The sequence below is a fragment of the Microbulbifer sp. HZ11 genome, assembly GCF_000708675.1.
In the GTDB taxonomy this organism is placed as follows: Bacteria; Pseudomonadota; Gammaproteobacteria; order Pseudomonadales; family Cellvibrionaceae; genus Microbulbifer.
Genome location: NZ_JELR01000002.1, coordinates 460,216 through 690,901, shown reverse-complemented (window position 1 = coordinate 690,901; position 230,686 = coordinate 460,216). Strand labels below are relative to the sequence as shown.

Annotated in this window: 185 protein-coding genes, 2 other RNA genes and 1 pseudogene (2 of these 188 running past the window's edge); 92 read left to right on the top strand and 96 right to left on the bottom strand. The window is 56.8% G+C overall.

Features of this window, described 5'->3' with window-relative positions:
* The 22 genes from AU11_RS10610 to AU11_RS17760 all read left to right on the top strand — a co-directional run.
* Positions 1-997, top strand: partial view of an iron ABC transporter permease gene (locus AU11_RS10610; RefSeq protein ID WP_043319276.1) — the 3' portion only. Its footprint begins 74 nt before the window's first position; 997 of the gene's 1,071 nt are visible here — the last part of the coding sequence; its start codon lies off the left edge, out of view; the stop codon is at positions 995-997.
* Between the two features lie 14 nt (positions 998-1,011).
* Complete coding sequence (locus tag AU11_RS10605) at positions 1,012-1,806, top strand: heme ABC transporter ATP-binding protein (RefSeq protein WP_043319273.1); 795 nt, start codon at positions 1,012-1,014, stop codon at positions 1,804-1,806.
* A gap of 90 nt (positions 1,807-1,896) precedes the next feature.
* Positions 1,897-2,394: a porin family protein gene (locus AU11_RS17765; protein ID WP_051687173.1), complete on the top strand. Its 498-nt coding sequence runs from the start codon at positions 1,897-1,899 to the stop codon at positions 2,392-2,394.
* 336 nt (positions 2,395-2,730) lie between these two features.
* Positions 2,731-3,996, top strand: coding sequence for a serine hydroxymethyltransferase (gene glyA / locus AU11_RS10595; protein WP_043319271.1), 1,266 nt, complete (start codon positions 2,731-2,733; stop codon positions 3,994-3,996).
* A 125-nt stretch (positions 3,997-4,121) separates the two neighbouring features.
* The gene (locus tag AU11_RS10590) at positions 4,122-4,580 is read left to right on the top strand and encodes a Fur family transcriptional regulator (protein WP_043320404.1); all 459 of its coding nucleotides are present in this window, start codon (positions 4,122-4,124) and stop codon (positions 4,578-4,580) included.
* Between the two features lie 97 nt (positions 4,581-4,677).
* Positions 4,678-5,145, top strand: a complete 468-nt coding sequence (gene nrdR / locus AU11_RS10585) for a transcriptional regulator NrdR (protein WP_043319270.1) — start codon at positions 4,678-4,680, stop codon at positions 5,143-5,145.
* 20 nt (positions 5,146-5,165) lie between these two features.
* The gene (gene ribD, locus AU11_RS10580; RefSeq protein ID WP_043320403.1) at positions 5,166-6,275 is read left to right on the top strand and encodes a bifunctional diaminohydroxyphosphoribosylaminopyrimidine deaminase/5-amino-6-(5-phosphoribosylamino)uracil reductase RibD; all 1,110 of its coding nucleotides are present in this window, start codon (positions 5,166-5,168) and stop codon (positions 6,273-6,275) included.
* A 148-nt stretch (positions 6,276-6,423) separates the two neighbouring features.
* Complete coding sequence (locus AU11_RS10575) at positions 6,424-7,086, top strand: riboflavin synthase (protein ID WP_043319268.1); 663 nt, start codon at positions 6,424-6,426, stop codon at positions 7,084-7,086.
* A 42-nt stretch (positions 7,087-7,128) separates the two neighbouring features.
* Positions 7,129-8,244 (top strand): bifunctional 3,4-dihydroxy-2-butanone-4-phosphate synthase/GTP cyclohydrolase II, encoded by a 1,116-nt coding sequence (ribBA, locus tag AU11_RS10570; protein ID WP_043319266.1) that lies wholly within the window; start codon positions 7,129-7,131, stop codon positions 8,242-8,244.
* 222 nt (positions 8,245-8,466) lie between these two features.
* Positions 8,467-8,937: a 6,7-dimethyl-8-ribityllumazine synthase gene (gene ribE / locus AU11_RS10565; RefSeq protein ID WP_043319264.1), complete on the top strand. Its 471-nt coding sequence runs from the start codon at positions 8,467-8,469 to the stop codon at positions 8,935-8,937.
* Positions 8,938-8,953: 16 nt separating this feature from the next.
* Positions 8,954-9,394 carry a transcription antitermination factor NusB gene (gene nusB, locus AU11_RS10560; RefSeq protein WP_043319262.1) on the top strand — a complete coding sequence of 147 codons (441 nt, stop codon included), beginning with the start codon at positions 8,954-8,956 and terminating at the stop codon, positions 9,392-9,394.
* A gap of 7 nt (positions 9,395-9,401) precedes the next feature.
* A complete protein-coding gene (gene thiL / locus AU11_RS10555; RefSeq protein ID WP_043319260.1) occupies positions 9,402-10,379 on the top strand; it encodes a thiamine-phosphate kinase in 978 nt (325 codons plus the stop codon).
* Positions 10,380-10,422: 43 nt separating this feature from the next.
* Positions 10,423-10,932 carry a phosphatidylglycerophosphatase A gene (locus AU11_RS10550; protein ID WP_231491834.1) on the top strand — a complete coding sequence of 170 codons (510 nt, stop codon included), beginning with the start codon at positions 10,423-10,425 and terminating at the stop codon, positions 10,930-10,932.
* 12 nt (positions 10,933-10,944) lie between these two features.
* On the top strand, positions 10,945-11,586 hold the full coding sequence (locus AU11_RS10545; protein WP_051687172.1) for a TIGR02281 family clan AA aspartic protease: 642 nt from the start codon (positions 10,945-10,947) through the stop codon (positions 11,584-11,586).
* Between the two features lie 32 nt (positions 11,587-11,618).
* Complete coding sequence (gene ribA, locus AU11_RS10540) at positions 11,619-12,230, top strand: GTP cyclohydrolase II (RefSeq protein WP_043320400.1); 612 nt, start codon at positions 11,619-11,621, stop codon at positions 12,228-12,230.
* A gap of 659 nt (positions 12,231-12,889) precedes the next feature.
* A non-coding RNA gene (locus tag AU11_RS18095) (sX9 sRNA) lies at positions 12,890-12,963 on the top strand.
* 121 nt (positions 12,964-13,084) lie between these two features.
* Positions 13,085-14,215, top strand: a complete 1,131-nt coding sequence (gene rsgA, locus AU11_RS10535; RefSeq protein ID WP_081848059.1) for a ribosome small subunit-dependent GTPase A — start codon at positions 13,085-13,087, stop codon at positions 14,213-14,215.
* A 127-nt stretch (positions 14,216-14,342) separates the two neighbouring features.
* Positions 14,343-15,062: a response regulator transcription factor gene (locus tag AU11_RS10530; protein WP_051687171.1), complete on the top strand. Its 720-nt coding sequence runs from the start codon at positions 14,343-14,345 to the stop codon at positions 15,060-15,062.
* The gene (locus AU11_RS10525) at positions 15,059-16,432 is read left to right on the top strand and encodes a histidine kinase sensor domain-containing protein (RefSeq protein WP_043319258.1); all 1,374 of its coding nucleotides are present in this window, start codon (positions 15,059-15,061) and stop codon (positions 16,430-16,432) included. The genes AU11_RS10530 and AU11_RS10525 overlap by 4 nt, the downstream gene beginning before the upstream one ends.
* Positions 16,433-16,558: 126 nt before the next feature.
* Entirely contained in the window at positions 16,559-18,553 is a 1,995-nt protein-coding gene (locus tag AU11_RS10520; protein WP_051687170.1) for a TonB-dependent receptor, read from the top strand.
* A gap of 136 nt (positions 18,554-18,689) precedes the next feature.
* Positions 18,690-19,259, top strand: a complete 570-nt coding sequence (locus tag AU11_RS10515; protein ID WP_043319257.1) for a hypothetical protein — start codon at positions 18,690-18,692, stop codon at positions 19,257-19,259.
* Positions 19,260-19,821: 562 nt separating this feature from the next.
* The gene (locus AU11_RS17760) at positions 19,822-22,509 is read left to right on the top strand and encodes a PKD domain-containing protein (protein ID WP_051687169.1); all 2,688 of its coding nucleotides are present in this window, start codon (positions 19,822-19,824) and stop codon (positions 22,507-22,509) included.
* Between the two features lie 95 nt (positions 22,510-22,604).
* Here the strand turns inward: AU11_RS17760 and AU11_RS10505 are convergent, their stop codons facing one another.
* The 14 genes from AU11_RS10505 to xseB all read right to left on the bottom strand — a co-directional run bounded on the left by AU11_RS10505 (position 22,605) and on the right by xseB (position 37,003).
* Positions 22,605-24,488 (bottom strand): DUF885 family protein, encoded by a 1,884-nt coding sequence (locus AU11_RS10505; RefSeq protein ID WP_231491832.1) that lies wholly within the window; start codon positions 24,486-24,488, stop codon positions 22,605-22,607.
* A gap of 456 nt (positions 24,489-24,944) precedes the next feature.
* Complete coding sequence (gene dxs / locus AU11_RS10500; RefSeq protein WP_156035277.1) at positions 24,945-26,876, bottom strand: 1-deoxy-D-xylulose-5-phosphate synthase; 1,932 nt, start codon at positions 26,874-26,876, stop codon at positions 24,945-24,947.
* A 169-nt stretch (positions 26,877-27,045) separates the two neighbouring features.
* On the bottom strand, positions 27,046-28,749 hold the full coding sequence (locus AU11_RS10495) for a Na(+)/H(+) antiporter subunit D (protein WP_197023821.1): 1,704 nt from the start codon (positions 28,747-28,749) through the stop codon (positions 27,046-27,048).
* The gene (locus AU11_RS10490; RefSeq protein ID WP_043319252.1) at positions 28,742-29,080 is read right to left on the bottom strand and encodes a hypothetical protein; all 339 of its coding nucleotides are present in this window, start codon (positions 29,078-29,080) and stop codon (positions 28,742-28,744) included. Before AU11_RS10490 ends, AU11_RS10495 begins: the two co-directional genes overlap by 8 nt.
* A 1-nt stretch (position 29,081) precedes the next feature.
* The gene (locus AU11_RS10485; protein WP_043319250.1) at positions 29,082-30,563 is read right to left on the bottom strand and encodes a proton-conducting transporter membrane subunit; all 1,482 of its coding nucleotides are present in this window, start codon (positions 30,561-30,563) and stop codon (positions 29,082-29,084) included.
* Complete coding sequence (locus AU11_RS10480; protein WP_043319248.1) at positions 30,560-32,047, bottom strand: monovalent cation/H+ antiporter subunit D family protein; 1,488 nt, start codon at positions 32,045-32,047, stop codon at positions 30,560-30,562. The genes AU11_RS10485 and AU11_RS10480 overlap by 4 nt, the downstream gene beginning before the upstream one ends.
* Before the next feature lie 3 nt (positions 32,048-32,050).
* Positions 32,051-32,449 carry a cation:proton antiporter subunit C gene (locus AU11_RS10475; RefSeq protein WP_051687168.1) on the bottom strand — a complete coding sequence of 133 codons (399 nt, stop codon included), beginning with the start codon at positions 32,447-32,449 and terminating at the stop codon, positions 32,051-32,053.
* A gap of 1 nt (position 32,450) precedes the next feature.
* Positions 32,451-33,542: a DUF4040 domain-containing protein gene (locus AU11_RS10470; RefSeq protein ID WP_043319246.1), complete on the bottom strand. Its 1,092-nt coding sequence runs from the start codon at positions 33,540-33,542 to the stop codon at positions 32,451-32,453.
* Positions 33,543-33,640: 98 nt separating this feature from the next.
* Positions 33,641-34,039 (bottom strand): monovalent cation/H(+) antiporter subunit G, encoded by a 399-nt coding sequence (gene mnhG, locus AU11_RS17755; protein ID WP_156035275.1) that lies wholly within the window; start codon positions 34,037-34,039, stop codon positions 33,641-33,643.
* Positions 34,032-34,316 (bottom strand): monovalent cation/H+ antiporter complex subunit F, encoded by a 285-nt coding sequence (locus AU11_RS10460; RefSeq protein WP_043319243.1) that lies wholly within the window; start codon positions 34,314-34,316, stop codon positions 34,032-34,034. The genes mnhG and AU11_RS10460 overlap by 8 nt, the downstream gene beginning before the upstream one ends.
* Positions 34,317-34,331: 15 nt before the next feature.
* A complete protein-coding gene (locus AU11_RS10455) occupies positions 34,332-34,835 on the bottom strand; it encodes a Na+/H+ antiporter subunit E (RefSeq protein WP_043319241.1) in 504 nt (167 codons plus the stop codon).
* Positions 34,836-34,918: 83 nt separating this feature from the next.
* Positions 34,919-35,374: a Rap1a/Tai family immunity protein gene (locus AU11_RS10450; protein WP_043319239.1), complete on the bottom strand. Its 456-nt coding sequence runs from the start codon at positions 35,372-35,374 to the stop codon at positions 34,919-34,921.
* A 438-nt stretch (positions 35,375-35,812) separates the two neighbouring features.
* A complete protein-coding gene (locus tag AU11_RS10445) occupies positions 35,813-36,745 on the bottom strand; it encodes a polyprenyl synthetase family protein (protein WP_231491829.1) in 933 nt (310 codons plus the stop codon).
* Positions 36,746-37,003 carry an exodeoxyribonuclease VII small subunit gene (xseB, locus tag AU11_RS10440; protein WP_043319238.1) on the bottom strand — a complete coding sequence of 86 codons (258 nt, stop codon included), beginning with the start codon at positions 37,001-37,003 and terminating at the stop codon, positions 36,746-36,748. It lies immediately after the preceding gene.
* A 159-nt stretch (positions 37,004-37,162) separates the two neighbouring features.
* On the opposite strand from xseB, the gene AU11_RS10435 reads away from it, so the two are divergent.
* From AU11_RS10435 to AU11_RS10420, 4 genes are read left to right on the top strand one after another with little or no spacing between them, the layout of a single operon-like run.
* Positions 37,163-39,295, top strand: coding sequence for a TonB-dependent receptor (locus tag AU11_RS10435; protein ID WP_043319236.1), 2,133 nt, complete (start codon positions 37,163-37,165; stop codon positions 39,293-39,295).
* A 47-nt stretch (positions 39,296-39,342) separates the two neighbouring features.
* Complete coding sequence (locus AU11_RS10430; protein WP_043319234.1) at positions 39,343-40,863, top strand: PepSY domain-containing protein; 1,521 nt, start codon at positions 39,343-39,345, stop codon at positions 40,861-40,863.
* A gap of 50 nt (positions 40,864-40,913) precedes the next feature.
* Entirely contained in the window at positions 40,914-42,182 is a 1,269-nt protein-coding gene (locus AU11_RS10425; RefSeq protein WP_043319232.1) for a sensor histidine kinase KdpD, read from the top strand.
* The gene (locus AU11_RS10420) at positions 42,179-42,733 is read left to right on the top strand and encodes a response regulator transcription factor (protein WP_043319230.1); all 555 of its coding nucleotides are present in this window, start codon (positions 42,179-42,181) and stop codon (positions 42,731-42,733) included. The genes AU11_RS10425 and AU11_RS10420 overlap by 4 nt, the downstream gene beginning before the upstream one ends.
* Positions 42,734-42,887: 154 nt before the next feature.
* Here AU11_RS10420 and AU11_RS10415 read toward each other — a convergent pair whose 3' ends face one another.
* Positions 42,888-44,354 carry a PQQ-dependent sugar dehydrogenase gene (locus AU11_RS10415; RefSeq protein WP_231491827.1) on the bottom strand — a complete coding sequence of 489 codons (1,467 nt, stop codon included), beginning with the start codon at positions 44,352-44,354 and terminating at the stop codon, positions 42,888-42,890.
* 886 nt (positions 44,355-45,240) lie between these two features.
* Between AU11_RS10415 and AU11_RS10405 the strand changes: the two genes are divergently transcribed.
* On the top strand, positions 45,241-45,828 hold the full coding sequence (locus AU11_RS10405) for an HNH endonuclease (RefSeq protein WP_043319224.1): 588 nt from the start codon (positions 45,241-45,243) through the stop codon (positions 45,826-45,828).
* A 205-nt stretch (positions 45,829-46,033) separates the two neighbouring features.
* Here the strand turns inward: AU11_RS10405 and AU11_RS10400 are convergent, their stop codons facing one another.
* From AU11_RS10400 to AU11_RS10380, 5 genes are all read right to left on the bottom strand, one after another.
* Positions 46,034-47,074 carry a D-alanine--D-alanine ligase gene (locus AU11_RS10400; protein ID WP_051687167.1) on the bottom strand — a complete coding sequence of 347 codons (1,041 nt, stop codon included), beginning with the start codon at positions 47,072-47,074 and terminating at the stop codon, positions 46,034-46,036.
* Positions 47,075-47,084: 10 nt separating this feature from the next.
* The gene (mepA, locus tag AU11_RS10395) at positions 47,085-47,975 is read right to left on the bottom strand and encodes a penicillin-insensitive murein endopeptidase (protein ID WP_051687166.1); all 891 of its coding nucleotides are present in this window, start codon (positions 47,973-47,975) and stop codon (positions 47,085-47,087) included.
* 289 nt (positions 47,976-48,264) lie between these two features.
* Complete coding sequence (gene hisC / locus AU11_RS10390) at positions 48,265-49,350, bottom strand: histidinol-phosphate transaminase (protein WP_043319223.1); 1,086 nt, start codon at positions 49,348-49,350, stop codon at positions 48,265-48,267.
* Between the two features lie 98 nt (positions 49,351-49,448).
* A complete protein-coding gene (locus AU11_RS10385) occupies positions 49,449-50,483 on the bottom strand; it encodes an FHA domain-containing protein (protein ID WP_043319221.1) in 1,035 nt (344 codons plus the stop codon).
* Positions 50,474-51,880, bottom strand: a complete 1,407-nt coding sequence (locus tag AU11_RS10380; RefSeq protein ID WP_231491824.1) for a S1C family serine protease — start codon at positions 51,878-51,880, stop codon at positions 50,474-50,476. The genes AU11_RS10385 and AU11_RS10380 overlap by 10 nt, the downstream gene beginning before the upstream one ends.
* A gap of 1,098 nt (positions 51,881-52,978) precedes the next feature.
* Here AU11_RS10380 and AU11_RS10375 point away from each other — a divergent pair.
* Complete coding sequence (locus tag AU11_RS10375) at positions 52,979-53,476, top strand: hypothetical protein (RefSeq protein WP_043319219.1); 498 nt, start codon at positions 52,979-52,981, stop codon at positions 53,474-53,476.
* On the opposite strand, the gene AU11_RS17750 is transcribed toward AU11_RS10375, so the two are convergent.
* The 4 genes from AU11_RS17750 to AU11_RS10355 all read right to left on the bottom strand — a co-directional run bounded on the left by AU11_RS17750 (position 53,477) and on the right by AU11_RS10355 (position 60,996).
* Positions 53,477-56,089 (bottom strand): serine/threonine-protein kinase, encoded by a 2,613-nt coding sequence (locus tag AU11_RS17750; RefSeq protein ID WP_051687164.1) that lies wholly within the window; start codon positions 56,087-56,089, stop codon positions 53,477-53,479. It abuts the gene before it with no gap.
* A 115-nt stretch (positions 56,090-56,204) separates the two neighbouring features.
* Entirely contained in the window at positions 56,205-58,850 is a 2,646-nt protein-coding gene (locus AU11_RS17745) for a serine/threonine-protein kinase (protein WP_051687163.1), read from the bottom strand.
* A 78-nt stretch (positions 58,851-58,928) separates the two neighbouring features.
* Positions 58,929-59,939 (bottom strand): FHA domain-containing protein, encoded by a 1,011-nt coding sequence (locus AU11_RS10360; RefSeq protein ID WP_043319217.1) that lies wholly within the window; start codon positions 59,937-59,939, stop codon positions 58,929-58,931.
* A gap of 523 nt (positions 59,940-60,462) precedes the next feature.
* Positions 60,463-60,996, bottom strand: a complete 534-nt coding sequence (locus tag AU11_RS10355) for a MarR family winged helix-turn-helix transcriptional regulator (protein ID WP_051687337.1) — start codon at positions 60,994-60,996, stop codon at positions 60,463-60,465.
* Positions 60,997-61,495: 499 nt separating this feature from the next.
* On the opposite strand from AU11_RS10355, the gene ectA reads away from it, so the two are divergent.
* The 6 genes from ectA (at position 61,496) to AU11_RS10325 (ending at position 68,139) form a co-directional block, all read left to right on the top strand.
* Positions 61,496-62,113, top strand: a complete 618-nt coding sequence (gene ectA, locus AU11_RS10350) for a diaminobutyrate acetyltransferase (RefSeq protein ID WP_081848057.1) — start codon at positions 61,496-61,498, stop codon at positions 62,111-62,113.
* Between the two features lie 93 nt (positions 62,114-62,206).
* Positions 62,207-63,535 (top strand): diaminobutyrate--2-oxoglutarate transaminase, encoded by a 1,329-nt coding sequence (gene ectB, locus AU11_RS10345; RefSeq protein ID WP_043319215.1) that lies wholly within the window; start codon positions 62,207-62,209, stop codon positions 63,533-63,535.
* A 115-nt stretch (positions 63,536-63,650) separates the two neighbouring features.
* Complete coding sequence (locus AU11_RS10340) at positions 63,651-64,055, top strand: ectoine synthase (RefSeq protein WP_043319213.1); 405 nt, start codon at positions 63,651-63,653, stop codon at positions 64,053-64,055.
* 133 nt (positions 64,056-64,188) lie between these two features.
* The gene (locus AU11_RS10335; RefSeq protein ID WP_043320383.1) at positions 64,189-65,634 is read left to right on the top strand and encodes an aspartate kinase; all 1,446 of its coding nucleotides are present in this window, start codon (positions 64,189-64,191) and stop codon (positions 65,632-65,634) included.
* Positions 65,622-66,629 carry a tetratricopeptide repeat protein gene (locus AU11_RS10330; RefSeq protein WP_051687162.1) on the top strand — a complete coding sequence of 336 codons (1,008 nt, stop codon included), beginning with the start codon at positions 65,622-65,624 and terminating at the stop codon, positions 66,627-66,629. Before AU11_RS10335 ends, AU11_RS10330 begins: the two co-directional genes overlap by 13 nt.
* A gap of 91 nt (positions 66,630-66,720) precedes the next feature.
* Positions 66,721-68,139, top strand: a complete 1,419-nt coding sequence (locus AU11_RS10325) for a sodium/proline symporter (RefSeq protein WP_197023820.1) — start codon at positions 66,721-66,723, stop codon at positions 68,137-68,139.
* Between the two features lie 179 nt (positions 68,140-68,318).
* On the opposite strand, the gene AU11_RS10320 is transcribed toward AU11_RS10325, so the two are convergent.
* From AU11_RS10320 to AU11_RS10300, 5 genes are all read right to left on the bottom strand, one after another.
* Positions 68,319-68,897, bottom strand: a complete 579-nt coding sequence (locus AU11_RS10320; RefSeq protein ID WP_043319210.1) for a YceI family protein — start codon at positions 68,895-68,897, stop codon at positions 68,319-68,321.
* A gap of 57 nt (positions 68,898-68,954) precedes the next feature.
* Positions 68,955-69,524 carry a cytochrome b gene (locus AU11_RS10315; RefSeq protein ID WP_043320381.1) on the bottom strand — a complete coding sequence of 190 codons (570 nt, stop codon included), beginning with the start codon at positions 69,522-69,524 and terminating at the stop codon, positions 68,955-68,957.
* A 159-nt stretch (positions 69,525-69,683) separates the two neighbouring features.
* The gene (locus tag AU11_RS10310) at positions 69,684-70,382 is read right to left on the bottom strand and encodes a hypothetical protein (RefSeq protein ID WP_043319208.1); all 699 of its coding nucleotides are present in this window, start codon (positions 70,380-70,382) and stop codon (positions 69,684-69,686) included.
* A 250-nt stretch (positions 70,383-70,632) separates the two neighbouring features.
* Positions 70,633-71,586, bottom strand: coding sequence for a magnesium/cobalt transporter CorA (gene corA / locus AU11_RS10305; RefSeq protein ID WP_043319206.1), 954 nt, complete (start codon positions 71,584-71,586; stop codon positions 70,633-70,635).
* A gap of 186 nt (positions 71,587-71,772) precedes the next feature.
* Positions 71,773-72,210, bottom strand: a complete 438-nt coding sequence (locus tag AU11_RS10300) for a host attachment protein (protein WP_043319204.1) — start codon at positions 72,208-72,210, stop codon at positions 71,773-71,775.
* Between the two features lie 601 nt (positions 72,211-72,811).
* On the opposite strand from AU11_RS10300, the gene AU11_RS10295 reads away from it, so the two are divergent.
* The 5 genes from AU11_RS10295 (at position 72,812) to AU11_RS10275 (ending at position 79,501) form a co-directional block, all read left to right on the top strand.
* Positions 72,812-73,684 (top strand): hypothetical protein, encoded by an 873-nt coding sequence (locus tag AU11_RS10295; protein WP_156035273.1) that lies wholly within the window; start codon positions 72,812-72,814, stop codon positions 73,682-73,684.
* The gene (locus AU11_RS17740; protein WP_051687161.1) at positions 73,681-74,895 is read left to right on the top strand and encodes a hypothetical protein; all 1,215 of its coding nucleotides are present in this window, start codon (positions 73,681-73,683) and stop codon (positions 74,893-74,895) included. The genes AU11_RS10295 and AU11_RS17740 overlap by 4 nt, the downstream gene beginning before the upstream one ends.
* A gap of 172 nt (positions 74,896-75,067) precedes the next feature.
* Positions 75,068-77,605, top strand: a complete 2,538-nt coding sequence (locus AU11_RS10285; protein ID WP_043319200.1) for a TonB-dependent receptor — start codon at positions 75,068-75,070, stop codon at positions 77,603-77,605.
* A gap of 40 nt (positions 77,606-77,645) precedes the next feature.
* Entirely contained in the window at positions 77,646-78,590 is a 945-nt protein-coding gene (locus AU11_RS10280) for a tyrosine-protein phosphatase (RefSeq protein WP_051687160.1), read from the top strand.
* A gap of 245 nt (positions 78,591-78,835) precedes the next feature.
* Entirely contained in the window at positions 78,836-79,501 is a 666-nt protein-coding gene (locus tag AU11_RS10275; RefSeq protein WP_043319199.1) for a hypothetical protein, read from the top strand.
* A 59-nt stretch (positions 79,502-79,560) separates the two neighbouring features.
* Here the strand turns inward: AU11_RS10275 and AU11_RS10270 are convergent, their stop codons facing one another.
* Complete coding sequence (locus AU11_RS10270) at positions 79,561-79,947, bottom strand: hypothetical protein (RefSeq protein ID WP_156035271.1); 387 nt, start codon at positions 79,945-79,947, stop codon at positions 79,561-79,563.
* Positions 79,948-80,191: 244 nt separating this feature from the next.
* On the opposite strand from AU11_RS10270, the gene AU11_RS10265 reads away from it, so the two are divergent.
* The gene (locus tag AU11_RS10265; RefSeq protein ID WP_043319195.1) at positions 80,192-81,334 is read left to right on the top strand and encodes an S-(hydroxymethyl)glutathione dehydrogenase/class III alcohol dehydrogenase; all 1,143 of its coding nucleotides are present in this window, start codon (positions 80,192-80,194) and stop codon (positions 81,332-81,334) included.
* 12 nt (positions 81,335-81,346) lie between these two features.
* Positions 81,347-82,189, top strand: coding sequence for an S-formylglutathione hydrolase (gene fghA / locus AU11_RS10260; RefSeq protein WP_043319193.1), 843 nt, complete (start codon positions 81,347-81,349; stop codon positions 82,187-82,189).
* A gap of 22 nt (positions 82,190-82,211) precedes the next feature.
* On the opposite strand, the gene AU11_RS10255 is transcribed toward fghA, so the two are convergent.
* Positions 82,212-82,832 carry a hypothetical protein gene (locus tag AU11_RS10255; RefSeq protein ID WP_197023819.1) on the bottom strand — a complete coding sequence of 207 codons (621 nt, stop codon included), beginning with the start codon at positions 82,830-82,832 and terminating at the stop codon, positions 82,212-82,214.
* Between the two features lie 66 nt (positions 82,833-82,898).
* A complete protein-coding gene (locus AU11_RS18470) occupies positions 82,899-83,324 on the bottom strand; it encodes a hypothetical protein (protein WP_043319191.1) in 426 nt (141 codons plus the stop codon).
* A 528-nt stretch (positions 83,325-83,852) separates the two neighbouring features.
* Between AU11_RS18470 and AU11_RS10245 the strand changes: the two genes are divergently transcribed.
* Complete coding sequence (locus AU11_RS10245) at positions 83,853-86,984, top strand: TonB-dependent receptor (RefSeq protein WP_043319189.1); 3,132 nt, start codon at positions 83,853-83,855, stop codon at positions 86,982-86,984.
* A 132-nt stretch (positions 86,985-87,116) separates the two neighbouring features.
* On the opposite strand, the gene AU11_RS10240 is transcribed toward AU11_RS10245, so the two are convergent.
* Genes AU11_RS10240 through AU11_RS10230 form a run of 3 tightly spaced genes read right to left on the bottom strand, consistent with a single transcriptional unit; the run spans position 87,117 to position 91,774 of the window.
* Positions 87,117-87,986, bottom strand: coding sequence for an SMP-30/gluconolactonase/LRE family protein (locus AU11_RS10240; RefSeq protein WP_043319188.1), 870 nt, complete (start codon positions 87,984-87,986; stop codon positions 87,117-87,119).
* 18 nt (positions 87,987-88,004) lie between these two features.
* Entirely contained in the window at positions 88,005-90,533 is a 2,529-nt protein-coding gene (locus tag AU11_RS10235; RefSeq protein WP_051687158.1) for a beta-N-acetylhexosaminidase, read from the bottom strand.
* A gap of 26 nt (positions 90,534-90,559) precedes the next feature.
* Positions 90,560-91,774, bottom strand: coding sequence for an amino acid deaminase (locus AU11_RS10230; protein WP_081848056.1), 1,215 nt, complete (start codon positions 91,772-91,774; stop codon positions 90,560-90,562).
* A 206-nt stretch (positions 91,775-91,980) separates the two neighbouring features.
* On the opposite strand from AU11_RS10230, the gene AU11_RS10225 reads away from it, so the two are divergent.
* From AU11_RS10225 to AU11_RS10210, 4 genes are all read left to right on the top strand, one after another.
* On the top strand, positions 91,981-92,847 hold the full coding sequence (locus AU11_RS10225) for a MurR/RpiR family transcriptional regulator (RefSeq protein ID WP_043319185.1): 867 nt from the start codon (positions 91,981-91,983) through the stop codon (positions 92,845-92,847).
* Between the two features lie 28 nt (positions 92,848-92,875).
* The gene (locus AU11_RS10220; protein ID WP_043319183.1) at positions 92,876-94,315 is read left to right on the top strand and encodes an amidohydrolase family protein; all 1,440 of its coding nucleotides are present in this window, start codon (positions 92,876-92,878) and stop codon (positions 94,313-94,315) included.
* 373 nt (positions 94,316-94,688) lie between these two features.
* A complete protein-coding gene (locus tag AU11_RS10215; RefSeq protein ID WP_231491821.1) occupies positions 94,689-95,078 on the top strand; it encodes a RidA family protein in 390 nt (129 codons plus the stop codon).
* A gap of 74 nt (positions 95,079-95,152) precedes the next feature.
* Positions 95,153-96,556: a sodium:solute symporter gene (locus AU11_RS10210; protein ID WP_051687157.1), complete on the top strand. Its 1,404-nt coding sequence runs from the start codon at positions 95,153-95,155 to the stop codon at positions 96,554-96,556.
* Positions 96,557-96,655: 99 nt separating this feature from the next.
* On the opposite strand, the gene AU11_RS10205 is transcribed toward AU11_RS10210, so the two are convergent.
* Together AU11_RS10205 and AU11_RS18305 are read right to left on the bottom strand one after the other, a co-directional pair.
* Positions 96,656-97,222, bottom strand: a complete 567-nt coding sequence (locus AU11_RS10205; RefSeq protein WP_043319181.1) for a BON domain-containing protein — start codon at positions 97,220-97,222, stop codon at positions 96,656-96,658.
* A 79-nt stretch (positions 97,223-97,301) separates the two neighbouring features.
* On the bottom strand, positions 97,302-97,670 hold the full coding sequence (locus AU11_RS18305) for a hypothetical protein (RefSeq protein WP_156035265.1): 369 nt from the start codon (positions 97,668-97,670) through the stop codon (positions 97,302-97,304).
* A gap of 293 nt (positions 97,671-97,963) precedes the next feature.
* On the opposite strand from AU11_RS18305, the gene AU11_RS10195 reads away from it, so the two are divergent.
* Positions 97,964-99,355, top strand: a complete 1,392-nt coding sequence (locus tag AU11_RS10195; protein WP_043319177.1) for a sigma-54-dependent Fis family transcriptional regulator — start codon at positions 97,964-97,966, stop codon at positions 99,353-99,355.
* A gap of 93 nt (positions 99,356-99,448) precedes the next feature.
* Here the strand turns inward: AU11_RS10195 and AU11_RS10190 are convergent, their stop codons facing one another.
* Together AU11_RS10190 and AU11_RS18090 are read right to left on the bottom strand one after the other, a co-directional pair.
* On the bottom strand, positions 99,449-99,646 hold the full coding sequence (locus AU11_RS10190; protein WP_043319175.1) for a hypothetical protein: 198 nt from the start codon (positions 99,644-99,646) through the stop codon (positions 99,449-99,451).
* A gap of 57 nt (positions 99,647-99,703) precedes the next feature.
* Positions 99,704-99,880 (bottom strand): DUF1328 domain-containing protein, encoded by a 177-nt coding sequence (locus tag AU11_RS18090; protein WP_043319173.1) that lies wholly within the window; start codon positions 99,878-99,880, stop codon positions 99,704-99,706.
* 299 nt (positions 99,881-100,179) lie between these two features.
* Here AU11_RS18090 and AU11_RS10180 point away from each other — a divergent pair, with 299 nt between their 5' ends.
* The gene (locus tag AU11_RS10180; protein WP_197023818.1) at positions 100,180-102,387 is read left to right on the top strand and encodes a S9 family peptidase; all 2,208 of its coding nucleotides are present in this window, start codon (positions 100,180-100,182) and stop codon (positions 102,385-102,387) included.
* A 78-nt stretch (positions 102,388-102,465) separates the two neighbouring features.
* Here AU11_RS10180 and AU11_RS10175 read toward each other — a convergent pair whose 3' ends face one another.
* The 3 genes from AU11_RS10175 to AU11_RS10165 all read right to left on the bottom strand — a co-directional run bounded on the left by AU11_RS10175 (position 102,466) and on the right by AU11_RS10165 (position 107,386).
* The gene (locus AU11_RS10175; protein ID WP_051687156.1) at positions 102,466-104,952 is read right to left on the bottom strand and encodes a DNRLRE domain-containing protein; all 2,487 of its coding nucleotides are present in this window, start codon (positions 104,950-104,952) and stop codon (positions 102,466-102,468) included.
* Between the two features lie 86 nt (positions 104,953-105,038).
* The gene (locus AU11_RS10170; protein WP_043319171.1) at positions 105,039-105,743 is read right to left on the bottom strand and encodes a DUF1566 domain-containing protein; all 705 of its coding nucleotides are present in this window, start codon (positions 105,741-105,743) and stop codon (positions 105,039-105,041) included.
* Positions 105,740-107,386: an ethylbenzene dehydrogenase-related protein gene (locus AU11_RS10165; protein WP_051687155.1), complete on the bottom strand. Its 1,647-nt coding sequence runs from the start codon at positions 107,384-107,386 to the stop codon at positions 105,740-105,742. The genes AU11_RS10170 and AU11_RS10165 overlap by 4 nt, the downstream gene beginning before the upstream one ends.
* 190 nt (positions 107,387-107,576) lie before the next feature.
* Between AU11_RS10165 and AU11_RS10160 the strand changes: the two genes are divergently transcribed.
* The 3 genes from AU11_RS10160 (at position 107,577) to pelA (ending at position 112,422) form a co-directional block, all read left to right on the top strand.
* Complete coding sequence (locus AU11_RS10160; RefSeq protein ID WP_043319169.1) at positions 107,577-109,664, top strand: TonB-dependent siderophore receptor; 2,088 nt, start codon at positions 107,577-107,579, stop codon at positions 109,662-109,664.
* Positions 109,665-109,922: 258 nt separating this feature from the next.
* Complete coding sequence (locus AU11_RS10155) at positions 109,923-111,050, top strand: PepSY domain-containing protein (RefSeq protein ID WP_043319168.1); 1,128 nt, start codon at positions 109,923-109,925, stop codon at positions 111,048-111,050.
* A gap of 157 nt (positions 111,051-111,207) precedes the next feature.
* A complete protein-coding gene (gene pelA / locus AU11_RS10150; RefSeq protein ID WP_051687154.1) occupies positions 111,208-112,422 on the top strand; it encodes a pectate lyase in 1,215 nt (404 codons plus the stop codon).
* 102 nt (positions 112,423-112,524) lie between these two features.
* Here the strand turns inward: pelA and cydB are convergent, their stop codons facing one another.
* The 8 genes from cydB to AU11_RS10110 all read right to left on the bottom strand — a co-directional run bounded on the left by cydB (position 112,525) and on the right by AU11_RS10110 (position 122,730).
* Entirely contained in the window at positions 112,525-113,544 is a 1,020-nt protein-coding gene (cydB, locus tag AU11_RS10145; protein ID WP_043319166.1) for a cytochrome d ubiquinol oxidase subunit II, read from the bottom strand.
* Complete coding sequence (locus AU11_RS10140; RefSeq protein WP_043319164.1) at positions 113,541-114,935, bottom strand: cytochrome ubiquinol oxidase subunit I; 1,395 nt, start codon at positions 114,933-114,935, stop codon at positions 113,541-113,543. The genes cydB and AU11_RS10140 overlap by 4 nt, the downstream gene beginning before the upstream one ends.
* A 130-nt stretch (positions 114,936-115,065) precedes the next feature.
* The gene (locus AU11_RS10135; protein ID WP_043319162.1) at positions 115,066-115,647 is read right to left on the bottom strand and encodes a GbsR/MarR family transcriptional regulator; all 582 of its coding nucleotides are present in this window, start codon (positions 115,645-115,647) and stop codon (positions 115,066-115,068) included.
* Positions 115,648-115,721: 74 nt separating this feature from the next.
* On the bottom strand, positions 115,722-116,597 hold the full coding sequence (locus AU11_RS17735) for a DUF1853 family protein (RefSeq protein ID WP_051687153.1): 876 nt from the start codon (positions 116,595-116,597) through the stop codon (positions 115,722-115,724).
* 66 nt (positions 116,598-116,663) lie between these two features.
* On the bottom strand, positions 116,664-119,003 hold the full coding sequence (locus AU11_RS10125; RefSeq protein ID WP_043319160.1) for an autotransporter outer membrane beta-barrel domain-containing protein: 2,340 nt from the start codon (positions 119,001-119,003) through the stop codon (positions 116,664-116,666).
* The gene (locus AU11_RS10120) at positions 118,993-119,742 is read right to left on the bottom strand and encodes an OmpW family protein (RefSeq protein WP_043319158.1); all 750 of its coding nucleotides are present in this window, start codon (positions 119,740-119,742) and stop codon (positions 118,993-118,995) included. Before AU11_RS10120 ends, AU11_RS10125 begins: the two co-directional genes overlap by 11 nt.
* 246 nt (positions 119,743-119,988) lie before the next feature.
* Positions 119,989-122,259, bottom strand: coding sequence for a ribonuclease R (gene rnr, locus AU11_RS10115; RefSeq protein ID WP_043319156.1), 2,271 nt, complete (start codon positions 122,257-122,259; stop codon positions 119,989-119,991).
* A 261-nt stretch (positions 122,260-122,520) separates the two neighbouring features.
* A complete protein-coding gene (locus tag AU11_RS10110; RefSeq protein WP_043319154.1) occupies positions 122,521-122,730 on the bottom strand; it encodes a cold-shock protein in 210 nt (69 codons plus the stop codon).
* A 287-nt stretch (positions 122,731-123,017) separates the two neighbouring features.
* Here AU11_RS10110 and AU11_RS10105 point away from each other — a divergent pair, with 287 nt between their 5' ends.
* A complete protein-coding gene (locus AU11_RS10105; protein WP_043319152.1) occupies positions 123,018-123,746 on the top strand; it encodes a tRNA-uridine aminocarboxypropyltransferase in 729 nt (242 codons plus the stop codon).
* A gap of 71 nt (positions 123,747-123,817) precedes the next feature.
* On the opposite strand, the gene AU11_RS10100 is transcribed toward AU11_RS10105, so the two are convergent.
* Complete coding sequence (locus tag AU11_RS10100; RefSeq protein ID WP_043319150.1) at positions 123,818-126,442, bottom strand: TonB-dependent receptor; 2,625 nt, start codon at positions 126,440-126,442, stop codon at positions 123,818-123,820.
* Positions 126,443-127,242: 800 nt separating this feature from the next.
* Between AU11_RS10100 and AU11_RS10095 the strand changes: the two genes are divergently transcribed.
* Complete coding sequence (locus tag AU11_RS10095; protein WP_043319148.1) at positions 127,243-127,917, top strand: response regulator transcription factor; 675 nt, start codon at positions 127,243-127,245, stop codon at positions 127,915-127,917.
* On the opposite strand, the gene AU11_RS10090 is transcribed toward AU11_RS10095, so the two are convergent.
* Positions 127,893-129,656 carry a hybrid sensor histidine kinase/response regulator gene (locus AU11_RS10090; protein ID WP_156035263.1) on the bottom strand — a complete coding sequence of 588 codons (1,764 nt, stop codon included), beginning with the start codon at positions 129,654-129,656 and terminating at the stop codon, positions 127,893-127,895. The two genes, AU11_RS10095 and AU11_RS10090, sit on opposite strands and share 25 nt — an antisense overlap.
* Positions 129,657-129,859: 203 nt before the next feature.
* On the opposite strand from AU11_RS10090, the gene AU11_RS10085 reads away from it, so the two are divergent.
* The 4 genes from AU11_RS10085 to AU11_RS10070 all read left to right on the top strand — a co-directional run bounded on the left by AU11_RS10085 (position 129,860) and on the right by AU11_RS10070 (position 134,602).
* Positions 129,860-130,891 carry a hypothetical protein gene (locus AU11_RS10085; RefSeq protein ID WP_156035261.1) on the top strand — a complete coding sequence of 344 codons (1,032 nt, stop codon included), beginning with the start codon at positions 129,860-129,862 and terminating at the stop codon, positions 130,889-130,891.
* 963 nt (positions 130,892-131,854) lie between these two features.
* On the top strand, positions 131,855-132,694 hold the full coding sequence (locus tag AU11_RS10080) for a DUF3800 domain-containing protein (RefSeq protein ID WP_043319145.1): 840 nt from the start codon (positions 131,855-131,857) through the stop codon (positions 132,692-132,694).
* 469 nt (positions 132,695-133,163) lie between these two features.
* Positions 133,164-133,529, top strand: coding sequence for a hypothetical protein (locus AU11_RS10075; protein ID WP_156035258.1), 366 nt, complete (start codon positions 133,164-133,166; stop codon positions 133,527-133,529).
* A 515-nt stretch (positions 133,530-134,044) separates the two neighbouring features.
* Positions 134,045-134,602: a recombinase family protein gene (locus AU11_RS10070; protein ID WP_043319142.1), complete on the top strand. Its 558-nt coding sequence runs from the start codon at positions 134,045-134,047 to the stop codon at positions 134,600-134,602.
* 442 nt (positions 134,603-135,044) lie between these two features.
* Here the strand turns inward: AU11_RS10070 and AU11_RS10060 are convergent, their stop codons facing one another.
* The 11 genes from AU11_RS10060 to AU11_RS10010 form a co-directional block, all read right to left on the bottom strand.
* On the bottom strand, positions 135,045-135,500 hold the full coding sequence (locus AU11_RS10060) for a hypothetical protein (RefSeq protein ID WP_043319137.1): 456 nt from the start codon (positions 135,498-135,500) through the stop codon (positions 135,045-135,047).
* The gene (locus AU11_RS10055) at positions 135,497-135,823 is read right to left on the bottom strand and encodes a hypothetical protein (RefSeq protein WP_043319136.1); all 327 of its coding nucleotides are present in this window, start codon (positions 135,821-135,823) and stop codon (positions 135,497-135,499) included. Before AU11_RS10055 ends, AU11_RS10060 begins: the two co-directional genes overlap by 4 nt.
* Positions 135,816-138,323: a DUF3987 domain-containing protein gene (locus AU11_RS17730; RefSeq protein ID WP_197023817.1), complete on the bottom strand. Its 2,508-nt coding sequence runs from the start codon at positions 138,321-138,323 to the stop codon at positions 135,816-135,818. Before AU11_RS17730 ends, AU11_RS10055 begins: the two co-directional genes overlap by 8 nt.
* Positions 138,324-138,422: 99 nt before the next feature.
* Entirely contained in the window at positions 138,423-138,647 is a 225-nt protein-coding gene (locus AU11_RS10040) for an AlpA family transcriptional regulator (RefSeq protein ID WP_043319134.1), read from the bottom strand.
* A gap of 110 nt (positions 138,648-138,757) precedes the next feature.
* The gene (locus tag AU11_RS10035) at positions 138,758-139,435 is read right to left on the bottom strand and encodes a hypothetical protein (RefSeq protein WP_043319132.1); all 678 of its coding nucleotides are present in this window, start codon (positions 139,433-139,435) and stop codon (positions 138,758-138,760) included.
* 57 nt (positions 139,436-139,492) lie between these two features.
* On the bottom strand, positions 139,493-140,776 hold the full coding sequence (locus tag AU11_RS10030) for an integrase domain-containing protein (protein WP_081848053.1): 1,284 nt from the start codon (positions 140,774-140,776) through the stop codon (positions 139,493-139,495).
* 165 nt (positions 140,777-140,941) lie between these two features.
* Positions 140,942-141,330, bottom strand: a transfer-messenger RNA (tmRNA) gene (gene ssrA, locus AU11_RS18085).
* A gap of 359 nt (positions 141,331-141,689) precedes the next feature.
* Positions 141,690-143,087: a 23S rRNA (uracil(1939)-C(5))-methyltransferase RlmD gene (rlmD, locus tag AU11_RS10025; RefSeq protein WP_081848052.1), complete on the bottom strand. Its 1,398-nt coding sequence runs from the start codon at positions 143,085-143,087 to the stop codon at positions 141,690-141,692.
* Between the two features lie 112 nt (positions 143,088-143,199).
* On the bottom strand, positions 143,200-144,546 hold the full coding sequence (locus tag AU11_RS10020) for a sodium-dependent transporter (protein ID WP_043319130.1): 1,347 nt from the start codon (positions 144,544-144,546) through the stop codon (positions 143,200-143,202).
* Between the two features lie 190 nt (positions 144,547-144,736).
* On the bottom strand, positions 144,737-145,216 hold the full coding sequence (gene smpB / locus AU11_RS10015; RefSeq protein WP_043319128.1) for an SsrA-binding protein SmpB: 480 nt from the start codon (positions 145,214-145,216) through the stop codon (positions 144,737-144,739).
* Positions 145,217-145,257: 41 nt separating this feature from the next.
* A complete protein-coding gene (locus AU11_RS10010) occupies positions 145,258-146,676 on the bottom strand; it encodes a sodium-dependent transporter (protein ID WP_043319125.1) in 1,419 nt (472 codons plus the stop codon).
* A 246-nt stretch (positions 146,677-146,922) separates the two neighbouring features.
* On the opposite strand from AU11_RS10010, the gene AU11_RS10005 reads away from it, so the two are divergent.
* Positions 146,923-147,381: a type II toxin-antitoxin system RatA family toxin gene (locus tag AU11_RS10005; protein ID WP_043319124.1), complete on the top strand. Its 459-nt coding sequence runs from the start codon at positions 146,923-146,925 to the stop codon at positions 147,379-147,381.
* A complete protein-coding gene (locus tag AU11_RS10000; protein ID WP_043319121.1) occupies positions 147,378-147,707 on the top strand; it encodes an RnfH family protein in 330 nt (109 codons plus the stop codon). The genes AU11_RS10005 and AU11_RS10000 overlap by 4 nt, the downstream gene beginning before the upstream one ends.
* A 22-nt stretch (positions 147,708-147,729) precedes the next feature.
* Here the strand turns inward: AU11_RS10000 and AU11_RS09995 are convergent, their stop codons facing one another.
* Entirely contained in the window at positions 147,730-148,074 is a 345-nt protein-coding gene (locus AU11_RS09995; RefSeq protein ID WP_051687150.1) for an outer membrane protein assembly factor BamE, read from the bottom strand.
* A gap of 294 nt (positions 148,075-148,368) precedes the next feature.
* Here AU11_RS09995 and fur point away from each other — a divergent pair, with 294 nt between their 5' ends.
* Positions 148,369-148,779 carry a ferric iron uptake transcriptional regulator gene (fur, locus tag AU11_RS09990; RefSeq protein WP_043319117.1) on the top strand — a complete coding sequence of 137 codons (411 nt, stop codon included), beginning with the start codon at positions 148,369-148,371 and terminating at the stop codon, positions 148,777-148,779.
* Between the two features lie 92 nt (positions 148,780-148,871).
* Here fur and AU11_RS09985 read toward each other — a convergent pair whose 3' ends face one another.
* Entirely contained in the window at positions 148,872-149,465 is a 594-nt protein-coding gene (locus tag AU11_RS09985; RefSeq protein WP_043319114.1) for a 1-acyl-sn-glycerol-3-phosphate acyltransferase, read from the bottom strand.
* Between the two features lie 190 nt (positions 149,466-149,655).
* Positions 149,656-151,308, bottom strand: coding sequence for a DNA repair protein RecN (recN, locus tag AU11_RS09980; RefSeq protein WP_043319113.1), 1,653 nt, complete (start codon positions 151,306-151,308; stop codon positions 149,656-149,658).
* 278 nt (positions 151,309-151,586) lie between these two features.
* On the opposite strand from recN, the gene grpE reads away from it, so the two are divergent.
* The 3 genes from grpE (at position 151,587) to dnaJ (ending at position 155,537) form a co-directional block, all read left to right on the top strand.
* Positions 151,587-152,201 carry a nucleotide exchange factor GrpE gene (grpE, locus tag AU11_RS09975; RefSeq protein ID WP_043319112.1) on the top strand — a complete coding sequence of 205 codons (615 nt, stop codon included), beginning with the start codon at positions 151,587-151,589 and terminating at the stop codon, positions 152,199-152,201.
* Positions 152,202-152,352: 151 nt separating this feature from the next.
* Positions 152,353-154,287 (top strand): molecular chaperone DnaK, encoded by a 1,935-nt coding sequence (dnaK, locus tag AU11_RS09970; RefSeq protein ID WP_043319111.1) that lies wholly within the window; start codon positions 152,353-152,355, stop codon positions 154,285-154,287.
* 125 nt (positions 154,288-154,412) lie between these two features.
* Positions 154,413-155,537, top strand: a complete 1,125-nt coding sequence (gene dnaJ / locus AU11_RS09965; protein ID WP_043319110.1) for a molecular chaperone DnaJ — start codon at positions 154,413-154,415, stop codon at positions 155,535-155,537.
* 77 nt (positions 155,538-155,614) lie between these two features.
* Here the strand turns inward: dnaJ and AU11_RS09960 are convergent, their stop codons facing one another.
* From AU11_RS09960 to AU11_RS09940, 5 genes are read right to left on the bottom strand one after another with little or no spacing between them, the layout of a single operon-like run.
* Positions 155,615-156,790: a type III PLP-dependent enzyme gene (locus AU11_RS09960; RefSeq protein ID WP_156035256.1), complete on the bottom strand. Its 1,176-nt coding sequence runs from the start codon at positions 156,788-156,790 to the stop codon at positions 155,615-155,617.
* 15 nt (positions 156,791-156,805) lie between these two features.
* Positions 156,806-158,674, bottom strand: coding sequence for an IucA/IucC family siderophore biosynthesis protein (locus AU11_RS09955; RefSeq protein ID WP_043319106.1), 1,869 nt, complete (start codon positions 158,672-158,674; stop codon positions 156,806-156,808).
* Positions 158,652-159,818 (bottom strand): MFS transporter, encoded by a 1,167-nt coding sequence (locus AU11_RS09950; RefSeq protein WP_081848051.1) that lies wholly within the window; start codon positions 159,816-159,818, stop codon positions 158,652-158,654. The genes AU11_RS09955 and AU11_RS09950 overlap by 23 nt, the downstream gene beginning before the upstream one ends.
* Complete coding sequence (locus AU11_RS09945) at positions 159,808-161,562, bottom strand: IucA/IucC family protein (protein ID WP_043319104.1); 1,755 nt, start codon at positions 161,560-161,562, stop codon at positions 159,808-159,810. The genes AU11_RS09950 and AU11_RS09945 overlap by 11 nt, the downstream gene beginning before the upstream one ends.
* The gene (locus AU11_RS09940; RefSeq protein ID WP_043319102.1) at positions 161,559-162,758 is read right to left on the bottom strand and encodes an acetyl-CoA carboxylase biotin carboxylase subunit family protein; all 1,200 of its coding nucleotides are present in this window, start codon (positions 162,756-162,758) and stop codon (positions 161,559-161,561) included. Before AU11_RS09940 ends, AU11_RS09945 begins: the two co-directional genes overlap by 4 nt.
* 356 nt (positions 162,759-163,114) lie before the next feature.
* Between AU11_RS09940 and AU11_RS09935 the strand changes: the two genes are divergently transcribed.
* Complete coding sequence (locus AU11_RS09935) at positions 163,115-163,900, top strand: HpcH/HpaI aldolase/citrate lyase family protein (RefSeq protein WP_043319101.1); 786 nt, start codon at positions 163,115-163,117, stop codon at positions 163,898-163,900.
* A 61-nt stretch (positions 163,901-163,961) separates the two neighbouring features.
* A complete protein-coding gene (locus tag AU11_RS09930) occupies positions 163,962-166,085 on the top strand; it encodes a TonB-dependent siderophore receptor (RefSeq protein ID WP_043319099.1) in 2,124 nt (707 codons plus the stop codon).
* A 70-nt stretch (positions 166,086-166,155) separates the two neighbouring features.
* On the opposite strand, the gene AU11_RS09925 is transcribed toward AU11_RS09930, so the two are convergent.
* Positions 166,156-166,608, bottom strand: coding sequence for a hypothetical protein (locus AU11_RS09925; RefSeq protein ID WP_043319097.1), 453 nt, complete (start codon positions 166,606-166,608; stop codon positions 166,156-166,158).
* Positions 166,609-166,858: 250 nt separating this feature from the next.
* Between AU11_RS09925 and dapB the strand changes: the two genes are divergently transcribed.
* From dapB to greA, 7 genes and pseudogenes are all read left to right on the top strand, one after another.
* Positions 166,859-167,668 carry a 4-hydroxy-tetrahydrodipicolinate reductase gene (gene dapB, locus AU11_RS09920; protein WP_043319095.1) on the top strand — a complete coding sequence of 270 codons (810 nt, stop codon included), beginning with the start codon at positions 166,859-166,861 and terminating at the stop codon, positions 167,666-167,668.
* 44 nt (positions 167,669-167,712) lie between these two features.
* A pseudogene (locus AU11_RS18585) lies at positions 167,713-168,114 on the top strand (ATP-dependent zinc protease); the annotation flags it as partial.
* Positions 168,115-168,198: 84 nt separating this feature from the next.
* Positions 168,199-169,113: a 30S ribosomal protein S6--L-glutamate ligase gene (gene rimK / locus AU11_RS09915; protein WP_231492013.1), complete on the top strand. Its 915-nt coding sequence runs from the start codon at positions 168,199-168,201 to the stop codon at positions 169,111-169,113.
* Positions 169,114-169,260: 147 nt separating this feature from the next.
* Positions 169,261-169,851, top strand: a complete 591-nt coding sequence (locus AU11_RS09910) for a YfiR family protein (RefSeq protein ID WP_231491819.1) — start codon at positions 169,261-169,263, stop codon at positions 169,849-169,851.
* Positions 169,852-170,333: 482 nt separating this feature from the next.
* Positions 170,334-171,470, top strand: a complete 1,137-nt coding sequence (gene carA / locus AU11_RS09905; protein ID WP_043319091.1) for a glutamine-hydrolyzing carbamoyl-phosphate synthase small subunit — start codon at positions 170,334-170,336, stop codon at positions 171,468-171,470.
* Between the two features lie 68 nt (positions 171,471-171,538).
* Positions 171,539-174,769, top strand: coding sequence for a carbamoyl-phosphate synthase large subunit (gene carB, locus AU11_RS09900; protein WP_043319089.1), 3,231 nt, complete (start codon positions 171,539-171,541; stop codon positions 174,767-174,769).
* Between the two features lie 145 nt (positions 174,770-174,914).
* Positions 174,915-175,391 (top strand): transcription elongation factor GreA, encoded by a 477-nt coding sequence (greA, locus tag AU11_RS09895; protein ID WP_043319088.1) that lies wholly within the window; start codon positions 174,915-174,917, stop codon positions 175,389-175,391.
* An 86-nt stretch (positions 175,392-175,477) separates the two neighbouring features.
* Here greA and AU11_RS09890 read toward each other — a convergent pair whose 3' ends face one another.
* The 8 genes from AU11_RS09890 to AU11_RS09855 form a co-directional block, all read right to left on the bottom strand.
* A complete protein-coding gene (locus AU11_RS09890) occupies positions 175,478-176,350 on the bottom strand; it encodes a hypothetical protein (RefSeq protein ID WP_081848050.1) in 873 nt (290 codons plus the stop codon).
* Between the two features lie 102 nt (positions 176,351-176,452).
* The gene (locus AU11_RS09885; RefSeq protein WP_043319084.1) at positions 176,453-177,340 is read right to left on the bottom strand and encodes a hypothetical protein; all 888 of its coding nucleotides are present in this window, start codon (positions 177,338-177,340) and stop codon (positions 176,453-176,455) included.
* A gap of 550 nt (positions 177,341-177,890) precedes the next feature.
* Positions 177,891-178,829 carry a hypothetical protein gene (locus AU11_RS09880; RefSeq protein WP_043319083.1) on the bottom strand — a complete coding sequence of 313 codons (939 nt, stop codon included), beginning with the start codon at positions 178,827-178,829 and terminating at the stop codon, positions 177,891-177,893.
* Positions 178,822-179,364, bottom strand: coding sequence for a hypothetical protein (locus tag AU11_RS17725; protein WP_051687149.1), 543 nt, complete (start codon positions 179,362-179,364; stop codon positions 178,822-178,824). The genes AU11_RS09880 and AU11_RS17725 overlap by 8 nt, the downstream gene beginning before the upstream one ends.
* A gap of 44 nt (positions 179,365-179,408) precedes the next feature.
* Positions 179,409-180,272: a CsgG/HfaB family protein gene (locus AU11_RS09870; RefSeq protein ID WP_051687148.1), complete on the bottom strand. Its 864-nt coding sequence runs from the start codon at positions 180,270-180,272 to the stop codon at positions 179,409-179,411.
* Between the two features lie 110 nt (positions 180,273-180,382).
* Positions 180,383-180,802, bottom strand: coding sequence for a curli assembly protein CsgF (locus AU11_RS09865; protein WP_043319081.1), 420 nt, complete (start codon positions 180,800-180,802; stop codon positions 180,383-180,385).
* On the bottom strand, positions 180,802-181,263 hold the full coding sequence (locus tag AU11_RS09860; RefSeq protein WP_081848049.1) for a CsgE family curli-type amyloid fiber assembly protein: 462 nt from the start codon (positions 181,261-181,263) through the stop codon (positions 180,802-180,804). The genes AU11_RS09865 and AU11_RS09860 overlap by 1 nt, the downstream gene beginning before the upstream one ends.
* Positions 181,260-181,853, bottom strand: a complete 594-nt coding sequence (locus AU11_RS09855) for a helix-turn-helix transcriptional regulator (protein ID WP_043319079.1) — start codon at positions 181,851-181,853, stop codon at positions 181,260-181,262. Before AU11_RS09855 ends, AU11_RS09860 begins: the two co-directional genes overlap by 4 nt.
* An 816-nt stretch (positions 181,854-182,669) precedes the next feature.
* On the opposite strand from AU11_RS09855, the gene AU11_RS09850 reads away from it, so the two are divergent.
* The 10 genes from AU11_RS09850 (at position 182,670) to AU11_RS09805 (ending at position 194,712) form a co-directional block, all read left to right on the top strand.
* Positions 182,670-185,357: a xanthine dehydrogenase family protein molybdopterin-binding subunit gene (locus AU11_RS09850; RefSeq protein WP_197023816.1), complete on the top strand. Its 2,688-nt coding sequence runs from the start codon at positions 182,670-182,672 to the stop codon at positions 185,355-185,357.
* 12 nt (positions 185,358-185,369) lie between these two features.
* Positions 185,370-185,915 carry a (2Fe-2S)-binding protein gene (locus AU11_RS09845; RefSeq protein ID WP_043319074.1) on the top strand — a complete coding sequence of 182 codons (546 nt, stop codon included), beginning with the start codon at positions 185,370-185,372 and terminating at the stop codon, positions 185,913-185,915.
* On the top strand, positions 185,916-187,151 hold the full coding sequence (locus AU11_RS09840) for a c-type cytochrome (protein ID WP_051687147.1): 1,236 nt from the start codon (positions 185,916-185,918) through the stop codon (positions 187,149-187,151).
* On the top strand, positions 187,148-187,930 hold the full coding sequence (locus AU11_RS09835; RefSeq protein WP_197023815.1) for an outer membrane protein OmpK: 783 nt from the start codon (positions 187,148-187,150) through the stop codon (positions 187,928-187,930). Before AU11_RS09840 ends, AU11_RS09835 begins: the two co-directional genes overlap by 4 nt.
* Before the next feature lie 7 nt (positions 187,931-187,937).
* Positions 187,938-189,128, top strand: a complete 1,191-nt coding sequence (locus AU11_RS09830) for an HlyD family secretion protein (RefSeq protein WP_081848048.1) — start codon at positions 187,938-187,940, stop codon at positions 189,126-189,128.
* Positions 189,118-190,092: an ABC transporter ATP-binding protein gene (locus tag AU11_RS09825; RefSeq protein ID WP_231491817.1), complete on the top strand. Its 975-nt coding sequence runs from the start codon at positions 189,118-189,120 to the stop codon at positions 190,090-190,092. The genes AU11_RS09830 and AU11_RS09825 overlap by 11 nt, the downstream gene beginning before the upstream one ends.
* Positions 190,089-191,213 (top strand): ABC transporter permease, encoded by a 1,125-nt coding sequence (locus AU11_RS09820; RefSeq protein ID WP_043319072.1) that lies wholly within the window; start codon positions 190,089-190,091, stop codon positions 191,211-191,213. The genes AU11_RS09825 and AU11_RS09820 overlap by 4 nt, the downstream gene beginning before the upstream one ends.
* A gap of 256 nt (positions 191,214-191,469) precedes the next feature.
* Positions 191,470-192,888 carry a hypothetical protein gene (locus AU11_RS09815; protein ID WP_051687146.1) on the top strand — a complete coding sequence of 473 codons (1,419 nt, stop codon included), beginning with the start codon at positions 191,470-191,472 and terminating at the stop codon, positions 192,886-192,888.
* Between the two features lie 37 nt (positions 192,889-192,925).
* Complete coding sequence (locus tag AU11_RS09810) at positions 192,926-193,738, top strand: glycerophosphodiester phosphodiesterase (RefSeq protein ID WP_156035252.1); 813 nt, start codon at positions 192,926-192,928, stop codon at positions 193,736-193,738.
* 50 nt (positions 193,739-193,788) lie between these two features.
* Positions 193,789-194,712: a glycerophosphodiester phosphodiesterase gene (locus AU11_RS09805; protein ID WP_051687144.1), complete on the top strand. Its 924-nt coding sequence runs from the start codon at positions 193,789-193,791 to the stop codon at positions 194,710-194,712.
* Positions 194,713-194,797: 85 nt separating this feature from the next.
* On the opposite strand, the gene AU11_RS09800 is transcribed toward AU11_RS09805, so the two are convergent.
* Together AU11_RS09800 and AU11_RS09795 are read right to left on the bottom strand one after the other, a co-directional pair.
* The gene (locus AU11_RS09800; protein ID WP_043319070.1) at positions 194,798-197,890 is read right to left on the bottom strand and encodes an efflux RND transporter permease subunit; all 3,093 of its coding nucleotides are present in this window, start codon (positions 197,888-197,890) and stop codon (positions 194,798-194,800) included.
* Between the two features lie 52 nt (positions 197,891-197,942).
* Positions 197,943-199,091 (bottom strand): efflux RND transporter periplasmic adaptor subunit, encoded by a 1,149-nt coding sequence (locus AU11_RS09795; RefSeq protein WP_043319068.1) that lies wholly within the window; start codon positions 199,089-199,091, stop codon positions 197,943-197,945.
* 248 nt (positions 199,092-199,339) lie between these two features.
* Here AU11_RS09795 and AU11_RS09790 point away from each other — a divergent pair, with 248 nt between their 5' ends.
* Positions 199,340-199,990: a TetR/AcrR family transcriptional regulator gene (locus AU11_RS09790; protein WP_051687331.1), complete on the top strand. Its 651-nt coding sequence runs from the start codon at positions 199,340-199,342 to the stop codon at positions 199,988-199,990.
* A gap of 70 nt (positions 199,991-200,060) precedes the next feature.
* On the opposite strand, the gene AU11_RS09785 is transcribed toward AU11_RS09790, so the two are convergent.
* From AU11_RS09785 to AU11_RS09725, 13 genes are all read right to left on the bottom strand, one after another.
* Positions 200,061-200,822 carry an ABC transporter permease gene (locus AU11_RS09785; protein WP_043319066.1) on the bottom strand — a complete coding sequence of 254 codons (762 nt, stop codon included), beginning with the start codon at positions 200,820-200,822 and terminating at the stop codon, positions 200,061-200,063.
* A gap of 16 nt (positions 200,823-200,838) precedes the next feature.
* Positions 200,839-201,786 carry an ABC transporter ATP-binding protein gene (locus AU11_RS09780; RefSeq protein WP_043319063.1) on the bottom strand — a complete coding sequence of 316 codons (948 nt, stop codon included), beginning with the start codon at positions 201,784-201,786 and terminating at the stop codon, positions 200,839-200,841.
* A gap of 106 nt (positions 201,787-201,892) precedes the next feature.
* Positions 201,893-202,621 (bottom strand): dienelactone hydrolase family protein, encoded by a 729-nt coding sequence (locus tag AU11_RS09775; protein WP_043319061.1) that lies wholly within the window; start codon positions 202,619-202,621, stop codon positions 201,893-201,895.
* 223 nt (positions 202,622-202,844) lie between these two features.
* Entirely contained in the window at positions 202,845-203,531 is a 687-nt protein-coding gene (gene trmH, locus AU11_RS09770) for a tRNA (guanosine(18)-2'-O)-methyltransferase TrmH (protein ID WP_043319059.1), read from the bottom strand.
* A gap of 222 nt (positions 203,532-203,753) precedes the next feature.
* Positions 203,754-204,047: an antibiotic biosynthesis monooxygenase gene (locus tag AU11_RS09765; RefSeq protein WP_043319057.1), complete on the bottom strand. Its 294-nt coding sequence runs from the start codon at positions 204,045-204,047 to the stop codon at positions 203,754-203,756.
* 260 nt (positions 204,048-204,307) lie between these two features.
* Positions 204,308-205,561: a gephyrin-like molybdotransferase Glp gene (gene glp, locus AU11_RS09760; protein ID WP_043319055.1), complete on the bottom strand. Its 1,254-nt coding sequence runs from the start codon at positions 205,559-205,561 to the stop codon at positions 204,308-204,310.
* 422 nt (positions 205,562-205,983) lie between these two features.
* Complete coding sequence (locus tag AU11_RS09755) at positions 205,984-208,686, bottom strand: nitrate reductase (protein ID WP_043319053.1); 2,703 nt, start codon at positions 208,684-208,686, stop codon at positions 205,984-205,986.
* Positions 208,687-208,741: 55 nt separating this feature from the next.
* Positions 208,742-209,095 carry a nitrite reductase small subunit NirD gene (gene nirD, locus AU11_RS09750; protein WP_043319051.1) on the bottom strand — a complete coding sequence of 118 codons (354 nt, stop codon included), beginning with the start codon at positions 209,093-209,095 and terminating at the stop codon, positions 208,742-208,744.
* Between the two features lie 270 nt (positions 209,096-209,365).
* Positions 209,366-211,894: a nitrite reductase large subunit NirB gene (gene nirB, locus AU11_RS09745; protein WP_043319049.1), complete on the bottom strand. Its 2,529-nt coding sequence runs from the start codon at positions 211,892-211,894 to the stop codon at positions 209,366-209,368.
* 292 nt (positions 211,895-212,186) lie between these two features.
* Positions 212,187-214,013, bottom strand: a complete 1,827-nt coding sequence (locus AU11_RS09740) for a bifunctional protein-serine/threonine kinase/phosphatase (RefSeq protein WP_231491810.1) — start codon at positions 214,011-214,013, stop codon at positions 212,187-212,189.
* A gap of 172 nt (positions 214,014-214,185) precedes the next feature.
* Entirely contained in the window at positions 214,186-215,652 is a 1,467-nt protein-coding gene (locus AU11_RS09735) for a NarK family nitrate/nitrite MFS transporter (RefSeq protein WP_043319047.1), read from the bottom strand.
* Between the two features lie 403 nt (positions 215,653-216,055).
* Positions 216,056-217,144 carry a CmpA/NrtA family ABC transporter substrate-binding protein gene (locus AU11_RS09730; RefSeq protein WP_051687143.1) on the bottom strand — a complete coding sequence of 363 codons (1,089 nt, stop codon included), beginning with the start codon at positions 217,142-217,144 and terminating at the stop codon, positions 216,056-216,058.
* Between the two features lie 90 nt (positions 217,145-217,234).
* Positions 217,235-217,837 (bottom strand): ANTAR domain-containing response regulator, encoded by a 603-nt coding sequence (locus AU11_RS09725; RefSeq protein ID WP_043319044.1) that lies wholly within the window; start codon positions 217,835-217,837, stop codon positions 217,235-217,237.
* 651 nt (positions 217,838-218,488) lie between these two features.
* Between AU11_RS09725 and AU11_RS09720 the strand changes: the two genes are divergently transcribed.
* The 6 genes from AU11_RS09720 to AU11_RS09695 all read left to right on the top strand — a co-directional run bounded on the left by AU11_RS09720 (position 218,489) and on the right by AU11_RS09695 (position 226,773).
* Positions 218,489-219,163, top strand: a complete 675-nt coding sequence (locus AU11_RS09720; protein WP_051687142.1) for a molybdenum cofactor guanylyltransferase — start codon at positions 218,489-218,491, stop codon at positions 219,161-219,163.
* A gap of 86 nt (positions 219,164-219,249) precedes the next feature.
* Complete coding sequence (gene modA / locus AU11_RS09715) at positions 219,250-220,119, top strand: molybdate ABC transporter substrate-binding protein (protein WP_081848047.1); 870 nt, start codon at positions 219,250-219,252, stop codon at positions 220,117-220,119.
* A gap of 672 nt (positions 220,120-220,791) precedes the next feature.
* Positions 220,792-222,333, top strand: coding sequence for a Re/Si-specific NAD(P)(+) transhydrogenase subunit alpha (locus AU11_RS09710; protein WP_043319041.1), 1,542 nt, complete (start codon positions 220,792-220,794; stop codon positions 222,331-222,333).
* A 12-nt stretch (positions 222,334-222,345) separates the two neighbouring features.
* A complete protein-coding gene (pntB, locus tag AU11_RS09705; RefSeq protein WP_043319039.1) occupies positions 222,346-223,743 on the top strand; it encodes a Re/Si-specific NAD(P)(+) transhydrogenase subunit beta in 1,398 nt (465 codons plus the stop codon).
* A 180-nt stretch (positions 223,744-223,923) separates the two neighbouring features.
* Complete coding sequence (locus AU11_RS09700; RefSeq protein ID WP_051687141.1) at positions 223,924-225,915, top strand: hypothetical protein; 1,992 nt, start codon at positions 223,924-223,926, stop codon at positions 225,913-225,915.
* 84 nt (positions 225,916-225,999) lie between these two features.
* Complete coding sequence (locus AU11_RS09695; RefSeq protein WP_051687140.1) at positions 226,000-226,773, top strand: rhamnogalacturonan acetylesterase; 774 nt, start codon at positions 226,000-226,002, stop codon at positions 226,771-226,773.
* Between the two features lie 87 nt (positions 226,774-226,860).
* Here AU11_RS09695 and AU11_RS09690 read toward each other — a convergent pair whose 3' ends face one another.
* A complete protein-coding gene (locus AU11_RS09690) occupies positions 226,861-227,166 on the bottom strand; it encodes a YhbY family RNA-binding protein (protein ID WP_043319037.1) in 306 nt (101 codons plus the stop codon).
* 71 nt (positions 227,167-227,237) lie between these two features.
* Between AU11_RS09690 and rlmE the strand changes: the two genes are divergently transcribed.
* The 3 genes from rlmE to folP all read left to right on the top strand — a co-directional run.
* Positions 227,238-227,858 (top strand): 23S rRNA (uridine(2552)-2'-O)-methyltransferase RlmE, encoded by a 621-nt coding sequence (gene rlmE / locus AU11_RS09685; protein WP_043319035.1) that lies wholly within the window; start codon positions 227,238-227,240, stop codon positions 227,856-227,858.
* Positions 227,859-228,029: 171 nt separating this feature from the next.
* Positions 228,030-229,949, top strand: a complete 1,920-nt coding sequence (gene ftsH, locus AU11_RS09680) for an ATP-dependent zinc metalloprotease FtsH (RefSeq protein WP_043319033.1) — start codon at positions 228,030-228,032, stop codon at positions 229,947-229,949.
* A 135-nt stretch (positions 229,950-230,084) separates the two neighbouring features.
* Positions 230,085-230,686 carry the 5' portion of a dihydropteroate synthase gene (gene folP / locus AU11_RS09675; protein WP_043320344.1) on the top strand. It continues 244 nt past the right edge of the window, so the window shows 602 of its 846 coding nt (coding positions 1-602); its start codon is at positions 230,085-230,087; the stop codon falls past the right edge of the window.

The window sequence follows — 230,686 nt, the reverse complement described above, 5'->3', positions numbered from 1 at the left end:
GGGGAGTTGTATTTCCCTTGCGGTGGGCGCCATGACCATCGGCTGGCGGGATGTGCTCGCCGGGCTGATGCAGTGGAGCTGGCCGGGTATTCTGGATCAGGATGTGCCGGAACAGTACGCGCTGGTGCTGGGTGAAATCCGCCTACCGCGTTTACTGCTCGGGTTGATTGTCGGCGGCACCCTCAGCGTGTGCGGTGCGGTGATGCAGGGTATGTTCCGCAACCCATTGGCGGAGCCTGGCATTATCGGTATTTCCTCCGGCGCCGCCGTGGGCGCTGGCATCGTGCTGGTGTTTGGCGGTGTGCTGAGTGTTTGGCTGGGCGCATTTTACGAAAAGCTGCAATGGCTGCTGTTGCCCGCATTCGCCAGCACGGGAGCAATTATGGCCACCTGGCTAGTGTATATCCTCGGTGACCGCGGTCGCTCGGTGGTAATGATGCTGCTCGCCGGTATTGCCATTTCCGCGCTGGCCGGCGCGGCCCTGGGAATGTTCGCCTACGTGGCTACCGACACGGCGCTGCGGGATATGACCATGTGGCAGCTGGGTTCGCTGTCCGGGGCAACCTGGACCAGTGTGCTGGTGACAGGATTTATTTTTGCCATTAGCGCCGGCCTGTTGTGGGCGCGGGCGAATGATCTGAATGCGCTGCTGTTGGGTGAGTCCGACGCGCGGCATCTGGGCGTGGATGTGATCGGTCTGAAGCGGCAGATTATCGTGCTGAACGGTATCGCCGTGGGCGCTGCGGTTTCGGTATCGGGAATTATAGGCTTTGTGGGTTTGGTGGTGCCGCATATCGTGCGCCTGCTGCGCGGGCCGGATCACCGCTACCTGATTCCCTACAGTGCCCTGCTTGGCGGTCTGTTATTGACCGTGGCCGACACCATCGCGCGCAGCGTCTTCGCACCGGCGGAAATGCCGGTGGGGATTATTACCGCACTACTGGGTGCACCTTTCTTCCTGTTCCTGCTGTGGCAACAGCGCCAGCAGATTTTCTAAGGGGAGGTTGCCCTATGTTGATGAAAAGTTTGTTGGAAATTTCCGATCTCTCGATCCAGTACCCGCGCGCGGCATCGCCGTTGCTGGAGCATATATCCCTGGGTTTTGCCTGCGGTGAAGTCACCGCGCTCCTTGGCCCCAACGGCTGCGGCAAAACCTCGCTGCTGCGTGCCATCAGCGGTGAGCTGGATTATTCCGGTCGCATTCACCTGTTCGGCCGCCCACAGGCAGACTGGTATCGCTCTCAGAGCGAACACCGCGCCCTGGCGCGCCGCTACGGCCTGCTGGCCCAGCACTCCAACGTGAATTTCGCCTTTACCAGTCGCGAAGTGGTGCAGCTGGGTCTTGGCCCCGGCAGCCTGTCGCGGGTGGAGCAGGGCGATCGGGTAGAGCACTTTATGCAGCGCGCGGATGTATGGCATCTGCGTGACCGACTTTTCCCCAGCCTGTCCGGCGGTGAAAAACAACGGGTGCAGCTGGCACGGGTCCTGTCCCAGCTCAGCCTTGCGGAACCCGGTGAAGAAAAGATCCTGCTGCTGGACGAACCCACCTCCGCCCTCGACCTCAAGCATCAGCACCAGGTACTGGCGCTGGCAGGTGAAATCGCCGGTGAAAATACCGCCGTTGTCGCCGTGCTCCATGACCTCAATCTTGCCGCCCGTTATGCGGATCGCATGGTGATGCTGGCCAATGGCCAGGTTCAGGCGGACGGCACCCCCGCCGCGCTGCTGCAGCCGGACCTGGTGGAGCGGGTCTATGGCTACCGCGGGCAACTGGTGGATATGGCGGGCTACCGTGCGCTGCTGTAATGGCGTGTAATCCCGCTGGGCTGTTGGCGCCCAATTGATTCCAATAGAATGTCGCCTCCAATAACAAGGTAGAAACTTCTGGGGGTTCAAATGATGAAGAAAGCGTTGGCCGTTGCGGCCATGGTGTGCTGCTCGGCCACTGTTCAGGCGGCGGAAGGTGGCTACTGGGGTGCTGTTGGTGGTCTGATGAATGTCGATATCGACGGTGATAACCCGTTCAACGTCGGTGTGCGCGGCGGCTACAGCTGGGCGTCCGGTTGGGGTGTCGAGGGTGAGGTGACCACCTCTGCGGCCAAGGGCACCTTTGATTACGACTATTACTATTCCGCACGCGAAGTGGAGTATTCGCTGACCACTGTGGCGCTTTACGGCACATACCGCAGTCAGGGCGATGTGTACTTTAAGGGCAAGATCGGCTTTCTGAATGAGAATGTCGACGTTGATGGGTACGGTGCGGACGACAGTGGCCTGTCTCTGGGGGTGGGTGCGGGCTTCAATCTCAGTGAAAACCTGAACTTGGAAGCCGAGTACACCATCGTGGAAGAGGATGTAGGTTTCTTCTCCGGTTCGCTGGTGTTCCGCTTTTAAGTAGCGAACCCTGTACTCAAATATCAAAACGCGGCTTTTCAGCCGCGTTTTCTGTAAGTGGACCTTTGGGGGAGCTGGAACCACTGGGCGCTATGAAGCCTGTCGATAAACGCGTCAACTGGTACGCCCGCATCCGAGGATTCTGCCGGCGTCGCCAACATGAACCGAGTGGGGCGCTGAATTGAATTTGTTTCAAGTGCACCCTTTGCGCCGCAGTGCCTCCCTTGGTGTACAATGCGCCGCTTTCTGGGGGCGGGCCGGTCACAAACGGGTCGGGATTTGCCCTTGTCGAGATTATGCTTGCGCGATTCGCGCCTTATCATCCGAGGGAATACCATGTTTGATAAATCCGTCACCCTTTCTTCCTACGATCCCGATGTGTGGTCCGCCATTCAGGACGAAGACCGCCGCCAGGAAGAGCACATCGAGCTGATCGCCTCGGAGAACTACACCAGCCCGCAGGTGATGGAAGCCCAGGGCACCAGCCTTACCAACAAATACGCCGAAGGCTACCCGGGCAAGCGCTACTACGGCGGCTGTGAGTACGTCGACAAGGTAGAAGCCCTGGCCATCGAGCGCGCCAAGGAGCTGTTCGGTGCCGACTACGCCAACGTTCAGCCGCACTCCGGCTCCCAGGCCAACGCCGCGGTTTACCAGGCGTTGTGTGCACCCGGCGACACCGTACTGGGTATGAGCCTGGCCCACGGCGGCCATCTGACCCACGGTGCCAAGGTCAACTTCTCCGGCAAAATCTACAACGCAGTGCAGTACGGTCTGAATCCGGAAACCGGCGAAGTGGACTACGAAGAAGTCGAGCGCCTGGCCCTTGAGCACAAGCCGAAGATGATCGTGGCCGGCTTCTCCGCCTACAGCCGCATCATGGACTGGGCCAAGTTCCGCACCATCGCCGACAAGGTTGGCGCCTACCTGATGGTCGATATGGCGCATGTTGCCGGCCTGGTTGCCGCGGGCGAATACCCGTCTCCGGTACCCCACGCAGACGTGGTGACCTCCACCACCCACAAAACCCTGCGCGGCCCTCGCGGCGGTATCATCATTGCCAAGGCCAATGAAGAGATCGAGAAGAAGCTGAACAGCGCAGTATTCCCGGGCGGCCAGGGCGGCCCGCTGATGCATGTGATCGCAGCAAAAGCGGTTTCCTTCAAGGAAGCCATGAGCCCCGAGTACAAGGCCTACCAGAAGAAAGTGGTCGAAAACGCCCGCGCTATGGCCGAGACCTTCCTCGACCGCGGTATCAACATCGTTTCCGGCGGCACCGACGACCACCTGATGCTGGTGGACCTGATCGGCAAGGAATACACCGGTAAGGATGCGGACGAAGCCCTGGGCAATGCCAACATCACCGTGAACAAGAACGCCGTCCCCAACGACCCGCGCTCCCCGTTCATCACCAGCGGCCTGCGTGTGGGCACCCCGGCGATCACCACCCGCGGCTTCGGCGTGGAAGAGACCAAGCAGCTCACCCACTGGATCTGCGACGTGCTGGACGCGCTGGAGAAAGGCAGCCCCGAGGCGACCATTGCCGAAGTGAAGGCCAAGGTACTGGAGATCTGCGCGAAGTTCCCTGTCTATCAAGGGTAAGTGCTCCCAGCGAATCTTCGGCTCTGAGCCCAGGCGGCCCCATATGGGGCCGTTTTTGGTTGTGGGTGGCAGACCCCGGGGGGCGAAATGTTAGAATCCCGCTCAAAGCAGATGAGAGCATGTCCATGAACAAAAGACAGGTAGAGCAGATACTGAACCGGGCCGACGAGCGCTGTCGGGCCAAGGGCGTGCGCTTTACCGAAAAGCGGCAGAACATCCTGCGGGCGCTGCTGAAGTCGCCGGTGCCGCTTTCCGCCTACGAGATTGCCGATGTATACCGGGAAGCGACCGGTGAGACCATTCAGGCGATGTCGGTCTATCGCATGCTCGATTTCCTAGTGGAAAACAGCCTGGTGCACAAACTGGCATCCGCCAACAAGTTTGTAGCCTGCTCTCATATCGCCTGTAGTCACGACCATCAAACCCCACAGTTCCTGATCTGTGAACGCTGCGGTGCGGTGAAAGAGATTGGCATCAAGGGAGATGTCATCAAGTCCCTGCAGAAGGGCGCTTCCAGTGCAGGCTGGCAGTTGCTGAGCCCGGCGTTGGAGTTGCCCTGTCTTTGCGACCGGTGCGCCGCCTGAGCCTGTCCGTCCCGCCCGCTATGCAATTACCCCGGCGCGCAAGGCGTGGGCACTTCTGTGGTAAACTCCGCGCATTTTCCGAACGGGCCAAATCCTCATGCACTGTCCTTTCTGCAGCGCAGACGAAACCAAAGTCGTAGATTCCCGCCTGGTGGCCGATGGCGACCAGGTGCGGCGCCGTCGTGAGTGTCTGCAGTGCCACGAGCGCTTCACCACCTTTGAAACCGCCGAGCTGGTGCTTCCGCGGGTCGTCAAGCAGAACGGCCAGCGCGAACCCTTCAACGAAGACAAGCTGCGCGCGGGCATTCAGCGCGCGGTGGAGAAGCGCCCGGTGAGTACCGAGCGGGTTGAGGCTGCGGTGGCCCAGATTAAACACGCCCTGCAGGCCACCGGTGAGCGCGAGCTCCCCGCCATGCATATCGGCGAGCTGGTCATGGAACAGTTGCGCGAGCTGGACCAGGTCGCGTTCGTGCGCTTTGCCTCGGTGTACCGCCGGTTTGAAGATGTCAGTGATTTCAGCGATGAGATCGAGCGTCTGAATACGCCCAAGGGAGCGGATCAGTGATTATTACCCCCCGTGAACTGATGGCGCGCGCGGTCCAGTTGGCCGAGCGCGGCACCTACACCACCATGCCCAACCCGCGGGTGGGCTGCGTGATTGCCGATGCCGAGGGCAATATTGTCGGTGAGGGCTGGCACAAGCGCGCCGGCGAACCCCATGCGGAAATCGAGGCCCTGAACGACGCCGGTGAGAAGGCGAAAGGCAATATCGCCTATGTGACCCTGGAACCCTGCAGTCACACCGGCAAGACCGGTCCCTGTGCCGACGCCCTGATTGCCGCTGGCGTGGCCAAAGTGGTCTTCGGCATGGAAGACCCGAACCCCAGCGTCAGCGGGAAAGGGTTACAGAAACTGCGCGATGCGGGCATTGAAGTGGAAGGCCCGTTGCTGGAAGAATCCTGCCGGGCGCTGAATCCGGGCTTTATCAAGCGCATGACCCTGGGCCTGCCCCTGGTGCGGACCAAATCCGCCATGAGCATCGACGGCCGTACCGCCATGGCCAGTGGCGAATCCAAGTGGGTCACCGGCCCCGCCGCCCGCGCCGATGTGCAGAACCTGCGCGCGCGCAGCTGCGCCATCGTTACCGGCGTGGATTCGGTGCGTCACGACAACCCGAACATGAACGTGCGCCCGGAAGAAATGGCGCTGCCGGAGGCGGAAGCCGCCGCTGCGGCAGTGAAGCAGCCCCTGCGGGTGATCGTAGACAGCAAACTGCGCACCCCGGCCAAGGCCTTTATTTTGCAGGGTGACGCCCCCACATTGGTGGTCACCACCGAAGCGGCGGACAGCGAGCGCCGCGCACGGCTGGAAAAGACCGGCGCCGAGGTGCTGGTACTGCCTGCGGATAAAGAAGGCCGCGTACACCTGGGCGAACTGCTAAAAGAACTCGCCCGCCGCGAATGCAATGAGGTGCTGGTCGAGAGCGGTGCGACCCTCTCCGGCGCCTTTATGTACCAGGGCCATGTGGATGAAATCATCGTCTACGTGGCGCCCAAGATCCTCGGCTCCAGCGCCAGACCGCTGTTCGAGCTACCGATTGAGCGCATGGGGTCCATGCTGCCCATCACCATTACCGATATGCGCGCAGTCGGCCACGACTGGCGCATTACCGCGACAACCGATATTGAGCGGTAAGCGCGAGGGTGCTTCTAAAAAGCAGGATTTTCGCGCGAGGGCTAGGAAGCCCCGCGCACAGGACCGGAATGTATATAAATACATGAGGACCCGAGCACGGAGCTGACGACGCCCTCTCGTCAAAAGACAATTTTTAGGAGTGCCCGGATTGTTTACTGGAATTGTTGAAGCTGTAGGCGAAATTACCGCCCTGCAACCCAAGGGCGGCGACCTGCGTCTGCGGGTAAAAACCGGCAAGCTGGACCTGTCCGACGTCAAACTCGGTGACAGCATCGCCACCAACGGCGTCTGCCTGACGGTGGTGGACCTGCCCGGCGACGGCTACTGGGCCGACGTCTCCGCCGAGACCCTCGCGGTCGCCACATTGCAGGACTGGAAACTGGGTGACAGGGTCAACCTGGAAAAGGCCCTGACCCCGCAGACCCGCCTCGGCGGCCATATGGTCAGCGGCCACGTGGACGGCATCGGCGAAGTGGTGTGGCGCAAACAGACCGCCCGCGCCGAACAGTTTCGCCTGCGCGCCCCGGCCGAGCTGGCCAAGTACATCGCCCACAAGGGCTCCATCACCGTCGACGGCACCAGCCTTACGGTGAACGCGGTGGACGGCGCCGAATTTGAACTCACCATCGTGCCCCACACTATCGCCGAGACCGTGATCGGCGGATACCAGGCCGGTACCAAGGTGAACCTGGAAGTGGACCTGATAGCGCGCTACCTGGAACGGCTACTCTTGGGAGATGCCGCCGCCGAGCCCAGGAGCGAAGGGCTGACCATGGAATTTTTGGCGCAGCACGGGTTTTACAAGGCCTAAACGAGAGGGCCTGAAGGCTCCCACAACATTATTGAGAGAGTTATGGAACTGAATAGCGTTGAAGAACTGATCGACGATATCCGTCAGGGCAAAATGGTTATCCTGATGGATGACGAAGATCGCGAGAATGAAGGCGACCTCGTCATCGCCGCCGAGCAGGTGCGCCCGGAAGACATCAACTTCATGGCCACCCACGCCCGCGGCCTGATCTGCCTGACCCTGACCGGCGACCGCTGCGAGCAGCTCGACCTGCCGCTCATGTCCCGCGACAACGGCGCTCAGTTCAGCACCAACTTCACCGTCTCCATTGAAGCCGCCGAAGGCGTCACCACCGGCATCTCCGCCGCCGACCGCGCCCGCACCATTCGCGCCGCCGTCGCCCGCAATGCCAAGCCTTCCGACATCGTCCAGCCCGGCCACATCTTCCCGATCAAAGCCCAGCCCGGTGGCGTATTGAGCCGCGCCGGCCACACAGAAGCCGGCTGCGACCTCGCACGTTTGGCCGGCTTCGAGCCGGCCGCCGCCATCGTCGAAATCATGAACGAAGACGGCACCATGGCCCGCCGCCCGGACCTGGAAAAATTCGCCCAGCAGCACAACCTCAAGATCGGCACCATCGCCGACCTGATCAACTACCGTGCCCTGAACGAAAAAACCGTCGAGTGCGTCAACCAGCGCAATGTGCACACCGAATTCGGCGAATTCAAACTGCGCACCTACCTCGACAAAGCCCGCCGTGAACGCCACTTCGCGTTCAGCCTCGGCGACTTCCAACCAGAAGAGCCCACCCTGGTGCGCGTCCACGTCGCCAGCACCCTGCGCGACGTATTCTCCCTGCGCCGCGGCGACGAAAAATACGAACCCTGGACCTTCCGCAACGCCCTGAAAAAAGTCGCGGAAGAGGGCAAGGGGGTAGTGGTCGTGATCTGCCACAACGAAACCACCGAGGAAATCGAGGAAAGCATCGACTGGCTGATCAGCGGCAAGCAGCAGCGCCCGAGCCAGGACCTGGTGTACAAACAGGTCGGCACCGGCTCGCAGATTCTGCGAGATCTGAAAGTGCGCAAAATGCGCTTGATGAGTGCACCGTTTAGATTCAGCGCCATTTCCGGATTTGATCTGGAAGTGGAAGAGTATCTGAACGCGGAAGAAATCTAAGACAAATTACACTGGTGGGTAATACCACCAATGTACAACTTGAAGGTGGAGTGCCGGGTATCAGTTTTCAGGAGCGTCGCAAACAGGATGTTTGCGCCGCAGCGCCCAGGGATGGGTTCACAGCGGTCCTGAAAACTGATACCCGGTGCTCCACCGCCACTGCACCAGGACCCGAAGCATGAAAAGGGACCCGCAGGGAACTACCAGAAAACGGAAAAGACCATGAGCAATATCAAAGTAATCGAAGGGGATTTCGTAGGCAGCACCGGTAAATACGCGCTGCTGGTAAGCCGCTGGAACAGCTTCGTAGTAGAAAGCCTCAAAGACGGCGCCCTCGATACCCTGCGTCGCAAAGGCATCAAAGAAGAAGACATCACCATCTACTACGCACCGGGCGCCTTCGAATTCCCGCTCGCCGCGCAGAAGATTGCCGAAACCAAAAAGTTCGACGCCGTAATCGCACTGGGCGCCGTCATCCGCGGCGGCACCCCACACTTCGAATACGTCGCCGGCGAATGTACCAAAGGCCTCGCCCAGGTCTCCATGAACACCGGCATTCCTGTGACCTTCGGCGTCCTCACCGTAGACTCCATTGAACAGGCCATCGAACGCTCCGGTACCAAAGCCGGCAACAAAGGCTGCGAAGCCGCCGAGACCGCCCTCGAAATGGTCTCCCTGATCAGCAAAATCTGATTGAGAAATCACTGAAATGACCGTAACCGCATCCGCCCGCCGCAAGGCCCGCCACTACGCCATGCAGGCCCTGTACCAGTGGCAAATGGCAGGCTCCAGCCTGAACACCATTGAAGCCGAGTTTCATGCCGACAACGACATGAGCAAAACTGACGTGGCCTACTTTCGCGAACTCTTCCACGGTGTAGCGAAAAATCTCGACGAAGTCGAAGGCGCCTACAGCCAGTACCTCGATCGCGACGTCGAAGAACTGGACCCGGTATCCCGCGCCCTGTTGCGCATGTCCACCTATGAGATGAAAAACCGCGTCGACGTACCCTACAAGGTCGTCATCAACGAAGCCGTCGCCCTGGCGAAAAAATTCGGCCCCACCGACGCGTTTAAATTTATCAACGGCATCCTCGACAAAGTTGCGGCCAAAGAGCGCAGTGTCGAAGTAAAGGCCGACAAAGGCTAAACCGCCCATGCCCGGCCCCGGTGAATTTGAATTGATTCGGGAGTACTTCAGCTCCCGTTTTCAGACCGGAGCCCGGCCGGGCAGTGCGGCAAATACGGTGGTACTGGGGATCGGCGACGACTGCGCGCTATTGAATCCCCCTGCTGGCAAAACCCTCGCCACCAGCGTCGATACCCTGGTGGCAGATGTGCACTTTCCCGCAAACGCTGATCCATACCGTATTGCCAGCCGCGCACTGCGGGTCAATCTCTCCGACCTCGCCGCCATGAATGCCGAACCCCTGTGGTTCACCCTCGCACTGACGTTGCCGCAAAGCGATCCGCAGTGGCTGGCCCCCTTCGCCCGCGGTCTGGCGGAAACGGCAGACTTGTACGGAGTGACTCTGGTGGGAGGCGATACCACAAAAGGCCCGCTATCCATCACCATTCAGGTCACCGGCGCCTGTGAAAAACCACTGCGCCGCGACGGGGCCCGCGCCGGGGATACCGTTTTTGTCTCCAATCAGCTGGGCGCCGCCGCCGCGGCGCTGCCGATCGCGCTCGGTGAGATGGTAGGCACTGCTGAACAGCGTCAGCAGATGGAAGCCGCGTATTATTTTCCCGAGCCGCAGTTCGCCGTGGCCCGCGCCATTGGCAATTACGCCAGCGCCGCACTGGATATTTCCGACGGGCTGCTTGCGGATCTCTCGCATATCTGCGAAGCGAGCAAACTTGGCGCAGAGCTGGAATTGGAAGAGCTCCCGGTAGCCGGACTGGCGCAGTCGATGAATGCGGAATGCAATACGGAAAGCGCACTGGAAACCGCACTCACCGGCGGGGACGACTATCAACTGTGTTTCACCGTTCCCGAACAGCACCTGGATACTGTGGATAAGCTGAACCTGCCAATCACCGCCATTGGTCGCATGAGTGCAGAACCGGGTATCCGCTGTCGTTTGCATGGCAATCCTTGGCAGCCGCGCGGTTCCGGTTACCGGCATTTTTGACGGTAAAGATTGATGGAAAAGAATGACGGGTAAACAAAACATAATGATGAGCGAGAAAAAGACCCCGCTGCCAACGCCGACATTTTCCGAGCTGCTTCGCAGCCCGGTCATGCTGCTGGCATTTGGTTTCGGCTCCGGCCTTGCCAGAAAAGCGCCGGGAACCTTCGGTACCCTGGCTGCAATTCCTTTCTGGTACGGCCTGCAGTTTCTGTCACCGGTCGCCTATATGGGCGTGATCCTGGTGACGTTTATTCTCGGCTGTTACCTGTGCGGCGCCTCCTCGAAAAAGCTCGGTGTGCACGATCACGGTGGTATCGTGTGGGACGAATTTGTCGGCTACTGGCTCACCATGTTTATGGCCCCCGCCGGCTGGCTGTGGGCCGTGTACGGCTTTGTACTGTTCCGGATTTTTGATATCGCAAAACCTCAGCCTATCGGCTGGGTCGATCGCCGGGTTCACGGTGGTCTGGGAATTATGCTCGACGATATACTGGCGGGCATCTATGCCGCGCTGGTGTTACAGGGCACGGCATACCTGATTCACATTCTCTGAGGCAGGACGCCCATGAAAATACACAACCTGTTGGTATCAATCGCTCTCGCGCTGTCACCGCTGGTTAGCAACGCACAGGACGTGCGCTTGCAGGCGATCTTCGGCACCAGTGCCATGTTTGAAATTGATGGCAAACAACGGTTGCTGAAGTCCGGGAAAACGTCGCCGGAAGGGGTCAGGCTGGTTTCGGTTACCAGCGATTACGCACTGGTGTTGATTGATGGCCGAGAGCAGAAGCTCACCCTGGCGGCACCGGTAGCGGCGAATTATCAGCAGGTGGAGCGGGCGGAGGTGCGCCTTAACGCAGACAGTCGTGGTCACTACAGCACCACCGCCTGGATCAATGGCCGCCGGGTGGATGTGATGGTGGATACCGGCGCGACCAGTATCGCGTTCAACTACCCCACCGCAAAGAGCCTAGGGTTGGATCTCGCCCGCGCGCGACCGATGACCGTCTCCACCGCCAGCGGTGTGGAGAAGGCCTATCGCCTGAATCTCGCCAGTGTCACTATTGGCGGTATTACCGTTCACAACGTGGATGCCACGGTGCTGGGAAGTGACTTTCCTCAGGTGACTCTGTTGGGCAACAGTTTTTTGAGCCGCGTGGATATGCAGCAACAGGATGGCCTGTTGTTGCTGCGCGCGCGCAATTGATCACGCATTTTGATGGATTACGAGGTATCAGTTTGACCATTCGTTTTGTGGAATCCTGCAAACTGCCCACTTCCTGGGGCATGTTCGAGATGCACGGTTTTGAAGAAGTGGAAACCGGCAAGGAACATGTGGTTCTGAGCATGGGGGATCTGGATACGGATGAGCCGGTGCTGGCCCGTATTCATTCCGAGTGCCTGACCGGGGATGGACTGTTTTCCCTGCGCTGTGATTGCGGTGCCCAGTTGCAGCACGCCATGCATCGCATTGCCACCGAGGGACGGGGTGTGGTTTTCTATCTGCGCCAGGAGGGCCGCGGGATCGGTCTGTTGAACAAGATCCGTGCCTACCACCTTCAGGATGCAGGGGCGGATACGGTGGAGGCCAATGAACAGCTGGGATTTGGCGCGGATATGCGCGACTACTCGATTCTGAAGCCGATGATCGAGCACCTGGGGATCCAGTCGATTCGCCTGATGACCAACAACCCCCGCAAGGTAAAGGCACTGCAGGATCTGGGTGTGGAGGTCAGTGAGCGCCTGCCACATCAGTCCGGTCGCAATCCCCACAATGTGAACTACCTGTCCACCAAAAAGGGCAAGCTGGGGCACCTGTTCGACGACGAGAGCGGTACCGAGGAGGGGTGAAGGTGGAAATGGTGACTGCGAGCCGCTTTCTCTGTCACAAACCTTTCATAAAACCGTCACGGTAAGGCAACGGGAAAACGCCAATCTATACGTGAGCAAGATGCAGAGCGCGAGAAATGCTCAGGAAGAGCAAATCAGTTACTCAGGGACAGCGTGCTCAGAAATTGTGTCTATACTCAAAGTTATCTGATCGTTGGCGGTCGAGAAAGGTGATGTACCTCCAGCGGTAAGATATAAGGGCCGGCGTTATGCCGGCTTTTGTTTTTGTGTTTTATGTGCCGTCGAGACAAATGACATCCATGTCATTTTTCTCTCCGACGCAATCGAAAACGCTGGCGCAGAGGCGTGGCTCTGCTGGGTTTTCGATTGCTCGCGCCGGCCTGCGGCCGCGGGCGCTACCTCCTGTAGCGCTGGGCACTTCGTAGCCCGTCTGTTTTTCTATCCTATTGCACAGGGGCGGCTGCCCTGCTAAATTGCGCGAAATTCCACCAGCGGAGGCTTGTTGATGAGTGTATCCAACCCCCGCCGGGCCAGCCGCGACTGACCGTAACCTAGTCAGCCACCTGCCCGGCAAGTTCCCTTTTTGTCGGGTTCCCTCGGAACCCCTGAAAAACTACTGCGCGTCTGCCTGGCGATTCCCGGCGGTGCTCGGAATGCTCATGTACTTAAGTACACTCCGCTTCCTGCGCTCCGGCGGTAACCACCAGACAACCGCTCGCTACGTTTTTCAGCGGTCCCGCCCGGAAACCCCATCCAATCGTGCCCCTGTCCAGAGTGTCTCTGGATATGAGGCTAGAATGATCTGTGCCTGACAGTCACAAAATCGTGTCAGGCACTCTTGAGGGTTTAGGACATTGAGTAAATCCCTGATTTCACGCCGCCCGGCATTTCGGCGCGGTGCCTCTCCGTGTACGGACAATAACCGTCAGGCCAGTATTTCGCCGCTTAACGCTCTTGGCTGGAAGCCGTTCTTTCAGCAACAGCTGAGCCTGGACGAGTTGAGCGAGTGCGAGCCGGTCAAGGTGATGGCGGTGCATCGCAGTCAGATTGAAGTGGCAGGTGACGCCGGTGACGAGGCGGTGCTGGTAAACGGCCCGCTGTTTGAAGGCGCGGCCGAGCGGCCCACGGTGGGCGACTGGCTGTTGCTGGAGCGGGAAACCCGCAGGCCGGTCCGCAGGCTCGACCGCGTCAGTCTGTTCAAGCGCATGGCGCCCGGGGCCAAGCAGGCGCAGCTGATCGCGGCGAATGTGGATAACGTGCTGATCGTTTCCTCGTGCAATCACGACTTCAACCTGTCGCGGGTAGAGCGCTACCTGGCTCTGGTGAAAGAAGCCGGTTGTCGCGCCTGTCTGGTGCTTACCAAGGCGGACCTGGACCAAGACCATGAACAGTATCGCAACGCCCTCAACGGGTATCGCGACCTGCCAGTGGTGTTAGTGAACGCGTTGGATGCCGAGAGTGTGGAGCCGCTGCGCGAATACTGCCGCAGTGGAGAAACCCTGGCACTGCTGGGCTCATCCGGTGTGGGTAAATCCACGCTGTTGAACAATCTCGCCGGCACCGAGCTGGCCGAGACCGGTGGTATCCGCGAGGACGACAGCAAGGGCCGGCACACCACCCGGCACCGTGCCCTCTACGCCATTCCCGGTGGTGGCTTGCTGCTGGACAGCCCGGGTATGCGTGAGCTTGGACTCGCCGATGTAAGCGAAGGGCTGGCGGCAACCTTTGCGGATATCAGTGCACTGGCCGCAAAATGCCGCTTTGCCGATTGCGCCCACCAGTCGGAACCCGGTTGTGCGGTGCAGGCGGCGGTCGATTCCGGCGAGCTGGACGAGCGGCGTCTGCGCAACTGGCGCAAGCTGGAACGGGAAGTGGCGCGCAACAGCAAGACGCTGGCGGAAACCCGTGCGGACGACCGTGCCCTCGGGCAGTTTTACCGCTCGGTGCAGAGCCACGCGCGGGCCCATAAAAAGCGTGTCGACTGACTGTTAACACCCGTGCAACGCGATAAACCCGCAAGCCATATGCCCACGTGGTATCTGGCTTGCGGGTTTTTTTGTGGGAGTTTTGATAGTCTGCCCGGCAAATAACCCATTCCCCCCGTACCGCTTCATGAACCCCGATCGCAATCTCTACCCCAATCCAGACGCTGCCAGCTGCCGTATTCTGATCGCCGAAGACGACGCCGAGCTCAATCAGCAGATCGCCTCCCTGATCCGCGATGCTGGCTATCAGACCGGCAGTTGCTGGGACGGGGAAGCGGTGTTGCAGGAGGTGGCGGCCCAACCCTATCAGCTGATCCTACTGGATCTGATGTTACCGAAACTGGATGGTCTTTCTGTACTGCGTCTGCTGCGCAAATCCAGTCAGGTTCCGGTCATTATCGTTACCGCCAAGGGCGCGGAAGAAGAGCGGATTACCGGGCTGCGTCACGGCGCCGACGACTATATTTCCAAGCCGTTCAACCAAGAGGAACTGCTGTTACGGGTTGAGGCACTTCTGCGCCGCGCGCAACCGCAGGTCGTGCAAAAGCGCGAATTCCTGGAAATCGATCAGTTGCGTCTGCGGTTGTCGGACCTGACGGTGCGGGTAGGGGCACGGGAGATGGAGCTCACCGCGATTCAGTTCAACCTGCTGTGGGAGCTGGCGGCAAATCGCGGAGAAGTCCTGAGCAAGGCCTATCTTTCGCGAGAAGTGCTCAATCGCCCCCTCGGCGCCTTTGACCGCAGCCTGGATATGCATCTGAGCCGGGTACGCCGCAAGCTCACCCAGGCCGGCTGGCGCGGTGAGCGCCTGCAAACGGTGCGCGGGCAGGGGTACTGTCTGAAATGAACCGACTTCTGCTGTGGAAACTGATTCTGCTGATCACCGCCGGTATCGTCGCCATGTTTTACCTGATCAATTATGTGACGGTGCGCGCTGAGGAGGAGATGAGCATGCTCAGCCAGGCGCACCGGAACGAGTTGCGCGGGTGGGGACGGGAGGCGGAAACGCGCTACCGCTCCGGGGATATGGCATCGCTGCAAGAGTGGTTGGAAAATTTGCAGTATCGGGAGGAAACCCTTGCGGCAGTCGTTGGCTACAGTATTCGCCACGTCGCCGGCAGCCGCGGCCTCGAAGATCGCTATAGCGGAAACAACCTGGGGCGGGACGTGGAGTGGAAGATTCACCTGTATTTTGAAAATAACCCGGTGATGGAGATTCCGTTTGAGAATTCCGATACCAGTTTCCTGGTACTGCTACCAGACCGGATGCGCCCCGGCAGCCACTGGCAGACCACCCGTCTTCTGCTGCAGATTTTCCTGCCGGCGCTGATCCTGGCCATAGTATCGATGCTGCTGTACCGACATATCATGAAGCCTCTCGGCAGTCTGCAACGGGCTACCCGGGACTTCAGTCGGGGCGATTTTTCTGTGCGGGTGCGCCCGCAACTGGGGCGGCGCAAAGACGAGTTCAGCGAGCTCGCTACCACCTTTGACCAGATGGCCGCGCGCATCGGTGAGCAGCTGGTGAATCAGCGCCAGTTGATCGCTGATTTTTCCCACGAACTGCGCACTCCGCTCACACGTCTGGAAATTGCCATCGAAAGTCTCGGCAAGCAGTACCCCGGGGATCCCGATGTTCAGCGCCTGTATCGGGAATCCCGGCATTTCCGCAAGCTGACGGAAGACACTCTGGCACTGGCGTGGCTCGATAACGAGCAACCGCAATTGAATCAGGAAACCCTGGATCTGGTGGATCTGATCGATGTGATTGTGGATGACGCCCGCTTCGAATTCCCGGACCGGAATATACACACCTGCCTGCCGGATTCCGCCGAGCTCAAAAACAGCAACCACCAGGCGGTGGGCCAGGCGCTGGAAAATATCCTGCGCAACGCCCTGCGCTATACCCCGACGGGTGAGGCGGTGGAGATAGCGCTGGGGGACTACCCGTTGGAGGGGGGTAAGGCGGGGTTTAGAGTCACGGTTCAAGATCGCGGCCCCGGCGTGCCTGAGGCACTGTTGGAGACCATATTCCGCCCCTTTTTCCAGGCGGACCCCTCGCGTAATACCGGCCAGTCAGGCAATGGTCGCTCCGGTGGGGTTGGGCTCGGGCTGGCACTTGCGCGCCGTCAGCTCAAGGCGGTGGGCGGAGAGGTCGATGCCAGCAACCGCCCGGGTGGCGGTCTGTGTATGACGATTATCTTGCCGGCGACCTAGCTGGTACCGGCGCTCAATGTAACAATTGCAACAGGGCTGTACTTTAAAAGGGCTAATAGGAATAATTCGCGTTTACGGTTAAGTGAAACTGCGAATCCACCTGATTCACCTGAAAAGGAAAGCCCAATGCCCAACAAATCCCTGCTCAACCACTGCGCGCTGCTGCCGCTACTCGCGACCGGCGCGCTTTCTACCAGCGCACTTACTGCGACTTCCGCTTTCGCTGCAGATGAGCAGGCAGAGCGGGAAAGCCTGGAAAGCGTCGTTGTGGTGGGTGTGGCCACTGATTCCGAAATCACTCCGGAGCAACTGGAGAAGCAGCAGGCCAATGATCTGGCGGATATCTTTCGTCATATCCCATCGGTGTCCGTGGGGGGCTCTATCGGTATTGCCCAGAAGGTCTATATCCGCGGTATGGAAGATACCCTGCTGAACGTTACCGTGGATGGCGCTCCGCAGACAGGTACCCTGTTCCACCATATCGGCCGTGTCTCCATCGAGCCGGAACTCCTGGACAAGGTGGAGGTGCAGTCCGGAGCCGGTGAAGCCACCAGCGGTCCCGGTGCCATTGGTGGTGCCATCCGCTTCAAGACCAAGGATGCCGATGATCTGCTGGCCAGCGACGAGCAGTTTGGCGCGCGGGTCAAGGGCGCTTACTTCAGTAACGACGGCAGCAAGGGCAGCGCTTCCGTGTACGGCAAGCTCAGTGAGAACTGGGGTGTGATCGGCTCATTTGTACAGGTCGAGCGCGACAACATGGAAGATGGCGATGGGAATGAAATTCTCGCAACCGCCGCCGACCAGAGCCTGGCCTTTGTAAAGGTCAGCGGTGACATTTCTGAAAACCAGAAACTGACCGTCAGCTATGAACAGCGTGAAGAGTCCGGCGAACTGGGTCGCCGACCAAACTGGTACGTGCGGGAAGGTGACACGCTGTATCCGATGGACGCCGAGCGCGAAACCCTGGTAGCCAATTACAGCGCCAGTCTGAGCGACGCGGTGAACCTGGAAGTTACCGCCTACGATACCAGTGCCGACATGGTTCAAGATGGCCCCTGGGGCCTGTACGGCGGCAATACCGCATCGATTGGTTTTGATATCCGCAACACCAGCAGTTTTGGCCCGCATACGCTGATTTATGGGGTTGAGCGGAGGAACCAGAAAGTGGTTGCCGGTGGGCGCGAGGTGGATTCGACATCTAGCATTTCTGAGACCGGGCGTGTGCAGGGAGTCTACATTCAGGACCACTGGCAGGTGAGCGAGCCTCTGATGCTCAGCTTCGGTGTGCGTTACGACAGTTACGAATTGACTCAGAACAATTTTGACGGTGAATTCAGCAGCGACGATGTCAGCCCGAATGTCGGTTTTTCCTATGCGCTGAACGATACCTGGACCCTTTCTGCAGGGCATGCCCAGGCCGTGCGCGGCAAGGAAATTGGCGATTCCTTTACCCTTGATATAGCCCAGATCGATCCGGACCTGAAGGCCGAATCCGTGGACAACAATGAGCTGGCTCTGGAATATGCCGGAGACGCCCTGGCACTGAAGGCTGCAGTCTATCAGAGCACCATTGACGATGTGATTTATGATGAGGACCTGTTCGAGAATATCGGAAAGCTGGAGTCGGATGGTTTCGAATTGAGTGCTGCGTACACCTACGATAAGTGGTATCTCTCTGCTGCATACAGTCACAATGACTCCACGTTGAATGGCAACGATATCGAGGGTTACGAGCACAACGGGCTGGGTAATACTCGAGGCGATACACTCACCCTCGCCGTGGATTACGCGCTTACTGATCGCCTGGACCTCGGCTGGAACCTGACCCATGTTCAGGGAATAGACGTTGATGTACTGCACCGCTCCGTGGAGCTGGGCTGGATTGATGAGCTACAGACCATTGATAAGCCGGGCTACCAGGTACACGACATTTACCTGCGTTGGCAGCCGCTGCAGGACGATAGTCTGGCGGTCAACTTTGCGGTACAGAACCTGTTCGACGAGCACTACCGTGATCACTCCAGCGTAGGGGATTACAGCGACATTCCAGGCTGGGAAATCGTATCCGGCCTGTACGAAGCCGGCCGCGATGTACGTTTGTCTGTAGATTATCGTTTCTGATTTCTGCTGTTAATGAACAAAAGGCGCGGTGTGTGAACACCGCGCCTTTTTATTTATCTTAGTCCTTCTTCACTGGCCTTAATCGCAGAATTTTTTTGTTGGCGTATAAGAAAATTCAATAACATCAAATAAAACTATGAAATCCAGAACTCGTTTACTGTGGATTAAACTCCACACTTATTTTTCCTGTTTCTTTCTTCCCCTGGCGGTGATGTATCTCGCCACCGGCATGCTGCATATGATGGATATCGACGGTGGAGTCCGCACCGAGAAGCAGTTTGAAGTTAGCCTGCCCAACGGCATTCCCAAGGACGAGGAAGCCGTGCGGGCAGTGATACTGCCGCTGATGCAGGAGAAAGGGCAGGATATGAAGTTACCTGCGGACTACTATTACGAGCCGAAAGAAAATTATATCGGTTGGTATGGCTACAAGGGGCAGGTGTTCTTCGAGCCGCTGGAAGACCCGAACAAGGCAATACTGCACGTTAAAAAGCACGATCTGTGGCACCAGTTTCTGTTGATTCACAAGGGGCACGCCGGGCCGGTATTCTGGGTGCTCGGTATCATGTTTGGTCTCAGCCTGCTCTTCAGTCTGGTCAGTGGCCTGGTTATCGCCATTGCGGTACCGATGTTCCGAAAAACCTCCATCGTATTTACTTTACTGGGAGCTGCCACCCTTGCGATCGGTATAGCGCTGAGTGTGTAGAGTTCTCATTTTTTGATTTTGGCGTGGATAACTCAAATAAAAGCGCGCCAAAATTTCATAATCTATCAGACCAATTTTTACCGGCAGTCGTGAAAAAAGTGCGACCCGCATCAAAATATTTTTTTCCTTCCGAAAGTATTCGGAACTTTTTTCGCGAAAAAATTCTTTTAGTTTCATTTGTCTACAGTGATTGGTTGACCAATAAGTCACTGTTTGGCGCGAAATTAAATATTGGTGTTGATTTCAATTTCGCTATTTTGTAGCCGGTTCATACGGTGTGCTTTCAGGAAAAAATTTTTCATTTGTTTTCATTGGTTTAGCGAATTTGGTTAACCAATTTTGCTGTTTCTGCAGATTTTTTATTGTTCGGTTTTCGGTGATATCTCTGAAAATTGACAGCCTGTTCCGGCGGACATTAGCCTTCCTCGCGCTTCGTGATTTCGTTTTTATTACAGATACCTTCTCTTTTTTTGGGGGATGTTTTTGTGTGTGGTTGGCAAGTGCGAAGCGCTATAGCGAGTAGATGTTCCGAAATAAAAATCAATAATCAGGTCTCTATGCGATGAGAAAATTCACACTGAAAAAAATCAGTCAGAAAATGGCGCAGTCCGCGCTTTATCTGGCGGTCGGCGTATCCACAGCGGTTGCGGCGACCATTGAAAACCCGGGTTTTGAATCCGGTTGGTCCGGTTGGGATGATTCCGATCCTTCCGCTATTTCCGGTGTTGCCCTCGGCGGCAGCAGCAGTGCAAAAATCACCGGCTCCGGTGGGGCTTTTTCCCAGCAGGTTGCGGTAGATCCGTATACGGATTACAGCCTGAGTGCCTGGTTGCGTGGTGCCGGTGGGATCGAGGTCACCGTCGGATCCGAAACCTACAGTGACGCCGATACTTATTCCGATTGGGGTGAGCTGGGGGTGACGTTCAATTCCGGCAGCCACAGCAGTGTGACGGTCACCGGTACCTATAACGGCGGCGAAGGTCGTTTTGACGACTTCTCCATCGTAGATGGCGGCGGTTCTAGTTCTGGCGGTGGCTCCAGTTCAAGTTCCAGCTCCAGTTCCGGATCGGGCTCCAGTTCCGGTTCCGGGGGGGGCGGCACTGACTTGTGTGAAATCCAGTCTTCCAGCGCCAGTTCCGATGACGGCAACGGGCCGGCCAATGCCCACGACGGCAACCTCGGTTCACGCTGGTCCGCCAATGGTGCCGGCGAATACATCACCTTCGATCTGGGTAGCAGTTGCATGGTCAGTGCACTGAATATTGCCTGGTACAAGGGCGACAGCCGTACGGCATCGTTTGAGGTTTACGTAGGCGATAACCAAAACAGCCTTACTTACGTCTACGGTGGCAACAGTTCCGGTAACAGCCTGCAACTGGAGGCGCACAATTTTGACGATTTCTCCGGTCGCTATGTGCGAGTGGTAGGCCTCGGGAATACGTCCAATAGCTGGAACAGTATGACCGAGATTGAAGTGGTGCGCGGCGAAGGCGGCCCGGGTAGCCCCAGTGCGGTGATCGATGTGCCGAGCAATGTAACCGTGGGTATTCCGTTTACTCTGGACGGCAGCGGTTCCTATAATTCCAATGGCGGGTCGCTGAATTACAGTTGGGATTTCGGTGACGGCGTTACCTCGCTGGATGAGAGCCCGGTACACACCTACAACAGCACCGGTGTGTACACGGTGAATCTGCAGGTCACCAACGCCGCTGGCATTACCGATAGTGCCAGTGCCGAAGTGACCGTGAGTGAACTTCCCTCCGAGTACCCGGTGGCCACCATCAGCGGCTCTACCACCACGCGGGTAAACACCAGCCTGAACCTGAGTGGTTCGTCTTCCTACGACCCGGACGGTGGCGACATTACTGCCTACGCGTGGGACTTTGGCGATGGCAGCGGCGGCAGTGGCGCCAATGTTTCGCACATCTACAGCGAGCAGGGCAGTTACACGGTTACCCTGACGGTTACCGATGATGAAGGCTTTGAATCCTCTACGACTGAAACCATTACCGTGGATAATGCGGCAGTGGAAGACCTGTGGCCGCTGGTCAACAACAGCTTTGAGCTGAGTTCGTCCACCGGCGGCTGGGAAGAGCGTGACCCGGCCAACGTGGTTTCCACTAATGGCACCTCCAATCCAATGCCGGTGGACGGTGGCCGTCTGCTGGTGATCAAGGGCGATGGCGGTCGTATGGAACAGGCGATCTACAAGCCGGCTGCGGGCAACCGCTATCAGGTGAGCGCCTGGGTTTACAATCACGGCACCATCGGTATTCAGGACCTGGGTTCGGATAACGTCTACGAGACCACGACCAATCACGGCGATGGCTGGCAGCAGGTTACCGTGGAGTATGTTTCTACCGGCTCACCGGCACTGGCCTATGCCCGCTACGGCGATGGCAGCGGCGATGCAATCTTCGACCTGTTCGAAGCGGAAAATGTCACCACCCAGGCGGACCTCGAAGTACCTCCACCGGCACCCATCATGCGCTACGCCTCTCAGGTGATTGACCTGTCCTGGTGGAAGCTGACCCTGCCGATTAACGGAGCCGAGGAACACTACACGCCGGACCTGTATACCTTCTCCAGTGACGAGTGGTTCAAACTGATCTTTGACGAAGAGGAACAGGAGTACGCGGTTCAGTTCCGGGCCAATCACCACGGGGATTCCACCAGTGGCTCCAGCAACCCGCGCAGTGAGCTTCGGGAGATGACCCAGAACTACCATTTCCAGAACTCGAAAAGTGCCGCAGCCTGGTCCAACACCGATGGCAAAAAGCACACTATGTGGATCAAGCAGAAGGTCACCAATCTGACTCATGTGAAGCCACACGTGGTAGTGGGACAGATTCACGACTCCGGCGACGATGTTGTAGTTTTCCGTATCGAAGGTCATAACGGCACCTGCCCGCCGGGCACCGATGACGACTGGGATAACTGCGGTACCGTGGGGAACCCGGACACTCACGCCAATTTGTGGATCACCAATGGCAACGACCGCCACGGCTACCTGGTGGATGGCAACTACGAGCTGGGTACCGTGTTTACCGTGAAGATGGAATCTTACGACGGGCAGACGCACTTCTACTACAACGAAGAAAAGGTGCCCTACGTACACGACGAAGCGATTTCCGGCTGCTACTTCAAGCTGGGTAATTACACCCAGTCCCACGATGGTACAGCGCCGGGAGAAAGCTACGATAACTATGCGGAAACCTATGTGTACGATTACTATGTGTCGCACGAGTAGGGTACAGCGAGTAGACTGAAGTCGATGTATTGGCTTCGCACATAAAATCAGGGCCGCGAGAGCGGCCCTGATTTTTTCTGAAACGAATATCGATTTTAATGAAGTGCCACCTGGCCACCGGCATCACTCACCGGGCTGGTAGCGCTGATCGCGCCGCCCTGTGATTCGATCCAGGTATTCATACGGCTTTCCAATACATTCAATGGCAGTGCGCCGGCGCCGAGTAGCGCGTCGTGGAACTGGCGAATATCAAAGTTTTTACCCAGTGCCTCTTCCGCGCGCGCGCGGATTTCCTTGATTTTTAACTGGCCTATCTTGTAAGCCAACGCCTGACCCGGCCACACCAGATAGCGGTCGATTTCCACTACGATGTCGTGCTCAGGTTTTGCGCTGTTATTCATAAAATACTGAATCGCCTCGTCCCGGCTCCAGCCCAATTGATGCATCCCAGTGTCCACCACCAATCGCACCGCTCGCCACATATCGTAGGTGAGTGCGCCGAATTCGTTATAGGGATCCTTGTACAGTCCCAGGTCGTACCCCAGGCTCTCGGAGTAGAGGCCCCAGCCTTCCACAAAGCCCGTGTACATTTTTGTGCGGCGCAGCGGGTGGATATTTTTCTGTTCCTGAGCGAGAGCAATCTGTAGGTGGTGTCCAGGCATCGCCTCGTGCACGGTCAGCGCTTCCATTTCCCAGGTTGGGCGGCTCTTCAGGTTGTAGGTATTGGCGAAGAAGACGCCCGCGCGGCCGGATTCCATGGAGCCCGGCTGGTAATAGGCGGTAGTCTGGGATTTTTCTGAGTAACTTGGAATCGGCTTGATGCCGTAGGGCAGGCGCGGCAGAGTACCGAACTGTGCCGGCAGTTCACCGTCGATGCGTTTGGCGATATCCCGGTAGTTTTTCAGCAGGTCTTCTTTGTTCTCGTAATAGAACTGCGGATCGTTGCGCAGGAAATCCGTAAACGCTTTGAAATCACCATCGAAACCGGTCTTCTTGATGATCGCATCCATTTCATTCCGAATACGGCGCACCTCAGCCAGACCGATGCGGTGGATTTCCTCCGGGCTCAGATCGGTGGTGGTTTCCTCTCGCACTTTATACGCGTACCAGCGGATACCGTCATCATGCTTGGTGAATGCGGTTTCGGTGTTCGCATTCGGAATATAATCCCGCTCAACATACTCGGCAAATCGCTTCCAGTTCTGCACCAGCGTTTTCTGATAAATGTTGACGGCACGGGTCCGCAATCTGTTTTGCTGCACCGCGGGAATGCTCGCGGGCATTTCAAAAAACGCCTTCAGCAGGGGGCTTTGTTTGGGGTCGGCGGGTATCAGTGCGCGGATCTGGCCGGGCAGGTCGCGTAGGGTGATTTGCGGCGGCGTCAGTTTCTGTGCGAGGCCTTTCTCCATCAGAATTCTGGTTTGCTCGATCAGGCCGGGCAGTTTGTCCAGGCGGGCGAGAATATCTTCGTAATCGGCAGCGGTACGTTTGGGCATGGCGTTCAGCACCGCAGGCACTCTGCGCTGGATGCCACTCATGTGATTGACGGGCATCAGGTGCTCGGGGAACTGGTAGCCGCGTACCTGCAGCAGCAGGTCCTGATACATCAGCTGGTAATCGAGCTTTTCACTGTCGCTGAGTTTGTCTTCGTCGAGGTGACGGCTGGCGGCGAGCAGTTCGCGGGTCTGGCCTTTGCGACGTTCGATGCCTTTGATGGATTGATCGGTCCAGTTCTGTTCTACGCCGGGGTAGCCTTCGTAGGTGGCGGCTTCGGGGTAGCTTTCCATAATCCAGCGGTAGCGGAGATCTTGCAGTGCTTTAAGTTTGTCACTGGCACCACTTTTCGGAATTTCACCCATGGCGTTGTCGAAGGCTTTATGATCCATGGCCTGTACATGCAGGCTGGCAGCCATAATGGCAATGGATACCCCGAGGCGTTTGGAGTTCAGGATTTGCTTAACGGAATGGGTAAAGGACATCGTACTTCCTGTCTCTGTTTATATTTTACTTTTAGCGAACTGGCTAAGTTGTGAAGCTGCCAGAATATAAGGCGGGGTACTGGGTAAAGCTTTTCGGAAGCATCGGCGACAGGGACGTCGCCGACGGAGCGTACATGGGTTAGGCAAACGTTTGCGAAGCATGGCTTCGCGTGCGGCCTAACGACGCCAATCTGTGATTGGCGGCCGGCCCCGCTTGCGGGTATTTACAGCGGTTCCGAAAAGCTTTACCCAGTGACCCGGCGCCACCGCAGCTCTTTCGGAGCTCGTCATTGGAGCTCTGTCCGGAGCGCGTGGCGGCCGGGCACCAGGGGCGGGTTTTCAGGACCGCTGTAAACCCATCCTTGGGAGCTTCGGCGCAAACATCCTGTTTGCGACGATCCTGAAAACCCGCCCCAGGCACCCGGCCTTAAGTTCGAGTACTCGGCTTCGTAAGTGTTATATTGCTGCAGCTTGTCCGTTGGATTGGGCCTGGTGCATTTGCGATTGGCGTTCGCGAATTTGTTCTTCGATACCAGAGGCATCGAGGCCGATTTCTGCAAGCAGTTTGGGGTGCTTGCCGTGTTCGATGATCTTGTCGGGCAAGCCCAGCTGCAACAGCGGTACCGGAACGATGCGCTGGTTCAGGTATTCTGAAACCGCACTGCCAGCACCGCCAGCAACCGTGTTTTCTTCCAAAGTGACCAGCAGCTCATGGCTGTCGGCCAAACGGTCTATCAACTCTTCGTCCAGGGGTTTTACCCAGCGCATATCAACCAGCGTCGTGCCGAGCTTTTCTGCGGCTTCGCGGGCCGGGGCCAACAGGGTGCCGAAACTCAAGATCGCAACGTTTTTGCCCTCCTGAATCACCCGTCCCTTGCCGATCGGCAGCTCCGTCATTGTTTTTTCGATTTCCACACCCGGGCCAGTACCGCGCGGGTAGCGCACCGCAGACGGGCCCTGGTGCTGGTAGGCGGTGTAGAGCAGCTGGCGGCACTCGTTTTCATCACTGGGTGCGGCGATGACCATATTGGGCAGGCAGCGCATAAAGGTCAGGTCGAAACTGCCCGCGTGGGTGGGGCCGTCTTCGCCGACGAGGCCGGCGCGGTCGATGGCGAAGGTGACGTCCAGGTTCTGGATGGCCACGTCGTGTACCAGCTGGTCGTAGCCGCGCTGCAGGAAGGTGGAGTAGATGGCAACCACCGGCTTCTGGTCTTCGCAGGCGAGGCCGGCGGCGAGGGTGACCGCGTGCTGCTCGGCGATGGCGACGTCGTGGTAGCGCTCGGGGAAGCGCTCGGCGAATTCGACCATACCGGAGCCTTCGCACATGGCCGGGGTGATGGCGACCAGTTTTTCATCCTGCTCCGCGGCATCGCACAGCCACTGGCCGAAAATATCCTGATATTTGGGGCCTTTCTTTTTCTGCTGTCCAGGCACTTCGGGGGGCGCGGCGACCTGAACCTTGGGTTCCGGCTCGAGTTTATTGAGCGCGTGGTAACCCACCGGGTCTTCTTCCGCTGGGCCAAAGCCCTTGCCCTTGGTGGTGACGATATGCAGCAGTTGCGGGCCGCGCTGATTGCGCAGGTTGCGCAGGGTGTGCACCAGGTCCTGCATATTGTGGCCATCGAGGGGGCCTACGTAATTGAAGCCCAGTTCCTCAAACAGAGTGCCCGGAGTGATCATGCCCTTCACGTGTTCTTCGGTGCGGCGCGCCAGCTGCCACGCCTTGGGGATGGCCGACAGGATCTTGCGGCTGCCTTCGCGCATATTCAGGTAGGTCTTGCTTGCCAGAATTCGCGCGAAGTAGGTGGCGAGGCCGCCCACGTTCTTGGAGATGGACATGCGGTTGTCGTTCAACACCACCAGCATGTCTTTGCCGGTGTGGGCAGCATGGTTCAGGGCCTCGAAGGCCATACCGGCGGTCATGGCACCGTCGCCGATGACGGCGACCACCTTGCGCTCATCCGGGGAGCCCAGGGCCATACCCAGGGCGGCACTGATGGAGGTGCTGGAATGGCCCACACCGAAGGTGTCGTAGGGGCTTTCGCTGCGCTTGGGGAAGCCGGACAGGCCGCCCTGCTGGCGCATGGTAAGCATCTGCTCGCGGCGGCCGGTAAGGATCTTGTGCGGGTAGGTCTGGTGGCCTACATCCCACACCAGGCGGTCTTCCGGGGTGTTGTAGATGTAGTGCAGGGCAATGGTGAGCTCTACCACGCCCAGACCGGCACCAAAGTGACCGCCGGTCTGGCCCACGCAGTAGAGCAGGTATTCACGCAGCTCGGTTGCCAGTTCCGGCAACTGTTTTTCCGACAGGGCGCGCAGTTGGGCCGGGTCATCGATCTGGTCGAGGAGCGGCGTGGATGGGCGCTGGCGGGGAATCTCGTCGAACATCAAGGGTCCTGAATCGGGCAGCCAGGGGCGTCGCGGTCGTTCAAAAACGGGGCGCGACGACCCAAGGTATCAATTGCAACTGATATAAGAAGCGAATTGTATGCCTCCAGCGGGGAGATTGCATCCCGCGCCGAACCTCGGCTTTCCGGTCATATTTGATGCCTGCCGGTTACAGCCATCCGAGCACCAGGTAGATCCCCAGTAACAGCACCACCCCGGCCACCATACTACCGGTGAGCCAGTTTCGGGCCATTACGCCCTCCGCACGGTGGTGGCTGGCAATGCCGTCCACAAGCCGCTCCACACCCGATAGCGTGGCGCTGCGCAGGCGGTTGTCGAGGGCGAACAGGCGCTCGAACAGGGCGCGCATGGCATCCGGTACCAGCCGGCGGTAGATCCAGTCCACATCCAGGTTCACCGATGGCAGCTCCGGTGGGTACAGGTGGCGCAGATTGAGCCATACGAACGCCAGAGCGGAGAAGAACAGCAGCTGCAACTGGGTCAGCACGTGGGTCACGTCGTAGGGGGTGTAGGACATCGAGTATGGCAGCAGGCTGTACAGCGCCTGTGGGTAGATGCCGATGACAAGACACAGGGCTGCGGCAATACTCATGGCGATCAGCATGTTCACCGGCGGCTCGCGGGCTGGCAGTTTGGCGTCGTGGGCAAAGAAGGCAAAGTAAGGAATCTTGATGCCGGCATGGTGAAATACCCCGGCGGAGGCGAACAGCAGGATCAGCCAGACCCCATCATAGCCGTTCTTGATCGCCGCACTCATCACCATGGACTTGCTGACAAATCCGCTGAACAGCGGGAAGGCGGAAATGGACGCCGCGCCAACAATACACAGCACTGTGGTCTTGGGCATCTTCTTGTAGAGCCCGCCCAGTTCCGAGCCGTTGATCTTGCCGGTCACGTGTAGCACCGCGCCCATGGACATAAACAGCAGCCCCTTGAAGATCACGTCGTTAAAGGCATGGGCCACGGCGCCGTTGATGGCCAGCGACGTGCCGATGCCAATGCCCACCACCATAAAGCCCAGCTGGTTGATCAGGCTGTAAGCCAGTACCCGGCGCAGGTCATTTTCGATGACCGCATAGAAGATGGGGAAGCAGGCCATGGTGGCACCGATATAGACCAGAAGCTCGGTGCCGGGAAAGGTCCGAGCCAATGCGTAGACGGCGACCTTGGTGGTAAATGCGCTGAGAAATACGGTGCCGGTAGGAGTGGACTCCGGGTAGGCATCGGTAAGCCAGCCATGGAAAAACGGAAACGCGCACTTGATGCCGAAGGCGAGAAAGATCATCCAGCTGTAGGCATTGTCGTCGAGACCAATCTCGCCGAAAGCGAGGGTGTTGTGGGTCTGACTGTAGAAAATAATCCCGGCGAGTAATAACAGGCCAGAGAGAATATGCAGGGTGAAATAGCGTAGCCCCGCCGCGTAAGCGCGACCGCTGCGGCGTGCCCACACCAGAAACACCGAGGTTAGCGCCAGCAGCTCCCAGAAGATAAACAGGGTGAGCAGGTCGCCGGCAAATACCGCACCCAGGGCACTGCCCGCGTAGAGCATACTGGCAACCTGTTGCAGGGTGTCGCGTACATGCAGGGCGTAAATTACCGAAATCAATGCGGCGATATGGAACAGGTAGCCAAACAGCAGGCTCAAGCGATCCGCTTTGAACAGCAGCAGGTTGAAGTCGAGAATGGCGTAGTGACCAAACTCAACGCCGGAACCACCGGCGCCCAGTTGCCATAGATTGGCGAGGCCGAGAACCGGTACGGCGATGAATAGAGCAGCGCGCGCCCAACCGCGCAGAAACAGGCCCAGTAGAGCGGCGAGAAAAAACGGAATAAACGGTGCAACGTCAAGCATGATCATGCCCTCCATTGCCCTTCCCGGTAGCCTTCAGGCTTGTGGACTCACCGCTATCGGTGCAATCAAAGTCGGTTAGCGCCCGCTTGTCGTAATAGTCTTCCGGGCGCATGAGGAAGGTACGCATCCACTTGGCTGCAAACACCAGAATCACGCAGCCCACAAACCCGTACATCGGGTAGAAACCTGGCAGCCCCTCCCAGCGGAACTCGGTATGCCGATGAATCACAAAATCCGCCGCAAACAACAGGGCGCAAATAGCGTAAAACACTCGCAGCATTTTGCGGATGTTATCGGGGTTGTCGAAGAAATCCTGCTTATCAGCACTCATGTTAAATCCCGGCCTCAATCAGTGCATAAAATGCATTGGGGAACAGCAGTAGATAAATGCAACCCGCCGCGGTAATCCCGAGGGCGATCAAAGACGGCAGTGGTGCTTCTCTGATGGCAGAAGCCTCACCGGCAGGGGCGCGGGCGTCAGCAGAATCCTGGGTGCTGCTGGAGAAGAACGCGCGCAGTGGAATTGGCAGCAGGTAGGCAATGCTTAACAGCGAGCTGATCATCAGCAGCACCATCAGTATCCACTGTTCCGCCTCGAAGGTGCCGAGCATCAGGTACCACTTACTCCAGGTGCCGCCAGTGGGTGGAATACCGATAATACACAGGCTGGCTACCAGAAACGCGCTCATGGTTACCGGCATCTGTCGACCCAGTCCGTACAGCTGGTTCACTTCGGTTTTGTGCGCAGCCACCAGAATGGCACCAGCACAGAAAAACAGGGTGATTTTGCCAAAGGCGTGCATCACGATATGCAGTGCGCTGCCAGTCATGCCCGCGCTGGTGGCGAGCAGGGCACCCAGGGTGATATAGCCCAGTTGACTCACCGTGGAATAGGCCAGTCGTTTTTTCAGATTCTGTTGTCGCAGGGCAATAATGGATGCGAGCAAAATCGAAATGCCGGCCAAGTAGAGCAGCCATTCGGTAGCCGGGATTGCCTGCAGGGTTTCGATACCGAAAATCAGCAGACAGATTTTCAGCAGCACAAATACACCGGCCTTCACCACCGCCACCGCGTGTAACAGTGCGCTCACCGGCGTCGGAGCCACCATGGCCGCAGGAAGCCAGCGGTGGAAGGGCATGATCGCGGCCTTGCCCACGCCGAACACAAACAGCCCCAGCAGAACAGACAGAAGCGCGAGAGAAGTACCCGGCGAGAAAACGCCCCCTTGCTGGAACGAAAGCGTACCGGCGAGCAGCCAGGTGGCGATAATCGCCAACAGGAAAAAGCCCACCGATGTGCCGAGCAGAATACCGAGGTAAATACGCCCTCCGGCGCGGGCCTTGTCGGTACCGGCATGGGTGACCAGTGGATAAGTACAAAGTGTCAGTACTTCGTAAAAGATAAACAGGGTAAACAGGTTTTCCGCAAAGGCGATGCCCATTACCGCGCCAATGGAAAGCGCGAACAGGCTGAAAAACCGTGTCTGGTTTTTCTCGCCGTGGCCACGCATATATCCGATCGCATAAAGGGTGGTGATAATCCACAGAAAGCTCGCCACCAGCGCAAACATCAGTCCCAGCGGCTCCACGCGGAACGCCAGAGCCAGTCCCGGCAGAATATCCAGCCAGTGTGCAGCGATCACGTCGCCATTCAGCATGGGTTGATAGAGTTGGGTGACGGTAAAAAACAGCGCACTGGCGGCAGTCAGTGAGACCGCTTCGCGGATATTTTCCCGACGTGCGGTGAGCTGAATACCGAGCAGTGCCAGCAGCGGAATCAACAGGGTCAGTTGTAACAGGTTGGATTCGTTCACTGCGCGGCCCCTCCAAGCAGGAATTGTGAGGCTGCCGCAGTCACTTCCACTGGCAGGCGGGTGTCAATCCCGAAATAGATATTGGCCGCGATCAGTAGCCAGGTCGGAAGCAGAATACCCAGCGGTGCTTCGTGTTTTTCCGCCGCACCCGCTTTATTCTGTGGCGCCTGGAAATAGGCAGCCTCCACCAGTTTCCAGATATAGGCCACGGCCAGCAGCGATCCCAGTACCACCAGCACCGCCACCCACCAGAGTCGCTGCTCGATAGCCGCAGCAATCAGATACCACTTGCTGACAAAGCCTACGGTAAGCGGCATGCCGATCAGGCTGACTCCGCCGACCACAATGGCGGCCATGGTCCAGGGCATGGTGCGGCCAAGATCGCGGAAGTGCTCAATACGGCAACCGCCCGTCTGATAGACCAATCCCGCCAATGCCAGGAATAGCCCACCCTTCATTAGCGCGTGATTGAACAGGTGCATCAATGTTGCCTGCAGCGCGGTCGCGGTGCCAATACCGATACCCACTACCATATAGCCAATCTGCGCCACACTGGAAAACGCCAGCATGCGTTTGATATTCGCCTGATAGATGGCAACGATGGATGCGGCAAACACACCCACCAACCCAAGGCCAATCAGCAGAATATCCAATGGCAGGTGTGACAGGGAGAAGTCCACACCAAATACGGTGAAGGTGAAGCGCAACAGTAAATACAGTGCGACCTTGGTAGCGGTTGCTGCGAGAAATGCAGTGACAATGGAGGGCGCACAGCTATAGGCATTCGGCAGCCAGAGGTGCAGGGGAAACAGTGCCAGTTTCAGGCAGATACCTACAAAAATAAATGCAAATGCCGCGAGTACCGTAGATGATTCGGCGAGCGGCGGAATACGCGCGGCCAGATCCGCCATATTCAATGTGCCGGTCATCATATACAGAAAGCCGATACCGATCAGGATAAAGGTGGCACCGATGGTGCCCATAATCAGGTACTGAAATGCTGCCCACAGCGCGCGGCGGTCTTTGCCCAGTGCAATCAGTGCATAGGTGGATAGAGAGGAAATTTCCAGGAATACGAATACATTAAACGCGTCCCCGGTGGCGACAATACCCAGCAGGCCGGCAAAGCACAGCAGATAAAGGGTATAGAAAACGGTTTGACGATTGGGCTCCAGCTCCTTCTGTACACTGGTATTGGCGGCAAGCAGTACCACGCTGCTGAGCGCGGAAACGATAAACAGTACCCAGGCGTTAAGGAGGTCGATACGGTATTCGATTCCCCAGGGCGCTTTCCAGCCGCCCAGTTCATAGGTGATGGGGCCTGTGGCATAAACCTGCTGCAACAGCAGAATGCTGACCACCAGTGCAGCCACACTGACCGCGAGAGTAAACAGCCATACCAGGGTGGTCTTACGAATCAACAGACAGGAGGGGGCCGCCATCAGCGGCAGAATGACCTGCAAAATAGGGAGGTGCGACAGCATGGTCTACGGCTCCTTTTCCACCGCGGGCTGGGGTTGTGACGAGGTGCGCTCCTGCTGCGCTTCCGCAGCCTGAATGTCCCGTTCTTCTATGGAGCCATAGGCGTGTTTAATGCGAATGGTCAGCGCCAGTGCCAGTGCGGTGGTCGCAATGCCCACAACAATCGCGGTAAGGATCAGCACATGGGGCAGCGGGTTGGAATAGAGAGTGTCGCCCTCATGCAGAATGGGCGCACTGCCGCCATCCACCTTGCCCACACTGATATAAAAAATGAAAACGGAGGTCTGGAAAATATTCAATCCGATGATTTTCTTCACCAGGTTGCCCTGGGCGATCACTATGTACAGGCCGATCATCATCAGCGCAATGACGATCCAGTAGTTGTAGTGCGATGCCAATAACATCCTAACCTGCCCCCCGTTCCAGTGTTTGTAGTGGGGACAGACCGCGACTGACCTCACCGCCGGTGGTGTCGTCTGCATAGGACGGTGTGCCCTTGATCGCGAGTTCAGCCTCCCGGTCGCGCAGCTGCGCCGAGAACAGATAGGAAATCATGATCATCACCGAGGCGACGGTGATCCCGACGCCGATTTCTATGGCGATAATGCCGATGTGTTGCCCGGTAACCGGGTCCCCGGCCAGTGCGCTGTAATCCAGAAAGTTTTTTCCATTGGCGAGACTCAACAGTCCTGTGCAGCCAAAAATCAGAACACCCATTGCCGCCAACAGCTGGACCAGCTCGTGGCTGGCGACCTTGCGCACTGCGTCCAGGCCAAACACCATGCTGTAGAGAATAAATCCCACCGCAAAGATCACCCCTGCCTGAAAGCCGCCACCGGGGCCGTACTCACCATGGAACTGCACGTACAGTGCGTAAAGCATGATCGGAGCAATCAACACTTTGGCGACAACCCGCAGAACGATATCCCGTGATGCCTGCTGTACCGGTGAAGGCTGCATAATCCGCAAAGGTTGTGCGGCATTGGTCATCAGCAGTGACAGTACCCCGAGTCCGGCGGTAAAGATCACCACCACCTCGCCAAAGGTATCGAAGCCCCGGTAACTGGCCAATACCGATGTGACGATATTGGGGATCCCGATTTCACGCATGGATTCCTGGATATAGTGAGGTGCCACATGCACCTGTGCTGGTGCATTGGCATCACCAAAGGATGGCATATCGACGGTAGCGGTAACCAGCAATGCGCCCACGGTGGCCACAAGCGCAATGGCGAGTCGCGCACGATTGCGGTCTGCGCGTTGGTAGCGGCCACAAAGTGCGAGTGTCAGCAAGATCAGTAGCGGTGAGATTCCGGCGCCCACCGCCGCTTCGGTAAATGCGACATCCACCGCGCCCATGGTCATGAAAAAGCCCGCCGACAGCAGACCGTAAATTCCCGCCAGCATGGCTGCGGCAAACAGGTCTTTGATCCAGGCGATGGAAATGGCGGTGACCAGCAACAGGGCCAGTAGCGCGATATCAAGTAGCAGGTTCATCGGTATCGACCCTCGATGGCTGCCGGTATTGTTTTGGTTGTCGTCATTGTGGTTGTCAATTTCCGAAATTGGCCCCGGTTGCCTGATACATGTGACGCTCAGACGCGGGTGCTGTCGGCGGCTTCAGGCTCGGCGTCTGGCGATGTATCCACAGGTTGTGAGTTAGTCATTTCTGTCGGTGCAGGCTCTGGCGCAATCTGCGGCAGGCGTAGTGCGCTGAGTTGCGCCGAGCGCGCGAGCGCGTGGCTGGCGGTGGGGCTGGTAAAGAAAATAAACAGCATGATCAGCGCCAGTTTAAAAAGCGCAAGACTCCAGCCGGCGGTGAGCATCAGGCCGCTGATAATCAGTAAGGTGGCGAGGGTGTCGGTAATACCCGCCGCATGCATGCGGGAGTAGAAATCGGGAAAGCGCAGCACACCCACGGCGCCGGTCAACATGAAAAAACAGCCCAGTAAAAGCAGGGTGCCACTGGCAAAAGATTGTACTGTTTCAATCACCGGTCACCTCCGGCGCGCCGTTACCATTGCGGGTGCGGAACTCAAAATACCGCAATACCCCGATTACACTCACAAAGTTGATGAGCGCGTAGACGATGGCAATATCGAGATATTCGGGTTCGCCAAAGGTAAAGCAGATAACGGCAATCAACAGAACGGTTTTTGTGCCGAACATATTCACTGCGAGAATACGATCGTGAATCGTCGGCCCCTTTATCGCGCGTATCAGCGCAAGCGTCATAACGACGAGCAGGGCAATCAATGTAGCGTTCAGCATTTTTAATCTGCCCTGTCAGAGTTCAGAAACGGGTGTGTCGTCGGTAAGAGCCGCAACCCGCCGTTCCATCTCGCCCCGCTTGAGATCATCCAGGCCGCTGCGGCGAAGCGCATGTACCAGCACCGAGTTATTATCGATGTCCACTGCTACTGTACCCGGGGTCAGGGTAATGGAATTGGCATAGAGAACCCGGCCGAGATCGGATGACAGGTCGACGGGGATACGTTCACTGCAGGGGGAGATGGTCGTGCGTCGGGAAACGATACCGCCCCACACACAGGCGGCCACTTCCAGATTGCTGACGATGATTTTGCGCAGTAGCCACAGATAGTAACCGGGTAACGTTGCCCACAATTGCAGCGGCAGGGATTCTCCATCCACCACTTTCATGCGCCGGGCAATGAGGATCACAAAGACCGTGGAAGCTAAGCCAAAAGCGAGAATCAGGGCAGTGTATTGCCCGGAGTTACTCAGCCATATAAATGCGAGAACGGCAAAAAGGCACAGGGTATAACGCATGAATAATCTACTACAGAAACCATATTAGAGTGCGAATAAGCCCGGTGTGGTGAGCGCTGGCCAAGTGGGGCAACGAAACCACATCAGGGGTTCGGTACATCTTTTTTACAGCGATAGTGATTTTCAAAAACTGTCAGCATCGCGGATTCCGCCGTTGCCTCTTCGGCAAAGGGCTGTGAAAGTTCTGAGACTTTGCCAATCAGGGTGTCAAGCGTTGCTGCCTCTGGCAGACAGTAGCGGCTGCTGAGCCGTTGGGCCGCGTCGTCGGAGAGGCGGCTGGCACGCGTGCGAATGGCGCGTGCGACAAATTCGGATGGGCGCTCGTCTGCGGCAACAATATCTCTGCTTGCAGACAGGTAGCCGTGGATAAATGCCCGGCAGCTGGTGGCTTGGGCGCTTTGCTGGTCAACCTGGTGGCTTTTGCAAGCCTCTATCAGCTCCGTTGCCGTGAGAGGTTCTGCAAGTACATCGCTTGTCAGGCCAATTGTCAATGCGGCGACGGCCGCGGGGGCAATCACTGAACGCAGTTGTTGCTTCATTCTCGTCACCTATTATTTTTATTTATGTTTTATTTCACCTGTACACACCCAGCACCCTCAGTGTTTTTCTATTTTTGCGGGGCGTGGGGCCTTTCCGTGTGCAGGCTTTGGTAAATCTTGCAGAGTTTTTGTTGTTCGTCAAATTGGTTCGGCTGCCAAGAACTGAGCTTGCCTTGGTATTTTTTGAAAGCGCACGGTTGTAATAAAGCACAGGAAAGCTCTGCGGTCGTGCCGGTATGCAATGTTTCACAAGTTTTGGAGGGGATTTGGGGCGCGGCGTATGGGTGCCGTTTTCGTGGCAGAGGGAGTAAGCCAATCATTTGGCGTTGAGGTCGGTACCGGCGGGAATACGCGAGCGAATAGGGGAAAGTGGCTGGGCGGATCCGCGCCTCTGCCAGGGTGTTGAAAGTGGCGCCTGGTGACGATCGGTCAGACCGATCAATAACGTCGTTTGACGATGTAATCGGCCAGTTGCTGAAGAATGTCGGTGTTGACGCTTTTGGCGCCAGTGGAAAGTTTCCCCAGGGCCAGGCTTGCTTCCCGGTGCAGCTCATCGGCTTTGGCCTGAGCCCCGTCCAGCCCCAGTAGCGAAACGTAGGTGGGTTTGTTGCGCGCTGCGTCAGCCCCCTGGGTTTTGCCGAGTACCTGGGTGTCTGCAGTCACATCCAGAATGTCATCCTGTACCTGAAATGCCAGGCCAATTGCCTCGGCATACTGGGTGATCGCGGCAAGTTGGGCATCATCCGCCCCGCCGATCAGGGCGCCGATGCGCGCACTGGCGACAATCAGCGCACCGGTTTTCAGACGGTGCATCTCTTTAAGTTGCGCCAGGGTCAGGGTGTGATCGACGGCGGCGAGGTCGATGGCCTGGCCGGCGACCATGCCTCGGGCGCCGGCAGCGCGCGCGAGCTCAGCAAGAACGGTCACCTTCAGCTCCGCCGGCAAGTGTGCGTTTACCAGTAACTCGAATGCCTGGCACTGCAGGGCGTCCCCGGCGAGGATCGCGGTGGCCTCATCAAACTGGATATGGCAGGTGGGGCGTCCGCGACGCAGGTCGTCGTCGTCCATGGCCGGCAGGTCGTCGTGTACCAGGGAGTAGGCGTGTATGCACTCCAGAGCGGCCGCCGCCGCGTGGCATTTTGCGGACGCTGATTCACCGGCTAGTGCCAATGCCGAGGCATAAACCAGTGCCGGGCGCAGGCGTTTACCGGGGCCGAGGGCGGCGTACTGCATGGCGGCAAACAGGGCTTCGGCGTCACTCTGGTCGGCCAGGGCGGCCTTGAGGGTCTGCTCGACCTGCTGACTGGAGGACTGCAGGAAGGCTTTCAGCTTGGCGGGCACGGGCGTGGCAGCCGGAGAAGAACTGCTCACTTACTCCGCGTCTCCGGAAAATTCATCGGCGGCGTCGAAGGGCAGCTCCTGCACCTTTCCGTTCTCTTCCATCAGCACCTTCACTTTCTGCTCGGCACTGGCCAGCTTCTGCTGGCATTCGCGGGTCAGTTTTACCCCGCGCTCAAAGTCCGAGAGGGCTTCATCCAGGGGCAGATCGCCACTTTCCAGCCGTTCTACCAGCTGCTCCAGCTCTTCCAGTGCGCTTTCGAATGTTGCGGCTCTCTTCTTCGCGGCCATGGGGTAATTCTCTGATAGGACATGCGGGTGCGGGCAACCTTAGCGGCAAGTGGAAAAGGGGTCAATGTCACACCACCTGCGACAATATGGCGCACTTGTGTCGCAGGCTTTTTCGGTAGCATTTATCCATTGGTAAAATCGCCGAACAAGGAAGTTACCGTGTCGCACTCTGCCCCCTATTTACTCCGCCCCCTCGCCCTGATCGCACTGATTCCCGCAACCCTCGCTGCCACGGAGACTGCCTCGCTGCCCGACAATGCACTCGAGCAGGTTATCGTCACCGCCACGCGCGAGGCCAAGACCCGCTCGGAGCTGGCGGAATCCGTCGGCGTGATCAGCGAGGAGGCACTGGAGCATATCGCGCCGGCGCATCCCGCAGATGCCCTCAACCGCGTGGCCGGGGTGCATGTGAATAACCTGGGCGGGGAAGGGCATATGACCTCGATTCGCCAGCCCATCTCCACCGCCGGGGTCTACCTGTTTCTGGAAGATGGCATTCCCACCCGTCCCACCGGCTTCTTCAACCACAACGGCCTGTACGAGATCAATGTGCCACAGAGCGCGCAGCTGGAGGTCACCAAGGGCCCCGCGTCGGCGCTATACGGCAGCGATGCTATCGGCGGGGTGATCAATGCGGTCACCAAGGCGGCACCGGACGCTGCCGAATTTTCCATCAATGGCGAACTGGGTGCGGACGGCTGGCAGCGCGCGCTGATCTCCGGCGGCAACAAGCTGGGGGAGAGCAGCGCCTTTCGCCTGGACCTGAACAGCACCGCCAGCGAAGGTTTCCGTGAGGAGGCCGACTACACCCGCACCTCCATGAGCGGCCGCCTGGACAGCCAGTTTGCCGAGGGCTGGGACAGCAAGACGGTGTTGTCTTACTCCACCATCGACCAGAGCGGTGTGTCCGGTCTTGAAGAAGAGGACTACCGCAACAATGTGCAGAAAAACCTGTACCACGGGGATATCGGCGGTCGGGATATCGAGGCCTTTCGCCTGTCTTCCGAGCTTTCCTACACCCCCGACGAGAAGAGCCTGATTACCGCCACCCCGTTTGTACGCCACAACACCTCGGCGATGATGCCCAGCTGGATGGTGACCTACGACCCGAATATCCGCGATACCGAATTCAGCTCCTACGGCCTGCTGCTGAAGTACCGCCGGGATTTCGACGGCGGCGAAGTGATTGTCGGAGTGGACGCGGACTACACCCCGTCGGAATACCGCGAGGAACGCATCACGGCCACACAGGACGGTGAATACTTTGTGGATTACACGCGCACCGGCGAGCTGACCTACCACTTTGAAGCGGAGCAGACCTCCGTTTCCCCGTATGTACACGCGGAATTCGCCCCCAGCGCAAACTGGCTGTTGAGTGCCGGCCTGCGCTACGACGTGTTCGAGGTGGACTACGAGGATCAGCTGGGTACGCCGAATACGGACCCCTCTCACTTCCGTCCGGCGTCCCAGTCCCGGGACTACGACAACCTGAGCCCCAAACTGGGGGCGGTGTACAAACTCAGCGACAGCCACCAGCTCTACGCCAGCTATCGCCACGCTTTCCGCGCGCCCACCGTGGGTACCCTGTTCCGTCCGGGTTCCTCAGAGGGCACCACCGAGCTGGAACCGGTGACCAGCGTCAGCCAGGAAATCGGCCTGCGCGGTATCGTCGCCGAGCGGGTGAATTACGAGGTGGCGGTGTATGACATGACCACCGAAAACGACATTGTCAGTTACATTTCCAACACAGACGAGGGCAATGATCGCAAGACCACCAACGCCGGTGAGACCAGCCACCAGGGGGTGGAGGTTTCCGTGCAGGCGCCAGTAGGGCAGCAGTGGCAGCTGGGGGTTTCCTATGCGGCCATGCGCCAGCAGTACGAGGACTACTCCTACGTATTCAGCCGGTTTGATCCCAGCTGTTTCTGCATGGTCAGCGAAAACCTGAACTTCGCCGGCAACGATATCAGCCGCGCGCCGGAGTCCCTCGCCAACGTCACTCTGGCCTATACGCCCGAGTGGCTCACCGGCCTGCGCATGGAGCTGGAGTGGTCGCACATGGGTGACTACTACACCGACGAAACCAACACCCAGCAATACGCCGGCCACGAACTGTTCAACCTGCGCGCCACCCACGACGTGGGTGAAGACCTGTCTGTCTACGCGCGCCTGTCGAATATTACCGACGAGCGCTACTCCACCTACACCTCCAACCAGGTGGGCGATGAAGACCTGAGTTACCGCCCGGGACTGCCGCGCTCGCTGTTTGCCGGTGTGCGCTACCGCTTCTGATTCCCTGATACACGGCGTAATAAAAACAACAATCAAAAGAGAACAGCATGAACCTGAAAAAGCAGTGGCTGGACTGGCACAACAAGCTCGGATGGTGGGCGCTGGCGGGTATCCTGATATGGGCCACTTCCGGTATCAGCCACCCGATGATGGCCTGGTTTGGGCCGTCGGCGGCCAAGTTCTTCCCGCCCTCGGTGAGCCTAGAGGCCTCTGAACTGGGCAAGCTGCCGGCGCTGCTGGCGGACGGGGAAAAGGTCAGCGGCGCGCGTGTTGTGAAGCTGGTGCCGAGCGTCGGAGCGCCGTTGCTGCAGGTGACCCATTCCGAAACCGAGCCGCGCCGTTATTACGACCTCGACAGCGGCCGTGAAGTGCTCGACGGCGACCTGCACCAAGCCCGCTGGCTGGCGGCCTATTACAGCGGCCGCCCGGCCGATGAGATTGCCGATGTGCAGGTGCAAACCCAGTTCGACAATACCTATCCCTCGGTCAATCGACTGCTTCCGGTGTACCGGATCCGGTTTGAAGGTGATGATGGCCTGACCCTGTTCGTGCACACGGAAACGGCGGCCCTGGCCTCCATGACCGACAGCACAAAAACCCTGATGCAGAGTGTGTTCCGCCAGCTGCACACCTTTGCCTGGCTGGACGATCTGGAATACGGCCGCCTGATCCTGATCGGCCTGCTGATGCTGACCCTGTTTGCTTTTGCGGCCACTGGGCTCGCACTGGTATTTGCCCTGAAGCACAGGAAAATCAAAGACGGCAAACGCCGCTATCACCGCCTGCTCGGCTATGTGCTGTGGCTGCCGCTACTGGGCTGGTCCGCGAGCGGTTTCTATCACCTGCTGCAGTCCTCTCTGGTGGAGTCGGTGCAGGGGCTGCGCCTCGGCGAAGCGGGGGAGTACCGAAACCTGAATACGGACTTTGCCTGGGTAAACGCGCTGGATGGCCGCGCCATCAACAGTCTGTCGCTGATTCGCGGCGCAGAGGGCATGCCGATGTACCGCGTGGGCCTGGCTCCGGCACAAAGTGCAGCGCCCGGCAATCGCAACCAGCGTTTTGATGGCCGCCCATCGGAAGCGGGATCCCTGTTTGTGGATGCGCGCAGTGGCCAGTTACTGACCGAATTTGGTGACCGCGAACAGGCCCAGCTGCTGGCTGCGCGGCTTGCCGGTATTCGGCCCGAGGATATCGCCGGTATGTCGCTGGTGACCCGCTACGGGCCGGGCTACGACTTTCGCAACAAGCGCCTGCCGGTGTGGCAGGTGGACGTCGCCAATGACGATAAGACCATGCTGTTTGTGGATCCGGTGACCGGGGTTCTGGTGGATCAGTCCCGTGGCGTCGATCGTGTCGAGAGCCTGTCTTTCTCCCTGTTGCACAAATGGAGCCACCTGACCCCGTTTACCGGTCGTCAGGTGCGGGATTACCTGATCGTCGCCACTCTGCTGGTGTTGATCGGCAGCAGTGTGATCGGCGGTGTGATGCTCGCGGGGCGCCGTAAAAAGGCGGTGCGCAAATCCCGGAGCGCGAGTACTGGCCCAATGCCCGCCCCCGCGACACAATAGCAATATACGTTTTACCGAGTAGATTGCCCGTGTCATCCCCAGTGCCGCCCTTGGGTGGAGACAAAACCATCATCACCAACCTGCGGCGTCTTACGGCGCTGCGGGCCATCGCGCTCTCGGCCTATATCGGTGTCAGCCTGTGGCTGGCGGATTCTCTCAGTGGCAGTGCACTGGTGTTTGTAGTACTGGGAGTGGTAACCACACTGATCAGCGGCTGGCGCGCGCGCGGAAGCGTTGCGGTGGGGCGGCGGGAGTTTTTCGGTCACCTGCTGATGGACTGGCTGTGGCTGCCGCCGTTGCTGGCCTTTAGCGGCGGCGCTGCCAATCCCTTCGTCACCTATCTGCTGGTTCCCCTGACTATCGCCGCGGCCACCCAGCCGCGCTTTTTTGCCTGGCTGATGGCCGCCATCAGTATCGCCATCTACACCGGGTTGATGGTGTTTTTTCCCGGTGTGGAGAGTGGGCACGGTGCTCACGCCGGCCACAACATGAGTCACGCCAGTGAGGGCAGTGATTTTTATCAACACCTGATCGGCATGTGGGCAACCTTCACCTTCTCTGCGCTGCTTATCGCCGGCTTCGTCAACAGCATGGCGGAGGCCCTGCGCAGCCGCGATCGCCACCTGCACAAGTTGCGACAGGAGCAGGCGCGGCGCGATCAGGTCCTTTCTCTGGGGACGCTGGCGGCGGGCACTGCCCACGAGTTGGCCTCGCCCCTGCAGACGATCGGGTTGCTGGTGGAGGAATTACAGGCGCAACAGCAGGACTTTTCCGAGCCGGTAAAAGACGATCTGGAATTGCTGCAGCAGCAGGTTAATCTGTGCAAGCAGGCCCTGGAGCAGCTGAAAAGCCGCGCGCGGGACCCTGCGGGCAGTGAAGAGCTGCAGTCGGTGGCGGCGTTTATCGAGCGCAGCCTAGAACGCTGGCAGCTGCTGCGCCCGGACGCGCGCTTCACACTGCAGCAGCGTGGTTCCAATCATCAACAGGCGCGCCTGCCGCTGACCCTGGAGCAGACCCTGATCAATATTCTGAACAATGCCCTGGATGCATCTCTGGCTGCAGATATTCCACAACCGGTGGCCCTCGATGTGGACTGGAGCAGAGATCGCCTGCGCATCGAAATTGCCGACAGTGGCCGCGGGCTCGAATCTGAGAACCCGAGTGCGGAATCCGGTGGTTTCGGTATCGGACTGATCCTGTGCAAAACCGCTCTTGCGCAGCTTGGCGGCAAGTTGACGCTGACCGCGCGCAAGGATGTTCCGGGTACGGTCGCCACCATCGAACTGCCACTGGAAAACGAACATGAGGAGGCCCTGTGAGTCGCTCCAGCCCACGACTACTCATCGTCGACGATGAATCCGGTACCCGCAATATGCTGGAGCGGGCCATGTCGCGCCGGGGCTTTGACACCCGGGTGGCAGAGTCGGTGGATGAAGCGCAGGGACTGGTCGCGCGGGAAAAATTTGATTGCGCACTACTGGATCTGAAAATTCACCGCGACAGTGGGCTGGAGCTGATAGCGCCACTGCGTTCGGCCAACCCGCGTGCGCGGATCATCGTACTGACCGGTTATTCCAGTATTCCAACCGCGGTGGCGGCCATCAAACTGGGGGCAGACGATTACCTGTGCAAACCGGCCGGAGGCGATCAACTGGTGGCGGCATTGACCGGCGAGCAGGGAGCAGCCGATGTTGTTCCGGAGCTACCGGAAATTGCCAGCGCACCACCGTCGGTCAACCGGCTGGCGTGGGAGCATATTCAGCGGGTGCTGGCGGAAAACGAAGGCAATATTTCCGCAACCGCCCGCGCCCTCGGGATGCACCGGCGGACCCTGCAGCGCAAATTGCAGAAACGGCCGAAAGGGCAGTAACTCTTTTCCCACTCCTCCGTCCAATCTCTCCATACCAGCCCCAGAGTCGGGATGATGAGATCCACCGTCATGCCGGACTTGATCCGGCATCCAGCCCGCAACCAGCCGAGTACTCCGCTTCCTAGATCCCGGCCTACACCGGGGTTACGTCGTTTTAAGGCAGAAAATGTTCCAGCTGCCGCCCGCCGCCCTTGATCTCCCGCTCCATCAAGTAGTGGGCTAGGGCACGCTTCTGGCTGTTACTGAAACCGTAATTGGGCATCGGCGGCGTGGGGGTGTCGAAGTAATCCGCGAGCTGCTTGATGGTATAGCGACGGCTCAGGTCTTTTAATGGAAGCTGCTGGTGGCAGCGTGTGCAATTGCGACGCTCGAAGATCTGCGCGCCCTGACGGGCGGCACTACTGTCGATAGCGAGTGGCTTTTTGGGGGCGCTGATGGGCGCGCGTTTATCCTCCGGCGCTGTATCTGCACCGGAGGCTGTCCCCGCACGCACGCGATAGATTGCACCGGCGTAGTCGTCGGAAATATAGATATTGCCCCGCACATCTTCGGCGATATCCACCGGTCGACCGTATACCGTTTCGCGATCTTCGCCTAAAAAGCCCCAGATAAAATCCTCCGCACGAATCTGTCCATCCTCACCCCAGTGCAGAGCCAGCACCTTGTAGCCGTCTTTCACATCCCGGTTCCAGGAGCCGTGCAGTGCCACCAGTGCAGCGTCGCGGAAGGCGGCCGGTTGCAGGGGGCTGCGTAAAAAGCGCATCCCCAGCGGTGCATTGTGCGCACGGAATTCAAATACCGGTGGAATGGACGTTTTGATTTTTTGCTGAATGCGCGCACTGCCGTTAATTCCCAGGTCCGGGTCTGGAATACGGTCGCCATTGGCGTAGGGCCAGCCGTAAAACCCGTCTTTCTGAATTCGGTTCAGTTCGCAGGGCGGGAAATCATTGCCGAGCCAGTCGCGGCCGTTGTCTGTAGCGTAGAGGGCGCCATCTTTGGGAGACCAGTCGAAACCGACGCTATTGCGCAGGCCGGTGGCGAATATCTCGAAATGGCTACCGTCCGGTCGAAAGCGCATGATCGTTGCGCGCTGCGGGTCTTCTTCTGCGCAGACATTGCAGGTAGAGCCGCTGGAAAGATACATCCAGCCATCCGGCCCCATGCCGATGGTTTTGGTCCAGTGATTTCCGGTATCGGCAAGGCCGCTCACGACCTTCTGGTAACTACCGGCGATACGGCCATCCGAGTGGTCGAACGGGACCCGGCCAACGCCGTCGCTCTCTGCGATGTACAGCCAGTCTTCAAACAGTGCCAGACCATGAGGGCGCTTGAGTCCGTCGATCAGCACCCGCTTGCCATCCGCCTTACCATCGCGGTTGCGGTCACTCAGAAGCAGGCTGACCTGACCGAGCTTGGGTTGTGATACCAATAGATCGCCATTGCGGGTAATCGTCATAAAACGCGCATTGGGTACCTCATCGTCAAACAGCTCCAGGTGAAACCCGTCAGCAACTTTTAGTTGATGCTGTACTGTGTCATCGCTGGTGCTGGCGCCGAACAATTGGCCCCAGGGTACATTCACCCCCGGCACCCACCCCAGTGACAGGGCTAAAACCAGCACAAACACCCCAATGGCGCCAAATGCAGCGAAAAGATAAAAAACTAGCGCTTTTTTCGACGTAGATCTCACAGTTGTCTTGATCTCGTAACAGAAGTAACTATAGTAAGCCGCTGAATGTCGCACAGACGTACCAGTTGCGATACGCGCCACGCGCCTCCCCCGGACCTGATCAGGTTTAATGTGACGACCGTCACTCGCTTGTAAGACATCTCTTACAACAAGTTCAGCACTTTCCCACTACCCTAATTTTCCCATTCGACCATCATAATGTATTTGCAAGGACGGAGAACGGATTGCAACGGCGGCAAGGACAGGTCACCAAGGATTGGAGACCGCGCTGCCAGCCCGAAAGGATTTGGGCACCATCCTGTGAGACGCACCGCTTGGGCCGGATTGCTCAAGCGGTGTTTTACATTCTGAGCCTGCAAAATTTCTTTCCTTCCTGAACTCGCCGTATGGTTCTTCTTGTTTTAACGCTTTCACATCTTGTCTATACAGGCTCGCTGCGGCTGTTTGGTAGATTTCTGCAGCGGATTGCCTCCACTGTCTGGAAATCGTAACAAACCTCCGCTTTAATCAGAGCAAGCCGGTCCAATTTTATGACTGGTGGGTATGAGGAGGATAACGAATTCAGTAATCAAATGCTGTACCCGTTCGTACCGCAACCACCCGCTCATCACTGGTGGTCTAGCCTCCATCGGCTCCAGAATTCGCTCCATTCCTCCCGCGCATCGAATTCTTCCTCTCTCTCCGCTTCTTTCTCCAAGTCTTCTGTCCACGTTTTCCCTGACAACTTTTTAAATTCCCCGAGCCTCGCCGGACTGTCCGCGGGGCTTTGTTGTTTATTGAATGGTTTCCTGAGCTCGCAAAAACGGGAGGTGAACTCATGCAAGCGCAAATCCTGAGGCTGAATCTCGCCGGCCAACCCCTCGAATGGCTGACCTGGGAAGAAGCCGCCTGTTTGTATGTGCGGGAACTGGTCACCTGGACTCTTGGTGGTGTTGTACAGACGGTACATGGGGGAATTAACCGCCTCGGTGAGCGCTCAACCCTTGACCTCGCCGCCATCATCGCCTGCGGTGGCGACCGCATGGCCCGCCCCCGAACCCGCCCGCCCCTCACCAACCGCGCCCTGTTCGCGCGGGATCAGCACCTGTGCCTGTACTGCGGTAACGGATTCCCCATCCGCGAACTCACCCGCGACCATATTCACCCCGTCTCCAAAGGCGGCCGTGATACCTGGGAAAACGTCGTCACCGCCTGCCGGCGCTGCAATCAGCACAAGGGCAACCGGCTGTTGGAAAATATCGACATGGAACTACTGGCGCTGCCATTTGTTCCCAATGCGGCGGAATACCTGGCACTTACCAACAGTGCGCGGATTCGTGGAGATCAGATGGAGTTTTTACGGGGGCAGTTTTCGAGAAAACGGCAGGAAGGGTGGCTGGAAAATGGGCTGCCGCAGGTCAGTTGAGTAGGTTTATTTGAAGGGAATTGTGAAGGTGACGATGCCGGGTGCAGCTTTGTAAGGCCTTCCGCGAGAGGGGCCGAAGGCGCCGTGAATCCGTGGAGCGGCCGGGCCACCTCGTGGAAGAGCCCCCATGGATGGGTTATCGGGGGGGCGCCTAGCTCGTGTCTTACAAAGCTGCACCCGGTAGCGTCACCGCCACCGGGATAAGTTACTGGACTGCACTTCGGATGAGAGTACCGAGATAAGATGAAAAATCATGCCCCTGGTTTTGCAGCATTTTCGGGAACATCGAAATAGAAGTCATCCCCGGAAAGGTATTTACCTCATTCAGATAAATCTCCCCGTCATCCGTCAGAAAGAAATCAATCCGCGAAAGGTCCTTTAACTGTAAACCCACAAACGCCCGCTTGGACGCCTCGCGAATCCATCCCAGCTGTGCATCCGACAAGCCCTCCGCCACCACATGGGTCCGCGCCCGGCTGGCCTCCGCGTACTTTTCCTCGTAACTATAAAATGTATCCTCCGGCGCACACACCTCACCCGGCGGCGTCACAACCAATTCGCCGTCATAGATGTAAGCCGCCACCTCCAGCTCCCGCACCTTAAGACACTTCTCCACCAGCACATAGGGCGACAGTTTGAACGCCTCCCGCAAAGCCCCATCCAGAGCCTCCGGATCGCTCACCTTGTAACAACCCACCGAAGACCCCTGGTTCGACGCCTTCACAAACACCGAACCCCATTGCTTCAATGCATCCTGCGCCTTCGCCGCCTCGTCTGCATTGTCCGCACACAGAAACTGATACGGGGTATTGTCGATCCCAAGGGCCGTCAGCCAAAGCTTGGTAGTGATCTTGTTAAAACAGATCTTGCTCGCCTCAGGCCCGCAGCCGAAATAGGGTAGTCCGAGAATTTCCAGCTGCGATTGCAGATCGCCGGTTTCCCCGGGGTAACCGTGAATCGCCGGGACTACATAATCCACCGGCTGCGCACTGCCGGAATTGCCGCCCGATGCGCTGTACAACAGCTTGTCTGAGCGTAACTCCCGTACCTGGTCATTCTCATCCACAAAGCGGCCATCGCCGTCCATGGTGACCCGGGTCAGCTGGACCGTCGGTGATTTCGCCAGTTCCCGTTGGATAAAATCCGCGGTGCGCAGGGAAACATCGTGCTCACTGCCGCCACCGCCGCAGATCAGCAAAACGTGAATGGTCCGTGATGGGGTGCTATTTGGGGCCTGTGTATTCATCTGGCTCTCATCAGTTGTTCGGCTCTGCCGGTGCCGTCAGTACCTGGGCGCACTGAGTGGGCATTTCTGGTTTCTTAGGCGGTTTTTCCGGCTTGGGTTTGGTGGGCGCGGTACCGTTTAGAATGGCGTAAAATTCATCGCTAAACCACCAGTCCAGGCCGCCGCCGCAGGGTTTGCCGCGTACCTTCGCCTGCGGCTTGCAATTTTTGTCCCCCGGCGGGCAGTTCAGACGTACATGAAAGTGGTAATTGTGTCCCCACCAGGGGCGCACCTTGCGCAACCATTCGTTATCGCTCCCTGCAATATTGCACATTTTTCGCTTGATGGTGGGGTGCACGAAGATTCGTGCGACGCGAGGATCTTCCGAGGCTAGACGCAGGATATTGGGAATACGCGGATCCCAGTTTTCCTCCAGCAGTACATGCTTGCGCTCGTCGGCCATGGGGATAGCGGAGATATTGTCCCGCTCCCAGGCTGTCAGCGGGCGCTCGGCGGCGCGCTTATCCTGGGAAAACCAGATATCCGCATCCAGCCCCTGCTGGTGGCTCTTGTGCCCGCTGCTAAACGGTCCGCCACGGGCCATGGACATATCACCGATCTGCAGCCGACCGAGGTTGTTTTCTTCCACGGCGTTGGAAAAATCCTTGAGAAACTCCACCAGATACGGATTGCCGTAGTGACGGTCGCGCCCGGTGCGCACCAGCTGAAAGCCTTCGCCGCGCAATGGCATCTGCTCCGCGCCGCTCAGACAGCCGTTGCTGTAGCTGCCGATGCTTTCGGGCAGCTGGTTCGACGGTTTCTTCACCGCTTCCCAGGGGTTTTTGGCGGAAGAGGTGCTCGCCAACAGAGCCAGTGTGGCGGCGGATAGGATTTGAAAGGCTTTCTTGATCTGAGGCGACATGGTTACTGCGGGTACGTCGATTTAGGGTTTGGTGGTCGAGAAATTATAGAGGTTCCGTCCGCTAGTTCTGTGGAAGTATCCGCTTTCGTGGTTTTTGGCGGTTGTCGGCTATTGAGGGGCGGCTTGGCTGGCCGGTGCTCTCTCGCTAGACACGCCGTGAACCCATCCCTGGGGGCTCTGCACCGCCGTCCATGGCGGTGAAGGTCTAGCGAGAGAGCCCCGGCCATCCAAGCCTTCAGAACTACCCAATCCCTTGCCAACTGGTTTGAGGGTGAAAAACTCTAGAGAGCTATAAAACTTCCCGACAAGCCGCCACCAGCGCCTGCATTTCCTCATCGGTTCCAATGCTGATACGCAAGTACTCACTAATCCGCGGCTTGTTGAAATAGCGCACGATGATATTGCGTTCGCGCAGGGCGTTGAACAGATCCTCTGCGGAAATTTTTTGGGGCTTGGCAAAGATAAAGTTGGCGGTGGAAGGGACGATATCGAAACCGATCTCGGTCAGCTCAGAGCAGGTCCACTCGCGGGTCGCGATCACCTTGGCGCAGTTGTCCGCCAGCCACTCCCGGTCGGCAATTGCCGCCGTCGCGACTTTCTGTGCAATACCGTCGATAGGGTAGGAGTTGAAGGAGTTCTTTGCCCGGTTCAGCCCCTCGATCAGGTGCGCCTGGCCCATGGCATAACCCAGGCGCAAACCCGCCAGGGCGTGGGATTTGGACAGGGTGTGAATCACCAGCAGGTTCGGGTAGCGGTCGATCAGGGCGACCGCACTCTCGCCACCAAAATCAATATAGGCCTCGTCGATCACCACCACCCGCTCCGGGTGCAATTGCAGCAGCTTCTCGATTTCTGCCAGCGGCAAATAGCGTCCGGTCGGGGCATTGGGGTTGGGGATAATCACGCCGCCGGCGTTATCGATGGCAAAGTCTTCTACCGCGATGGAGAAGTCGTCCCGCAGGGGCAGCTTTTGTGACTCGATGCCGTAAAACTGGCAGTAGACGGGATAAAAGCTGTAGGTGATGTCCGGGTACAGTAGCGGCTCCGGGCGCTGGAAGAAGCTGTAGAAAGCGTGCGCCAGTACCTCGTCGGAACCGTTGCCCACAAACACCTGCTCCGGTGACAGGTCAAACTGGGCGGCGATGGTCTCGCGCAGTTGGGTGGATTCCGGGTCCGGGTAGAGGCGCAGATGGGCAGCCAGGCCTTCTTCCTGCAGCACCGCCTGCGCCTTGGGAGAGGGTGGGTAGGGGCTCTCGTTGGTATTCAGCTTGATCAGGCGCGCGGTGGTCTTGGGCTGCTCGCCGGGGACATACGGCTGCAGCTTCGCCACCGCGGGGCTCCAGAAAAGGCTGTGATCTTTATTGGACTCGGTCATGACATTCACTCCTTGTGCGCGCCAGAAGGCAGCGGCGCGCGGAGATTTTATGCGTTCACGGCACAGAGTTCGACGGTTGGGCCAGATTAAGTGGGCATTTACTCGCCGCGTACCTCCAGATCCGATTCCGTCGCCTTGCTGGCGGTTTTTTTCTTGCCAGACTCCTGATCCAGTGGGATATCGAACAGCGCCGGCGTGGAGGCCAGGAACTCTTCCAGAGGCACCGGCTTGCGCCACAGCAGGCTTTTGGACTTCAGCTCCTTGGACACCTCAGGGGAGTCGCTGAACTCGTCCATCTTGCCAATCTCGACCGCCGCGGCAAAGCCCAGGAAGCACCAGGGCAGCAGTACCGAGGCCACCAGCCGCCAGTGTGGAGCGATATTCAGCGCGAGATAGGCCGCGCACCACAGCATCACCGGCAGGATTACCGCCAATGCCAGGATATTCAGCAGCGGCAGCGCCTGGTGCAGGTTGAAGTTGAAGTTGAGCAGGGAGCCAAACCACTGCCAGGCGGCATAGACCAGCGCCGCGGTGGCAGCGATGGAAAGGTGCGCGAGGAAGTGCGCCTCGTGCTTGACCACCTTGCCGATAAAGGCCCAGGCCGCGGCGTAAATCAGCAGCCCGATCACCGCGTCGGTGAGTACTTCCACCGCCCCGGTCCACTCGAATTCCATGGTGCTGCCGAGGTAGGCCAGCCACAGGCTGAGCCCTGCCACCAACAGGCACAGGGCGATGGCGACAATTGGCGTTGCCGCCCGGTCAAACACATTTTCCGCCGAGTGCAGGGGGACCGCCGGCGCCACGCTCATTTCAGCATCGATAAAACGCACCCGGCTTTTGCCGATCTGCACTTCGTCACCACACTGGATCTGGCGCTCACGCACGTCCGCCTGCTTGACGGATTTATCGCGAAAGTTGCGCATCAGGCGCATGCCGTTGAGGCTGTTCAGGTCGCGCAGTACATAGCAGCCGTCTTCATCCTGCACCACTTCCGCGTGTACCGGGTCTACGTGCGGGTCTTCCAGCATTACATCGTTGCTATAGCAGCGGCCCAGCGTGGCGCGCTCGCCGTTCATACGGAAGCGGTTGCACACCCGGTGGGCACGATTGATTTCTTCGATAATCAGTGCCATTGAACTTCGCTCGCAAACTTCTGGGTAAAGGCAGTGGCGGATTCCTGGGTGAACCCGGACAGGGTGAAGTGGCTCACCAGCGCACGGTTGTCGTGATCTACCGTGAGGCTCACATAGAAGACGTCGTACAGCTCCGGGTAATCCTTGTAGCGGCGCACGCAATAGGAAGTGCGTGCAATCACCGGCTCGCGGCTGCCGTTGGCCTTGGGCGGCGTTTGCGCCTCGTCGGTGGCATCTGCACCATTTTCACGCTTTTCCGCGTTATCACCACTCTGCGCCTGGCCGTTACGCGGGTGGGTGGTGAACTGCTGCTTGCAGTTAAAGTCGGTCACATCGTCCTCACCGGCGCTGTTGCCGGGAAAGAAGCCGCTCATATTTTCCTTGTAGGCCGCGTAGAAACGCGAAGACAGAAAGTCGTCTTCGGACTCGAGCCAGAAGAACTCATATTCCACCCGCCCGGTATCAAAGGTCTCAGATAGATACACCACATCCTGGCCGGTACAGCCCTTGGCCACCTGCTTCACCAGTTCGTCTTCGTCGTCGCTGGTATTTCCCCAGCACTGGATCGAGGGCACGATTTCCCCCACCACCATGGCATCGCCCAGGGGGCGCAGCTGCCATTTGGCGTCAAGGATCTGGTCGATGATGCGCTGCTGGTTTTTGTGCAACTGGCGGTTGATGACGGGTTGCAGTTCCAAGGCCCCGTTGCCTTCGCCGGCGTCTTTTTTATAGTCCAGCAGCAGGGCCACCAGCTTGTCCACCGGTACCAGGAAGCTGATCTGGTTGCCCGCAGTGGCTACGTTGATGCCCACCACCTGGCCATTGCGATTGATTACCGGGCCTCCGCTCATACCGGGGTTGATGGAGCCGGAGAAGTGGATGCGATCGTAAAAGCTGCCACCGGCGATGCCGTTGTAAGTGCCGGGGACGATGGTCATCCCCAGATCCAGCGGGTTACCCATGGAAACAATGGTTTCACCCTTGCTCGGTGCCTGACTGGCCAGCTGCAGGAAATCCGGGCCGGGCTTACCCTTTTGGCGCAGGATCGCCAGATCGTTGACCACGTCCACATCCAGCAGCTCAAGCTCGCCTTCCTTGCCATCCACCGACAGGTATTTAAGGACGTACTTGTCGGTATCGTGCACCGCCTCGGAGACTACGTGGTAATTGGTGGCGATCAGGCCGTCTTTGGAAATCTGGAAGCCGGAACCCAACCCCGCCTTGGAATTGGAAGAAAGCTCGATCAGGCGAATCTGATACAGGCTGCCGCGGTAATCGCTGTACAGCTGTTCATAACTCTGTGCCTGGGCGATGGATGCATAAAGCCACAGCGCGATAAAAGCCACAAAGGCGTGGGAAAAGGCGCGGTAATTCTGGCGCGAAAACATTCTCGTCATTGTGGACTCGTGCGTGTGGATAAGTCAGCGCTGATTAAATTATGGGCGAAATGACCGCCGATCTTACGGGATCCGCTGCGCACCAACAAGCAATCGTCCCGAAAGGCACAAACCTGTCTCGCACACAGGGTGTCGACTTCACAGTGTAGTGAAACCTCCGCAAAGCGTTGTGGCTTCACCGCAGGCCGGACTTGATCCGGCATCCAGCGCAGAACCACTTCCCCGTCATGCCGGACTTGATCCGGCATCCAGTACTGAGCCAACCAAGTACTCCGCCCTCGGGATCCGGTACCGGATCAAGTCTGGCATGACGCTCCTGCACCCGGATGACGGTGCCCCGCTGGCGGAAAAAACATCAGACTGAGGAATAAACCCCCACCCGTGTAATTGCGTGTAATGGCGTGTGATCGACCTGTAATGGCGAAATCCGTAAATTTCACCTCAAGGTTGAAGGGGACGCGATGCCCGGCCGTCACAGGAGCCGCGGCGCGGTGGATTGCAGACACCCTGGTACCGGTGCCCATCATGGAAGGTGGAACAAGGAAGGCGATGGAATTTGCTTTCCACACCGGCAGCAGCAACGCGATCTTCAGCCGGGCTTGCTCACACTAAATTCGATAGCCGCCCAGTGGGGGGCAACCGCAGGGACGAGATTGTCGAATTTAGTGTGGGCAAGCCCTCACCAAAGGATTGGTAGTTACCTGTCTCCGCAGAGCCTAGGCGGCAGGTAACCAGATCAGGAAGACTTCGGCGCAAGCCGAACCGTCAGGCCGGCCCGGTAACCACAGAGCCTAGGAAGCCGGGATCGTGGAAGGGCCTGACAGAGGCACGGATGCCTCATTTCGCTCTTGATAGTGTTGTTGTAACCGTAGATGGCTGGGACCATCTGATTATCACCGGCAGTAAGCTTGCTTACTGCCGGTTTTTTTTAATCAAAGTGTTCTGGAAACCCGCCAACCGGTTGCAGTAAGCTATGTGACGCAGTTCTCGTCCTGAGTCTGCGTCTGATTCAGATATTTTCCAAGACCATTGATCCCCTGGGTGGTTTGCAGGGCAGGTGAGCAATCGCTCGCTGATTACAATTATAGGGATGACAACATGAACAAAGCAGAAGTGGATAATTATTGCGACTCCTTGCCGGAGCTGGTGGTTGACGTGCCGGCGGAAGGCATGGAGATCGATATGATGCTGCGCCCGGTAGAGCCCGAAAATGGTACCGCACAGTACTGGCCTTTTTATGAGAAGTGCAATCCGAACGAACTGTTTGGCAATATGGACTTTAAATTTGGCGGTCGCGGGGGCAAGGTGGTGATCAACCTTACCCTCGATCTCTCCGCCGTGCCGGGGCGTGATCTGGAGTTTGCTCTGAGCACCAACCGTAAACTGGACGGTATCCTGGCGCTCAGTCCGGACTTCAAACACCAGTTCAAAACGACTGCCAAGCGGGTGAATGGGCGCTATACCGAGCTAAAAATCGTTATCAAGGATAAAGAGAATAAGCCGGATAACTTTAGTTTCCTATGGCTGTGTGAAGCCGTTGATGGTGGTATGCATTTTGTTTCTGGAGATCCTCAAGCTAGATTCGAGCCTCTCTAATTAGTCACAAATTGCACTTTTCACTGGCGTAGAAGCAAGGGGCTGAGTACAAAGTTGCTGGTGAGCTGGTAGCTTGAACCATGCGGTGCTCATGCCCTGAGCGAGTAACTCTGCTACGTAAACGCTTGCTGATCTCCATTCCTGCGCCAAAGCATAAATTTGGCTTGCGGCATGTTTGTGATATGTGTCGTCAGGAGCGACTCGAACTAAATCTGTAATTATGCTTATCGCTTCTTCAATGTTGCCTACATTTGCGTGTGCCAAAGCACGATAACGCCGGAGTTCTTGGTTTGATGTCCCGTTAGTTATTTCTATAACTTTAGTGAATATTTTCATGGCTTCTTTTTGATCCCCTAAAGCAAGCTTAACTTCGGCTAGTTGACCAAGAGTTGGAACATCATTTTCGGAAACCTGAAGTACTGCTCTAAATTGGCGATCCGCAGATTGATAATTTTTTCTCAGCATATATGCAACAGCTAGGTTCGATTTGGTTCTCCATCCCCTTAATGGTTCAGGTATCGACGTTATTGCTTTTTCTGCAGCTTCCAAGTTTCCAAGTTCTAATTCAATTACGCCCAATGCTGAAAAAGAGGACCAGTGTTTAGGGTGTTTCTCGGTTAGTTGCTTCAGAGTATTTCTGGACGCGTCGTAGTTGCCCATCGCTCCTTGCGATATTGCTGCAAGATAGAGCGACGCGGCAGATGGGTTTAGCTTGTAGGCGTTTAGTGAGCTATCCACTGCATCTGCATACTTTCCGCTACGATAGAAATAGCGTGCACGTTGATACATAAGTTCGGCAGCCGGCATCTTCATTTCTTCAAGCCGTTTAACTAGGTCCTGATATTGGTCTGAATAGTCACTCAAACTATATAGGAGTAGTTTCAAGCGATATGTAATGGACTTGTCTACTCCTTGTTCCTCGCCTCGATCCAGTGCTCGCAATGCAAGCTCTATGTGCTCTTTTTGGTTGTGGAGGACGAATAAACGAGCAGCTGTATCCGATAAGCCTTGGTAGATATATATATTGCGAGGGTAGCGATTGCTCAACGTGAATAAATCGTTGAGATCATTTTCACCGAGTTCCTTGGCCTCCATTCGACTCAGTACATCTAGATATCGCTTGTAGTCGTCATCGGACATTGTAGCTAGAGAGGGATCTCCGCGCTGGTAGGCCGGGGCGAATAACTTGGCAGCGCTGTTACTGGTTCGGTATTGCGCCTCTTGGGCTTTATCTGTAAGGAATGTAAAGCCTTGTTGCTGTTTGATATAGCTGTTTTGGGGCGCTAATCGTTGAATTTCAATATTACACCGAATCTCTGCACACTCGAGTTGCGCAAACAGGGCATCGGTAACCCCCTTGTCCTTCAGCTTTTGCAGCTGTGCCTCAAAGTCCATCCCCTCCTTAGGCTCAAAACTCACCAACGCACTCGCCTTCAATTGCGAGACCGAATTCATCAACGCCTGCCGCACCATAGTCTTGGTCAACGCCTTGGCATTCTCCTCCCCGCGAATCTCCCCATTAATCTCCACTGGCATCACCGCAATATACTGCGGTTCCAGTCGGGTGAATTCCTTCCAACCCCAGTAACCCCCGGTACTCAAAACCAGTGCGGCGGCAACAACCGCCAGCGCCCGCTGCCAGCGGCGGCGGCTTTTGACTTTGTGGTGGGTAAACAGGTCGGTCAGCGTCGCGGTGTAGTCTTCGCTTTCGGCCTCCAGCCCCTGTTTATGCAGCAGGGCAAAGCCCTGATACACAATCTGCGCACTCTGCGGGCGCATCGCCGGATCTTTCGCAAGCAGCTTGTCCAGCAGGATTGCCAGGGGTTCGGGGATACCGGCCCAGGCCTGTTGCGGCGGGGTGTGCGGGTCGTTGGTGACGCGGTGGGCCATAGCCAGGGCACCGGTGTCGTTTTTGCCGAAGGGGCGGCTGCCGGTGAGCAGCTCGTAGGCGATGGTGCCAAGGCTGAACAGGTCGCTGCGGGCATCCAGGGCTTTGCCGAGGATCTGTTCCGGCGACATGGCGGTGATGGTGCCGGCCAGCTGGTTTTCCGCAGTCAGGGTCTGCTCGTCCAGCTGCTGGGATTTGGCGATGCCGAAGTCGGTGATCTTGGCCACCGGTTCGCCCTTGGCGTTTTCCGCAATCAGGATATTGTCGGACTTCAGGTCCCGGTGAATGATGCCGAGGTCGTGGGCCTGCTGCAGTCCCTGGCAGATCTGCATCAGCAGGCTGAGTTTCTGTTGCAGGTTGGGGGTGCGCTCACGCATCCAGGCGCGCAGGGTCGTGCCCTCGATATATTCCATCACCAGGGCAACGCTGCGGCCGCCATTGTCCAGGGTGTCTTCCAGTACATCGTGCAGGGCGACAATATTGGGGTGGTTGAGCTGGGCGAGCAGGCGCGCTTCCTGCTGGATGCGCTGGTGGGCATTGTCGCTTGCGGCGTCGGCCTTGAGCCGCTTGACCGCCACCCGCCGGTGCAGCTTGCGGTCTTCCGCCAGGTAGACCACGCCCATGCCGCCGGCCCCGAGGGTGCTCAGGATCTGGTAGCGGTCGCTCAGCTGCGGCGTATCGGTTGCGGGAGATTGCGGTGCAACCTCGGAGTCGGCAATGTCCATCTGCGTGTGTTCTTGTTGTGATTGAGCCCGGACCCGTTACCGCTGGGCCCACATAGGAAACACGAACATCAAAAACGGGCGCGCCGGAGCGCAGAAGAGTGGATCGGTAATGCGATCAAAGCTTCGCGCTGGCTTCGCCACTGGCGGCGATCTGGGAATCACCGTCCGGCTTGTTCTTGTGTTCGCCGCCGCAGAGACCAGGGTATCGCAGCCGGAGGTCGTCGAAGGCGGTCAGACTGCAGATTTTGACAAACTGCGGTGTGCAATACCAGATGGGCGAGATGCCCAAATCCAGGGTGTTGCGGATGTGCACCTTGGCGGAAAGCAGGTCGCCGGTGGTGATATACACCTGGGCCTGGGCGTAATTGACGAAGAGATCATCCGGCGCGCTGCGGCGGATCTTCAGCAGGTTCTCCACCGCTTTTTCCGACTGGCCCAGCTCGGCCTGGGCGCGGGCTCGCATCAGCAGCGCTTCCCAGTCATCGCGGTCGGCGGTCAGGTCCACGGCGCGTTGGGCGAGTCGTCGGGCTTTTTCCGGCAGACCCATATCACTGGCAATTCTCGCCTGGTAAATCAGCGGGTCAGCGTTTCGGGGCGAGAGATCCGCCACCCGCTGGAAGCAATCATTGGCCTGAGAAAGTTGCTTGTTGATGTAATAGGCCTGGCACAGGTTGTATAGATCGAAGGGGCCTATTTTATCGCTGCCGACTTCGGTCAGAAGGCGAATGGTCTCATCGGGCTGGCCCATATCCAGCAGGTTGGCGGCAAGCAAGGAAATAGCATCGAGGTAATGTGGATTGAGGTCGAGTGCTTCTTTCAGTGTGCGGTTAGCACCGGGCATATCGCCATTTTGGGTCTGTGCACTCGCTTTCTGGGTGAGATAGATATAGCTGGTGCGCATTGCCAGCGCCTTGTCGATCTCCTGTATGGCCTCGGTGTACTTACCCTGACGGTGGTGATAGATCGCACTGAGGTAGTAGTAGGTGGCTTTGTTGGGCAGGGTCAGCTTGAGGCGCTCAAGTAGCTCGGCAGCGCGGGTGAAATCCTGAATGTGCGTAGCATGACGAAACTCACCTACGAGAATTTCCGGGGCGTCGGCCAGGGAGGCGGGCACTTTGCGCAGAAACCGAGTGAAGCGTTCTTCTGCTTCCGCAGTGCCAGTGTTGTAATCGCGGTCGATGACAATGTCTGCGTACAGTTCGTAGATCGGTGTAAATGTACTGGCACGCTGCTGCAGGGCTTCCAGTTGGTCCAGCAGCTCTGCCTGATGCAATTGGTCGTTGCGGCTCTCGTAGACTTTCAGGTACTGCTGGTAGTCACTGGCGCCAATTTTCAGAGATTGATCGCTGGCGCGCGATGGAAATTCTGCGAGCAGGTGGTCAAGTTGGTGCAGGGTGCGGGCGCGACTTTCCAGGCTTTCCTCGATTGACAGTCGGGTGCTGCGACTGCCTTTCACGGTGAGTGTTTCACTATCGAGCAGCTCCAGGGATAAGGCACAGTTGACGGTGTCGCAGTCCAGGTTGGGCACCAGCAGCAGGTCGGCACTGAGGCTTTTTGCCTGCACAGAGAAAGGTTGCCCGCGCAATCTGTGGGATTCCGAAAAGGAAATCAGGCTGAGCCCCTGGCGATTGGACAGTCCCTGCTTGAGCGCGCTGCGCACGTTGTCGGCAAGCAGGCGCTGCGCCCGGCTGGTGGTTTGTGCGCTCTCCCGGGGTTCCAGCACCGCGATATACCGGCTGTCTGCAGTCGCGTCCTGCGCTCCGGAGAAATGCTTGAGCCCGACGATCACGGCTGCGGTTGCCAGCAGACATAGGCCGAGGGTGCCTGTTATCAGCGTGAGGCGGTGTTTTCGTTTGGGCGCCTGGTAAAAATCCTCAGCCGTTACCGTGGCGGTCAGGCTGTGGGTGCGGGTAAAACTGGTATTGCTGCCGCGCAATTGTGTCAGCAGGACTTCAAGCTCGGTTGCGACGGCAGCCGCGTTCAGCGGGCGCTGTTCCGGTTGTTTGGCCAGTAGTCGGTCCAGCAGGTCGCTCAGGGCCGGGGGAAGTTCTGGGGCCAGTCTGAAAGCTGGGGGATGCGGACTTTTTACGATGCGATCAACGATGACATAGGGGCTGTTGTTGTCCCCAAACGGGTTCTGCCCACACAGTAGGTGGTACGCCAGCACGCCGAGGGAGAAGAGGTCGCTACGGTTGTCGAGGGGTTTACCCTGGGCCTGTTCCGGTGACATGGCGCCCCAGCTGCCCGCGACGTGCTGTTCGCGGGTGAGATCGCTGTCTTCCTGCCAGTGTTTGGCGATGCCGAAGTCGGTGATCTTGATGGTGCCACTGCCGTCCACCAGGATGTTTTCCGCTTTCAGATCGCGGTGGATGATGCCGGCGCTGTGAGCGCGGGTGAGTCCGGTGCAGATCTGTTTGAGCAGTTGCAGCTTCTGCAGCAGGTCCGGGGAGCGTTCCCGGTTCCAGCGGTCGAGGTTGCAACCATCGACGTACTCCATAACCAGTGCGATACCGCTGCTCTCATCGACAACATCGTAGATCTGCACAATGTTGTTGTGATTGAGTTGCGCGAGCAGCATAGCCTCACGGCGGATGCGTTCGTCAGCGTTGCCGCTGTTGGGATTGCGGAGCAGTTTCTTGATTGCAACCTGGCGGTTGAGGCGCTCATCGGTGGCCAGGTACACCACTCCCATGCCGCCGGAACCCAGTCTGGCGGTGGCGTGATAACGGCCGATATAAAACGGTAACTGCTCTGACTGCATGTTGCTGACTGCGGTAATTAAATCTACGGGAGAACCGCCGTCCGTGGATTCAGTTCTAGTCCTCTCCGGAGGCCGGTGTTATGCCGGCTCTCCTTCGATACTCGCATGCACCGGATACTCGCCGGTGGATGCTTCCAGTTCTTCTTTTTGCGAGCCTTTGAAAATATCCAGTTGCGTGCAGCCCAGGCGCATCTCATAAGAGCGGCGCTCCACCAGGCGCGAGGTATCGATGGCGTCTGGCAGGCTGTCGGCAATCTGTTTGCGGGCGCGGAAAATCTGGGTGTTCAGGTGGTTGACGGTAATGCCCAGTTCACGGGTGGCGAGGTCGATGGCGACCCAGCCCTGATCTGCCTCATCCACACCGCGCTGGATATCGCGGATACGCGCGCGCGCCAGGTACAGCAGCAGGTAATTGTGTGAGCGCGCAGCCAGGTCCAGCTTCATTTCGTCTTTGGCCAGCTGCAGCTGCACGTGCTCCTCGTGATGGCTTACGGTATAGCGCAGGCGAAAATCAGAGATGCACAGGTTCTTGAATGACAGCTCGGTAGTGGTGCTCTGGCTGTTGCCGAGGAACAGTTGCCAGCTGCTGCGGGCGCAATCGATGCGTGCGCCGTGGTTGACGACTCTGGCGCTGTCGCGGTTTTCCGCGCAATCGAGAATGTCGTAGATCCACACGCCGTTGACCGGGTTGAAGTGCAGGCTGGCAATAGGATCGTGTTCGTCCGGTAACAGGTGGTAGGACTCCAGCGGCATGCCTTCACCGGTTTCCATATCGATTAGCAGGTTTTCTGGGGGATCGAGGTTCTCCACCACCCATTCCGGGTTGGCGGCGCGGCCAAACGTCAGTCTGTCGCCCAGTTGCAGTTGCTGGTTTTTGGCGGGAATTAGCTGCTGACCATTGACCCAGGTACCGTTGCGGCTGAGGTCGCGGATAATCCAGTGGCTGCCGGTCCACTGGATGGCAGCGTGGATGCCGGAGATCTCCGGCAGTGTAATGCGCGTGTCGGCGACTCCCTGGCGGCGGCCGACGGTGTGGTGCGCCATCAGGTAGACCGGTTGATCGCGGTCAGGATGTTGCAAGCAGGCCATGTTCAGTCCATTCCCCAAAAAGCTGTCTGGAAATCCTGCGCTATGCCCGCTCAGTTCTGATACTCGCGGGGTCGGGATTCCATGCAGAAGTTGCAAGACAGGGCGGCCGGAGTGGCTTTTTGCCGAGCACGGCCATGTGCTCGGATGAAGAGAGGGCTATTGCCGCTCTCACCGGATTCTTGCCGGTAGGTTTCACCGGGGCGCGATCGCGGGTGTGGGGGTAGGCACCGTGCCTGCCAGAGATGACTCCTGCAGGGAATGCGTCCACCCATCGTTGGTTCTGGCCTTTAGGGGCCGTTTTGGTCTGCCGCGACAGTGCGGTGCGCCGCTGTCTTGAGTTGGTGCCCACTTACCGCTGGCCAGCCAGAAAACGGGTCGGGCAGCCGGCGAGGAGGCACCTCGTATTGTCGCCCCATTTATACCCGACTGCAGCCTGAATGCAATGATTGGATGAGAATTGTTACGAAATAGAACAAACCTTGCACTGGCGCGGGACTCAACGTGTGATTTTTGCGCCAGCTGTTCAGTTTTCGTGGTCGCTCTTTGTGGGTCTGGTGGTGTCCTGGGCGGGCAGATTGCGGCCATCTTTGCGGTCAAGGTCGCCCACGTCCAGTACCGGAGAGGCGTCGATGTGTTCCGCGTCCATCATCAGGGCCACTCGCTGCAGCGAGGAGATGATCATCGATTGCTCCCACTCTCGCAGATCGCGAAATTGTTTGACGAAATGCTCCTGTAGCGGGGTTGGCGCGTCGCGAATGATGTCGGCCCCCTTGTCGGTGAGGTAGGCGTGCACCTTGCGCTTGTCTTCCGATGAGCGCTCCCGGTACACCAGGCCGCGCCTTTCCAGTCGGTCCAGAATGGTGGTGACCGTGGCCTGGCTGAGGCTGATCTCCTTGGCCAGGGCGCCGATGGTGACCTGCCCCTGTTCCCGAATCGCCTGCAACAGGAGCAGTTGCGGAGCGGTCAATCCGGCGGTCTTCACCAGTTGTTTGGAGTGCAGGTCGGTGGCGCGGATCAGGCGGCGCAGGGTGATCAATACTTCTTCAATTTTATCCATCAGCAGCAGGCTCTTGAAATCGGGGTGGCTGGCGCGGCGGCTTATTTGCCCGCGGCCGATTTTGGATTCTGTGCCGCTTTTGTCAATTGCCGGGCCGTCGAAGACGGGCTGGAAATCGGATTTTGAATCATCGGTCGGTTCTCGCGTGGAACCTGGCGACACTTTTGCCCGGGGCTCTGGAGAGGGATTTTCGTGCCCGCCCATGGTGCGCCGGCCCTTTGCCTGCGCGGGTTTCGCCTGATTCTGGTGCTTTTTGCTGGCGCCGGAATTGGCTGTGTTCTGATCAAGTTGCATAAGGCTTGGCCTTGCACCCTCGCTAATATTTAGAGTACTATGGATTTAATTGTTTAGAGCAGTAAATAACTTTTTGCGAAAAAGGTCAAATTTCAAGCGGAACACGGTTTTAACGACGGGGTTCCGCTTTTTGCCAAGTGTGTTAAGGAAATTTGATATTGTTCTAACAATTTGATGACTAAAGAATTAAGCGAAAGGTATTGGTTTGAGCGCGACAAGCGAACAGAAAGAAGACGACTCAATCGACGACAAGGTACAGCTGGCGCAGCCGGCGGACACTCCCAGAGCTGGCGGTTCAGTCGAGCGGAGTGCCCAGGTTCAGCTGCGCCGCCCGGTCAGTGAGGATGGTGCCAATGTGCATCAGCTGATCGGGAACTGCCCGCCCCTGGATACCAATTCCCTCTACTGCAACCTACTGCAGGCCAGCCATTTTGCCGCCACCAGCGTGGCGTCCGAACTGAATGGCGAGCTGGTGGGTTTTATCTCCGGCTACATCATCCCCGAGCGCCCCGAGACCCTGTTTATCTGGCAGGTGGCGGTGGCGGAAAACGGTCGTGGGATGGGGCTGGCCAGCCGCATGCTGCGCGAGATTCTCGCGCGTCCCGCCTGCAAGCAGGTGACGCACCTGGAGACCACCATCACCCCGGATAACGACGCCTCCTGGGCGCTGTTCCGCAGCCTGGCGCGCAAGCTCGACGCCGGCCTTGCGGAATCGGTGATGTTCGATCGCGACCGCCACTTCAACGGCCAGCACGACAGTGAAATGTTGCTGCGCATTGGTCCGTTTGACGTGTCTGCGGCGCAGGCGGGCGGGGCCCGTTGAGCGGTAGCCGCTCTCTGCACACGCGTTAGTAAAAAGTCCCGATTTCCATATTTGTTTTTTGATTTTTTTCAGCCACTGAACAAGGGTTGCACAATGAAAGTATTTGATGAGATTGAATCTGAAGTAATGAGCTATGCCCGCGCTTTTCCGCGGGTTTTCAACAAGGCCCAGGGTGAATACCTGTACGACGAGGAGGGCAACCAGTACCTGGACTTCCTCGCCGGCGCCGGCACCCTGAATTACGGTCATAACAATCCGATCTTCAAGGAAGCGCTGCTGGAGTACATCCAGCAGGATGGCATCACCCACGGTCTGGATCTGCATACCAAGGCCAAGCGCGAATTTCTGGAAGCCTTCTACGAGAACATCCTGAAGCCGCGCGACCTGAGTTACGTGATGCAGTTTACCGGCCCCACCGGTACCAACGCGGTGGAAGCGGCACTGAAGATAGCCCGTAAATATAAAGGCCGCGAGAACATCATTTCCTTCACTAACGGTTTCCATGGCTGCAGCCTGGGGGCGCTGGCCGCAACTGGTAACTCCCACCACCGTGGTGCCTCCGGTGTGAGCATGAGCAGCGTGGCGCGTATGCCGTACGACGGCTACCTGGGTGATGAGTTCGATACCACCGCGTATCTCGACAAGGTCCTCAGCGATTCCTCCAGTGGTGTCGACCACCCCGCAGCAGTGCTGGTAGAAACCGTACAGGGCGAGGGTGGTATCAATGCTGCCAGCGTCGAGTGGCTGCGCAATCTGCAGGACGTGTGTAAGAAGCACGACGTGCTGCTGATCGTCGACGACATTCAGGCGGGCTGTGGTCGTACCGGCAGCTACTTCAGCTTTGAGGAAGCGGGCATTGTTCCGGACATCGTGACCCTGTCCAAATCTCTCAGTGGTTACGGACTGCCGTTCGCGGTAGTGCTGATGAAGCCGGAGCTGGACCAGTGGAAACCGGGCGAGCACAACGGCACCTTCCGCGGCAACAACCTGGCGTTTGTGACTGCCACTGCTGCCATCAAGCACTTCTGGAGCGATGACAAGTTTGCCAAGGAAGTACTGCGCAAGGGCGAGTACATCGAGAAGCGCCTGCAGGCCATTGTCGACAAATACGGCGACGGCAACATGACCACCCGCGGTCGCGGTATGTTCCGCGGTCTCAACTGCGTAAGCGGCGAGCTGGCCGACAAGATCACCACCGAAGCCTTCCGCAACGGGCTGGTGATCGAGACCAGTGGTGCCGACGACCACGTAGTGAAAACCCTGTGTCCGCTGACCATCAGCGATGAGAACCTGACCAAGGCGCTGGACATCGTGGAAGCGGCGGTCGCCAAAGTACTGAAAGGCGAAGACGTTCCGGAAGAGCACGACTTCTTTGCCGATGAATCAGATCAGCAAGACAACACCCTTGCCGGTGCCGCCTGATCCTCACTCGCTTTGTGAAAACCCGGCCGGCGTTTGTTATGCAGGCCGTTTTACAGCGCTCACGCTGAAGAGCGCACTGAAGACCTAATTTAGAAAGATTGAGTAAGAGTTAGCAATGATCGTAAGAAAACTGCAAGAAGCCGAAAAAACAGATCGTCGTATTGTATCTGAGGGCTGGGAGAGCACCCGCCTGCTGCTGAAAAACGACAATATGGGTTTCTCGTTTCACATCACCACCATTTATGAAGGTGCCGACCTGCACCTGCACTACCAGAACCACCTGGAGTCTGTGTACTGCATTTCCGGTGAAGGTTCCGTGATGGCGGAAGACGACGGCGTGGTTCACGAGATCACTCCGGGCACCATCTATATTCTGGACAAGAACGACAAGCACGTACTCAAAGCCAAGTCTGAAATGAAAATGGCCTGCGTATTCAACCCTCCTCTACACGGTAAAGAAGTGCACAACGCGGAAGGCGCCTACGAGCTGGATGCGGAAGAGGTACAGGACGAAAAATAAGCCGGTCGCCAACGTCATCGCAATGCACAACAAGGCAGCGGAGTTTTGGAGCACCACCCGGGAATATTTTGATACTGGCAACAGTCGCGGTGCTCCCAACTTGAAACTCGAAAACGGTCAACGCAAGGATTCCATGAAAGCACATACGGTTGAAAAGATCGGCGGTACGTCCATGAGTGACTATCGCGCGGTACGCGACAACATCATTCTCAAAAATGGCAAGGCGAAAGCGGAAGGCCTTTACCGCCGTGTTTTCGTTGTTTCTGCCTATGGCGGCATCACCGATATGCTGCTGGAACACAAAAAATCCGGTCGCCCGGGTATTTTTGCCCTGTTCGCGGGTGCCGATGACGAGCGCGAGTGGTCTGACGCCGTTGCCGGCCTGCGTGCGCGCATGGAAGAAGTGAACGCAGAGCTGTTTGACGATGAAGTGACCCTGGCCAAGGCCAATGGTTTTATCGGTGAGCGTCTGGACGACGCGGCCAATTGCCTGGCGGACCTTGAGCGGGTGTGTCAGCACGGCCACTTCGCCCTGGAGGGGCATCTGGACGTGGTCAGCGAAATGCTTGCCAGCCTTGGGGAAGCACACAGTGCCTGGAATATGGCGCAGCTGCTGAAGCAGGAAGGTATCAATGCGCGCTTTGTGGACCTGACCGGTTGGCGTGATGGCGAACACCTGACCCTGGATCAGCGCATCGAGCGCGCTTTTGCCGATGTGGATTTTGATACCGAACTGCCCATCGCCACCGGCTATGCGCACACCGCCGACGGCCTGATGAAAACCTTCGCCCGCGGCTACAGCGAGATGACCTTCAGCCGTATTGCGGTAATTACCGGCGCCAGCGAAGCGATCATTCACAAGGAATATCACCTGAGCAGTGCCGATCCGCGCCTGGTAGGTGAAGAGCAGGCGGTGCCCATCGGTCGCACCAACTACGATGTGGCGGATCAATTGGCCAACCTGGGTATGGAAGCCATTCACCCGCGTGCGGCAAAAGGTCTACGTCAGCAGGAGATCCCCCTGCGTGTGATGAATACCTTTGAGCCGGAACACCGGGGCACCCTGGTTACTGGCGACTATGTAAGCGACACACCGCGGGTGGAAATCATCGCGGGGCGTAAAAACATCTATGCTGTTGAATGTTTCGATCAGGACATGATGGGCAGCATGACCAGCTACGACCGGGCGATTAATGAAATCATTGCGCGCTTTAAAGGCAGCGTCGTGACCAAGGACACCAACGCCAATACCATTACGCACTACCTGAGCAACAATCTGAAAACCGTCAAGCGCATCAAAAAAGCCATTGGCGAGTTGTTCCCGGATTGTGACATTCAGGTGCGCAAGGTGGCAGTGGTTTCCGCCATTGGTAGCGACATGAAAGTCTCTGGCATGTTGTCCCGCGCGGTTGGCGCACTGGCCAACTCGGCGATCAGTATTCTGGCCGTGCACCAATCCATGCGTCAGGTGGACATGCAGTTTGTAATCGACGAGAGCGATTACGAAAGCGCCGTCAAAAGCCTGCACGCCGCACTGGTGGAAGTCCATGAACATGGCGAAGCCATATGCGCCGCGTAACCGCTAGCCTGTGCCCGAAACTGCCGTCAGCTTTGCTGGCGGCAGTGTTGGTTGTGGCCGGTGGTTTTTTCCCGGCTCACCTGGCTCTGGCGCAGCAAGATACGGATGTGCCACCGCCGGTCATCAGCGACGAGGAAAAAGAGGCAAATCAGAAGAAACTCGCAGAGCTTGAGCGGGTTGCCGAGGAAGCGGACAAACTCGATAAAGCACTGTACACGCCATTTATTGAACGCTACGTGCTGGATGAGCTGAAGCAGTTGCGTGTCGATATGGCTGCGCAGAAAGTCTCCCTGACCGAAAATATTGTCGATCGTCAGTTGAGCGCCGCCGACAAGGCGATCACCTATGCCACCGATACCATCACCTATTTCTTTTACCTGATCGCCGGATTCAGTTCCCTGCTGGTGATCATGGGCTGGACCTCTATCCGGGATGTGAAGGAAAAGGTACACACCCTTGCCAATCAGGAAATCTCCAGCCTGGTGGAGCAGTACGAGGCGCGTCTGCGTAGCATTGAAGAGCAACTGTCTGAAAAGACTCAGCATATCGAGGATAACCGGGACGAGATTGAGTTGACCCAGGAAATCCACTCCCTTTGGCTGCGCGCCGGCCGCGAACAGACGCCCACGGGTAAAATTGCGGTGTATGACCAGATCCTCAAGTTGCGTCAGGACGACGGCGAAGCCCTCACCTACAAGGCGGATGCAGTACTGGAGCTGGACGAGCCACAGTGGGCCATCAATCTGTGCCTGCAGGCGCTGCAGATCGACAGTCAGAACGGCAATGCCTATTACCAGTTAGCCTGTGCCTACGCCTATCTCGAGCAGTGGGAAGAGTCCATCAGCTATCTGCAGAAGGCTCTGGATATCTCCCCGGCCTATCGGGATGAGGCGCTGGAGGATTCAGCGTTAAATGGACTCTACGGCTCGGAAGAGTTCGCAGCGCTGCTCGGGATCCAGTCCGAGTCTGGCGGTAAGCCTGAGGAACCGCGTTAGCGCTGCAGGTAAATCCCGCGCCGAAAATAAAAACGATGTGGGCCGCTACGAAAAATTTCAATAACAAACAAACTGCTTAGGGGGAATGGACGTGCTGATCAGTTTCCTGTTTTTTCTTTCGCTATTCGCTGCGGTAGGAGTCAGCTCCTACCGCAAAAGCCGCGGCACCAAAAAAGACTACTATCTCGCGAGCCAGGATGTCTCGCCGATGCTGGTGGGGCTTTCTGCGGTGGCTACCAATAACAGCGGTTATATGTTTATCGGTGTGATTGGTTACACCTACGCCACCGGCCTCGCTTCCATCTGGCTGATGCTGGGGTGGATACTCGGGGATTTCCTCGGTTCCCTGTGGATGCACAAAAACCTGCGCGAGGCGGCCAGGCGCAGCGGCGAATCCAGCTACGCCGGCGTACTGGCCTGCTGGCAGGGCACGCGGTTCGGTCACTGGCAGAAGCTCGCCGGAATTCTCTCTCTTCTTTTTCTTCTTGCTTATGCCAGTGCCCAGTTGGTGGCCGGCAGTAAAGCGCTGTACGTAGTGCTGGACCTTCCGATCTGGAGCGGTGCGGTGATCGGTGGCGTGATTGTTGCGGCCTATTGTCTTGCCGGGGGGATTCGCGCGTCCATCTGGACCGATGCGGCCCAGTCGATGGTGATGGTGGTCGCCATGAGTATTCTACTGATTGTGGCGACGCAATCGGTGGGGGGGATCGGCGCTGCCTGGCAGCAGATGGGGCAGGTGGAGGGCTTCCTCAACTGGTATCCACAGGACCTGCTGTTACCCGGTGTTGCCGGCGGTGTGCTGTTTGCGTTGAGCTGGTTGTTCGCGGGTATCTCCGTGGTAGGCCAGCCCCATGTGATGGTGCGCTTTATGGCCCTGAATGATTCCGGGCGCATGCTACAGGCACGTTGCTGGTACTACCTATGGTTCACCATTTTTTACTTTATGGCGACCGGTGTTGGCATGTTGTCGCGAATCCTGCTGAATGATCCGGGCACTTTTGATGCAGAGCTGGCGCTGCCGATGATGGCAATGGAGTTGTTGTCGCCCGTCTTGGTAGGTCTGATTCTCGCCGGCATTTTTGCCGCGACCATGTCCACCGCGGATTCTCTGGTGCTGAGCTGTTCAGCGGCTCTGACCCACGATCTGTTGCCTCAGCGCACGGAAAATACTCGCCTGCTGAAGATCGCGACCCTAGGTATTACTGCAGCAGCAGTAGTCTGGGCGCTGGCGAATAAGCAGAGTGTTTTCAGCCTGGTGGTGATGAGCTGGTCGGCGCTCGCCTCGGCGTTTGCGCCGCTGTTAATGGTGCTGGCTGCTGGCGGTAAACCTTCCCAGAAACTGGCGGTTGTGATGAGTGTGCTCGGATTGGCTACAGCGTTAATCTGGCGCTGGCTCGGCTGGCATGCGCATATCTACGAAGGAATGCCGGGGATTCTGATGGGGCTTGTGGTTTACGCTGTGGGTTACTTTGTCGCTCGAGAGCCTGTTGGGCGTACCGTCAACGCATAGTGGCAAATCGGTGGATGCGCTGCGCTTATCCACCCTACGAATAAACTACGCGCCATACCCGTAGGGTGGATAAGCGCAGCGCATCCACCAATCCCATCCACCAGATCTTTTCCCAAAAACAAGAAACCCGGCACCAAGGCCGGGCTTCTTGTCCATCCTGTGAGACGGCAATCGAAGGCTTACTGACGGATGCCTTCCACATCCAGAATCATTTCCACGGTTTGGGAAGCCGGACCCAGGTCGTAGTCGATACCGAAGTCTTTCAGTTTGAATTCGGTCTTGCCGGTGAAGCCCTGACGGTAGCCGCCCCAGGGGTCCTTGCCGCCGCCGATTTCTTCAACGTCAATGGTGATTGGCTTGGTCACACCGTGCAGGGTCAGGTCGCCTTTCAGCAGTGCTTTACCATCGCCCTTGGGTTCAAAGCTGGTGCTTTTGAAGGTGGCGGTGGGGTACTTGGCCACGTTCAGGAAGTCGTCACCGCGCAGGTGCTTGTCGCGCTCCGCGTGGTTACTGTTCAGGCTGGCGGTGTCCACAGTGACCTGAACGGTGGAAGCCTCCGGCTTGGCTTCATCGTAGGTGAAGCTGCCGTCGAACTTGTCGAAGCGGCCGTACAGCCAGCTGTAGCCCAGGTGCTTGATCCGGAACTGGATAAACGCGTGGGCGCCCTTGGTGTCGAACTGGTAGTCGGCAGCCTGAACGGAAGTGCCGATGGTGCTGGCAACCAGTGCCGCGAACAGCAACGAAGCGAATTTTTTCATGGAGTATTTCCTTTGTGGGTTAACGGTATGTTGGTTAGTGACAGTAACGTTTTGGTATCAGCGGTTCAGTGAACCAGTTTTGGGCCCCAGCCCCAGCATTTTGCGCAGGGTATTGTCTTTGTTGACGAAGTGGTGCTTGAAGGCCGCAAGCCCGTGCAGCAGTACCAGCCCCATCAGCGTCCACGCCAGCCACTCATGGAGGGTGCCGGCAATATCCTCCTGATTTTCCAGCCCCTGAATCGTCGCCGGCACACGAAACCAATTGAACACTTCAATGGCTCGACCATCGGCGGTGGAAATCAGGTAGCCGGTGAGACATATGACAATCAGCAGCAAATAGAGGGCGCCATGGGCTGCACTTGCTGCGCGCTGTTGCCAGCGCGGCGCCGGTTCCGGATTTGGAGCGGTATTTACTGCACGCCACAGCAGGCGTGCCAACAGCAGTATCAGCAACAGAATGCCAACAGACTTGTGTATGTCTGGCCCCTGGCGATACCAGGGGTCGTAATACCCGAGCCCGACCATCCACCAGCCGAGAGCAAACATGCCGATGATGACCGGTGCCATCAGCCAGTGAAACGCGACGGCGACCCAGCCGTAATGGGAATTACTGTTTCGGGACTGCACGGGGGGGGCCTCCATCAGGGCAGACTCAGTTTTAATGGAAGGGGATTATAAAAATTTTCCCGGCAGGGACTAGCGCAAAAAGCTGTAAGAATTCTTCGAAAAAATCGCAAGAGCGCCTGCTGTTCGGGCGAGTACAGCTATCTGAGGGGCAGGGCGGGATTAGTGGTGGGTTGCGTGCTGGCGCTCAGCTGCGTTGAGAACCTTACCGAGTAGGCTCGGGTCGAGCTTGGTGCGGTCACTCAGTTGGTGGGTGAGCCAGTTCAGATCATGGGCAGATCCGCGGTTTGCTCCGTTTTCCATCGCCATCTGTTCCAACTGCCAGATCACATCCAGCAGCAGTTCTGGCTCCAGAGATTGCTCGTCTTCATCGCTGAAGAGTTGACCTTCCAGCCGGTCCAGATCGCGGCGTCGTACCACCAGTTCGGCGTAATTGGGGTACCAGCGTGCGCTGAAAGGCTCCGGACGATTGTTGAAATCGAAAGCGATACGCAGACGATTACCGTCGCCGTCTACCAGCGTGGGCGTGTCATTTTCTTCTGCGGGCAGCGCGGGGCGCTGGCGCAAAATGCCGACAATGGCGCGCCAATCACTGTTGTGTTCGGGGCACAGGCGCAGGGGCTGGGTGAGTTCGATGGTGCCCCAGCCGGGTTTGTCGAGGTAGGCCAGTTTCTGGCCGGGGCGGTACCAGTAGAGGTCGAGTTGATGATCTTCGGCGAGGCTGGCGAGGTCGTCGCTGGTGAGAGGGTCTTCAGAGAGCGCGCTCAGGTGATCGACTGCTTGCTGGATGCTGAGCCAGCGGCGCATATGGAAGGGTTTGGTGCTGGTTTTTCCTGGATTGTTGCCGTCCGACGTCGCCATTATTGCCCTGCTTCCCTGCAATGACCTTTATCCCGTTTTACCCATAAAGGTTAGCAGCTGGCGGTGAATTTGGTGGTCGCTTTGTAAAGGGTTGTGGCGGCGACGTTGCCGGGTAGGCCCCTGCAAGACACGAGCTAGGCGCCCCCCCGAAAACCCATCCATGGGGGCTCTTCTGCGAGGTCCCTCTCGCAGAAGGTCTTGCAGGGGCCTACCCGGCATCGCCGCCTTCGCATCTGAGAATTGTGATTATTTAGAGCCAGCCTTTCTTTTTGAAATAGAGATAAGGCGCCATACCCGCCATCAACATCAACAACAGCGCCCAGGGGTAGCCCAGCAGCCACTCGAGTTCCGGCATATGTTCGAAGTTCATGCCGTAAATACTCGCCACCATGGTGGGGGGCAGGAAGACGACGGCGGCGATGGAGAAAATTTTGATGATCTTGTTCTGCTCGATGCTGATAAAGCCCTGGGTGGAGTCCATCAGGAAGTTGATCTTTTCGAAAAGGAAGGTGGTGTGAGACATCAGTGTGTCGATGTCACGCAATATACCCCAGCAGTCTTCGCGCAGCTCCGGGTCGTCTTTCAGGTGGCGTTGCAGGAAGGCAATAGAGCGTTGGGTGTCCATCAGGCACAGGCGGATTTTACCATTGGAGTCTTCCAGCTTTGCCAGGTGATCGATGGCTTCTTCCAGGTCGGCTTCTTCATCTTCCAGCACCAGGTGGCTGACTTCACCCAGCTTGAGATAGTTGTCTTCCAGGGCGTCGGCGAGGTTTTCCACCTTCTGTTCAAACAGCAGGATCAGCAGTTCCTGGGCGTTATGTGCCTCTACCTGATTGCGGCGGGCGCGCATGCGCAGCAGGCGGAAGTCGGCCAGTTCGCTGTCGCGTACGGTGATCAGACGCTGGGGCTGCAGGATGAATGCCGCGGTCGCGGTGTCGTGGCGGCCTTCGCTCTGGGTCAGGTAGAGAGAGTGCACGTGAATACCGGCGGAATCGGTGAAAAAGCGCGCGGAGGATTCGATTTCGTCGACATCGTCAGATTCGGGTAACTCGGTGCGCAGTAGTTGTTCCAGCAGATCGCGTTCGTCTTCTTCCGGGTCCTGCAGGTCAATCCAGGCGGCGTCAGACAGCGGCTGGCTGTGGTAATCGCTACCGGCATAGGTCTCTTTGATCTTACCGCGCTGGATTTGGAACAGTCTCAGCATACCGCTTCCTTATTGATTGGGATCTTTTATGGAATCTGCTCAAGATGCCGGGCGTGTCACGGCCGGCTGCTCGAGGGGCATGGTCTCAGGGTGGGGGGGACAAATCAATTGGCGCGCCCGGCAGGGATGGCCGGGCGCGCAGGTGGGATTTAGACATGAAAAATACCGTCCGAAAACGGCACGGTGTCACAACCACATGGGTAGCTGCGCGCGAATCTCTTCCGCATCGCTGGTGGTGAGATTCTTGCGCGCCTCACCGGCGATGGTGGCCAGACACGGAGAGCTCATCGACAGGCGCAGGCTGCCGGCCATCGAAGGTTCCGCGACGATGTACAGTCGGTTGAACCGTCCTTCCTGGCGGCCTCGCTCTAGGGTGTGTGCAATATCTTTGGCGAACTTCTGTGCGCCCTGCTTCCGCAGGCTGGTGGGTTCGGCCATGGCGTGTCGACCTTGGCCCTGGCTGTCGAACGAGCGCCCGGGGGCGTCGCGACGCAGTTCCTCCCCTTTCATGCGCCCTTCCGGGTACACTAGGGATTCGATTTCAGTGAGAGTGCCCGCACGTTTTTCCGCTTCAAACACGCGAGCGTGAGTATGGTTGGCTACCAGAACCCAGGCTTTTGGCATGGCGGTTACCTCTCTTTTTCTGGGGATTCCGCTGAATGTTAGGACCGTTGTCTGAGGGTTCCTAACCGACATTGCACCAGGAGCCACGGGGCCAGCTTTACAGTGAATTGAAAAAAAGTGCGTCCCTGCACTCACTACGCCAGCCGGTGGGCGTATAACACCGGCTTGCTCCGGAATAGCAGATGCGGAGGTATTCCAGAGACAGTGCGTCCGTGCACTGCGTACTCAAGCGCGCTTACCGGAAACCGCCTGTGACCGGTCTCCCGCGCAAAAAAAACGTCGTCCGCAACGGGATGAGATGCCGAACTGAAGACTCTCCGTTCGCGAACTGTGACGGGAGCAGATGGTAACATCGTTAAATGCGAATTGTTAGCATTTGCGTGTATTGATGCCGATTTCTTTTTTGTCCCGGGTTGTCAGGCTGCCATGAATAACGGGGGATCCGCGGACTCGCAGTATCGGGTGGGTAGTGCCCCGCCGGGTAGGTGGGAGAGCCGTGGCACCACACAGACCGTTGCCGGTGGCACGTAATCGGTTTGTCATAAAACGTACATAGACTGCGAGGCTGAATCCACAACCTGCGTGTCGTGACACAACCGCAATGTCGCCGCTTTTCTTTGTCAGCCAACGTGTGTATGTCGCTACCCTGTGCATGATACTGGCACTTGGGGTGGGGGTGAGTCTGTGGCTGTCACAACAGGAAGCGGCGGCACCGGTACTGCGCGATTATCACGTCTATCAATGCGTCACCGGGGCCGAAGCCCGCGCGCCTGGCCAAAAAGGCGAGATCTTTAACCTGCTTACGGTATCTTCCATTTTTGCCCGGGAGATTGCCGATAACCTCTGTCGCTCCGCAGATATGGCGCGTCACTACCACGGCGTGCAGATCTCCTGGAAACCCCGCAGCCAGTTGCGCGCAGAGGAAGTGTTGAACGAGGATTATGACCTGATATGGAGCCGCACGCACAGTCTCAGTGGCTTGGTACCGGAATACTCCACTTATTACGAGCCTCTGTTGCGCTACGACCAGTACAAGGTGTACTGGTTCAGCCGCGACCAGAAACCCCGGCTGGAGCGCGACTACTTTCAGGGGAAAAAGATCGGGCTGTTGAATGACAAGCTCAGTCACACTTTCCACCTGCTGCCCCTGGCCTCACTGAAAGAAGTCGGTCTGGATATCTCCCAGCAGCAACTGTTTTATTTTGATGACGCTATCAGCCTGTACCGCGCGTTCAGAAGCGGAGATCTGGATCTGGTGAGTGGTGGACTGTTTCTCGAGCAGGATATGGACATTCCGCTTCAGCGTACTCTGATGGCCGACAATGTAACCGCCGCCACCTTATTTGTACGCCGCGCGCGTCCGGCCAATATCGATTGCGCGATCGCCGATGCGTTCGATCGTGCCAGCAGCGGCCTGTTCAGTGCGCACCGTGATTTTCCCGGCGCGCATAAATGCGTGGGAGTGGGCGGATGACACGCCACTTCTACCGCGGGCTTGTTGTGTGGTGTCTGCTGACCACGGTATTGAGTGGATTGGCTTTCTGGCATGCACAGCACAGTTTCCGCGCACACCTCAGCCAGTCGCTTCAGGAACAATTGCCCGAGCGTCTGCAACTGGCTCTGCAAAACCGTTTGTCCCATGGGGGCGCACAACCCTGGGTGACAGAGCGGCTCGAGCAGGATCTTGCTTCAATTGTCACGGCGGGCCGGCTGCCCGTGTTAGGGCCGTGTCGCGCCCATGTGATCCAGCTGCTGGATGACCACGGGAGCGCGGTCAACACCGGTACAGTGACGGCCAGCGCTGAGGTGATTGTGCCCTGGCGGTTCGGGGATAGCGAGATCTTCGAGCGCGCGCGGCTGGCGGTCGACTGTGAAACCAATATGCCTTTGCTCGTGGGCAGTCAGGGGCTGCTAGCGTTGCTACTGCTGGGTGGAATGGCTCTGCTGCCGCGGCCGCTGAACAGCAGTGCGCGGGCCCAGGTCCAGTCGCTGATGGCGTCCGGCACCGGTTACCGCGCCGCGCGGCGCCTGCAGCGGCAGCTTGCGCAATTAAACTCTGTACAGAGGCAGCTTTTCTCATATTTTAGTCAGGCGTCTCCCCTGGCACCTGCGGAAATTCTGCACCGTTTGTCCCAATCGGATATTGTCGTGCTGAGCGCACCGCAGCTGCCCTGGTTTCACCGCGCCCTGTCGGTGGACACCTTGCCCGCGCAAAAAGCGCCCTGGCTGGAAGCTATGGACACCGCGCTGGCTGTCGCCAATGCGCCGGATCAGCTGACGTTCGATTGCCGGCGGTTGCGGGTGTCTATTCACGGTATCCATATTGCCCTGTCCAAAACTCCGTTCTTCTATTACCTCTGGTATGCGCGCCTGCGAACACAGGGTGAGGGCTGGGTACTGAATCCCCCAGTCAATCGACCGGATCGGGAAAATGCCCAATCGCTGATCGAACTGATGGAGTTCCACGGCGGCCACGCCAAGTCTATTAACGATCTTCGTGAAAATGGCCTGCGGGCAAAAACGCTGGACCAGAACCGCAATAAAATCCGCGATGAGCTGGTCTCGGCACTGGGAGAAGATCTCGCCAGCGCCTATCTGTTTACTTCCGAGCGCGATTTCAAAAGTGGCCGCTACCGCTATCGGCTGGGGCTCGATGCCGCGTCCATCACCTTTATAACTCACTGATTTCAAAGAAAATTCCGTTTTAGGGATATCTCTTTTCTCGCTGTAAGCCTCTTTTTAACCCCCTTGTCATACGCAGTTTTGATCATGTGTCCCGAGCGGCCCGGCATCTCCACAGGGCCATTTTGCAAGACCTTACAGGCACAACTACCCGAACCGTTTTCGGAGCAAAACAATGATCAATTCGCGTAAAAATGATTGGCCGCGCAACCGCCTGGCGTTACTGATATCCCTTTCCCTCGCTGCGGCCGCCGCGCCGACGCTGGCTCAGCAGAGCGTGGATGCGGCACAACTGGAGGAAGTGGTGGTGATGGCATCTCCGATTCGAGACAGCCAGAAAGCGGCGATCGATGCCAAGCGCGATGCCGACAATACCGTCGATATTATCTCGGCAGATACCATCGGCCGCTTCCCGGATCAGAACCTGGCGGATTCGCTTGGCCGCGTTCCCGGTCTCGCCATTGAGCGCGACCAGGGCCAGGCCCGCTACATCAACTTCCGCGGTGCGCCTTTCCGTTACACCTCTCTGGCTATCGATGGCCTGAGCATTCCGGGTGCAGAAAATGGCCGCGTGCCGCGTTTTGACAGTTTCCCTTCAGTAATCACCAGCCGCATTGATTCCAACAAGGCGATCACGGCGGATATGCCGGGCAGTGCGGTGTCGGGTCATATCAATATCTCCACCTTCGACCCGTTTGTAAACGATGGCTGGGCCTTGTCCACAGATCTGGGGATGGGCAATCAGCAACTGGGTGATGGGGATATCGAGAAATTCGCGCTGCGTACTTCCTGGTCCAACGAAAACTTCGGCTTCTCCCTGTTTACCTCGGAAAATAGCCGCGAACAGATTACCGACAACCGCGAATACGATATCGCACGCGATGACAGTGGTGAGCTGCTGGTCAACGAGCTGGATTTCCGCAGCTACAAGGTCGTGCGTGAAGACCGCGCCTACGGTGGTCGTTTTGAGTTCCGTGGAGATGGTGCGCTGGAGCGTGTATTTGTCTCCACCCTGTATAACGAATTCCAGGACTTTGAAGAGCGCAACCAGTACGTATTCGACTTTGCCGGAGGTGCAGCTGCCGTTGGCGCACCCCAGGCGACCGGTGCTGTGGGAGAAAATCAGTTTGCACTGGTTGGACGCGCCCTTGAATACGGTCTTTACGAGAACTCTACCTTCACCAACACCCTGGGGATGGACCTGGCGCTGGGTAGTTGGGTGGTCGAATCCCGAATCAATTTCACCGAAACAGAAAATACCATGTTCCTGCCGCTGCCCCGCAGCGAAGGCGGTTTTGCGGTGGCCAGCTTCGACGTGAGCGATCTGCACGACCCGGCGGTTTACGGCCTGTTTGATCCCATCGCACAGACACCGATGGATGTCAGCGATATCAATTACGCCGTTGATCTCGGCATGCTGATCGGTACGGAAATGGCGATCGATGCCACCAAATTCAAGCTGGATGCCGAGCGTGACCTGACGCTGTTTGGCCGCGACGCCGTGGTAAAAACCGGTATCGAGTTTGACGCCCGCGAGGCGGAAGGTCTTGGTTTTGTACTTTCCTACGGCCTCTTTCCAGGCGATGTGAATATCGGTGATTTCGCCACAGACGAAGCCTGGGATACCCAGTTCAGAAACGGCATTGACGGTGCCACTTACTATGACAACAAGGGCTTGCGTGCGGCCTGGGATGCCGCTGTTGGCGGGCTGGAACTGAGCCCGAATGATTCCCAGGGGATCCGCCTGGAAGAGGACGTCAGCGCCGGTTACGCCATGGTGACCACACAGTATGACTGGGGCAACCTGGTATTGGGCATGCGCGTGGAGAATACCGATTACCTGAGCGAGGGCCCCACGGGTAACTTCGAAGACAGCTTTACCAACGTGCTGCCCAGTGCGCATCTGAATGTCGACTTGGCCGACGACGTCAAACTGCGTATGTCCGTTTCCACCGGTGTCAGCCGCCCGACCTACGCCGAATGGCGCGGTGACGACATGGTGGATTTTGTTCAGAGCAGCGTCACTGCGGGCAACCCCTCCCTGGAGGCGGAAGAGTCGATCGGCGCGGACCTTTCCCTCGAATGGTATGCCGGTGAGGCCAGTCTGATGAGCGCGGGCCTGTTTACCCGCAACATTGACAACGTGATCTATGCACAGAGTGATGTGATCGCCGGCAGCGCCTATATGCCGGAAGTGGGTGCCGACTATTGGGTATACACCCAATATCTGAATGGCAGTAACGGCAAGATGAGCGGAGCCGAATTCAATGTTATCGCCCAGGCGGCAGACTTCATGCCGGTACTGGACGGCTTCGGTATTAGCGCCAACCTCACTCTGCTCGACAGTGAGTTTGAAACGGTCGCTGGTGCGCGCCACAGCCTGCCGGGTACATCGGAGACCATTTTCAACGCGTCAGTGTTTTATGAAATGGAAGGCTTTTCCATTCGCTTAAATCACCAGTATCGGGACGACTGGCTCTCCACCACCGAAAACGTCGGCATGACCGATTACTGGGCGGCGCAGGAGCGCGTGGACCTGTCGGTGAGTTATGACCTGCCAATGGCGGTGTTCGGCTCCGACGTCACCCTGTACGCCAATGCCAACAACCTGACCGACGAGCAGGATGTGCGTTACACCGGGGACGAAAGCAATCCGAATCAGGTTGAGAGTTATGGCCGACGCTATCTCGCGGGCTTCCGCGTGAATTTCTGATCATTGATCTGGTTATCAAGAAAACATATTGAGGTGAACCATGAATAAACGGATAACGAATACGCTGGTTGCCGCGCTTGCGGCACTGGCACTGGGTGGCTGTGCTTCTTCTGACGTGATGCGCGGCAACGCACTGTCTCAGGTTAAAACCTTGCCAGCTGAGCAGGCTGCTGTCCCGGCAGCCATCGAGCACACCCGGGTACTGCCACTGGAAGGCGGGCGCAATTTCCGTGACCTCGGCGGTTATAAGACTGCCGATGGGAAAACCGTAAAGTGGGGCAAGCTTTACCGCTCCGGTGTGTTGACCAACCTCACCGAAGGGGACTACGAGTTTCTCTCGAATCGTGACATTGCCACCGTGGTGGATTTCCGTTCAAGTGAAGAGCGCTCGAGCGAGCCCACGCACTGGCAGGCCGGTGAAATCGATCATATGACCTGGGACTACCAGATGATGGCGGATTGGGAAGCAGAGTTCGGCAAGGTGCTGCGCAAGCCGGACTTCACCAGGCAGGATCTGGTGGCGCTGATGGACAAAGGCTACGTTGGCCTGGTCCGGCAACAGACACCGCACTACAAAGCCATGTTTCAGAAACTGATCGAGTCCGACGACGCGCTGTTATTCCACTGCTCTGCCGGTAAGGATCGCACGGGTATCGGTGCCGCATTGATTCTCACCGCTCTGGGGGTAGACCGCGCAACCATTGAGCAGGATTACCTGTTGACCAATGAAGTCATCAAAAACAGTAAGCACGACATCATGCAGCTGCCGGAAGATGCCAGCGGAAAACAGAGGCAGATGTATGCATTCTTTGCCCAGCTGCCGCCGGAAGTTCGCAATGTACTGGCCGGCGTGGAAGTATCCTGGCTGGAGTCCGCATTTGCCGAAATGGAGCGCCAGCACGGTTCCGTAGAAGGCTATATTCAGCACGCCCTGGATGTGGATGCTCAGGAGCTGGCCCTGCTCAAGGCGCGCTATCTTCAGTAGTGTCGACTCGTTCGCTCCCGGGGCCAGATTCTGAATCTGGCCCGCAGGTTGCAAGGGATAGTATTCGTGCAGCAAACTGGTATTTCGCCTACTGGCCGCACGATCTATTAACCCGAAGACCCGGGAGCGACACTATGCCCCTAGACACTATGCCCCTAAGATTACCCCTAAGCCATTTTCCCACGCCCGAATCTCACCCTGTTCACTCTCCGCGATCCAAAACCCTGCCGCTTGTCCTGGCGCTGATGCTGTCTTGTCTGACTGCCTGGTCCCCGGCGCTTTCTGCCAACACCGCAAGCGGCTGGTCCGGCTATACCGGCGGTGAGCCGGAATTCTGGCTGTCGGTAGCGCCTTCTGATATTCGTGTCGAAGCACCCACCCCGCTTACCGGCAGTAACCTGCAGATACTTTTGGCGCTGTCGGGCAGTAATAGTGGCCTGGGGGAAATGCGCAAGAAAGCCAATGATGCGTTTGCTGTGTACCTCAACCAGCAGGTTCAGCAGCAATTTGGTGAATTCTTTGACGATGAGCGGGTGCGTGTTGTGGATAGTGCCGCACCGCTGACGCTGCATACCGAATTTGATGTAACGGTGCGGCAGAAAATTCTCGATATATTCAGCAGCAGTGATTATGACGTGGAAAAGGGCACCATGACGGCCTATGGAAAATTTCACTACCAGCTACTGGGCTCGCAGGCCGGCGCACCAGCTCTGCGGGAAGGGAGTGTGGACATCGCCGACCTGAAACTGCAGGCCCGCTACCGTACCAAGGCCCCGAAAGATGGTGGTACCGTGGAAGATACCACCCGTGAGGCTACTGAGCGTCTGCTGGAGGAACTTGCCGAGGAAGTACTCGACGAGATGGAAGATATTCTGGAAGTGGATGCTCTGCAGGATCTGGCCCGCAAGTAACCAGGCGTTACCCCCCGGCACTCGCGGTCTGCCTGTTCCGTTTAACGGGAGGCAGGCGGTCAGCGGATCACGGGCTGGCCGCGATACATCCTGCGTGGCTGCGCTTGAGACCCCCGCCCATCGTGTAGCGCAAGTTCATCGCCATAAATCATTTCATAGATATCCTTGTGCGCGGATTCCCGTAAAACTTTCTGCCCGCGATACAGTCGTTCCGGTGGCTCTTGGCCGGTGAGGAACGGCCCTCCTTTCATGGCTTCCAGTTGTGCGATCAGAGTGAGCGACTCCGTATCTTTACTGCGGTGCTTGAGATCAGCCAGCTGCTGCTCAAAATTAAAATCGGAAAAACGCAGGTTGATGCCAAACTCGGCCTGAATACGTTTGCGCAGTTTCCGCAGTGAGTTGAGTGCCTGGGAGGTCATCAGCCATTGGTGGTCGGTCATCGTCATTGAGCCTTTTGTTGTCCTTTATCCATGGCGGAGCAAGGAATGGGCCAGCTCTGCGGAACCCGCCGGGCTCCGGTGTTATGGAGCCGAGTGGTGAATCTCCGGCACCAGGAAAGGGCGTGAGAATTGATCTCTGATGTAAAACAGTGCGACAGCGGCGGCGACCAGTGTATTAAAGACAGGCAGGCATGTTCTGATCTGTTAAGCTTTCTGCCCAAAGGGCCATCAGAACAAACAGGAGAGCTACATGTCAGCGGAGCCGATCAAGTGTAAAGCCGCGGTCGCCTGGAAAGCCGGCGCGCCACTGTCCATCGAAGAAGTGGAAGTTGCACCGCCCAAGGCGGGCGAGGTACGAATCAAACTGATGGCGACCGGTGTGTGTCACACCGATGCATTCACCCTGTCTGGCGATGATCCTGAGGGGGTATTCCCAGCCATTCTCGGCCATGAAGGCGGCGGTGTGGTGGAGTCCATCGGCGAGGGTGTCACCAGTGTCGCGGTGGGTGATCACGTGATTCCGCTGTACACCCCGGAGTGTGGCGAGTGTAAATTCTGCACCTCCGGCAAGACCAATCTGTGCCAGAAAATCCGCTCCACCCAGGGCCAGGGCCTGATGCCCGACGGTAGCACGCGCTTTTCCGTCAACGGTGAACCGATTTATCACTATATGGGCACCTCCACCTTCTCCGAATATACGGTACTGCCGGAAATTTCCGTGGCCAAGGTAAACAAGTCGGCCCCCCTGGAAGAGATCTGCCTGCTGGGGTGTGGTGTGACCACCGGAATGGGAGCGGTGGCAAACACGGCGAAGGTGGAAGAGGGCGCGAGCGTTGCCGTATTTGGCCTTGGCGGGATAGGTCTTGCCACCATTATCGGTGCGCGCCTGGCCAAAGCGGGCCGGATCATTGCCGTCGACATTAATGAAAGCAAGTTTGAGCTGGCGAAGAAGCTGGGAGCTACCGACTGCATCAACCCGAAAAATTTTGACAAGCCGATTCAGGAAGTCATCGTGGAGCTCACCGACGGTGGTGTGGATTATTCCTTCGAGTGTATCGGCAATGTGAATGTTATGCGCTCGGCCCTGGAGTGTTGTCACAAGGGGTGGGGCGAATCCGTGATTATCGGCGTTGCCGGAGCGGGCCAGGAAATTTCCACCCGGCCGTTTCAGCTGGTCACCGGGCGAGTGTGGCGCGGGACCGCGTTTGGCGGCGTGAAAGGGCGCTCCCAGCTGCCTGAATACGTGGAGCGCTACCTCGCCGGCGAGTTCCAGTTGGATGATTTTATCACCCACACCATGCCGCTGGAGCAGATCAACGAGGCGTTTGATCTGATGCATGAAGGCAAAAGTATTCGCAGCGTGATTCATTACAACCATAGTCACCACAACTGAGGTGCTTCCCGCATGCTAGAACTTGTCAGCAAGACCCAGAGCTTTGACGGCAACCAGTGCCAGTATCGCCATCGCTCGGATGCGCTCGATTGTGAAATGCAATTTTCCATTTTCCTGCCATCCCAGGCGGAAAAGAATCAGCGGTTTCCGGTGCTGTACTGGCTCTCAGGCCTTACCTGTACCGATGAGAACTTTTCCCAGAAAGCCGGCGCTCAGCGTATGGCGGCGGAGTTGGGTATTGCTCTGGTGATTCCGGATACCAGCCCCAGAGGTGACAGGGTAGCGGATGATGAGGCGTATGATCTCGGCAAGGGCGCTGGCTTTTATGTGAACGCCACCCAGGCGCCGTGGAAGCCGCACTATCAGATGTACGATTATGTGGTGAAAGAGTTACCGGCGCTGATTGAGGAAAATTTCCCGGTGAGTGATCGCCGTGCCATCAGCGGCCACTCCATGGGAGGGCACGGTGCGCTGACCATTGCGTTGAAAAACCCCGGCCGCTATACCTCGGTGTCTGCTTTCAGTCCCATCTGCAATCCCATGGCCTGTGCCTGGGGAGAGAAGGCCCTGGCGGCATACCTGGGGGCGGATAGATCCCTGTGGGAGGAATACGATGCGACCGCGCTACTGAGCCGCGCCACTGCGCAATTACCGATGTTGGTATCCCAGGGGGAAGAGGATCAGTTCCTGGATCAGCAGCTGAAGCCCAATGCCCTCAAGGCGGCGGCGGACGCGGCGGGTTATCCACTGAAACTGGAGTTTCACGCGGGCTACGACCACAGTTACTATTTTATTGCCACCTTTATCGAGCAGCACCTGCGTTTCCACGCAGACTATCTGCTGCATAACCCCTGAGTAAATTCAGCCGCCTCGGGGGTCAGTGCCCCCAGGGTGCCGGTGGGGCCTGTACGGGCTTGCTCAGATCAAACTGCACGCGGAATTCCCGCCCATTGGGGCGGGTTAATTCATAGATGAAATATCGGTCCGGGTGAATTTCCATGGCCCAGATATTCTCCAGTGACGCATTCAGTCCCTCACGCTTAAACGTCTCAATGGATTCCTGATCCACCGGAAATTCCTGGCGGTTTTCTGTTCCCGCACTGGCGGTATCGCCACCATACATGGTGACAGCATCCTCACTGCCGTCTTTGTGGCGATGATCGTGCTTGAGTCGAAGCCCGTTTTCCGTGCGTGTCAGAATCCAGGTGCGGGATCGATCGTCGCCCACGTGAAAGGGAATGTGAATTTCCTGTACCGGGTTCTCGCAGCCGCGCACATGCATGACCAGTTCCTCGCCTTCAAACGGGTCGGGTTTATCGGAGGGCGGCTCATTGGCGGTAATGTCTCCGGCAAAAGCCTGGCCGCAATGGGCTGCGATGTTTTTCAGAAATTGGTCGGCAGGATGTTCCTGTGCAGTTGGGTGAGACTTGGTGTCACAGCCTGACAGCCACAGCGCGCTGACAGACAGTGACAGGATGGCACTGGCCCGAATTTTCATTGATAACGCCCAGAGTTGGATTTATTCAGGCCAGTTTACGCTATCTCACGGAGAATCGTAGGGTCCTCAACGGGCTCGGCACTCTCCTTTAACCTCCACATTGCCCCGGTCTGCTGTTTTTTCGATAACAAACCACCCATGTGGGCAGTAGTTGGTTTCTGCGAGCACCAGGTCCAGACGTTCCATGGCGGCCTCGCTGGCGTTTTCGCGCATTTTGGCCGGCATCCCGCCCGCGCCGCCGCCTTTACCTCCACCCATGCCGCCGCCGGGGCCTCCGCCTCCCTTGCCACCTCGACCGCCGCCGCCCGGTTTTCGGCCACCTCCTGCATTTTCCATGCTCAGACTGGCGGTGTAGGTAAACAGATGGTTGCCCTGCGGGGTGATACTGGTAATGAAGGACTCGGAAAAAACCGGCGGCGCTTTCGGGGCGCTGGCGCATCCGGTCACCGTGGCAATGGCCGCGAAAGCGGCAGCGCTGTACAGACGTTTCATGGTGTCTCCTATGTGGTGTGCGCTGGTTGAGACAATCGCGGTCGCATTTTCGTTGAATTCCGTTGGGTAAAGATCCGTTAACGAGTGTTAACCGGGAGATGTCGAGGGGGGAGCCTGGCTTGTGAAAGTTTCTAACATTAATAAAATTTAATGTTGAAAGTTATTTTCCTGGTTGGTATGTTTTCCAGTATGCGCTGGTACCACCAGTCCATTTTTTAGATCTTCACCTTGTATCGCTCGCAGTCGGGGCTCGCTCTGGTACCACCGGGTTGGCCGGGGGAACCGGCTTAGAGAGTTCCCGGAGCTTTTTTTACCTCCTGCAATGATTGGAGTAGGGGCAGCGTCCAGGAGTTGTGTGTTGGGGGCGTTTATCGGGCCTTTTCAGGGGGAGTGGCAGGGTGCGCACGGGTGTAGAAAATGCCCAGGTGGCCGCGCAGATACTAATAATCAAACAAGCCGATACGAATAAAAAATAAACATCACCGAGGGTTCGCCATGCCAAGGAAATTCCATCCCACATTTAACAGAGTGTTCAACAGGAAACTGCTGAGTATCGCCGTATGCGGCGCGGTCTACGGCCTGTTGCCAGGACAGCTCGCTGCACAGGAAGCAGAACAAATCGACGATGCACTGGTAGAAGAGGTTGTGGTCTACGGTGATTTGCGTTCCAACCTGCAGTCCGCACAGGACCTGAAGCGGGATGCGGACACGGTAAAAGACGTGATTACCGCATCGGACATCGGCGCACTGCCAGACAAGTCCGTGACCGAGGCCCTGCAGCGGGTGTCGGGCGTGACCATCGAGCGCTTTGCCGCGTCCGACGACCCCAACCACTACGCCGATGAAGGCACCGGTGTGCTGGTGCGCGGTCTCGACCGGGTACGCAGTGAGATCAATGGTCGCGATGCCTTCAGTGCCAATCCCTGGGGTGGCCTGAACTACGAAGATATCTCCCCGGAACTGCTGGGCGCGGTAGAAGTGGTGAAGAACCAGACCGCGGACCTGACCGCCGGTGGTATCGCCGGCACGGTAAACCTGATTACCCGCAAGCCGCTGGACTCCGACGAGCAGATTCTGGCGTTTACCGCCAAAGCTAATTACGGCGATTTTCGTGAGGAGGCCACGCCGTCCTTTTCCGGACTGTTTTCCGATTCCTGGGAAACCGATATCGGTAAGATCGGCTTCCTGGTAGCGGGCTCCGGTTCCGAATACAAAACCCGCGGCGATGGCGTCGGCGTAGCCAACTACTATTCCCGCGGCGATGCATTTATTGGCGAAATGGCCTGGGGTGCGGTGGTTCGCCCGGCAGAGGACTCGCCGCTGGAAGGCCCGATGATTCCCGGTCAGGAACCCGGCAGTGTGGTGTATGCCCCTGGCCAGTTCTCCCTGCGCACCGCAGAAAATGATCGCACCCGCGAAGGCTTTGCCAGCTCCGTGCAGTGGCAGAGCAACGATGAAAGGATCACCGCTACCCTGGAACACATCAGTTCCAAGGCCGAGCTTGAGTGGGAAGAGCGTGTGATCGGTACCCAGGGGCAGGGCTTCCACCCCACCACCTGGTTTGCCGCCCACTGGCTGGAGGACGAGGCGCATCCCATCACTTTCGACGACGGTTACCTCACCAGCGGTATCATCCGCGCCGACGCCGAACTGCCGATGCTGGCTTCCTCCCGTTACAACCAGAACATCAACTCGGTGGAAGATACCTCCCTTAATGTGACCTTCCGGCCGACGGATCGCATGACGGTATCCGTGGACTACCAGCACGTCGAATCCGAAGAGATTGTGCACAACTATGGTATCAACGCCCGCGTTGCCCCAGGCTCCAGTGCCTCGGACGTATTCTTGGATCTGCGCGGCTCACTGCCCACCGTCGAGTTCCTGAACCCCACCTGGAACAACCCGGGTTACTGGTCAAACTGGGCCGGTGAAAACCAGACCCACTATATTGCCACCGCGCTGGATCACGAGGTCAACTCGGACGCCGAGGGCGATAGCTTCCGTCTCGATCTTGATTACGAGCTGGATGGCCTGTTCAACAAAATTCACACCGGTATGTATTACTCGGATAAAGCGTTGACCATGCGCAACACCGAGTACGCCAACTGGGGCTTCGTGAATGAAGGCTGGGTGAAGGCGCAGGTGGACAAGGCCGGTCCAGATGTCGCTCCGGAAGCCTGGGAGACCGTCGACTTCAGTGATTTTTACGATGGTCAGGTACTGCAGGGTGATATCACCAGCAACTTCTACTTCCCGCGTATGAGCCTGGTGAAGAATTTCAGTGAGGCCATGCGCAATGGTTGTGGCACCTGGAACAATGCGCCGTTCGGTTCCGCCGGGCAGCCCAATGCAGAGTGTTATTCGGGCTCCGAAGATCTCGCCGGCCGCGTCGATGGCCCATTCGCCGCCCACGATATTTCCAATACCGGGGAAGAGCGCCTTGAGGCATATATCCGCGCTGATTTCGCTATAGATGACAGCGTTGTCCCAGTGCGCGGTAATGTGGGCCTGCGCTATGTCAGCTACCAGCTGGACTCCGACGGCTACGTGGTACTGCCCGCGGCCATTTCCGGCAGCGACAGCCTGATCAGCGTCTTCCAGGAAACCTACCCGGACCTCTACGCGTTTGCCGATGGCACCGGTTCCGTGCAGAGTGTTGAGGGCACGGACTTCGATACCGTACTCCCCAGCCTGAACCTGGTGTTCAACCTGACTGACGATGTACTGCTGCGTTTCGGTGCCTCCCGCGGCTTGTATTTCCCGACGCTAGATCAGGCCCGCAGCACCAAAACCCTCGGCATCAGCTACACCGCGATACGCGAGAACCCGGGCTCCGACGACACCGACGACGCCAGCAACCCGGTGGTCGGTGTGACCGACGTTAACCTGTTTGGTACCTCGCTGAACCCGAACCTGGAGCCGGAGAAAGCCGACAACTTTGATCTGACAACGGAATGGTATTTCTCCGACGCAGGCTCGGTTTCCATGGGGCTGTTCTACAAGAAAATGCACGACATTATCCGCAATCGCAGTTTCGTCGAAACCGTGACCAATCCGGACAATGGCATTTCCCAGGAATTCAGCCTGACAGGCCCGGCGAATACCGGCTCTGGTTCCATTCAGGGTGTCGAGCTGTCCTACTCACAGTTCTACGACTTCCTGCCCGGTGCGCTGAGTGGTCTGGGACTGCAGCTCAACTACACCTACATCGATCAGAATGACCTGAACGATCCGGAGAGCGGCCTGGGTGCTCAGCGCTTCACTGCCGATGGACAACCCATCAGCGATCAGCGCGATACCTTCCGCAACTTCTCCGGGCTGCCGCTTGAGGGCTATTCCGATCAGAACTACAACATCGTGGGCATGTACGAGTACAACGACTTCTCCATGCGTCTCGCCTACACCTGGCGCTCGGATTACATGGTGACCCGCCGCGACTCCAACGAGTTCGCCCCCATCTACACGGAAGCTGCCGGCATGATGGATGCGAGCCTGTTCTATTCCCTGAACGACAACTGGCGAGTGGGACTGGAGATCGGCAACCTGCTGGATCTTGAAACCAAGACCCTGGCGCAGGTCAATCAGGAAGGCACCACCAAGGAGTCCCTGACCTTCAAGACCGACCGTCGCTATGGCCTGACGATCAGCGGTAATTTCTGATCGCGGGTTAATCCGACAAAGTTGTTCAACAAAAAGGTGTGCCACGCAAGTGGCACACCTTTTTTGTTTTATCTGCTTTTTCAGCGAGTGAGAGTCACGGACCTCAGATTTACTTCTAATTTTCTAGCGCAGTCAGTGAGGAATTGAGAAATACTCAATGGCACCGCGCTTCTGCATGGTCACGTACCCGATGCTTCCGTCGGCGCTCAAAGCGATATTGGTCGGGTGTTGTCCTTTCAGGCGGATCGTTGCAAGAATTTCACCGGTGGGAGAAACCTTGAGTACGGTGCCGGCGCCGTAGCGGGTGATGTACAGGTTTCCCTCTCTATCCGTCTGCATTCCGTCCAGCCCAAAGTCATCAAACGCGATCAGTAGCTGTTTGTTGGCTACATCGCCATTCTCCAGCACGTCGTAAACCCACACCCGACGCTGCACACTTTCATTGAGATACAGCTTCTTACCATCCGGGCTCAGCTCGATACCATTGGTGGTCCCCATGTCCTTTTCCAGTAGCGTAAATTCACCGTCTGGTGAGATACGCCACAGCTGCCCACTGTCGTTCGCCCAGTCCGGATCGCTCGCATACATGGTGCCGTCACCCGCAATAGTAATATCGTTCGGCTGGTGCATCTGCGGGTTGTGGAACCTGTGCTGGATCTCTTTATTGGCCGGGTCGATTTTCAGCACATTGTGGCCGGTGTAATCCGCTACATACAAAAAGCCTTGGTGAAAGCGCAGGCTGTTGCCGATACTGCCTTTGGGTAGCTTCAGCCAGACTTCGCCGGACTCTTTTGCTATGACGCGGCCGATGGTGCCTTGCTCTGAATAATTTACCGCATACAGGCTGCCATCGGGGCCGACCACAGGTCCCTCCACACCGCTGGTGAAGCTGCCCTCGGGCATCCAGTCGGTAGTGTCCGGTTTTTCGTTGATCTCTGTAGAAGCCGCGGCGTTTGCGGCAATCGCCAAGGCCAGCAGGGAGGTTGTTAAGGTCTTAACCATATTCAAGATATTGTCCGTTTACTTTGTTTGGCTCTTCGTTAAAGCGTACTGCAGCTGGTCCAGCAGCCGCTCCAGAATATAAACTGCAGGCAGAGTCACTTCTGCGTGCATTCCTTTAAGCGCTGCCAGTCGCGTGCGGATATTGATTTCCTCACTTTCCGAGAAGGTCTGTTGCTTCTGGTAGCGCTCGGTAATCAGCACGGTCAGTTCCAGCTGTTGTTGCACTTTTTCTGCCAGCTGCTGGACCTCAGGGGAAAGCTGACCTTTTTGATTCAGTAGAATCTCAGCGGCGGCACCTGCGCGTTGCATACTTTCGAGGCCGCTCAGCACCCGTGTGCGGGTGAAGTCGGATTCGGAATTTTCCGGCAGGCTATCCAGAAGCTGGCGATAATCTCGCAGGGCCATACTCTCAACCGGCAGGCTGTCGGCAAAGCGGTGCAGGGAATCCCGGCGGGAGTAGGTTTCATTGGCCGATTTTTCGTGGTGGCGGTGGTAGTAGTGGGCGGGCTCCAGTACGGCCGAGAATGCCAGCGCCTCTGCCTGCAGGTCTTTCGGGAATAGTTTTTCCTGCGCATCCGTTTGCTGGATGTTGTGTTGAAGCCCCAGCGCAGTTTCCGCCCATTGATCGATTCCACTTAGCCGTTGATAGAGAAAATCCTCGTACTTCAGCTCCTTGTCCGACCAGAGTCGCTCCGCGACCGCAAAAGTGCGGGGCCACAGGCGCAGGTCGATATTGTGTTCGTCCACCATCTCCGCCCAGAGTGCCGCTTCGCCACCCAGGATATTCTTTTTCTGTGCGTCGTTGAGCGCGGCAGTACCAGAAGAGCCGGAAGAAAACGTGGGGACTTTACTCTCCTGGCTGTTGCTGGCAATCAATTCACCCTTTGGGTGGTAGGGTGCGTTACCCACAATAAATTCACCGCGCAGAGTTTCGTTCTGCAGGTTCACTCGCGCGCGCAGCGGGCCCATCCAGGTGTCCAACCGGAAGTAGGTGTAGGGGCCGGTACGCCTGACCTGGTGCAGAATCGCGGGTTGTTTGCCATTGAATACCATCACCCCGCGCAGCTCGCCGCTAGAGGATTCCACAATGGTAAAAGATCCGGTAACCGCGCTGCCCCGTTTGCGCGGTGCTTCGAACTGCCAGGTCTGCCACTTCTCCCCGGGCTGAATGGCATCAAATTTCAGTGGCGCGGGGATAATGTTATTGCGGTAGTGGTAACTGGTGTACTGGGGCTGGTCCACATAGAAGCCTGTGGACAGAATGCCGTAGTGTCCGGCGCGGGCAATCTCACCCAGCGCATCCGGACCGCGCCAGGACTGTACCGCGGCCGTAGGTGCCAGATCCGGGTGCAGGGTTTCATCCCAGCCGATCATCTTGCGGTGGAGCCCTTTCAGAATCTCTGCCAGCCGGCTGTTGAAGTAATTGTGCAGTGCGTGGCTGTCGCCAAGTTCGTGTTCCTCCATGTAGCGCTGTATCTGCGGGTTCTGTTCCCAGTGCTCCGGGTCCACCTCGTCCCCGCCGATATGTACATATTCGAACGGAAACAGGTCGGCGACTTCCCCGAGAATTTTTTCAGCAAAGGTGTACACCGCCGGGTTGGCGGGATTGAGCAGCGGCTTGTGCACGCCCCAGCGGTCTTCCGGCTGGTAGGGCCCGGGCGCAGACATCAATTCCGGATAGGCGACGGCAATGGCACTGGCGTGGCCGGGCATATCGATTTCCGGTACTACAACGATGCCGCGCTCGGCGGCGTAGGCGACGATTTCCCGCACCTGTTCCCACGTATAGAAGTTGCCGCCGGGCGCTGTCTGGTGAAGTTTCGGATAGGCGCGACTTTCCAGGCGCCAGCCCTGATCGTCGGTCAGGTGCCAGTGGAAGACATTCAGCTTGGCCGCCGCCATGCCGTCCAGTTGGCGTTTGATGGTGTCGACCGAAAGGAAGTGGCGTGAGGAGTCCAGCAGCACTCCGCGCCAACGGAATCGCGGGTAGTCGACAATCTCGACGGCCGGCAAGCTAATGTCGTTTGTGCTCGATGCGGTCTCCCCGACGCCGCTCAATTGTGAGAGCGTTTGCAGGCCGTGAAGCAGTCCAGTGTCGCTGTGGGCACTCAGCCGCACCTTGTCCGCCTCAATGTGCAAGCGGTAAAACTCGCGGTTGACGTCGAGTGCCGCCAGCGTGTTTTCATCAATGCGTTGCGGTTTGCCTTCAAAGGCGATTTCGATCCGTGCCGCCGCGTTATTGTCCGCGATTTTTTTGCAGTCGACGGCAGCCTGCAATGCGATATTGCGCTGGCGCTGCAGCTGCGCGCGGAAACGCTCGGTGGCCGCGATCAGTTTAGGAGAGGCTGCGTGCGCAAAGCAGAGCTGGCTATTCGCATCCAGTTGCATCGGGTCGGCGGAAACTGGCTGGATCTGGCGGGGGTAGGGCATCAATGGCGTGAGTAGTTTGACTTCCCCGCGGCCTGTAGATTCAGCGCTACCAATCGGGGTGGCCAATGCGAGAGCCAGACCTGTCAGTGCGCTGACCTTGAACAATAGATTTCCCATATCTTTTTTTATTCTTGTTGTGATGATTAGAAACAGGTTTCCGCCGTTTCCAGCAGGTTGTAATCATCGTCGATGATCAGTACCTGGCGCCACTTGTCGAACGTGAGGCAGGGGTGCGAGGTGGAGAGCGCGAGTATATCGCCCACCTGAAGATCGGCGTCCCGGGGAATCTGCAGCATGGCGTGCTGGTCCATGATGTTGGTAAGCCGCCAGTCTTCCGTGATTGTATGCGGGGTTGTGTCCCGGCCCGGGCGAAAGTGCAATTCCGGCCGCGGCAATCCCGCGTCATAAGCGGCGTCGCGCTTGCCGAAATTTAGAATCGCCATGCCCCGTTCCGGCAGCGATTGCACATAGGCCCAGACTTCCAGGCTCGATTGCAAATCCCCGCTTGGGCAACAGTGCTCGCCCAGCCTCGCCATCACCGCGGCCTGTGCTTCCTCATAAATGCCCCGGTCATGGGTGAGGTAACAGCCCGGGCGCAGTACCGGCAGGATGCGCGGCGCCTTGTGATCGGTAAATACCTCGGCCACCAGATCGTACCAGGCGGAACCCGCTCCGCTCAGAATGACCGTTTCGGTGGCAAACTCTTCTCGCTTGAGCAGTGACAGGCAAATATCGCGCACCATTTTCAGGTGTTCGGTCACACGCGCTTCCGCGTTTTCTCCATGGATGAGTCCCTCGTAGGTTTCCACACCCGCCAGCTGCAACTGGGGCCAGCGTTTAAGCTCCTCACACAGCGCATTCACATCTTCGGTATTGCGGCAGCCGGTGCGCCCCCCGGGCACGCCGACTTCAATCAGTACTTTCAGTGGCTGCTTAGTGGAGCCGAAAAATTCTCCCAGCTGGCGGATATTGTTTGTGGAGTCCACCAGGCAATAGAAATCCAGCTGTGGGTAATCCCGCAGTAAGTCACTTGCCAGCTGCATATTTGCCCGGCCAACCAGCTGGTTGGCCATCAGTATCCGGGTTGCCCCGGCTTCTGCCGCTGCCCTTGCCTGCTGCGGGTTGGCAAGGGTCATACCCCAGGCACCTGCGGCCAGCTGCATGCGGAACAGTGCCGGGGTCATGGTGGTTTTGCCGTGGGGGGCCAGCTTTACCCCGCGCTGGTCGGCAAATGACTGCATCCACTGCAGGTTGTGCTCCAGGCGCGAGCGGTAGAGGACCGCTGCGGGCAGGGGGATTTCCTCACGCAGCAGGTTGGCAGCTGGGGAATATTGCTGATCTTTGGGTTCGGCGCTCATGGGCCAACTCCGTCTCAAAACAGTGAAGAATCTATGGTAGAAAGTATCACATATTTAAATGCAGTATTGAAAGTAACAAACACGATACATATACTGCACCGAGTTCAGTAACATCCCTATCCGTTTCAAATGGGGCGCATCAAAGAGTCGTTTCTAAGTGTCGCAGCGTGCGGCCTAAAGAACACCAGGAAAACAGGAACCCTGCCGTGAGTCACGAACCGGATATTGTTTCGAAGATCAACGCCCATTATGGCCAATTGCGCGATGCCGAGCAGAAGATCGCGCGCCTGGTGATGGACGATATCGGCTTTGCCGCCCACGCGAGTATCAGTGAGCTCGCGGATAAAGCGAGCGTGAGCGAGGCCACCATTACCCGCTTTGCCAAAGCGGTGGGCTGCAAGAATGTACGCGACCTGAAATTGCGTCTTGCCCAGGCGCTGGCGGTAGGGCAGCGGTTCTACACCGAGGTAAAGGCAGAGCCCGGTGCCAACTATGGCGTTTACGACGAGATCAAGGCGGCACTGGATCACAATGCGCGGCTGATTACCGAGGCGGTGATCGAGCCCGCGGTAGAGGCTCTGGTAAAGGCCCGTCAGATTCTGATTTTTGGGGTGGGTGGCGGCTCCACCGTGCTGGCTCAGGAATGTCAGCACCGGTTTTTCCGCCTGGGTTTTCCGGCCACTGCCTACTCGGATCCCATGCTGATGCGCATGGCGGCGTCCACCATCGACAACAACGATGTGGTGCTGTGTCTTTCCATGGGCGGTTACAGCCCGGATGTGCAGGAAGCGGCGGAGATTGCGCGGGAGTACGGCGCAACCACACTGGGCGTCACCGTTGCGGATTCGCCACTGGCGAAAATTCTGCACCACCTGGTGCCGATGGAACCTCTGGAAACCGATTACATTTTCAAACCGACCGCGGCGCGCTACGTGATGCTGGCCGCGATCGATGTGCTGGCCACCGAGCTGGCGGTTAAACAAAAACGCAAAAGCCGTGAGACGTTGCGGCGTCTCAAGCATACGCTCGACAGTCACAAGCACGGCGAGGATCGCTTGCCGCTGGGAGACTAGCAGCCTGCTGGGACCGAAAGGAAATGGAATGATGTACGATACGGTGATTCGCAAGGGCTCGGTTGTCGACGGCAGCGGTACTGCCATTTTTACCGCCGACATTGCCCTTGCCAATGGCCGTATCCAGCGCATCGCCGAGCCCGGCACTATCACAGACACTGCGCGAGAAATTATCGAGGCCGAAGGCCTGTACCTCGCTCCCGGTTTTATCGACGTCCACACCCACGACGACCTCGAAGTTATCCACAATCCGCAGGTGCCTGCCAAAATCAGCCAGGGGGTTACCACGGTGATCGTTGGCAACTGCGGCATCAGTGCCAGCCCCGTTACCCTGCAAAGCGATCCGCCCGATCCATTGAATCTGCTGGGCGATCGCAATCGCTTCGCCTACCCGCAGTTTTCCGATTACGCCCGCGCGGTGCAAAAATCCAGCCCCAATGTGAATGTGGCGGCACTGGTAGGCCATACCTCCCTGCGCAACAACCATATGGATGACCTGCAGCGCACCGCCACCGAATCAGAACTCACCGCCATGCGCGCGCAATTGCGCGGTGCCCTGCAGCAGGGCGCCATCGGACTCAGTTCCGGCCTCGCCTACGGCAGCGCCAAGTGTGCGGATACGGCCGAAGTTCTGGAAATGGTTGCGGAGCTCGCAGAGCAGGGCGGCGTGTACACCACCCATCTGCGCACCGAGTTCGATCGCATTCTGGAAGCGATGGACGAGGCATTGATGACTGCCCGGGAACATCGGGTACCACTGATTGTTTCCCACCTGAAATGCGCCGGGCGCGGTAACTGGGGGCGCAGCGAAGAAGTGCTGGGAACCCTGGAAGCTGCCGCCGAGTATCAGCAGGTTGCCTGCGACTGTTACCCCTACACCGCCAGCTCCAGCACCCTGGATCTGGCGCAGGTCACCGACGATGTGGAAGTGTTTATTACCTGGTCCGAGCCATTTCCCGAGCAGGGTGGCCGCTCGCTGGCGGAAATCGCACGTGAGTGGAATCTGTCCAACTTTGAGGCCGCGGAAAAGCTGATGCCCGCCGGTGCGGTGTATCACTGCATGAGCGATGAGGATGTAAAAAACATTCTCAAGCACCCCCTCACCATGGTCGGCTCCGACGGTCTCCCCAACGATCCCCATCCTCACCCACGTTTGTGGGGTGCCTTCCCGCGGGTGCTCGCCCACTACGGCCGCGATCTCGGCTTGTTCGACCTGCCACAGGCGGTGCACAAAATGAGCGGACTTTCCGCGACCAATTTTGGCCTGGCGAATCGCGGGTTTATTCGCGAAGGGTATTGCGCGGATCTGGTGCTGTTCGATTACGCCGCGCTGGAATCCATGGCGAGTTATGCACAACCGCAGCGTCCGGCGCAGGGAATATCCCGGGTGTGGGTAAACGGGGTTTGTGCCTACTCCGGCGGTGTTGTTCATGACAGCCGGAGTGGGGCCTTTTTGTTTCGCGATTAGTTGCGGTGGCTGGTTCGGACTCTGTGGTGCTCTGTTCTCGTGTGGTGGCGGCAGATCATCGGGTAGGGCTTTTTGAAACCGCTGTGAATACATCCCTGTTGCCGACGCTTTCAAAAAGCCCTACCCGACGCTCTGCCTAGAATTCGGAGCCCTGCACTTCGTAAGCTTGACCTTGCTTCCGCTTTCGAAGTGATTGGTTGGGCGTGAAGGTGGAGTACCGGGTGAAGACTTTTGGGAGCGTCGCAAACAGGATGTTTGCGCCGCAGCGCCCAGGGATGGGTTCACAGCGGTCCCGAAAGTCTTCACCCGGTAATCCACCGCCACTGAAATTGCTTTGACATGTACCACTAAATTTTCAACAAGGGTAGTAATCATGATTCAGAGATTCGGCGCCGAAGGTGGAACGGGCACGGGTGGCCAGCATTTGCCATTTTCCAGTGCGGTAGAGGCCGGTGGTTTTCTCTATGTGTCGGGCCAGACGCCGATGCGCGATGGGGAAGTGGTGGAAGGAGGGATTGTGGAGCAGTCCCAGCTCGCCATCGACAACTGCTTTGCGATTATGGACAAGGCTGGCTACAGCGCCGCGGATGTGATCCATGTGACGGTGATTCTTACCGACGCGAGATACTTTCAGTCTTTTAATAAAGTCTTCAAAGAAAATTTCGGAGATCATCCACCCGCGCGAATCTGCTCTGTATGCGACCTGGTAGTAGACTGCAAAGTAGAAGTTGGCATAGTGTGTTACAAACAGCCAAAACCCTGAGTTAAATATCAGGGTTGTCAAAGTAGTAAAAAAATAATCCAACAATTCGCGTTCAATAAAAATAATTTTTCAGTATGAATGCCAGTATTTTCCTGGGGGCCTTCGGCCTCTATATCGTTTTCCTGATCGCCGTTGGCTGGTTCGCCTCCCGGCGCAGCACTGATGAGGACGACTTCCTGCTCGCCGGTCGCAGCCTGCCGATCTTTCTGACCATCGGCACCACCGTTGCCACCATGGTCGGCACCGGTTCCTCCATGGGCGCGGTAGGCTTTGGCTATGCCAATGGCTGGGCCGGGGCCCTGTATGGTATCGGCGGTGCGGTGGGAATTCTGCTGCTTGGCTTGCTCTTCGCTCCTGCACGGGCCCGGGGCTTTTCCACCATGAGTGAAGAGCTGGCCTCCTATGTGGGTAATCACCCGCTGGTAAACAAGGTAGTAGCCCTATTGATTCTGCTGGCCTGCCTGGGCTGGCTCGGCGCGCATATCCTGGGGGGAAGCCTGTACCTTGCCTGGATTACCGGTATCGACCTGCAACTGGCAAAACTGCTGGTCGCCGCGGGCTTTGGAGTTTTTGTGATCGTGGGTGGTTACCACGCGGTGGTGTGGACCGATACCCTGCAGGCTCTGGTGCTGTTTGCCGGGTTCCTGCTGATGGGAGTGTTTGCGGTGCACACCGTGGGTGGTTGGGAAGTAGTTATGGAATCCCAGCGCGCCGTTGAACAAGCACAGCCGATGGCATTCCTGCCGGCACTTTCCCTGGTTACCGTTATTGCCGTTGGTGTGCTGGCCACACCATCTTTCCGTCAGCGTATTTATTCCGCACGCAGCGTCGGCTCGGTGCGCAAGTCGTTTTATATTTCCGGTGGTCTTTACCTGTTCTTTTCTCTGATACCGGCACTTATCGGTATCTGCGCCTTCGTACTGAATCCCGCCCTGGAAAATCGTAACTTCGCCTTCCCCTATCTCGCGATCGAAGTGCTTCCGCTGGGCATCGGTGTGGTGGTATTGCTGGCGGGTTTGTCGGCCACCATGTCCAGTGCTAGTTCCGATGCCATTGCCGGTGTAACCGTACTGGTACGCGACATAAGAAAGACTCCGCCGCAAGAAGCGAGTGGTGGGTTGCGACAGTCACGTATTGGATTGCTGGTTGTTATCGGTATTGCGTTGGCGCTGGCGATGATGTCCGATGACCTGATCGGATATATCAGTAAAATGATTTCTACAGTGATGGCGGGACTGTTCGCCTGCGGATTGCTGGGGCGCTTCTGGCCCCTATATAGCTGGCAGGGCGCCCTGGCATCCCTGTTGGCTGGCTCCATTGTCTCAATGTTGGTGCTGGCAACGGCTAATAGTTTTTGGGGGAATCCGATTATTCCGGCCGTAGCTGCAGCGCTGGTTTGCGGGGTTGTCACAAGCTATTTATGTTCGCGTAGCGAGAGGGAAGTGACTGAGGCAGCCGTTGCGCCTTCCGCAGAATAAAAAAGGGCCGGTGGGGAACCGGCCAACGGATGGTTGTGGCTTGGGGGAGCCACAATGTGTCTGCAGGAGATCCTGTGAGAAATGGGGTAGTCGTGCAGGTTAGCCGGAAACTTTCAGTTTGTTCTCCACCTTGTCCACATCATTGGTGTTGCGCGCAATCGCTTCTGCCAGATCTTTTTCCGCCCCGGATTGAACTAAGCCACGTAGAATGATGGTGCCGTTTTTCGAGGTAACATCGATATCCGTACCAGCTACTTCTCGATCCATCAGCAGTCGCGTCTTCACAACCGTGGCGATTTTTGCATCGACATACTCACGATTGATTTTTTCACCAATCGGTTCATTGTTGGCGATACTCAGTTTATTCTCCACGCTTTTCACACCGTCTACGCTGGAAATCAATTCTTCCGCAAGACGTCGGTCTACATTGCTCTCCACTTCACCAGTGAGTAACACTACGCCATCGGAGACGTCGGTGTTGATCGTGAAGTTGTTAAGATTTTCATTCAGCAACAGAACAGTTTCTGCTTTTCCGTCGAGCCAGGCATCACTCACAGCACTTTTTTCTGCACTGTCTTCTGCATGAGTTAACGCTGACATGCCCAGGGCTGCACCAGCGATGGCAGAGAACAGAGCGGATTTGGAAAAGTGAATATGACGTTGCATTTCTGAGATCCTTTTTTGCTGTTGACGACCGGATAATTGCAACCACCATGCCAATTTAAAATTTTCGCCTGTCACCGACTTAATTGTGCGCGGCAAAGGCGGCCATTCGATCTATGGTGACCTGTAACATCGCTGTCTGCGCGGAGATCGAAATCTTCAGCGACGCGTCACCCAGTTCTTCGAGTAACTCCCGGTGTAAGCGCTTCTGACGGCGTTCCGTGGTAACCAGGTAGTCAATCAGGTCCGGTCCGGGCTTGGGGACCAGTAGGGAAAGAGAGCGGTAGCGCAGAGCGATCTCCGTGGCTCTCGAGTCAGTCTCCAGGGACGATTTGTCTCGGCCTGAAGCGTGGTGTTGCGTATGTGCTCGTAACTCCGCGGATAGAATATTTTTCAGGTTGCCATGTAAATTTTTCAGGTTCTGGAAACATTTTCGTAGTGGATAGTCCAAGCTGGGGCTGAGCCGGGAACCGTAAAACCTGGCTGCATGGGTACTTGTGTGATGTAGTTCCGCCATTCTGCGGAAAATAACCGACGGATAATCGGATTTTAACGGGGAATTCGAAAATTTCTGGTTGGCCACAATGTCCTCCTGTTCGTCCTCGCTACCGAGTGAGGGTAGAGCGAGTGCGAAAACATTCGCGTTTACATGGTGATACAATTCAATCCCCGTGCCAGTGGGGCCTTGCGCTCTGGCGTTACTGTTGTTGAGCATTCATATGTTGACTTTATAAGGAACTGGGAATGAGCCGGAGACGTGTATTTCTGAGAATCAAGGACGCGGCCATCCGTGAGCGGGTAATCGGCTCACTGGAAAGCCCCCTCGCAAAAGATGACTTTAGCGATGACGACAAGTGGCTGGATGCATTGCTCGCCAATTGCTATGACCTGGCGGTTGTTGACACCGCTGAGTGCGATATTGATGCGCTGTGGCCGCTTGCGGAATCCCATACTCTGGCAGAGTGCGAATACCTCTTTCTCAGTGACGGTACCCCCAATGAGGCACTCGATAAGGCGACCTCGCGGTCTGGTGGCTTTCATTTCCGGCAGCCTTACGATGCGGAAGATATCGGAGAGGCAATCGCAGAGATCGTGTCTGAGCTGGATGTCGAGTCGGAGCCTCAGGAGAGACCGGTCAGCAGCCAACTGGATCAGTACGGTCTGTTGGTGGGGTCCGCACGCCCCATGCGCAAACTTTATCGGACTCTGCGGAAGGTGGCAGGTTCCGAGGCGAATGTCATGGTGGTGGGGGAGAGCGGCGTCGGTAAAGAGCTGGTGGCCAATACACTGCACCAGGCCAGTGGTCGCTCGTTGGCTCCGTTTGTGGCTGTCAACTGTGGTGCCCTGAGCCCTGAACTGGTTGAGAGCGAGTTATTTGGCCATGCCAGAGGGGCATTTACCGGTGCCCATAAAGCCCACGATGGATTGTTCGCACAGGCCGAGGGAGGCACGCTGTTTCTTGATGAGGTGACAGAAATGTCACTCGAACATCAGGTCAAGTTACTTCGGGTGCTCGAGACCGGTGAGTATCGTCCTCTGGGCAGCAGCCAGCTGCGGAAAACCGACGTGCGCGTGGTCTCGGCGACAAACCGTGACCCCGAGGCGGCGGTCAATGAGGGCATTTTTCGCGAGGACCTCTATTTCAGACTTTGCCAGTTTCCTATTCGCGTCCCGCCGCTGCGCGATCGCGGTGACGATATTACGGGCCTGGCTCAACATTTCCTGGTGTATCGCAATAGTGAGGAAGACACTGCCAAGGTGTTCAGTGCGGAGGCTCTGAAACTGCTGGCACAACACCGGTGGCCCGGAAATGTGCGGGAGCTCAAATACTGTGTCGAGCGCGCATTTATTCTTGCCGAAAATGTCATAGAGCCTCAGCATATTATTCTTGGAGAGGTTGATGGGGAGCAGAGCCCGGCTTCGGTGACAACGCAGGTGCCCGCAGGTGTGCCGTTAGATGTGCTCGAACAGGTGGCAATTGAACGCACTCTTGAGCAGAACGATGGCAATAAAACGGAGACCGCAGAGCAGCTTGGGATCAGTGTGAAAACGCTGTACAACAAGCTGGAGAAATACGAGAAAGCTGGCAGCGACGCCAGTGCGCAATCGGTGATTGATTCATTGAATGGCGAGTAGCTTTGTTCAGCTCAGCCTTTTATCTCAACCTTAAAAAAGGGAGCGCAATGCGCTCCCTTTTTTCTGGCCGAAAATTGTTTTCGGGTCCAACGGTTAGCAGTCGGTATCTTCCGCATTTGCTTCCTCTTTCATATCTTCACAGGTGTCTTCAATCGCGTTTCCTGTATCAGTGACCGTCTCGTCGATGGTTTCTCCGATCGACTCCGCATCTTTCTCTTCACTGCAGGCTGCCAGGCTCATGGCTGCGGTAATGGCCAGTACCATAAAAAAAGCATTCTTGAAGATTTTCATAGGTTTGCTCCTTGGTTGAAATCAATAGTCAGATTTATAGGTCAAGAGTGCGGCCTGTTAAGGCTTCGGGCCCCGGCCGCGAATGGCGTTTGCGGCCAGTGCAATTAGCCACAGGACGATAAAGATAAAAAAGATGACCTTCGCAATACCGGCTGAGGCGCTGGCGATACCGGTAAATCCGAATAGCGCCGCTATCAGGGCAATAATGAGAAAGGCAATAGACCATCCAAGCATGTCGTATCTCCGTATGGGTGCAGTGCATGGCTGTGTGTCGATGGAGGTTTCGCAAACACCGTGCCAATTCTCGCCAGGCGGCAATGTGCCTTGCTTTGCGCAAAATTGCGGATAAATTTCTGTCTGTACCGGGAAAGGTCAGTGGTAGATTTTTCAGACCTGTGTGAAATTTTTACGTGAGCGTGACGCTGAACCTGCTGAATGCCGGTTTCATCGCCTCCTGGCTACTAATTCCCATGGATTTATGTCATTTTTACCGCCAGTTTTGGTGGATGGTTCACGTGGCGACCTTGATGATTATGAAACGATTAGCTGTTCCTCTGGTTTTGTCTGTTTTCTCGGGATTTTGCGCTGCCGAGCAGCTCACGATCGACCGAATCTTCTCCGATCCCGCCTTGAGCGGTATAAGCCCTCGCGCTTTGCAGTACTCCCCGGACGGCAGTCGGGTCACTTTTCTTAAAGGTCGCGAGGAAGATTACAACCGCTACGATCTGTGGGAGTACCGCCTGAGTGACGGTGAAACCCGTATGCTGGTGGATTCCGATACGCTTCACAGTGGCGAAGAAAATCTTTCCGATGAAGAAAAGGCACGGCGCGAGCGCCAGCGGATTTTTGGCAGCGGTATCATGGAGTACAGCTGGTCTAAAGATGGCCGGTCACTGTTATTTCCTCTGGCCGGTGATGTCTTTTATTACTCCCTGGATGCCGGGAAGTCCAGACGCCTGACGGAAACCGAAGCCTTTGAAACCGATGTGCGGGTGTCGCCCAAAGGTAATTTTGTTTCGTTTATACGCGACCAGAATATTTTTGTGGTAGACCTGGAGAGCGGTAAGGAACGTCAACTGACCAGTGATGGTAAGGGCCCGATCAAAAACGGAATGGCGGAATTCGTCGCCCAGGAAGAAATGGACCGCATGACCGGTTACTGGTGGTCGCCGGATGAAAGGCGCATCGCTTTCCTCCAGGTGGATGAGAGTCCGGTGGATGAAGTTACCCGCAGCGAGATCTATGCGGATCGCATCGATATGATCAAGCAGCGCTACCCTGCTGCCGGCCGCTCCAATGTAAAAATCAAACTGGGTGTGCTGGATCTCGCCAGCGGAAAAACCCAGTGGCTGGATCTCGGCAAAGACGAAGATATCTATATTGCGCGGGTGAAATGGGCGCGGGATAACCTGCTTTCCTACCAATGGCAGAACCGCAGCCAGAACAGACTGGAACTGCGCTTTGTGGATATCCCCAGCGGCAAGACCCGCAACGCACTGGTGGAAACCAGCGATACCTGGGTGAACCTGTTCCACGACCTGCGCTTTCTGAAAGACAGCGACCGCTTTATCTGGGCGTCGGAAAAGGACGGTTTCAAGCACCTTTACCTGTATGATTTTTCCGGCAAACAACTGGCGCAGCTAACTCGTGGTGACTGGGCTATCGACGAACTGGAAGCGCTGGACGAGAAATCCGGCAATGTCTATTTCTCCGGTCGCAAAGACACGCCGCTGGAGCGCCACCTGTATGTGACCGACCTGAACGGCAGCGGCAAGATTGAAAAAATCTCCTCCCGCGCCGGCATGCACAGCATCAAATTTGCCGCTGATGCCTCTGGCTATATCGATACCTACTCCAATCCAAGCACACCGGCTCAGGTTAGCCTGCACGGTACCGATGGCAAGCGCGTGACCTGGCTGCAGGAAAACAAGGTGGAGAAAGACCACCCGCTGTACCCGTATATGAGTGACTGGATCGAGCCGGAGTTTGGTCAAATTGAGGCACCGGAAGGGCACACGCTTTATTACCGCTTATACAAGCCCGCGGGCTTTGATCCCAAGAAGTCCTACCCGACCATGGTATTCCTGTACGGCGGCCCCCACGCGCAGCTGGTTACCAACAGCTGGGACAGGCCCTTCAACCAGTTTATGGCCCAGCAGGGTTATGTGGTTTTCACGCTGGATAACCGCGGTTCCGCGAATCGCGGCAAAAAATTTGAAGATCCCATCTTCAAAAAAATGGGCGGCGTGGAAGTGGAAGATCAGGTGACCGGGGTGAAATTCCTGCGCTCACTGCCGTTTGTAGATCCGGACCGCATTGGTGTTTACGGCCACAGCTATGGCGGCTATATGGCGCTGATGACCATGTTCAAGACCGGGGATTATTTTAAGGCCGGTATTTCTGGTGCGCCGGTGACCGACTGGGGGCTGTACGATACCCACTATACCGAGCGCTATATGGGCAACCCGAATCAGGTGCCGGAAGCCTATGAGGCAGCGTCGGTCTTTCCCTATGCCAAGGATCTGAAAGGCCCACTGCTGATTTATCACGGCATGGCGGATGACAATGTGCTGTTTACCAACACCACCAAACTGATCAAGCAGTTGCAGGACAACGGTCAGCAGTTTGAACTGATGACTTATCCCGGCAAAAAGCACAGCCTGCGCGGCAAGGAAACCCGTAAGCACTGGCATCAGATGATGAAGGACTTTTTTGATCGCACTCTGAAGGCATCGGAATAACACGCTTGTGGTGTAAAAAAGGGGGCTTCCGATCCGGAAGCCCCCTTTTTTATGAAAGGCGGAAAGCCATGCCGCAGATTAATTGCTACAGGTCGCTTCCAGTCGCAACAGCGGGCCCTGACCGGTCTCTTTGGAGGTCATATCCACACCGTTGCTGCCATTGTTAGGAGCAATTACCAGACCGGTATTGGCGCCGGCCAGCCAGGTTTCCACAATGCCGGAAGACAGCAGGTCAATCTGCCGGGTGCCGGTGGAGCTGGGCACGAAGGTGGTCAGCTGGTTACCGAGCATGGCGCTGCCGCCGACACTGTTCCAGGTGGCACTGCCTTCCTGCCAGTTGGATGCGGCGCGGTACACGCCATAGGTATTGCCGGAGCGGTCGGTGACATTCAGTTCCAGCATGGCCCGGGAGAAGTTGCTGCAGTTTTCCACGCCGCTCAGATCAAACTTGATCAGGGTATACAGTTCGCCGTAGTAGCGGTCGCTGCCATCAGCCAGAAGACCGTCGCTGTCGCCGTCATAATTGCTACCGCTACGGCCGGAACTTACAAATACGTCATCAGATGCCGCCTGCACGAACTGCTGGGTGCTGCCAGAGCCCGATGAGCTGCCCGAACCTGAACCAGAGCCCGATGAACTGCTGGAAGAGCTGCCGGAACCGCTGCACTCTGCGTTTACTGTCAGCACCGGGGCGACACCGGTCTCTTTCGAGTTCATGTCCACACCGTCGCTGCCACCGAGCGACGCAATCACCAGGCCGGTATTGTTGCCGCTCAACCAGCTCTCTACCGCACCGCCGGACAGGCTGATCTGGCGCAGACCGGTAGAAGAGGGAGTGAAGGTCGCGAGCTGGGTACCCTGAATGCCACTGCCGCCGATATTGCTCCAGGTTGCGGATTCTTCCTGCCAGTTGCTGTTGGCCAGGAATACGCCAAAGCTGCTGTTGGAATAATTGGTGACGTTCACTTCCAGAGTCAGGTTGCTGAAATTGCTGCAGCTGGCCACTTCGTCCAGGTCGAATTTCAGCAGCGTCATCATCTGCCCGTAAGTCGAGTCGGAACCGTCCGCGAGCAGACCTTCATTGCTGCCATCGTAATTGGTGCCGGTCTGGTTTGCGGTGACAAATACATCGTCGGTGACCGCCATGTTGATCGCATTGCCGCCGGAGCCGCCGCTCGATGAACTGCCCGACGAACTACTTGAGGAACTGCTTGATGAACTACCGCCGCTGATCACACTGCGATTGCTGCTATTGCGCACCAGGGTCATGGCTTCGCCTACCTGGTTGGCACTCCACCAGTTGACGTTGGCGGGCAGTGCCAGGGGATCGGCGGCACGGTCGGCGCGGCTCAGGGAGCCGGCGGAGGTATTGAACTGCGCAGTGCGCACGGTCAGTTCACTGGGGCTTACCTGAATCACCTTAAACTGCTGAATACTGGCGAGATCGATGGTCCAGGATTTGGGGTCGTTGGCGGAGCGCGCCGGTGCCCCCCAGCTGCCTTCACCTACATATACGGTGCCGCCGTTGGATGCGGTGGTAAAACCGTTACCGCTGGGCGCTACCGACTGGGTGAGTTTGGTCATATGAGTGTCGGACTCCACCACCAGGTTCATGGCGTAGTCGTAGAAGTTTTGCGCCCACCAGCTGTGCAGAATCACATTGTCGGATTTACCGGTGTAGTGGGGGAACATGGGTTTGTGGTACTGGGCAAAGCGCCATTGGGCGCTGCTGCCGTAGCTGGCGAGATCACTCTGCAGCCAGTTGTTCATGGCGGAGGCATAGGAAGACCAGCCGCTGTTTTTAAACTGGCTGTTCAGGGTATATACCCGCAGCAGTGGAGAAATCTGCACCGCGCCGTAGGTATCGCTGGGGTTACAGTTACCGTCGCCATTGAAGTCCGCTCCGAATACCTGACACAGGGTGGAGTAGTTATCGTCTTCGTGGTTGCCATGGGTGGGGATCAGTGGATAGATCCGTTTATAGCTTACTCCATCGATGGTGTCACTGGAGTAGGTGAGTTCCCAGTCTTCCAGAAAAGCGCTCATCTGTGAGGCGCTGTTGGCATCGGTGAAGTCACCACCGTGCATGACCGCAAGCGGGCGGATTTTTGCCAGCAGTTGGTTGCCCTGGCGACGGTTGGTGTGACCGGTGCGGGTGTCACCGCCGGCAATTACTACAAACGGGGAGTTATCGTTTGGGGCAGTCTTGAACCAGAAACGATCGCCACAGCCATCCTGGTCACACACGCGGAAGAACACATCGGAATCGGCGGAAAGATTTTCTAGGCGCACAAAGCTGCTGTCGATACTGCCATCGAAGGTGTAGCTGGCGTCCACAGCGGCACTGCTCCAGCTGCTTTCATTGGTGGAGTAGCCGTAACTCACATACGGATTCGTGCTGTTGCCATCGGGGGAGAAGCCAATCACCGCGCTGGTGCGGCCGTCGGTGTCCCAAACCAGACGGTGGTGTTTGGTGGCGGCACTGGCGTCTGCCGCGCACAGGGCCATCAGCAGGCTCGCGGAGCCAGCCAAGCGAATAGGGTTACTTCCCAGAAACTGTTTCATGGGTTTTCCTGTCCAGGTTTTTATAGAAAGAAAATAAATGGAAATCAGAAGAACGAAAAAATACAGCGCAGTCAGTGTGCAGGGGATTAGTGACAGCTTTTTGAATTGTCGGAAACGAGGCGCACAAAGGCTGCATTGCGGTGTGGAATTGTGATGGGTTGCCCATCCACAAAGCTGACCGCCACCGCGCCGGACTTCAAATAGTTGTAAACGGTCTGTAACGATTCATCTTGCTCGGAAGTCCAATAATCACCGCGTTTGGTTTTTGGAAAGAACGCAGTATCGATGGTGGGCTGGCCGGCTTTTGCATCTGTGTAGATTAGTGTTTGCAGTTCGGCAGCAGTGGGCAGTCGCCAGTCCTGAACGCCACATAATTTTTCTTCGCGGGTGCGCCGGATCAGGTCGGCGGTATCGCAGCGCTCTTCCTCAAAGTAACAGTCGCCGTTATTCGGGGTGCCGATGGTTGTGGGAGCCCCTCTGTGAGCAGCGGGCTGGGCAGTAAATTGATCGTTGTCAGGCACGTCAGCCCAGGAATTGTCGTACCAGGAGTAAGTCCAGAGGCCGTCGTGAATATTTTCGCTGTCGGTTTTCACTTCCCATAAAAGCCCGCTGCGGTGGTCGCACACACAAGACCAGGGGCCGGACCAGATCGGCAGCGGCCCACCGGAAGCATCAATTTTTGTGAAATGGTATGGGGCGGGCCTGGGATCTTGCGGCTGGTGCAGCGCGGTGGTCAGCAGTGCGCTGGAGGGCAGTAAAAGCAGAATCAGTGAGCGTTGCCAGATTTTCATTGGAGGGGCTCCGCGGAAAACTGCAGGCGGAGGGCGCGGGTATGACGGGTGTGGGCTATCTGGGAGCGGTCAAACGCCGAAACCCACAGACAGGTGCCCTCTGCAATGGGGGCATCCAGGGCCGAGCCGGTAACCCGTTTGCGCGCCATTTCCAGGTTCCAGTAGCCATCTTTCCATTCGCCGCGGGCACGTACATCGGCACGGTCGCCTTCGAAGCGGTTGGAGTTGTACATCACCGAAGGCATCCGGGTACCTTCGGGGAAGCGTGCATCCTGCGCGGCGGAGTATGGTTGGTAGTCAAACCAGGGGATCACCCATTCGGCCTTTTCTCTGAGGTTTTCTCTGTCATCGTTTTGCAGCGCTGCCAGTTGCATCGGATCTGCGGGCAGGCGTTTGGGAACGATGGTGGTGGGTTTGTACCACTGCCAGTTCATCACATAGGCGCCGGATTCTTTCCCGTCCTGCTGGTAACCGGCGGTGTAGCGGCGCTCTCCTGGGCGCATCTGGTCTGGCGGGCCGATAAAGTTATCGTCGGCGAGATACATATCGTTGGTGCGCACCGCTTTCCAGTGCCACAGGTCGTGCAGCTGCCCGTCGCTGCTGTAGTGGTAGCCTTTGCCGTGCCAGTTGGCGGGGCGATCGGATAGTGGCTTGCGACCCAGATGCGCGGTGCCGGCGGCGCCAAAGCTGCAGTTGGAAGAAAGCAGCACTGCAAATTTGTCTTCGTAATGGCGGGTTTCATCGAAATGGTGAAAACCCTGTTGCTGCACTTCCCAACCATTTGCTGTTTTCAATAACGGCAAATGCACTAGGCTGCGGGTGGCATCTTGCCAGCGCGCCGACAGAAAAAATTCTTCACCGTTGGTCAGGGCACGCAGCGTGATCTCGGTGGCGCCATCGTCAAAGTTGGCGCCGCCGTCGGTGTAAACGGTAATGGGCGCGGCCCGTTGCCACTGGGGTTCATTCGCGCGGCCGTCGATTTCGATGGGAGGGTGTTGCGGGTCAGTCAATGGTATCTGCGTGACAGGCAATGGCAGCTGGCTCTGGTCGACGGTAGCAATCCAGCCGGTGGTAAACAGTAACAGTGTGAGGGCGAGAGTCCCTGCGCCCGCAAGCAGGCGAGTGTGTGAGCGCTGCCCGCCCTGGGGGAGACAGATACGCAGCAGCGAATGTCGCCCCCAGCGGGCCAGGTAGAGCCCCGCGTGCAGTGCCAGGTAGCAGAGCATCGCCAGGGCACCCAGATAGTGCCAGTCGCGGAGATGCCACTGTGTGCCTATAAATAGCAGCCAGCCACTGGCCAGCGACAGCAGCAAGACGGGGTAGCCAGCGCGGATAATAGCCCGATGCCAGCCTGGCCAGCGCCAGGCACTGAGGGAGCGCAACCGGTAACTCAGGGTTGCGCCGTCGCGAAAAGCGGTGAGCAGACGGTGGCCGACATAGAGCGCGGCAGCGAGAGTGATCGCGAGGGCACTGAGGAAGTGCAGTCCCACTACTTCTCCCTGAGGCAACAGCTCTTCAAAGCGGGCGACTTCCGGGCGCGCGAGGCTCGCAATGCGCAAGCCGGTCAACAGGCTGCACAGTACCGCGATAGCGGCAATGCCGTGCAGCAGAACCCAGCGCAGGCTTTTGCGATCAGCTGCCACGTGATCCCCTTATTCCCTCAGCCAAAGGGCGGCAGAGTAAACCGGCCGGATGGCAATTCAATGACACAGGCCGTTCGACCTATTGAATGAACGTTTGCAGAAAAGTCTAAATGAGAATCTATTGCATTACGAGTTGTGGTTCTTTAGACTCGCGTTCCAAATTCAAGGGGTAGTTCCTGGGGACTCAATAATGCAATCAAATCAACGTATTTTCGCCGGCTCTCTGCTGGCTGTTGCACTGGCTGCGGCCAATAGCGCCATTGCGGCCGAGGAAGGCGAAGCGGCAACGTCGATCGAAGAAATGACCGTTGTTGGTGTGCGTGAAAAGCGTGTCAGTCGTGGTGCCACTGGCCTCGCGCTGGCCATCAAGGACACCCCCCAGTCCATCAGTATCGTCGATCAGCGCACGATGGAAGACTTTGGTGTCACCGGCGCCAACGATGCGCTGGAGCTGAGCACCGGGGTAAACGTCGATCAGTACGAGACCAACCGCGCCACCTACAACTCCCGCGGTTTCGAGATCCAGCTGACGCAGGTGGATGGTCTCGGGATGACCAATGACTTTGGCACCGTTGTGGGACAGCTGGATACCTTCCTGTTTGAAAAAATCGAGCTGATTCGCGGCGCCAACGGCCTGCTGACCGGTGTGGGCAACGCCTCCGGCACTATCAACTATGTGCGCAAGCGCCCTACCAATGAAACCGGTGGCATCGTCGATTTCCGTGGTGGCTCCTACGGCTACAAACGTGCCGCAGCAGATTACAACCAGGTGCTGACCGAAGATGGCAGCTGGGCCGGTCGTGTGGTTGTTGCCTACGAGGACAAAGATTCCCATATCCGCGACCAGCACGATGAGAAGCTGTCTGTATACGGTGTGGTTGACGGCCAGATTGGCACCAACGGTGTACTGACCGCGGGCCTGACCATCCGCGATGACAAGCAGGATTCTCCCATGTGGGGATCGTTGATCCTGTTCTACCCCGACGGCAGCATGGCGGACTTCGATACCTCCACGTCCACCGCGGCGGAATGGGCTTACTGGGATACCGAATCCAGAACCGCATTTGTTGAATATACCCACCAGCTGCCCGAGGGCTGGGAAGCCAAGTTCACCTACAACCGCCATGAGAACGAAACCCAGTCCAAACTCCTGTACGCCTGGGGCAGTTACATTAATGAAGATGGGACTGGTCCCCTCGGCTGGCCGTATCGCGGTGCTACTGACAGCACCAATGATCTGCTGGACGTGAACCTCTCCGGTGCCTTCACTGCCTTCGGTCAGGAGCACACGCTGATCACCGGCCTCAGCCACTCCATGCGCGAAACCGCTTCCGCATCGGCGGCATTTTCCGATGAATTTTTCTATCTGCCGTTGCCAATTCCACACGGTGGCAAAGACTACCCGGAACCCGACTGGGGAGATATGTCTCCCGCGTCTGCCGGTGAACAGGAGCTGACCCGACTGTACGCCGCCGCGCGCCTGAGCATCACCGACGCGCTCAACGCGATCGTGGGCGTGAACTCCATCAAGCTGGCGCGGGAAGGTAGCTCTATCTACGGCGGTGGTGTGTCCCAGACCTACTACCCGGATACCGAAGAGACCAGCCCGTATATGGGGCTGACCTACGATTTCACCGACAATATTCTCGGCTACGTTTCCTACTCCGATATTTTCCAGAATCAGGACCAGACCGATATCAACCGTGTCTATCTGGACCCGATGAAAGGTGTGAATATGGAAGCGGGTGTTAAGGCCGAGTGGTTCGACAACCGCCTGTTGACCACCGCCGCGGTATTCAGTGCAGAGCAGCAGGGCCTGGCGACTTACGCAGGCCAGATAGATGGTACTTCCTGGTACGCCCCCAAAGACGTCAAGTCGGAAGGCTTCGAGATCGAAGCGGTGGGGCAGGTCACCGACAATACCAACCTCACCGTGGGGCTGACCCATCTGGATCTGACCGGCCCCGATGGCAACGACATCTACGAGTGGGTACCGCGCACCACCGCCCTGGTACGTTTTGATACTCGCCTGGATGCCGTGCCGCAGCTGCGAGTGGGTGTGAACGGTCGCTGGCAGTCAGACATTGTCGGCAGCTACGCCGAGCAGGACGCCTTCTTCCGTGCGGATGCTTTTGCATCCTATGAAGTGAGCGAAGCGGCGACGGTGCGCCTCAATATCAACAACCTGTTTGATGAGAAGTACGTGGAAGGCCTTGCATACGGTGCCATTTACGGGGCTCCCCGTCACGGCCAGGTGTCTTTCCAGTACAGCTTCTGACACCTCCAGCCTGGTCTGATGATCCGCCAAGGGGCCGTGCAAACCAGAAGTTTGTCCGGCCCTTTTGTCTTTGGGCCAGCATATATTTTACGGCAGACTTCGATTGCGAGAAGCTAAATGAGAATGCGTTGTATTTGATTGGGTGGAGGGCTAGACTGCCGTCCAGGTTGATATCTACATATTGGTCAGCCCAGTGTGTCCTTCGCCGTTATTTAAATTGTGCGCAAGCGCCCGTTTAGAGCTCTAACACCAAGAATCATGAATAAAACCCTGTTCAAACTGCACAGCTGGATGGCACTGGCCGCCTTTGTCCCGCTGCTGGTTATCTGTATCACCGGTAGCATTCTGGTGTTCAAACACGAGATCGACACTATGCTCGCGCCAGACCTGGTGCGGGTGGATGCCGCCGGGCGCGAGCGCCTGAGCCTGGATGCGCTGGAAGCGTCCATGCACAAGAACTTCCCGGATTATGAGGTCACCGGCTGGGCGCTGTTCCAGGATCGGGACCGTGCGGATGTGGTCTACACCATGCAGTACGGTACCGACGAGTGGACCTTTGCGCTGATGGACCAGTACACCGGCGAGCCGCTGCGCGGCCCCACCGGCCTGACCGACGACCTCACCAACTGGCTGCTCGATCTGCACTACACCCTGCTGCTGGGTGACTGGGGTATGCTCATCAGCAGTGTCTTCTCCATCCTGCTGTGCGGGCTTGGAATTACCGGTTTTATTCTGTACCGCAAGTTCTGGAAGAACTTTTTCACCCTGCGCTGGAACGCGCGCATGATCGTGTACTTTTCCGACCTGCATAAAATGACCGGCATCATCGGTGCCCCCATCCTGCTGATTCTCGGCTTTACCGGTGCCTGGTGGAACATCACCCATTTTGCCCACGAGGTGGCAGAGCACGCGGACGGTCACGAGCACTACAAGATGGCCGAGCGTCTGTACAACGACGACCTCTCCCTGCAGGGGCTGATGGACGATACCGGTAACCGCATCCAGAATTTTGAGACCACTTATATCTCATTTCCCTGGGAGCCCGGTGCCAATTTCACCTTCTGGGGCGACGTTCACACCGGCAACCCGCTGATCAGCGAGTACGCGAGTAACGTCACCTATAACGCTCAGACCGGCGAGCATATGCTCAGCTACGATATCCGCGATGCGTCGGTAGGGGCGGTGATCGTGGACAGCTACCGTCGCCTGCACTTTGGCAACTTCGCCGGCTTGGTGAGCAAGATCCTGTGGTGCCTGGTGGGCCTGTCGCCATTGCTGCTGTCGATCACCGGTGTCTATATCTGGTACCAGCGCCGCGAGAAGCGCCGCAATGCGCGGGTCAAAAGACGGGCGAAGGCGGCGGCTCTGGCTGGGGCTACTGCCTGAATAGCAGTCTGAATAGCCAGGAAACCAATGCATTCTTTGAGCCGGGCCAGCCCCGGCTTTTTTGTGCCTGTTCCTTCCTTGCGGTGCTTTTGCTAACATTATTTGGCCTTACCAAATAATGGATTCCTGCCTGACAGGATCGATAGCGAGTCCTACTATGACCTTGCGACCAGTACCGCCTGCACGATGGACCGGCGCCGCCCGTCTGTTTTCCCTCAGTCTTGTGTTGTTGTTCTCCGGTGGGTGCAGTCCGGAAGTGGAAAATGCAGATGCGTACCAGCCCGCCCGCAATATGGAAGACTATCGTGCGCTCTCCCGTTTCTTCTCCGAGCTGGATCAGAAGGCTCTGGCCGCTGAGCGCAAGGCGGCAGGAATCAAAAAAAGTACCAAGCCCACCAAAGCCAGGCTGTTTGGTTTCGACGTCAAAAAAGCGCGTTACGATCGCGACTATATTGCCAGTGACGAAGGCCTCGCCCTTGCCGACAGTCTGCTTACTTACCAGACGCCTTCCGGCGGCTGGTCCAAGCGCACCGACATGCGCGAACCACGCCAGCCGGGGCAGTACTACGGCACCGAAAAAAAGTATATCCCCACATTTGATAACAACGCGACCAGTGTGCAGTTCTGGGTGATGGTGAACGCGTGTAATACCACCGGAGAGGCGCGCTATTGCGACTCCGCCAGCCGCGCTCTGCGCTACATTCTTCTGGCCCAGTACCCCAATGGGGGCTGGCCGCAAACGTTTCCCCTGCGTGGTGGTTACCACGATGACATTACGTTCAATGATGATGCCATTGCCAACCTGCTGGAAATAATCGGTGTGGTGGCGCAGGGGGATGCCCGTTTCGCGTTTTTACCGGAACAACTAAAAACCTGGGCCAGAGACAGTCTGCGCCGCGCTCTGGATATGCTGGTAGCGACGCAAGTAAAAGTGAACGGTGAGCCCACTATTTGGGGTGCCCAGCACCACCCGCTTACCCTGGAGCCCACGTCCGCGCGCGCCTTTGAGCCGGCTGCCCTGGCCACCAGTGAAAGTGCGGATCTGATGCTGTTTCTGATGACTCTCGAGAATCCGTCACCGCCGGTGCGCGACGCAATCGACAGCGCGGCTGGCTGGTTCGAGAAGCGCCGGATCGACGGCCTGCGTTACCGACGTGGCGAAGTGTTGCCGGCACTGATGCCGGATGAGAACGCCGATCCGCTGTGGGGGCGCTTTTACGATATCGACAGTAATCGCCCGGTTTTCGGCGACCGCGATGGCAGTATCCAGTTCGAGATTGAGAAAATATCCGCCGAGCGTCGTGAGGGCTACGCCTGGTACAGCGAGCGCCCCTACAAGGCGTTGAAAGAATACCGCAAGTGGAAGCAGTAGCTTCTCACCGGGAAAGCACCTTTCCTGCGGGAGCCTGCCCGCAGGTAAACCCAAAAAGCCCTGAAAAATCAGGGCTTTTCGTATCTGCGAAACCAACGACCTTCAATGGTAGTGCAACTCGGTCGCTTTCCCGCGAAACACCCGGTAAGAAAACGCCGTGTACAGCAGTATCACTGGAATCACGATTACGGCTCCCACCAGAATAAACTGCAGGGATTCCCGTGCACTGGCCGCCTCCCAGATATTCATCTGCCCGGGAACGATTTCCGGAAAAAAGCTGAATCCAATCCCGCTGAAACACAGGGTGAAAATCCCCACCACAATGGCGAAGGGCACGGCGCTGTGGCGATCATCGGCCTTGGGCAGACGCGCCAGCAGTATGTCGTTGCAGACAAACCCCAGGAAACACAGCGCCGGGATCAGCAGCACAAACATCACCAGTGGAAAGGTAAACCAGCGGTCGAAAACGCCGGGGTTCACCAGCGGGTTGATAGCGCACACGGCAATCACGCCCACCAGGGAGGCGCGGCCAGCCAGGCGGGCCCAGCGCACTGCCCGTGCCTGCAGGGTGCCTTCGGTTTTCAGTACCAGCCACGCGGCTCCAATATAGCTGTAAGCCGCGGTGACACCGAGTGCGGATACTCCGCAGAAAAGCAGTGACGGCAGGCTCTGGTCGAAGCCCATTACATATTGCCCGAGCATATAGCCCTGGGTAAGCGTGGTCAGAAGGGAGCCGATTTTGAAGGTTCGGTCCCAGGCCAGCTTGTGGTCCACTGCCGCCTTGGCGCGGAAGTCGAAGGCCACCCCGCGCATGATCAGACCGATCAACATGATTGCGACGGGAATATACAGGTGCATCAGGATCAGGCTGTGGGCCGCGGGGAAGGCAATCAGCAACAGCCCGATAGCCAGTACCAGCCAGGTTTCGTTGGCATCCCAGAACGGGCCGATGGAGGCAATCATGGTGTCCCGCTGCAGCTCGTCCTGTCCGCCCATTGGCAACAGGATACCCACGCCCAGGTCGTAGCCATCGAGAATCGCGTAGGCCAGTACCGCCACACCCATCAATGCGATAAAGACCACCGGCAACCAGTCGCCGCTGTGGTTGATCATCTCGTTCATGCTGTACCTCCACGAGTGTCGATGTGGGTTTGCGAGTGGGGCAGATTGGTCAGGCTGCCATCCGCTGCCGGCTCTGCGGTTTCAAATTCCTCCACGGTGACCGACTTGAGCGCCATACGTTTCAGCGTGTGGATATAGGCCCACATTAGAATCACATACACGGTCAGGTAGAGCGCGAGGGAAAGACCCACGTTGGCGGGTGCCACCGGGGTTACCGCATCCGCGGTTTTAAGAATCCCGGTAACCAGCCAGGGTTGCCGCCCTACCTCGGTGACGTACCAGCCTGCGAGAGTGGCGACCCAGCCAGAGAAGGTCATGGCTACCAGCAGCTTGAGAAAAATTGGTGGCAGCGATTTCTTGCGGCGCAGCAGATAGCAGCCGGTCCAGGCGGTGGCGAGCATCAGCAGGCCCATCCCCACCATAATGCGGAAGCCGAAAAACAGCGGTTTTACCGGTGGGTGATCGCCTTCAAATTCGTTGAGCCCGCGAATTTCGCCGTCCGGTTCATGGGTAAGGATCAGGCTGGCGAGACTGGGGATACCCACGGCAAAGTCGTTGCTGCGGGTTTCTTCATTGGGCACGGCGAATAGCAGCAGCGGTGCGCCGCGCTCGGTCTCCCACACACCTTCCATGGCAGCGATTTTCTGCGGCTGATGTTCAAAGGTATTCAGTCCGTGTAGGTCGCCCACAAAGGCCTGCAATGGCGCGAGTATGGCGGCCAGAATCAGGCCTGTTTTCAGTGCCAGCCGCGGCGCCTGCTTTCCGTCGCCCTTCAGAATCCGGTAGGCGGAAAGTCCGCAGACAAAAAATGCCGCAGTGAGGCCGGAGGCCAGCAGCATATGCGCCAGCCGGTAGGGGAAGGAGGGATTGAAGATCACCTCCAGCCAGCTGGTGGCATGCACAACACCATCGCGGATTTCATAGCCGGCCGGTGTCTGCATCCAGGAATTGAGCGCGAGAATCCAGAAGGCAGAAAGCGTTGTGCCGATGGCGACCATCAACGCGGCGAAAGTGTGTACCTTGCTGGGTACCCGCTTGATCCCGAACAACATGATGCCGAGAAAGGTCGCTTCGAGAAAAAATGCAGTCAGTACTTCATAGCCCAGCAAGGGCCCTGCAATATTGCCCACGGTTTCCATATATCCGGGCCAGTTGGTGCCGAACTGGAACGACATGGTGATACCACTTACCACGCCAAGGGCAAACGTCAGTGCGAAAATTTTTACCCAGAAGCGATAGGCTCGCATCCACACCGGGTTGTCGGTGAGATCGAAGCGCAATTTGAAAAAGAACAGAATCCAGCAGAGAGCAATGGTGATGGTAGGGAAGAGAATATGAAAGCTGATATTGGCAGCGAACTGTATGCGCGAAAGGATCAGAGTATCCAGCATGGGCACCTCTTTAAAACCGCCGCGGTCGGAGTGGCCGGGGCGTAAAACTGGGCGCGGCAGGATTTATCCCGGTGCCGCGGACCGGGGCGGTGTTGGCTGTAGAAAAAGCGTATAAGAAAGATTGGGCCGACTATTTGCGTGCTGGGGCTTTCTTCGCCCCGGCCTTACCCGCAGCCCCTGTCGCCCTGGATTTCAGTTCCAGCAGCTTGCTGAGTCCGGAGCCCAACTTCATCAGCTTGAGCAGGTCCTTTTCATCCAGCTTGCTCAGGGTATTGGCGAACTGGTCGAGCATTTCCAGCAGGCTGTAAACCTCCTGGATTTTCTTCTGCGCCTCGGCCTCCTGCTCGTCACCGGGCTCCGTCAGGAGCAACTGGCGCAATAGAGTAAGTGTCGGGTCCAGCTCGCGTTTGCGCCGCTCCTCGAATACGGTGCGCGCCAGGTCCCAGATAGAGCCTGCCGCGGTAAAGTAATCCTTGCGGTCACCCGGCTGGTGGTGCAGCTCAATCAGGCGCCAGGCCTGCAATTCCTTGAGCCCCATGCTCACGTTGCCGCGGCTGATCTTCAGCGCTTCCGCCAGTTGATCGGCGTTTACCGGCTCGCTGTGAATGGTCAGCAGTGCAAACATCTGCCCAACGGTCCGGTTGAATCCCCAGCGGCTACCCATTTCGCCGAAGTGCAGTACGAAGGCTTGCGCCTGACTGGAAAGTTTCATTAGTTTTGGTTTCTTCTTAACTTTCAGAAATTTCTGAAAATTGTAAAGCTGTTTTGATCTGTGTCAAGTAATTATCAGGTGCCGTGTCGGGCGCGGGTGAGCCAGTCCGAGGGCACCAGGAAGCCCCGGCTCAGTTCGCCGTGGTGATTGACCGCGGCTACACAGATGGGACCGCGAGTGAGATGTGCCTCTGCCACGGGGAAGGACGGCGGCGGCTGCTCAGGTTCGGCGGAGGCCAGCCAGCAGGTTTTAGGTAGCAGCCACCAGTCCCCCTGTCCGGACAGGCGGGTGTGGAAGCTGGCCAGATCCGCCCACCAGAAGCGCCCGGTTTGAGGGCTTTCGGCTGGGGACAGCGGGTGGAAAAGTCGGCCGGGCATCACCGCCCACTGCCTGTCGATGGATAGCCCCGAGGTGTCTAACCAGGCCGAGGCGATGGCACTGTGGGCGATCGGCAACTGGTGGTCGCGCATGCGTGCGAGTTTGATAGCCAGCCGGTCCCTGAGCCCGGGCCCCACCCAGTCATTGTCCACCTGCAGGTAAAATTTCAGCGCAACTTCCCAGTGCTCGAGCACATCGTCGGGCTTGTAGTGCACTACAAAATCCAGCTCGCCAAGGGTCCTGCCCTGGTCGCGAATGGGAAGGTTGTTGGCCTCCAGGGCGTAGTCCGGGTGGTGGGTAAACGCGAAGGCCCACAGGCGCTCAAAGTAGATTCCGAGGCGGTGGCTGTTGTGCTGCTCCAGTTGTGCGAGCAGGGCGGGTTCCAGTTGCGTCTTGATTTCAGGGCGGGAAAAGAACTGCGTGAGTGCCTGGTGCCGGTGTGGCGGCAGCCAAGGAAGGGAAAAATTAGGTGCGATATCCGGCGCACCCAGAGCCCACAGGAAATTGTGCCAGTGATTTGGCGTCCGTGTGGGGAGAGCGGCGAGGCGGTTGCGGGGGCCTGGGCTGGACATGGCCGGAGTATAGGGAATTACACTCGAGCCCGAAACAGCTGCGCTATCACTACATTACCCAGTACATTACCACTTGAAACGGAAGCCGAAGGTCAGTTGCACGCTATCGCTGTCACCGAGGTTTTCCACACTGCTGGCATAGTCCACTTCACCATAGACCGAACAGCGATCGCCGCACTGGTCGTAGGTAAAGCCCAGCCCCAGCTGCGCCCACCACTCGTCCCGCGCCTGATACAGAGAAGTGCCGGAGACGTTTACTTCCGTTTTATCATCGAAGTAGTAGTAGGTATTGGCAATGGCGTATAAGCCGATGCGCTCCAGCAGCAGATTGCCATACATATTGCGGTTGACGCGCTGGCTCACCCGTTGCTCAAACGCCAGTCCGAACCGGGCAAAACCTCCCTGATTTTCGGTATCCTCTAGGCGCACTCCGTAGGGGTCGTGATTATCGTCGATATCCTCAGCGGTATACGCCAACTGTATCTGTGGGGTCAGCGAATAAAAATCGCAGAGCTTGAAGCTGTGCCCGCCCTCCACGGAAAAATTGAATCCGATGGCGTCATTGCCGGTACCCAGATACCAGAGCTCTCTCGAGTAGAGGTCGGAGTCAAACCAGTTGAATTGCGCCTGTAGATCGATGTAGCTACTCTGGCTGCCGTACCAGGTCAGGGTGCTGCCGATACCCCAGTTGTAAGTATCGATATCTCCCTGGCCAAAGTAGCTGTCCAGCTCGGTACTCCCGTAACCGTACTGAGCAAAAATGCCGAGCATCAACCGCCCGCGGTATACCGAGGGGTCAAAGGAAAAATCCGAGCCGATCTGCACCTGTCCGAAGTCCTGCTGCCAGTGCGCGTTAGCAGTGGACTCTTCCGGGGCGTTGTCGTTGTAAACCGTGTTGACTCGCATCCACAGGCCGCCGCCATCGATGGTGCGCTCCACCGCATCGCCGTAACAGCAGATGCCGCGGTCTTTGAAGCTGGTGCCCGCCCAGAAGCGATTACCCACGCGCTTGCGCAGGGTAGTGGGCTGGTTCATCCGGCGCAGAGCCTGGGCGTAGGTTTCGTAGAGTACGGCCCCCGGCTGCCAGCGGGGGACCAGCTGACCGCTGTCGTTGAACGGGTCCGGCAGAGTGGAGCGCAAATACCAGTTTCCGTCCTCAGGATCGCTCTGGTCCCCATAGTGCAGGGTATAGCCATAGGCGCCGCCAACCGTGACGGGCTGGCCGTCATAGCCGATATACTCGCCGTCCAGGGTGAATGCATCCGGTGATGAGTTCCCCGCAACATCAATGATCTTGATGCCGTCGCCAGTGGTCTCGGCGCCATCACCAGCAAAATTGTAAATCCGCACAAACGTATGGCCGGCGGTATCTCCCGCCACCTTCAGCAGATCGGTGGGGCTGTCGTCGCCGGCAAGCGTGGTTTCCATCCATAGTCGGCCGTCGTCGCCGGTGTAATTGCCGAAGCGACCGTCGTCGTGAGGAGCGAGCGTAAGCTGGTTAAAGCGTCCATCGTTCATCCACAGGGTGCCGGCATTGACGACATCGCCGTGGATGGTAAACGCTCTGGGAATAAATTCGACCACACCACCCCGGCGGATGGTCAGCCCCAGGCGCTCGCCGTTGGCCGCGGTTCCACCGCCCACCGCGAGAGTGCCGAAAAAATCAATTTTCGAGCTGCCGTTGACGATCACCTGCTCCCAGTTTTGCAGCAGCCGGCCGTCCAGGTCGTGATCGAGAACGAATTTGATGCTGTCGATATAGCCATCGTCGGCAGTCAGATCGTCGCCGCCGTCGAACAGGGTGGTCGCGTCGTAGGCGAAAGAGTCCACGCGGGCGGTATCAGACCCGTCGCCACCGATAAAGTGCTCGATAACCCCTTCGTCGTAGTGAAAGGTGTCATCCCCGGCGCCCATGTCAGCGCGGTGAAAAATATACCCCTCGTCCAGTATCAGTGTGTCGTCGCCGTCGCCGGTCAGTACTTCAAACGCGACGCCATCGAGAATTTCGACGTAGTCGTTGCCCGCGCCGGTGTGGATACCGCCGGAAAAATAATTGCCAATTTTCGAGCTGCGTCCATCCACAATCACCGTGTCGTTTCCGGCACCGGTGGCGAGATTGGTATCGATCTCACCTTCGAAGATTTCCACCCTATCGTGGCCGGTACCCGTATCCACGGTGCCCAGGGTTACCGAATCAATGGCGACAGAATCACTTCCGCCGAGGGTACTGACATCCGCACCTTCGGGATCATTGTCCGGATCGCAAAGGATCTGGTCCGGTCCTTCTGTGCCGATATTGCCCGGTGTACAGTCCGCTCTTGCGCCAGCGGAAAATAGGGTGCTGAGGATAAACCCGATAGCCACTGGCAGCAGCGCGGCAGCCTGCGCCCGCCCACTAGAATTCATAGGTGATACCCAGATTCAGAGTCCATGGATTGACTTCAAAGTCCGAGTAGAGCCGTTGGTAGCCCGGGTTCGATGTGTAGGTGACGATCGTATCGGCGTTGGCATCGGTATAGATAACCGCTGCATTGATCAGCCAGGAACGGGCCATGCCGCGACCCAGGCGCCAGTCGATACCCAGTTGCGCACTGGCACCCCAGCTGTGGCTCATGCCGAAGTCGCTGGGGCCGGAGGCGATGTCGCTATCGATCAGGAAGTCCTGGAATTCCGTGGTGAGATCGCCGTCGTAAAAATCCGAGTAGTTGAGGCCAATACCCAGGTAGGGTTGGCCCAGACACTCCAGATCCATCATGTACCAGTTGATAAAGAGATTGGCGGAAGATGCGCTGAAGCGCCCGAAGTCGATGCGCTCGTATCCCGGGCGCCCTTTCAAGTGGTCCAGCCGCAGACTGAAATCCGCTCCGTCCGTATACATCAGCTCAACGCCGAAATAGGGTAGCGGGCGCCAGACCCCGGAAATATTCCAGCCCACATCATCCTCGATATGCCACTCCGTGCGATAGAGGTTCCAGTCCTGGAAGATGTGGTATTTCAGGGAGGTATTGTTGTCATCGGGGTAAATGAAACTGGCACCCACCCGTGCGTAAAAACGTTTGAGGTCCACATCGGAAACAGGAATCTGTGCGTGCGCCAAAAGCGGGAACAGGAATGTTATGCAAGCGGCCAGCCTGAGACTTTTCATTGTTAACTCCGTTTAACACCGATTAGCCCGGCTTATGCGTTATTGGCCAACGGTCTTTGTAACAGCTTGTGTGGCGCGGCATTTATTGAGCTGTGGGCTGCCAGAGGAATTTCTAGGGGCACCTGTAAAAGTAGCAGGAGGGGCGGAGGTTGCAGGGAAATTGGTGACCGGAGGTGGCGGCTCAGGCGCCATGAGAAAATGGCGCCAGGCAGTTAAAGTGAAGAGGGGAATAGCTGTGTGCTGGAACTAGGCAAGCGCAAATTCAATTTTCCGACGTTCCATATCCACCCGCATGACGCGTACTCGCACTACGTCGCCAATTCCGAAACCGGTTTTATTGCGCTCGCCGCGCAGGCGCTGCTGGCCGGCATCGAAGTGGTAGTAGTCTTTGGTCAGTGCCGAGATGTGAATAAGCCCCTCCACCCGGGTTTCTTCAATTTCCACAAACAGGCCGAAATTCATTACGCTGCTGACCACACCCTCAAAAGTCTCTCCAATAAAATCCTGCATATATTCACACTTGAGCCAGGCGTCCACATCCCAGCTGGCCTTATCAGCGCGTCGCGATGCCTGGGAGCAATGGGATGCGAGTGAAGTGACCACAGATTTCGGATAAGGATAAGCCGTCCCTGAATCCAGAACTGGCGCGCCCGCAAAGCGGCGAATGGAAATTGCGGTGCGACCTTTAAAGAGCTGCGCAAGGCGGCGTAGCAGAGGGCGACCTTTCTGTGACCGGATAACGGAGCGGATGGCCCTGTGCACAAGTAAGTCGGGGTAGCGACGGATTGGAGAGGTAAAGTGGGTATAGGCCGCATAAGCCAGGCCAAAATGCCCGCTGTTGGCCGCACTGTATTCCGCCTGGCTCAGAGAACGCAGTAGCATGGTACGTATGGTCTGGGCGTCTTTGCGTTCCGCGATGTTTTTGAGTATCTGGTCGTAGTGCGCAGGTGCAGGTTTATCGCCGCCACCAAGTTTCAGACCTCGGGAGGCGAGGAACTCACGCAACAGCGCCAGTTTCTTGTCACGGGGACCGTCGTGTACCCGGAAGAGTGACGGAATTTTCTCCCGCTTGAGGAAATCTGCAGTAGCCACATTGGCGCTTAGCATGAACTCTTCGATCATCTTATGTGCATCGTTTCGCACTACCGGGATAATCCGCTCAATTTTCCTATCCCCGGTAAATTCGAAGCGCACTTCCGTTTTTTCAAAATCCATTGCGCCACGCTTGTCCCGCGCTTTTTTCAGAACCCCATAGAGCTGATGCAGTGCGCGCACGGGAGTGGTCACGTCTTTGAGCGATTTGTCTGCGCCTTGCCCGTCGCTGGACAGGGGGGCGGTAATAAAAGTATTCACCTGCTGGTAGGTGAGCCGGGCGTGGGAGTGGATGATACCTTCGGAAAAGGTATAGCTTGCCAGCTTGCCGTGCTTGTCGATGGTCATCTCGCACACCATTACCAGTCTGTCTACCCGCGGGTTCAGTGAGCAGAGACCATTGGAGAGGGATTCCGGCAACATGGGCACCACACGCCCGGGAAAATAGACGGAGGTGGCGCGGTGTTGCGCCTCTTTGTCGAGAGAGCTGTCTGGCTTTACATAGTGGGATACATCGGCGATCGCCACGAAGAGGCGCCAGTGGCCCGCGTCTGTTTTTTCGCAGTAGACGGCATCGTCAAAGTCTCTGGCATCCTCACCGTCGATTGTGACAAAGGGCAGGTGGCGTAAATCTGCGCGATGCTGCTTGTCACTCTCGGGTACTCTGTCACCAAGCTGCAGCGCCTCCTGTGCCGCCGCCGCAGGCCAGATGTACGGTATGCCGTGGGTACGGATAGCGATATCGATCTCCATTCCGGGGGCCATGGCATCGCCGAGAACCTCGGTGACTCTGCCGAACGCATTGTAGCGATGGGTGGGAAAATCGATAATATCGACCGCGATGTATTGCCCCGGAGTGGCTCCCATCAACTGGCTGGCGTCGAGGTCAATTTCGTGGGTGATACGGCTGTTTTCCGGCTTGAGGTAATACTGGCCTTCCTCCTGTTGAAGGCGGCCAATCAGCCGTTGGGTATTGCGCTCCAGTACTCGTATAATTGCACCGGTTTTTCGGCCGCGGCGATCTTCGCCGCTGATACGCACCTGTACTTGGTCGCCATCAAATACCGTCAACATCTCGTCGTCCGGTAAAAACAGGTCTTCGCTGGAAGCGTCACTCTTTACAAAGCCAAAGCCGTCCGGGTGACCAATAACGTGACCGCTGATCAATTCGTCGGGATTTATCAGACTGTAGCCCTCGTGACGGTCCCACTGTACCTGGCCATCTCGCTCCATGGCACGCAGGCGACGACGGAGGGCCTCTTGTTGGTCAGGGTCGGAAAGCTGAAGGACCTGGGCCAATTGATCGCGGTTGAGCGCCTTCTGGTTTTTTTCCAGTAAGCTCATAATAAACGCGCGGGTGGGAATCGGGTTGCTGTACTTTTCTTTGTCGGCCGGATCAAACGCGGCCACTGGGGTCTTTCGCATAGTTTGCTCTCGTAGAAACCGCCAGGAAGATTGTGCTAGGTAAGAACTTGAAAATTGTGGGAGGTAGATCAGGTGTTACTTGGCAAGGCAGGTTGGCGGAAATCGCTCAACGGGAGTTGAGTCGGCAATTGTCGGTGACAACCAATCTATATCAATTATAGACGTCGTCGCTCAGGTTGGGGCACCGAAGAAAGTGCTCCCAACAGGCGCGGTCACGCCGCGCAGCAGCAACCCCGGAAGGGGCTGCTGGCACCAGAGGGCTCAGGCGCAAACGATATTTTCAGCTTGCGGGCCTTTCGGGCCCTGAGTTACGGAGAATTCGACCTTTTGGCCTTCGGTCAGTGTTTTGAATCCGGAGCTCGCAATCGCACTGAAATGTGCGAAGACGTCTGGGCCAGACTGCTGTTCGATAAAGCCAAAGCCTTTGGTCTCGTTAAACCATTTGACGGTGCCGGTAGTAGTGTTGGACATGATCATTCCTGTAAACAAAATAGGGTACGCCTTCATTAGGCATGAATAGCAAAAATAAAGACTTGAATTTAGATGCTACAGGACGAAGAAAACTGCTACGACGAAACTGAGGATTTAAACAGGAGGCTTACTTTTTAACTGACTCCACTGTAGGCCCGTCGGTGGAACAAGTCAAAGGATTTCGCGTTATCTGCGATTTAGTGAGTAAATACGGGGGGCCGCGGAAGCATCATTTTTTGACGCGGTAGTCAGGACTCTTCGATAGCGTCGTTTAAAACCACACACTTATGTACAGCACGTCTTTTACCCGCCTGCGAGAGCGAGAACTCGCAAAATCCACCAAACCCTTTCTTGCCAAAGGAAAAAGCGTTCGACGCTGCAGCAGCTGCCAGATGGGTGCGTTTGCCTGCATGTGTGCATGGCGACCGCCGGCCGGTGCAGTACAAGCCAGCGTGGAATTTGTGCTGTTGATCCACCGCAAGGAACTGTTCAAGCCGACCAATACCGGCCGCTTGATTGTGGACGCCTTTCCCGACACTCCGGTCTTCCTGTGGAGCCGACTTCAAGCGCCGCAGGAGTTAACGGGTATTCTGCAGGACCCCGCGCGTAACTGTTTCGTGGTGTTTCCCGCAGATGGTACAGAAAACTGTGCACGCGATGTGGTGCGCGAGATCCCGCGGAGCGAAAAGAAAACCACATTGATCCTGTTGGATGGTACCTGGAAGCAGTGCAGTCGAATGATCGGACTGAGCCGCTGGCTGGATGAGGTTCCCTGCCTGAGCCTGCCGGAATCGCTGGTGCGATCCTACGCGGTACGGGACTCGGGCAGAAATCATCGTTTTTCCACTGCGGAAGCGGCCATCAGTTGTCTGCTGTTGACCGGAGAAGAGAAGTCGGCGCTAACCCTGCAGAAGTATTTCGGAGTATTCAACCAACACTATCTGGCGACGCGCGGCTGCTATCCGCCAGAGCGTGGCGAATGCCATGAGCAATTGGAGAAACTTTTGGCGGGATAATCTATAAAAAGGGGAGAGCGGTTTGCTCTCCCCCTGTGGGGCTGACATTCAGAGCTGCCAGAAATTATCGATCAGAAGTTATAGGTCACCTTGCCGTAAATAAAACGGCCGCGGGGATCATGCTGACTGGATACGTATCCGTACAGATCCGAATCGCCGTCGCCAATGGCAAAAGGCGGCTCCTCGTCGAAGGCGTTATCTGCACCGAGGCTCAGCACCATATCCTCAAATCCCGTATAGCGGGCCTGAAGGTTGACCGTCATAAACGCATCCACCATACGGGACTTGTTGGTGTCGTAATCCAGCGTGCCATCGAAATCGATATCCGGGGTATCCTCAAACTCGCCCACATAATTCAGGCCCACGGTAAACGCGAATGTATCTCGCGCCCAGTCCGCAGATGCTGCCCAGCGGTGCTCGGGGTACTCGTATTCACCGGCCAGATCGCGGCTGATAAACGCATCGCCGGCAGAGTTGAGTTCCACCCGCTCGAATTCCGTCAGATAGGAGTAATCCAGACGCAGGCCGAGATCGCCACCGGCTACCGTGAGTGCGGAATACACCACACTCAGGTCAATACCGGAAACATTCTGTTCGCCAATATTGATAAAGCCGCTATTGATGGATTGCAGCGAACCGAGAGACTCGCCGGGAAGTGGTGCAGAACGCACACAGACGCTGCTGTTCTGATCGTTACAGAACTGGCTGTAAAGGTAACCAAACGGTACCTCATCAATCTTGCCTTCCTGGGTAATGCGCCAGATATCCAGTGACATCTGCATGCCTTCCAGTGGTTTCACCACCGCCCCCAGGTTGAAGGATTCGGACTTCTCCGCTTCCAGGTCCGGGTTGCCGGAGAACACAATGTTGTAATCGGTATTCGCACAGTAGGCATCGTTGATGGCGCAGCCGTAGGTGTCGGTGAAGAACTGCGACTCCTGCGACGGGCCCAGGCCGATTTGCGCGAGCGAGGGTGCACGGAACCCGGTGCCCCAGGAGGCGCGCAGAGATAATTGCTCATTGGCGGTCCATAACAGGTTGGCCATCGGATTGGTGGTGCTGCCGAAATCACTGTAATCGTCGTAGCGCCCCGCCAGGGTCAGATCCAGGCTGGCAGCCAGGGGGACGGCAAACTCCACAAATGCGGAGTTGATGTCGCGGCTGGCGGCCGCGGAGACCGACTCGGTACCGAAAATAAGACCGCGCTGGAACTGGTCATCGGGAATATCGGAAGCACTTTCCTCGCGCCGTTCGATCCCCGCCGCCATGGCCACGGCACCGTTGCTGGTATCGAACAGCTCGCCGTTTATGGTGAAGTCCATACCGCGCAGTTCCGACTTGCCCTGACGTACCAGGCTGGTGGTAATGGCATCAATGACAGACTGCGGGTTCTGCACACCGCCGAAGGGGTTGTAGCGCCCCGCATCGATTTCCTGCTGTAACAGGTCGGTGCGCACCCAGCCCTGAGAGCGGTCACCGGTCTGGGTGGATTCACTGCGCGAGCGCTGTACCGAAGCCTCCCAGTTCCAGTCTGCGAAATTACCGCGCAGACCGAACACGCCACGCAGATTGTCGGTCTCGATATCCCACTGCCGGGCACCGGCATCCACTGTACGGTAGCGGCCGATATCCACGTTGGTTGCACTGGTAAAGGGATTGTCCGGGTGTGTCACCGGTACGGTCAGACCGGCGTCTTCGTCCAGTGGCGTCGGCGCCCCCTGGGCTATGGATGTATTGTGCTGCACCGCAATTTCACTGAAGAACTCCACACTGTCGCTCAACTGCGCGTGGCCGAGCATCAGCACGCCGGTGCGCTCCGCCTCCGGTGTCAGCAGTGTCCAGGGGCCGTAGTCATACACACAGGTGGCACCGAAGGCGCTGTCTGCCGGGCAGTCGGGATCGATCGTGGTCTCACCATCCACAATAAAGCGGCCCGGATAACCCCGCGACGAACGGAAATCCATACCACCGCGCGGTGCCTGGTTTGCGGTATCCAGTCCGGGGCGCTCCACGCTGGCCAGTGTGGAATTCGAGCGGTGATCAAAAATCAGCGTCAGGTTGGAATCCTCACCGTTGACACCCCAGATCGCCGATACCGACTGCTCGTCATAGCCATCGGCGCCGCCAAAGTCGGCGGAAACCTCCGCGCCCTCAAAATCCTTGCGCAGCACCAGATTCACTACTCCCGCCACGGCATCGGATCCGTAAATCGCCGAAGCACCATCCTTCAATACTTCCACCCGCTCAACGGCGGCGATGGGAATACTGTTGATGTCGACAAAGTTGGTGGTGATGCTTTCGGCAAAGGCACTGATCGCCACCCGTTTCCCATTGACCAGTACCAGGGTCGCATCCGCCCCCATACCACGCAGGCTGACAGCCGCAGCCCCGTTGGCGGTGGAATCCTGGTTATTTCCCCGGGTCGAAAAGGTGCCGTTACCGGCCGCCGGGTTTTTCTCGAACATCTGTTGCAGATTGGTGTAGCCGGATTTTTCGATGGCATCGCGATCCATTACCTGAATAGGTGTCGCGGTCTCAAACTCCGCATTGCGCTGAATCCGCGAGCCCACAACCGCAACCTCCTCCATCGTGTTTGCGGTTTCCTCGGCGGCAGACAGCATTTGCGGAGCTGCTGATGTGGTAAGCGCGATGATGGCGCTCGAAAGAACATTGCGGCGTGATATTGCTTTTTCCATGGTTGTTACTCGTCCTGAATTATTTGTTATTTTGAGTGACCGAAACTGCATGGCCGTTCAATAGCACGAGCAACACTAACAATGGTGTAACAGTGTGGCAATTGGTCTGTAACGGGTTGGTGGGGTTTTATGTGATGGGTTGATATTGATTTTATTGATTGTGTGATGGGTGTTTTGTTTGGAGGGGGAGTTTGGCGACAGGGGTGAAGACGGTTGGAGTCCGGTCTGGTTCCCTCAATGACAATTGGCTTTGCTGTCCCAGAGTTTTATAGATTTCCTCCCGGTTATTGAACTTGCGCTGCCGTATAGGGCGTAAGCAATCGACGTAATCGTAACTGGTGATTCGCTCTTTACCATCCGGAACGCGGCTTAGTGGCACACTGCCAGCTTTTACGGTGGCCAGTGGAAGAGTTTGTATCTGGCAGGCCGCGCTCAGAAACTTTACCTTTATGCTGGGGAAAATAGGCGCAATTAAATAATTCGTGCCAGGAGATAGCGCATGACGCTTTAAAGTGGTAGAAAAATGGTGCTTTATGCTTCCTATGCAAAAAAGGGTGGTTTATAGTCCCTGTGCGCTTCTGTGGGATATTATGTGCTTTACCATTTTGTATGGGTGTCTGGATACAGTATTTTTCAAAATCGATTGAATCCATTACAAGGCCTCTCGTATTAATAACCCAATTGATTTCTCGCTCTTTAAACGTGAGATTTAATGCAGGCGTTTCTAGCCTGTATTTTTCCAGTGCGCAGCTGATCGAATTATTACAAGTGAACATAAGCTGAGCTTACGAATGCCATCTATGACAGAAAGTTCCAATCTCAACGTTGTTGTCGTCGATGACCATCAACTTTTTGCTGAGGCCATGGCCTCAGTCGCAGTTAAATTGGATGTAAAATCTTCTGTTTCGGTTTTTACAAATGCTCAAGACGCACTGAGCTTCATTAAGAAAGAAAAACCAGATTTATGCTTGGTTGATTTATGCATGCCAGAAATTGACGGTTTTTCCTTGATTCCTAAAATTCAACAAAGCTCTATGCTCAGCAGCATCATCATAGTTTCGGCTTCACTGGATCGCCACGATATGCGATATGCATTTGAGTTGGGAGCCGTTGGGTACATTCCAAAATCGGCCTCTCCAGAAATAATTAAAAGCGCGGTTCAACTTGTGTTAGCCGGTGGTGTGTACATTCCGCCACAACTTGTTGAACTTCAGCCCGTCAAGCGTCCAGGCAGAGCTGGAAAGTCTGCTGGCGTATTGGCAATTTTGACTCCCCGACAGCGCGAAGTTTTAGCTCTTGTCGACAAAGGCTTTTCAAATAAGGAGATTGCTCGAGGCCTAGGCTGCACAGAAGCGACGGTCAAAGCTCATGTTGCTGCGATACTGAAAGCCTTAAATGTTTCAAATCGGACTGAAGCTACACATGCTGTACGAGGGCTGGAATTGCAGGCTTATGTCCCGGCTGCCAAGGCTTGAACTTTTGCTCTTTTGGCCTGGTTTAATAGTGCCCGTAACTTTGCTAGATTGATTGGTTTGTGCAGTAATAATAAATTATTTGTCTCGACATCTTTTAGTGGGCCCGGCGCGGTATCACCGGTGATCACAGCGGATAGAACCGGGAGCTCAAATATTGCCTGAATAGCGTTTATCACCTCGATACCGGATACATAATCTGCCAAACGATAGTCTGCCAGTACAAGATCAGGCTTGTCTTTTTGTTGTTTAAGGTAGTTGATTGTACTTTCTTTATCCGAAAAAACATCTGTTGAGCAGCCCCAACTTTCTAATAGTAATTTCGTTCCCTCTCTTATCGATTTCTCATCATCAACCACTACAATATATAGTTCATCAAAACTCACTAGTGGCGTATTTGGGGGAGCTTTGTATTGATGCGCACGGCTCATTGGTATGGAGAAGTAAAAGAAGCTTCCCTCTCCTGGTGTTGATTCAAAATGTAATTCATAGTCCATTAGGCGGCACAAGCGGGATACAATCGCTAATCCCAAGCCTAATCCTCGTGATCTATCTCTTTCGGGGTTATTAAGTTGAACATACTCTTCAAAAATTTTTTCCTGGTCTGCCTTTGCAACACCGATTCCAGTATCTTTTACGCTTAATGACAGATTTCCGTCCTGCTCTTGGCCTCTTAATTCGACGCTGCCAGTGTTGGTGTACTTGAACGCGTTGGAAAGGAGATTTCTAATGATTCGGCGTAAAATTTCAATATCTACGTTAACCGACGTTTGTTCAATGTGCCAGGTGAAATCGATATTCTTTTCAATGGCTAAAGCTGAGAATTCATTCCACAAAGGTTCCAGTATTGCATCTAGCTCGGCATCCACTTTTTCAACACTAACAATCTCTGCGTCTAGCTTCGATATGTCCAGCAATCCGGAAAATAAGCCATTTAATGACTCGATTGATTTGCTGATGTTTTCTACTGCAGGTTCCGCTTGTGATGGCAGAGGCATATTTTTTAGTGCGCCACAGAACAAGTTGATGGCATGTAAGGGTTGCCGGAGATCATGACTCGTCGTTGCTAAGAACTGAGACTTAGAAAAGTTTGCTTTTTCTGCTTCAATGCGGCGTTCATTTAATTCATATTGTAGTTTTAAATTACTTTCAAATTCACTGCTCGTGTTATAGCAGAGTTTCGTAATTACCAGTGCATATAAAGGGTAAGCAATAGTCATGATTGTGTAAGCGGGGTGGTCTGACAATAACGTAAAGACAAAAATGGCTGCAGATATCGGCACAACGTAAGCTAAAACCGAAGGCATGTAAGCATACCCGGAGGATAAGGCTCCAACACAAAATCCAACCAGAATCATTTGCACAATGACTTGATAGGCAATGGGAACAGGGTGTGAAAATAGAGTTAGTCCGTAGCACCAGCTCAAAGCTGTCAAAAATATTCCGAGAGTGTAGAGGCGTACACATGCCATTTGATGATTTGCTGTAGCCTCCTTGGAAGCATATCTAAAATATAGAATCACACCCAGACGAAAGATTATCATCACTTGCAAGATCAAAAACCAGCACCACAAACTATCTCCTGAAATAACTTGTACACCGATAAAGTACACAGCACTACTAACGATGATATTTGATATCGTGCCAGTCGGTGCGTGCTTGAAAATAAATTTGGATTTTTCGGTTTTTATGATATCCGCGAGTGTGGCAGATTTTGGCATGGTGGTGTCTTCTTTATTCAAGCAATGCTTCTTAGCTTGCTACTTTGGGTTCTTCGAAGGGTGTATGCAATTGGCCAAAAGGTGTACGCCCATCAAGGTGTACATTACTTCTCCATTCGGTTGTCGTACAACTTCTGGGCGATTTCTATCTTTGGTGGCGGCGTTAAGATACTGCTGGATGTACTAAACAAATGATTATAACTGGTAATATAGTGAGACCTATTGTGACCACCTATTTAGAACTGACGACTTTGCAAGTGAGTAACCAATCTCTGGGTGACAAGCACATGAACATTCGAGTGGAAGTTTGTTACCCCTCCACAAGTGACGGCGAGAATAGTGAGAGCTCAACTGAGAATTATCCTCAATTAAACAAATATACTCGTGTGGGAAGCAATACTCAGCTCGATCTTAATCTTCGCGTTCCTTTTCTTGGGGATGTGACAGTAAATATTTATAAAGATAAGGTAATGAGGGATGAGAAGCTGGCAGCTTACACCATCAAGCTCGAGGATTACCCGCCCGATATATCCGATGAGTCAAACGCTAAATCCTTTGGCTCAGACGATAACCGTTGTCAATTTACACTTTCATTTGGCGCAACAGCCGAAGATCCTGTTTATGTGACGCTTGGTGAGCTTTTTTGTGTGGAAGCTTCAGATGACATTTCAGTTGGAACAGTAGAGCAAATTTCCAATGCTGTTGAATCAGCCTACAGTGTGTTTGGGCGAGCATTGGCAGGTGTTCCCGATCCAAGAATGCAAATTGTTGGGGCTGCAGCTCAAGCGGTGGGTTCAGTCTATTCAGAAGCACTTAAGGTGGTGGGAAAATTAGGCGATGACACAGATAATGTGTATATGACGATTGGAACTAGTTCAGATAAATACAATCAAATCTGGCCAAATCCAGCAGAATATACCCCGATGAGCGCCAGTGATTCAGTTGTATTGACCGGCACAAATTCTACCGGTAGCAATTATTTAGCCATTCCTTTGCTGAAGTATGCGTTCTACAAAGTGAACTTAAATTTGTGGGATTCAGATCTCGGGCCAGATACCTCCTTGGGAACGGTAGTTCTTGATGGCAGCAGCTTCGTAGAAGGGGGATCAATAAATCCAAGCCAACCTGGCTTTGTGAGCTCACAAAACGCCAATCAAGATAACCCAGGCTTCTTTGTCATTTATGGTCGTGATGGTGATAAAGGGGGCGTTTACGTATTAACTTACAAGTATAGCTCTGGTTCGCCAGGCGCCTAAGGCAAAAAACCTCGCCAAATTTATAAAGAGGTTTTTGAAATTTTGCGTATTCGGCCAGTCAGAAAAAATTTGTCTCAGATAGTTTGTGGCTCCAAATGGGGCCAATTCCGTAATCCCTTACCACGCAAGGGTTGTAGCACGGGATGCGCGGATAAAAAGGTGAGCTGAGATTCGCTCACCTTTTTCAATACCTGGGCAGAGTAAAGTTTTGGCAGGAATATATACAAACACGGGGGCTCAAAGGAGTTGGGCCACATGCTGACTTCCCGGTGGTGGGAGTGATTCGTCGCTACGCTCCTCACCCCTTTGGGGCAGCCTGCGGCTGTCTTAGCGCGCGGGGCGCGCTGATCGAACCCGGCGCTTTGCATTCCACTCGCATCATCTCCACCAAACAAAAAAGCCCGCAACCTTTCGGTTGCGGGCTTTTTTGTTTGGTGGAGATGGCGGAAGTTGAATCGCCACCTACAAGGCCTTATTTCTCTGTTTAAGTCGCCGAATCATGGCCGTCAGTGTTACATCTGGTGTTGCAAAAAACAACGGTTGAGGTAGCACGGGTGGCGGATGCTGGTTCGACTCCTGTTGTAAAACATTATACGCCAAAACTTTGAGGCCATTTTAAGGGGGCTGTCACTCTCGAGGTAAAAAGAATACTGCTCCTGATGCACATCGTTAAAACTCCGACAGGGATAATTACTTGCTCATTTTTGATACAGCATCTGAAAACGTAAACTTGTCTACTTTTTAACCTAAAAAATCTTTGGCGTGTAATGCCGGCTATGAATCAAGGTTGCGGTTGGAGTTTGTTTAATCAGTTTTTACTGGTTGCTTATACAGCAAATTAGTTCGTATCCTAACGCCATATCAATTGGGCCCAAATACGGTACAGAGTGCTACCTGAGACAAAATGTGGCCATAGACGTGAGGGAACACCTCGCATAATGAGATACAAGGATCCCTGGAAGGATGGCAAACGAATTAGTCATTTACTGTGATGAGTCGGTAATCGATGGCAAGTTTTATTCAAACTTCTATGGTGGTGTGCTCATAAAATCCACTGATCTGGAGATAGTGGCACATTCTATCGCTGAAAAAATGAAAGAGTTGAACCTGAATGGCGAAGTAAAGTGGCAAAAAGTAACGGCAAATTACTTGGAAAAGTATCGAGAGCTAATGTGCCACTTTTTTGACTTAATCAAGGAAGGTTTGGTCAAAGTGAGGATCATGTTTACCCAGAACTGTAATGAGGCACGGCACCTTTCGAAGCAACAACGGGAAAATGAATACTACCTGCTCTATTACCAGTTCCTTAAGCACGCTTTCGGCTTGCCGCATTTTGCCCCAACTGCCCCAACTCGGGTGCGTATAAATTTTGACCGACTGCCTGAAAACAATGAACAGTCCGAGCGTTTCAAGGCATATATAGCTGCCCTGTCAGCTACTACTGATTTTCGTGCGGGCAAAGTCAAAATAACGCCTGAGGATATCTACGAAGTCGAGTCACATGACCATCCGATTTTGCAGTGCATGGATGTGATTCTGGGAAGTATGGCTTTTAGATTGAATGATAAGCATCGGGAAAAGCCACCGGGTCAGCATCGCCGGGGTAAAAGAACGGTTGCCAAGGAGCAGCTGTATAAATACATCAACGCGCGGATAAGGGATTTATACCCGGGCTTCAATATTGGAGTTTCAACAGGTATGCAGGGCGACAGTGCTAACAAGTGGCACCATCCTTACCGACATTGGAACTTCGTATCCAACGGATCTGTATATAACCCAGAACGAGTTAAGGGGAAAAAATAAAACCCCGCGTCTCACTAGGCTAATAGGTTGCTATGCAACCTTTTAACTGTGACCCACGTAGGAACGTGAGCCTTCGTGATAGCAGGGCTGTATTGATACTATGCAGTGGCTACTACGGTGTCAATATCGCGAAGAAATTTTGTGACTGAGAGCACTTTTTTTCGGAGGACACCTTTTAGCCGTAGATGGTGCCTGGAGCTCAGGTTGTTGTCGAAAAGTATATTAAGTTATTGATTTTTAATAGATTTTGTTCTGATTGATTCCCCCCCCTTAACCTTCCTCCTGAGGTAGTCGCACTTTGTGCAGGCTGTTGGTGCGTGTAGGAAGTCCTTCGTATTTCAACAACTGCGAGACCAATTGCGGGGTATGCGTACTCCTCACTTATCTGTCACAACTAGGAGCGGTGTGGTATCCTTTTTTTTTGATTAAAAAATGACCAGCTCTTCCAGTTTAGTTTCCAGAGGTTCCCGTGAAACATTACTTAATGCTACCCGCAGCCCTTACAGTCATATTCACAGCCAACGTCGCGAGTGCTGATACATACAAATGCAAGTTTGACCGTTACAGCATGGACGGTAGTCAAGGGAAAGAGGTTATTGAGCTGACTTATATAGTGGACGGAGAGAAGGCATATATGGTCGGAAACACCGGCAGTAACCCTGTTGCTTACATTGAAAGACCTTATGCGAAATCTTTCATTGAGGTAACTGGCATGGCTGGCATCACGTCCACGACTATGGATAACGACCTTAAGGCAGTGCATAGCCGCAACAGCGTTGGGTATGAGGGGTTGATTGCTTCCCAGTACTATGGAAATTGCATCGAACAACCCTGAGTGCGAACTGTGGGTTTGAGGGGGTGTTATGCGTGTGGGACTCCAGTCAGATCAGAGCGCCTGTGCGAGTTCAAGACACCCCCGGGGGCCTTCGTCCATTGCCGCCTATTCGTTTAAACGCTATCAGGGCACCGGGCTGGATTCCAGAAACTGAATTGATTCTGACAACTCCACGTCCAGCCCGGCCAGCAACTCACAATGTGCAATAGGCCTGAGGCTGGCACCCGCTCCAATCCATAGCATCCGCTGCCGATCCCACACCCTGTTGGCTGCCGCTCAAGCGAGCCACCCCCACGGCTGGCAGGGCAATCCCAACACATCTAGCGCCACGCCCGGCAGGTAGGGCACAGCACATCGGCATAGGTGGGCCAGCAGGCCAGTACCCCATCGTACCGGCCCGGACTCGCGTCCGGAAAAGTATACAAACCCGAACGTTCGGCATTGATGTTCGTTTTTATGTCCGTTAATATGTTTCCGTAAACGTCTTTAGACTTATCTGGACATTGGGGAACAATATGACGGCAGTAGCCTACATCCGGGTCAGCAGCACCGGGCAGAGCTTGGAGTCACAGCGTGACCGAGTTCTGGACTACGGCGCGACCACAATCTTCGAGGAAAAGAAAAGCGGCCTTGATGGAGCGCGTCCTGAACTGGCGAACTGCCTTAAGTATCTGCGCCACGGGGATAAGTTGATTATCGTTCGGCTAGATCGGTTGGCGCGCAGTACGAGCCACCTTTGTCAGATTGCCGACCAACTGCACGAAAAGGGCGTGGAGCTGGTTGTGCTGGATCAGCAAATCGACACTGGAACCCCCACGGGCCGATTGATGTTCTCGATGCTGGGTGCCATTGCTCAGTTTGAAACTGAACTTCGCAAAGAGCGGCAGCTGGACGGAATCGCTTCAGCAAAGAGCCGTGGCGTTCAGTTCGGGCGGAAAGCGGCACTCACTGCCGAACAGATAGCAGAGGTTCAGAGAAAGCGCGCTCAGGGCGTTCTTATCAAGGATTTGATGTCAGAGTACGGCGTGGGGAAAACCACGATTTACGAGGCCCTGAAAGCTGAGGTGGCGTAAAGTGTGAGGGGTGTTTTTCTGTGGCATTTATTTCGATGTAAGAGCGATCCCACCCCACAAACCACAAAACCACGCCAAACGGAATTGGCGCCTGAAAAATTGTTTAAGCGGCCTGTATCCACCCGACTACCCTTGCTCTCGAATGTGATCCAGCACGCCAAAAGTAACGCCTTCGCAAAAATCGACACAAACCGCACAATATCGGAAAAAACTACCTGCGATCCTGCGCCATCACTTGCTATGCCGTTGCAGGCTGGCGGCCAGATCCAGCCCGAGTAAAAACCTGTCGCCTGATTGCTTTTCCCGCGCCCTCTTGTACCTCTGCCACACCGACTCTCGGCATTGGTGAACCCGCGCCCTGAGTGGCACCCGCCCGTGTGCACCCCCATCACTCAAGTACCGATTCAGCGACTCCACGGCAGCGACAGGTAGCCGGATAATCTTAATTGGCATGACAGTACCCCCTCGCATGAATAGCGGCCTTGATGATACTGAGCCGGTGCGGCCCGATACCTGGGCAATCCAGAATCCGCTGATCCGTAGCCTTGGAAAGCTCTGACAGCGAGCGTATTTTCCCGCGATACAGGCAACCAGATATGGTGCGCGGCACTTTCAGGTTGCGCACATCGTCGGGGGCAAAACCTTTCCGGCAATTCTCGGTAAGCAGGTCAAGGAGGCTTTGCGCAAATGCTGCCAGTTCTGCCCCTGCCGCTCGCTGTAGGGCCATAGCCCCCTCAACGCCATATTCAAGATCGGCAAGGGAATGATCCGTGTAACAAGCTCGGAGTGCGGAAAATTCCTGTACCGTACCGTCAGCGCGGATGGTGAGGTTTTGATTTAGTTGGTGAAGTTGATGCGCAAGGTGAAGCTCTGCCTCGCGGCTCAGTGGTCTTTTCATGGTGCACCCCTTGTGCAGGTTGAGCGGGCGTCCTTGCCCGGCTGGTATGGATCGACAGTTGCGCCCGGCCAATGGAATTTGGCAGCCTCCAGCGCCTCGGCATGGTCGCAGGGCTGGCCCGTCATCCGCACCTGCCGTCCATCCGGCAAAATAATCTGCCAAACCCGGAATACAGGCTCAGGGGGTGGCGGATTCGGCGGATTGGCGGAAAGTGAGGTTTCATACGGGTTTGCGCTGGCGGACGGCTGGCGGATAGGTGGCGGATAGCCGTTCACCGCCAGTGAATCCGCGAGATTTCGGCCTCGGGAGATCAGATCAAGCATTTTCGATCACCTGCCATTTTTGCGGATGATCGTTGTCGCTGTACTGGCTGATTTTCAGATAGCCGCGCTCGACCAGAATCCCGAGAAGCGGGCGGCACTGCCGGGCCATGCGAAAACCGCGAGGCAACTTTTTGAAATCCACTGACGCCAATTCGCCGCCGTGATTCCTGATCCACGTCAGTAAATCAGTGCAGGCGATTTCCTGTGCGTCCTGCTCGGCCTCCTGCTCGCGAGCTGAAATTAGCGCGAGAAAGTAGGCGATCAACTTCCCGGCGCGCTCAACGTGCGCAGTGGTGATTTCTGGATCGTGACGGCTTTCCGGGTCGTGCTCGAAATACGCCAGTACAGCGGCGATCCGGGCGGCATTCTCGGCGGCCTTCGAGGCGAAGGGGCGAATATCCCTGTAAGCGCCATCCTCGCCCATTTCCGCCTCTATGCCATCGTGGAGTGCTCGCCACGTCGTCAGTGCTTCGCCCCTGATTTCCAGCGTTTTGAGCTTCAGCCCGCCGTTGTCGTCCACCTCGGGCTTGCCGCTGATTAACGCTTTTTGTCGGCTCCAGAATTTTTGTAAATCCGGGTCGTGCTCGGGATTTTCGTCGATTGGTCGCGGCTGAATAAAGCGGCTGCCCGCGAGACTATCGGCGCGAGTGATTAAAAATCTCGGCAAAAATCCCTGACCGACCATCACCGGATCGGCAAGTACCTGGGCGGCGACAACGGGCTGGCACATCAGGTGACAAGATAGGCGGCGATTGGCGAGGATTCCTGACTGGCCCTCAGTGGATCGGGTGCGTGTAAACGGCGAGCCATCCCAGCAACTCGACAGCGTGGCGAGCATCCGCCCCCTCGACTCAGGCATCATGCCGTGGCCGCCGAAAAACCCGATCCCCTCATCAGAAAACAGCCCGGCACTCGGGTGGCCATTTTCAAAATGACGATAAATGCCTTCCGCAGTTGGTTCGGAAAACGTGAAATTCGGGCGCTGGGGTGGCTCAGGGCGTTCGGCTTCGTGGGCTTCCAGCTTTTCTTCCAGTTTGGTCTGCGCGTCCTGCGACAGCACCTTGCCCTTGTCAGTGGCCGCGATTGAATCCCGACGGGTTTGCCACGCTGTTAGTTGGGCTCGATAGTCGGATTGCTCCTGCTTGTGAGCCTCAATCCGCTCGCCTTCGACTTCGCGTACACCTCGGAGCGCGAGTTTGTCGACAGAAGTTTTCCGGTCGCCACTACCGGAGACGGTCAAGACATATAAACTCACGGGCCCCGTGCCAACACCCCCACGGCGCACGTTGATGTACTGCTGCACAGATAGTGCGGCGGCAGCCAATGCCGCCGCACCGCACATGGCCAGTGGCGCCTGCACGAAATACGCGATTTTTTGCGCGGCTGATCCGAGCAATTGCCCCAGTGCGTCAGCCGGAAACTCAGGCGTTCGGGGCCTTTCCGCTAGCGGCTCGGGGCTCGTCCGCCACTCGTCCGCCACTTCATCCGCCGCCTCTAACCCCCGTGATTGCTGGGAATCCGCCAATCCGCCGTTTCCGCCAGTCCTGTTAAGTAAAAAGCTGATTTCAGTTTCAGTGCGGGGGTGTTCGAGCTGCTGGCGTACGGCATCAAGGTCGGGGCCGCTCTCGGTAAGGCGAGCCAGATCATTAAAATCGCTGCCGCTTGCGCCCTCGGGAAATACTGGAAAATAGATGGCACCCCCAACGGCGCGGGCCGTCTTAACAGCGTGACGTATTCCGGGGTTACCATCGGTGAGGTGATCGTTGTCGGCGACGAAGTCGATTTTCAGGTCAGGATATTTATTCCGCAGCGCCTCGGCCACAGGCCGAAGGTTACCGCAATCGAAAGCGACTATCGCAGTTTCACCCGTGGATTCGTGCACACTCGCGGCAGTTGCGAAACCCTCGGCAATGAGCACCCGGCCATCAGGACGGATCTTCCCCAGTGGACAAAAGTGACTACGCTTTGCGGCATCGGGTAGGTAGCGCTTTGTGCCGTCCGAGTTGATTCGCTGCAAATTCGTCAGCTTGCCGTCGGCATCAAACAGCGGCACCTGCAGGCTGTCATGTATCTGGCGGGCACCGTGGGGCGCTATACCCTTGCGCTTGAGGTAGGGATGATCCGGGTCGGCAGGGCTGGACTCTCGCCAGAATTTTTCGGCCTTCTGGGCTGCCTGTGCCTGCTTCTCGCGACGTTCGGCGGCTGCCTGCTGGCGGGACGCCTCGGCGCGCTCGCGAAGCTGCTGGCGCTCGGCAGGCGTCAATTCTGAGGGGTTGCGATAGCTCCACCCTTCGTTTATGTCGCGCTTGTGGCAACCAAAGGCACCAGCCGGGTTATCGTCGATGTGCAGCGAGTACCAGCACGGCGTGCCGGTATCGCCGTTCATGCCGAACCTGTGAAGCTCGCCGTCGGCGTTGATGTGGTCGGGCGGCTCTAGCCCAGCGGCAAGCATCGCCTGCCGAAAATCATCAGTAGGTGAGTTCATGCGCACAATTTCCATTTCGTGCGCACCGGTATAGTGGAGCGGTAGGTGGTAAAATGTGCTTGCACCCCCAGTGCAGAGCATCATTCTGTGGCTCGCCCCGGACACCGGCGCGGGTCATTTATTTTCAGAGCTGTCGATCAGTTGCTGCTGGAATTGCCGGATAGTAGAGACGCGCCATACCGAAGTTTTTGGTGCCAGCTTAATCGGGCGCTCGATTCGACCATCTGCAACCAATTTCCAAAAAGAGCTGAGTCCAACGCCCAGATAGCGGGCGGCTTCCTTTGCGCGGACAAACTGGTCGGGATCGGTGGGGGAGGGGGTTGTATCTGAAGTGTGCATTGTGGTCGTCCTTGGTTTTTCTTGAACGACACGAAAAATATGCGCGGCAGGAGGGTGGGGGCAAAGGGGCGACCCAAACTATTTTGGGGCTACCCATTTGAGGCCAGTATCTACGCGGGGTCGGGGATTTTTGGGGCGACCCAATTTTTAGGGCGGTTGCCGTCTTTTGCCTTGTTGCGGGTCGGGTTGGTGACAGCCTTCACATGGGTCAGCTCGGATTTCCCTAGCCTGATATTGCTGTCAGCAAGTAGTTGATCCACGGCAGCGCCATGCGAGCGAGGAGGGGGCTTACCGCTGCCGTAGAGCGATTCCCAAACAAAAATACACAAGTGCAGCAGGTGTGCATATTGCTTGCCGGTGCTGTCTTTTGCCGGATGCCTCAGTGGGGTTTCGTCACTCTCGGCAAGCCAAAGGTTGTGGTCAATCGCCCACTGCTGCCACGGTGGTGTGATCCCCTTGGATTCTGCCCAGCGAAGGAAGTAGGGTAGCCGCACTTTACCGCGCTCCGTGGCGTCGGTGGGGTGAGTACAGTTTTCCCGCAGGTCGAGAATATCTTGGTAGCGTCGCCGGTACTCGACTAGCTCAGGATCGTCGGAATACAGGCCGGTGCGTGGGTGGCGACCATCCAGAAAAGCGAGGGTGCCGGTGCCCTCTTCAAAGTGACGTTTTGGGAAATAGGTGCCGCGTGGGTCTAACCCCAGCAGCAAGAGTGCCGCATCTTCCAGCAGCCAGTGATCCATGCGCATGAAGTGCGCGACGGCGGAATAGTCAGTTGTGGTATCGGGCATCCAGTCCCCCAGTAACACCCCCAGTGCAGGGCGCAGGGCTGGGGGTAGTTGATTTCCTTAGACTTCCTCGGATGATACCGCTTTTCGGAAGTCTGCCGAAACCACGTTATCCATAGGGGCCAGGTCAGCAGCAGTCAGGGTGCCTTTAGCTGCCCTTTCAAGCAGGTTGCTCCACCACGCCATCACTTCCCGGCGCTGCTCCAGATAATCACCACGGTCGTAGGCTCGAACCACTTTGCTTTTTTCGGTGTGAGCCAATGCCCGCTCCAGCGCTTCAAAACTGAAAATACCCTTCTCACCAGCGGCAGTCTTGAAAATCGACCTAAAGCCGTGGGCTACCAACTTGCCTTTGAATCCGTGGCGCTTGAGTGCGGTGTTCACGCTCTGGCGATTAGCGTGGGTGAGGGGATTTCGGTCGCCGGGGAATATGTATTCACGGTGCCCACTGATTGGTCGCATTGCTTCCAGAATCGCCAACGTGGAGGCGGTCAATGGGACGCGGTGGCGCTCCTTCATCTTCATGGTTTCCCCCGGTACAAGCCATGTGCGGTTTACTTCGTCAATCTCACACCAGCGAGCCTGGGCGGCTTCTCCGGGCCTTACCACCGTGTGGAGCTGCCACAGGGCCAGATGCCGGATGATTGGTTTGATCGACGCTGTGGCGAGGGTGTGCATCAGCTCAGGCAGCTGCTCGGGTTGGATAGATGGCAGATGGCGCACGTCAGGTGCAGAAAATGCCTCTCCGATCCCAGCCAGTGGGTTCGCTGTGACAAGGCCAACGTTCATCGCCCACGTCATCACTTCATTTAAACGCTGACAGATGCGCTTGACCGATTCCTTGCTGCCTTTCGCGTAGAGTGGCTGCAAAGCGGCAATGGTGCCTTGTGCGGTGAGCTTGTGAATTGGGGTGGCCCCCAATTGGGGGAAAATGTGCAGCTCAAGCGACCGGCGAATATCGTGCAGGGTGTCCGGCGTTACTTGACTGCTCTTAACCGGAAGCCATTTCTCAACTACTGCGTGGAGGGTGTTCGAGTACCGCTCGGCTTCTCGATGGCTCATTTCCATTTGGTGTTCTTTGGGGTCGATACCCTGCTGGATCAGCTCACGGGCTTCTCTACGCCGTTCTCTGGCTGCCACCAGTGTTACATCCGGAAAGGGGCCAAATCCCAGTGGTGTACGCTTCTTCGTGTGGGGGTGGCTGTAGACGAAAATCCAGAACTTGGCCCCGCTGGGTTTAATGCGGAGCTGGAGACCGTCACCGTCGGACAGGTTGTATTCCCGGTCTTTGGGCTTTGCGGCGGCGGCTTGCTTGTGGGTCAGGGGGGCAACTTTTTTCGGCATGGGTGTAACACCAGAATGGGCTGTTATCGGCAGTGTTACGTCTAGTGTTGCAAAAAGCCTGAGTCACAACAAGATTTCCCTAGTCTTGCTGAGGCATAAAAAAAGCCGCAAACCCTTGCGGGGTGCGGCTTTCGTGGCTTTCTGAGGTGTTCTCAGATTGTCATTTGGTGGAGATGGCGGGAGTCGAACCCGCGTCCGTCAGCACTCCGCCAGAGGCTCTACATGCTTAGATCCATCTATTGATTTAGCCGCATACAGCCCGATGGGCAGGACGTAATTGGCGAACCTGTAAAAGTTTTAACCGATCCCCGACAGGCACGGTTCACGGCGATCCAGTTCTGTATGACAGCCATCAGCGCGGTACTGGCACCTTACTGAAGGCCGCTAAGGGGCGAACCCTTAGTAGTGCTTTACGGGCTGCTTACGCAGCCAGTTGGGCACCGTAGTTGTCGTCGTTGGCAACTAATAAAATGCAGCTTTTGATTTACGTGATTCGCTACCATCACGGCATGCACCCATGGTTTTGTTACCGGCGTCGAATCCAAGTCATCCCCGAATTTCGGGGGAACTCTGATTAAGTCCGCGATGCCTCAGGCTTTCAGAGCGGCTCACAATCAAGGCGTGGCTTCGCAGGAATGTCTAGACATTTCAAGAAGTCACAACGCAGAGTGTGAATCGCTCTGAAAGCCCCGGAGGGCGCGACCTGAAGACAGCATCTGCTGCGTTGCAGCTCTTGTAAAGGGCTAGCCATTCACTGCGAGCTGCGCCTTACAGTTGCAGCCTTCAGGTCACGCTGAGGCATTGCGGACTTATTCAGAGTTCCCCTAGTGCCAAAGCACGTTTGCGTATCGATCATTATACCTGAAGCCGGATTGTCACAATAGACGTGACTCAAAAAAGTTTGACTGTCGGTTCAGGCCTTTTCGAACAGGGCGATGGACTCCACGTGAGTAGTGTGGGGGAACATGTCCATTACACCCGCTTTGCTTAGACGGTAACCGGCCTGCAGAAGTTCCCCGGCGTCCCGGGCCAGGGTGGCGGGGTTGCAGGAGATGTAGAGGATGGCTTTGGCGTTGAAGTGGCGGATGTTGCGTACTACTTCCAGGGCGCCACTGCGCGGTGGGTCCAGCAGGATGCGGTCGAAGCCGCCGCGGGCCCAGGGGCTGCGGGTAAAGTCCGCGCTGAGGTCGGCGGCCTGGAACTGGATGTTACTCAGTCCGTTCGCCTCGGCATTCTCGCGGCCGCGCTGGGTGAGCGACAGCAAACCTTCTACGGCAACCACTTCCTTGGCGCGGGTGGCCTGTGGCAGGGTGAAATTGCCGAGACCGCAGAACAGATCCAGCACCCGGTCCTCCGGTTGTACGTCGAGCAGTTCGAGGGCCTGGGAGACCATCTGCCGGTTGATGTCGAAGTTGACCTGGATAAAGTCCTGGGGATGAAAATCCAGTTTCAGGTCGAATGCGGGCAGTCCGTAACTCAGGCGATCGGGACTGGATTCCGGCCAGACCTTGCGGGTGCTGTCGTCGCCCGCTTCCCCCTGCAGGTACAGGTGAAGATCGTGGAATTCGGCGAATGCGCGCCAGTGAGCCAGGTCGCTTGTAGAAAGCGGTTGCAGGTGCCGGATCACCAGGGCGGTATGGTCATCACCAACTGCGATTTCGATATGGGAAATTGCCCGGCGACCTTCGCATTGCAGAACGGTTTCCTTTAATCCCGGGATCAGTGCCGAGGCGGACGTCGGCAGTACCAGGCACAGGTCAATCTCGGTGAGATCGTTGGAGCCCTTTTCCCGGAACCCGAGCACCAGCTGGGGCTTGCCTCCGCTCTTGGGTTTTACAAAACGCACGCCCAGGCGCGCCTTGTGGCGATAACCCAGGGTTGCGCCACTCAGGGGCGGAATGACCTGGTCCGGAACGGCCTTGGCAAAGCGCTGTAGCTGCTCCAGGAGTACCTGCTGTTTAGCCTGGATCTGTGCCTCGGGAGCCATCTGTTGTAGTGCACAGCCGCCGCATACCTCGGCGTGGGGGCAGGGCGGCGACAGGCGCTGGGGCGAAGGCTCGAGGATTTCTACCGCCACGGCCTCATCAAATTTGGCGCGCTGCGCGGTAAAGCGTGCGCGTACCTTCTCCCCCGGTAGTGCGTTATCCACAAACACGGTTTTGCCCTGGTGACGGGCGATACCGCGCACCTCGTGGCTGAAGCGCTCTATTTGCAGTTCCGGAGTGCCCTGTACGGGTTTCGGTTTCCCGGGGCGCTTACTGCCGTTGGCGGGACGATTGCGGACGAACGAGGGTGGTTTTCTGGCTGGCATGGAAGACTATGGGGAAACTAGGGGAGGTTGGAGGGATAGAAGACCGGGCTGTTTTGTGGCAGCCCGGCCGGTACATCAAGGTCTCTTTAAGACGGTAGTTTAGAACAGGTGGTTACAGTACGGTCTGCGCAAAAGCGGCGAGGATCAGCAATGGGCAGACAATGCGCACGTACCAGGGCCAGATCTTCCAGAACAGGGTCTTCTCGATACCCGGGTGGCCTTCCTGCAGTTCCGCCAGCAGCTGGTCGCGGCGCCAGATCCAGCCTGCAAAGACACACAGGGCCACGCCCAGCAGCGGCTGACCGTATTCGGTGCTGATGGAAATCACCAGGCTAAACAGCGCGTTAAAATTGAAAATGATCAGGCTGCTGATGGCAAAAATCACCGCGCCCATCATCAGGGTGGCGGGCTTGCGTTTGAGCCCAAGGTTTTCAATGGAAAATGCCACCGGTACTTCCAGCATGGAAATGGAAGAGGTGAGGGAGGCAATTGTCATCAGGGCAAAGAAGGCGATGGCCACAAACAGGCCACTGGTGCCCATGGTATCGAATAGAGCCGGCAGTACCTGCAGAATCAGGCCTGGGCCGGCGATCAGGTCGCCCGCCTCGGAAAAGATCTGGGTGCCGGCCTCCTGAGCCACGTACATGGCCGGCAGAATCAACAGGCCGGCGGTGAACGCGATGCCCACATCGATCAGGGTCACCAGCGCCCCCAGGCGCGGCAGGCTTTCCTGTTTGCTGAGATAGGAGCCGTAAATCAGCATGGTGCCCACGCCCAGAGAAAGCGAGAAAAACGCCTGCCCCATGGCGGACAGCAGCAGTTGCGGCGACAGCTTGCTGAAGTCCGGAATCAGGTAGGCTTCCAGGCCCTGCATGGCGCCGGGCTGGGTGAGCACGTAGACGATCAGCAGCAGTAACAGGATGATCAGTGCTGGCATCAGCAGGGTGGACCAGCGCTCGATCCCCTTTTCCACACCACTGGCGATAATCAGCATGGTGAGACCGCTGAAGATGGCGGTGAAGGTGAAGTTGCGGGTGGCGCTGTCGCCGGTGAGCCAGTTTGCGGTGTCGCTGGCGCCCACCAGAGTGGCGAATGGGTCGGCCAGATGCGCCACCATCCAGCCGGCGACAATGGCGTAAAAACTGAGGATCAGGGAGGCAACCGCGATACCACCGAAGCCCGCCAGGGTGCCGACGCCGCGGCTTACCGGGCCGGTGGAGATCCCGCGCAGTGCTTTCACCATATTGCTGCGGGCGTGGCGGCCGATGGCGAGTTCTGCCATCAGTACCGGATAGGCCAGCATAAACGCCAGCAGCAGGTAGACCACTACAAAGGCGGCGCCGCCATTGGCGGCCACATTGGTGGGAAACCCCCAGATATTGCCCAGGCCGACGGCGGAGCCGGCAGCGGCCATCAGAAAGCCGAAATTGGAACTGAACTGTCCTCGCGGTGCACTCATTGGTGAATCTCGTCGTTATTCTTCTGTTTTTAGTTTCTGTAGGAGCCTGCCTGTCGACGAATTTGGGCTCATCGCAAGCCGCCGTCCATGGAGCTCAGTCCGGCCCGGCCATTCATGGCCGGTCGCCAATCCGATCAGCGAACGACGCTCGCTATTCGATCTGATTGGCCCTGCAGGGCAGGCGAATACATTAGCGGTGTTCGGTGCGCATCACTCGCTGCTTCTGGCGGTTCCAGTCCCGTTCTTTCAGGGTGTCGCGCTTGTCGTGGGAGGCTTTACCCTTGGCCAGCGCGATCTCGCATTTAATCAGGTGTTTTTTCCAGTAGATGGCGGTACACACGCAGGCGTAGCCCTTCTGGTTCACTGCGGCGACCAGTTTGGCAATCTCGCGCTTATTCAGCAGCAGGCGTCGGGTGCGATCCGGCTCGGTGACAAAATGGGTGGAGGCGCTGGGCAGCGGCTGGATCCGCGCTCCCAGTAGCCACGCCTGGCCGTCTTTGAACAGCACATAACTGTCGGTGAGCTGAGCCTTGCCCTCGCGGCAGGATTTGACTTCCCAGCCCTGCAATTCCATGCCCGCCTCAAACTTTTCCTCGATAAAATAATCGTGCTTGGCCTTCTTGTTGAGGGCGATGGTGTTTGAGGACGGGGCCTTTTTCTTTTTTGCCATGAATACTTCTGTGTGCCTTTCTCAGGCGAATGTCGTGTCTTTTAAAGAATGCTGGAGTCAAAGAACTTCAGTGCAACAGTGTTGATGAAGATCAACAGCAGGATTGCCGGGATAAAGGTCCCGAGGGCGAAGTTTACATATTTCTGCGACAGGGAGCCGGCAAAGCCGCTGTCACCCTCGTGCAGCTCCTGGTCAAAATTGGCCCGCTTCCACTTGTAGATCACGAAGATGCATACCAGCAGGCCGTTCAGGGGCAGGATGGTATCGTAAAACAGGATTTCTACCAGATCGAAGAAGGATTTATCGCTGCCGGCGAGGCTGATGAACTGGGTCAGCCAGTCTGCCATGCCAAACGACATGGCACAGCCTACCGCGAGTACAAACTGTACCGCCGCCACGGTGTAGATGGCTTTTTTGCGACTCATGCCGCGTTCGTCGCGCAGGGTGGCAATGGGCACCTCGATAATGGACACCAGTGAGGTGAGTGCCGCCACAAAGACCAGGAAAAAGAACGCGGCGGCAAACACGCTGGCGCCGGTGTAGCCAATGCTGTCCTGCAGTGAGAGGAAAATCTTCGGCAGGAACAGGAAGATCATCCCGGCAGAGGAATCGCTCAGGGATGCGGTGTCGATCTGTGGGTTGAAGTGGAAGATGCTCGGCAGAATCAGCAGGCCGGCGGTAAACGCGACCATGGTATCGGTGAGGGCTACCGCCTTGGCGGAACCGGGAATAGAGTCCCGCTTCTTCATATATGAGCCGTAGGTGATCATGATGCCCATTCCCAGCGACAGTGAGAAGAATGCCTGAGCCATTGCCTTGCTGATGACTTCGCCGCTGAGCTTCGAGAAATCGGGGATCAGGTAGTATTTCACCCCGATCATGGCGTTTTCCCGGGTCAGTACAAACAGTACCAGTACCAGCAGCATCACAAACAGCAGCGGCATCAGGGTCTTTGCTGCGCGCTCGATACCGTCTTTCACGCCCATGGAGAGTACGCCATTGATGATCAGCATCAGCGCGATGAGATAGAAGAATACAGTTTTGGAATTGATGAAGGCGCCGAAGTAGGCTTCGGTGGTAAGACTGGTCAGATTGCCTTTGAAGATTTCTACCAGATAGCCCAGGACCCATACGGTGACCACCATATAGAATACGGCGATCATAAACGGGGTTATGAGTGCCAGCCAGCCGGGAATATGCCAGAGTCTGGACCCGCCGGAGAGCTGTCGGTAGGCGCCTACCGGATCTTTATCGGTTTTGCGGCCAAGTGCCAGCTCCGCCATCATCACCGGCAGGCAGATCAGAAAGACGAACAGGGCATATACCAGCAGAAAAGCGCCGCCCCCGCTTTTGGTTGCGGCTACCGGGAAGGCCACCAGGTTGCCAATGCCTACCGCAGAGCCTGCGGCGGCCAGGATAAATCCAATGCGGGATCCAAAATGTTCTCGAGCTGCAGACATGGGTTTCTCGCTTGCCTTTTATTCTTGTCGTCTGAATGATTGCGGCCCTGGCCGCCGGTTGTGGAGGTGGTGACCGAACTATCTAACAGTTTCGGGCCCGGAACACCCGGGCGGATAAAAACCGATTGTTGCAGGATTTATCCGCCTTGAGTAGCGTCGTGAGCGAAAATTGCCCCGTGCCACACAGGATAGGCAAGAATTCCGCCTCCGTGGGGCAATCCATAAATGATGAATAAAATTTAATCGATGACGAAAATTGAGCGCAGCGCGCTGGTGATGTTCAGTGCGGAACAGATGTTTGACCTGGTCAATGATGTGGCCAGTTACCCGCAGTTTTTACCCGGTTGCCGGGGGGCGGAAGTACTGCACCGGGACGAGGAAACCCTGGAGGCGCGGCTGGATCTTTCCCGGGCGGGAATCAGCCAGAGCTTTACCACGCGCAACCGGTTACAGCGGCCGGAAAGGATGGAGTTGGTGCTGGTGGACGGTCCCTTCAGCAGTTTCAATGGCTGCTGGACGTTTACGCCCCTGGCCGAGAATGCCTGCAAGGTGGCTTTTACCTTGTCGTTCAGCGTGGAAAACCGCCTGTTGGGTGCCGCGGTCGGCAAGCTGTTTAGCGGAATTGCCAACCAGATGGTGGATGCCATGTGCGAGCGGGCGAAGCAGGTCTATGAACAGAACGGATTGGATGGAGGGAACGGATGAGCAAACAGAAAACCATCGCGGTAGAGGTGGTTTATGCGCTGCCCCATGAGCAGCGGCTGATGAGTCTGCTGGTAGAGCCGGGCACAACGGCGCTGCAGGCCCTGGAGCTCTCAGGCATACCACGGGAATACCCGGAAGTGGATCCGGCAACTGCGAAACTCGGGATATTTGGCCAGGCGCTCGGTACCAAGGGGCTGGCAGTGGCGTCGGAATATGTGCTGCAGCCGGGGGATCGGGTGGAGGTATACCGGCCGCTGATTGCTGACCCCAAGGAGGCGCGCAAGCAGCGGGCGGCTAAGGCGAAGCGTCAGGCGGAAGGCGGCTGACAGCGCCTTCGCGACGTAAAAATCAGGGCCAGTTAGACGGCTGCCAGTCGCCGCTGGTCTCGATCAATTGGTCGCCATTGAAGTAAACGGTGAAACGCTGTTGGGTTTCTTCCCCTTTGGGGCTGCGCACACGGTTGATGTAATCCCAGCGGTTGGGGTTGAAGGTGTCTTCAACCAGCGGGGTGCCCAGCACAAAGCGCACTTGGCGGCGGGTCATACCTGGCTGCAGCTTGTCGACCATTTCCTGGGTAATGATATTGCCCTGCTGAACCTGAATGCGGTGCACCCCGGGGAATTTGAACAGGCTGCAACCGGTAACTAGGCTAACCAGCCCGGCGATCAGCAGAATACGTACAACTGATGGCATTGAATGCTCCATCTGGATTTTTATGGTTCCGTCGTGCCCCCATGATCGCGGGGATCTGGTGGGGAGCAGGTGGCCCGGGCGTCCAGCGCCCAGCCTCAACACAGAATAGTCGCCATTTGGGGGAATAAGTTCCCCGAGGAGCGGAAGATTCCTCACCGGGAGTGCCCGCGGCACATTGGCGATTTCGGCAGTTGGGGTTTCGCTGCCCACACTGGGCGTGGATAATACCCGAACTATTCGCCTGCCAACAGGCGAAACACCGATAGAGAAAACACATCCGGAATCTGAATACCCATGTCGAACGAAAATCAGGAACTGCGTAAGGCTGGCCTCAAGGTCACCCTGCCGCGCGTAAAAATTCTGCAGCTGCTTGAGGGCGCCAGCGAACAGCATCTCAGCGCTGAGGATGTGTACAAAATGCTGCTGGAAGCCGGTGAGGATGTTGGCCTGGCGACTGTTTACCGGGTTCTGACCCAGTTTGAGAGCGCCGGCCTGGTTATGCGTCATAACTTCGATGGCGGTCACTCGGTATTCGAGCTGGACCGCGGCGACCACCACGACCATATGGTATGCACCGATTCCGGCAAGGTGATCGAGTTTCACAATGAGCAGATCGAAGAGCTGCAGCACCAGATCGCTGAAGAGCACGGCTACGAGCTGACCGGCCACAGCCTGGTCCTGTACGTGAAGAAGAAAGAGAGCTGATCAGGCTCAGTTGATTCTTTGCGGCATTAAAAAAGGGAGCAGATCGCTCCCTTTTTAATACCTGTTCTGTAATGCCCGCGAGCACCCGCTCGCTACACCGGGGGGGTGTAGTCTCCGGGATATTTACCCACTTTGGTCCCATAGAACTCGCCAAAGCGTGCCAGCTCCCGGGCCAGGTTTTCCCCCATCTCCATGACCGGTCCCAGTCCAGCCTCCTTGCGTGCGAAATCGATAAAGCCACACACCACGGGCACCGCGGCGCCGCGGGCGATATGGTAGAAGCCGGTTTTCCAGCGCTCGGCTTTGCCGCGGGTGCCCTCCGGCGGCACCGCGATCACCAGTTGGTCGCGCGCCTTATACTGGTTGATGGTGGCCTCCACCAGATTGTTGGCTTTGCTGCGATCCACCGCAATACCGCCAAACCAGCGCATGACGCCACCCAGAGGAAACGGAAATAGCTTGTCTTTGCCCATCCACTGTGGATTTACCTTCAGCTTCAGCGCCGCAAGGATAAAGAAGTAGCCGTCCCAGTTGGAAGTGTGGGGAGCGGCCAGCATCACGTATTTTTTCAGTTTCAGTGCGCGCTCGTCAGCGACGACCTTCCAGCCGTGCAGCCGGAGCAGCAGGCGCGCCAGTAGCCGCAGACAGGGGGTGAGAATAGGGGTGTTGAATATGGTGGTTTGCATGCTGAGACCGAGTTCTTTGCCCGTCAGTGTAGTTGTATCCCCGGTGGGGCTTGGTTGCGGGCCGGGCAGTATAAAGTGAATCTGCCGCCACTTTCGGTCAATTTCGGTCCCGCAGCCGGGTTAGTTGTGACCGGCCAGACGGATTGCTGGCTGATGGCCTACTGATGCGGTGCGGGTTCTGTTGTGCGGATCAGGCCCGCGCCAGCATCTCTTCGGCGTGAGCGAGGGACTGTGCGGTGGCTTCACCGCCCAGCATACGTGCCACTTCCGCGCTGCGTTCGCCATTCTTCAGTTCCCGCAGGGCGACGAACGCGGCTTCTCCATCGCTGTGTTTCTCCACCAGATACTGCCGGTGTGCGCGGGCGGCCACCTGTGCCAGGTGGGTAACACAAATCACCTGGCCCCGTTCTCCCAGTTGGCGCAACAACTTGCCCACTACATCGCCGGTGGCACCACCGATGCCTACGTCTACCTCGTCGAACACCAGGGTAGGGGTGCGGGAGGTCTGTGCAGTAACCACTTGAATCGCCAGGCTGACCCGGGACAGCTCGCCGCCGGAGGCGATCTTGCCCAGCGCCCGCGGCGGTTGGCCGGGGTTGGTGGCGATCAGGATTTCCACTTCTTCCAGGCCGGTAGCGCTGGGCTTCTCCAGTGCGGTGAGTGCCAGTTCTACCCGCGCGTGGGGCATGGCCAGATCCGCCAGCTGGCTGTTTACCGCATCCGCCAGCTTTTTCGCAGCGGCGGTGCGCAGTTTGCTGAGCTTGCCGGCGGCCTTGCGGAAATCCTGCTCCAGGCGCTCGCACTCCCCAGCGAGTTTGTCGAGGGCGTCCGGCGCGCCGATTTCTTCCAGCTCCTGCTGCCACTGCTGTTGCAGTTCCGGCAGCTGATCCGGCTGGACGCGGTGTTTACGGGCGATGGAATAGATCGCGGACAGACGTTCTTCCACTTCTGCCAGTCGTTCCGGGTCCATTTCAAAGCGATCGATATGCCGCGACAGGGTGCTGCCGGCCTCGTCGATCTGGATACGCGCGCTGTCGAGCATCTGCGCCACTTCCGCCAGTGCCGGGCTCTGTTCCGGCATGGCACTGACCAGTTGCAGGGCGCGGTGGAGCTGTTCGGCGATATCGCCTTCGCCGCCGTTCAGCAGGGCGGCCAACTGGTAGCTGCCGTTCAGAATGTCACCGGCGTTGGCCAGCTGGCGCTGCTCGCTCTCCAGCTCTTCCAGCTCGTGCGGTTTCAGGTCCAGTTGTTCCAGCTCCTGCAGCTGATATTCCAGCAGGTCCCGGCGGGCCTGGGTTTCCTCGGCGCTGTCGGCCAGCTTGCGGTAGCGACGGTACTGGTCCTGCCAGGTTTTGTAGTGAATGCGCACTTCGGCGCTCTGCGCCTCGGCGTGGGCGTATTCGTCCAGCAGGCGGCGATGAGTGTCTTTCTTCAGTAGTGACTGGTGCTCGTGCTGGCTGTGGATATCGATCAGCTGTTCACCGAGAGTGCGCAGCTGCATCAGGGTCACCGGCTGGCCATTGATATAGGCGCGGGAGCGACCGTCGGCACTGATGGTGCGGCGCAGGATCACTTCGCGCCCGGCGTCCATTTCCTGCTCTTCCAGCCAGCTGCGGGCATCCTCATGTGCGCTGATATCGAAAGTGGCGTGGATGTCTGCCCGTTTGGCGCCGGCTCGGACCAGCTCACCGTTGCCGCGGTCCCCCAGGGCGAGGCCAAGGGCATCGAGGGTGATGGACTTGCCCGCGCCGGTCTCCCCAGTGAGGGTGCTGGTGCCCGGACCAAACTCCAGTTCCAGCTGGTCGACGAGGGTGAACTGACTGATAGACAGATGCAGCAACATGGAAATGTGATCGCCGTTGGTAGATTGGATAAGTAGTGGTTGTTTATACAGTATTTATCGAGGGGGTTTCAATCTCCCCGCGGGCTAATTGAGAGGTAATCAACTTAGTCACGGGGCGAGTGCCACATTATCCTCCCAGCATCACTCGGTATGGGACGATCACTTGAAGTGGCTGCTGATGCCCCCATATAGCCACCTCACCGGTGGCGGTGTCGCTGACGGTGTATATCCATTTTGACCAATTGGCAGTAGTCCGACGGACACAGACGGAGAAAGCAGTGGCCAAAGAGCGCAGCGAAGAAGAACAGATCGAGACTGGCGATCAGGTGGAGCAGGCCGCCGAGGTGGAAACCCCGAGCGCTGAAGAGCAGCAAGCCGCAGAAGAAGCGCTGGCGGAAGAACTGGCCGGTGACACCGGTGAAGAAAGTGCACTGGAGGAAGAAATCGCCTCCCTGCAACAACAGCTGGCGGACCATAAAGACATGGTGCTGCGCGCCCAGGCGGAGGTACAGAACGCCCGCCGTCGCGCCCAGCAGGATGTGGAAAAGGCCCACAAGTTCGGCGTGGAAAAGTTGATCAAGGAGCTGCTGCCGGTTGTGGATAACCTGGAGCGCGCACTCTCCTCTATCAATAGCGATGATGAGGCGCAAAAGGCGGTTGCGGAAGGCATTGAGCTGACCCAAAAGTCTTTTATCGACACCCTGACCAAGTCCGGCGTGGAAGTGATCGACCCGGCGGGTGAGCCCTTCGACCCCGAGCTGCACCAGGCCATGACCCAGGTGCCCAACCCGGATGTGGAGCCAAACACTGTTCTGGACTGCTTCCAGAAAGGCTACCGCCTGAACGGCCGCCTGGTGCGTCCGGCCATGGTGGTTGTCAGCAAAGCGCCATAAGGCCTTTCGCTTTTTCACCAGAAACCCTGCGGCGGCGCCCTTGAAATGTGAACGGCGGCACCAATATAAGCAGGCAACCGAATTAAACCGCGCAGCACCCGGCCACACAGAACAGAGCAGCGGCGCGCGCAGCAAAGTGAGGAATTAGAACATGGGTAAAATCATCGGCATCGACCTGGGTACCACCAACAGCTGTGTGGCGGTACTCGACGGCGACAAGGCCCGCGTTATCGAGAACGCGGAAGGCGACCGCACCACCCCATCCATCGTTGCGTTCACCGACGACAACGAAGTGCTGGTTGGCCAGTCCGCCAAGCGCCAGTCCGTCACCAACCCCAATAATACCCTGTACGCCGTCAAGCGTCTGATCGGTCGCAAGTTCAAAGACGACGTTGTGCAGAAAGACATCAAAATGGTGCCTTACTCCATCGTTGAAGCCGAGAACGGCGACGCCTGGGTAGAAGTGAAGGGCGACAAGAAAGCACCGCCGCAGATCTCTGCCGAAGTGCTGAAGAAAATGAAGAAAACCGCGGAAGACTTCCTCGGTGAGAAAGTAGACGCGGCGGTAATCACCGTACCGGCCTACTTCAACGACTCCCAGCGCCAGGCTACCAAAGACGCCGGCCGCATTGCCGGTCTGGACGTGAAGCGCATCATTAACGAGCCGACTGCGGCTGCGCTGGCCTACGGCATGGACAAAGCCGGCGGTGACCGCACCATCGCGGTTTACGACCTGGGTGGTGGTACCTTCGATATCTCCATCATTGAAATCGCCGACGTCGATGGCGAGAAGCAGTTTGAAGTACTGTCCACCAATGGTGACACCTTCCTCGGTGGTGAAGACTTCGACCTGCGCCTGATCGACTACCTGGCAGAGCAGTTCAAGAAAGAGCAGGGCATCGACCTGAAAGGCGACCCACTGGCCATGCAGCGCCTGAAAGAAGCCGCTGAAAAAGCCAAGATCGAGCTGTCGTCCAGCCAGCAGACCGAAGTGAACCTGCCGTACATCACCGCAGATGCCACCGGTCCCAAGCACCTGGTTGTAAAACTGACCCGCGCCAAGCTGGAAAGCCTGGTAGAAGACCTGGTTACCCGTTCCCTGGAGCCGGTAAAAACTGCCCTGGCCGACGCCGACCTGTCTGCCTCTGGCATCGATGAAGTGATCCTGGTGGGCGGTCAGACCCGCATGCCGCTGGTACAGTCCAAGGTCACCGAATTCTTCGGCAAAGAGCCGCGCAAAGACGTGAACCCGGATGAAGCCGTTGCCGTTGGTGCAGCGATTCAGGGCGCGGTGCTGGGCGGTGACGTGAAAGACGTACTGCTGCTGGACGTAACTCCGCTGACCCTGGGTATCGAAACCATGGGTGGCGTGGCGACTCCGCTGATCGACAAGAACACCACCATCCCGACCAAAAAGTCCCAGGTGTTCTCCACCGCTGACGACAACCAGACTGCCGTGACCATTCATGTGGTGCAGGGTGAGCGCAAGCAGGCGGCGCAGAACAAGTCCCTGGGTCGTTTCGACCTGGCCGATATCCCGCCGGCACCGCGCGGCATGCCGCAGATCGAAGTGACCTTCGACATCGATGCCAACGGCATCCTGCACGTGCACGCCAAAGACAAGGCCACCGGCAAAGAACAGTCCATCGTGATCAAGGCCTCTTCCGGCCTGTCCGATGAGGAGATCGAAAAAATGGTGCAGGACGCCGAGGCCAACGCCGAAGCGGACAAGCAGTTCGAGGAGCTGGTGACCACCCGCAACACTCTCGACGGCCTGATCTCTGCCACCAAGAAAACTCTGGAAGAAGCCGGTGACAAGGCGACTGCGGAAGAAAAGGCGGCCATCGACGCTGCGCTTGCAGAAGCCGAGGAAGCGGTGAAAGGCAACGACAAGGCGGCCATGGAAGCGGCTACCACCAAGCTGACCGAAGCCTCCGGCCCGGTTGCCCAGAAGATGTACGCAGAGCAGGCGCAAGCCGGCGAAGCCGCCGCAGAACAGGCCGAGCAGGCTCAGTCTTCTGGCGGTGATGATGCAGTGGACGCTGAGTTCGAAGAAGTCAAAGACGACAAGAAAGAAGACAAGTAACTCTTCACGAGTCAACGACTTGTCCTAACCCGCGCGGAGCTGGCTCCGGGCGGGTTGTAAAAAAGGCGCGGGGGCTAGCTTGAGCTTTCGCGCCTTCTGCAGTTTTAAGAAGAACACACAGAGCTATGTCCAAACGCGATTACTACGAAGTCCTTGGCGTCAGCAAAGGCGCGGACGAAAAGGAGCTGAAAAAAGCTTACCGCCGGGTGGCGATGAAATATCACCCGGACCGCAACCCCGACGACAAAGAGGCGGAAAACAAATTCAAAGAGGCCAACGAGGCCTACGAAGTGCTTTCCGATCCGCAAAAGAAAGCGGCCTACGATCAGTTCGGCCATGCCGGCGTTGACGGCCAGGCGGGCGGCGCCGGTGCCGGCGGCTTCGGTGGCTTCTCCGATATCTTCGGCGACGTGTTTGGCGATATCTTTGGTGGTGGTGCCGGTGGCGGCCGCCGCGGACCGGCGCGCGGTTCCGACCTGCGCTACGACCTGGACCTGGATCTGGAAGACGCGGTGCGCGGCACCACCGTCAAGATCAAGGTGCCGACCCTGGCCAACTGTGGCACCTGTCATGGCTCCGGTGCCAAGGCCGGTTCCAAACCCCAGACCTGCGGCACCTGTGGTGGTGCCGGTCAGGTGCGTATGCAGCAGGGCTTTTTCTCTGTCCAGCAGACCTGCCCCAACTGTCGCGGACGCGGTACCGTAATCACCGATCCCTGTGGCAGCTGTCACGGTCGCGGTCGCGTGGAAGAAACCAAAACCCTGTCGGTCAAGGTGCCGCCGGGTGTGGATACCGGTGATCGCATCCGCCTTGCCGGCGAAGGTGAAGCCGGTCCCGATGGCGGCCCGGCCGGTGACCTGTATGTGCAGGTCATGGTGCGCGAGCACGAGCTGTTCCAGCGCGATGGCAAAAACCTGTATTGCGAAGTACCCATCAGCTTTGCCACCGCTGCCCTCGGTGGCGAGATGGAAGTGCCGACCCTGGATGGCAAGGTCAAACTGAAGATTCCGGCAGAGAGCCAGACCGGCAAACTGTTCCGCCTGCGCGGCAAGGGTGTCACCCCGGTGCGCGGCGGCGCACCGGGTGATCTGTTATGTCGTGTGGTGGTGGAAACACCGGTAAATCTCACCGCCAAGCAGAAAGAATTGCTGGAAGAGTTCGCGGGCACGCTCAGCGAAAAGAAGAACTCCCCACGTCAGACCGGCTGGTTTGAAGGGGTGAAGAACTTCTTTGGTGACATGAAGCTGTAACTCAGCAGCGCAGTAAAAACCCGGCAAATTAGCCGGGTTTTTTTATGGGGCAAGGGTCGGCTGCAACACTTATTCCGCTAGTCCAGATAGCATACCTGTGGCGGCGCGTGCATCAGGAAATTCTGATGTGAAATATTCCACGCGTATGCACCGGCCAGAGGAAATACCAGATAGTCCCCGATAGCCAGTTCGTTAACCGGTTGCCGTGCCGCCAGCACATCCTTTGGTGTACAAAGCTGCCCGACGAGTGTAACGGACTCGTGACTAATGGCCTTACCCCGTTTGCGGCCTTCCAGCACAAAAAATGGATGGTCATGGGATTGCGCCGCCGGTGTACGAAAATGGTGGGTGCCGCCGTGCCCGATTGCGAAGTACTCCCCGTGATTGTGCTTGATATCTAATACTTCCATCACGTAGTAACCACAGGCCGCGGAAATGAAGCGGCCGCACTCAAAGCGTACCTTGGTATCCCCCAGGTTTGCCTGTTCCATCAATACTGCCAGCCCCCGGCAGAATCTCTCCCAGTCGAAATGATTTGCCTGTTCGCCATAGTCTATTCCCATGCCGCCGCCGACATTCAGTATTGGCAAGTGCAAGCCATATCCTTCACACCACCGTCGGAACGTGGAGAAGTAAAGCTCAATCAACTGGAGATGGGTATCTGCACACAATTGATGTGACATCATGTGGAAGTGAAACCCCTGCAGTGACAGCCCCGGATTGTCGCGGATCAGGGTGAGCGCGTTGTCCAGATCCTGCGGATCGAGTCCGAAAGGACTGGGCTTGCCGCCCATGGCGAGCTTGGTGAGGGCGATCCCTTCCAGTGGAATGTTCATTCGTAACAGAATGGGAACCTGCTGGTCTCTTTGCGTGCTGAGCTGAGCGAGCCTGTGCAACTCGGTGAGGCTTTCAACATGAAAGTATTCGACTTGCTTGTCCAGAGCACTGGCAAGTTCGCTTTCCAGTTTCCCCGGCCCGCCGAAAATCAGTGACATCTCCGGGTGGGTTTCATAAAGCCAATCGAGCTCGCCTCCGGACGCCGCTTCAAAGCCTTCCACCCAGGGGGCAAGTGCTGCGAGGATCCTGCGGTCTGGGTTGGCTTTTGCGGCGTAGTACAGCTGCGTATTTTCCGGCATTACTGAACGCATGGCTGCGATATGCCGCTGGAGGTCTGCCAAATCGTAAATATATGCGCAGACAGGCTGCGATGCAGAAGCCACGGATTCAATGGCCTGTTTTAATCGGTGTTTCACATTAATTACCTGTTTCTATCTGGTGCGCAATGTGTGTTCTGAGCTTTGATGGTTCTGGCTTATGGGCAACAGCAACAGCGGGTTTTTCAGATTGGTGTAGCCCGCCTGGAAATCCGCTTGCTTTAACAACCGTGTCGTAAAGTTATTTTTGGATGGTATCGTCTCCCCGAGCAGTAGTTGGTCCAGCTCAGGCTGAGCACCATTTTCATCCTGCCACTGCTCAACGGCCGTTCTTAGAAGTTGCCAAAGCTCGCACTCGAGTCTTATGTTTTCCTGGCAGTTATCTTCATCATGCCCTGCCGCAAGGTGGAAGATGGCCTCGCTAAAATTATTCACCAGCAGGCAGTAAGCGATGCGCTTCCATCCCTTTTCCCGCTCGTAATAGACCGACTGTCGCGCCCGCGCTTGTAATTCGGAGAGCTGTGTAGCAGGCCAGAACTCGGGTAACAGCTTGGTGCCTTCGAGATCGCGAATCCAGATTTTATGGGGAAGGCCATTGTGAAACCCGATTACCGTATTTTGCAGGTGAGGCTCAAATACGACCCCCTGCTTGAAAAAGTAATAAAAGATACCGCGCAGGCTTATTTCTATGTATCGCTGGAACCAGTCCAGTGCGATTTCTCGATAGCTAATACCTGACTGGCGGCAGTGGTACGCTAGTTGAGTGGCAATGATGCTGTTTCCGCGAGCGTCACAGGTGAACAGGCTGGCGGCCAGTTGCGGTCGCAGGTTTTTATTAGCGCGGGCGCTCAGGTTTTCCCGGAAAAGGATACCGAATGATTCCATGCAATCTCTTGCAGAAGATTCATTCATGCCGAGCTCCCTGGCCAGGGCACCCAGGTCTAGCGTGCTTGCCAGTGGTTCGTACATCACCTGGAAGTCCGGACAGTATTCACGGGCTTCAGTAGCAAGCGGTCGTAGCAAGCCTGTCAGCGATACCGCACTGTGCAGCTCATACCAGGCATTTTTTCGAATGCAGTTGGTCAGTCTCACATGAATGGAAAATTTCATCTGTAGATCAAGGTCTTCCCGATAAACCGTTCGCACCGATGACGTTGGCTGTACGGGATTGCCCAGCTCGCCTCGAGGCTTGAGTAATCCCTGTTTGATTGCCGCCAGTATTAGCGGCTGCTTCAACAGGTATTCCGCCTCCCAGGGATGACAGGGATAGAGATACCCACTTTGGCCGTGTAAATTTCGCAATACATTCTCTGCCTTTTCGGTCTGATTCCCCAAAATTCGGATCAGCTCCGGTGAGACTTCAAACCAGAAAAGCGGAAAGCTTGCAGAGATTTCAGGCGAACACTGCAGGAGGGTCTCGAGAGGCACACCGTGCCGGCTTTTCGGGCTGGGGTGCAGTGCATGCCCCCAAAGCAGGCTTTGCTCGGCACGGATAAAGCTATTTCCAGTTTGATCTGGATTGACTTTGCTGCTGCCGAGAAATGCCTGGGTAATGTCTCGGCTATTTTGTACCTGCTCGAGCAACTCTTCATTGAACTCTGCGGGCAATATCAATGAAAGGTGGTTCAGAAGGAAGGTACATAGCTCCAGGGTTTCCATTGCGAGCCAGGGAGAGCCTTCCTTTTTCACGAAGGGCTTTCCCAGGAAACGACAGCGGCCGATGTTACTGACCTGTTCGGCAACGGCGAGCAAACGGGCGCCGGACTGTGGAAAATTGAGCAGGACCCATTGGCCACTGGATTGCGCTTTGAGTGATCTCAGCGAAAGTGGGCAATCGGCAAGTTCGTGATGAAACGACACTTCATTGGCGTTCATTGCGCGCTCGCGGATATAGCAGTTCAGCAGGCAGGTGGTGGCATTTTTGTCAGAGAGCTCTGCATTGATCTGGGTCTGAACTGACTCAATAAACTTCCGTATTTCCATGGATTTTCATACTCCCGGTTTTGAATGCAAGCAGGGTAATAGCTATCCCGCAACTTACTGCGGATAGGAGGAAAGGCGTGGCACTGTGCTGGATTGACGTCGAGGTGGCGGCACCAAGCCCTGCCAAGACGCCGCCCCACTTGCCGGCAGAATCGATAAGGCCAAAAGTACGTCCGGCCTGAGCTTTGTCGACTTGAGCGCTCAACAGGCGATTGAGTCCGGTATACGCAAACACTACGCCGATACCGAACAGGAGCCTCAACGGCCAAAGCTGTTCGAGTGATACCGCCAGGTATTGCCCTGTACAGGACAATCCCAGGCACAACAAGCCAAGTAACGCCTGGCCCTGCGCAGGCAGCCGTATTTTTCCAGCGGGTACAATCAGTAGGATGTACACGACGTGTGGCAGGCTATATAGGAGGCCAACAAGTCCCTCTGTTGTCACACCCAGCGTATTGGCATAGGGCAAAAAATAGGGGTAGGTAGCGACCATGGCGAAGCAGAACAGGAACTGGAGAATGAAAAGCAGGTGTAGTGCCCGGGGGAGAGGAATGGCTCCCGCTCTCCTGTTGGAGCTCGTATGTGGCGTGTCCGCCGGTAGGTTCAGCGTAATGAGTACTGCGGTAAATGGCAGCAGAGCGAGATAGCGATAGACCTGTAACGGCGCTATCCATTGCAACGTGACCCCGAGCAGTATCGGCGCAATTATGAGAGCCATTCGTGCGGAAACCTGAGTGAGGTTCAGACTCTTTGCGAGTGTCTCGCCTTTCTGTTGGGTAGATAAAAATGCATTGGACGCGGCTATGGTCCCGCCACATGCGCCCTGCACAAGAAGCCCGATGGCGAATGTGGAGATGGATTCCGCAAAACCGCACAAGAGGAAGCCAATGATCAGCCCCAGTTGCGCGCGAAGCAGCGACGTACGCTTGCCAAAGCGATCCGCAAAGCGGCCCCAGAGAGGCGCGCTCAGGGCGGTACACACACTTGGCAGGGTAAACAGCAGGCCAACCCAGTAGCCCGGAAGGTTGGCATCCAGGTTTTGCAATATTCGCGGAATAAACAGCGTCATGCCCAGCACGCTGAAGGCTGAGAGGAAGTGGCATAACAGGACGCTGCCCACGAAGGCATTCATGTTACTGCGCATTGGTCAACCTCAGGAAATTTGGTGCAGATTGACCGTAATGCTTGTTGATGTCAGCGGCACCTGAACGACTTTTGCTGAGCAGGCTTCCGGCGCTGAGCAGGTACTTTATGGGGAGGAATTCCTGTCGCAGCAAGGATTGAGTCGCGAAAGTGGTGTCCACTCCGTCACGTTGCAAGCAGTCGAGCTCTACCTGTAAATATTTTCTTAATTTTTCATACAGGGGGCGCCGACTGGCCAGACCGCGCTGGCAAACCGCCTCGATAATGACCGCAATATTCAACTGTAACGTGATGGTGCAGAACATTTGTGCCAGTGGCAGTTCTTCGTCAACCCGAATACGTGCATCACGCAGATCTTCGATGGCTGATTGCAACTCGGGTGCCGCGGAAATACAGCGAGAAGACAAGATGCGGGCCGAGTCATTGTCTTTCATGATCAGGCCGAGGGGCTTGCCCTCACAAAAGTTCAGTACGGCGTTTTGCTGGTTGGCCTCAAGTGCGATGCCGTAAACAAGCCACAGGCGCAAGTGCACCTTGAGCATCAGGGATAGATATGCATCGAGCCAGGCGTGCAGGTCTCCTCGGTAAAATTGGTCGGCCAGATGTTCGAGATACAGCCTCCCATCAGGCATCGGGCTCGCCAGCGCTGCTACCGGTACCAGCGTCGATTCCTGCAGTTGCTCGGCGGGGTAGCGGCGCAGGATGAACGCAAGCTCGCGAGATTCTCCGCAATGTCCACCGGTCTGTTCGTCGCAGTGCAGATAGCTGCCGCGTAATACCGGGTCGCGCTTTGCTATCTCCGTCAGTAGGCGGGAAAAAGTATGGCCGTCATACAGGGTTGAGGGTTTGATCGAACGGATATTTTTGGCCCCCAGCGTACTCATGCTGAGGGGTATTTTGATATGCAGATCCGGCTGGTCTACAAACATGACCGTTCGAACCGAGAGGGTAGGCAGGACTTCCCGTGCGCTATTGGGGGCCCGGATGACCCCTGCGTGCGGAAGCGTCAGATGCTCCCAGGTCAACGGGTGTACCGGTAGCAGATAGTGGCTGTGTGAAAAGTCTTCCGGTAAACCGACCTCGCTAAATGATGGCCAAACGGATGGCAGTGGCGCGGTCAGGGTAAGTAGGGGTTTTTCTACGGCCAGCCACCGCAGTGCAAAGCTCGACATAAATTCCGGGGCGTAGCGGTGCAGGTCCTCGTCGTCTAGGCCGTGCTTTGCCCTGGCAGTCGGGTAAAAGGGGTGGTCGAGGTACGAGGCCACCTGCTCGCTGTAAAGCAGTCGCTGCCACCAGTGTGGTCGTGCGGATAGAGGCAGGCTTAACACCACCTCTTGGTTTCGGTACGCCTCGAGACATAAATCGCGATGACGTACCGCGGTCTCCGATTCTTGGCTGTACGCGGAAAAAAGTGCCTGTGTTTCTTCATCCTGCGAACATGCAAGTAGGGACAACCAGTGACGATAGCCTCGCTGCTGCAGCCATTGGTCCTTGCTTTGCACCAGCCACTGGTCGCCAGTAGCGCGCCAGCTTTGCATAAATTCATGTTGTTCAACTGGCAGATAAACCGTGCCCTTGCCGGTGGTAAATGTCAGCCAGTAGTCGCTATATAGCGCTACTGTAGATCGCACTGCCGATGTTGGACATTCGCGCGTGACAGTGGCGTGGGCAAGGTCACCAATTTGTTCGCGAATACAGGCGTTGATGATACGTTGCGTAATGTAGCTTTCGGCCGCTTCGCTCATGCTTGGATTCTCCACTCGAGAGTGCTGCAGAATTCCTCGACGGCGCTGTGGAGGTCGATAGAGGCGCTGGCGATAGCGGTTACCACGCCAATGTAGTCTTTGTTGGAGCGCGATAAGCGGATGGTTTCCCCTTGTTTACGGAGTGGCTGGTAGCTGAATTTCACACCGTTTTCCTGCCGTTGAATTTCTCTTGTCTGCTCGACCACTTCACCTTCTTGTTCCGCTATCAGATAGTGAATGATTGCCTGGTCCTTTGGCGCGCTAAATGCGGGGAGCGGTTCACCTTGGTGGAGTTGCAGGATGGGTATGAACCATCCTCCGGGCAGCAGTTCATCGAGTAGAAATTCACGGCCATCGCCGATGCTCCGGTAATTGATTTCTACCAGTTTCGGCCCGGATTCGGTCGCAATGAATTCGCTGTGGCAGACGCCGAAGTGCATACCGAATTCCCGCAGTTGTGCCAGTGCCTGCTCGCGGTACCGCATACTGTTTTTTCCATTCCATACCGCGCTGTGCTCGATGAAATCCGGTGGCTCGGAAAGTGTTACATCAAAACCACCAACCGCAATCAAGTCATGCCCGTCACCCAGGGTTTCCAGTGTGAACAGGTCTCCCTGCATATATTCCTCCAGCAGAACGGGAGTGATCGGATTGGCGCGACGGAATACTTTCAGGTATTCGGTGAGCTCTTCCGCGTTCTGACACATGCGCACATGCATGCTTGCCACGCCCTCGCGGGGTTTTGCGACGACCGGATAGCTGAGCTGTGTGGGAAGACTCTGGGTTGGCAGTAGCAATTCAGAGCGGGGTGTCGGGAGTCCTAGTTTTTCCAGGCGATTGCGCATAGACGCCTTGTTCTTGGCGGAATAGCAGCGGCGCCAGTTTTTTCCGGGTAGAGAGAAATACTCGGCCACCAGGGCGGTGACCGTCTGCAAGTGGTCACTATTGCTGAACACCATATCCGGTGAGAGGTCGTGACTGCTCAGGAGGTCAATCACGGCAAGGGGATTGAATACATCACATTCGAGAATGGTGATGGGTAGCTCTACTGACTGTTCGACAAGGTGCTGTTTGTGCGCCAGGCCGCAATCGGTCACAAGTGTGACTTCATAGCCCAGTTCCAGGCTCGCGGGGAGGAAGCCGCGCACGATAGCGGGATGGAGGATGTGCGTAATCAATACCATTTGACGGGACATTGCGATCTCCTTTGCAGATTGTGGAAACCGGGGAGCAAATTGCCCCCCAAAGCTCGGCTGCCGCACCGTCGGATTACGCCGTCATCAGATGAATTTAATTCCCCATTTTTTCAGGGGTTTTCAAACTGATGACAAAATTATTTCCTCTGTGCCAATCCGTCGGTACAGGTAACGGTGACGGAGCATACATAGGGAAACCCTGCTTGTATATCTAAATGAAAATGTTTATCATTTGAGTTAATTGGTTCGGGACGTGTGTCCCAATTGCTGTTGTCGGGCGGCTTGCTGGATCAAACCTCAGGCAGGTGGCAGCAGGTTATTTACGAAAAGTAATACGGGAAAAGGAAGTCGAAGCCGTGCTTCAAAAAAATTCGGCCAAGGAAAAAATGCTTCGCCGGCAAGAAGTGTATGGCATTCTGAATTCTGTGCCCTCGCCGCTAGTTTGCGAAATGATCGGCGCTGCAGGCTACGACTTTATTATTCTCGATACCGAGCATCTGCTGGTGAATCCCGCGGAGCTGCAGCACTGTATTCGTGCTGCGGAGTCTTTCAATATAACGCCCCTGGTGCGTGTGCCGAGTAGTGACAACGCCCTGATTGCACGCGCATTGGATGCTGGTGCCCAGGGCATAGTGATTCCGCGTGTTAGCAGTGTGGCTCAGGCGCGTACAGCAATTGAGGCGGTGCGGTTTCCTCCCCGTGGGCGACGCGGAATTACCGGAGGGCGTAATACGGGCTTTGGAGCCCTGAATCTCGATGAGTATATGGCGCGGGCCGACCGCGAAGTTTTACTGGTGTTGATGATCGAGGATCCTGAAGGCGTCAGCGCGCTGCCAGAGATTCTCACGCTCGGTGGCATCGACATGATTCTCGAAGGGGCGCTGGATCTCAGTATTGCAATGGGCCATGGCAGCCAGGTCCAGCATGCATCCGTACAAGCGGCACTCCAGACCATGGCGGGCGCTTGCTTTGAAGCCGGCATTCCATTCTGTGCCATTCCCCGGCAGCCAGCCCAGCTCGATGCGTGGCGGGAAATGGGTGTGCATACCTTCGTTACCGGCGAGGATCGTGGAATTCTGTTTCGCCAGTTGAAGGCACACCTCAATGATTTCAAATCACCAGCCTCCGCGCGGTCCCCTTAATCCCTGCTAATCCCAACTAATCCCAATGTTTGATTTCCTGATATAGGCCAAGGACATTCCTATGCAAAATACGTCGAAATTCTTTCCGCGCTCAATGCTGAGCTGCGCTATCTTCGCTTCCGCTATCGGCGCTGTCGGAGTGCAAGCTGCAGATCGTGAGGGCGAGCCCACAAAAGCCGAGCTGGAAGAGGTTCAGGTTACCGGCAATGTGTTGGGCAACTCGCTGCCGGAAGAAGTGCTCACTTATCCCGGTAATCGCAGTCTGTTGACCGCCGAGCAACTGCAGAAAATGGCCACTCTGTCCATTGATGATGGCCTGCAGCGGGTGCCGGGTGTCAAGATCCAGGATGAAAGCGGCACCGGTGTTTTACCCAATGTAGCCGTGCGCGGCCTCAACGCCAGTCGCTCCGGTTATACCCAATTTCTGGTTGATGGGATTCCACTGACACTGGCTCCCTATGGCCACACCGGTCAATCACTGTTTCCCGCTGCCCTGAAAAGCCTCGATCGTATTGATATTGTGCGCGGTGGTGCGGCGGTGCAATACGGTCCCAATAACGTCGGTGGTGTAATCAACCTGGTTACCAAGCCGATTCCGCAGCAGTGGGAAACCAGTTTGCAGGAGAAGCTCACCATTTTTTCTGGTGGCAATATGCTGACCGATACCTATGCCCGTACCGGTGGTGCGCTAAACGACCAGTTTGCCATTCAGCTCGAAGGTAATCTGATCGCTGGTGATTCCTTTCGCGATCATTCGGATACCAGTGTCGAGAACTGGCTGGTAAAAAGTCGCTGGAATATCGATGCTGGCAAGCAATTGGATCTGACACTGCAGCGCTACGACGCCGATACCGAAATGCCGGGTGCATTGACTGCGGAGGCTTATGCCAAAAATCGGGAGCAGTCGCTGCGGCCCAACGATGAATTCCAGGGGGATACCACCCGCTTTAGCGCGCACTACAAGCAGCAGCTGGGTGAGCTGGGCTTCGCCGATGCGGGCACCTTTGAGTGGATGACGTTTGCGCACAACTCAACGCGTAATTTTCAGTGGGATTTCAGCACCGATCCCAGTGCCAATCACTGGGCGGACCCGGCAGCGCCCGCTACCCTGCTACGCAGTTCACCCCGCGAGTTTGAAGTATGGGGCACTGAGCCGCGGGTGAGCCTCCAGTTCGCTGGCGATGTTTCACATACCCTGACTTTCGGTTCGCGTCTGGTCAAAGAAGAGGTAGATTACAAGCTGGTCCAGACAGTGATCGATACCGGGGTTACCGCGACTCCGCGGGACTGGTTGCTGGAAACCAGTGCGATTGCCGCCTTTGTCAGTGACGAGATTCGCCTGCTGGGTATGCGCCTGAGCGTTACACCGGGGCTGCGCTACGAAAGCGTCGACATGGATTTCACCGATGTGGGTAATGACTCTGCCACGGATAACCGCATCACGGAGCTACTGCCGGGTATCAGTGTGGGCTTTGAGGCCAGCGACAAGCTCTTCCTCTACGCCAATACCCAGCGCTCTTTGCGCGCGCCACAAATCGCCGTCATCCGCGGCACTGGCGACGAGGGGGCGGAGCTGGCGTGGAATTATGAGGCGGGAATACGATTCGAGCCGGCGGAAAGTGCGAGTGTGAGTGCCTCACTCTATCGTATCGATTTTACCGATCAGCTGCTCTACAACAGCAGCGAGCAGAGCTTCGACAATGTGGGTGAGACTCGTCACCAGGGCTTGGAGCTTGAAGGTGCGATTTCCCCCAGTAGCCTGCCGGCATTGCAGTTGCATGTGGCCTACAACTATCTCGATAGTGAGCAGCGCGAGGGCGCCAATATCGGCAAGGAATTGCCCTACGCTTCTGAACATCAACTGAGCTGGGATGCGAGCTACGCCATGGCCGGTATCGACTTCACTCTGTCTGGTTTCTATTTCAGCAGTGCCTACAGTGATCAGGCCAACACGGAAGAGGAGTCGGCCTCGGGTATTACCGGAAAGCTTCCGGCCTACACTGTGTGGAATTTGCAGGTGAGCAAGGTGTTTACCCAGGGGAATGGCTCGGAATTGTATACCGGTCTCTCGGTGAACAATCTATTGAACGATGAGTATTACTTCCGAGGTATTGATGTCAGTCCTTCCGGTCGTTACCCGGCGCCGGCGCGTTCACTCAGTGCCGAGATCAAGTACCTTTTCTGATCGCCCCGCATTTTTCGGTGCCCCTCTCGTCCGCATTTGGCGGTGAGGGGGCGTTCCACATCAGCGCTAATCAATTCTCCGCCAACTGGCTTCTGAAGTCTTCATGATACTCCCGTTGAACGGCCTTGAGTTCTTTAAGCTGTTGTTCGTTGAGTACAGTAATTGCCTCGACTCTGGTGGCCGCGCGGATTGCAATCAGCTTGGCATCCAGCTCTTCTTTTTGCTCCCGGGTGAGTTCTGGTATCTCTTTTCCAGGCTCGATTCCATATTCTTTAAGCACCGCCATCTTCAGTTCGAAGTTTTTTTCCATGAGTGGCAGTAACTTATCCTCCTGTTCGGGCGTTAGTTTCAAGCGGATGGTCATCCAGTCAGCGATGTCATCGTACTTTTCCCAGAAGTCGTCCATCGAGCCCAGCTTTTCGTCGGACGCGTGGCTTGGAAAGGACAGGATACTGGAGAGGAGGATCGCCAGGATGGCGGCGGACAGGTTGGACCAGAGAGAGTTTTGCGAGTCACTAAACATCGGAGGCGCTCCATTCATTCGGGCTACTCAAAGTCTAGTGGAGGAATCTTGTGTCACAAGGTGAACTCTCGGGTCATTTGTCTGGTAGGTTTGCTGGGGTGTTGGCACATCGGGGCCGTGTAGGGTGGGCTCGCATTTTGGTAGGGTGTGCTGGAAAACCGGGGTAGAATCCGCCGCTTTCGCCCGCGGGACCAGACAGGGTCGATTGGGTGACCGATAAACCTCGGTAAAGCAGGAGAGTCAGGGAGTTATGTCAGTAAACATTGCGATTACAGGGTTTGGTGGCCGTATGGGCCGGGTACTGGCGGAAGCGGTGTCCTATGCAGAGCAGGAAGGCAAGGCCCGGCTGAGCGGTGCCATTGTGCGCCCGGGGTCGAGTCTGGGCGGGGCGGATGCCGGGGAAGTGGCGGGGCTCGGCCGCAATGGTCTGGCCATTGTGGACAGCCTGGAAAAAGCCGAGTTCGATGTGCTGATCGACTTCACCTCGCCGCAGGCCACTCTCGCCAATGCGGCCTACTGTGCCGAGCACGGCAAGGCTATCGTGATTGGCACCACCGGGTTTACCGCGGAGGAGCGCGCGCAGATGCTGAGCGCCGGGGATAAAACCCCGCTGTGTTTCGCGACCAATTTTTCAACCGGTGTGAATCTGTGCTTTAACTTACTGGAAACCGCAGCGCGGGTGCTGGGCGATGACGTGGATATTGAAATCGTCGAGGCCCACCACCGCCACAAAGTGGATGCTCCGTCTGGTACCGCGCTCAGTATGGGCGAAGTGATCGCCGATACTCTGGGGCGGGACCTTGCCAAGGTTGCGGTATATGGCCGCGAGGGCCAGACCGGTGCCCGCGAGCGGGAAACCATCGGTTTTGCCACTGTGCGCGGGGGCGATGTGGTGGGGGAGCACACGGTGTCTTTTCTCGCTGACGGCGAACGTATCGAAATTACCCATAAGGCCAGCAGCCGCCTGGCATTTGCCCGCGGTGCCGTGCGCGCCGCGGCCTGGTTAACCGGCCGCGCTGCCGGCCAATACGATATGCGCGATGTACTGGGGTTGAAATAACGCGACGTCCGGTTGCGTCACTACACGCTTTTAAGGAGCGACACTTGGATAAAAAGATCATTGTCGGCAGTGAGGAGTGGTGTGCCTTTCCGAGTCTGGGAATTCCCGCGATCAAGGCTCGGGTGGACTCCGGAGCCAAGACCTCCTGTTTGCACGCCTACAACATCCAGCAATTCAATCGGGGCGGTGAGCCGTGGGTGAGCTTTGAAGCACACCCGCTGCAGAACCTGCGTCGCCCGCGAGTACGCTGCGAAGCGCGCGTGCTGGACCGCAGAACCATACGCAGCTCTTCCGGAGACGCCGAGAAGCGCCTGGTTATCAAAACCAGTATCAGCATTGGCGGCAGTGTATGGGACATCGAGCTGACCCTGACCAATCGCGATTCCATGGGTTACCGCATGCTGCTTGGTCGTGAGGCAATGATGGGGCGGATGCTGGTGGACCCCTCGGAGAGCTTTTGCCTGGGCGAGATCCCTCCCAGTCAGATCGAAGAGTATTACCACGATGAGCACCATATAGCGGGTACCGGCCTGCGTATCGGTGTTCTGGCGTCGAACCCGGATCTGTACAGTAATCAGCGGATTATGGAAGCCGGCGCCGAGCGCGGCCACCGCATGACCTTCCTGAATATTCGCCAGTGTTACATGAAGTTGGATTCCGCTGAGCCAGAAGTGCACTACCGGGACGGCCGGATTCTCAACAATCTGGATGCGGTCATCCCGCGTATTCGCCCGAGCCAGACGTTTTACGGCTGCGCCCTGACCCGTCACTTTGAAAGTATCGGTGTTTACGCGCTAAACGGTTCTCAGGCCATCAGTCAGTCCCGGGACAAGCTCTATTCCCTGCAATTGCTGCAGGAAGGCGGTTTGAATATTCCGATTTCCGGTTTCGCCAACTCACCGATGGACACCAATGAGCTGATTGAAATGGTCGGCGGCGCACCGCTGATCGTAAAGCTGCTCGAAGGCACCCAGGGGCGCGGTGTGGTGCTGGCGGAGACCCGCAAGGCGGCAGAGTCGGTGATCAATGCGTTCAAGTCGCTGAAAGTAAACTTGCTGGTGCAGGAGTTTATTCGCGAGGCCCAGGGCAAGGATCTGCGGCTGTTTGTGGTGGATGGCAAGGTATTCGCCGCCATCCAGCGGGAAGCGGCACCGGGCGAGTTCCGTGCCAATATTCATCAGGGCGGTACCGCGTCGGTAGTAAAGATTCTGCCGGAAGAGCGCAAACTGGCGATCAAGGCGGCAAAAACCCTGGGCCTGAAAGTGGCCGGTGTGGATATCATCCGTTCCAAGAAGGGGCCTCTGCTGCTGGAGGTGAACTCCTCACCGGGCCTTGAGGGGATCGAGAGCGCTACTCGCAAAGATGTGGCGGGCTCCATGATCATGGCGATCGAAAAGGCGTTGAAGTGGCGCCCGACGATTCCTGTTGGGGACGTAGAAGACTGAGTGACTGCCCCGGCGCCGGCGGTGTACGTTTTCTGGCGCCCGGCTTGCGCTCCGCCCGTGGTGGGGGAGGCTGGTCGAGACTAGTCTTTGGGGAGCCTCACCGCTGATTTACCGGTGGGGCCATCATTCGCGCCGGTGACCCCAGAGATGTATAGCCTCAGTCAATTAATTTCCCCTAAGACGTCGGCATGCTGTCGTTTGCTGTGCTGCGGTCTTTTACTCAGCGCGCTGGCCATCAGTCCCGCCCGCGCGGATTACCTCTCCGATACAGATCTTGGCCGTAAGGTCATGGTTGACTATATCGTCCATTTTGCCCACCACTTCCAGTGGCCCATCGAGGTGTTCAGTGGTTCCGCCGCCCCTTTCCGGATCTGCGTGATGGGCGATGATGCCCTGATGTCTCCACTGGCGGTGCGCTTTCACCGCCATCGTATCCAGGGGCGTATGGTCGCCCTGGAAACCGTAAACGATGGTGAGAACATGCGCGCGCGCAGCTGCCAGATTGTGGTGATGGGTGATGAGCTGGGTAAAGAGCCGATGGCCAAGACTATCGGTGCTCTGGAGTTCTTTCCGGTGCTGACTGTGAGTGATGTCAGTCGCTTTACCCTGTTGGGGGGCATGGTGGAGTTCTCCGGCAGTGGTGCCAACATGTCGCTGCAGCTGAACAAAACCCGCCTGGATCGCGCCGAGCTGAAAATGGGCACCAGCCTGTTTCGACTCACGCGCACCGCGAACTAACGAGCATTTTCCATTCCTCGAACAGGCGTGTCGGAGATCTCAAGCTGGCGCAAATTTGTACTGGCGATCTGCGCCGTTTTCCCGTAGAATCTGCGCCCGGCTTGGAAAGGTCCCACCGTAGTTTCCCGCGCCATATGGCGTCCCCGCTGTCCGATCAGGAACGGGGAGGCAGGCAGCAAGGGCCCGTGGCTTTCCAGCCTCGAATTGCGCCGGTGCCGGCGGATTTTTCCGCCAATTCAACCGTAATACTGGTTGCCGGCCACACCGTGAGAGCCTAGGTAAATGCCTCAGTGAGCGCCCGAGAAGAACTCTATAAATAAGCGAGATGAAGCTGAAGTTTCATCTCGCTTTTTTATAAAGGGCGCAGAGTAAAAAGTTGCAGCTGTAACTTCACTGAACGTGCACCCTCTCACCCTGCCCGGAAGCTGTTCTGACGACTGGAGATTGAATTGAACAACGCCGTTCCCACGCCGGAATCCCTGATGCCCAGCACCACCCCGGCACTGCTGGTGCTCGCCGATGGCAGTGTCTTTCGCGGTCGCGCTATCGGCGCGGAAGGCTCAACCGTTGGTGAGGTGGTTTTCAACACCTCCATGACCGGTTACCAGGAAATCCTGACAGACCCGTCTTACGCCCGCCAGATCGTTACCTTGACTTATCCCCATATCGGCAATACCGGCACCAACTCCGAAGATGAAGAGTGTGGTGAAACCTGGTCTGCCGGACTGGTGATCCGCGATCTGCCGCTGCTGGCTTCCAGCTTCCGCAGTGAGCAGTCTCTGGAAGACTATCTGAAGGCGCGCAATATCGTCGGCATCGCCGATATCGACACCCGCCGGCTGACCCGCATCCTGCGGGACAAGGGCGCCCAGAGCGGTTGCATCATTGCCGGCGAAGGCATCGACGAAGCAGAAGCACTGAAAAAGGCCCAGGAATTTGCCGGCCTCAAAGGCATGGATCTGGCGAAGGTCGTCTCCACCAAGGAGAAGTACGACTTCAACGAAGGCACCTGGGAATTGGGGCAGGGGCACAAGCCGGCACCGGCGGCGCAGCCCTACAAAGTGGTGGCCTACGACTTCGGCGTTAAGCGCAACATCCTGCGCATGCTGGTAGATCGCGGCTGCAGCATCACTGTGGTACCGGCGGAAACCCCGGCATCAGAAGTGCTGGCAATGAACCCGGACGGTGTCTTCCTGTCCAACGGCCCCGGCGACCCCGAGCCCTGCGACTACGCCATCAAGGCGATCCGGGAAGTCCTTGATGCCGGTCTGCCCACTTACGGCATCTGCCTGGGCCACCAGCTGTTGGGCCTGGCGGTAGGCGCCAAGACCGCAAAAATGAAATTCGGCCACCACGGCGGCAACCACCCGGTACAGGACCTGAACTCCACCAAGGTGATGATCACTGCGCAGAACCACGGTTTTGCGGTGGATATGGATTCCCTGCCGGAGAATGTGGAAGTTACCCACAAATCCCTGTTCGATGGCACTCTGCAAGGCATCCGCCTGAAGGACAAGCCGGCGTTCAGCTTCCAGGGTCACCCGGAAGCGAGCCCGGGCCCACACGATGTGGCGCCGCTGTTCGACCAGTTTATCGAGATGATGGAAGCGCGCCGCTAAGCCGCCTCTACTGAAACGAAGACCAGAATTTTATCCACCGGCCGCGGCCGGCTAGATACGGAAGAAAGATGCCAAAACGCACAGACATTAAAAGCATTCTGATCATCGGCGCGGGCCCCATCGTCATCGGTCAGGCCTGTGAATTTGACTACTCCGGCGCTCAGGCCTGTAAGGCCCTGCGGGAAGAGGGGTTCCGGGTAATCCTGGTGAACTCCAACCCGGCCACCATCATGACCGACCCGGCCATGGCGGACGCCACTTACATCGAACCGGTGGAGTGGAAGACCGTTGCCAAGATCATCGAGAAAGAGCGCCCCGACGCGATCCTGCCCACCATGGGCGGCCAGACCGCACTGAACTGTGCGCTGGCGCTGGACAAGCACGGCGTGCTGAAGGAATTCGGTTGTGAGCTGATCGGTGCGGACAAAAACGCCATCGAAAAAGCGGAAGACCGCGACCTGTTCGACAAGGCGATGAAGGCCATCGGCCTGGAAACCCCGCGGGCCAAGATCGTTCACTCCATGGAGGAAGCGAAAAAGGTACCGGAAGAGTTCGGCTTCCCGGTGATTATTCGCCCGTCTTTCACCATGGGTGGTTCCGGCGGCGGTGTGGCTTACAACTGGCCAGAATTTGAAGAGATCTGCAAACGCGGTCTCGATCTGTCTCCCACCAATGAGCTTCTGATCGACGAATCCCTGCTCGGCTGGAAAGAGTACGAGATGGAAGTTGTGCGTGACAAAAACGACAACTGCATCATCGTCTGTGCCATCGAGAACTTCGATCCCATGGGGGTCCACACCGGTGACTCCATCACCGTAGCCCCGGCACAAACCCTCACCGACAAGGAATACCAGCTGATGCGGAACGCATCCATCGCGGTATTGCGTGAGATTGGTGTGGAAACCGGCGGTTCTAACGTGCAGTTCGGTATGGATCCGAAGACCGGCCGCATGGTGGTGATCGAGATGAACCCGCGGGTATCCCGCTCCTCCGCACTGGCCTCCAAGGCCACCGGCTTCCCGATCGCCAAAGTCGCGGCCAAGCTGGCGGTGGGTTACACCCTGGACGAACTGCAGAACGACATCACCGGCGGTGCCACGCCGGCGTCTTTCGAGCCGTCCATCGACTACGTTGTGACCAAAATTCCGCGCTTCACCTTCGAGAAGTTCGGTGAAGCGGACGCGCGACTGACCACCCAGATGAAATCCGTGGGTGAAGTCATGGCCATCGGCCGCAACTTTCAAGAGTCCATGCAGAAAGCCCTGCGCGGTCTGGAAGTGGGCTCCTTCGGTTTCGAGCCGAAGATCGACGCCGCAGAAGTGGGCTCCATGGAGCGCCTGCGTCGCGAACTGTCCGTTCCGGGCGCCGAGCGTATCTGGTACGTGGGCGATGCCTTCCGTGTAGGCATGAGCATTGACGAAGTCTACGAACTTTCCGGTATCGACCCCTGGTTCCTGGTACAGATCAAGGAACTGATGGATATCGAAGAGCCGCTGAAGACCATGCCGACTTCGGCGCTGAATGCCGAGACCATGCGCTTCCTGAAGCGCAAGGGCTTCTCCGACAAGCGCCTTGCGGACCTGCTGGGGGTGAGCCAGAAAACCGTGCGGGAATTCCGCCATAAAATGGGTGTCTTCCCCGCCTATAAGCGAGTGGACACCTGTGCTGCCGAGTTCGCCACCAGCACCGCCTACATGTACTCCACCTACGATGAGGAGTGTGAAGCGGAGCCCACGGACAAGAAAAAAATCATGGTACTCGGCGGCGGTCCAAACCGTATTGGCCAGGGTATCGAGTTTGACTACTGCTGTGTGCACGCGGCACTGGCCATGCGTGAAGACGGTTACGAGACCATCATGGTCAACTGTAACCCGGAGACCGTTTCCACCGACTACGACACTTCCGACCGCCTCTACTTCGAGCCGGTAACCCTGGAAGACGTGCTGGAAATCGTGCGCAAGGAAAAACCGGTGGGCGTGATCGTACAGTTCGGTGGCCAGACCCCGCTGAACCTGGCGCGCTACCTGGCCAACGAAGGTGTGCCGATTATCGGTACTACGCCGGAGCAGATCGACCGCGCGGAAGACCGTGAGCGCTTCCAGCAGATGATCATGCGCCTCGGCCTCAAACAGCCACAGAACGCCATCGTGCGCTCCGAGTTTGAAGCCATCCAGCGCGCGAAAGAAGTGGGTTACCCACTGGTGGTGCGCCCATCCTACGTATTGGGCGGCCGCGCCATGGAGATCGTCTACAAGGAGGACGAACTCAAGACCTACATGAAGGAAGCGGTGGAAGTCTCCGAGGACGCACCTGTGCTGCTGGATCACTTCCTGCACTCCGCCATCGAGGTGGACATTGATGCGGTGTCCGACGGCCAGGACGTGGTGATCGGCGCGATCATGCAGCACATCGAACAGTGTGGCGTGCATTCCGGTGACTCCGCCTGCTCCCTGCCGCCCTACAGTCTGCCGGCGGACGTGCAGGACAAGATGCGCGAGCAGGTCAAAGCCATGGCCCGCGAACTGGGTGTGGTTGGCCTGATGAACACCCAGCTGGCCTATCAGGACGGCGAGATCTATGTGATCGAAGTGAACCCACGCGCGTCCCGTACCGTACCTTTCGTGTCCAAGTGCATCGGTACTTCACTGGCCAAGATCGCCGCTCGCTGTCAGGCCGGTATCAGCCTGAAAGAGCAGGGCTTTACCACGGAAATCGTACCGGACTACTACTCCGTGAAAGAGTCGGTGTTCCCGTTCAACAAGTTCCCGAAAGTCGACCCGATTCTCGGCCCGGAAATGAAGTCCACCGGTGAAGTCATGGGCGTGGGCGAAACCTTCGCTGAAGCCTTCGACAAAGGTCTGATCGGCGCCGGCGATGCCCTGCCGGAGTCCGGCAAGGTGTTCATCTCCGTGCGCGATGTGGACAAGCCTGGTGTAGTAGACGTGGCCCGCGAGCTGGCCGGTCTCGGATTCGAGCTGGTGGCTACCCGCGGAACCGCCAAGGTCTTGCAAGAAGCGGATATTCCCGTTAAAACGGTGAACAAGATGAGCGAGGGGCGCCCGCATATCGTCGACATGATCAAAAACGACGAAATCGCCCTGGTGGTCAACACCACCGAAGGCCGTCAGGCCATTCGCGATTCCGCAGATATCCGCCGCAGTGCGGAAAACCACCAGGTTTGCTACACCACCACCCTGGCGGCGGCACGTGCCATGGCCATGGCCATGCAGATTGCCGAGCCGCACAAGGTGCGCAGCCTGCAAGAGCTGCACCAGCGTGTAGTGCGTCTGCAGGGCTGATCAGCGAGCCAATCTGCACCGCTTGCCGGAGTGGTGCACCGGAAGAGCTCCGCCGTTTGGCGGAGCTTTTTCGTTAAGGAAAACATTAAAAACCATTGCGGCCCATATTGTGCGGCCGTGAAATACTGAAAATGTGGAGGTTCCCATGAACCGCGTACCCATGACCGTCGAAGGCGCAGAAGCACTGCGTGCCGAATTGGAAGATCTGAAAAAAGTACAGCGCCCGGCTGTGGTGCAGGCCATTGCCGAAGCGCGCGAGCACGGCGATCTGAAGGAGAATGCCGAGTACCATGCTGCCCGCGAGAAGCAAGGGTTTATCGAAGGCCGCATTCAGGAAATTGAAGGCAAGTTGTCATTGGCACAGGTCATCGACGTAAAAGCGATTGAGCCGTCTGGAAAGGTGATTTTTGGTACTACCGTGACCATCATTCACCTGGAAGACGACAGTGAAGTGACCTACAAAATTGTGGGTGACGACGAGTCTGATGTGAAAAACAAGAAGATCTCAGTGAACTCCCCAATCGCCCGCGCGCTGATTGGTAAAGAGGAGGGAGATATTGTTGTGGTAAACACTCCGTCAGGTGCCATCGAGTACGAGATTGACTCGGTCGAACACATCTAACCCAGTCTCGTAAGAATAAAAAAGGGCGGTCAAATTGACCGCCCTTTTAATTTTGAGCAAACCTATTCCGCTGCGGACAACTGGAACTATTGCAAGATATTGGCCTGGTTTCCGATACCGATCTGCGAAACGATCGCAGTATTCGATGCGGAAATCTGGCTGATATAAGCACTGTTGAGCAGTCCATTTTGGCTGATAGTGGCGGAGTTACCGCCAAGTACACCAGCCTGGGAAATAACGGCCATGTTCGCAATGCCATCTTGTGTTACCAAGGCAGTATTGAAATTCGACGTCTGTGTCACGCTGGCGAAGTTGGCAACACCGTCCTGACTGATGTCAGAGCTGTTCCCTTGACCGGCCTGCGTGCTAAGTGCGACGTTGTAGGTACCGCTTTGCAGAATATTGGAGTACTGCCCCATGCCTGTCTGCGTGATAAAAGCCTGTTGGCCAATACCAAACTGGGTAATATGCGCATCGGAATCCTGAGCAGCAATCTGCCCGATATTCCCGTTGTGCAAAGAACCGAATTGAGTAATGGTGGCCAGGTTATCGCTGCCGGCAAGCTGCAAAATATTGGCGCTGTTGTTGTCGCCTACCTGGAAAATGTAGGCATCACTGTTGGTGACATCAATCTGAAGTACGGTACCCCAGTTATCCACGCCCAATTGAAAAATTGCATTGCTATTATCCTGTCCGCCAATCTGGAAAGAGTAGGCGTCATTAAATAGCCCGAACTGGGTGTGCTGGGTAATACTACCGAATGAGGCTACAACCGAGTTACTTTGGTTAAGGCCACCAGTCTGTGTCTTGATAATGACACTGCCATCCATGCCCGTCTGATCGATGAGCGCTGCGTTGCCGAACCCTGTTTGTGTAAGGATGGCAACGTTGTCTGACGCTGAGGCTAAACCGCTCGTCGCCAATGCAGCAGCTAACGCACAATAGTGGAAAGCTTTCATTGGAAACCCTCTACTGCTTACTTCAAAGGAGGTTCAGGATTATCCTGAACACCTGATGCAGTAATCGGCGGCCTTCCGGCCGCCGAAACTTCAACTGGTGTCTTACTGAACGATTACACCGAGGTTTGCAACACCGATCTGGGTGCCAACAGCAACGTTGTTGTCGCTGCCTTGCGCAGTGATGTGCAAGTTCAGTGCGCCGCCTTGAGCGGTGAATGCGGCGTTGCCGTCACCAGTTTGACCAACCAACGCAACGTTGAGTACACCAACCTGCAAGGTAGAGGCCAGGTTGTCATCACCGAGCTGATCGTGATCCGCAACGTTCAGCGCACCTACCTGAGTGATCATGGAGTCGTTGCCATTACCGGTTTGCAGAACGTCAGCCACGTTCAGAACACCAAACTGGTTGGACACGGAGGTATTGCCGTTGCCTTGTTGCAGGTGGTTGGCCAGGTTGGCAATGCCAAACTGGTTGGCAACTGCGGTGTTGAACAGGCTTGCAGACTGGTTGATGTTGGCTTGGTTCAACAGGCCATCCTGGTTGATGGTGGCGTCGTTGAATGCAGACTCATTCTGACCAATGTTACCGTTGTTCAGTACGCCTACCTGATTGATGGTAGCGTCGTTGAAGAAGGAGTTGCTCTGGAAGGTTGTCGCGTTGTTGAGAACACCAACCTGGTTGATAGTGGCATCACTGTCGATGCTGATAATGCCGTTTTGCAGAGAGAATGCGTTGTTCAGGGCACCAAACTGAAAGTGGTTGATGTCGTTGAACGCGCTGATCAGACCAACCTGCAGAGCGGTAGACAGGTTCACAAAACCGACTTGGGTTTGATAAACCTCGTTGAAGCCACCAATCAGCTCCAGCTGGGTAGAGGAAGCTACGTTGAAAGCACCAACTTGGGTTTGAACCGCAATATTGTCGTCTGCGAAAACACTGCCGCTGGTTGCAAGTGCGATGGCAGCAGCGATACGGGAAAACGTCTTCATGAGTTGCTCCTTTACTTCGGACGTTAGAATCCAACCAGCCCCAAGGGTGGAACTGATCTTCAATGGTGCTGAGGGCAGCGCCATATTTCTTTTCGGGTCTTTTGGCTGAACAGGTGGCAGGTCCCTGCCGAACATGTTCAGTAACCCGGTGAACGAATCAGTGTGCTGTGGCACACATGTCATTTCCTCTGTCTAAACCTTAAACCGTTAGGTTGGTTTTTAATCTAAAAGAGCAAAAAATGTTCACCTTGCTATTGATTGTTGTCGGTTGGGGGGAGGGTCGCTATAGGAGGGAAGTCATGAAAGAGTAGGAAGAAAGTACAGTTTTTAATCAGTATTGATTCTGGTTAGCCCGGTTTGATAACTGAAAGATTGTGTTTTGGCGGGAAAAGCCCTTCGCGGCGGGAGTTACATCGCCTCAAATAGAAGGGGCGTATAGGAAAAATGTTCAGAGGTGTATGGGGAAGGGCGAAATTTGGCTGAAGCAAAAATTAGACTGAAGTGCCGTGTATAGAAGGTACACCTGGTGGCTGTTACAGAGGTTCTTCGGTCAGTGGTTGAGTGAAACCGAGTTGCCGTGTCCGAATTGAGTGATAATGGCCGTCGATGAAACCCCGTTCTGAGTAATCGAGGTCGCATTCAGGTTACCGACCTGATTGATAAGCGCCTGGTGACTGCCGCCCAAACCGAAGATGCCGCTTTGCGATACCGCGATCTGGTTGAATGAGCCATTCTGGAAGGCGCTGATATTGCTGTAATTATCCTCCTGAAGAAGATCCATCTGGTTGGCAATACCCACCTGGATAATTTCTGCGTCCTGTAATAGTCCGGACTGTCGTGTACCCGCATAATTGAATGCGCCCTCCTGAGAGGTTGCAGAGAAGCTGCCACTGCCCATCTGCTGAACCGCAGTCACATTATCATTACCGCTCTGCTCTACATAACTGCGAGCATTGATACTTTGTGTCTGAGAAATATCGATCTGGTTTATCACACCGCGCTGAAATGTTTGCACACGGTTCAGGCCTCCGGTTGTCTGCTCAACTGATAGCTCATTGCCAAATCCAACTTGCTGACTGGCAGTAGCGCTTTCATAGCTGTAGACCTGTGTGACCTCTATCGAGTTCTGGGCGCCATATTGCTGGGTTGCCACTGTGTTGTTTACGCCGTATGCCTGCCACGCATGGGCATTGTTCAGGGCCCCATCCTGAGTTTGTACAATCGAGCTTCCGGATTCACTGTGCTGAATACCGTCAGCCGTATTGACGTTACCCTCCTGCGACTGCTGGATCGAATTATCGGCACCGGTGCTGGTTTGCGCAGTAATCGCCTGCACGTCGGACGCGGTAACCTGGTGCCGATAATTGCCCAGTTCTTCCGCAATGGCAGAGTGAGTGATAACCGCGAAACAAAGCGCCCCAATACGGGCATGGACAAATGCACGCTCGTGAGTGTTATGGCTCCGGATATCGTTTCTACGCTTAATCATATTGATTGATCGTGGTGGTCATGGATACGCCCGTCTGGGTGACCGCCGTATGCAGTCCATTGCCCCGTTGGTTGATGGTGATCTGGTGTGCCACACCGATCTGCTCAACGGTGGCCGAGTTTTGAATGCCGTACTGAGTGATTCCCGCTTTATGGGCGAAACCTATCTGGTCGAGCAGAATCTGGTTTTCATAGCCCGCCTGCAGGAGTATTGCAACATTACTCTCGCCCTGCTGGCTGGCGATGATACTGTTACTTTTGCCGACCTGATCGATTACCTGCAGGTTTCCATAGCCCGCTTGTTGAAGGGATAGATAGTTCACCGTACCTGTCTGGTCTGCGGCGACGTGATTGAAATTCCCCTCCTGGTGAATAACCGCCAGGTTGGCCGACCCGATCGCGGCATATAAGTCCAGTTCATTGGCCATTGAAAGCTCATGGGCCAGAGAAAAATCGTCGGCGCAAACAGGTTCCATGGCAAGTGCCAATAGTATCGTCCGCAAGGCGGCTTTTGGCAGGACGGTGCCAGAATTCATGTTCACCTCAGGTTATAAAATTTTATCCGGATCGTGTGGGGCTTTTACATGATCGCCGTGCTTTCGTTGAGATAATACTGGAGAACGGGACTGTTAATGTCATCCGGGTTTTGCAGCGACCAGGAGTTGTCGACAATGCCTTTGCCGATCAAATGAATGACTGCGGATTCCATCGCTGAAAGCATGGCCAGTTGCGCCGGTTCATTGGTGGTGGTTCCGGCTTCCAGTTCAAGCAAACGTTTGTATTTCACATAGCGGAATACATCGGCACTGATTGCTTTTGAGTAGACCGTCTTGGACGTCAATACAGTATGCAGAACCCTTCCTGATCGAATATCAATGGCTCGAAGGTTGACCGTTACCTGATCCACGCGGTATTGCTCATCGGCACCTATACCAAAGTATCGCGCTCCCGCACCACCGGTCTTTATATTGGTATCGTAGGCAACGATACCCCCTTCCAGAAGAATATTGGCAGCCACCAGAGAGGGCAAAGCCAGATTGTTTTCCGGTGCATTGGGTTTTGCCAGGGCCGCACGAATGATCTTGCGCTCGGTGAGGAGATTTTGCAGCCCTTCCCGTTCGAGCGGAATAAACCAGCCGGATTCGTTGAGCACATTCATCAGCATGGACGCTGCGCCCTGGGTTACCGCGGTAGAGAAACTGCTTGCGGGTGAGGGCTTGTACTGTCCCGTCTGGTCGCGAAAGCTATATACCGCAGCCAGAATCTTTCCTTTCGGCTGTGGCAGGTTGAGAAGGTCCCGGTAGGTTTCCGCCCTCGGCGTCAGCTTGGCCGCTTCTTCGCCAGGTCCGAAAAGGGCATCTCCAGTGTTCTTGACCGCTGTACATCCTGCCAATGCCGTAGCAAATGTCAGGGCGGTAACGAGTTTTGTACCTCTTAAAAACATCACGTTTATCTCCAATATTATTCGTGATTATCTGGGGTCACGGGGCGTTCCCGGGTACATCTAGGACGCGATCGCTTTACTTCCTCTCGTCGTTGTCTGTGTTGTTTCGATCAGTTTGACGGGTTCAGGCCACTGACGATAATTTCGCTCTTATCGCCGGTTGTACGGTCGGTGATCAGTACCGTGAGCTGACCGTCGTTATCCACGATCTGGACGATGAAATCATCGGTGACCAGCTCACCACTATTTCCATCACCGACGTCGGTAAGCAGCTGGTTGAGTAGTCGTGTCTCCAGTGAATCAGTGAAACGGTCAAGTGCGCTGGGTTGCTGGTAAAGGTCCGCCGGGTTATCCGGATCCTCATGGTCATCCTGTGATTGAGCGTTCTGAATCAGATAACTGCCGTTCAGCGGATTCCCGCCAAAATTCGGGTTTACCGGTTCATAGACAAGTTGAGATGCAACGCCATGGCTGCCCATGAGAACGAGGACGGGAGCTGCGGCCAGGGCGGCCAGCCTGGTAATTTTCATTAGAATTCATCCTTTCCTAGATCAAAATGATCGGTTAGTGCCTGACGGACCATTTCCTGAAGAACCATTTCGTGAATGGCCTTTGCGGTTTCTTCCGCGACTGCTCGAATATTGTTGGTGCTGGGACTGATAAACTGCCGAAATACGGTTTTGTTGTTATAGGTCACCCAGATCAGATTTCCCCAGCGAGCGGATGGACGTTCCTGAATGGTCAGGTTGTAGGTGCTATCCGGATAGTGCAGGTTTCGGTACTCGCTCATATAGCGAGCAAAATCATGGCCTGTTCGGGTAATCGTCTGGTCAACATTGAAGCCGCTGATTTCGTCTTCGATCTGGCCAGTGTCGGACTGAGTGGGGACCTCTTCGAGTCCCTGCCCATCATCCTGCGCCGAGCAGAGCACCGCTGGTAGGGTGAGCAGCGCAATCAATGCATGACATACAAGATGACAAGAGGCTTTCATATCCGCTCGACCTGTAGGTGGAGCTTTGCCCAGTTGCTCGCCTGAAGCCGGTTTTTCACCCCAATTTTCCGGTAAATGTTGTACATATGATTTTTTACCGTGTGCTCACTCAGGTGCAGTCGCGAGGCAATGATGCTATTCGGGTCGCCAGTGGTCAGCTGTGCGAGGATCTCCTGTTCCCGTTTGGTCAGTAGCAGTTGCGAGCGCGGGTCTGCCTCGGATGGAGCGCGCGCATTCTGTATGGAATATTCCAGCTTTTTTATCAGTTCTTTCTGGCTGGCGCGGTTGTCGCACAGGAAGGAAAATTTCCTGCTTTCCAGTGGCTGGGTAATATGCGCGGGTAGCCCCTGCGGGATATTGATAAGAATGACCTTGGAATGATCGATGCTTTTGAGGTAATTGAATTCCGCGCTGGGTGTTGATTTCGAAGAGAGGCCGAAGCAATCAACCACGATGGCATCGTATGTTTTAAGGCAGTGCTTTTGTTTGCCAAAGTCTGATTTCTCCCAGCTGAAGGGGAGTGACTGCGAAACAAGTGAGAACAATAAGTCCCCGTGTAGGCCGGAATCGCTCAGAAAGAGAATCGGCATGAATGTACCCCGTAATTAACCTCAGACGATCCCAGGTAGAGATTCATGCGCCAGTGCTGGCGGGAGGTTCCCCGCTGCAGGTCTCTCTCTTACTTCTATTTCAGGGGCCAATTGATCTCTGCCCCTTTTTCGAGAGCTCACGCAAGTCCGTTTAAGTGGAAAATCTCATTCCTTGAGAAATTTGTATGGAGTGTAGACGGGGCGCGAGGTAGTGCTGACGAATGCGGTGACAGATATAAAAGACTATTTTTTATTAAAAAATGAATTTTTAATAATGGAAAATCAGAAAAATATAATTTTGATTATTTAATGGAATATATTTCTATCGCCCACGCTACGCGGCTGTACAGAGTGTAGGGTTTCGGCAATATCATGCACGCTTATTCCCGCTGTAGTTTTCGGCGTCAGGGAGTGTCGAGGTGAGAAACGATACCAGTGCTAAGTCAAAATACGCTGTAAGGAATGAAGTGACGCCATCGGGGTATGACTCAATGGACGTTCTGCGTCTGCCAGACTATTAGTTCTTGGGTGGAGCGTGTGTTTAGGCGCGTAAATATTCTGAACGCCGAAAATGATAAGTGTGTCGGCAGGCTTCTCAACCATCGGCTACATGATGGTGTTCAACACGTATCCCGGTGCTGGCGGCGGGGTACGATCGAATCTGCGAAACCCGGGAAATTATTCAGGAAGACTATGCAAGGTTTCCGTTCGGATCGGCGAAAATTTATCAAAGTCTGCACCGTTGCCGGCATCAGTGTATTTGCGGCGCCTGCATTTTGGCGACAGAGTACTGCTGCACCGTCTACGGGAACTCCGGTGACGGACTGGCGGGGTTCAGGTGAATCACCGGCTTTCCGCATGGATGGTATCGCCAAAGTCACCGGGCAAAAAATATTCGGGCGAGACTTTCGCGCCATGGACATGCCCGATTGGGACAAGCAGCAGCATTATGCACTGGTCTTGCGGTGCAACCGCGTAGAGCGTCGGTTTGATGGCATTGACTGGAGCCAGATACCTTCGGACTGCCAGCCTTATCAGCGTATTACCGCGCAATCTCTGTCCGAGAAGAAGGTGAAGTTGCCGCCGTTTTACGGCGATGCCATGCTTCTGGCGGAAGGTGCGTCACCCCACTACTACGGGCACGCGGTGGCCATTCTGCTGTTTGACGATTTTGCAAAATACAATGGGGCCAAGCAGGTTTTACAGTTCAATCGGAAGGTGATCCGCTATGGCGATGCGACGCCGCCGGTGGTGCGTGATCCCTATGCCAGCTGGCGAATTATCCGCGTGGAAGGGCCGGATGGCCCGAGTGGTGAAGACCTGTACTCCCCCCTGCAGGATGGCCTTTTCTTTCCCAGCTATAAAAATCGCAAAGTGGAGTGGCCGACGGAAGCCGATAAAGCTGGAGATGTCAGCGAACGGGGCATCTATTACGCTCAGGAAATTCGCGCTCAGTCGCGGAAAGAGTCCAGTGCAGGAAACTGGCATCTGGTTGAGGGGGAATACAAGACACAGATCATTGATCCGATGATGATGGAACCGGAAGCGTCCAACGTATGGTTTGACCGACCCCGGCAGGCTCTACATCTGGTATTGACCAGTCAATCCCCTCAGGACTTTCAGGAGCTCGCGGCACACATGATTGCCGAGAGCGGCTTTGCTGACCATATAAAAAGTATTGTGGTGCACTCATCGGTGGTCGGTGGTGGGTTCGGAGCAAAGGATCACTCTATTTTCCCTTACTACGGTTTGGTTGCCGGTCTCTTTGCCAAGGCCCCGGTGCGCTTGGCCAATAATCGTTTCGAACAGTTCCAGGCGGGGCTCAAGCGACATCCTTTCCATATGCGCAACATCCTGGCGGTGGACAGAACCAGCGGAAAGTTTCAGGCACTGATTTCTGAAATGCAGGTCGACGGTGGCGGGCGTCAGAATTTCAGTGCATCGGTATCAATGGTCGGTGCCAGTGCGATACAGAGTATCTATTACCTGCCACGCAACGATATTTCTGCAATTGCCAACCAGTCCATGAATGTGGATTCCGGTTCTATGCGTGGTTACGGCACCCTGCAAACAATGTCCGCGATGGAAATGATGGTCAATCAGGCGGCAGCAGAGCTGGATATTGACCCGATTGAGCTTCGCTTGCGCAACGCCTTTCAGAATGGTTGGCGCAATACCCAGGGCGCTGTGCCAAGAGTGGGTGTACGTTACACCGAACTGCTCGAGCGGGCGAAGACTCATCCCATGTGGCAGGAACGCGCCACACGTAAGCAGACTTTCGAGGCGGAGAATCCCGGCTTGCTGTTCGGTACCGGCTATGCGATTGCGACCAAAGACTACGGTACCGGTGCTGCCGCTCCGAGTGCTGCGGTGCAGTTTGATAAGGAAGGCCGCCTGTCCATGGCGGTGGAATTTATGGAAATGGGGACGGGTATCAGTACCTCCCAGTCGATGCTGCTGGAAAGTGTTCTGGGGCAGGCGGCGCAGCGGTGTGACGTCGGGGAGGTGGATGCGTGGCATGCGCTCCGTCAGTTCCAGACTGAAAGCCCCTACACCATGAGTCAGGATCACCAGGATAAAATGTCGCGCAACCCTCTGTGGACACCGGTGACGGCGATGGCCAGCGCAGCATCCATGTCCGCCTATTTCCAGAGTCACGCGACCCACCGCGCTGCGGAAATTCTGTTGGCGCAGGGACTTTTGCCCGCCGCGCAACGCTTGTGGAAAACCGGACCTATCGATCCGGCGCAGATCGAGTGGCGTAATAGCCGGCTGCACTATGGCCAACATAAGCCCCTACCACTGAAGGTGCTGGCAGAAGAGGTGCATCGCAGCGGAGGGATTACCGGTGTCATGGTACACAGCTTCAACCGCTGGGAGTGGGCGGAGGCGGATTTCGAGCTCGACGGTGTGAAATACACCTGGGGAGTGGACGGGCTCGCTTTGCGACACGGCGGTAGCTCCGACAGAGTCGTTGGCGGCGAATACGAGGTGGTAGAGCGTAAAGCAGTGCGTTACCCCAGCACAGCGCTGAATAATGCCATGGTTACCTACTATGCGCCGACAGCGGCACTGGTGGAAGTGGCGGTTAACCCGGGAAGTGGGGAGGTGACCATCCACGGGCTGCAGAACTATATGGATTGTGGGCGCGCCATTGTTCCTCAATTGGTGGAGGGGCAAATTGAGGGTGGGGTGGCCATGGGAATCGGTCATGCGCTCTATGAGGTGCTACCGGCCTTGGGAGAGGGTGCAGGTAATGGCACCTGGAATCTCAATCGCTACCAGGTACCGCTTGCCCGGCATGTACCGGTATGGAATCAGCAGCACGACATTCTGCCCCCCGAATCGGAGCAGGACCCGCACAAGGGGATCGCGGAGGTGGTCATGATCCCCATCGTTGCAGCACTGGTTGAGGCCATTTACCAGGCGACCGGTAAGCGGTTTCATGAAACGCCGGTATCACCTGAAAAATTGCGCCGGGCACTCAACCCCCAGGTACTGTGAGGAAACCAGGTTATGGCGAAGATTCCAGTTTCAATGGTGGTCAATGGCGAACGAGTGGGGCCCGTGCAGGTGGATGAGTACACCACCCTGCTGGACTTTCTGCAGGAGTATCTGAACCTCACGGGTACCAAGCTTGGTTGTGGTATTGGTGTTTGCCGGGCCTGCACCATCCTCGTTGAGGGTAATGACGGTGCTCTGGAACCGGTGCGCAGTTGTATCAACAATGTAGGTCGGTTTAATGGTAGCAGCGTGACCACTGTGGAGGGACAGGCGCAGCGCAATAGCAATGGCGAGGTATTGGCCTTGTCTCCTGTACAGCAGGCATTCTTGCGTAATTTTTCTTTCCAGTGCGGCTGGTGTACAGCCGGCTTTGTGAACGCTGCCACTGCGTTGATCGATGACCTCCGGCGCAGACCTGTATCAGCGGGGAAGGTCGAGCAGGTGATAGAAGAAGCACTGGGAGAACACATTTGTCGCTGTACCGGTTACGTACGCTACTTTCGCGCGGTGCGTGAGGTTATTGAATCCACTCCGGGGCTGGTCAAGGAGGCGGATTAAATGGGCCGGATCATTTTGCTACTGTTGTCTGTACTGAGCGCCGGATTTAGTGGTGCACAAACGCCGATTGAGACAGGGCGATATCTTGCGACTGCGGCGGATTGTGTGGCCTGCCATACCTCGTCCAATGGACGCCCCTTCGTCGGCGGCCGGCCATTCCATACCCCGTTTGGAATACTGTATTCGACAAACATCACCCCGGATAAGAAAACGGGTATTGGTCATTACACCCTGCAGGATTTCGCAGCTTCCATGCGCCGGGGGGTAGGCTTGCATGGCAATCTGTACCCTGCGATGCCGTACACCTCCTATTACCGGATCACTGATGACGACATAGCAGCCTTGTACGCCTACTTCATGCAACTGCCAGCGGTCGAGTATGTCGCTCCGAAAAATGATCTGCTCTTTCCTGCAAACCTGCGCTTTGGTCTGAAAGCCTGGAATCTGGCATTTTTCGACCGACAGCCTGTAAGTGAGATTGCAGGCAAAAGCCCGGAGTGGCAGCGGGGTAACTATCTGGTCAATGCTCTGGGACATTGTGGTGAGTGCCACACGCCGCGGAACTTTGCATTTGCCCTGAAACGAGACGAGTCATTGGCAGGCAATGTGCTCGAAGGGTGGGATGCGGTCGATATTCGCCCGCAGGCACTTCAGCGTCAGGGCTGGGACAGGGCGAGCCTGCGGGAATTGTTCAGGTCCGGAGCCAGTGAGCCGGGGGCCGCTTTTGGTGAAATGTTCCGTGTGGTGAAACACAGTCTGAGTCACCTGTCTGACAGTGATCTCGACGCCATGATTACCTACCTTCTGGATGGTAACGAGACCGCAGCCGAAGCGAGTGGCGATGTTGGCGGCAATCCAGGAAGCGCAGCCGACAATTATCCCGAGGGCCGAGGGGATTTTGTGGCCTACTGTGCCGCCTGTCATGGGCGGGAAGGTACTGGCACCACGATTGCCTTCGCTCCGGCAATGGATCGCAATGCCGGCGTCCGCGGTGAAAATCCCTATAACACTATTGCCGTGATACTGCGGGGGTTGCCAGCTCAGCGGATGAGTCGCACCAATGCCCGCGCTGGTATGCCTGGGTTTGCCAGTGAACTCAGTGATGCACGTGTTGCCGGGCTGGTCAATTTTATGCGGACCGCCTGGGGCGATCCCGGCGGGGAAGTAACGGAGGATCAAGTGGCAAAGATTCGTGAAGATCTCCGCAAGCATGGTTTTATCGGAGAGAAAAAGTGAATTCTATTCAGCATCTAGGCAGCCGTTTGGTCATTGTTCTCGGGTGTCTCACCTCCCTGCCCGGGATAGCGGCAGAATGGTCGACAACCGAGGCACAGCTACAGTATGGCCGTCTGGACAATCCGTTTACAGGTGGTACAACCAGCACCACGATTCTTACCTTGCAGCACGCCAGTGGTTGGAAGTACGGCGATAATTTTTTCTTCGTGGACTTTATCAATGACGGGGAACGCGACGGTTTTAACGATACCGATGTGTATGCAGAGTGGTACCCGAATTTCAGTCTCGGAAAAATAACCGGATGTGACCTGAGCTTTGGGCCGGTCAAGGATCTGGGAATTATTGCCGGATTTAACTATTCCGCGGATGCCAATGTGGAAAAATTTCTTCCCGGCGTTCGTGTGGCGTGGAAGCTTCCGGGGGAGGCTTTTCTGAATACCGATATTACCGGATACAAAGACATCGGCTATGGCGACAGCGCGCCCAAAGAGGGTGATAGCTACATGATCGATTTTAATGGTGCCTTCCCGTTCAGTATTGGTAAACAGGACTTCAGTATCGAGGGGCACATTGAATATATTCACAATCGCACCAGTGAGTTCGGCGATGTAAAAAGCTGGGTGTTTGCTCAGCCCCAGTTTCGCTGGGATATGGGGAAGACATTGTTCAACAGCCCCAAGCAGATATTCGTCGGCATAGAATATCAGTACTGGCGCAACAAACTTGGGGTTGATATTACCGAGAGCACTGTACAGGCGCTGCTTGTGTGGCGCTTCTGATGCGGCAATGTGGACTTCGCCCCTGAGCATACAAGGTATCGTCCTTTCGGTTGTACTTTGCCTGACGGCGTGTGCAGAGCGGGATGAGATTGCACTGGGCACCCTGGAATGGGATCGAATCGCACTGCCCGCTCCGGCCGCGGAAAAGATTGTACGGATATATGTGCGGGAAGGTGAGCGTGTCGAGGCTGGTCAGCGGCTTCTCGATCTGGACCCCTCGGAAGCCCTGGCAAAATTAAACAGCGCCGAAGCCATGGTCGCGCGGGAGCAGGCCGCACTTATCGAACTGCGTGCGGGCCCCCGGATCGAGGAAATCGAGCGCGCTAAAGCCGACCTTGCAGCGGCCCGTGCAAATCAGGTGGATAGCGAAGCGGATTATCAGCGCCTGCTAGCCCTCGGTAAAAAGGATTACGCATCCCGGTCGGATATCGATGGCGCCCGTGCGGCGGCGGAAAGCGCGCGAGCGCAGGTGCGTGCAGCCCTCGAACAGGTACAGGAGCTGGAGCGCGGTACGCGGGTGGAAGATATCGATCAGGGCGAAGCATCTCTGGCTGCGGCACGCGCTCAGGCAAATGCGCAGCGGGTACTTCTGGATAAGTTAAGTTTACGTGCGCCGCGTGCCGGGGTAGTGGATAGTATTCCCTTCAAACTGGGCGATCAGGCACCGGTCGGTGGGGCGCTGGTGATATTGTTGAGCGGCGTAACACCATACGCGCGTGTATATGTACCCCAGTCACTACGACGGAATATCGCCGTGGGTGGGCGGGCACGGGTGACACTGGATTCCCGCGCTGTGCGCGCTAATACCTTAAAGAAGGATGCTGCACAGAACCGGCACACAGTATTCGACGGCCGGGTACGCATGGTGCGTAACGAACCGTCTTTCACTCCGTACTACGCGCTTACTGGCGATGATGTGGCGCGCCTCAGCTATATCGCGGAAATCCAGTTGCGCAAAGGTGTGGGGGCTGACCGGTTACCAGCGGGACTCCCGCTTCAGGTAATATTTCTGCCCGGGACCGTAAGTGAGGAAGAGTATCCGCAGAGTGCGGCAATGAGCAGGGCGCTGGATCCAGACTCCTCATACTTACCTGAAGCCCGGGGCAATACACTGCCCAATGCGCGAAGCCTTCACCCCTCACACAACCCTGAGAGTGCTGCGCCAGCAGTCCGGGAGTCCGACGACGGTGGCAAATGACATCGCCATCCGTGCCCGTGGGCTCAGCAAGCAATTTGGCAGACTGCTGGCGGTGGATCAGGTCGATCTTACGGTGCCCAGCCAACAGATCTATGGGTTCCTTGGGCCGAATGGTTCCGGCAAGTCCACCAGTATTCGCATGTTGTGTGGGCTGTTGACACCCTCGGCAGGTGAAATGGAAGTTCTGGGGTTCGAGGTCCCCGCACAGGCGGAAGCGTTGCGCCGTCATATCGGTTATATGACACAACAGTTCTCCCTGTTTACCGATCTTACGGTGCGTGAAAACCTGGAGTTTCTCGCAGCAGTGCAGAATATGCCGGCCCGCCAGGCGCGACGGCGCATTGATGAATTACTGGTGGAATACCATTTTGAGGAGCGTGCCGGGCAATTGGCCGGCACCATGAGCGGAGGTCAGAAACAGCGGCTGGCACTTGCCGGAGCGGTAATCCACAAGCCTGAGTTATTGTTTCTGGATGAACCTACCAGCGCAGTGGATCCGGAGTCGCGACGGGACTTCTGGGAAAAACTGTTCGAACTCACCGACAGCGGCACCACAATTCTGGTATCCACGCATTATATGGATGAGGCGGAACGCTGCCACCGGCTGGCAATTCTCGACCGCGGGCGGCTCGTGGCCGACGGTTCACCCGGCGAACTCACCGGGGCATTGGAAGGGCGCACCCTGTTGGTGGAAGCGCATAATCAGCGGGCAGCTCGCCAGCGGGTATTACGGGTTCCGGGGGTAATTAGCGCCGCGCAAATTGGTAACAACCTGAGGGTGCTGACCGATGGTCAGCAGAACGCGGCCGAGATTCTGAAGCACGTGCAGGAAGCCTTGCGAGCACAGGAAAGCGATGCACGCGTGGCGCCAGTCAGTGCGACCCTTGAGGATGTGTTTGTCTCGGTGACTCACCGACGGCCTGCGCGGCGGGGCGTCACGGCGGATACGGAACCGCGGTCGTGAACTGGCGTCGTCTTTACGCGGTGTTGCTGAAGGAGTTCCGCCAGTTGCGACGTGACCGGATGACCCTGGCGATGATTGTTGGTATTCCGGTCATGCAGTTAGTGTTGTTTGGCTACGCGATTAACCTGAATCTGAGGCATCTGCCAGCGGCGATTGCGGACCAGTCCCTCACCAGCGCTTCACGTCAGCTTGTTATGGACATGCTTGCGACGGAAGTCATTCGACCGGTGGCGACCGCGCGAACTCCAGAGCAGCTGATGGATATGCTGCGGCGGGGCGAGATCAGTGTGGGCGTGGTCATTCCGTTCGACTACGAGCGCCGCCTCGCGGTTGGCCAGGAGGCGGTACAGATTCTGGTGGATGGTAGCGATACGGTAGTGCAGAGCGCTGCGGCACAGCTGGCCCAGATGCCGATTGGCGAGCCGCCACCGGAAAATAATATATTGTTGCCGAACCGGCAGTCTTCGGTTCCGTTTCCGGAAACGCCTATCCGTATTGTATCGTTCTACAACCCGCAACGGGTTTCTGCCATCAATATTGTCCCTGGATTGATCGGTATCATTCTAACCATGACCATGGTGATGTTTACCTCTGTAGCAATCGTGCGGGAGCGGGAAAGGGGTAATATGGAGTTGCTGATCGCCACCCCTGTAAGCAGTGCGGAACTGATGATTGGCAAGGTACTGCCTTACGGGTTGATCGGCCTCATACAGACCAGCCTGATCCTGATACTGGGGATGCTGCTGTTCAGCGTGCCTATTCGCGGAAGTCTGCTTGATGTGTACCTGGCTGCGCTGTTGTTGATCCTTGCCAATCTGGCAATGGGCCTGCTGATTTCTACCCGTGCCCAGTCCCAGTTCCAGGCGATGCAGATGACTTTTTTTGTATTTCTGCCTTCGATTCTGCTTTCCGGGTTTATGTTTCCGTTTGACGGTATGCCTGAGGCGGCTCAGTGGCTGGCGGAAGTGTTACCGCTCACACACTTTCTGCGTCTGATTCGGGGGGTGATGTTGCGCGGTGCGGATATTCTGGAGTTGTGGCCGGACCTTCTGGCCCTTCTGGTGTTCATCGGAGTGATGATGAGCCTCGCGATTCTGCGCTTCAACAAAAGTCTGGATTGACCCTCCCGGCGGCGACGCCGGGCCGGCTGGCGCGAAATGCATTTACCGGTTGACTTACATGCCGATCTGTCCGTTATTTCAGCGCGCCCGGCTTTCTTTTTACAGCATTTGTGGAATTCTCCACGGGAATCCTTTTCGCACAGTTGGTAGCATTTACACCTACCGCACAAAGGATGACAACAGCGGTTACCCGAAGGTTTCACGGGTCTGAAAACAGAATAATATTGCTGCATACCAGCAGGGAGGACGCTGTACCATGGCCGAGTTACTCTATAGTTTACCGCCGTGGTTGTGGTTTTTGATTGGGCTGGTCGCACTGTTTCTTGCTCGCAAGCCAGTGCATCAGGGGATCTATGCGGTAGCCCGCCTGTTCCACCAGTCATTCCGGCTCGGCGCCAACGCGGTTGCTGCTGCTGACGCGCGCTTGCAGCTACGCAATCGTGAGGTATTACTGGCCTTGGGACGCGAAGCGAGCGAGCGGCAGATAGAGCGGGACATTGAACGCATTGAGCACTCGATGAAAAAAGAGCTTGCGCAGTATCCCGCATTGCACCGCCGTCTGTGCGAGCAACTCGCAGCCATTGATGAAGACTATGTACGCAGCGCCGAAGTACCGCCGGCGCCCAGCAACTGGGCCAAGGCCATCAAGGCAGTTGCTGAAATCCCATCCAATCAGGATCCGGTGGTGGCCGATGTATTGGAAACCATTCACGGTTCCATGCGGAAAGCCGAAAGCAAGGCTCTGGAGGCCTATCGGGAATCGGCCCGTGAGCGCCACCAGTTACTTAAGCGCATGATGCCGGCATGGCGCTCTATCCTGAACAGTCTTGGTAAAGTGAACAAGGCCGTCTCCTCGGTACAGCAACGCGCCCGACAGGTTGATCGTCATATGGAGCGCTACGAGGAGATCGTGCAAGGCACTGACCGCGCCCTGCGTATACTGTCGTCCTCCTCCATGAGTCAGTTCATTGTTTCCGGGTTGCTGCTGGTGGCTGCTGCGGGTTGCGTGTTTATCAACTTCCATTTGATTGCCCGACCCATGGGGGCAATGTGGGAGGGCGCGAGCTATTTCGGTGATTACCATTTCGCGGACATTTCGGCACTGGTGGTGATTCTGGTAGAAATCACTCTAGGTATTTTTACGATGGAATCCCTGCGAATCACCAGACTCTTCCCTGCCATCGGTGCGCTCAGTGATCGGGTTCGTGCCCGTATATTGTGGGTATCACTGTCACTGCTGATTTTACTAGCTGCATTGGGCGCTGGCCTGGCGTATACCCGTGAATTGCTTTTGCAGGAGGGGGCTTCGGCGGTAGCCGCCGGTGCGGGAGCCACGGATAGTAGCGTATTTAGAGTCGTCCTCTCTGCACAATTGGTAATGGGCTTTGTTTTTCCCTTGGTGTTGGCCTTTCTGGCGATTCCATTGGAAAGCTTTGTTAATGCCACTCGTACGGTGTTGGGAGTGTCTATCTCTTTTTCCCTGCGACTTTTATCCGTGGCTCTGCGCCTTATCGGTTCCGGCATATTACGTGCGGGTTCCATCGCGGCACGCATCTACGATATCGTCATATTCTTCCCTCTGTGGTTAGAGGCGCGCTTTCTGCGTTGGCGAGAACAGGTGGCGCAACCGGATAAAGCGAAAAAGGCACTTCCTGGAATCGAGCCCGCGAAGTGAGTGACGATTTTTATTCAGCGAGTCGGGTGTTACGCCATTGAGTAATACGAATTCCTGGTTCAAATCACCCGGTACACGACCGTTGGTGATTGCTCATGGGGATGACCGAGGGCGCGGCTTGTACCCAGGCAATACATCCCTGTACCTGCGTAAAATGCTTGAGCTGGGAGTGGATGCACTGGAGGTTGATCTCAACCTTACGGCGGACGACCATCTTGTTCTGCTTCACGACGATACGCTGGAGCGAACCAGTGATGGCCGGGGGCTGGTAAGCGATAAATCGCTGGCGGAGCTACGGGAGCTTAATGCAGCCTATCACTGGTCTACGGACGGTGAACATTTCCCCTACCGGGATAATCCACAACCTTTTATTTCCATTGATGACGCGTTTGCTGAATTCCCTCAGGCGCCGATGATCATAGAATTAAAAAATGACGACTCACGTGCGGCGTGCGCTTTGGCGAAAGCCATAGAGGATGCCCGTTGCCATGAACGGGTGGTTGTGTCTTCGTTTCACCACGGAGTGATTCGCACTTTTCGACGAATCTGCCCCCGTGTCGCGACCGGTGCTACCTTGCCCGAGGCGTTGCTGTTCTTTATGGCGCAATTGGTATTTGCGGAGCGGTGCCTCGCTCCTTCCTATCGGGCCATGCAATTACCCATGCACTACTATGGCATCCCGGTTTTCACCCGGCGTTTCGTCTCGGCAGCACACCGCTGCGGCCTGCACCTTTCCGCCTGGACCGTAAATCATCCTGGGGATATGAAAAAAATGATCACCATTGGAATAGATGGTGTCGTCACCGACCGTCCCGACAGACTGTTATCAATACTAAAGGGTAAGTTATGAAAGCTCCGCGGCAGGGTATTACAGGTCAATACCGGAATGGGAAGGGTTGAATGATCAAGCGCCTATTGTTGTTGCTACTGATCGCTCTGCTGGTGTTTGTCGGCTGGCGCTATCTTGCCGCGCGCCCGGCGCCATACACCGGATTGCAGTTCCCCAGTTATCAGACCGAGGGGTTTCGGCGTCCGCTGGTGATTTCTCACGCCGATGATTCCGGTCTGGGGCTTTTCCCGGGTAACACGCCGGTTTTTTTACGGAAAATGGCCGAAATGAAGGTGGATGTACTGGAAATGGATGTGCACGCCACCATCGATGATGAACTGGTGCTGATGCACGACGATACCGTCGACCGAACCAGCGACGGCAAAGGGCGCATACGCGATAAAACCCTTGCCGAACTCAGACAGCTGAATGTGGCGTACAACTGGAGCAAGGATGGCAGTAGCTACCCCTATCGGGACAACCCCCAGGGTATTCTCACTGTGGATCAAGTATTCAAGGCCTATCCTCGCTACCCGATGGTGATCGAGCTGAAAACCCCGGATCCGGAAGCGGCACGCTCACTCTGTCGCAAGCTGAAGGCGTACAACAAAAGTAATCTGGTGATTGTGTCCTCCTTCCATCAGAGCGCTGTGGATGCCTTGCGCACGGACTGCCCGCAGGTGGCCACCGGCGCCGGTTCCGATGAGGTGAAGATCTTTGCCGTAGCCAGCAAGTTACGCGCCTTCCGGTTACTGAGCCCCCGCTACCAGGCGCTGCATATTCCCACCGAGTACGATGGTATTGCTCTGGTGGATCGCAGTAGTCTGCGCCAGGTGCAGGATCATGGTGTGCGCGTCGACGTGTGGACGGTGAATGACGAGGCCGAGATGCGCCGACTGATTGAACTGGGTGTGGATGGAATTATGACCGACAGGCCCGATCGGCTGTTTCAGGTGATTGAGGAGTTGCAAGAGTTTCACGAGATGAGCGATTGAACCAGCATGCGCTCTTCCGCCACTGAAGCAAAAAAGGCTTCCGTTCTGGAAGCCTTTTTTGCTGTTTTCACATAGCTGTTTTTACTTAGCTGCTGGTTGCAGGTAAGGCACTTTCCGCCGCATCGCTTTCCTCTGACTTCTCAACCCGGAACCACGCTGCATACAGGGCGGGCAAGAACAGCAGCGTCAGTGCGGTGGCCACGATCAGTCCACCCATAATTGCCACTGCCATGGGACCGAAGAAATCACTGCGAGATAACGGAATCATCGCCAGCACCGCTGTCAGCGCCGTCAGTACAATCGGGCGGAAGCGGCGCACGGTGGATTCTACAATGGCATCCCAGGGGGCGAGCCCCTGGCGTTTATCCTGTTCTATCTGGTCCACCAGAATGACCGAGTTGCGCATGATCATGCCAGCCAGGGCAATAGTGCCGAGCATGGCGACAAAACCAAATGGCTGGTTGAACAGCAGCAGGAACAGGGTGACACCGATAATACCCAGTGGCGCGGTGAGAAACACCATGGTGGACAGGGAGAAGCTGCGCAGCTGTAACATCAGCAGGGTGAACACCACAAAAATAAACAGCGGCATACCGGCATTGACGGAGTCCTGGCCGCGTGCGGATTCCTCCACACTGCCGCCGACCTCCAACAGATAGCCGGGCGGCAACCCATCGCGGACTCCCTGAAGCTGCGGCCAGATACTGGCCACTACGGTTGCCGGTTGCTCGGTGCCATATATATCCGCGCGCACCGTCACCGTGGGCAGGCGATCCCGGTGCCAGATAACCCCTTCTTCAAAGCCGTAGTCGAGGGTTGCGATCTGGTTCAGCGGCAGTGAGTTTCCGGCATCGGTCTGTATCGCCAGGTTACCCAGCTGTTCCAATGCCTGCCGTTCCCGCTCCTGCCCCCGTACAGCGACGGTGATCAGTTCATTGTCTTCGCGGTATTGGCCCACTGCGGTGCCGGACAGTGAGCCCTGCAGTGCGCGAGACAGGGAGGCTGTGCTAACCCCCATTTCCCGTGCGCGGGCCTGGTCGATATCCAGTTTCACGACCTTGCTGGGTTCTTCCCAGTCCAGGTGCACATTGGCCACGTCTTCATTTTCGCGCACCACCGCGGCCACTTCCCGGGCAATTCGGCGGGCTTCGCCGATATGTTCACCCGAAACCCGGAACTGCACTGGATACCCCACCGGCGGTCCGTTCTCCAGCCGCGAGACCCGTGTGCGTACCGACGGGAACTGTTCGCTCAGGGTGGAGATCAGCCATTGGCGTACCTGTTCCCGCTCCTCCACGCTGCGGGTCAACACCACAAACTGGGCAAAACTGGCGGCGGGCAGCTGCTGATCCAGCGGCAGGTAAAAGCGCGGTGAACCGGTGCCCACATAAGCTACATAGTTTTCCACCAGTGGGTTCTGTGACAGCAGTTCCTCCAGACGCAAGGCCTGCCCCTCGGTGGCGTGCAGGGAAGCGCCTTCACTCAGTTTCAAATCCACCATCAGCTCCAGGCGAGCCGACGAGGGGAAGAACTGTTGCGGCACAAAGCGGAACAGAAAAATCGCACCGACAAAAATAACTACGCTCAGTAGCAATACTGTTTTGCGATAGTGCAGGCACCAGTTGAGGATGCGGCGGAAGCGCTGATAAAAGGGTTTGCTGTACGGATCATTTTGAGAGGTCGATCCGTGACCGCCATGTTCCGGCAGCAGGCGGTTACCCAAGTAGGGCACAAATACTACTGCCGCTACCCAGGAGGCGAGCAGGGATAGTGTCACCACCTGAAAAATTGAGCGAGTGTACTCCCCGGTGCCGGACTGCGCGGTGGCAATGGGCAGGAAACCCGCGGCGGTGATCAGGGTTCCAGTCAACATCGGAAACGCAGTACTGTTCCAGGCGAAGCCTGCTGCCTTCAACCGGCTCAGACCCTGTTCCATTTTGATCGCCATCATCTCCACGGCGATGATGGCATCGTCCACCATCAGTCCCAGCGCCAACACCAGTGCACCAAGGGAAATCTTGTGCAGGCCGATATCAAAGTAATTCATCAGCGCAAAGGTCATCGCCAGCACCAGCGGGATCGACAGTGCCACCACCAGCCCGGTGCGGAATCCCAGTGAGAAAAAACTCACCAGCATTACGATGACCAATGCCTCGATCAGCACTTTGACAAATTCACCCACGCTGCTTTTTACTGCCGCGGGCTGGTCGGATACCTTGCTCAGGGAAAGGCCGATGGGCAGGTCCTGTTGCAGAGATTCCATCGCAGCGTCCAGGCGCTCGCCCAGTTGCAGGATGTCGCCACCACTCTTCATGGACACGGCAATGCCGATGGCATCTTCGCCCATAAAACGCATCCGCGGTTGCGGTGGATCACTAAAGCCGCGCCGCACGTCGGCGATATCGCCCAGGGTCAGGGTATGGCCGTTGGCGTGAATCGGGAACTGGCGGATTTCCTCTACGCTACGGAATTGGCCACTGATGCGGATACGTACGCGGTCGCTGACGGCCTCCACAATCCCGGCGTCCGCCATCTGGTTTTGCGCCTGCAACACCGATTGTACGGCGGAGAGAGAAATCCCCAGGGAAGCCAGTTTGGCATTGGAGATTTCCACCCAGACTTTCTCGTCCTGCAGACCGAGCAGTTCAACCTTGCCGACGTCCTCAACCCGCTGCAAGGCGAGCTGCAGCCGATCGGCGTAGTCCTTCATCAGCGCATAATCAAAACCCTGGCCGGTGAGGGCGTAGATATTGCCAAAGGTAGTGCCAAATTCGTCATTAAAAAACGGGCCCTGAATATCCGTCGGCAGTGTGTGGCGGATATCTCCGACTTTCTTGCGCACCTGATACCAGAGGTCGGGAACCTCCGCTGAGCGCATATCGTCCCTGGCCATAAACATCACCTGGGATTGGCCCGGGCGGGAGAAAGAGGTTATGCGCTGGTAGTCCCCGGTCTCCATCAGTTTTTTCTCGATGCGCTCGGTGACCTGGCGTGAGACCTCTTCTGCACTGGCGCCCGGCCAAAGGGTATTTACCACCATGACCTTGAAGGTGAAGGGGGGATCCTCGCTTTGCCCCAGTTGCGTATACGAAATCGCCCCGATAAGGCCGAGCACAAGCATGGTGTAGAGCACCAGTGGTTTATTCTTCAGTGCCCACTCTGAGAGATTGAATGACATCGTATTGTGTCCGTAGATGCAGTGTTTTTTGTCAGGCGTCAGTGGCGTTGCGTCAGAGGCTTTGTGCCAGGCGGTCGTCGGCCTCTATCGGTCTGTTCTGACGATCTACCGGGCGCACCCGTTGGCCTTCGCGAACCAGCTGGGTGCCGGCGGACACTACCCAGTCCTGAGGGGCAAGGCTGGAGATCACCTCTGCATACTCGTGGCCGTAATTGGCGACGGTGACCGCCACCTTGTGCAGCGTGAAGGTGTCGGGGTCCATGCGCCATACGAAGGCTTCGGCCCCATCGGCGGTAATCGCAGACATGGGCAGCCGCTGGGTAGGGCGCTTTGAATCCGTGCGTGCATATACTCGGGCGCTCTGGCCCAGCTGGGGTTTACCCTCGGCGTTGCCGTCTGGCGAAAACGCGATGCGCGCTTCAAAGGTGCGCAGGCCAGACTCTGCAGCAGGAGAGAGCTCCCGCACCTTTCCGTGAATCGGGGCTCCGGGTGCGGACCACAGCTCGATGGTTACCGGCTGGCCTAGGGCAAAGCGGGTTACTTCCTGTTCCGGTAGGTCGATCAGGACCTCCCGCTCCCCATCTGACGCCATGGTAAATACCGTCTGACCGGCGCTGACAACCTGTCCGGCATCAATACTGCGACCGGTGATGACTCCGTCGCTGGGGGCCTTGAGGGTTGCGTAGTTGGCCTGGTTTTCCGCCACCTTCCATTGGGCGCGGGCCCGCTCAAGCTGGGCCACACTGCTGTCGTGGCGCGTCTTTACGGTATCAAACTGGGATTCCCCGATCAGTTTCCGCTCCAGCAGGTCGCGGTAGCGTGCGAGCTCATTGCTGGCGTTGCGATTTTCAGTCTGCGCCGCCTGCAGCTGAGCGCGGGCGGCGTCGCGCTGCAATTGCAGGTCTTGCGCATCCAGTTCAGCCAAAGGCTGGCCCTGTCTCACTCTATCTCCCACATCCACCAGGCGGCGGGTAACCGCGCCGCCGACCCGGAAGGCCAGTGCCGGCTCATAGCGGGCGCGAACCTCTCCCGGGTAGACCGCGAGCTGGCTGCCGGACGCTGTGGGGTGCACTACGATGGCCGGGCGCGGAGGCTTGGTGCTTTCCGGGTCCGATGTCGAGCAGGCGACAAGGGATAGTGCAGCCAGCAAGGTGGTGGACCATTTGAGTGCGGAAGCGTTATGGGGGAGGAAGCGGTGCATGATTACCTCAATCCCTGTGGGGCACGGGTTGCGTTGGAGTCGGAAATTCCGGCGGGTGACTTTGGGGTCGGGGATGTCGGCAGAAACTGGTACAGTTGTCTGCCATACTGCGCCGGACTCTATTCTGTACTGGCGAGTATAGTAAGTATATTAAACTCGCGAGTCCACTAATTCAGTGGGCGCGAGCGTGTGCTTCATCAACCAGCAAGCGGGGTTGGGTAGCGCGCAACACGAAGACGATGACGACCATGAGCTCTATAAATTCCAGCAGTACCGCCCCGACCAGCCGCGGCCGCCCCAAAGACCCGGCCAAGCGGCAGGCCATTCTGCATGCGGCCAAGCACCTGTTTCTCACCCACGGATTTACCGGTACCAGCATGGACGCTGTGGCCAGCGCGGCGGGTGTCTCCAAGCTGACGGTGTACAGCCATTTCTCTGACAAGGAGACGCTGTTTACGGATGCCATTGAAGACAAGTGCTGCAGCCAGATGCCGGTGGTGATGTTTACCCTCGAGCCCGGGGTGCCGGTTGTGGAAATGTTGCAACAGATCGGCGAGGCTTTTCTGGAGATGTTGTACCACGAGGACTCCATGAAACTGATGCGCCTGATCAGTGCCGTGGGCGCCCAGGATCAGACCATGGCCAATCTGTTTTACGAGGCCGGTCCGATGCGTACCCGCAATGAAATGACGCGTTTCCTCAATCGGGCCTGTGAGCTGGGGCAGTTGCAGATACCGGACACCGAGCGTGCCTCGGAGTTGTTTTTCGGCATGTTGCAGGGAGGGTGCCGACACATTCAGATTATGCTCGGGTGTACCGAACCTCCCGCGCAAGAGGAAATTACAGAACATGTAGCGGAAGTGGTGCGAGTGTTCTGCCGGGGTTACCAGCCTCACTGAGATTGATGACCGATTGAAAAAGCCCGCGGGAGCATGCTTCCGCGGGCTTTTTTGTTAGGGCGATGCTGAATCAGGTACGGATCTTGTAGCCGGTACGGAAAATCCACCACACCGCGGTCATGCAGGCAAACAGGAACAGCAGTGTCATGCCGAGACTGATTCCAACATTGACATCGGAGACGCCGTAAAACGCCCAGCGAAAACCGCTGATCAGATACACCACCGGGTTAAACAGGGTTACCTTCTGCCAGAACTCCGGCAGCATATTGATGGAGTAGAAAGCACCACCGAGAAATGTCAGCGGGGTGATCACCATCAGCGGAATAATCTGCAGCTTCTGAAAATCATCGGCCCACACGCCGATAATAAAACCGAACATACTGAAGGTGACTGCGGTGAGAATAAGAAAGCCGATCATCCAGAAGGGATGGGCGATCTCGTAGTCCACAAAAAAACGCGCGGTGATGAGAATCAGTATGCCGATAATGACCGACTTGGTGGCCGCCGCGCCTACATAGCCGGCGACGATCTCAAACGCGGATACTGGAGCGGAAAGCACCTCGTAAATGGTGCCGCTGAATTTGGGGAAGAAAATGCCGAACGACGCATTGGAAATACTTTCCGACAACAGCGACAGCATGATCAGCCCGGGAATAATAAACGCTCCGTAACTCACCCCCTCGATTTCGCCCAGGCGACCGCCGATGGCGGTGCCGAAAACGATAAAGTACAGGCAGGTGGAAATCACCGGCCAGGCGATGCTCTGCATCAGGGTGCGCCCGGTGCGGGCCATTTCAAACTGGTAAATGGCGCGGATACCGTAAACATTCATCCGACAAACTCCTCTGTTATCCGACCTGCTGGCGTTCGTTCTGGTTCTGGTGCACCAGATTGACAAAAATCTCTTCCAGGGAGCTTTCACTGGAGTGCAGATCCTTGAACTCGATACCCTGCTGGTTCAACGCGCGCAGCAGTTCGGCGATGCCTGTGTGCTCTCGCTGGGTGTCGAAGGTGTACACCAGCTGGTTGCCTTCGTCTGTCACTTCCAGGGCAAACTCACCGAGACTATCGGGCAGCCCGGTGACTGGGTTCTGCAAGTGGATGGTCAGCTGTTTTTTGCCCAGCTTGCGCATCAGCGTGTGTTTTTCTTCCACCAGCACAAGCTCGCCATGGTTGATCACACCAATGCGATCCGCCATTTCTTCTGCTTCCTCGATATAGTGCGTGGTGAGAATCACGGTAACGCCATTTTCCCGCAGTCCGCGCACCATTTCCCACATGTCCCGGCGCAACTCTACATCCACACCGGCGGTGGGTTCGTCGAGGAACAGAATGGACGGCTCGTGGGATAGTGCTTTGGCGATCATTACCCGGCGTTTCATACCACCGGACAGCGCCATGATCTTGCTGTCCTTTTTCTCCCATAGGGAGAGTTGACGCAGGATTTTCTCGATGTATTCGGGGTTGGGCGCCTTGCCAAACAGACCGCGGCTGAAGCTGACGGTGTTCCACACACTCTCAAAGGAATCCGTGGAAAGTTCTTGGGGTACCAGGCCTATCTTGCTGCGCGCAGGGCGAAATTCCCGCTGAATATCGTGGCCATCGGCGGACACACTGCCACTGGTGGGATTAACGATACCGCAGATAATACTGATGAGGGTGGTTTTGCCGGCGCCATTGGGGCCGAGCAGGGCGAAAATTTCGCCACGATTGATTTGGAGGTCGACGGATTTGAGCGCGGTAAAACCGCCGGCATAGGTTTTACCTACGCCGTCAATAGAAATGATCGGTTGCACGCATCCTCCCTTGTTCTCTGTGCGTCTCGCAAAAAGCGGCACACATTGTGCCCCGAAGCCATACGAGTGCGCTAGCGGTTCGGGGCAGGTGGAGGTCAATGCGAGATTAGAGCCCAAAAATTCTGTTGTAGAAGTTCACTGCACCCTCGTAGGCATCATTGGCGGCCTCTTCATTGTACGCCAGTGGAATGCCGAACTTTTCGCCGCGACCGGTGGCGGCAGGGTTGGTGAAGCCGTGTTTGGCCCCGGGGTAACTGATCACATCGAAACGCACACCGGCGGTCTGCATTTCTTTGACGAAGTTGGCTACCTGTTCTGCGGGAATCATGTCGTCGTCACCGCCGGTGTAGACCTGGATTTCTGCTTTGACATCGCCGGGTTTGATCTGCACTTCGGTCTGCAGGTCGCCGTGGAAACTGACGACACCTTTTAGCGGCAGCCCAAGGCGGGCCATGGTCAATGCAACCGCGCCACCGAAGCAGTAGCCCTGTGCGGCAACCTGGCCGACTTCCACGGTTTCGTGAGCGTTGATCAGATCGAGGGCGGCCTGGAAGCGCTTGAGCGCGGCACCTTCGGTCTCTATGGTTTTGTTCATGAGTGCGGCGGCGTCGGCGGGATTGTCGGCGCCGACACCGGTGCCGTACATGTCGAGGGCAAAGGCGGTGAAGCCTTCGGCGGCGAGGCGCTCGGCTTCTTCCCTGGTAAAGTCGTTCATGCCCCACCATTCGTGGACGAGGAGGATGGCGGGCCGTTTGCCTTCGAGGGTTTCGTCGTAGGCCAGATAGCCGGTAAAGGATTCGCCGTCGATGGTGTATTCGATGTCTTCGGTGTGCACTGCGTCCTCCTTGAGGAATACTTGGTCTTGAAAATGGTGTGCCAAGGGTAGATGGGTGCTTTGGCTAAAGCAACGCGCAGCCGTCATTCCGGATCAAGTCCGGCATGACGGTTTCTGTAAAGTTGGGTGCGGGAATCGATCCCCCTCGTCATTCCGGGCTTGACCCGGAATCCAGTGCTACGAAGCGAGATGCAGGATCGAATCCTACATGACGATCAGCCGGTCAGCTTTTCGGTCGGCGGTACTTTGAGTCTTTAGGCGGAATAATATCGCCATCCTCATCCAGCTCCGGAAATGGCAACTTGTACTGCTCACAATATCTCACCATTTTCGGGTGCATCCAGCGAAACAGGATGTCTTTTATTTTCGGGTCATCTTCGTCGAGCTCTTTGTTTTCATACATTCCCGCGTTGGTCCTCTGATACATCGCTTCCTGAAGAATAATCGCCGCGGCCACACTCACGTTGTAGCTTTCCACCATGCCGATAATCGGGATGGTGACATGGTCGTCGGCGTGCTCGGCAGCGTAGTCGCTGAGGCCATCTTTCTCGGCGCCCATGACGAGGGCGAAGGGCTGGGTGTAGTCGGCTTGTCGGTAGTCGATGGCGCGGTCGGACCAGTGGGCGGCGTAGAGGTGCATGCCCTGCTGTTTTAGATGAGCCATACCGGTTTGAATATCGGGGTAGACTCTGTTCCCCGTAAAGCGGCCACTGCCTCCGGCGGTGTTGTGATAAATCTTGTGGCCGTGGGTGGGCTGCACCATGTGGATTTCGGGGATGCCGACAGCGTCGGCAGTCCGCAGCATGGCAGAGATATTTTGGGCTTTATGTACCTGGTCGGTAAGGATCGTCATATCGTGCTGGCGCTGGCGGAGCACCTGCTTGAATTTCTCGTAGCGGCTGCGGCTCATGGTACTTCTGTCTTGTTCGGTCTTCTGTTGGCCGCGGATTATAGCACTGTGGTTTATGGTGGGCTTTGTGGTCCCTACTCGGACGGTTTGGTGGCGGCCAAGCACCGGGTATGGGGTTTCAGGACCGCTGTGAATACATCCCTGTACGCTGCGTCGGCGACGTCCCTGTCGCCGACGCTCCTGAAACCCCATACCCGGCACTTGGCCTTCGCATCGGGGTTTTTACAGTTCGACTAGGGAGTAGTGCTCTACTTCTGGGAATGGATCGTAGAAGTGGTGGAGGAGGGCTTTCCAGCTTTGGTATTCGGGGGATTTTCGGAAGCCCTGGGTGTGGTCTTCTAGTTTTTCCCAATTCACCAACAGGATGTAGCGGCTTTCTTTTTCAAGGCACTTTTGTAATTGGTGATTTATGTAGCCTGGCATCGAGGAAATGATGCATTGTGCCTTTTTGAAGGCGCGTTCGAATTCTTCATTCTGACTTGGCTTTACGTCCAGAATCGCTACTTCAAGAATCACGCTAGCTCCTTGTTCAGAGGGAAATGTAAAATGTGAAGGTAAAGTGCCGGGTGTAGCTTTTCGAAAGCGTGAGCGACAGGGACGTCGCCGCCGCAGCGTGTAGGGGTGAGGCAAGCGATTGCGAAGCACTGCTTCACGCGCAGCCGAACGACGTCAATCTGTGATTGGCGGCCGGCCCCGCTTGCGGGGTTTACAGCGGTTTCGAAAAGCTACACCCGGTGCTTTTCCGCCAAAAAACTCGCTTACTCGGGACCACAGAGCTACATCAAAGGCGCAGAAAAGGGTTCCACCGTAACCCAATCCCCAGTTTCACAATCCCCGCCTTCCCGAGGCAAAACAACAAAACAGTTCGCCGCCGCAAAGCCGGAAAGAATATGACTCCCCTGAATACCGCGAGTCTCCACCACCTGAATCCCATCCTCATCACGATAGGTAAACCCGCGTTGATAATCCGTGCGTCCAGGTCTCTTGCGGATATCGTTCAGCAGACGCGCGCGAACCTGCAGTGGGAGCTGGCGGAATTGTTCGGAGGTGCCGCGTAGTTTTTCTAGGGCGGGGACGACCAGTTGATACAGGGTGACGATGGCAGAAACAGGATTTCCAGGGAGGCCGAAGAATAAAGCTTCACCATCGGCTTTGGGGAGGCGACCGAAGGCGAAGGGTTTGCCAGGTTTGATCGCGAGCTTCCAGAAACCGATTTCGCCGAGTTCCTGCAAAACGGTTTTGGTGAAATCCGCTTCACCGACGGATACACCACCGCTGGTAATGACAAAGTCTGCGTTGTCGCGGGCTTTGATAAACGCCTCGCGGATTTTTTCTGGCTGGTCCGGCCAGTAGCCGAGATCCAGAATATCCACATCCAGTTGTTCTAATGCAGCCTGCAGTGCAATTCGATTGCTATCGTAGATATCGCCATCGCCCAATTCGGATGCCGGGGTGCCGATGGGTTTCAGTTCATCACCGATGGAAAGCAGGGCGGCTTTGAGTTTGCGCAGTACCGTGACTTCGGCCACACCGGCGCCGGCTAACAGTGCAATGTGGGGGACTTTGATTTTGGAACCGACTGGTATGAGGCTCTGTCCGGTATGGACGTCTTCGCCGCGGCGGCGAATGTTTTCGCCGGGTTTGGCGGGGCGGCTCATGGTGAGCTGGTCGCCATCTAAATTGCAGTTTTCCTGCATCTGTACGCGGTCGGCGCCCGTGGGTACGGCGGCACCGGTGGTGATACGGGTGGCTTGGCCTGGTTCCAGAGTGCCAAAAAAAGGGTGGCCGGCGAGGCTTTTGCCGATGATGGTGTAGCTGTCACGGTCGCCGCTCAGGGCGTAGCCGTCCATGGCGGAGTTGTCGCAGGGGGGCAGGTCGAGTGCGGACAGTACGGGCTCGGCCAGTACGCGGCCACAGGCCTGACTTAATGGGATGGTTTCGCTCGCGGTGATGGGGTTGATGCTGTCGATCAGCATCTGCTTGGCCACTTCTACGGAACGCAGGCCGTTTTCTGCACAGGCATCAGTCATTGTTATTGCCTTAAATCTTGTCTGTTTGGTCGAGAAGATAGCTGGGCTGGGTGGGATTTGCCAAGTGCTGAGATGGGATTGTTCGCTCTAACGTCATTCCGGGCTTGACCCGGAATCCAGCGCTACGAAGCTGGATGCCGGATCAAGTCCGGCATGACGCTGATAGAGGTTGAGAGTAGGTATATCGTACTTACAGGTTGATTCGTCACTCTCCCGTCATTCCAGGCTCGATCCGGAATCCAGAGTTCCGAAGCCGGATGCCGGATCAGGTCCGGCATGACAGTGATAGAGCTTGAGAGTAGCTGTATCGTACTTACCGGTTGATTCACCGCTCTCTCGTCATTCCGGGCTCGACCCGGAATCCAGCACTACGAAGCTGGATGCCGGATCAAGTCCGGCATGACGTGAGAACTATTCGGTGCTTACCCAACCGCTACTGCAAGGTTGGTATTCAGCAGCGCTGAGATTTCCGGCTTGCAGGAACCGCAGTTGGTACCACATCCCAGCAGTTCACCCAGCTCATCAACGGAGGCCGCACCTTCGGCAATCGCCGCTTCGATTTCCTTGCGGGAAACCTGCAGGCAGGTGCATACCATCTGCGCACCGGCGGGGACGTCATGTAAGAGTTTTGCAGGTGCGTCTGGTAGTGGCTCTTGCAGGGCGTTTTCCAGAGTTTTGCGGTCCGGCAGGCCCTGCCAGTCGGCGCTGGTGAAGACCAGTAATTCCATCTCTTCACTGTGCAGCAACCAGCGTTCGCCGCTGGGCAGTTGCAGCTGTTTGCGATTGAGTTGTTTGCCGCTCAGGTTGAACAGCTTGTCGGCCATGGACTGCCAGTCCGGTTGCTTTTTCAGGGCCAATTCGAAACGGTAACCGCCTTCCACCGGTACCCGGTACCAGTGCAGGATGGTTTCAAACAATTGCGTGTCGCCGGCCTGCAGGCGGCTGTGGAGTTCTTCTGCGGCTTTGCTGCGCAGTAGCAGGCAGGCGTAGCTGTGGGCAGAGAGTGGTTCGACTTTTACCGCTACCTGCTTCAGTTCCGGCTGGCCGGAGAAGGGGTCGGTGAAGGGGATGGCCAGGGCGCTGACGGTGGCGTTGTGGGCGAGGCTGTCGCTCCAGTGGATCGGGGCAAACAGTTGGCCGGGTTTCTGACTGCTGGTAACTTTTGCGCGGCCGAAGAACTGGCCTTTTTCGCTTTCCACGCGCACCAGTTGTGCATCTTCGATACCGAATTTAGACGCTTCCTGCGGGTGTACGTGCAGTTCTGGTGCTTCGCTGTGGTCGAGGAGTTTGCGCGCGCGGCCGGTGCGGGTCATGGTGTGCCACTGGTCGCGCAGACGGCCGCTGTTCAACACCAGCGGGTATTCGTCGCGGGCTTCCTGCTTCGGGCACCGGGGCTGTACGGCGACAAAGCGGGCGCGGCCATTGGGGGTGTAGAAGTCGCCGTCGCTGAACAGGCGCGCGGTGCCGTGGGGATGTTCGGCGTTCACCGGCCACTGCACCGGAGTAAAGAAGTCGTATTCCTGATCGCTGATATTCGCCAGCGCGGAAATATCGAAGGCGCGGCGGGCCTGGTCACGGGTGTTTTCAAACCCGGACAGGGCGGCGTGCTCGCGGAAAATATCTGCCGGGGTTTCAAAATCAAACGCTTCGCCAAAGCCGAGGCGCTTTGCCACCTCGCAGATGATTTCCCAGTCGTGGCGGGCTTCCCCCGGTTTCGGCAGAAAACCTTTCTGACGGGAGATACGGCGCTCGGAGTTGGTGACGGTGCCGGTCTTTTCCCCCCAGGTGGTCGCGGGTAGCAGCAGGTCGGCGGTGCGCGCGGTATCGGTATCGCCGACGCAGTCGGAGACGATCACCGTGGGGCAGTTTTTCAGGGCGGCGGCGACGCGGCGTGCATCCGGCATACTCACCGCCGGATTGGTGGCCATGATCCACACGGCCTTGATCTGACCGCTCTCCACCGCGTTAAACAGATCCACCGCTTTCAGGCCCGGGCCCTGTGCCATCTTTGTGGCATTCCAGAAGCGGCCCACGCGGTCGATATTGTCTTCGGTGAAATCCATATGCGCGGCGAGCATATTCGCCAGCCCGCCCACCTCGCGCCCGCCCATGGCATTGGGCTGGCCGGTGATGGAGAAGGGGCCACAACCGGGCTTGCCGATGCGGCCGGTGGCTAGGTGGCAATTGATAATGGTGTTGTTTTTATCGGTGCCTGTGCTGGACTGATTGACGCCCTGGGAATAGAAGCTGATGGTTTTTTCTGTGGTGCGGAACAGCTCGTAAAAAGCGAGCAATTGCTCCAGCTCCACACTGCAGTATTCCGCTACTTTCTCCGGCGTCCACTCCGCGGCCACGTAAAGCGCGTCGGTAAAACTTTCCGTGTGGTTGTCGATAAACCCCTGATCCAGGGCACCGAATTCGGTGAGATAGTGCAGCAGACCGTTAAATAGCGCCGCATCACTACCCGGGGTGATCGCCAGATGCATATCCGCCATTTCACTGGTGGCACTACCGCGGGGATCTACCACCACCAGTTTCGCATTGGCCGCCTGCATCCGTTGGAACAGAATCGGGTGAGTCCAGGCGGCATTGGAGCCGATCAGAACCACCAGCTCCGCCTCGTCCAGATCCTCGTAATTACACGGCACCGCATCCGCGCCAAATGCACGTTTGTAGGCGGCCACCGCAGAGGACATACACAGGCGGGAATTGGTATCCACATTGCCCGTGCCGATAAATCCCTTCATCAGTTTGTTGGCAACGTAATAATCTTCCGTCAACAACTGACCGGACAGGTAAAACGCCACCGAATCCGGCCCGTGCTCGTCGATGGTCTCGCGCAGTCGCGACGCGGCAAATTCCAGCGCCGTTTCCCAGTCGCACTCTTCGCCGTGCAACTGCGGCTTTAACAGACGCCCGTGGTTGCCGAGAGTATCCGCCAGGGAAGAACCCTTGACGCACAGCTTGCCTTTGTTGGCCGGATGCTGCTGATCTCCCTCAATGCGGATCACATCCTCACCAGTGGCCGGGCTGGACTCCCGCGTCGCCGCCACCCCGCAACCCACGCCGCAATAGGGGCAGGTGGTGCAGGATCTGTGGGCGCTGAACAGTTCTGTTAATGCCATCTTCGACTGCTTATTTTGTTTGCTTCTTCTTTTAATCGGCCGATCGGATTATCGATTAGCCAACCTGAATCAGAACATCATCGCCCTCAAAGGCAACGGGGAATATCTCCAGCTTGATCTCTTCCTCTTCCAGGCACTGGCCGTCGCTCAGGCGGTAGTGCTGCTTGTACAGCGGCGAGGCAACGGTCAGCTCACCGTCGATCTCGGCCACAAGGCCGCGGCCGATCACGCCGGCATTGGCGATAGGATCCCAGTTATCGATGGCGTACAACTGGGGTTCCTGCTCGGGTAAAAAAAACAGGGCAATCTGACGACCGCCCACAAGAGCGCACACTCCGGAATCGGCTACAAGGTCTGATCGCTTGCAGACTTGCAGCCACTCGGCGCGGGTTATGGCAACTTCGCTCATTCTGGTTCTCCACAAATGGTGGTGGTGAAAATCTTAAAACTTGTGTTCTTTTCCAGCTTCTGTGGGGCTGGATTCCGGCCTGCGCCGGAATGACGCGGGGCGGACTAAATTAGTTCGATGCGAAGGCGAGGCGCCGAGTGCGGGTTTTCAGGAGCGTCGCAAACAGGAAGTTTGCGCCGCAGCGCCCATGGATGGGTTCCCAGGGGGGCGCCCAGCTCGGTCCTGAAAACCCGCACCCGGTGACTCGCCGCCACCGGGCCGGGAAAAAACTTAAGCCGGCTCGGCAATCTTGACGATTTCTTCCTGAGTCGCAGGGCGGCGTTGTTCGCGCTCTTCCACGAAGACGATTTTCTCGTCTTTCTCGTCGGTATTTACGAACTGGCGGAAGCGCTTGACCATTTCCGGATCGTTGATCGCGGTTTTCCACTCACACTGGTAAGTGCCAACCACATTGGTCATCTGGCGTTCCAGCTCATCGCAGATACCCAGCTTGTCCTCGATCACCACCTCACGCAGGTAATCCAGACCACCTTCCAGGTTTTCCAGCCAAACCGAAGTACGCTGCAACTTGTCCGCCGTGCGCACATAGAACATCAGCACACGGTCGATATATTTAATCAGCGTCACATCGTCGAGATCCGTCGCAAACAAATCCGCGTGACGGGGGCGCATACCACCGTTACCACACACATACAGGTTCCAGCCGTTCTCGGTCGCAATCACACCAATATCTTTGCTCTGGGCTTCCGCACACTCACGGGTACAACCGGAAACCGCCATCTTGATTTTGTGCGGGGAACGCAGGCCCTTGTAGCGGTTCTCTACCATAAGCGCCATGCCCACACTGTCCTGCACACCAAAGCGACACCAGGTACTACCCACACAGGATTTAACGGTGCGCAGGGATTTACCGTACGCGTGGCCAGTCTCAAAGCCCGCATCGGTCAGCTCGCGCCAGATCTCCGGCAGCTCTTCCAAGCGAGCGCCAAACAGGTCGATACGCTGGCCGCCGGTGATCTTGGTATACAGATCGTATTTCTTCGCCACCTGACCCAGCACGATCAGTTTGTCGGGAGTAATCTCACCGCCGGCAATACGCGGAACCACGGAGTAGGTACCGTTTTTCTGCATATTCGCCATAAAGGTATCGTTGGTGTCCTGCAGGCCAACGTGGGGCTTTTTGTGAATATGTTCGTTCCACAGGGATGCGAAAATGGAAGCCGCGGTGGGCTTACAGATTTCACAGCCTTTACCGGTGCCGTGCTTGTGCAGTAGCTCGTCGAAGGTTTTGATTTCCTCCACCTGCACCATGTGGAAAATTTCCTGGCGGGTGTAGGGGAAGTGCGGGCAGAGGTCGTTGTTCACTTCCATACCCAGGGCCGCGAGCTCTGTGTCCACCACGTTTTTCAGCAGTGCAGAACAGCCACCACAGCCGGTGGCCGCCTTGGTGCAGTCTTTGACTTCGCCCACAGAGCAGCAACCGCCCTGAACCGCGCCGACGATGTCGCCTTTGCTGACGTTGTGACAGGAACAAATGGTGGCGGTATCTGGCAGCGCGTCGGCACCGAGAGTCGGGGCGGCGCCGTCCAGTGCCGGCAGGATCAGTTGTTCCGGGTGTTCCGGCAGATCCATATCGTTCAGGTGGTATTGCAGCAGGGTGTCGTAATCGCCGGTGTCGCCCACCAGTACCGCACCGCGTAGTTTCTTGCCTTCGCGGTCGGTAATCATGCGCTTGTACACGCCAGTCTGTTCATCGACAAAGGTGATCGCGGCGGAACCTTCCGCGCGGCCGTGTGCGTCGCCGATGGAGCCCACTTCCACACCCAGCAGTTTCAGCTTGGTGCTCATGTCCGCGCCGTTGAATTCCGCTGCCTCGCCACACAGTAGGGAAACCGCGGTGCGCGCCATGGTGTAGCCGGGGGCTACCAGACCGTAGATAAAGTTGTTGAACAGGGCACACTCGCCGATGGCGAAAATATTTTTGTCGGAGGTGCGGCAGGTATTGTCCACCACGATACCGCCGCGCTCACCCAGTTCGATACCAGCGGATTTCGCCAGGCTGTCTTCCGGGCGGATACCGGCGGAAAACACAATCAAGTCGGTATCCAGGGACTTGTCGCCTTTGAAGTTCATACGCAGGCGACCGCCGTCCACTTCTTCGATCAGTTCGGTGGCGGTGCTGGTGTGAACGGTTACGCCCAGCTCTTCAATTTTTTCCCGCAGCAGTTTGGAGCCGCCTTCGTCCAGCTGTACGGACATCAGGCCCGGGGCGAATTCCACCACGTGTGCTTCCAGGCCGAGCTGTTTGAGCGCGTTGGCCGCTTCCAGCCCCAGCAGACCACCGCCCACAACCACGCCAACCTTGCCTTCTTTGGCGGCGGCCTGAATTTTGTCGAGGTCTTCAATGGTGCGGTAGACGAAGCACTTGTCGTGCTGGTGGCCGGGAATCGGCGGTACAAAAGGATAGGAGCCGGTAGCCAGGATCAGGTGATCGTACGCTTCACTCGCGCCACTGGCAGAAGTTACGATTTTGTTCTCGCGGTCGATGCCCACGGCGGCATCGTTCAGACGCAGGTCGTAACCCCACTCGCGGTACTGCTCCACCTTGCCCATGGCCAGGTCGTCGGCGGAGCGGCCGCCAAAGTATTCGGAGAGGTGTACCCGGTCATAGGCGGGGCGGGGTTCGGCGCAGAATACCAGCACGTCGAACATTTCCCGTTCGGGACGATTTGCCAGTTGTTCCAGGAAGTGGTGACCCACCATGCCGTTGCCGATGACGACGATTTTTTGCTTAACCATAATCTCTGCCGTTTGAACCTGATTGGGTTCGACAGAAGAAAAGCGTTAGGGGAGGGCCTGGGTAGCTTGCGGCTGCACGGGCGTCCCCTCTTCTGTCGAAGAGTGTCAGGCGCCGTTGCCTTGCTAAAAGAATGTCGGATTGTGACTAAAGATATTCAATCTCTATGCCAACTTTTACGAGCGGCAGAAGGTTGGGGAAACCACAGGTTTTGTACGGTTTAATGGCGATTTCGCATGGCGGCGCGCGTCAACTTGGTGCGCCTCTGCCAGACTTGCTTCAAAGGAGGGCAGGTTACAGGAAGTACAACAGGTGAGACAGAATCGCCAGCACCGCTACCGTCTGCCAGAACAGTAGCGGGTTGCGTTCCATCAGCGGCGGTTTTTCCGCGTTATCGAACTTCTTGTTCGGTGTACTGAGGTCGTGCACAAATTCCGACAGAGCCGGGTAGCGGTTTTTCGGGTCCGGTGCACAGGCTCGGCGCAGGGCACCGTCAATCCAGTCTGGTATTTCTTGCCGCTGCCGTCGTGCACTGCGGTAGCGCAGACTGGCGTAGTTCTTTAACTGATAGTGGTTGCTGCCGAAGCGCTCTTTATAGGGATAGCAACCAGTAAGCATTTCATAGGCGATGACCCCTAGAGAGAAAATATCTGAACGGTGACTGGCCGCATCGCCGAAAAAGTATTCCGGCGCGCAGTAGTTCTTGCTGCCCGGTGGTGCACTATCCTGATAGCGCAACAGCTCTTGCAGCCCCGCCGCATTGGCGCCCCCCAGGTCGATCAGTTTCAGGCGACCGCTGGAATCCACCATGATATTTTCCGGCTTCAGATCCCCGTGCACGATTTCCAGTCGCTGCAGGCGGCGCAGGGCGCTCACTAGCTGCTGCACCAGATTGCGCACCTGATCCAGCGGTGGTTCCGGATTCAACTGCATCCACTGACGCAGATTCTGTCCGTCCACGTACTCCATAACGTGGTAAAGAAACTGACGCTCCTTGCGCGGCGGAAACACCTTCACAATGGCCGGATGCTCCAGCCTGCGCCCGGTCCACTCCTCTGCGATAAACCGTTCAATGTAGGCCGGATCGTCACTGAAGTTTTCCGACGGTGCCTTCAAAGCGCGCAGCTCATCCGACTCCATATCCCGTACAAGATATAGATAGCTGCGACTACTCGCGTGCAGTTCCTGCAGCACCTCGTAACCGTCGATCTTGTTGCCCGGCTGCAGCGGAGGCGGGAAGGGTAGCTGGCTTGTCGCCAGCATCACATCGTCCGGCTCCAGTGACTCCACTACATTCACCCGGCACAGGGCCAAGCTCAGATTGTCCTGGCTCCCGTTTTCCAGCGCCGCCGCCATCAACGGCTGCGCCGCCTTCAACTGGTGCTGTGTGAGCAACCGGGTGAACTGCCTGGTGGGCAGAAAGTCGTGAATGCCATCGGTGGTCACGCAAAACAGATCACCGGCTTCCAAAGGCTCCTGCCGGTAGTCCACCTCGATATGTGCGTCCATCCCCAGTGCCCGGCTTAAAAACGTCCGCCCCGGGCCCAGTGTGCGGCTGTGGTCCTGTGTCAGGCATTCGAGCTTGCCGTCTCTCAGTCGATAGATCCGCGAATCCCCGATATGAATCAGGTGCGCCGTAGCGCCTTTGATCACCACCGCAGAGAAGGTCGTCAGCCAACCGCGCTGCACCTCATCCGCACCACCGCTCTGTCGGTACAGCCAGCTGTTCAGCGCATGCAGAACCCGCGCCGCGGCCTGCTTCACCGACCAGGAATCCGGCGTGCTGTAATAGTCGGAAATAAACCCGCTCACCGCCGCCCGCGCCGCCGCACCACCAGCCTCCGCACTGCCCACCCCATCCGCAATCGCTGCCAGGGAACCGCGATATCGCAGGTCACTCCCGGTCGCACGGTAGACGGCCACCGCGTCATCGTTATAGGTACGCTGTCCACACTCCGTAGCCGTGGCAAATTCCAGGTTCTCGGAATTGGACGCCTGCTGGTCTGAATCGGGCACAGTGATGGTTTCGCAGGTGGTGTTCAAATTAGTGTCGGTAATAGTAAGTAATTGGATGTGAAGCACTGCACCGATAAAGGGTTCCGAGACGTTGATTCGGGCCATCCATGGCCCTCACCCTCCGGGCGCCTTCGGCGTCTTAAACGGCAATCCTGCCGTTTAATCAAAAACAGGATGTTTTTGCAGAGCCCCCATGGATGGGTTTACGGCGTGTCCTGCAAAGGCTTACCAGTGCCCGGCGCCCCGGGTTCGTTCCGGAGCACCAAAAAGCTCGGAATCAAGCTACGTCGATCAGAGAAACACTACCATCCGGCATGACTTCCGCCATCTGACCTTCCGGCTCCTCCAGGAACAGCAGCGTAACAAAGCCAAGCACGGCGGTACCCGCAATTACCAGGAAAAATGTCTGGTAAGAAACCATACTCAGCACCGTCAGATAGAACACCGCGCCCACATTACCGTAAGCCCCCGTCATCCCCGCAATCTGCCCGGTCAGGCGGCGCTTGATCAGCGGCACCACAGCAAACACCGCACCCTCACCGGATTGCACGAAGAAAGAACATGCCATCGCCGCAGCCACCGCCAAGTATAAAGGCCACTCGCTGTCGATCATGCTCATGGTCAGATAACCCAGCGCCAGACCCGCCGTCAGAATCAGCAGCGTACTCTTGCGCCCGAACCGGTCACTGATCAAACCACCCGCCGGACGCGACATCAGGTTCATAAACGCGTAGGCCGAAGCCAGCAGACCCGCCTTCACCGGATCCAGGGTAAAGGTCTCCGAGAAAAACAGCGGCAGCATGGAAATCACCGCAAGCTCGGAACCGAAGGTCGCAAAGTACAGAATATTCAGCACCGCAACCTGCTTGAACTTGTAGCGGTGAATCGGCTCCGGAAGCTTTACGAAAATCTCTTTATTGATCTCGTAACACTTCTTCGCATCAAACACGTACAGCGCGACCAGGGACACATAAATCACGATCGCCACCGGCATCGCCAGCATACCCACACCCGCTGGAGACAGCTTCCAGGTCAGCAGCGCCAGCGCCGCGTACATGGGCACCTTCATGATCAGCAACAGCACAAAGTCAGACGGGCTGGACACTTCCATGCCACCGATTTTCTTCGGCTTGAAATAGGTACCGCCTTTCGGGGTGTCGGTTACCGAGCGGTAATAGATCACACTGTAAACCAGCGCCAGTACACCGGTAATACCGATGGCATAACGCCAGCCGTCGTCGCCACCGAACAGCAGCGCAATGGTCGGCAGGCTCATGGCCGCAGCGGCAGAACCAAAGTTACCCCAGCCACCGTAAATACCTTCCGCGGTACCCAGCTGCTTTGCGGGGAACCACTCGGAAACCATACGGATACCGATCACGAACCCGGCGCCGATAAAGCCCAGCAGAAAACGGCCGATAGCCGCCGCGGTAAAGCTGTCCGCCAGAGCAAAGATAAAACAGGGGATACTGCCAATGGCCAGCAACAGGGAATAGGTCAGGCGCGGGCCGTATTTATCGGTGAGCATCCCGATAATGACCCGCGCGGGAATGGTCAGTGCCACGTTCAGTATCAGCAGTGTCTTTACCTGTTCTGAGGTCAGCGACAGGCTGTCCGCAATCGCCATTAACAGTGGTGCGTGGTTAAACCAGGCAAAGAAAGTAATAAAGAATGCTATCCAGGTCAGGTGCAGCACCCGGATTTTTCCTTTAAAGGAAAACAGATTTATGGAATCGCTGGACATAATTCTATCCCGTCAGTTTGTGTTCTGGATCAGCCTGCTTGCTCTCGGCAACCGTCCCAAATTGCGGGCATAAAAAAAGCCCACGGGGCAACCTGGCTGCCGCCGGTGGACTTCGATGTCCTGTATCTCTGTGCAACCCGGGATAAAAACCGGGCTGACAATATTCATGGTGTTTCAGTAGTTGCGGTTTGTCCCTTCAGAGGGCTGCAAAACCGCTACTTGCTGAATTACTGCATTCAATATCTGTGCCACTTGTGGTCGGTTATTGTGCATGCGTACATTGGTGGTGCGATTCCGGGCGGGTGTCCCTGAAGAGGCACTCATAACAAGGTTGAATTCGCCCCGTTTTGGGGAGCTTTTGTGCTTGCGGTGCACCGCAATGCGCCGCAGGCGACATCGCTTGCTAGACGGTACCTGCCTTCTTGGATGAGCCGAGCTGCTGGAGGCGCAGAAAATCCAGGGTCTGCTGGTACAGGTCCGTGCAGAAAAGCTGTGAAGTATTCGTATCTACCGGCGCAATGTCATTGCACAGTGCCACAAGCTCCCTGGCTTTTTGCTCGGTGGGGCGCCCGTGCTCCGTTTGCGGATGGGCGAACAGGTGCCAGCCGGTGTTCTGCACCGGCTCTTTGCCGTGCAAACTCAGAAGCTGGTCGTTCAGTGAGGCGGCAATGGTTGCCTCTGGTAAATCCAGGTTCTCGGGACGCGCCAGAATACCGACCGCATCGCGGCGCTGGTTGCGATCGCTCAGCCAGCCGCAGGCCTCCAGCAGTGCTGCGCGCAACGCCATGTGGGTCGCCGGATTGGCTTCGTGCCAGCTGCGGGTAACGGCCAGCACCTTTTCCGGCATGGCGGGCATCAAGGCATTATTCGGGGTGGCGATAACGCCGATGTTCTCCTGGACTGCCAAGGTATTCCAGGGCTCGCCCACGCAGAATCCATCGATATCGCCGCGGCGCAGGTGATCGACCATTTGCTCCGGTGGCAATACCAGCAGGCGCACATCGGTGTCCGGATTGATACCGGCACTGTTGAGCCAATAGCGCAATTGCAGGGTGTGGCTGGCAAACGGGTAGACACTGGCGAAGGTGAGGGGAGCTTCACCTTCCGCGCGCGAGGAAATAAACCGTTGCAGTGCCGCGCCATTACCCGCCGCATCATGGGTTGCCGGGCTCAACTGGTCGTACAGGGATTTTGACAGGGTAATTGCGTTGCCGTTGCAGCTCAGAATCAGTCCGCTGAGCAGTTCTTCCTCACAGTGGGGAAGTGTCTGCTTCAGAGTCAATGGCATCGGGGCCAGCATGGCTGCGGCGTCGGCCGCCCCACCTATCAGTTTGTCGCGCAGGGTCGCCCAGGATGTTTCACGCTGCAGTTCCACTTTGAGCCCGTAGCGTTCGAACAGGCCCAGTTCACGGGCAATGATCAGCGGTGCGCTGTCGGTGAGGCGCAGGTAGAGAAGTTTCAGGTTCGGCTTTTCGGCTTGCAGGCTGCTCACGTTGATTCTCTCGATAATACGTTCGGTAACTTGTTTGTATTCTTGCGCTGGTTCGCCCCGGGTGTGTTTTTGAGGCGTGTCAGGCCGGGCTCAACGCGCAGGTGATTGCAGGTGAGCGACGATCTGTTCAGCCACGTTGCGCATGGTGGAGTTGCTGTTCATGGCCAGGGTGCGCAGCGTCTGGTGGGCTGCCTGCTCGCTGATGTTTTTGCGCGCCATCAGCAGGCCTTTTGCCCGTTCAATAATTTTGCGTTCGTCGAGCTGTTGCTGGGTGCGCTGCAGAGACTCGCGCAGGTGCTGGTAGCTGCGGAACTGGGCCATGGCGATTTCGATGGCGGGGGCCACACGCTCGGCGGACAGGCCTTCGGCCATATAGGCACTGACGCCGGCCTCGACCGCGCTGGTAATAAATTCGGCGCCGCCGCGAGCGGAAAACATGGCGACCGGAGTGGGGTTGTGTTGATTGATGACCGACAGGCTCTCGAGGATATCCCGGTCCGGAGACTCGATGTCGATCAGGACAATGTCCGGCCGGTGTTTCTCCACCTGGAAAAGAAGGCCCTCGGCACTGGAAAGCTGTGCCAGCAGGTTGTAGCCAGCAGCGGTGAGCTGTTCAGCCACCATGGCAGCGCGTTCTGTCTGGTCATCGACCAGCAGAATGCTTATTGGGGCAGATACTGGAGTGGTGGTCATCGCTTCGTCAAAACTTATGTTCGAACTGCTGCCAGGCGCCATCAGTGTGACTACTGAGACGCCAGTAGTCCGGGTGCGTGCTTGGCAGGCAGGCCGGTATTTTTGTTATCGCATGGATCACTTGCGGCCGAGTACTTTGTCGTATCTGCGCCGGGTGTCGCTGCTTTAGAGTTTATGCTGAGTCGTTGCAATCTTGGTGCCAGAAGCAAGGACTTAGCTGCCAATGGCGCTGCCTTGCGGGCCTGCGCCTGTCGGCAGACAGAAATAAAAAAGCCCGGCCGCACACACGGTGCTGCCGGGCTTCTTTGCCTGTGGTGATTAGACAATCAAAACTCGTACCAACTTTGGCAAACGGAGCAGGCCCGCACAAAACCGCATGCGAACGGGATGAGCAAGCGCTGATGGGGTTGGGTAAATACCTGGTATCAGTGCCTTCAGTTGGTGCGGGTGACAAGTTGTGGGCGGCAAATTGGTGCAGGGGCGTCACCTGGCCGGGTTTGCTGCGATGTCGACGACTGGATAGAGGGTGGCGGGTGAATTGGCTCTTTGGGGCTAATGGCGTCTGCTGTGGAATATGCGAAGCTACTTTTGCTGTATGGTTTCTTTTTCGGATTGCCTTGAAGGAAGAATGATTCTGGGAAGCTGTATTCGATGACCCCTCCCCACAACGCCAGTCCGCCCCGCGGGGGCGCTTTCAATACTGGCGCCGTTAGTCTTAACGCCCCGGCCAGAGGTCGCGGTGGCGGTGCGACGCTGCATGTGTGCCCGGTGGTACTCGCCGGAGGTCTGTCCAGCCGCATGGGGCAGGACAAAGCGCTGCTAAAATTATCCAATGGACGGACTCTACTCGAACAGGCGAAGAGCCAGTTTGCGCAGATGCGCGAAATTGACGGCATAAAATGGATGCCGACCCTGGTCAGTGGACGCCGACCTGGCGGAATTCCCGATCAGGTCGACGCGGCGGGGCCCCTCGGCGGGCTACAGGCAGTTTACCGGCACCTGCAGCAGAGTGACCGTCCCTGTGATGCGCTGCTGGTGGCACCTGTGGATATGCCACTGTTGTCCCCGGGCCTGCTGCAACGGTTGTGTGTGGCAGGGCAGTCCGTGGAGCAGGCCGTCTGTTACGGCAACCACTATCTGCCGTGCTGGTTGCCCCTGGGGCAGCGTTGCCGCAATTACCTGGACGCCGCCGCTGCGGGCAATGCGATTGCCTCGATGCGGGCACTATTCGGGTTCATTGGCTGTATGCAATTGCCCACCCCGGAGGGCGACTGGCATCTGAATCTGAACCGGCCGGAAGACTATCAGCGATTCCGGGGTGATTGACTTGGGCCGTTGAACTCGGCCTGCAACCCGGCCAGAGACCCGGGTGGGGTAAACCTTCGCTATTCGAACAGAGGTTTTGATTTCGGATGACGGGACAATCGAGCCGATACCTTCTGGCCCAGCGGCGTGTGTTTACGCTGTTGGTGGTTACCCTGCTGCTGTCAGTGTCGCTGATGAGTTGCGGAGATCACTCCCGCCGCGAGTTGAGGGTGGCGGTGGATGCGAGTTTTCAGCCCGCCCTGGAAGCCCTTCGTCCCCAGTTTGAATCTCACTGCCGGTGCCGTCTGCAGATCACTGCGGGTGCAAGTGGTCTGCTTTACAGCCAGATCCGCGCGGATAGCGCGGACCCTGCTTTTGACCTGATGCTGTCCGCGGACAGCGCCCGCCCGGTACTGCTGGAAAAGGCCGGACTTACGGTGCCCGCCAGTCGTCAGGCGTTTGCGCGCGGGCAGCTGGCGGTGTGGGCCAACCCTGTAGTATCCAAAAGTAAGTCCTCCGGTTTTTCCCAGCTTTCCATGCAGCTGACAAAGAGCGGTGCGATGTTGACGCCTCGACAACTGATTCTGTTGCTGGGGCGCGGCAAGCACAAGCTGGTGGTGGCGGACCCTCAGCTGGCCCCGGATGGGGATGCGGCAGTGAAGATGCTCAAGAAGCTGCGCCTCTGGCCCAGGGTCAAGAACCGGGTGGTGTATGCGGGTCATTCCGGCCATGCGCAGATCATGTTGCACCAGGGGGAGGGCGATCTGGGGGTGATTCCCTACAGCCAGGCGCTGGCATCCGGGCGCCGCGGCCAATATATGCGGATTCCGGAGCAGTTCCACCCACCGATCGAATTGCAGATGGTGATCCTGCGGGGTACCCGCCAGCGCACGCTGGCGATCCGTCTGCTGCAATATCTACGCTCCGATGCCGTGCAGCGAAAACTGCCCGAACTGGGTTTTCGTGCCGCAGAATAATATTCTGCAAATAGACGGGATATTTTGGTTTCACAGGAAATAGTTGCGGTTATTCCCATTTATTTCCCGCCTACGAATATGGCAAATCCCGATGCCGATAATTGGTTTTATATGATACCTATTCCATTGGTGAATTATTCCCATATCAAAGCGTTATTATTTGCAGATGGCGCTTTCGAATTAATAAAAACCCTTTGGAATAGTTAACCAAATATTCCCTTATGCGAATTGATAAAATGTGGTTTGGCGTTTTTTTTCGCGCAGCAGCTTATATAGTTTCCCTGTGTCATCATTTAGCCTAAATGCACAATAGTCAGGCGGTTTCTCTCGATTTTTGTTTCATTTGTAACGTAATCTGCTGATTTTTAATCGATTTCCCTTATTTCTGATAAATTTCCACTAAACGAGTAATAAGAATCCTCTATTTCCGTTACCTGAATTTATTCCCTTTAATTCATCGTCCTACCGAAACGGATTTAATTTTTCCGGGAAAACTTTTTTCCCGGGCAGGACCGCTTTCACGCCAAAATCAGATATGCCTGATGACGGACCGGGAAGTTCAGGATTAAATGTCAGCGGTACATAAATGACCCGGTTAACCGGGTCGACTCTTTGCAGCCATTTGTAACGAAGAGTTTTATAACAACGAAATATTTAACGGGAGCACAAACGGTGATTATTGCCATACCAAAGGAGACCGCGCCTGGAGAGTCGCGGGTCGCGGCAACGCCAGCCAGCGTAAAGCGTTTGCAGTCGCTGGGCTTTGACGTTGTGATCGAACAGGGGGCCGGTGAAGCAGCCAGCTTTCCGGATGCCGAATACGAACAGGCCGGTGCCAAGCTGTGTGCGAACGCCGCTGAGTGCCTGAGCCAGGCGGGCATCGTACTGAAAGTACAGCAGCCCACCGACGCCGAACTGGACCTGATCCCCAGCGGCGCCACCCTGGTGGCCTTCCTTAAGCCGGCGCAGAACGAGGCGCTGCTGAAGAAGTTCGCGGACAAGAACATCAACGCGCTGGCGGTGGAGTCCATTCCACGTATTTCCCGCGCACAGAAAATGGATGCACTGAGCTCCATGGCCAACATCGCCGGTTACCGTGCGGTGATCGAGGCGGCCCACGAGTTCGGACGCTTCTTTACCGGTCAGATCACTGCCGCCGGTAAGATTCCGCCCGCCAAGGTACTGGTGATCGGCGCCGGTGTTGCGGGTCTGTCCGCCATTGGTACCGCCAAGAGCATGGGCGCCATCGTGCGCGCCTTTGATACCCGCCCGGAAGTGCGCGAGCAAGTAGAGTCCATGGGGGCGGAATTCCTCACCGTGGAAATCGAGGAAGACGGCTCCGGCACCGGCGGTTACGCCAAGCAGATGTCCAAGGAGTTTATCGAGGCCGAAATGGCCCTGTTCCGCGAACAGGCCAAGGAGGTGGACATCGTCATCACTACCGCACTGATCCCCGGCAAACCGGCGCCGAAGCTGTGGCTGGCGGACATGGTGGAAACCATGGCCGAAGGTTCCGTGGTTGTGGACCTGGCGGCGGAAATGGGCGGCAACTGTGACTTTACCGAAGCGGACAAGAAAGTCGTCAAGAGCGGCGTGACCATCCTCGGTTACACCAACCTGGCGAGCCGCGCGGCCACCCAGTCCTCCACCCTGTACGCCACCAACCTGTGTCACCTGCTGACCGACATGACGCCGGAGAAAAACGGCGAGATCGTCATCAACTTTGAAGACGAAGCGGTTCGCGGTGCCACCGTGGTGAAGGAGGGCGAAATCACCTGGCCGCCGCCCGCGCCAAAAATCTCTGCCGCGCCTCCGCAGAAAAAGCCGGAGCCGCAGATTGAAGTGGAGCCGAAGCCGGAGAAGAAATCCTCCCCGCTGTCCCTGGTGGCCTTCTGGGCTGTGGCCGGCCTGCTGTTGCTGGCCCTGGGTAAATCCGCACCGGCGGACTTCGTGGCCCACTTTACCGTGTTTGTGCTGTCCATCTTTATCGGCTGGCAGGTGATCTGGAACGTATCCCACGCCCTGCACACCCCGCTGATGAGTGTGACCAACGCCATCTCCGGCATCGTGATCATCGGTGCCCTGTTGCAGGTGGGCGCCACCGGTTCCTTCCTGGTGACCGTAATGGCATTTATCGCGGTACTGTTTGCCAGTATCAACATCTTCGGTGGCTTCTTCGTAACCCACCGTATGCTGAAAATGTTCCGTCGATAAGGAGAGACAGACATGAATAGTGTAATTTCTATGGCGTATCTGTTCTCCGCGGTGATGTTCATCCTGAGCCTCGGCGGACTGTCCACTCACGAGACTGCAAGACGCGGTAACTACTACGGCATGGTGGGTATGGCGGTTGCCATTATCGCCACCGTCGCCGGTATCACCTCCGGCGCTTACCTGCCTGTTGGCATCGCCATGGGCGTGGGTGCAGTGATCGGTATTCACCTGGCGCGCAAGGTCGAGATGACCGCAATGCCACAGCTGGTAGCCCTGCTGCATAGCTTTGTGGGCCTGGCCGCGGTACTGATCGGCTGGGGTGGTTACCTGGACCCGCGCATCAATCTCGAAGGTGCCGCGCACATCGTGCACAACTCCGAGATCTATATCGGTGTGTTTATCGGTGCCATCACCCTGACCGGCTCCATCGTTGCCTTCGGCAAGCTGCAGGGCCTGATCTCCGGTAAACCGCTGATGCTGCCGGCGCGCCACTGGCTGAACCTGATCGCCCTGGCCATCTGTGTGGTACTGGGTGCCCAGTTCATCCCGGCTGACGTTAGCAATGCCACCATCATCAATCTGCTGGTGATGACCGGTATCGCCCTGCTGCTGGGTATCCACCTGATCGCCGCCATCGGCGGTGCGGATATGCCGGTGGTGATCTCCATGCTGAACAGCTACTCCGGCTGGGCCGCCGCGGCCACCGGCTTTATGCTGAGCAACGACCTGCTGATCGTGATCGGCGCTCTGGTGGGCTCCTCCGGTGCCATCCTCAGCTACATCATGTGTCGCGGTATGAACCGCTCCTTTATCAGCGTGATCCTGGGTGGTTTCGGTTCCGACGGCACCGTGGCCAGCGCCGATGGCGAGGAAGAGGGTGAAGCGGTAGCGACTACCCACGACGAGCTGGCGGACGACCTGAAAGCGGCCAAGAACATCGTGATCGTACCGGGCTTCGGTATGGCGGTAGCCCACGCTCAGCAGGCGGTGAGTGACCTCACCGACAAGCTGCGCAAGGCCGGCAAAACCGTACGCTTCGGCATCCACCCGGTAGCGGGCCGCCTGCCCGGACACATGAATGTTCTGCTGGCGGAAGCCAACGTGCCCTACGACATCGTGCTGGAGATGGAAGAGATCAACGACGACTTCCCGGAAACCGACCTGGTGCTGGTGATCGGTGCCAACGATACCGTTAACCCGGATGCCGTTGAAAAGCCCGGTTCCCCCATTGCCGGTATGCCGGTACTGGAAGTGTGGAAGGCAGGCAAAGTGGTGGTGCTGAAGCGCTCCATGGCCTCCGGCTATGCCGGTGTCTCCAACCCGCTGTTCTTCAAGGACAACTCGCGCATGCTGTTCGGCGATGCGAAAGAGAGTCTGCAGTCAGTACTGGGCAAGCTGAATCCGGCCTGATCCATCATTCAGTACTGTCTCTGATCAAAAAACGGCCCCCGCGAGGAGGGCCGTTTTTTTTTCGTCCCGACTTTGTGGTGGATCACCGCCGCAGGGGAGGGTGTGGCGCGGGGTTCTCTCGGTGGTCAGACCGGTGGTAATCTACGGGTCAATCAAGTGATCATCAGAATAAGAGCCAGCATGACAGCCGTTCTCCGCAACCTTCCCGGTCGCGCACTGCGCGTTTTTTCCGCCTCTCTCCTGGCACTCTCGGTGACTGCCTGTGGCGGAGGGGGTGGTGGTTCCGATCGCGGCGACTCCGCCGGCACCAATACCGGTGGTGGAGTGCCCATTGCCCCGGCTCCCGTGCAACTGACCTTGGCCGGTGACAGCAGCGCCAGCCAGGGTGACAGTGTCGGTGTGGTGGCGAGCCTGAGCGAGCAGGGTTACAACCGCTTTGAGTGGGAGCAGCTGTCCGGCCCCGATGTCATGCCGCTGGCGGGTAACGGGACCGCTGGTATCAGTTTTGATGCCGTGTTCAGCGGTGAGTACAGTTTTCGCCTGACGGCATCCAACCCCGAAGGCGACAGCCTGCAGGACACCTTCAATATTTCTGTGGCGCCCAGTAGTGCCAGCACCCGGGTGCAGTTCCGCGCGGATCGCGCGGTGAGTGAGGGCGCAGAGTTCTCGCTGCGTCTGAATGCCAGTCATGTCAGCGGTAGTGTCGAGTCCTGGCACTTCGAGCAGCTCGCCGGCCCACAAGCGGATCTGGTGGAAGACGACTCCGGTCAGCCGGTAGTGTTTGTGACGGCGCCGCGGGTGAGCGGCGATCAGGTGATCACCCTGCGCGCCACCCTGGAGACCACCGCGGGCAGTTTCTCTGATACCGCCTATGTGGTGGTGCAGGACCGCCCGGAAGCGAACAGTGACTACTTCTGCGATGGCGACGGTGAATACTGTGCCAAATCAGTGCCGCTCAATCCGGTGTACAGCTACCGCGCCGATAGTCCCTACCGCGACGTGCTGAAAGACTGTGTCTATTCCAACCAGTTGAACGACAGCAATCTGTGTACCCTGCGCACACTGCCGCCGATCGGCCTGATCAGCAGCGCGCCCACGGTGGACCAGATCATGGATCATGTGCTGGTGTCCCACGACTGGATGGGAGAGCGTTTCGAACGCTTCCTGACCCAGCTGGACAATCACGGGGATTTCGCTCGGCTGCTGCGTTCGGTGACCGCGGTTGTGATTTCCAGCGATGTGCGGCCGTCGTTTTACTGGTCGCTTACCGGGGCCATCTATCTGGACCCGGACAGTCTGTGGCTGTCGCCGGAGGAGCGCGACGTGATCAATGAGCAGCCGGACTACCGCAGTGGTTTCAGCTCCGCGTTGAACTTCGTCACTCCCTGGCGCTACGTGAAAAATAACAATTACGTATTCACCTACTACGAGGTGAAGGATCGCCACTCCCGGGATTTCTACGAGCTGGAAGCGGATCTGGGGTCGCTGCTGTACCACGAGCTGGCCCATGCGGCGGATGCCATGTCGCCGGCGAAGCTCAACAGCGGTCTGGATCGCGACGATATTTTCTTCAATCAGGCGCAGTCCGCCAGTTTCGTCAACAAATCGGTAACGGCGGTTAACCCGATGTACTCCCCCGAGCTCTATGCACTGGCGGAGGTGCGCTATCGCGGCGCCGAGGCCAGTGACACACAGCGCGAGTACACGCCAGCGGACATTGCCGGTTTCTTTTTCCCGGACTCGGCCAATGATTTCTACAGCTACAGCTCCCCCTGGGAGGACACTGCCATGCTGTTTGAGGAAACCATGATGAGCCTGCGCTATGGCATCGAACGGGATATTGCGGTGACCAATCGCCCGGTATCACCAATGTCTGCGGATGACTATGTGGTATCCCATGGGCAGCGCGGCCGAATTGCTTCCGAGCGCATTCGCCCTCGTGCCAGCACCGCGGTGCAAGGGCTGCTGCCCGAGGCCTGGGCCGAGGCGGACGCGCATCTGAAAAGTATGCTGCCCATGGCCCTGTGCGCCGGGGAAGGGTGGGGACAGAATCTGACCCCCGCCTGCGAAGGGGAATCCGGTCTGTTGCGCTTTGCCGCACCGATGCCCAGCCAGCGTATTCCTATGCCGGTAGAGCACCCGCGGAGCTTTATCCCGCCCACCCGCTTTTAAATAAAAAGCCCGGACCATGATCCGGGCGATTTTCGATGGAAAACCTCGAAGGCGATTTCCGAAAAGCCCAAGAGTGAATCTATTATGAGAAAACTGAAACACCTGATTGTTACAGGTGCCGCGCTGCTCGCCAGCCAGGCGGCGATGGCAACGGACAAAACCACCATCTACATGGCCGGCGATTCCACCATGGCCATCAAGGAGATCAAGGACTACCCGGAAACCGGCTGGGGTGTCCCCTTTGCGGTATTTTTTGACGAAGGCATCACCGTGGACAACCGGGCCATGAACGGCCGCAGTACCCGCACCTTTATCGAGGAAGGGCGCTGGGCCAACATTATGGAAACTCTGCAGGCGGATGATTATGTGGTAATCCAGTTCGGCCACAATGATGAGTCCGAACACAAAAAAGACCGCTACACCACGCCGCAGCAGTACAAGGAAAACCTCTCCCAGTTTATCAATGACGTACGCAAGGCCGGTGCGGAACCGATTCTGATGTCACCCATTACCCGCCGCTATTTCGACGGGGAAAATACCATCAAACATACCCACCCCTATGCGCCACTGGTGCGTGAAGTGGCACAGCGTGAAAAGGTGGAGTTTATCGATATGGAAGTGGTGACCCGGGAATATTTCCAGGCCATGGGCGACCGCGACAGCGCGTTGCGCTTTATGCATATCGCCCCGGGGCTGCACCCCAATTATCCGGTGGGCGTGCGCGACGACACCCACCTGAATCAGTTGGGGGCGCGTGAAGTGGCGCAATTGGTACTGGCGGAGCTGCGCAAGCGGGAGCATCCGCTCAGCAAGCGTCTGCGAAAACCGGACCCCAAGCACCTGGCTCTAAAATACTGAAAAATGAAGTGGGTTACCCGGAAGTTCGGGTAGCCCCAGGTGGGCACCCCAGCAGGCATTCGACGCTGGGGTGTGGCTGATAGGTGGTTAGGGGCGCAAGAGATTGGACAGCCGCGCGTTGGGCTTACCCGCCTTGCGGAAGATCAGCGCGATCTTGCCGATTTCCTGCACCAGTTCGGATTTGCTCTGGGCGCACAGCTCGGTAATCAGCTCGCGGCGGACATCGCGGTCATTCACCGCCAGTTTCACCTTGATCAGCTCGTGATCTTCCAGGGCGCGATTCAGCTCTTCGAGCACCCCTTCGGTCAGCCCTTTGTCGGCTACAGTGACAATTGGTTTGAGGCTATGTCCACGAGCGCGCAAGGCTTTTTTGCGGTCAGCGTTTAAAGGCATACAATACTCCATCCTTAAATCGGGTAACCCGCGCGCGGACAACCCCAGAAATTAGCGATGTATTGTAACTGATGGGCCGATCAAAGAGCAGCCACCGCTGGCTGCGTGAACATTTTAACGACCACTACGTCAAACAATCCCAGAAAGACGGCTACCGCTCCCGTGCCTCCTACAAACTGCAGGAGCTGCAGGAAAAGGACCGCCTGATCAAGCCCGGGATGACGGTGGTGGATCTCGGCGCCGCCCCCGGAGGCTGGTCCCAGGTGGCTGCAGAACTGGTTGGCCATAAAGGCCGGGTTCTTGCATCGGACATCCTGCCCATGGACGCCCTGGCGGGCGTGGACTTCGTGCAGGGTGACTTTACCGAGGAGGCCGTGTTTGAAGAGCTGCTGGAAAAGCTCGGGGAAGAGCGCGCCGACCTTGTGATTTCCGATATGGCCCCCAATATGAGTGGTGTGCGCGCTGTCGATCAGCCGGCTTCCATGTATCTGGTGGAGCTGGCAGTGGATATGGCGCGGCAGACCCTCAAATCAGGCGGCGCTTTTGTGGCCAAGGTCTTTCAGGGCGAAGGATTTGATGAACTGATCCGCGATCTACGCAGTCAGTATCAGTCTGTGGTTACCCGCAAGCCCGGTGCATCCCGTCCCCGCTCCCGCGAGGTCTATGTTGTCGCGCGAGGCTTCAAAGGATAATCCGCACAGCGACCCACTCGCAGGCGTGAAGCGCCAGGGTCCGAGATTTGATAAAGTCCCCGATGACCGGGGCGACAGATTTACGATTTTCGCCGCCTATACTGGGTGAAATGGAATAAGTTGCCGGGCGCAGGCCAGGGCACAGGCAAGAGGGCATACCCTTTGAACGATATGGCAAAGAATCTGGTGTTGTGGTTGATCATCGCTGCGGTGCTGCTGATGGTCTTCCAGAACTTCAAGCCGCAGTCCAGGGATGAATCCCTCAGCTACTCCGACTTTGTGCAGGACGTACAGTCCGGCCAGGTCAAGAATGTACTGGTCGACGGCCTGGTCATCACCGGCGAGAAGGCCGATGGCAGCCGTTTTAAAACCATCCAGCCGCAGATTATTGACGACGAACTCACCAACGAAATGGTGCGCGGCGGCGTCAAGTTCAATGGTCGCGAGCCCGAGTCCCCCAGTATCTGGCAGCAGCTGCTGGTGGCCAGCTTCCCGATCCTGATCATCATCGCCGTGTTCATGTTCTTTATGCGCCAGATGCAGGGCGGAGCCGGCGGTCGTTCCGGCCCCATGGCCTTCGGCAAGAGCAAGGCGCGCTTACTCGGTGAAGATCAGATCAAAACCACCTTCGCCGACGTGGCCGGTGTGGATGAGGCGAAAGAAGATGTACAGGAACTGGTGGAGTTCCTGCGCGATCCATCCAAATTCCAGCGCCTGGGGGGCAATATTCCCCGCGGCGTACTGATGGCGGGCCCTCCCGGCACCGGTAAAACCCTGCTGGCCAAAGCCATCGCCGGCGAAGCCAAAGTGCCATTTTTCTCCATCTCCGGTTCGGACTTTGTGGAAATGTTCGTGGGTGTGGGTGCCTCCCGAGTGCGCGACATGTTCGAACAGGCCAAGAAACAGGCCCCGTGCATCATCTTTATCGATGAAATCGACGCTGTCGGCCGCCACCGCGGTGCCGGTATGGGCGGTGGCCACGACGAGCGCGAGCAGACCCTCAACCAGCTACTGGTAGAGATGGACGGCTTTGAAGGTAACGAGGGCGTCATCGTCATCGCGGCGACCAACCGCCCGGACGTGTTGGACAAGGCCCTGTTGCGCCCCGGCCGTTTTGACCGTCAGGTGTTTGTCGGCCTGCCGGATATCCGCGGCCGCGAGCAGATCCTCAAGGTACACATGCGCAAAGTGCCCCTGGACGAGAAAATCGATCCGCAGGTCATCGCCCGCGGTACCCCTGGCTTCTCCGGTGCGGACCTGGCCAACCTGGTGAACGAGGCCGCCCTGTTCGCCGCCCGTGCCAACCGCCGCATGGTGTCCATGGAGGAGTTCGAGCGCGCCCGCGACAAGATCATGATGGGTGCCGAGCGCAAGTCCATGGTGATGAACGAGAAGGAAAAGACCAATACCGCGTACCACGAAGCCGGTCACGCTATTATTGGCCGCCTGGTGCCGGAACATGATCCGGTGCATAAGGTCACCATCATCCCCCGCGGCCGTGCCCTTGGGGTGACCCAGTTCCTGCCGGAGGAAGACAAGTACAGCCTGAGCAAGCGCGCACTGGAATCCCAGCTGTGCTCCCTGTTCGGCGGCCGTATCGCGGAAGAAATGACCCTGGGTGTCGACGGTGTCACCACCGGCGCTTCCAACGATATCGAACGCGCTACCGACATCGCCCGCAATATGGTCACCAAGTGGGGCCTGTCCGAGAAGCTCGGCCCGCTCCACTATGGTGAAGACGAGACCGGTCAGCCCGGCCACGGCAACCCGATCTCCGGCAAGACCTCCAACGAGATCGACGAGGAAGTGCGCCGCATCATCGATACCTGCTACGAGCGTGCGGAAAAACTGCTCGAAGAGAACCGCGATATTCTCGAAGCGATGAAAGACGCGCTGATGGAATACGAGACTCTGGATGCCGAGCAGGTGGACGACCTGATGGCGCGCCGGAAAGTGCGTCCGCCCAAGGACTGGCACGACAACGACTATACCGGCGGCGGTACACCGGAAGAGGTGGAGCCGAAAGACGAAACCCAAGGTGGCTCGAAAGACGGAGAAAGCCCGGTAGGCGGCCCGGTCAACGACCACTGACCCCATCTTGAACTTGTGCGGCGCACGCCTATAGTGTGCCGCTTCCAAGCGGGCCTGCTGTTGCCAGTAGGCCCGCTTTGTTTATTCCCGCTGCCCCCAATTCCTGTTGAGCCGGGGCTAAGTGATATGAATGCTATGAAGCTCGTCTGTGGCCAGCATACTCTGGACCTTTCCCGCCCCCAGATCATGGGGATTCTCAACACCACCCCCGATTCATTCTCCGATGGCGGAAGCTATTACGGCGACAGCGGGCTGGATCTCGACCTGGTATTACAGCGCGCAGAACAGATGGTGCGCGACGGCGCAGCAATCCTGGATATCGGCGGTGAGTCCACCCGACCCGGTGCGGCGCCGGTTTCCGAAGCGGAAGAACTGGAGCGGGTGGTGCCGGTTGTGGAGGCCATCGCATCCCGCCTGGATGTAGTGATCTCCGTCGACACCAGCACCGCCTCGGTGATGCGGGATTCCGCATCCGCCGGTGCCGGTATTATCAATGATGTGCGAGCGCTTACTCGTCCCGGTGCTCTGGATGCCGCCGCTGCCACGGGATTGCCCGTATGCCTGATGCATATGCAGGGACAGCCGGGCACCATGCAGGCTAACCCCGAGTACCGTGATGTTGTATGCGAAGTACGCGCTTACCTCGATGAGCGCTTGCGGGCCTGTGAACAGGCCGGCATTGCGCGGGAGAAAATCCTCTACGACCCGGGCTTCGGTTTCGGCAAGAATGACGAGCA

What these genes read in the sequence shown, in the direction of transcription:
- AU11_RS10605 (WP_043319273.1), top strand. Translation starts at nt 1,012, where the DNA reads ATGTTGATGAAAAGTTTGTTGGAAATTTCCGATCTCTCGATCCAGTAC.
- AU11_RS17765 (WP_051687173.1), top strand. Translation starts at nt 1,897, where the DNA reads ATGATGAAGAAAGCGTTGGCCGTTGCGGCCATGGTGTGCTGCTCGGCC.
- glyA (WP_043319271.1), top strand. Translation starts at nt 2,731, where the DNA reads ATGTTTGATAAATCCGTCACCCTTTCTTCCTACGATCCCGATGTGTGG.
- AU11_RS10590 (WP_043320404.1), top strand. Translation starts at nt 4,122, where the DNA reads ATGAACAAAAGACAGGTAGAGCAGATACTGAACCGGGCCGACGAGCGC.
- nrdR (WP_043319270.1), top strand. Translation starts at nt 4,678, where the DNA reads ATGCACTGTCCTTTCTGCAGCGCAGACGAAACCAAAGTCGTAGATTCC.
- ribD (WP_043320403.1), top strand. Translation starts at nt 5,166, where the DNA reads ATGGCGCGCGCGGTCCAGTTGGCCGAGCGCGGCACCTACACCACCATG.
- ribBA (WP_043319266.1), top strand. Translation starts at nt 7,129, where the DNA reads ATGGAACTGAATAGCGTTGAAGAACTGATCGACGATATCCGTCAGGGC.
- ribE (WP_043319264.1), top strand. Translation starts at nt 8,467, where the DNA reads ATGAGCAATATCAAAGTAATCGAAGGGGATTTCGTAGGCAGCACCGGT.
- nusB (WP_043319262.1), top strand. Translation starts at nt 8,954, where the DNA reads ATGACCGTAACCGCATCCGCCCGCCGCAAGGCCCGCCACTACGCCATG.
- thiL (WP_043319260.1), top strand. Translation starts at nt 9,402, where the DNA reads ATGCCCGGCCCCGGTGAATTTGAATTGATTCGGGAGTACTTCAGCTCC.
- AU11_RS10550 (WP_231491834.1), top strand. Translation starts at nt 10,423, where the DNA reads ATGATGAGCGAGAAAAAGACCCCGCTGCCAACGCCGACATTTTCCGAG.
- AU11_RS10545 (WP_051687172.1), top strand. Translation starts at nt 10,945, where the DNA reads ATGAAAATACACAACCTGTTGGTATCAATCGCTCTCGCGCTGTCACCG.
- AU11_RS10530 (WP_051687171.1), top strand. Translation starts at nt 14,343, where the DNA reads ATGAACCCCGATCGCAATCTCTACCCCAATCCAGACGCTGCCAGCTGC.
- AU11_RS10525 (WP_043319258.1), top strand. Translation starts at nt 15,059, where the DNA reads ATGAACCGACTTCTGCTGTGGAAACTGATTCTGCTGATCACCGCCGGT.
- AU11_RS10520 (WP_051687170.1), top strand. Translation starts at nt 16,559, where the DNA reads ATGCCCAACAAATCCCTGCTCAACCACTGCGCGCTGCTGCCGCTACTC.
- AU11_RS10515 (WP_043319257.1), top strand. Translation starts at nt 18,690, where the DNA reads ATGAAATCCAGAACTCGTTTACTGTGGATTAAACTCCACACTTATTTT.
- AU11_RS17760 (WP_051687169.1), top strand. Translation starts at nt 19,822, where the DNA reads ATGAGAAAATTCACACTGAAAAAAATCAGTCAGAAAATGGCGCAGTCC.
- AU11_RS10505 (WP_231491832.1), bottom strand. Translation starts at nt 24,488, where the DNA reads ATGTCCTTTACCCATTCCGTTAAGCAAATCCTGAACTCCAAACGCCTC.
- dxs (WP_156035277.1), bottom strand. Translation starts at nt 26,876, where the DNA reads ATGTTCGACGAGATTCCCCGCCAGCGCCCATCCACGCCGCTCCTCGAC.
- AU11_RS10495 (WP_197023821.1), bottom strand. Translation starts at nt 28,749, where the DNA reads ATGCTTGACGTTGCACCGTTTATTCCGTTTTTTCTCGCCGCTCTACTG.
- AU11_RS10490 (WP_043319252.1), bottom strand. Translation starts at nt 29,080, where the DNA reads ATGAGTGCTGATAAGCAGGATTTCTTCGACAACCCCGATAACATCCGC.
- AU11_RS10480 (WP_043319248.1), bottom strand. Translation starts at nt 32,047, where the DNA reads ATGCTGTCGCACCTCCCTATTTTGCAGGTCATTCTGCCGCTGATGGCG.
- AU11_RS10475 (WP_051687168.1), bottom strand. Translation starts at nt 32,449, where the DNA reads ATGTTATTGGCATCGCACTACAACTACTGGATCGTCATTGCGCTGATG.
- AU11_RS10470 (WP_043319246.1), bottom strand. Translation starts at nt 33,542, where the DNA reads ATGAACCTGCTACTTGATATCGCGCTACTGGCCCTGTTGCTGGTCACC.
- AU11_RS10460 (WP_043319243.1), bottom strand. Translation starts at nt 34,316, where the DNA reads ATGCTGAACGCTACATTGATTGCCCTGCTCGTCGTTATGACGCTTGCG.
- AU11_RS10455 (WP_043319241.1), bottom strand. Translation starts at nt 34,835, where the DNA reads ATGCGTTATACCCTGTGCCTTTTTGCCGTTCTCGCATTTATATGGCTG.
- AU11_RS10450 (WP_043319239.1), bottom strand. Translation starts at nt 35,374, where the DNA reads ATGAAGCAACAACTGCGTTCAGTGATTGCCCCCGCGGCCGTCGCCGCA.
- xseB (WP_043319238.1), bottom strand. Translation starts at nt 37,003, where the DNA reads ATGGCCGCGAAGAAGAGAGCCGCAACATTCGAAAGCGCACTGGAAGAG.
- AU11_RS10430 (WP_043319234.1), top strand. Translation starts at nt 39,343, where the DNA reads ATGAACCTGAAAAAGCAGTGGCTGGACTGGCACAACAAGCTCGGATGG.
- AU11_RS10405 (WP_043319224.1), top strand. Translation starts at nt 45,241, where the DNA reads ATGCAAGCGCAAATCCTGAGGCTGAATCTCGCCGGCCAACCCCTCGAA.
- AU11_RS10400 (WP_051687167.1), bottom strand. Translation starts at nt 47,074, where the DNA reads ATGAATACACAGGCCCCAAATAGCACCCCATCACGGACCATTCACGTT.
- mepA (WP_051687166.1), bottom strand. Translation starts at nt 47,975, where the DNA reads ATGTCGCCTCAGATCAAGAAAGCCTTTCAAATCCTATCCGCCGCCACA.
- hisC (WP_043319223.1), bottom strand. Translation starts at nt 49,350, where the DNA reads ATGACCGAGTCCAATAAAGATCACAGCCTTTTCTGGAGCCCCGCGGTG.
- AU11_RS10385 (WP_043319221.1), bottom strand. Translation starts at nt 50,483, where the DNA reads ATGGCACTGATTATCGAAGAAATCAATCGTGCCCACCGGGTGTGCAAC.
- AU11_RS10380 (WP_231491824.1), bottom strand. Translation starts at nt 51,880, where the DNA reads ATGACGAGAATGTTTTCGCGCCAGAATTACCGCGCCTTTTCCCACGCC.
- AU11_RS10375 (WP_043319219.1), top strand. Translation starts at nt 52,979, where the DNA reads ATGAACAAAGCAGAAGTGGATAATTATTGCGACTCCTTGCCGGAGCTG.
- AU11_RS17750 (WP_051687164.1), bottom strand. Translation starts at nt 56,089, where the DNA reads ATGGACATTGCCGACTCCGAGGTTGCACCGCAATCTCCCGCAACCGAT.
- AU11_RS17745 (WP_051687163.1), bottom strand. Translation starts at nt 58,850, where the DNA reads ATGCAGTCAGAGCAGTTACCGTTTTATATCGGCCGTTATCACGCCACC.
- AU11_RS10360 (WP_043319217.1), bottom strand. Translation starts at nt 59,939, where the DNA reads ATGGCCTGCTTGCAACATCCTGACCGCGATCAACCGGTCTACCTGATG.
- AU11_RS10355 (WP_051687337.1), bottom strand. Translation starts at nt 60,996, where the DNA reads ATGGATAAAATTGAAGAAGTATTGATCACCCTGCGCCGCCTGATCCGC.
- ectB (WP_043319215.1), top strand. Translation starts at nt 62,207, where the DNA reads ATGAAAGTATTTGATGAGATTGAATCTGAAGTAATGAGCTATGCCCGC.
- AU11_RS10340 (WP_043319213.1), top strand. Translation starts at nt 63,651, where the DNA reads ATGATCGTAAGAAAACTGCAAGAAGCCGAAAAAACAGATCGTCGTATT.
- AU11_RS10335 (WP_043320383.1), top strand. Translation starts at nt 64,189, where the DNA reads ATGAAAGCACATACGGTTGAAAAGATCGGCGGTACGTCCATGAGTGAC.
- AU11_RS10330 (WP_051687162.1), top strand. Translation starts at nt 65,622, where the DNA reads ATGCGCCGCGTAACCGCTAGCCTGTGCCCGAAACTGCCGTCAGCTTTG.
- AU11_RS10320 (WP_043319210.1), bottom strand. Translation starts at nt 68,897, where the DNA reads ATGAAAAAATTCGCTTCGTTGCTGTTCGCGGCACTGGTTGCCAGCACC.
- AU11_RS10310 (WP_043319208.1), bottom strand. Translation starts at nt 70,382, where the DNA reads ATGGCGACGTCGGACGGCAACAATCCAGGAAAAACCAGCACCAAACCC.
- corA (WP_043319206.1), bottom strand. Translation starts at nt 71,586, where the DNA reads ATGCTGAGACTGTTCCAAATCCAGCGCGGTAAGATCAAAGAGACCTAT.
- AU11_RS10300 (WP_043319204.1), bottom strand. Translation starts at nt 72,210, where the DNA reads ATGCCAAAAGCCTGGGTTCTGGTAGCCAACCATACTCACGCTCGCGTG.
- AU11_RS10295 (WP_156035273.1), top strand. Translation starts at nt 72,812, where the DNA reads ATGTCGCCGCTTTTCTTTGTCAGCCAACGTGTGTATGTCGCTACCCTG.
- AU11_RS17740 (WP_051687161.1), top strand. Translation starts at nt 73,681, where the DNA reads ATGACACGCCACTTCTACCGCGGGCTTGTTGTGTGGTGTCTGCTGACC.
- AU11_RS10285 (WP_043319200.1), top strand. Translation starts at nt 75,068, where the DNA reads ATGATCAATTCGCGTAAAAATGATTGGCCGCGCAACCGCCTGGCGTTA.
- AU11_RS10280 (WP_051687160.1), top strand. Translation starts at nt 77,646, where the DNA reads ATGAATAAACGGATAACGAATACGCTGGTTGCCGCGCTTGCGGCACTG.
- AU11_RS10275 (WP_043319199.1), top strand. Translation starts at nt 78,836, where the DNA reads ATGCTGTCTTGTCTGACTGCCTGGTCCCCGGCGCTTTCTGCCAACACC.
- AU11_RS10270 (WP_156035271.1), bottom strand. Translation starts at nt 79,947, where the DNA reads ATGACGATGACCGACCACCAATGGCTGATGACCTCCCAGGCACTCAAC.
- AU11_RS10265 (WP_043319195.1), top strand. Translation starts at nt 80,192, where the DNA reads ATGTCAGCGGAGCCGATCAAGTGTAAAGCCGCGGTCGCCTGGAAAGCC.
- fghA (WP_043319193.1), top strand. Translation starts at nt 81,347, where the DNA reads ATGCTAGAACTTGTCAGCAAGACCCAGAGCTTTGACGGCAACCAGTGC.
- AU11_RS10255 (WP_197023819.1), bottom strand. Translation starts at nt 82,832, where the DNA reads ATGAAAATTCGGGCCAGTGCCATCCTGTCACTGTCTGTCAGCGCGCTG.
- AU11_RS18470 (WP_043319191.1), bottom strand. Translation starts at nt 83,324, where the DNA reads ATGAAACGTCTGTACAGCGCTGCCGCTTTCGCGGCCATTGCCACGGTG.
- AU11_RS10240 (WP_043319188.1), bottom strand. Translation starts at nt 87,986, where the DNA reads ATGGTTAAGACCTTAACAACCTCCCTGCTGGCCTTGGCGATTGCCGCA.
- AU11_RS10235 (WP_051687158.1), bottom strand. Translation starts at nt 90,533, where the DNA reads ATGGGAAATCTATTGTTCAAGGTCAGCGCACTGACAGGTCTGGCTCTC.
- AU11_RS10230 (WP_081848056.1), bottom strand. Translation starts at nt 91,774, where the DNA reads ATGAGCGCCGAACCCAAAGATCAGCAATATTCCCCAGCTGCCAACCTG.
- AU11_RS10220 (WP_043319183.1), top strand. Translation starts at nt 92,876, where the DNA reads ATGATGTACGATACGGTGATTCGCAAGGGCTCGGTTGTCGACGGCAGC.
- AU11_RS10215 (WP_231491821.1), top strand. Translation starts at nt 94,689, where the DNA reads ATGATTCAGAGATTCGGCGCCGAAGGTGGAACGGGCACGGGTGGCCAG.
- AU11_RS10210 (WP_051687157.1), top strand. Translation starts at nt 95,153, where the DNA reads ATGAATGCCAGTATTTTCCTGGGGGCCTTCGGCCTCTATATCGTTTTC.
- AU11_RS10205 (WP_043319181.1), bottom strand. Translation starts at nt 97,222, where the DNA reads ATGCAACGTCATATTCACTTTTCCAAATCCGCTCTGTTCTCTGCCATC.
- AU11_RS10195 (WP_043319177.1), top strand. Translation starts at nt 97,964, where the DNA reads ATGAGCCGGAGACGTGTATTTCTGAGAATCAAGGACGCGGCCATCCGT.
- AU11_RS10190 (WP_043319175.1), bottom strand. Translation starts at nt 99,646, where the DNA reads ATGAAAATCTTCAAGAATGCTTTTTTTATGGTACTGGCCATTACCGCA.
- AU11_RS18090 (WP_043319173.1), bottom strand. Translation starts at nt 99,880, where the DNA reads ATGCTTGGATGGTCTATTGCCTTTCTCATTATTGCCCTGATAGCGGCG.
- AU11_RS10180 (WP_197023818.1), top strand. Translation starts at nt 100,180, where the DNA reads ATGAAACGATTAGCTGTTCCTCTGGTTTTGTCTGTTTTCTCGGGATTT.
- AU11_RS10175 (WP_051687156.1), bottom strand. Translation starts at nt 104,952, where the DNA reads ATGAAACAGTTTCTGGGAAGTAACCCTATTCGCTTGGCTGGCTCCGCG.
- AU11_RS10170 (WP_043319171.1), bottom strand. Translation starts at nt 105,743, where the DNA reads ATGAAAATCTGGCAACGCTCACTGATTCTGCTTTTACTGCCCTCCAGC.
- AU11_RS10160 (WP_043319169.1), top strand. Translation starts at nt 107,577, where the DNA reads ATGCAATCAAATCAACGTATTTTCGCCGGCTCTCTGCTGGCTGTTGCA.
- AU11_RS10155 (WP_043319168.1), top strand. Translation starts at nt 109,923, where the DNA reads ATGAATAAAACCCTGTTCAAACTGCACAGCTGGATGGCACTGGCCGCC.
- pelA (WP_051687154.1), top strand. Translation starts at nt 111,208, where the DNA reads ATGACCTTGCGACCAGTACCGCCTGCACGATGGACCGGCGCCGCCCGT.
- cydB (WP_043319166.1), bottom strand. Translation starts at nt 113,544, where the DNA reads ATGAACGAGATGATCAACCACAGCGGCGACTGGTTGCCGGTGGTCTTT.
- AU11_RS10140 (WP_043319164.1), bottom strand. Translation starts at nt 114,935, where the DNA reads ATGCTGGATACTCTGATCCTTTCGCGCATACAGTTCGCTGCCAATATC.
- AU11_RS10135 (WP_043319162.1), bottom strand. Translation starts at nt 115,647, where the DNA reads ATGAAACTTTCCAGTCAGGCGCAAGCCTTCGTACTGCACTTCGGCGAA.
- AU11_RS17735 (WP_051687153.1), bottom strand. Translation starts at nt 116,597, where the DNA reads ATGTCCAGCCCAGGCCCCCGCAACCGCCTCGCCGCTCTCCCCACACGG.
- AU11_RS10125 (WP_043319160.1), bottom strand. Translation starts at nt 119,003, where the DNA reads ATGAATTCTAGTGGGCGGGCGCAGGCTGCCGCGCTGCTGCCAGTGGCT.
- AU11_RS10120 (WP_043319158.1), bottom strand. Translation starts at nt 119,742, where the DNA reads ATGAAAAGTCTCAGGCTGGCCGCTTGCATAACATTCCTGTTCCCGCTT.
- rnr (WP_043319156.1), bottom strand. Translation starts at nt 122,259, where the DNA reads ATGCGAAAGACCCCAGTGGCCGCGTTTGATCCGGCCGACAAAGAAAAG.
- AU11_RS10110 (WP_043319154.1), bottom strand. Translation starts at nt 122,730, where the DNA reads ATGTCCAACACTACTACCGGCACCGTCAAATGGTTTAACGAGACCAAA.
- AU11_RS10105 (WP_043319152.1), top strand. Translation starts at nt 123,018, where the DNA reads ATGTACAGCACGTCTTTTACCCGCCTGCGAGAGCGAGAACTCGCAAAA.
- AU11_RS10100 (WP_043319150.1), bottom strand. Translation starts at nt 126,442, where the DNA reads ATGGAAAAAGCAATATCACGCCGCAATGTTCTTTCGAGCGCCATCATC.
- AU11_RS10095 (WP_043319148.1), top strand. Translation starts at nt 127,243, where the DNA reads ATGACAGAAAGTTCCAATCTCAACGTTGTTGTCGTCGATGACCATCAA.
- AU11_RS10080 (WP_043319145.1), top strand. Translation starts at nt 131,855, where the DNA reads ATGGCAAACGAATTAGTCATTTACTGTGATGAGTCGGTAATCGATGGC.
- AU11_RS10070 (WP_043319142.1), top strand. Translation starts at nt 134,045, where the DNA reads ATGACGGCAGTAGCCTACATCCGGGTCAGCAGCACCGGGCAGAGCTTG.
- AU11_RS10060 (WP_043319137.1), bottom strand. Translation starts at nt 135,500, where the DNA reads ATGAAAAGACCACTGAGCCGCGAGGCAGAGCTTCACCTTGCGCATCAA.
- AU11_RS10055 (WP_043319136.1), bottom strand. Translation starts at nt 135,823, where the DNA reads ATGCTTGATCTGATCTCCCGAGGCCGAAATCTCGCGGATTCACTGGCG.
- AU11_RS17730 (WP_197023817.1), bottom strand. Translation starts at nt 138,323, where the DNA reads ATGGAAATTGTGCGCATGAACTCACCTACTGATGATTTTCGGCAGGCG.
- AU11_RS10040 (WP_043319134.1), bottom strand. Translation starts at nt 138,647, where the DNA reads ATGCACACTTCAGATACAACCCCCTCCCCCACCGATCCCGACCAGTTT.
- AU11_RS10035 (WP_043319132.1), bottom strand. Translation starts at nt 139,435, where the DNA reads ATGCCCGATACCACAACTGACTATTCCGCCGTCGCGCACTTCATGCGC.
- AU11_RS10030 (WP_081848053.1), bottom strand. Translation starts at nt 140,776, where the DNA reads ATGCCGAAAAAAGTTGCCCCCCTGACCCACAAGCAAGCCGCCGCCGCA.
- rlmD (WP_081848052.1), bottom strand. Translation starts at nt 143,087, where the DNA reads ATGCCAGCCAGAAAACCACCCTCGTTCGTCCGCAATCGTCCCGCCAAC.
- AU11_RS10020 (WP_043319130.1), bottom strand. Translation starts at nt 144,546, where the DNA reads ATGAGTGCACCGCGAGGACAGTTCAGTTCCAATTTCGGCTTTCTGATG.
- smpB (WP_043319128.1), bottom strand. Translation starts at nt 145,216, where the DNA reads ATGGCAAAAAAGAAAAAGGCCCCGTCCTCAAACACCATCGCCCTCAAC.
- AU11_RS10010 (WP_043319125.1), bottom strand. Translation starts at nt 146,676, where the DNA reads ATGTCTGCAGCTCGAGAACATTTTGGATCCCGCATTGGATTTATCCTG.
- AU11_RS10005 (WP_043319124.1), top strand. Translation starts at nt 146,923, where the DNA reads ATGACGAAAATTGAGCGCAGCGCGCTGGTGATGTTCAGTGCGGAACAG.
- AU11_RS10000 (WP_043319121.1), top strand. Translation starts at nt 147,378, where the DNA reads ATGAGCAAACAGAAAACCATCGCGGTAGAGGTGGTTTATGCGCTGCCC.
- AU11_RS09995 (WP_051687150.1), bottom strand. Translation starts at nt 148,074, where the DNA reads ATGCCATCAGTTGTACGTATTCTGCTGATCGCCGGGCTGGTTAGCCTA.
- fur (WP_043319117.1), top strand. Translation starts at nt 148,369, where the DNA reads ATGTCGAACGAAAATCAGGAACTGCGTAAGGCTGGCCTCAAGGTCACC.
- AU11_RS09985 (WP_043319114.1), bottom strand. Translation starts at nt 149,465, where the DNA reads ATGCAAACCACCATATTCAACACCCCTATTCTCACCCCCTGTCTGCGG.
- recN (WP_043319113.1), bottom strand. Translation starts at nt 151,308, where the DNA reads ATGTTGCTGCATCTGTCTATCAGTCAGTTCACCCTCGTCGACCAGCTG.
- dnaK (WP_043319111.1), top strand. Translation starts at nt 152,353, where the DNA reads ATGGGTAAAATCATCGGCATCGACCTGGGTACCACCAACAGCTGTGTG.
- dnaJ (WP_043319110.1), top strand. Translation starts at nt 154,413, where the DNA reads ATGTCCAAACGCGATTACTACGAAGTCCTTGGCGTCAGCAAAGGCGCG.
- AU11_RS09955 (WP_043319106.1), bottom strand. Translation starts at nt 158,674, where the DNA reads ATGGAAATACGGAAGTTTATTGAGTCAGTTCAGACCCAGATCAATGCA.
- AU11_RS09950 (WP_081848051.1), bottom strand. Translation starts at nt 159,818, where the DNA reads ATGCGCAGTAACATGAATGCCTTCGTGGGCAGCGTCCTGTTATGCCAC.
- AU11_RS09945 (WP_043319104.1), bottom strand. Translation starts at nt 161,562, where the DNA reads ATGAGCGAAGCGGCCGAAAGCTACATTACGCAACGTATCATCAACGCC.
- AU11_RS09940 (WP_043319102.1), bottom strand. Translation starts at nt 162,758, where the DNA reads ATGTCCCGTCAAATGGTATTGATTACGCACATCCTCCATCCCGCTATC.
- AU11_RS09930 (WP_043319099.1), top strand. Translation starts at nt 163,962, where the DNA reads ATGCAAAATACGTCGAAATTCTTTCCGCGCTCAATGCTGAGCTGCGCT.
- AU11_RS09925 (WP_043319097.1), bottom strand. Translation starts at nt 166,608, where the DNA reads ATGTTTAGTGACTCGCAAAACTCTCTCTGGTCCAACCTGTCCGCCGCC.
- dapB (WP_043319095.1), top strand. Translation starts at nt 166,859, where the DNA reads ATGTCAGTAAACATTGCGATTACAGGGTTTGGTGGCCGTATGGGCCGG.
- AU11_RS09910 (WP_231491819.1), top strand. Translation starts at nt 169,261, where the DNA reads ATGTATAGCCTCAGTCAATTAATTTCCCCTAAGACGTCGGCATGCTGT.
- carA (WP_043319091.1), top strand. Translation starts at nt 170,334, where the DNA reads ATGCCCAGCACCACCCCGGCACTGCTGGTGCTCGCCGATGGCAGTGTC.
- carB (WP_043319089.1), top strand. Translation starts at nt 171,539, where the DNA reads ATGCCAAAACGCACAGACATTAAAAGCATTCTGATCATCGGCGCGGGC.
- greA (WP_043319088.1), top strand. Translation starts at nt 174,915, where the DNA reads ATGAACCGCGTACCCATGACCGTCGAAGGCGCAGAAGCACTGCGTGCC.
- AU11_RS09890 (WP_081848050.1), bottom strand. Translation starts at nt 176,350, where the DNA reads ATGAAAGCTTTCCACTATTGTGCGTTAGCTGCTGCATTGGCGACGAGC.
- AU11_RS09885 (WP_043319084.1), bottom strand. Translation starts at nt 177,340, where the DNA reads ATGAAGACGTTTTCCCGTATCGCTGCTGCCATCGCACTTGCAACCAGC.
- AU11_RS09880 (WP_043319083.1), bottom strand. Translation starts at nt 178,829, where the DNA reads ATGATTAAGCGTAGAAACGATATCCGGAGCCATAACACTCACGAGCGT.
- AU11_RS17725 (WP_051687149.1), bottom strand. Translation starts at nt 179,364, where the DNA reads ATGAATTCTGGCACCGTCCTGCCAAAAGCCGCCTTGCGGACGATACTA.
- AU11_RS09870 (WP_051687148.1), bottom strand. Translation starts at nt 180,272, where the DNA reads ATGTTTTTAAGAGGTACAAAACTCGTTACCGCCCTGACATTTGCTACG.
- AU11_RS09865 (WP_043319081.1), bottom strand. Translation starts at nt 180,802, where the DNA reads ATGAAAATTACCAGGCTGGCCGCCCTGGCCGCAGCTCCCGTCCTCGTT.
- AU11_RS09860 (WP_081848049.1), bottom strand. Translation starts at nt 181,263, where the DNA reads ATGAAAGCCTCTTGTCATCTTGTATGTCATGCATTGATTGCGCTGCTC.
- AU11_RS09855 (WP_043319079.1), bottom strand. Translation starts at nt 181,853, where the DNA reads ATGCCGATTCTCTTTCTGAGCGATTCCGGCCTACACGGGGACTTATTG.
- AU11_RS09845 (WP_043319074.1), top strand. Translation starts at nt 185,370, where the DNA reads ATGGCGAAGATTCCAGTTTCAATGGTGGTCAATGGCGAACGAGTGGGG.
- AU11_RS09840 (WP_051687147.1), top strand. Translation starts at nt 185,916, where the DNA reads ATGGGCCGGATCATTTTGCTACTGTTGTCTGTACTGAGCGCCGGATTT.
- AU11_RS09830 (WP_081848048.1), top strand. Translation starts at nt 187,938, where the DNA reads ATGTGGACTTCGCCCCTGAGCATACAAGGTATCGTCCTTTCGGTTGTA.
- AU11_RS09815 (WP_051687146.1), top strand. Translation starts at nt 191,470, where the DNA reads ATGGCCGAGTTACTCTATAGTTTACCGCCGTGGTTGTGGTTTTTGATT.
- AU11_RS09805 (WP_051687144.1), top strand. Translation starts at nt 193,789, where the DNA reads ATGATCAAGCGCCTATTGTTGTTGCTACTGATCGCTCTGCTGGTGTTT.
- AU11_RS09800 (WP_043319070.1), bottom strand. Translation starts at nt 197,890, where the DNA reads ATGTCATTCAATCTCTCAGAGTGGGCACTGAAGAATAAACCACTGGTG.
- AU11_RS09795 (WP_043319068.1), bottom strand. Translation starts at nt 199,091, where the DNA reads ATGCACCGCTTCCTCCCCCATAACGCTTCCGCACTCAAATGGTCCACC.
- AU11_RS09790 (WP_051687331.1), top strand. Translation starts at nt 199,340, where the DNA reads ATGAGCTCTATAAATTCCAGCAGTACCGCCCCGACCAGCCGCGGCCGC.
- AU11_RS09785 (WP_043319066.1), bottom strand. Translation starts at nt 200,822, where the DNA reads ATGAATGTTTACGGTATCCGCGCCATTTACCAGTTTGAAATGGCCCGC.
- trmH (WP_043319059.1), bottom strand. Translation starts at nt 203,531, where the DNA reads ATGAGCCGCAGCCGCTACGAGAAATTCAAGCAGGTGCTCCGCCAGCGC.
- glp (WP_043319055.1), bottom strand. Translation starts at nt 205,561, where the DNA reads ATGACTGATGCCTGTGCAGAAAACGGCCTGCGTTCCGTAGAAGTGGCC.
- AU11_RS09755 (WP_043319053.1), bottom strand. Translation starts at nt 208,686, where the DNA reads ATGGCATTAACAGAACTGTTCAGCGCCCACAGATCCTGCACCACCTGC.
- nirD (WP_043319051.1), bottom strand. Translation starts at nt 209,095, where the DNA reads ATGAGCGAAGTTGCCATAACCCGCGCCGAGTGGCTGCAAGTCTGCAAG.
- nirB (WP_043319049.1), bottom strand. Translation starts at nt 211,894, where the DNA reads ATGGTTAAGCAAAAAATCGTCGTCATCGGCAACGGCATGGTGGGTCAC.
- AU11_RS09740 (WP_231491810.1), bottom strand. Translation starts at nt 214,013, where the DNA reads ATGGCCCGAATCAACGTCTCGGAACCCTTTATCGGTGCAGTGCTTCAC.
- AU11_RS09735 (WP_043319047.1), bottom strand. Translation starts at nt 215,652, where the DNA reads ATGTCCAGCGATTCCATAAATCTGTTTTCCTTTAAAGGAAAAATCCGG.
- AU11_RS09725 (WP_043319044.1), bottom strand. Translation starts at nt 217,837, where the DNA reads ATGACCACCACTCCAGTATCTGCCCCAATAAGCATTCTGCTGGTCGAT.
- AU11_RS09720 (WP_051687142.1), top strand. Translation starts at nt 218,489, where the DNA reads ATGACCCCTCCCCACAACGCCAGTCCGCCCCGCGGGGGCGCTTTCAAT.
- modA (WP_081848047.1), top strand. Translation starts at nt 219,250, where the DNA reads ATGACGGGACAATCGAGCCGATACCTTCTGGCCCAGCGGCGTGTGTTT.
- pntB (WP_043319039.1), top strand. Translation starts at nt 222,346, where the DNA reads ATGAATAGTGTAATTTCTATGGCGTATCTGTTCTCCGCGGTGATGTTC.
- AU11_RS09700 (WP_051687141.1), top strand. Translation starts at nt 223,924, where the DNA reads ATGACAGCCGTTCTCCGCAACCTTCCCGGTCGCGCACTGCGCGTTTTT.
- AU11_RS09695 (WP_051687140.1), top strand. Translation starts at nt 226,000, where the DNA reads ATGAGAAAACTGAAACACCTGATTGTTACAGGTGCCGCGCTGCTCGCC.
- AU11_RS09690 (WP_043319037.1), bottom strand. Translation starts at nt 227,166, where the DNA reads ATGCCTTTAAACGCTGACCGCAAAAAAGCCTTGCGCGCTCGTGGACAT.
- rlmE (WP_043319035.1), top strand. Translation starts at nt 227,238, where the DNA reads ATGGGCCGATCAAAGAGCAGCCACCGCTGGCTGCGTGAACATTTTAAC.
- ftsH (WP_043319033.1), top strand. Translation starts at nt 228,030, where the DNA reads ATGGCAAAGAATCTGGTGTTGTGGTTGATCATCGCTGCGGTGCTGCTG.